221 protein-coding genes, 10 tRNA genes, 1 other RNA gene, 1 pseudogene and 1 riboswitch (2 of these 234 only partly in view) are annotated in these 230686 nt (G+C 44.4%); of the genes and pseudogenes, 197 read left to right on the forward strand and 36 right to left on the reverse strand.

The annotated features are described in order from the left end of the window. From efp to HMPREF1705_RS08725, 25 genes are all read left to right on the forward strand, one after another. Nucleotides 1–194 carry the 3' portion of an elongation factor P gene (efp, locus tag HMPREF1705_RS08605; RefSeq protein WP_057940939.1) on the forward strand. 388 nt of this gene lie to the left of the window's left edge, so the window shows 194 of its 582 coding nt (coding positions 389–582); its start codon lies beyond the left edge, outside the window; its stop codon occupies nucleotides 192–194. A 2-nt stretch (nucleotides 195–196) separates the two neighbouring features. Beyond that, nucleotides 197–613, forward strand: a complete 417-nt coding sequence (locus tag HMPREF1705_RS08610) for a hypothetical protein (protein WP_040348042.1) — start codon at nucleotides 197–199, stop codon at nucleotides 611–613. Between the two features lie 14 nt (nucleotides 614–627). After that, nucleotides 628–1140, forward strand: coding sequence for an Asp23/Gls24 family envelope stress response protein (locus HMPREF1705_RS08615; RefSeq protein ID WP_057940940.1), 513 nt, complete (start codon nucleotides 628–630; stop codon nucleotides 1138–1140). Nucleotides 1141–1209: 69 nt separating this feature from the next. Further along, nucleotides 1210–1686 (forward strand): hypothetical protein, encoded by a 477-nt coding sequence (locus HMPREF1705_RS08620; protein ID WP_009201180.1) that lies wholly within the window; start codon nucleotides 1210–1212, stop codon nucleotides 1684–1686. An 18-nt stretch (nucleotides 1687–1704) separates the two neighbouring features. Next, nucleotides 1705–2166, forward strand: coding sequence for a transcription antitermination factor NusB (gene nusB, locus HMPREF1705_RS08625; RefSeq protein WP_050767858.1), 462 nt, complete (start codon nucleotides 1705–1707; stop codon nucleotides 2164–2166). After that, nucleotides 2141–3385: an exodeoxyribonuclease VII large subunit gene (gene xseA / locus HMPREF1705_RS08630; RefSeq protein ID WP_111089600.1), complete on the forward strand. Its 1245-nt coding sequence runs from the start codon at nucleotides 2141–2143 to the stop codon at nucleotides 3383–3385. The genes nusB and xseA overlap by 26 nt, the downstream gene beginning before the upstream one ends. 27 nt (nucleotides 3386–3412) lie before the next feature. After that, nucleotides 3413–4525 (forward strand): S-methyl-5-thioribose-1-phosphate isomerase, encoded by a 1113-nt coding sequence (gene mtnA / locus HMPREF1705_RS08635; RefSeq protein WP_009201177.1) that lies wholly within the window; start codon nucleotides 3413–3415, stop codon nucleotides 4523–4525. A 41-nt stretch (nucleotides 4526–4566) separates the two neighbouring features. Beyond that, nucleotides 4567–5811, forward strand: coding sequence for an adenosylhomocysteinase (locus HMPREF1705_RS08640; RefSeq protein ID WP_057940941.1), 1245 nt, complete (start codon nucleotides 4567–4569; stop codon nucleotides 5809–5811). Beyond that, a complete protein-coding gene (locus HMPREF1705_RS08645; protein WP_009201175.1) occupies nucleotides 5808–7142 on the forward strand; it encodes an amidohydrolase in 1335 nt (444 codons plus the stop codon). The genes HMPREF1705_RS08640 and HMPREF1705_RS08645 overlap by 4 nt, the downstream gene beginning before the upstream one ends. A gap of 65 nt (nucleotides 7143–7207) precedes the next feature. Beyond that, nucleotides 7208–9850 carry an alanine--tRNA ligase gene (gene alaS, locus HMPREF1705_RS08650; protein WP_009201174.1) on the forward strand — a complete coding sequence of 881 codons (2643 nt, stop codon included), beginning with the start codon at nucleotides 7208–7210 and terminating at the stop codon, nucleotides 9848–9850. Nucleotides 9851–9855: 5 nt separating this feature from the next. Next, nucleotides 9856–10290 (forward strand): Holliday junction resolvase RuvX, encoded by a 435-nt coding sequence (gene ruvX / locus HMPREF1705_RS08655; RefSeq protein WP_009201173.1) that lies wholly within the window; start codon nucleotides 9856–9858, stop codon nucleotides 10288–10290. A 17-nt stretch (nucleotides 10291–10307) separates the two neighbouring features. Beyond that, nucleotides 10308–11267: a tRNA (adenosine(37)-N6)-dimethylallyltransferase MiaA gene (gene miaA / locus HMPREF1705_RS08660; protein ID WP_040348037.1), complete on the forward strand. Its 960-nt coding sequence runs from the start codon at nucleotides 10308–10310 to the stop codon at nucleotides 11265–11267. Between the two features lie 6 nt (nucleotides 11268–11273). After that, the gene (locus HMPREF1705_RS08665; RefSeq protein ID WP_009201171.1) at nucleotides 11274–12107 is read left to right on the forward strand and encodes a 4-hydroxy-3-methylbut-2-enyl diphosphate reductase; all 834 of its coding nucleotides are present in this window, start codon (nucleotides 11274–11276) and stop codon (nucleotides 12105–12107) included. A gap of 19 nt (nucleotides 12108–12126) precedes the next feature. Next, nucleotides 12127–13662: a S1 RNA-binding domain-containing protein gene (locus HMPREF1705_RS08670; protein WP_009201170.1), complete on the forward strand. Its 1536-nt coding sequence runs from the start codon at nucleotides 12127–12129 to the stop codon at nucleotides 13660–13662. A 130-nt stretch (nucleotides 13663–13792) separates the two neighbouring features. Further along, nucleotides 13793–14290 (forward strand): peptide deformylase, encoded by a 498-nt coding sequence (def, locus tag HMPREF1705_RS08675; protein WP_009201169.1) that lies wholly within the window; start codon nucleotides 13793–13795, stop codon nucleotides 14288–14290. 2 nt (nucleotides 14291–14292) lie between these two features. Next, complete coding sequence (gene fmt, locus HMPREF1705_RS08680; protein WP_009201168.1) at nucleotides 14293–15225, forward strand: methionyl-tRNA formyltransferase; 933 nt, start codon at nucleotides 14293–14295, stop codon at nucleotides 15223–15225. Then, nucleotides 15219–15941 (forward strand): nucleotide-binding protein, encoded by a 723-nt coding sequence (locus tag HMPREF1705_RS08685; protein ID WP_009201167.1) that lies wholly within the window; start codon nucleotides 15219–15221, stop codon nucleotides 15939–15941. Before fmt ends, HMPREF1705_RS08685 begins: the two co-directional genes overlap by 7 nt. Further along, on the forward strand, nucleotides 15942–16157 hold the full coding sequence (locus HMPREF1705_RS08690) for a 4Fe-4S dicluster domain-containing protein (RefSeq protein WP_009201166.1): 216 nt from the start codon (nucleotides 15942–15944) through the stop codon (nucleotides 16155–16157). A 19-nt stretch (nucleotides 16158–16176) separates the two neighbouring features. Then, entirely contained in the window at nucleotides 16177–17238 is a 1062-nt protein-coding gene (gene vorB, locus HMPREF1705_RS08695) for a 3-methyl-2-oxobutanoate dehydrogenase subunit VorB (protein ID WP_111089601.1), read from the forward strand. 17 nt (nucleotides 17239–17255) lie between these two features. After that, the gene (locus HMPREF1705_RS08700; RefSeq protein WP_009201164.1) at nucleotides 17256–17999 is read left to right on the forward strand and encodes a thiamine pyrophosphate-dependent enzyme; all 744 of its coding nucleotides are present in this window, start codon (nucleotides 17256–17258) and stop codon (nucleotides 17997–17999) included. A gap of 14 nt (nucleotides 18000–18013) precedes the next feature. Further along, nucleotides 18014–18580 carry a 2-oxoacid:acceptor oxidoreductase family protein gene (locus HMPREF1705_RS08705; RefSeq protein ID WP_009201163.1) on the forward strand — a complete coding sequence of 189 codons (567 nt, stop codon included), beginning with the start codon at nucleotides 18014–18016 and terminating at the stop codon, nucleotides 18578–18580. Between the two features lie 2 nt (nucleotides 18581–18582). Continuing rightward, nucleotides 18583–19122 (forward strand): NUDIX hydrolase, encoded by a 540-nt coding sequence (locus tag HMPREF1705_RS08710; RefSeq protein WP_009201162.1) that lies wholly within the window; start codon nucleotides 18583–18585, stop codon nucleotides 19120–19122. Between the two features lie 107 nt (nucleotides 19123–19229). After that, nucleotides 19230–20129, forward strand: a complete 900-nt coding sequence (locus HMPREF1705_RS08715; protein ID WP_083489974.1) for a tyrosine-type recombinase/integrase — start codon at nucleotides 19230–19232, stop codon at nucleotides 20127–20129. Between the two features lie 21 nt (nucleotides 20130–20150). Beyond that, nucleotides 20151–21341 carry a phosphopentomutase gene (locus HMPREF1705_RS08720; RefSeq protein WP_207382509.1) on the forward strand — a complete coding sequence of 397 codons (1191 nt, stop codon included), beginning with the start codon at nucleotides 20151–20153 and terminating at the stop codon, nucleotides 21339–21341. 6 nt (nucleotides 21342–21347) lie between these two features. Further along, the gene (locus tag HMPREF1705_RS08725; RefSeq protein WP_009201159.1) at nucleotides 21348–22172 is read left to right on the forward strand and encodes a purine-nucleoside phosphorylase; all 825 of its coding nucleotides are present in this window, start codon (nucleotides 21348–21350) and stop codon (nucleotides 22170–22172) included. Between the two features lie 15 nt (nucleotides 22173–22187). On the opposite strand, the gene HMPREF1705_RS08730 is transcribed toward HMPREF1705_RS08725, so the two are convergent. Continuing rightward, nucleotides 22188–23021, reverse strand: a complete 834-nt coding sequence (locus HMPREF1705_RS08730; protein WP_009201158.1) for a HesA/MoeB/ThiF family protein — start codon at nucleotides 23019–23021, stop codon at nucleotides 22188–22190. 47 nt (nucleotides 23022–23068) lie between these two features. Between HMPREF1705_RS08730 and HMPREF1705_RS08735 the strand changes: the two genes are divergently transcribed. From HMPREF1705_RS08735 to HMPREF1705_RS08745, 3 genes are all read left to right on the forward strand, one after another. Then, nucleotides 23069–23554: a sigma-70 family RNA polymerase sigma factor gene (locus tag HMPREF1705_RS08735; RefSeq protein ID WP_242603575.1), complete on the forward strand. Its 486-nt coding sequence runs from the start codon at nucleotides 23069–23071 to the stop codon at nucleotides 23552–23554. A gap of 21 nt (nucleotides 23555–23575) precedes the next feature. Further along, nucleotides 23576–23673 (forward strand) — tRNA-Sec (locus HMPREF1705_RS08740). A 15-nt stretch (nucleotides 23674–23688) separates the two neighbouring features. Beyond that, nucleotides 23689–24375, forward strand: a complete 687-nt coding sequence (locus tag HMPREF1705_RS08745) for a response regulator transcription factor (RefSeq protein WP_040348030.1) — start codon at nucleotides 23689–23691, stop codon at nucleotides 24373–24375. Nucleotides 24376–24405: 30 nt separating this feature from the next. Here HMPREF1705_RS08745 and cysS read toward each other — a convergent pair whose 3' ends face one another. After that, the gene (gene cysS, locus HMPREF1705_RS08750) at nucleotides 24406–25833 is read right to left on the reverse strand and encodes a cysteine--tRNA ligase (RefSeq protein WP_009201155.1); all 1428 of its coding nucleotides are present in this window, start codon (nucleotides 25831–25833) and stop codon (nucleotides 24406–24408) included. Nucleotides 25834–25929: 96 nt separating this feature from the next. On the opposite strand from cysS, the gene HMPREF1705_RS08755 reads away from it, so the two are divergent. From HMPREF1705_RS08755 to serS, 6 genes are read left to right on the forward strand one after another with little or no spacing between them, the layout of a single operon-like run. Next, complete coding sequence (locus tag HMPREF1705_RS08755; protein ID WP_009201154.1) at nucleotides 25930–27444, forward strand: excinuclease ABC subunit UvrC; 1515 nt, start codon at nucleotides 25930–25932, stop codon at nucleotides 27442–27444. Then, entirely contained in the window at nucleotides 27416–28507 is a 1092-nt protein-coding gene (gene ribD / locus HMPREF1705_RS08760; protein ID WP_040348027.1) for a bifunctional diaminohydroxyphosphoribosylaminopyrimidine deaminase/5-amino-6-(5-phosphoribosylamino)uracil reductase RibD, read from the forward strand. The genes HMPREF1705_RS08755 and ribD overlap by 29 nt, the downstream gene beginning before the upstream one ends. Then, nucleotides 28507–29163 (forward strand): riboflavin synthase, encoded by a 657-nt coding sequence (locus tag HMPREF1705_RS08765; RefSeq protein ID WP_009201152.1) that lies wholly within the window; start codon nucleotides 28507–28509, stop codon nucleotides 29161–29163. The genes ribD and HMPREF1705_RS08765 overlap by 1 nt, the downstream gene beginning before the upstream one ends. Before the next feature lie 26 nt (nucleotides 29164–29189). Beyond that, on the forward strand, nucleotides 29190–30410 hold the full coding sequence (locus HMPREF1705_RS08770) for a bifunctional 3,4-dihydroxy-2-butanone-4-phosphate synthase/GTP cyclohydrolase II (RefSeq protein ID WP_040348025.1): 1221 nt from the start codon (nucleotides 29190–29192) through the stop codon (nucleotides 30408–30410). A gap of 44 nt (nucleotides 30411–30454) precedes the next feature. After that, the gene (gene ribH / locus HMPREF1705_RS08775; protein WP_009201150.1) at nucleotides 30455–30946 is read left to right on the forward strand and encodes a 6,7-dimethyl-8-ribityllumazine synthase; all 492 of its coding nucleotides are present in this window, start codon (nucleotides 30455–30457) and stop codon (nucleotides 30944–30946) included. After that, complete coding sequence (serS, locus tag HMPREF1705_RS08780; RefSeq protein WP_057940943.1) at nucleotides 30939–32219, forward strand: serine--tRNA ligase; 1281 nt, start codon at nucleotides 30939–30941, stop codon at nucleotides 32217–32219. Before ribH ends, serS begins: the two co-directional genes overlap by 8 nt. On the opposite strand, the gene HMPREF1705_RS08785 is transcribed toward serS, so the two are convergent. Further along, nucleotides 32194–32994: an LmeA family phospholipid-binding protein gene (locus HMPREF1705_RS08785; protein WP_111089602.1), complete on the reverse strand. Its 801-nt coding sequence runs from the start codon at nucleotides 32992–32994 to the stop codon at nucleotides 32194–32196. The genes serS and HMPREF1705_RS08785 overlap by 26 nt on opposite strands. A 66-nt stretch (nucleotides 32995–33060) precedes the next feature. On the opposite strand from HMPREF1705_RS08785, the gene HMPREF1705_RS08790 reads away from it, so the two are divergent. From HMPREF1705_RS08790 to HMPREF1705_RS08880, 19 genes are all read left to right on the forward strand, one after another. Then, the gene (locus HMPREF1705_RS08790) at nucleotides 33061–34776 is read left to right on the forward strand and encodes a WecB/TagA/CpsF family glycosyltransferase (protein ID WP_057940944.1); all 1716 of its coding nucleotides are present in this window, start codon (nucleotides 33061–33063) and stop codon (nucleotides 34774–34776) included. Beyond that, on the forward strand, nucleotides 34776–35243 hold the full coding sequence (locus HMPREF1705_RS08795; RefSeq protein WP_057940945.1) for a CBS domain-containing protein: 468 nt from the start codon (nucleotides 34776–34778) through the stop codon (nucleotides 35241–35243). Before HMPREF1705_RS08790 ends, HMPREF1705_RS08795 begins: the two co-directional genes overlap by 1 nt. After that, nucleotides 35233–35634 (forward strand): hypothetical protein, encoded by a 402-nt coding sequence (locus HMPREF1705_RS08800; RefSeq protein WP_057940946.1) that lies wholly within the window; start codon nucleotides 35233–35235, stop codon nucleotides 35632–35634. Before HMPREF1705_RS08795 ends, HMPREF1705_RS08800 begins: the two co-directional genes overlap by 11 nt. Next, nucleotides 35631–37556, forward strand: a complete 1926-nt coding sequence (locus HMPREF1705_RS08805) for a V-type ATP synthase subunit I (RefSeq protein ID WP_242603576.1) — start codon at nucleotides 35631–35633, stop codon at nucleotides 37554–37556. The genes HMPREF1705_RS08800 and HMPREF1705_RS08805 overlap by 4 nt, the downstream gene beginning before the upstream one ends. Next, entirely contained in the window at nucleotides 37541–37759 is a 219-nt protein-coding gene (locus HMPREF1705_RS08810) for an ATPase (RefSeq protein WP_009201143.1), read from the forward strand. The genes HMPREF1705_RS08805 and HMPREF1705_RS08810 overlap by 16 nt, the downstream gene beginning before the upstream one ends. Before the next feature lie 18 nt (nucleotides 37760–37777). Further along, entirely contained in the window at nucleotides 37778–38389 is a 612-nt protein-coding gene (locus HMPREF1705_RS08815; protein WP_057940947.1) for a hypothetical protein, read from the forward strand. Further along, nucleotides 38376–39413, forward strand: coding sequence for a V-type ATPase subunit (locus HMPREF1705_RS08820; RefSeq protein ID WP_057940948.1), 1038 nt, complete (start codon nucleotides 38376–38378; stop codon nucleotides 39411–39413). Before HMPREF1705_RS08815 ends, HMPREF1705_RS08820 begins: the two co-directional genes overlap by 14 nt. A 25-nt stretch (nucleotides 39414–39438) precedes the next feature. Then, entirely contained in the window at nucleotides 39439–39729 is a 291-nt protein-coding gene (locus HMPREF1705_RS08825; RefSeq protein ID WP_057940949.1) for a V-type ATP synthase subunit F, read from the forward strand. Next, nucleotides 39716–41470, forward strand: coding sequence for a V-type ATP synthase subunit A (locus tag HMPREF1705_RS08830; RefSeq protein WP_057940950.1), 1755 nt, complete (start codon nucleotides 39716–39718; stop codon nucleotides 41468–41470). The genes HMPREF1705_RS08825 and HMPREF1705_RS08830 overlap by 14 nt, the downstream gene beginning before the upstream one ends. Before the next feature lie 18 nt (nucleotides 41471–41488). Further along, the gene (locus HMPREF1705_RS08835; RefSeq protein ID WP_057941033.1) at nucleotides 41489–42889 is read left to right on the forward strand and encodes a V-type ATP synthase subunit B; all 1401 of its coding nucleotides are present in this window, start codon (nucleotides 41489–41491) and stop codon (nucleotides 42887–42889) included. After that, nucleotides 42886–43515 carry a V-type ATP synthase subunit D gene (locus HMPREF1705_RS08840; protein ID WP_057940951.1) on the forward strand — a complete coding sequence of 210 codons (630 nt, stop codon included), beginning with the start codon at nucleotides 42886–42888 and terminating at the stop codon, nucleotides 43513–43515. The genes HMPREF1705_RS08835 and HMPREF1705_RS08840 overlap by 4 nt, the downstream gene beginning before the upstream one ends. Nucleotides 43516–43517: 2 nt before the next feature. Next, a complete protein-coding gene (locus HMPREF1705_RS08845; RefSeq protein ID WP_009201136.1) occupies nucleotides 43518–43826 on the forward strand; it encodes a YbaB/EbfC family nucleoid-associated protein in 309 nt (102 codons plus the stop codon). A gap of 23 nt (nucleotides 43827–43849) precedes the next feature. After that, nucleotides 43850–44467, forward strand: a complete 618-nt coding sequence (recR, locus tag HMPREF1705_RS08850) for a recombination mediator RecR (protein ID WP_057940952.1) — start codon at nucleotides 43850–43852, stop codon at nucleotides 44465–44467. 16 nt (nucleotides 44468–44483) lie between these two features. Continuing rightward, nucleotides 44484–45608, forward strand: a complete 1125-nt coding sequence (locus tag HMPREF1705_RS08855; RefSeq protein WP_057940953.1) for a PIN/TRAM domain-containing protein — start codon at nucleotides 44484–44486, stop codon at nucleotides 45606–45608. After that, the gene (ispF, locus tag HMPREF1705_RS08860; RefSeq protein ID WP_009202538.1) at nucleotides 45608–46786 is read left to right on the forward strand and encodes a 2-C-methyl-D-erythritol 2,4-cyclodiphosphate synthase; all 1179 of its coding nucleotides are present in this window, start codon (nucleotides 45608–45610) and stop codon (nucleotides 46784–46786) included. The genes HMPREF1705_RS08855 and ispF overlap by 1 nt, the downstream gene beginning before the upstream one ends. Beyond that, entirely contained in the window at nucleotides 46780–47496 is a 717-nt protein-coding gene (locus tag HMPREF1705_RS08865; protein ID WP_057940954.1) for a septal ring lytic transglycosylase RlpA family protein, read from the forward strand. Before ispF ends, HMPREF1705_RS08865 begins: the two co-directional genes overlap by 7 nt. Before the next feature lie 31 nt (nucleotides 47497–47527). Next, entirely contained in the window at nucleotides 47528–48925 is a 1398-nt protein-coding gene (gene gltX, locus HMPREF1705_RS08870; RefSeq protein WP_057940955.1) for a glutamate--tRNA ligase, read from the forward strand. A 21-nt stretch (nucleotides 48926–48946) separates the two neighbouring features. Further along, a complete protein-coding gene (gene guaB, locus HMPREF1705_RS08875; RefSeq protein ID WP_057940956.1) occupies nucleotides 48947–50422 on the forward strand; it encodes an IMP dehydrogenase in 1476 nt (491 codons plus the stop codon). A gap of 161 nt (nucleotides 50423–50583) precedes the next feature. Then, complete coding sequence (locus HMPREF1705_RS08880; RefSeq protein WP_009201128.1) at nucleotides 50584–50781, forward strand: cold-shock protein; 198 nt, start codon at nucleotides 50584–50586, stop codon at nucleotides 50779–50781. Nucleotides 50782–50839: 58 nt separating this feature from the next. Here the strand turns inward: HMPREF1705_RS08880 and hypF are convergent, their stop codons facing one another. Next, entirely contained in the window at nucleotides 50840–53098 is a 2259-nt protein-coding gene (gene hypF / locus HMPREF1705_RS08885) for a carbamoyltransferase HypF (RefSeq protein ID WP_071804929.1), read from the reverse strand. 72 nt (nucleotides 53099–53170) lie between these two features. On the opposite strand from hypF, the gene cobO reads away from it, so the two are divergent. The 6 genes from cobO to HMPREF1705_RS08915 are packed head-to-tail and all read left to right on the forward strand — an operon-like array spanning nucleotide 53171 to nucleotide 61673. Continuing rightward, complete coding sequence (gene cobO, locus HMPREF1705_RS08890) at nucleotides 53171–53701, forward strand: cob(I)yrinic acid a,c-diamide adenosyltransferase (RefSeq protein WP_242603577.1); 531 nt, start codon at nucleotides 53171–53173, stop codon at nucleotides 53699–53701. Nucleotides 53702–53720: 19 nt separating this feature from the next. Continuing rightward, nucleotides 53721–56276, forward strand: coding sequence for a calcium-translocating P-type ATPase, PMCA-type (locus HMPREF1705_RS08895; RefSeq protein WP_057940959.1), 2556 nt, complete (start codon nucleotides 53721–53723; stop codon nucleotides 56274–56276). Nucleotides 56277–56284: 8 nt separating this feature from the next. Next, a complete protein-coding gene (gene mnmA / locus HMPREF1705_RS08900) occupies nucleotides 56285–57328 on the forward strand; it encodes a tRNA 2-thiouridine(34) synthase MnmA (protein WP_242603578.1) in 1044 nt (347 codons plus the stop codon). Between the two features lie 4 nt (nucleotides 57329–57332). Further along, a complete protein-coding gene (locus HMPREF1705_RS08905; protein WP_040348010.1) occupies nucleotides 57333–59771 on the forward strand; it encodes a Lon protease family protein in 2439 nt (812 codons plus the stop codon). Between the two features lie 2 nt (nucleotides 59772–59773). After that, a complete protein-coding gene (locus HMPREF1705_RS08910) occupies nucleotides 59774–60541 on the forward strand; it encodes an endonuclease III domain-containing protein (RefSeq protein WP_009201122.1) in 768 nt (255 codons plus the stop codon). Beyond that, a complete protein-coding gene (locus tag HMPREF1705_RS08915) occupies nucleotides 60525–61673 on the forward strand; it encodes a DUF362 domain-containing protein (protein ID WP_009201121.1) in 1149 nt (382 codons plus the stop codon). The genes HMPREF1705_RS08910 and HMPREF1705_RS08915 overlap by 17 nt, the downstream gene beginning before the upstream one ends. Nucleotides 61674–61769: 96 nt before the next feature. Here HMPREF1705_RS08915 and HMPREF1705_RS08920 read toward each other — a convergent pair whose 3' ends face one another. After that, a complete protein-coding gene (locus tag HMPREF1705_RS08920; protein WP_009201120.1) occupies nucleotides 61770–62081 on the reverse strand; it encodes a YerC/YecD family TrpR-related protein in 312 nt (103 codons plus the stop codon). A gap of 115 nt (nucleotides 62082–62196) precedes the next feature. After that, complete coding sequence (locus tag HMPREF1705_RS08925) at nucleotides 62197–63264, reverse strand: pyridoxal phosphate-dependent aminotransferase (RefSeq protein WP_009201119.1); 1068 nt, start codon at nucleotides 63262–63264, stop codon at nucleotides 62197–62199. Between the two features lie 313 nt (nucleotides 63265–63577). On the opposite strand from HMPREF1705_RS08925, the gene HMPREF1705_RS08930 reads away from it, so the two are divergent. The 14 genes from HMPREF1705_RS08930 (at nucleotide 63578) to HMPREF1705_RS08995 (ending at nucleotide 78969) form a co-directional block, all read left to right on the forward strand. Further along, a complete protein-coding gene (locus tag HMPREF1705_RS08930) occupies nucleotides 63578–64273 on the forward strand; it encodes a lipid-binding SYLF domain-containing protein (RefSeq protein WP_009201118.1) in 696 nt (231 codons plus the stop codon). 62 nt (nucleotides 64274–64335) lie between these two features. Next, nucleotides 64336–64422: transfer RNA gene (locus tag HMPREF1705_RS08935), tRNA-Leu, on the forward strand. Between the two features lie 30 nt (nucleotides 64423–64452). Beyond that, a tRNA-Met gene (locus HMPREF1705_RS08940) sits at nucleotides 64453–64529 on the forward strand. Nucleotides 64530–64533: 4 nt separating this feature from the next. Further along, nucleotides 64534–64610, forward strand: a tRNA-Met gene (locus HMPREF1705_RS08945). 77 nt (nucleotides 64611–64687) lie between these two features. Next, nucleotides 64688–66085: a tRNA lysidine(34) synthetase TilS gene (gene tilS / locus HMPREF1705_RS08950; RefSeq protein WP_111089603.1), complete on the forward strand. Its 1398-nt coding sequence runs from the start codon at nucleotides 64688–64690 to the stop codon at nucleotides 66083–66085. Nucleotides 66086–66090: 5 nt separating this feature from the next. Further along, complete coding sequence (gene hpt, locus HMPREF1705_RS08955) at nucleotides 66091–66627, forward strand: hypoxanthine phosphoribosyltransferase (RefSeq protein ID WP_009201116.1); 537 nt, start codon at nucleotides 66091–66093, stop codon at nucleotides 66625–66627. A gap of 39 nt (nucleotides 66628–66666) precedes the next feature. Continuing rightward, the gene (ftsH, locus tag HMPREF1705_RS08960) at nucleotides 66667–68580 is read left to right on the forward strand and encodes an ATP-dependent zinc metalloprotease FtsH (RefSeq protein ID WP_040348009.1); all 1914 of its coding nucleotides are present in this window, start codon (nucleotides 66667–66669) and stop codon (nucleotides 68578–68580) included. Nucleotides 68581–68702: 122 nt separating this feature from the next. Beyond that, nucleotides 68703–70727 carry an excinuclease ABC subunit UvrB gene (gene uvrB / locus HMPREF1705_RS08965; protein WP_009201114.1) on the forward strand — a complete coding sequence of 675 codons (2025 nt, stop codon included), beginning with the start codon at nucleotides 68703–68705 and terminating at the stop codon, nucleotides 70725–70727. Next, on the forward strand, nucleotides 70687–73527 hold the full coding sequence (gene uvrA, locus HMPREF1705_RS08970) for an excinuclease ABC subunit UvrA (RefSeq protein WP_009201113.1): 2841 nt from the start codon (nucleotides 70687–70689) through the stop codon (nucleotides 73525–73527). Before uvrB ends, uvrA begins: the two co-directional genes overlap by 41 nt. Next, a complete protein-coding gene (gene rlmB, locus HMPREF1705_RS08975; protein ID WP_009201112.1) occupies nucleotides 73524–74300 on the forward strand; it encodes a 23S rRNA (guanosine(2251)-2'-O)-methyltransferase RlmB in 777 nt (258 codons plus the stop codon). Before uvrA ends, rlmB begins: the two co-directional genes overlap by 4 nt. After that, nucleotides 74293–74541 carry a DUF4911 domain-containing protein gene (locus HMPREF1705_RS08980; RefSeq protein ID WP_009201111.1) on the forward strand — a complete coding sequence of 83 codons (249 nt, stop codon included), beginning with the start codon at nucleotides 74293–74295 and terminating at the stop codon, nucleotides 74539–74541. The genes rlmB and HMPREF1705_RS08980 overlap by 8 nt, the downstream gene beginning before the upstream one ends. 2 nt (nucleotides 74542–74543) lie before the next feature. Beyond that, complete coding sequence (locus tag HMPREF1705_RS08985) at nucleotides 74544–75914, forward strand: TldD/PmbA family protein (RefSeq protein ID WP_009201110.1); 1371 nt, start codon at nucleotides 74544–74546, stop codon at nucleotides 75912–75914. Continuing rightward, nucleotides 75915–78263, forward strand: a complete 2349-nt coding sequence (locus HMPREF1705_RS08990; RefSeq protein ID WP_009201109.1) for a DNA translocase FtsK — start codon at nucleotides 75915–75917, stop codon at nucleotides 78261–78263. It begins immediately after the preceding gene. Beyond that, nucleotides 78250–78969 carry a thiamine diphosphokinase gene (locus tag HMPREF1705_RS08995; protein WP_242603579.1) on the forward strand — a complete coding sequence of 240 codons (720 nt, stop codon included), beginning with the start codon at nucleotides 78250–78252 and terminating at the stop codon, nucleotides 78967–78969. Before HMPREF1705_RS08990 ends, HMPREF1705_RS08995 begins: the two co-directional genes overlap by 14 nt. Nucleotides 78970–78989: 20 nt before the next feature. Here the strand turns inward: HMPREF1705_RS08995 and rpmB are convergent, their stop codons facing one another. Beyond that, nucleotides 78990–79184: a 50S ribosomal protein L28 gene (gene rpmB, locus HMPREF1705_RS10660; RefSeq protein ID WP_071804931.1), complete on the reverse strand. Its 195-nt coding sequence runs from the start codon at nucleotides 79182–79184 to the stop codon at nucleotides 78990–78992. 96 nt (nucleotides 79185–79280) lie between these two features. Here rpmB and HMPREF1705_RS09005 point away from each other — a divergent pair, with 96 nt between their 5' ends. The 19 genes and pseudogenes from HMPREF1705_RS09005 to HMPREF1705_RS09100 all read left to right on the forward strand — a co-directional run bounded on the left by HMPREF1705_RS09005 (nucleotide 79281) and on the right by HMPREF1705_RS09100 (nucleotide 100500). After that, on the forward strand, nucleotides 79281–79499 hold the full coding sequence (locus HMPREF1705_RS09005) for an exodeoxyribonuclease VII small subunit (RefSeq protein ID WP_009201106.1): 219 nt from the start codon (nucleotides 79281–79283) through the stop codon (nucleotides 79497–79499). Further along, a complete protein-coding gene (locus tag HMPREF1705_RS09010) occupies nucleotides 79496–80392 on the forward strand; it encodes a polyprenyl synthetase family protein (RefSeq protein ID WP_009201105.1) in 897 nt (298 codons plus the stop codon). Before HMPREF1705_RS09005 ends, HMPREF1705_RS09010 begins: the two co-directional genes overlap by 4 nt. A gap of 3 nt (nucleotides 80393–80395) precedes the next feature. Then, on the forward strand, nucleotides 80396–82273 hold the full coding sequence (gene dxs / locus HMPREF1705_RS09015; RefSeq protein ID WP_050767856.1) for a 1-deoxy-D-xylulose-5-phosphate synthase: 1878 nt from the start codon (nucleotides 80396–80398) through the stop codon (nucleotides 82271–82273). Beyond that, nucleotides 82245–83048 (forward strand): TlyA family RNA methyltransferase, encoded by an 804-nt coding sequence (locus HMPREF1705_RS09020; protein ID WP_040348007.1) that lies wholly within the window; start codon nucleotides 82245–82247, stop codon nucleotides 83046–83048. Before dxs ends, HMPREF1705_RS09020 begins: the two co-directional genes overlap by 29 nt. A gap of 21 nt (nucleotides 83049–83069) precedes the next feature. Next, on the forward strand, nucleotides 83070–83951 hold the full coding sequence (locus tag HMPREF1705_RS09025; RefSeq protein WP_009201102.1) for an NAD(+)/NADH kinase: 882 nt from the start codon (nucleotides 83070–83072) through the stop codon (nucleotides 83949–83951). After that, nucleotides 83951–85600 carry a DNA repair protein RecN gene (locus HMPREF1705_RS09030; RefSeq protein WP_009201101.1) on the forward strand — a complete coding sequence of 550 codons (1650 nt, stop codon included), beginning with the start codon at nucleotides 83951–83953 and terminating at the stop codon, nucleotides 85598–85600. Before HMPREF1705_RS09025 ends, HMPREF1705_RS09030 begins: the two co-directional genes overlap by 1 nt. Nucleotides 85601–85881: 281 nt before the next feature. Continuing rightward, nucleotides 85882–86007: riboswitch (molybdenum cofactor riboswitch) on the forward strand. Between the two features lie 201 nt (nucleotides 86008–86208). Beyond that, entirely contained in the window at nucleotides 86209–89004 is a 2796-nt protein-coding gene (locus tag HMPREF1705_RS09040) for a molybdopterin-dependent aldehyde oxidoreductase (protein WP_040348005.1), read from the forward strand. After that, entirely contained in the window at nucleotides 89001–89414 is a 414-nt protein-coding gene (locus HMPREF1705_RS09045) for a cupin domain-containing protein (RefSeq protein ID WP_009201098.1), read from the forward strand. Before HMPREF1705_RS09040 ends, HMPREF1705_RS09045 begins: the two co-directional genes overlap by 4 nt. 234 nt (nucleotides 89415–89648) lie before the next feature. Then, nucleotides 89649–90869 (forward strand): annotated as a pseudogene (locus tag HMPREF1705_RS11290) (ISL3 family transposase). Nucleotides 90870–91234: 365 nt separating this feature from the next. Further along, nucleotides 91235–92134 (forward strand): 4-hydroxy-tetrahydrodipicolinate synthase, encoded by a 900-nt coding sequence (gene dapA / locus HMPREF1705_RS09055; protein WP_040348002.1) that lies wholly within the window; start codon nucleotides 91235–91237, stop codon nucleotides 92132–92134. Continuing rightward, complete coding sequence (locus tag HMPREF1705_RS09060) at nucleotides 92119–92772, forward strand: 4-hydroxy-tetrahydrodipicolinate reductase (protein ID WP_009201093.1); 654 nt, start codon at nucleotides 92119–92121, stop codon at nucleotides 92770–92772. Before dapA ends, HMPREF1705_RS09060 begins: the two co-directional genes overlap by 16 nt. Next, entirely contained in the window at nucleotides 92754–93452 is a 699-nt protein-coding gene (gene dapD, locus HMPREF1705_RS09065) for a 2,3,4,5-tetrahydropyridine-2,6-dicarboxylate N-acetyltransferase (protein ID WP_009201092.1), read from the forward strand. Before HMPREF1705_RS09060 ends, dapD begins: the two co-directional genes overlap by 19 nt. 24 nt (nucleotides 93453–93476) lie before the next feature. Then, entirely contained in the window at nucleotides 93477–94685 is a 1209-nt protein-coding gene (locus HMPREF1705_RS09070; RefSeq protein ID WP_040348000.1) for an aspartate kinase, read from the forward strand. Nucleotides 94686–94841: 156 nt separating this feature from the next. Then, complete coding sequence (locus HMPREF1705_RS09075; RefSeq protein ID WP_009201090.1) at nucleotides 94842–95996, forward strand: branched-chain amino acid ABC transporter substrate-binding protein; 1155 nt, start codon at nucleotides 94842–94844, stop codon at nucleotides 95994–95996. 27 nt (nucleotides 95997–96023) lie between these two features. Beyond that, nucleotides 96024–96935, forward strand: a complete 912-nt coding sequence (locus HMPREF1705_RS09080) for a branched-chain amino acid ABC transporter permease (RefSeq protein ID WP_009201089.1) — start codon at nucleotides 96024–96026, stop codon at nucleotides 96933–96935. A 3-nt stretch (nucleotides 96936–96938) separates the two neighbouring features. Beyond that, the gene (locus HMPREF1705_RS09085; protein WP_040347998.1) at nucleotides 96939–98747 is read left to right on the forward strand and encodes a branched-chain amino acid ABC transporter ATP-binding protein/permease; all 1809 of its coding nucleotides are present in this window, start codon (nucleotides 96939–96941) and stop codon (nucleotides 98745–98747) included. Between the two features lie 3 nt (nucleotides 98748–98750). Next, nucleotides 98751–99503 carry an ABC transporter ATP-binding protein gene (locus HMPREF1705_RS09090; RefSeq protein ID WP_040347997.1) on the forward strand — a complete coding sequence of 251 codons (753 nt, stop codon included), beginning with the start codon at nucleotides 98751–98753 and terminating at the stop codon, nucleotides 99501–99503. A 124-nt stretch (nucleotides 99504–99627) separates the two neighbouring features. Next, the gene (locus HMPREF1705_RS09095; RefSeq protein ID WP_040348502.1) at nucleotides 99628–100077 is read left to right on the forward strand and encodes a YbhB/YbcL family Raf kinase inhibitor-like protein; all 450 of its coding nucleotides are present in this window, start codon (nucleotides 99628–99630) and stop codon (nucleotides 100075–100077) included. A 165-nt stretch (nucleotides 100078–100242) separates the two neighbouring features. Next, nucleotides 100243–100500, forward strand: a complete 258-nt coding sequence (locus HMPREF1705_RS09100; protein WP_009201085.1) for a Veg family protein — start codon at nucleotides 100243–100245, stop codon at nucleotides 100498–100500. Nucleotides 100501–100560: 60 nt separating this feature from the next. Here HMPREF1705_RS09100 and ptsG read toward each other — a convergent pair whose 3' ends face one another. Together ptsG and glcT are read right to left on the reverse strand one after the other, a co-directional pair. Further along, entirely contained in the window at nucleotides 100561–102648 is a 2088-nt protein-coding gene (ptsG, locus tag HMPREF1705_RS09105) for a glucose-specific PTS transporter subunit IIBC (RefSeq protein WP_040347996.1), read from the reverse strand. A 203-nt stretch (nucleotides 102649–102851) separates the two neighbouring features. After that, a complete protein-coding gene (gene glcT, locus HMPREF1705_RS09110; RefSeq protein WP_040347995.1) occupies nucleotides 102852–103709 on the reverse strand; it encodes a glucose PTS transporter transcription antiterminator GlcT in 858 nt (285 codons plus the stop codon). A 346-nt stretch (nucleotides 103710–104055) separates the two neighbouring features. Between glcT and HMPREF1705_RS09115 the strand changes: the two genes are divergently transcribed. From HMPREF1705_RS09115 to HMPREF1705_RS09295, 37 genes are all read left to right on the forward strand, one after another. After that, entirely contained in the window at nucleotides 104056–104925 is an 870-nt protein-coding gene (locus HMPREF1705_RS09115; RefSeq protein WP_111089606.1) for a 4-(cytidine 5'-diphospho)-2-C-methyl-D-erythritol kinase, read from the forward strand. A gap of 6 nt (nucleotides 104926–104931) precedes the next feature. Beyond that, nucleotides 104932–105723 (forward strand): phosphoribosyltransferase family protein, encoded by a 792-nt coding sequence (locus HMPREF1705_RS09120; RefSeq protein WP_009201081.1) that lies wholly within the window; start codon nucleotides 104932–104934, stop codon nucleotides 105721–105723. A 62-nt stretch (nucleotides 105724–105785) separates the two neighbouring features. After that, entirely contained in the window at nucleotides 105786–105968 is a 183-nt protein-coding gene (locus tag HMPREF1705_RS09125) for a ferredoxin (protein WP_040347994.1), read from the forward strand. A 79-nt stretch (nucleotides 105969–106047) separates the two neighbouring features. Then, a tRNA-Ile gene (locus tag HMPREF1705_RS09130) sits at nucleotides 106048–106124 on the forward strand. A 72-nt stretch (nucleotides 106125–106196) separates the two neighbouring features. Further along, nucleotides 106197–106991, forward strand: a complete 795-nt coding sequence (locus HMPREF1705_RS09135; protein WP_111089607.1) for a Nif3-like dinuclear metal center hexameric protein — start codon at nucleotides 106197–106199, stop codon at nucleotides 106989–106991. A gap of 75 nt (nucleotides 106992–107066) precedes the next feature. Further along, nucleotides 107067–108056 carry a tryptophan--tRNA ligase gene (gene trpS, locus HMPREF1705_RS09140; protein WP_009201078.1) on the forward strand — a complete coding sequence of 330 codons (990 nt, stop codon included), beginning with the start codon at nucleotides 107067–107069 and terminating at the stop codon, nucleotides 108054–108056. Nucleotides 108057–108089: 33 nt separating this feature from the next. Beyond that, nucleotides 108090–108818 carry a segregation and condensation protein A gene (locus HMPREF1705_RS09145; RefSeq protein ID WP_009201077.1) on the forward strand — a complete coding sequence of 243 codons (729 nt, stop codon included), beginning with the start codon at nucleotides 108090–108092 and terminating at the stop codon, nucleotides 108816–108818. After that, nucleotides 108790–109338, forward strand: coding sequence for an SMC-Scp complex subunit ScpB (gene scpB, locus HMPREF1705_RS09150; protein WP_040347992.1), 549 nt, complete (start codon nucleotides 108790–108792; stop codon nucleotides 109336–109338). The genes HMPREF1705_RS09145 and scpB overlap by 29 nt, the downstream gene beginning before the upstream one ends. Next, nucleotides 109319–110068, forward strand: coding sequence for a pseudouridine synthase (locus HMPREF1705_RS09155; RefSeq protein WP_009201075.1), 750 nt, complete (start codon nucleotides 109319–109321; stop codon nucleotides 110066–110068). The genes scpB and HMPREF1705_RS09155 overlap by 20 nt, the downstream gene beginning before the upstream one ends. Nucleotides 110069–110099: 31 nt before the next feature. Further along, nucleotides 110100–110990, forward strand: a complete 891-nt coding sequence (locus HMPREF1705_RS09160) for an HDOD domain-containing protein (protein WP_009201074.1) — start codon at nucleotides 110100–110102, stop codon at nucleotides 110988–110990. Further along, the gene (gene cmk, locus HMPREF1705_RS09165; protein ID WP_009201073.1) at nucleotides 110987–111679 is read left to right on the forward strand and encodes a (d)CMP kinase; all 693 of its coding nucleotides are present in this window, start codon (nucleotides 110987–110989) and stop codon (nucleotides 111677–111679) included. The genes HMPREF1705_RS09160 and cmk overlap by 4 nt, the downstream gene beginning before the upstream one ends. After that, complete coding sequence (locus HMPREF1705_RS09170) at nucleotides 111669–112313, forward strand: lysophospholipid acyltransferase family protein (protein WP_040347989.1); 645 nt, start codon at nucleotides 111669–111671, stop codon at nucleotides 112311–112313. Before cmk ends, HMPREF1705_RS09170 begins: the two co-directional genes overlap by 11 nt. Continuing rightward, the gene (gene hflX / locus HMPREF1705_RS09175) at nucleotides 112303–113448 is read left to right on the forward strand and encodes a GTPase HflX (RefSeq protein WP_009201071.1); all 1146 of its coding nucleotides are present in this window, start codon (nucleotides 112303–112305) and stop codon (nucleotides 113446–113448) included. The genes HMPREF1705_RS09170 and hflX overlap by 11 nt, the downstream gene beginning before the upstream one ends. Nucleotides 113449–113495: 47 nt before the next feature. Then, the gene (locus HMPREF1705_RS09180) at nucleotides 113496–114380 is read left to right on the forward strand and encodes a YicC/YloC family endoribonuclease (protein ID WP_111089608.1); all 885 of its coding nucleotides are present in this window, start codon (nucleotides 113496–113498) and stop codon (nucleotides 114378–114380) included. Between the two features lie 13 nt (nucleotides 114381–114393). Continuing rightward, nucleotides 114394–114651 (forward strand): DUF370 domain-containing protein, encoded by a 258-nt coding sequence (locus HMPREF1705_RS09185; protein WP_009201069.1) that lies wholly within the window; start codon nucleotides 114394–114396, stop codon nucleotides 114649–114651. Next, entirely contained in the window at nucleotides 114638–115243 is a 606-nt protein-coding gene (gene gmk, locus HMPREF1705_RS09190; protein WP_009201068.1) for a guanylate kinase, read from the forward strand. The genes HMPREF1705_RS09185 and gmk overlap by 14 nt, the downstream gene beginning before the upstream one ends. Further along, nucleotides 115240–115461 carry a DNA-directed RNA polymerase subunit omega gene (gene rpoZ, locus HMPREF1705_RS09195; protein WP_009201067.1) on the forward strand — a complete coding sequence of 74 codons (222 nt, stop codon included), beginning with the start codon at nucleotides 115240–115242 and terminating at the stop codon, nucleotides 115459–115461. The genes gmk and rpoZ overlap by 4 nt, the downstream gene beginning before the upstream one ends. 12 nt (nucleotides 115462–115473) lie before the next feature. Further along, nucleotides 115474–116688 (forward strand): bifunctional phosphopantothenoylcysteine decarboxylase/phosphopantothenate--cysteine ligase CoaBC, encoded by a 1215-nt coding sequence (gene coaBC, locus HMPREF1705_RS09200; RefSeq protein WP_009201066.1) that lies wholly within the window; start codon nucleotides 115474–115476, stop codon nucleotides 116686–116688. A 2-nt stretch (nucleotides 116689–116690) separates the two neighbouring features. Next, on the forward strand, nucleotides 116691–118490 hold the full coding sequence (locus HMPREF1705_RS09205; RefSeq protein ID WP_009201065.1) for a primosomal protein N' family DNA-binding protein: 1800 nt from the start codon (nucleotides 116691–116693) through the stop codon (nucleotides 118488–118490). Between the two features lie 24 nt (nucleotides 118491–118514). Continuing rightward, on the forward strand, nucleotides 118515–119846 hold the full coding sequence (gene der, locus HMPREF1705_RS09210) for a ribosome biogenesis GTPase Der (RefSeq protein ID WP_009201064.1): 1332 nt from the start codon (nucleotides 118515–118517) through the stop codon (nucleotides 119844–119846). A gap of 69 nt (nucleotides 119847–119915) precedes the next feature. Next, nucleotides 119916–120194, forward strand: coding sequence for an HU family DNA-binding protein (locus HMPREF1705_RS09215; protein ID WP_009201063.1), 279 nt, complete (start codon nucleotides 119916–119918; stop codon nucleotides 120192–120194). A gap of 187 nt (nucleotides 120195–120381) precedes the next feature. Beyond that, a complete protein-coding gene (locus HMPREF1705_RS09220) occupies nucleotides 120382–120867 on the forward strand; it encodes a ribosome maturation factor RimP (RefSeq protein WP_009201062.1) in 486 nt (161 codons plus the stop codon). A 26-nt stretch (nucleotides 120868–120893) separates the two neighbouring features. After that, nucleotides 120894–122012, forward strand: coding sequence for a transcription termination factor NusA (nusA, locus tag HMPREF1705_RS09225; RefSeq protein ID WP_040347986.1), 1119 nt, complete (start codon nucleotides 120894–120896; stop codon nucleotides 122010–122012). Next, a complete protein-coding gene (gene rnpM / locus HMPREF1705_RS09230; protein WP_273702077.1) occupies nucleotides 121997–122290 on the forward strand; it encodes an RNase P modulator RnpM in 294 nt (97 codons plus the stop codon). Before nusA ends, rnpM begins: the two co-directional genes overlap by 16 nt. A gap of 60 nt (nucleotides 122291–122350) precedes the next feature. Next, nucleotides 122351–124318 (forward strand): translation initiation factor IF-2, encoded by a 1968-nt coding sequence (gene infB, locus HMPREF1705_RS09235; protein ID WP_009201059.1) that lies wholly within the window; start codon nucleotides 122351–122353, stop codon nucleotides 124316–124318. Further along, complete coding sequence (locus tag HMPREF1705_RS09240) at nucleotides 124315–124644, forward strand: DUF503 domain-containing protein (protein WP_009201058.1); 330 nt, start codon at nucleotides 124315–124317, stop codon at nucleotides 124642–124644. The genes infB and HMPREF1705_RS09240 overlap by 4 nt, the downstream gene beginning before the upstream one ends. Continuing rightward, entirely contained in the window at nucleotides 124625–125011 is a 387-nt protein-coding gene (gene rbfA, locus HMPREF1705_RS09245; protein ID WP_009201057.1) for a 30S ribosome-binding factor RbfA, read from the forward strand. The genes HMPREF1705_RS09240 and rbfA overlap by 20 nt, the downstream gene beginning before the upstream one ends. Further along, the gene (locus HMPREF1705_RS09250; RefSeq protein WP_009201056.1) at nucleotides 125001–125993 is read left to right on the forward strand and encodes a DHH family phosphoesterase; all 993 of its coding nucleotides are present in this window, start codon (nucleotides 125001–125003) and stop codon (nucleotides 125991–125993) included. Before rbfA ends, HMPREF1705_RS09250 begins: the two co-directional genes overlap by 11 nt. Continuing rightward, the gene (gene truB, locus HMPREF1705_RS09255) at nucleotides 125986–126900 is read left to right on the forward strand and encodes a tRNA pseudouridine(55) synthase TruB (protein ID WP_009201055.1); all 915 of its coding nucleotides are present in this window, start codon (nucleotides 125986–125988) and stop codon (nucleotides 126898–126900) included. The genes HMPREF1705_RS09250 and truB overlap by 8 nt, the downstream gene beginning before the upstream one ends. A gap of 30 nt (nucleotides 126901–126930) precedes the next feature. Continuing rightward, nucleotides 126931–127902, forward strand: a complete 972-nt coding sequence (gene ribF, locus HMPREF1705_RS09260; protein WP_111089609.1) for a riboflavin biosynthesis protein RibF — start codon at nucleotides 126931–126933, stop codon at nucleotides 127900–127902. 240 nt (nucleotides 127903–128142) lie between these two features. Continuing rightward, nucleotides 128143–128219: transfer RNA gene (locus HMPREF1705_RS09265), tRNA-Arg, on the forward strand. A gap of 135 nt (nucleotides 128220–128354) precedes the next feature. Then, on the forward strand, nucleotides 128355–129008 hold the full coding sequence (locus tag HMPREF1705_RS09270; protein ID WP_009201053.1) for a protein-L-isoaspartate(D-aspartate) O-methyltransferase: 654 nt from the start codon (nucleotides 128355–128357) through the stop codon (nucleotides 129006–129008). Further along, nucleotides 129005–129478, forward strand: coding sequence for a DUF1850 domain-containing protein (locus HMPREF1705_RS09275; protein WP_009201052.1), 474 nt, complete (start codon nucleotides 129005–129007; stop codon nucleotides 129476–129478). The genes HMPREF1705_RS09270 and HMPREF1705_RS09275 overlap by 4 nt, the downstream gene beginning before the upstream one ends. A 38-nt stretch (nucleotides 129479–129516) precedes the next feature. After that, complete coding sequence (locus HMPREF1705_RS09280) at nucleotides 129517–131454, forward strand: TRAP transporter permease (RefSeq protein ID WP_009201051.1); 1938 nt, start codon at nucleotides 129517–129519, stop codon at nucleotides 131452–131454. Nucleotides 131455–131559: 105 nt separating this feature from the next. Further along, nucleotides 131560–134343: an isoleucine--tRNA ligase gene (gene ileS, locus HMPREF1705_RS09285; RefSeq protein WP_009201050.1), complete on the forward strand. Its 2784-nt coding sequence runs from the start codon at nucleotides 131560–131562 to the stop codon at nucleotides 134341–134343. A 28-nt stretch (nucleotides 134344–134371) separates the two neighbouring features. Continuing rightward, nucleotides 134372–134740, forward strand: coding sequence for a TraR/DksA family transcriptional regulator (locus HMPREF1705_RS09290; RefSeq protein WP_009201049.1), 369 nt, complete (start codon nucleotides 134372–134374; stop codon nucleotides 134738–134740). Between the two features lie 14 nt (nucleotides 134741–134754). Continuing rightward, the gene (locus tag HMPREF1705_RS09295) at nucleotides 134755–135654 is read left to right on the forward strand and encodes an RluA family pseudouridine synthase (RefSeq protein ID WP_009201048.1); all 900 of its coding nucleotides are present in this window, start codon (nucleotides 134755–134757) and stop codon (nucleotides 135652–135654) included. On the opposite strand, the gene HMPREF1705_RS09300 is transcribed toward HMPREF1705_RS09295, so the two are convergent. From HMPREF1705_RS09300 to HMPREF1705_RS09310, 3 genes are read right to left on the reverse strand one after another with little or no spacing between them, the layout of a single operon-like run. Then, on the reverse strand, nucleotides 135617–137284 hold the full coding sequence (locus tag HMPREF1705_RS09300) for an Rqc2 family fibronectin-binding protein (RefSeq protein ID WP_009201047.1): 1668 nt from the start codon (nucleotides 137282–137284) through the stop codon (nucleotides 135617–135619). The genes HMPREF1705_RS09295 and HMPREF1705_RS09300 overlap by 38 nt on opposite strands. Then, nucleotides 137281–138180 (reverse strand): ATP-binding protein, encoded by a 900-nt coding sequence (locus HMPREF1705_RS09305; RefSeq protein ID WP_009201046.1) that lies wholly within the window; start codon nucleotides 138178–138180, stop codon nucleotides 137281–137283. Before HMPREF1705_RS09305 ends, HMPREF1705_RS09300 begins: the two co-directional genes overlap by 4 nt. Nucleotides 138181–138186: 6 nt before the next feature. Then, nucleotides 138187–138375 (reverse strand): MoaD/ThiS family protein, encoded by a 189-nt coding sequence (locus HMPREF1705_RS09310; protein WP_040347980.1) that lies wholly within the window; start codon nucleotides 138373–138375, stop codon nucleotides 138187–138189. Nucleotides 138376–138495: 120 nt separating this feature from the next. Here HMPREF1705_RS09310 and HMPREF1705_RS09315 point away from each other — a divergent pair. The 13 genes from HMPREF1705_RS09315 (at nucleotide 138496) to HMPREF1705_RS09375 (ending at nucleotide 148337) form a co-directional block, all read left to right on the forward strand. Further along, nucleotides 138496–138570 (forward strand) — tRNA-Ala (locus HMPREF1705_RS09315). A gap of 9 nt (nucleotides 138571–138579) precedes the next feature. Next, nucleotides 138580–138657 (forward strand) — tRNA-Pro (locus tag HMPREF1705_RS09320). 187 nt (nucleotides 138658–138844) lie between these two features. Further along, a tRNA-Gly gene (locus HMPREF1705_RS09325) sits at nucleotides 138845–138921 on the forward strand. Between the two features lie 13 nt (nucleotides 138922–138934). Then, nucleotides 138935–139011: transfer RNA gene (locus HMPREF1705_RS09330), tRNA-Arg, on the forward strand. A 535-nt stretch (nucleotides 139012–139546) separates the two neighbouring features. After that, the gene (locus HMPREF1705_RS09335; protein WP_009201043.1) at nucleotides 139547–139873 is read left to right on the forward strand and encodes a F0F1 ATP synthase subunit B family protein; all 327 of its coding nucleotides are present in this window, start codon (nucleotides 139547–139549) and stop codon (nucleotides 139871–139873) included. Next, nucleotides 139860–141893 carry a V-type ATP synthase subunit I gene (locus HMPREF1705_RS09340; RefSeq protein ID WP_009201042.1) on the forward strand — a complete coding sequence of 678 codons (2034 nt, stop codon included), beginning with the start codon at nucleotides 139860–139862 and terminating at the stop codon, nucleotides 141891–141893. Before HMPREF1705_RS09335 ends, HMPREF1705_RS09340 begins: the two co-directional genes overlap by 14 nt. Nucleotides 141894–141961: 68 nt before the next feature. Next, on the forward strand, nucleotides 141962–142435 hold the full coding sequence (locus HMPREF1705_RS09345) for a V-type ATP synthase subunit K (RefSeq protein ID WP_009201041.1): 474 nt from the start codon (nucleotides 141962–141964) through the stop codon (nucleotides 142433–142435). 12 nt (nucleotides 142436–142447) lie between these two features. Beyond that, nucleotides 142448–143038: a V-type ATP synthase subunit E gene (locus HMPREF1705_RS09350; protein WP_009201040.1), complete on the forward strand. Its 591-nt coding sequence runs from the start codon at nucleotides 142448–142450 to the stop codon at nucleotides 143036–143038. A gap of 21 nt (nucleotides 143039–143059) precedes the next feature. Next, nucleotides 143060–144097 carry a V-type ATP synthase subunit C gene (locus HMPREF1705_RS09355; RefSeq protein WP_009201039.1) on the forward strand — a complete coding sequence of 346 codons (1038 nt, stop codon included), beginning with the start codon at nucleotides 143060–143062 and terminating at the stop codon, nucleotides 144095–144097. After that, entirely contained in the window at nucleotides 144087–144425 is a 339-nt protein-coding gene (locus HMPREF1705_RS09360; protein ID WP_009201038.1) for a V-type ATP synthase subunit F, read from the forward strand. Before HMPREF1705_RS09355 ends, HMPREF1705_RS09360 begins: the two co-directional genes overlap by 11 nt. 36 nt (nucleotides 144426–144461) lie before the next feature. After that, complete coding sequence (locus HMPREF1705_RS09365; RefSeq protein ID WP_009201037.1) at nucleotides 144462–146264, forward strand: V-type ATP synthase subunit A; 1803 nt, start codon at nucleotides 144462–144464, stop codon at nucleotides 146262–146264. Continuing rightward, nucleotides 146254–147684, forward strand: a complete 1431-nt coding sequence (locus HMPREF1705_RS09370; protein ID WP_009201036.1) for a V-type ATP synthase subunit B — start codon at nucleotides 146254–146256, stop codon at nucleotides 147682–147684. The genes HMPREF1705_RS09365 and HMPREF1705_RS09370 overlap by 11 nt, the downstream gene beginning before the upstream one ends. A gap of 20 nt (nucleotides 147685–147704) precedes the next feature. Next, entirely contained in the window at nucleotides 147705–148337 is a 633-nt protein-coding gene (locus HMPREF1705_RS09375; protein ID WP_040347978.1) for a V-type ATP synthase subunit D, read from the forward strand. A 78-nt stretch (nucleotides 148338–148415) separates the two neighbouring features. On the opposite strand, the gene HMPREF1705_RS09380 is transcribed toward HMPREF1705_RS09375, so the two are convergent. After that, entirely contained in the window at nucleotides 148416–149213 is a 798-nt protein-coding gene (locus HMPREF1705_RS09380) for a CheR family methyltransferase (RefSeq protein WP_009201034.1), read from the reverse strand. Nucleotides 149214–149298: 85 nt separating this feature from the next. Here HMPREF1705_RS09380 and rnpB point away from each other — a divergent pair. From rnpB to tpiA, 28 genes are all read left to right on the forward strand, one after another. Next, nucleotides 149299–149634: RNase P RNA component class A (gene rnpB, locus HMPREF1705_RS10425), an RNA gene on the forward strand. 120 nt (nucleotides 149635–149754) lie between these two features. Beyond that, nucleotides 149755–150183, forward strand: coding sequence for a division/cell wall cluster transcriptional repressor MraZ (gene mraZ / locus HMPREF1705_RS09385; RefSeq protein ID WP_040347975.1), 429 nt, complete (start codon nucleotides 149755–149757; stop codon nucleotides 150181–150183). After that, entirely contained in the window at nucleotides 150171–151073 is a 903-nt protein-coding gene (gene rsmH / locus HMPREF1705_RS09390; RefSeq protein WP_009201032.1) for a 16S rRNA (cytosine(1402)-N(4))-methyltransferase RsmH, read from the forward strand. Before mraZ ends, rsmH begins: the two co-directional genes overlap by 13 nt. A 24-nt stretch (nucleotides 151074–151097) precedes the next feature. Beyond that, entirely contained in the window at nucleotides 151098–151487 is a 390-nt protein-coding gene (locus HMPREF1705_RS09395) for a cell division protein (protein WP_187366922.1), read from the forward strand. Nucleotides 151488–151489: 2 nt separating this feature from the next. Then, entirely contained in the window at nucleotides 151490–153139 is a 1650-nt protein-coding gene (locus HMPREF1705_RS09400; protein ID WP_040347973.1) for a peptidoglycan D,D-transpeptidase FtsI family protein, read from the forward strand. A gap of 30 nt (nucleotides 153140–153169) precedes the next feature. Next, nucleotides 153170–154687: a UDP-N-acetylmuramoyl-L-alanyl-D-glutamate--2,6-diaminopimelate ligase gene (locus HMPREF1705_RS09405; protein ID WP_009201029.1), complete on the forward strand. Its 1518-nt coding sequence runs from the start codon at nucleotides 153170–153172 to the stop codon at nucleotides 154685–154687. Then, nucleotides 154684–156090 (forward strand): UDP-N-acetylmuramoyl-tripeptide--D-alanyl-D-alanine ligase, encoded by a 1407-nt coding sequence (locus HMPREF1705_RS09410; RefSeq protein ID WP_009201028.1) that lies wholly within the window; start codon nucleotides 154684–154686, stop codon nucleotides 156088–156090. The genes HMPREF1705_RS09405 and HMPREF1705_RS09410 overlap by 4 nt, the downstream gene beginning before the upstream one ends. Then, nucleotides 156080–157039: a phospho-N-acetylmuramoyl-pentapeptide-transferase gene (gene mraY, locus HMPREF1705_RS09415; RefSeq protein WP_009201027.1), complete on the forward strand. Its 960-nt coding sequence runs from the start codon at nucleotides 156080–156082 to the stop codon at nucleotides 157037–157039. Before HMPREF1705_RS09410 ends, mraY begins: the two co-directional genes overlap by 11 nt. A gap of 3 nt (nucleotides 157040–157042) precedes the next feature. Beyond that, nucleotides 157043–158404, forward strand: coding sequence for a UDP-N-acetylmuramoyl-L-alanine--D-glutamate ligase (murD, locus tag HMPREF1705_RS09420; protein ID WP_009201026.1), 1362 nt, complete (start codon nucleotides 157043–157045; stop codon nucleotides 158402–158404). Next, nucleotides 158397–159533 (forward strand): FtsW/RodA/SpoVE family cell cycle protein, encoded by a 1137-nt coding sequence (locus HMPREF1705_RS09425; RefSeq protein WP_009201025.1) that lies wholly within the window; start codon nucleotides 158397–158399, stop codon nucleotides 159531–159533. The genes murD and HMPREF1705_RS09425 overlap by 8 nt, the downstream gene beginning before the upstream one ends. Continuing rightward, complete coding sequence (locus tag HMPREF1705_RS09430; protein ID WP_009201024.1) at nucleotides 159533–160642, forward strand: UDP-N-acetylglucosamine--N-acetylmuramyl-(pentapeptide) pyrophosphoryl-undecaprenol N-acetylglucosamine transferase; 1110 nt, start codon at nucleotides 159533–159535, stop codon at nucleotides 160640–160642. Before HMPREF1705_RS09425 ends, HMPREF1705_RS09430 begins: the two co-directional genes overlap by 1 nt. Beyond that, nucleotides 160629–162086, forward strand: coding sequence for a UDP-N-acetylmuramate--L-alanine ligase (murC, locus tag HMPREF1705_RS09435; RefSeq protein ID WP_009201023.1), 1458 nt, complete (start codon nucleotides 160629–160631; stop codon nucleotides 162084–162086). The genes HMPREF1705_RS09430 and murC overlap by 14 nt, the downstream gene beginning before the upstream one ends. Nucleotides 162087–162090: 4 nt before the next feature. Beyond that, nucleotides 162091–162888 carry a hypothetical protein gene (locus HMPREF1705_RS09440; RefSeq protein ID WP_040347971.1) on the forward strand — a complete coding sequence of 266 codons (798 nt, stop codon included), beginning with the start codon at nucleotides 162091–162093 and terminating at the stop codon, nucleotides 162886–162888. Nucleotides 162889–162942: 54 nt separating this feature from the next. Further along, nucleotides 162943–164250: a cell division protein FtsA gene (gene ftsA, locus HMPREF1705_RS09445; protein WP_040347969.1), complete on the forward strand. Its 1308-nt coding sequence runs from the start codon at nucleotides 162943–162945 to the stop codon at nucleotides 164248–164250. 26 nt (nucleotides 164251–164276) lie between these two features. Continuing rightward, the gene (gene ftsZ / locus HMPREF1705_RS09450) at nucleotides 164277–165431 is read left to right on the forward strand and encodes a cell division protein FtsZ (RefSeq protein WP_009201020.1); all 1155 of its coding nucleotides are present in this window, start codon (nucleotides 164277–164279) and stop codon (nucleotides 165429–165431) included. Between the two features lie 3 nt (nucleotides 165432–165434). Next, nucleotides 165435–166922 (forward strand): B12-binding domain-containing radical SAM protein, encoded by a 1488-nt coding sequence (locus HMPREF1705_RS09455; protein WP_009201019.1) that lies wholly within the window; start codon nucleotides 165435–165437, stop codon nucleotides 166920–166922. Between the two features lie 33 nt (nucleotides 166923–166955). After that, nucleotides 166956–167606 carry an SPOR domain-containing protein gene (locus tag HMPREF1705_RS09460; protein WP_009201018.1) on the forward strand — a complete coding sequence of 217 codons (651 nt, stop codon included), beginning with the start codon at nucleotides 166956–166958 and terminating at the stop codon, nucleotides 167604–167606. Between the two features lie 31 nt (nucleotides 167607–167637). Further along, nucleotides 167638–168882: a molybdopterin molybdotransferase MoeA gene (locus HMPREF1705_RS09465; RefSeq protein WP_009201017.1), complete on the forward strand. Its 1245-nt coding sequence runs from the start codon at nucleotides 167638–167640 to the stop codon at nucleotides 168880–168882. Next, nucleotides 168876–170789, forward strand: a complete 1914-nt coding sequence (locus HMPREF1705_RS09470) for a molybdopterin biosynthesis protein (protein ID WP_009201016.1) — start codon at nucleotides 168876–168878, stop codon at nucleotides 170787–170789. Before HMPREF1705_RS09465 ends, HMPREF1705_RS09470 begins: the two co-directional genes overlap by 7 nt. Next, nucleotides 170771–171745: a GTP 3',8-cyclase MoaA gene (moaA, locus tag HMPREF1705_RS09475; RefSeq protein WP_040347966.1), complete on the forward strand. Its 975-nt coding sequence runs from the start codon at nucleotides 170771–170773 to the stop codon at nucleotides 171743–171745. The genes HMPREF1705_RS09470 and moaA overlap by 19 nt, the downstream gene beginning before the upstream one ends. Nucleotides 171746–171748: 3 nt before the next feature. After that, nucleotides 171749–172249, forward strand: a complete 501-nt coding sequence (moaC, locus tag HMPREF1705_RS09480) for a cyclic pyranopterin monophosphate synthase MoaC (protein WP_009201014.1) — start codon at nucleotides 171749–171751, stop codon at nucleotides 172247–172249. After that, nucleotides 172242–173036, forward strand: coding sequence for a MogA/MoaB family molybdenum cofactor biosynthesis protein (locus tag HMPREF1705_RS09485; RefSeq protein WP_009201013.1), 795 nt, complete (start codon nucleotides 172242–172244; stop codon nucleotides 173034–173036). Before moaC ends, HMPREF1705_RS09485 begins: the two co-directional genes overlap by 8 nt. Next, nucleotides 173023–173994: an RNase adapter RapZ gene (gene rapZ / locus HMPREF1705_RS09490; protein ID WP_009201012.1), complete on the forward strand. Its 972-nt coding sequence runs from the start codon at nucleotides 173023–173025 to the stop codon at nucleotides 173992–173994. Before HMPREF1705_RS09485 ends, rapZ begins: the two co-directional genes overlap by 14 nt. Then, complete coding sequence (locus HMPREF1705_RS09495) at nucleotides 173978–175156, forward strand: gluconeogenesis factor YvcK family protein (RefSeq protein ID WP_009201011.1); 1179 nt, start codon at nucleotides 173978–173980, stop codon at nucleotides 175154–175156. The genes rapZ and HMPREF1705_RS09495 overlap by 17 nt, the downstream gene beginning before the upstream one ends. Next, on the forward strand, nucleotides 175117–176019 hold the full coding sequence (gene whiA, locus HMPREF1705_RS09500; protein ID WP_009201010.1) for a DNA-binding protein WhiA: 903 nt from the start codon (nucleotides 175117–175119) through the stop codon (nucleotides 176017–176019). Before HMPREF1705_RS09495 ends, whiA begins: the two co-directional genes overlap by 40 nt. Before the next feature lie 106 nt (nucleotides 176020–176125). After that, nucleotides 176126–177139, forward strand: coding sequence for a type I glyceraldehyde-3-phosphate dehydrogenase (gene gap, locus HMPREF1705_RS09505; protein ID WP_009201009.1), 1014 nt, complete (start codon nucleotides 176126–176128; stop codon nucleotides 177137–177139). Between the two features lie 18 nt (nucleotides 177140–177157). Further along, on the forward strand, nucleotides 177158–178351 hold the full coding sequence (locus tag HMPREF1705_RS09510; protein WP_057940962.1) for a phosphoglycerate kinase: 1194 nt from the start codon (nucleotides 177158–177160) through the stop codon (nucleotides 178349–178351). 92 nt (nucleotides 178352–178443) lie between these two features. Further along, nucleotides 178444–179253 carry a triose-phosphate isomerase gene (tpiA, locus tag HMPREF1705_RS09515; RefSeq protein WP_057940963.1) on the forward strand — a complete coding sequence of 270 codons (810 nt, stop codon included), beginning with the start codon at nucleotides 178444–178446 and terminating at the stop codon, nucleotides 179251–179253. Nucleotides 179254–179529: 276 nt separating this feature from the next. Here the strand turns inward: tpiA and rsfS are convergent, their stop codons facing one another. The 7 genes from rsfS to rplU form a co-directional block, all read right to left on the reverse strand. Beyond that, complete coding sequence (gene rsfS / locus HMPREF1705_RS09520) at nucleotides 179530–179922, reverse strand: ribosome silencing factor (RefSeq protein WP_057940964.1); 393 nt, start codon at nucleotides 179920–179922, stop codon at nucleotides 179530–179532. Nucleotides 179923–180006: 84 nt separating this feature from the next. Next, nucleotides 180007–181281: an LCP family protein gene (locus HMPREF1705_RS09525; RefSeq protein ID WP_071804935.1), complete on the reverse strand. Its 1275-nt coding sequence runs from the start codon at nucleotides 181279–181281 to the stop codon at nucleotides 180007–180009. Between the two features lie 6 nt (nucleotides 181282–181287). Beyond that, on the reverse strand, nucleotides 181288–181902 hold the full coding sequence (gene nadD, locus HMPREF1705_RS09530; RefSeq protein WP_242603580.1) for a nicotinate-nucleotide adenylyltransferase: 615 nt from the start codon (nucleotides 181900–181902) through the stop codon (nucleotides 181288–181290). 50 nt (nucleotides 181903–181952) lie between these two features. Beyond that, entirely contained in the window at nucleotides 181953–183242 is a 1290-nt protein-coding gene (obgE, locus tag HMPREF1705_RS09535; RefSeq protein WP_057940966.1) for a GTPase ObgE, read from the reverse strand. A 79-nt stretch (nucleotides 183243–183321) separates the two neighbouring features. Continuing rightward, on the reverse strand, nucleotides 183322–183603 hold the full coding sequence (gene rpmA, locus HMPREF1705_RS09540; protein ID WP_057940967.1) for a 50S ribosomal protein L27: 282 nt from the start codon (nucleotides 183601–183603) through the stop codon (nucleotides 183322–183324). Further along, on the reverse strand, nucleotides 183600–183935 hold the full coding sequence (locus HMPREF1705_RS09545; RefSeq protein WP_057940968.1) for a ribosomal-processing cysteine protease Prp: 336 nt from the start codon (nucleotides 183933–183935) through the stop codon (nucleotides 183600–183602). The genes rpmA and HMPREF1705_RS09545 overlap by 4 nt, the downstream gene beginning before the upstream one ends. 40 nt (nucleotides 183936–183975) lie before the next feature. Beyond that, nucleotides 183976–184296, reverse strand: a complete 321-nt coding sequence (rplU, locus tag HMPREF1705_RS09550; protein WP_057940969.1) for a 50S ribosomal protein L21 — start codon at nucleotides 184294–184296, stop codon at nucleotides 183976–183978. A gap of 412 nt (nucleotides 184297–184708) precedes the next feature. Here rplU and HMPREF1705_RS11180 point away from each other — a divergent pair, with 412 nt between their 5' ends. From HMPREF1705_RS11180 to HMPREF1705_RS09570, 4 genes are all read left to right on the forward strand, one after another. After that, nucleotides 184709–185095: a substrate-binding domain-containing protein gene (locus tag HMPREF1705_RS11180; RefSeq protein WP_057940970.1), complete on the forward strand. Its 387-nt coding sequence runs from the start codon at nucleotides 184709–184711 to the stop codon at nucleotides 185093–185095. Beyond that, complete coding sequence (locus HMPREF1705_RS09560; protein WP_083489976.1) at nucleotides 185022–185477, forward strand: substrate-binding domain-containing protein; 456 nt, start codon at nucleotides 185022–185024, stop codon at nucleotides 185475–185477. Before HMPREF1705_RS11180 ends, HMPREF1705_RS09560 begins: the two co-directional genes overlap by 74 nt. Before the next feature lie 19 nt (nucleotides 185478–185496). Then, the gene (locus HMPREF1705_RS09565) at nucleotides 185497–186276 is read left to right on the forward strand and encodes a Rossmann-like domain-containing protein (protein WP_057940972.1); all 780 of its coding nucleotides are present in this window, start codon (nucleotides 185497–185499) and stop codon (nucleotides 186274–186276) included. A gap of 158 nt (nucleotides 186277–186434) precedes the next feature. After that, entirely contained in the window at nucleotides 186435–188015 is a 1581-nt protein-coding gene (locus HMPREF1705_RS09570; RefSeq protein WP_057940973.1) for an AAA family ATPase, read from the forward strand. A 97-nt stretch (nucleotides 188016–188112) separates the two neighbouring features. Here the strand turns inward: HMPREF1705_RS09570 and HMPREF1705_RS09575 are convergent, their stop codons facing one another. The 8 genes from HMPREF1705_RS09575 to HMPREF1705_RS09610 form a co-directional block, all read right to left on the reverse strand. Then, nucleotides 188113–188541 carry a bifunctional nuclease family protein gene (locus HMPREF1705_RS09575; RefSeq protein WP_009200998.1) on the reverse strand — a complete coding sequence of 143 codons (429 nt, stop codon included), beginning with the start codon at nucleotides 188539–188541 and terminating at the stop codon, nucleotides 188113–188115. A 29-nt stretch (nucleotides 188542–188570) separates the two neighbouring features. Then, a complete protein-coding gene (locus HMPREF1705_RS09580) occupies nucleotides 188571–189647 on the reverse strand; it encodes a M20/M25/M40 family metallo-hydrolase (protein WP_057940974.1) in 1077 nt (358 codons plus the stop codon). Next, the gene (locus tag HMPREF1705_RS09585; protein WP_057940975.1) at nucleotides 189637–190773 is read right to left on the reverse strand and encodes an aspartate aminotransferase family protein; all 1137 of its coding nucleotides are present in this window, start codon (nucleotides 190771–190773) and stop codon (nucleotides 189637–189639) included. Before HMPREF1705_RS09585 ends, HMPREF1705_RS09580 begins: the two co-directional genes overlap by 11 nt. Next, on the reverse strand, nucleotides 190743–191600 hold the full coding sequence (locus tag HMPREF1705_RS09590; RefSeq protein WP_057940976.1) for a [LysW]-aminoadipate kinase: 858 nt from the start codon (nucleotides 191598–191600) through the stop codon (nucleotides 190743–190745). The genes HMPREF1705_RS09585 and HMPREF1705_RS09590 overlap by 31 nt, the downstream gene beginning before the upstream one ends. A 31-nt stretch (nucleotides 191601–191631) precedes the next feature. After that, nucleotides 191632–192681: an N-acetyl-gamma-glutamyl-phosphate reductase gene (argC, locus tag HMPREF1705_RS09595; protein WP_057940977.1), complete on the reverse strand. Its 1050-nt coding sequence runs from the start codon at nucleotides 192679–192681 to the stop codon at nucleotides 191632–191634. Next, complete coding sequence (gene lysX, locus HMPREF1705_RS09600; protein WP_009202566.1) at nucleotides 192665–193522, reverse strand: lysine biosynthesis protein LysX; 858 nt, start codon at nucleotides 193520–193522, stop codon at nucleotides 192665–192667. The genes argC and lysX overlap by 17 nt, the downstream gene beginning before the upstream one ends. Further along, on the reverse strand, nucleotides 193522–193695 hold the full coding sequence (locus HMPREF1705_RS09605; protein WP_057940978.1) for an alpha-aminoadipate/glutamate carrier protein LysW: 174 nt from the start codon (nucleotides 193693–193695) through the stop codon (nucleotides 193522–193524). Before HMPREF1705_RS09605 ends, lysX begins: the two co-directional genes overlap by 1 nt. An 83-nt stretch (nucleotides 193696–193778) precedes the next feature. Further along, nucleotides 193779–194996, reverse strand: coding sequence for an ISL3 family transposase (locus tag HMPREF1705_RS09610; RefSeq protein ID WP_009201871.1), 1218 nt, complete (start codon nucleotides 194994–194996; stop codon nucleotides 193779–193781). 193 nt (nucleotides 194997–195189) lie between these two features. Between HMPREF1705_RS09610 and HMPREF1705_RS09615 the strand changes: the two genes are divergently transcribed. The 7 genes from HMPREF1705_RS09615 (at nucleotide 195190) to HMPREF1705_RS09645 (ending at nucleotide 203701) form a co-directional block, all read left to right on the forward strand. Beyond that, nucleotides 195190–196713 (forward strand): AbgT family transporter, encoded by a 1524-nt coding sequence (locus tag HMPREF1705_RS09615; protein WP_057940979.1) that lies wholly within the window; start codon nucleotides 195190–195192, stop codon nucleotides 196711–196713. 38 nt (nucleotides 196714–196751) lie between these two features. Next, nucleotides 196752–197933 (forward strand): M20 metallopeptidase family protein, encoded by a 1182-nt coding sequence (locus HMPREF1705_RS09620; protein WP_057940980.1) that lies wholly within the window; start codon nucleotides 196752–196754, stop codon nucleotides 197931–197933. Between the two features lie 185 nt (nucleotides 197934–198118). After that, nucleotides 198119–199708 (forward strand): ABC transporter substrate-binding protein, encoded by a 1590-nt coding sequence (locus HMPREF1705_RS09625; RefSeq protein ID WP_057940981.1) that lies wholly within the window; start codon nucleotides 198119–198121, stop codon nucleotides 199706–199708. Nucleotides 199709–199845: 137 nt separating this feature from the next. Continuing rightward, a complete protein-coding gene (locus HMPREF1705_RS09630; protein ID WP_009200988.1) occupies nucleotides 199846–200856 on the forward strand; it encodes an ABC transporter permease in 1011 nt (336 codons plus the stop codon). A 12-nt stretch (nucleotides 200857–200868) separates the two neighbouring features. Further along, complete coding sequence (locus HMPREF1705_RS09635; protein WP_111089610.1) at nucleotides 200869–201753, forward strand: ABC transporter permease; 885 nt, start codon at nucleotides 200869–200871, stop codon at nucleotides 201751–201753. Nucleotides 201754–201761: 8 nt separating this feature from the next. Continuing rightward, nucleotides 201762–202739: an ABC transporter ATP-binding protein gene (locus tag HMPREF1705_RS09640; protein ID WP_057940982.1), complete on the forward strand. Its 978-nt coding sequence runs from the start codon at nucleotides 201762–201764 to the stop codon at nucleotides 202737–202739. Between the two features lie 2 nt (nucleotides 202740–202741). Next, the gene (locus HMPREF1705_RS09645) at nucleotides 202742–203701 is read left to right on the forward strand and encodes an ABC transporter ATP-binding protein (RefSeq protein ID WP_009200985.1); all 960 of its coding nucleotides are present in this window, start codon (nucleotides 202742–202744) and stop codon (nucleotides 203699–203701) included. 68 nt (nucleotides 203702–203769) lie between these two features. On the opposite strand, the gene HMPREF1705_RS09650 is transcribed toward HMPREF1705_RS09645, so the two are convergent. After that, nucleotides 203770–205380 (reverse strand): PucR family transcriptional regulator, encoded by a 1611-nt coding sequence (locus HMPREF1705_RS09650; protein ID WP_009200984.1) that lies wholly within the window; start codon nucleotides 205378–205380, stop codon nucleotides 203770–203772. Between the two features lie 232 nt (nucleotides 205381–205612). Between HMPREF1705_RS09650 and HMPREF1705_RS09655 the strand changes: the two genes are divergently transcribed. From HMPREF1705_RS09655 to HMPREF1705_RS09715, 13 genes are all read left to right on the forward strand, one after another. Next, nucleotides 205613–206680, forward strand: a complete 1068-nt coding sequence (locus tag HMPREF1705_RS09655) for a M29 family metallopeptidase (RefSeq protein WP_009200983.1) — start codon at nucleotides 205613–205615, stop codon at nucleotides 206678–206680. A 16-nt stretch (nucleotides 206681–206696) separates the two neighbouring features. Next, nucleotides 206697–208097 (forward strand): dipeptidase PepV, encoded by a 1401-nt coding sequence (gene pepV / locus HMPREF1705_RS09660; RefSeq protein WP_009200982.1) that lies wholly within the window; start codon nucleotides 206697–206699, stop codon nucleotides 208095–208097. Nucleotides 208098–208201: 104 nt separating this feature from the next. Beyond that, the gene (locus HMPREF1705_RS09665; protein ID WP_009200981.1) at nucleotides 208202–208894 is read left to right on the forward strand and encodes an aspartate/glutamate racemase family protein; all 693 of its coding nucleotides are present in this window, start codon (nucleotides 208202–208204) and stop codon (nucleotides 208892–208894) included. A 35-nt stretch (nucleotides 208895–208929) separates the two neighbouring features. Then, entirely contained in the window at nucleotides 208930–210510 is a 1581-nt protein-coding gene (locus HMPREF1705_RS09670; RefSeq protein WP_009200980.1) for an OPT/YSL family transporter, read from the forward strand. A gap of 18 nt (nucleotides 210511–210528) precedes the next feature. Beyond that, a complete protein-coding gene (locus tag HMPREF1705_RS09675; protein WP_040347963.1) occupies nucleotides 210529–211188 on the forward strand; it encodes an aspartate/glutamate racemase family protein in 660 nt (219 codons plus the stop codon). Between the two features lies 1 nt (nucleotide 211189). Continuing rightward, nucleotides 211190–212275 (forward strand): S-methyl thiohydantoin desulfurase domain-containing protein, encoded by a 1086-nt coding sequence (locus HMPREF1705_RS09680; protein ID WP_242603581.1) that lies wholly within the window; start codon nucleotides 211190–211192, stop codon nucleotides 212273–212275. A gap of 17 nt (nucleotides 212276–212292) precedes the next feature. Next, nucleotides 212293–213231 (forward strand): DUF1177 domain-containing protein, encoded by a 939-nt coding sequence (locus HMPREF1705_RS09685; protein ID WP_009200977.1) that lies wholly within the window; start codon nucleotides 212293–212295, stop codon nucleotides 213229–213231. Continuing rightward, nucleotides 213232–214062 carry a hypothetical protein gene (locus HMPREF1705_RS09690; protein ID WP_009200976.1) on the forward strand — a complete coding sequence of 277 codons (831 nt, stop codon included), beginning with the start codon at nucleotides 213232–213234 and terminating at the stop codon, nucleotides 214060–214062. It abuts the gene before it with no gap. Further along, entirely contained in the window at nucleotides 214055–214726 is a 672-nt protein-coding gene (locus tag HMPREF1705_RS09695) for an AroM family protein (RefSeq protein WP_009200975.1), read from the forward strand. The genes HMPREF1705_RS09690 and HMPREF1705_RS09695 overlap by 8 nt, the downstream gene beginning before the upstream one ends. A 10-nt stretch (nucleotides 214727–214736) precedes the next feature. Continuing rightward, nucleotides 214737–215696 carry an aminopeptidase gene (locus tag HMPREF1705_RS09700; protein ID WP_207382510.1) on the forward strand — a complete coding sequence of 320 codons (960 nt, stop codon included), beginning with the start codon at nucleotides 214737–214739 and terminating at the stop codon, nucleotides 215694–215696. 26 nt (nucleotides 215697–215722) lie between these two features. Then, nucleotides 215723–216160, forward strand: a complete 438-nt coding sequence (locus tag HMPREF1705_RS09705) for an MOSC domain-containing protein (protein ID WP_009200973.1) — start codon at nucleotides 215723–215725, stop codon at nucleotides 216158–216160. Nucleotides 216161–216260: 100 nt separating this feature from the next. Further along, entirely contained in the window at nucleotides 216261–217184 is a 924-nt protein-coding gene (locus HMPREF1705_RS09710) for an acetamidase/formamidase family protein (protein WP_009200972.1), read from the forward strand. Nucleotides 217185–217301: 117 nt separating this feature from the next. Continuing rightward, a complete protein-coding gene (locus tag HMPREF1705_RS09715) occupies nucleotides 217302–218045 on the forward strand; it encodes a DUF364 domain-containing protein (protein ID WP_111089611.1) in 744 nt (247 codons plus the stop codon). A 22-nt stretch (nucleotides 218046–218067) separates the two neighbouring features. Here HMPREF1705_RS09715 and selB read toward each other — a convergent pair whose 3' ends face one another. The 5 genes from selB to HMPREF1705_RS09740 form a co-directional block, all read right to left on the reverse strand. Continuing rightward, nucleotides 218068–219987, reverse strand: coding sequence for a selenocysteine-specific translation elongation factor (gene selB, locus HMPREF1705_RS09720; protein WP_040347961.1), 1920 nt, complete (start codon nucleotides 219985–219987; stop codon nucleotides 218068–218070). Beyond that, the gene (selA, locus tag HMPREF1705_RS09725) at nucleotides 219984–221411 is read right to left on the reverse strand and encodes an L-seryl-tRNA(Sec) selenium transferase (protein WP_009200969.1); all 1428 of its coding nucleotides are present in this window, start codon (nucleotides 221409–221411) and stop codon (nucleotides 219984–219986) included. The genes selB and selA overlap by 4 nt, the downstream gene beginning before the upstream one ends. Before the next feature lie 79 nt (nucleotides 221412–221490). Then, nucleotides 221491–222729, reverse strand: coding sequence for a Zn-dependent hydrolase (locus HMPREF1705_RS09730; protein WP_009200968.1), 1239 nt, complete (start codon nucleotides 222727–222729; stop codon nucleotides 221491–221493). A gap of 13 nt (nucleotides 222730–222742) precedes the next feature. Further along, nucleotides 222743–223909, reverse strand: a complete 1167-nt coding sequence (locus HMPREF1705_RS09735) for a M20 family metallopeptidase (RefSeq protein WP_009200967.1) — start codon at nucleotides 223907–223909, stop codon at nucleotides 222743–222745. Nucleotides 223910–223942: 33 nt separating this feature from the next. Next, nucleotides 223943–225139: a hypothetical protein gene (locus tag HMPREF1705_RS09740; protein ID WP_009200966.1), complete on the reverse strand. Its 1197-nt coding sequence runs from the start codon at nucleotides 225137–225139 to the stop codon at nucleotides 223943–223945. 198 nt (nucleotides 225140–225337) lie between these two features. Here HMPREF1705_RS09740 and HMPREF1705_RS09745 point away from each other — a divergent pair, with 198 nt between their 5' ends. The 3 genes from HMPREF1705_RS09745 to HMPREF1705_RS09755 are packed head-to-tail and all read left to right on the forward strand — an operon-like array spanning nucleotide 225338 to nucleotide 228235. Then, nucleotides 225338–225919: a nicotinamidase gene (locus HMPREF1705_RS09745; RefSeq protein WP_242603582.1), complete on the forward strand. Its 582-nt coding sequence runs from the start codon at nucleotides 225338–225340 to the stop codon at nucleotides 225917–225919. A gap of 35 nt (nucleotides 225920–225954) precedes the next feature. Then, a complete protein-coding gene (gene yedF / locus HMPREF1705_RS09750; RefSeq protein WP_057940984.1) occupies nucleotides 225955–226569 on the forward strand; it encodes a sulfurtransferase-like selenium metabolism protein YedF in 615 nt (204 codons plus the stop codon). A gap of 40 nt (nucleotides 226570–226609) precedes the next feature. After that, nucleotides 226610–228235, forward strand: coding sequence for a thiamine pyrophosphate-binding protein (locus tag HMPREF1705_RS09755; RefSeq protein ID WP_057940985.1), 1626 nt, complete (start codon nucleotides 226610–226612; stop codon nucleotides 228233–228235). 48 nt (nucleotides 228236–228283) lie between these two features. Here HMPREF1705_RS09755 and hemW read toward each other — a convergent pair whose 3' ends face one another. Both hemW and lepA read right to left on the reverse strand, forming a co-directional pair. Continuing rightward, nucleotides 228284–229456 (reverse strand): radical SAM family heme chaperone HemW, encoded by a 1173-nt coding sequence (gene hemW, locus HMPREF1705_RS09760; RefSeq protein WP_071804937.1) that lies wholly within the window; start codon nucleotides 229454–229456, stop codon nucleotides 228284–228286. After that, nucleotides 229443–230686 carry the 3' portion of a translation elongation factor 4 gene (gene lepA / locus HMPREF1705_RS09765; RefSeq protein WP_057940986.1) on the reverse strand. Its footprint extends 565 nt past the window's final position, so 1244 of the gene's 1809 nt are visible here — the last part of the coding sequence; its start codon lies off the right edge, out of view; its stop codon occupies nucleotides 229443–229445. Before lepA ends, hemW begins: the two co-directional genes overlap by 14 nt.

Here is a 230686-nt window from a genome sequence, read left to right on the forward strand (position 1 = left end):
ATACTGTCGCCTTAAAAGTTGTCGATACTCCTCCGGGCTATAAGGGCGATACCGTTTCAGGGGGAGGAAAGCCGGCGACTCTGGAGACTGGCCTGACTGTTACCGTTCCAATGTTTGTGGAGGTTGGAGATGTCTTGCTTATAGATACCCGTACCGGCGAATATTTGGAACGCGATAAGAGCAAGGGGGTATAGCCTTGAATTTAGAAGAAAAGGCTCGAAGGATGCAAATGTTGTTATCGGAAATCTCCGTGCCGGATACATGCAAAGACATAAAAGAAGCCTGGATAGAGCTCCTTGATGCTCTTTTGAATGAAATAGAATCTTTACACGTAAAAATTAAAAATCAAGATGATAAGATCGAAAAACTTACATCCCTTTGTTCCGAGTTCGATATGGATTTGAATAATTTAGAGGAAGCAGTTGATGCCTTGTATGAATACTTTGAAGAAGATGCAGATGTGGAAGACGTGGAGCCTGATTATTATGAATCGATGAGCTGTCCCGGATGCGAGCAGGTGTTTATGTTTAATCCAATGCTTCTTGATGAAGACGAATTCCTAATATGTCCCAATTGTGGTCTTTCAATCAACCCTGATGAGTTAAATAAATAAGGAGGGATATAGTTATGGACGAAGAAAGAGAGAAAAATTTAAGTGATTTACAGGAAAGCACCGATAAAGACTCATACGATGGCAAAATTCAGAATGTCAATGAGTATGGCACTGAAGAAGAAACGGCTCAGGAAGAGCCGGTTTTAGAGGAAGCGCAACCCCAGGGCGAAGTAGTTATTGCGGAAGAGGTAATATCACAAATGGCTATTGAGGCTCTAAAAAGCGTCCCCGGCGTTTTGCCCGCCAGTTCTGGATTGGTGGCTAATCTACGCTTGGGGCGAAGACCAACTAGCGGAGTTAAGATAACCATCGAAGAAGGCACTCCAAACGAGGTAGTGGTTGATACGTATATATCAGTTAAGTATGGATTAAGAATCCCTGATATTGCTTGGGACGTGCAAGAGGCCATAAAAAACCAGATCGAAAATTATACCGGTTATATAGTTAAAGCAGTGAATGTTCATGTGCAGGGAATCCATTTTGCGGAAAATAAGCTACAGGATCAATATGCGGATAATATCCAATAGCAGCAACTTTGATATAAGATACCTGGATTTGCAGATTAAATTAAATATTTAAAAGGAGCCATATAAGATATGGAATATCTTTGGCGTAGGGGCAAATTGGGGGAACTCTGGCTATCGAAGGAGGCTATTACTTCCTTGGCAAATACTGTAATGCCGCCGGAATATAAAGCCAGAGAGGCTACGTTGCAAGGAGATGACAATGTTGCTAATGTCATCGTAGTCGCCCCGCATTCTGGAGATCTCGCAGTTAAGAAGGAGTTGCAGGATAAACTTGTTAGCCTTTTTGCCCCTCTAGGCTTGAAGGTAAAGATTTCTTGGACATCCAAAGAAGAAAGCTTCGATGCCCCTGCATTGATGAATAAGCTCAGAAAATATCCAATTTTTTGGGGCTCTGTGGTTGCAATCATAGCGGGTATATCGCAACTAGGTTTAAAAGGCCTTGGCCTTTGTATTTTATTCGGTTTCATAGGATGGGCAATTGCCGGTTTAGTACTAAGCGGTAAATTGAGCGATCTCCTTTCATCTCTCATTGACAAAAGACACTAAGACGGGAGGCAAGATAGCTTGTCTTTGCTTCAACAGCAACGTCGAAGAGCGAGAGAAATAGCTTTACAATTGTTGTATGCACTAGATATCAGAAATGACCAAACGCCTGACGAAGCCATGGCACTCTTTCCTTTCGATGGAGAATCGGAAGAGGTCATGAATTATGCAATTTGGCTTGTCAAGGAGATATGGGGAAAGAGGGTTGAAATTGATAATTTAATACGGATGCATATAACCGGATGGCGACCTGAACGAATGGTTACCGTCGATCTTGAGGCTATAAGATTGGCATTGTTCGAGGGCGTCTATAGCAAGGTCGTTCCCATACCCGTAGCCATTTCGGAAGCTATAGAATTGGCTAAACGCTTCGGGACTGAGAATTCGGGACGTTTTGTTAACGGCGTATTGGGCAAGATTGTTAGATCCATTGCCGAAGTCGAAGGAGATGGCAAAGATGTCGAGGGAAATGCCTCTGCTTAACAATTTGCCAAAGACATCTAATGTAATATCTGTAGATGAACTTACGTTTTATTTAAAGGATCTGATCGAAAAGGATCCGATTCTCCGGAACGTTGCCGTTAAAGGAGAAATAATCGAAATAAAAAGACATAATAGCGGCCACGTATATTTTTCGATCGGGAGCAAACAATCCAGATTATCTTGCGTGATGTTTAAAAGCAATGCTAACTACATTCCCCTTTGGCCTCAGGCAGGTGATGAGGTGATAGTGCAGGGATACATTGGTCTTTATCCTCCTCAAGGTGCATACCAGTTATATGCTCGAAATATCCTTCCCTTGGGAAAGGGAGCTCAAACAAGGGCAAAGGAAGAATTAAAAAAAAGGCTTGAGAAGGAAGGCTTGTTTGATCCTCGAGTCAAAAGAAAGTTGCCTCCTTATCCGAATAAGGTTGGAGTTGTGACTTCGCAAACTGGTGCTGCCGTAAAAGATGTCATTAAGGTCGCAAAAAAACGTTTTCCACAGTGCCGAATATACGTATTTCCTACGTTGGTACAGGGCATAGAAGCCCCACAGGATATCGTTAGGGCAATGCAATTAGCTGCAACGAAGGAGCTGGACATCCTGCTTTTGGTCAGAGGAGGGGGAAGCCGGGACGATCTGACGCCTTTCGATGACGAGAGAGTAGTGCGAAGCATTAGGGCCTGCCCTTTTCCGGTCGTCACAGGGGTAGGTCATGAAATCGACTGGACGTTGTCCGATTTAGCTGCCGATATGCGCGCTCCTACGCCTTCGGCGGCCGCAGAAAACGTCTTTCCCGATCGCATAGAGCTTTATAAACAAATAAGGCACATGAAGGCCAGGCTGTTATCTCTTGTTTTACATAAATGCCAACAGGTATCTAATTTGTGCGAAAGACAGTTGGCTAGATTACAAAACATACTTAAAAACCTCTATCTTCATCCCGCCGGTATTGAGATTGCGCGGCTTACCCAAAACCTTTCAATGAACATGAACAAGATTATATCCTCTTTGAAAGAGCGACTGACTCATTCAGCGGCTTCTCTGGATGCCCTGTCGCCTTTAAAATGTCTTTCTAGAGGATGGATAACTTGCCTTTCCAAAGATGGCGAAACGGTTGTCTCCTTATCCCAGGTTGCAGTTGGAGATGAAGTTTCCCTCTGCATGATAGACGGAAGGGCCAATGCTGAGATAACATCCATCCATTTTAAAGAAGAATAACAATTAAAAAACAAGGAGTGACTTCAATTGTCCACGCCCGAGCCAATAAAGTGGAAGAACGGCTCATTATATCTATTGGATCAAAGAAAAATACCGTTTGAAATATCTTACGTTAAATGCGTAAACTACATAGATGTTGCCGAAGCCATTGAAGACATGATAGTTAGAGGGGCACCGGCAATAGGGATAGCGGCAGGTTATGGAGTGGTTTTGGCTGCCGAAGGGGGAATTTGCGGGGTTCAAAGTGCCATTGAGCGCCTTTCAAAGACCAGACCCACTGCGGTGAATCTTTTTTGGGCTCTTAAGAAAATGGAAGAGGCAACGGCAAGTTTTTTAAAGGCGACAGATTGCAAATACTCGAGCAGCGAATCGGTCGAAGCAAAGCTAAAAGATTATTTGCTTGAAACAGCTAACAAAATTCACCAAGAAGAAATACAGATAGAGAACTTAATCGCCTTTTACGGTCAAAGACTTTTGCCTGAACGTTGTAATGTTCTAACACATTGTAATGCAGGATCCCTTGCCACGGGCGCTGTGGGCACAGCTCTTGGAATCATAAAAATGGGCAAGGCTATGGGAAAGGATGTAAGGGTTTACTGCGACGAAACAAGGCCTTTGCTCCAAGGAGCCAGGTTATCGGCTTGGGAACTATGGATGGAAGGTCTGGATGTAACGGTGATATGCGACAACATGGCGGCCTTTTTGATGAAGAAGGGCGGAGTGGATCTTGTAATAGTGGGTGCTGACAGAATAGCATCAAATGGCGATACGGCAAATAAGATAGGTACTTATAATCTGGCTCTTTTATGTCGTCATCACGGGATTCCTTTTTATGTGGCGGCTCCAAGAAGCACCATAGATATGGACTTGGTCGATGGGGAAGCCATACCGATAGAAGAAAGAAGACCCGAAGAAGTGCGCTCCTTTGGCGGTGCAAAAATCTTCCTCGATGATATTTCCGTATGGAATCCTGCCTTCGACATTACTCCGAACGACATGGTTTCTGGCATAATAACAGAAGTTGGTATACTAGAGAAACCTTATAAAAGATCGATACTTGAAGCGGCTTCCAAGTCTTTGTGTTTGGAAGAAATAAAGAAGTCCGAAGAGTCAATTGGAAAATGGAGAAAGGGACGTTAAAATTTGCAACGAGATAACAAATCTGGGAGGCGGATAACATTATGGAGGAATATCGAATAGCAAATCCAGCTTTAGCAGATCAAGGCAAAATAAAGATTGCATGGGCATGGAGTTTTATGCCTGTTTTAAAGCTTCTTCAAGAGAAATTTAAACCAGAACGCTCCTTAAACGGTGTCAAGATAGCTGCCTGCCTACATCTTGAGGCGAAGACGGCTTGTCTTCTGAGGGCTCTTAAGGCTTTGGGTGCCGAAGTAATGGCTGCCGGGAGTAACCCCCTGTCAACACAGGACGATATTTGCGCAGCGCTGGTCGCTAACGGGATAAGGGTTTACAGCTGGCACGGAATGACAATGGACGAATATTACGGTAACCTGCATGCCCTGCTTGCCTGGTCTCCACAAATATTGATAGATGATGGAGGAGATTTGGTGACGCTTATTCACAAGGAGAGATCAGATCTCCTGCCTTATATAAAGGGCGGTTGCGAGGAGACAACTACGGGAATTAAGAGGCTGAAGGCGATGTCAAATGAGGGGATTCTGGCTTTTCCCATGCTAGCGGTCAATGATGCATTGAGCAAACATCTCTTCGATAACCGATACGGAACAGGCCAATCCGTATGGGATGCTATATGCAGGCTGACCAATATGTTGATTGCTGGAAAGGAAGTCGTCGTATGCGGGTACGGATGGTGCGGCAGGGGGGTAGCCTCCAGGGCGTCGGGGCTTGGAGCGCAAGTGACGATTGTCGAATCGGATCCCCATAGAGCTTTAGAGGCTTATATGGATGGTTTCAACGTAACCGACATGGCTACTGCAGCCCGGACAGGGGACATATTCGTAACTACCACGGGAAACATTAATGTGATCAGAAAAGAACATTTTGCCCTTATGAAAAATGGAGCGATTTTGGCCAATGCAGGTCACTTTGACGTCGAGATATCTTGTATTGATTTAAGTGAAATAGCGGCTAAAAAGTCAGTAACGCGCCCCGGTGTAACGACATACACGACCCATGATGGGAGATCTCTGCATCTGTTGGTAGAGGGAAGGCTGGTAAACCTTGCCGGTGGAGATGGCCATCCCATCGAAATCATGGATCTATCCTTTGCACTTCAGCTGTTATCGGTTCTTTATATTCATGAGAACGATCTCGAACCGGGACTTTACCCGGTTCCTTACGAGATAGACAGGGCAGTGGCTTCCTATAAGCTAGAAGCTTTAGGTATTAAACTGGAAGGGATGACTCCCGAACAAGAACAATATCTTGGAAGGTGGGAAGAATGAAGGCTTACAACCCAGATGTCGCAAGTACCTTAGAAGCTGACATAGTTTTCAGGGATGCTGTAGTACTGGATGGAGAGCGCGAGAGGGCGGAAATATGTGATGTTGCAGTGTCCAAAGGTCGTATTTCATCGATATTGCCGAAGGGCCACGGGACGAAGATAAGGGCCAAAGAAGAATGTTTGTGTGAAAGTAAAAAGGCACTGTTGCCGGGATTCGTGAACGCCCATACCCACGTGGCTATGACGCTGTTGCGTGGCCTTGGCGAAGAGGCTCCCTTGAAAGATTGGTTAGAAAAACACATATGGCCTGTTGAGGGAAAGCTCAAGTCCGATCACATACGAATAGGCACCCAACTGGGAATTATAGAAATGATAAGTGCCGGAGTTACTTGCTTTGGCGACATGTATTTTCACATGGACGAAGTAGCAAATGTGGCCCTGGAAATAGGTGTGAGGTGTGGACTTTGCCAGGGTTTAATCGGCAAAGATCCTCTCTTTTCGTTAAAGCTTAAGGAGGGTATTAAGCTTTACGATAATTGGCATGGCAAAGACGAAATGATAACCGTTCAGCTTGGTCCCCACGCACCTTATACCGTTTCGCCCAAGAAGTTGGCAAGGATAGCGGAAATTGCCAGAGGATTGCATGCAGGGATACATACTCATTGGCTTGAGACGGAGTGGGAAAAAAATTATATTATAAACGAATTAAAACAAGATCCGATCGGTCTTTTATATGAGACGGGACTTGCCGATATCGCATCCTTAGTTTTGGCTCATGGAGTATGGTTCCCCGAAGACAGGCTATCTGAGATAGCGAAGGATAACATAACCATTGTCCATAATCCAAACAGCAATATGAAACTTGGAAGCGGATTTGCCCCCCTATCCCAGATGATCCAAAAAAAGGTAAATGTGGCATTGGGAAGTGACGGTGCTGCCAGCAACAACAGATTGGATCCTTGGCTTGAGATGCGGACGGCATCTCTTATCCAGAAGGGGTTGCACAAAGACCCTACATTAGTAAAGTCAAAAGAGGCAATCCAAATTGCTACTGTTAACGGCTACAAGGCTTTGGGCTTTCCGAAGGCGGGTTTGATAAGGGAAGATTGGAAGGCAGATCTTATTTTAGTCGATCTCGACAAACCCCATTACGTTGGTTGGGATTTAAAAAACCTTGCCGGTTTTATTGTTTTTGCGGGAACCTCAACGGATGTGTGGGGAACAGTTGTGAACGGCAAATGGGTGTATAGGAATGGCGAATATACGACTGTAGACTACGAAAGGGTCATCCATGATTCTAAAGTGGCCAGAAAGGATTTGTTGAACAATTAGCAGCCAATGAATTATAATTCAAGATCAAGTCTTGTGCTTGTAAAGAAGGGAGGCTTCATTTTATTGTGATAAAGCGAAGCGGAAAGGAATTACGAGAGCTATTTCTATCATATTTCGAGCAAAAAGAACATAAAAGGTTTCCAAGCTTCAGTCTTATTCCGGATGATCCAACCTTGCTGTTTACCATAGCGGGCATGGTTCCCTTTAAGCCCTATTTTTTGGGGTTGAAGAAACCTGAGGTTCTGAGGGCCACTACATCGCAGAAATGTTTAAGGACCAACGACATAGAAAATGTAGGAAGGACCTCGAGGCATCATACGTTTTTCGAGATGTTGGGAAATTTCAGCTTTGGGGACTACTTTAAGGAACGAGCTATTCCATGGGCGTGGGAATTTTTAACGAAAGTAATTGGTCTCGATCCGGAGAGAATGTATGCGACGATTTATTTGGACGACGACGAAGCCTTCGAAATTTGGAATAAAGTTGTTGGCCTCCCTGAGAGTAAAATTGTACGCATGGGTGAGAAGGACAATTTTTGGGCTGCCGGCCCGATAGGTCCTTGCGGCCCCTGCTCGGAGCTGATATACGACCAAGGCCCGGCTTTTTCTTGTGGAAAGCCCGATTGTTTTGTAGGATGCGATTGTGATAGATATCTTGAAGTGTGGAATTTGGTGTTTATGCAATATAACAGGGACGAAGAAGGCAACCTTACACCTTTGCCAAAGAAAAACATTGATACGGGAATGGGATTGGAGCGTCTGGCATCTATTGTTCAGGGGGCCAGATCTGATTTCGAGACCGATCTGTTCTTGCCTTTGATTGAAAAGGTATCGCGCTTGTCAGGCGTCGAATATGCCGCAGATAAACGCTTTGATACGGCCATGCGGGTTATTGCCGATCATTTAAGGGCATTGGCATTCATGATAGCCGATGGCGTACTTCCCTCTAATGAGGGTAGAGGGTATGTCCTTAGAAGGTTGCTCAGAAGGGCGTCGCGTTATGGAAGAGTGCTCGGCCTCGATAGGCCTTTTTTGATTGAGCTGATGCCCGAATTGCTCGAGATCATGGCCGATCACTATAAAGAATTAGTGGAATATAGATCCACCATAGAATCTGTTATTAATCTGGAGGAGAAAAGGTTTAGCAGGACCTTGGATCAGGGGAGCGCTTTGCTTGAAGAGGAGATATCAAGGGTAATAAGATCCGGTAGCTCGGTACTATCGGGAGAAACGGCTTTTACTTTATACGACACATATGGTTTTCCCCTTGAATTGACCGAAGAGATATGTCAAGAGCAGGGCATTGAAGTCGATAGAGAAGAATTTGAGAGATGTATGGAGCGTCAGAGGGAAATGGCAAGAACTGCGAGCAAACAGCTTGCATCGATGGCGAAGAAAGAAGTTCATTCTACCCTTTTGGCTAAATTTGGTCCGACGAAATTCGTAGGATATGAGAGTGATGAAGCTGAATCGAAAGTTTTGGCCATATTAAAGGATTCTCGGGAGGTAGAGGAAGCTCATGAAGGGGAAGAGGTAGAAATCCTGTTGGCTGAAACTCCTTTTTATGCCGAAAAGGGCGGACAGGTGGGAGATAAAGGATGGATAGAAACGTCCACGGGTAAATTGGAGGTGCTTGATACATATTACTATCACGATGTGCTTATAGCTCATCGTGTCAGGGTTAAGTCGGGATATGTTTCAGCCGATGATGAAGCGAAAGCCAAGGTTGACCTTTCCCGAAGAAATGCCATTAGACGCCACCATACCTCTACCCATATTATTCACGAAGCCTTAACGCGTGTCTTGGGCCCCCACATTCGTCAAGCAGGCTCTTACGTTTCTCCCAATTACTTGCGGTTCGATTTTACCCATTTTGATGCAATATCTCGCGACGACATAGTAAAAATAGAACAAATTGCTAATGAGGTCATACAGGCCAACATCAAGTTGAACATCTTCGAGACATCAATGGAAGAAGCTAAGAAAATAGGTGCAAAGGCATTTTTCGATGAAAAATACGGGGATAGAGTGCGCGTCATTCAGATACCAGGTTATTGTGCCGAACTTTGTGGCGGATTGCACGTTAATGCTACCGGCGACATTGGCTTGACAAAAATAGTCAAAGAAGAAAGCATAGGATCGGGTTTGAGACGAATTACAGCCCTGGCAGGGATGGCAGCCGTAAGTCATTATCAAGAGTTGTTTGATCTTGTAGAAGATTTGACCTTAATTTCCGGCGTCGAAGCAGGATCTTTAAAGGAAAAGTTTACCGATGTGTTTCAGGAAATTAAAAATTTAAAAACAGAATTGCAAAGGTCTAATTTGAAACTTGCTTTGTCGCAATGCGATAAAATACTGTCTCAGCGCCAAATAGTGAATGGTTTTACCCTGTTGACAGGCAAATTCGAGGATTTGGATGCCGATATATTGCGCCAAGTTGGAGACCATCTCAAAAAAGGTCTCAAAAAGGTATTACTGGTTTTAGGCAGCTCTTTTGAAGGGAAGGTAGTTCTTGTCGCCATGGCAGACGAGGATGCTGTAAGAGATGGTATACATGCCGGTAAATTTATCAATAGGGTTGCGAAAATAGTTGACGGTGGAGGAGGAGGGAGACCTAATGTCGCCCAGGCCGGAGGAAAGAAGGTCGAAAAACTGGAAGATGCCCTAAATGCCGTACCTAGGATTTTAACCGAATTATTGGGGGTATAAGTCGATTGGAGCACATTTTGGCTTTAGATATAGGGAGCGTGCGTATAGGAATTGCAATCAGCGACCCCCTTGGCATATTTGCCCAAGGGGTTGGCTTTTTGAATGCCCAGGGCAGCTGGCTTGAAGATTTAACCTTACTTATAAGAAAACATAATGTGAAAAAGGTGGTTATAGGGCTTCCCATTCGCACAAACGGAAAAAAAGACAGGGAAGCTGATGCAATCAGTGATTTGACTGATAAATTGAAGGAAAAATTTCCAGATATCACCTTTATTTTGTGGGATGAGCGGTTTACCACAACTTTAGCGCAGAATTATTTGCGCGATAGCGGGATGTCGGGCAAGAAAAAAAGAAACAGAGTGGACATGATAGCTGCAACGGTGCTGCTTCAAAGTTATTTGGATTATAGTAATTTAACGAAGGACATCCCAAGTCGATGAAACATCAGGAGGGAAAAATGCACCTTAATAACAGAGGCAGAATTAAGCTGGTCGCCATCATAGGTCCTACCGCTGTGGGAAAAACGGCCATTTCCCTAAAGCTAGCGCCTGCTATCTCGGGCGAGATCATTTCCGTCGATTCTAGGCAGGTATATAGATATATGGACATTGGTACCGATAAGGTATCAAGAGAGGACAGGTTGCGCACAGTACATCATATTATAGACGTTGCCGACCCCGATGAGACTTTTACGGCAGCCCGTTTTGTCGAAGAGGCAGCCGGGGCTATCGATAGAATTATCGCAAGAAAAAAGATACCGTTACTTGTTGGAGGAACGCCTTTTTACTACAGCGCTTTACTTGGAGAAATGTTAACGGTTTCCATCGAAAGTGATCCTGAGATCAGGAAAAAGTTGCTTCAAGAGGCGGAAATTAAGGGAAAAAAGCACATGTACAATAAATTGGCGACAGTTGACCCCGATCTGGCTTTGAAAGTGCACACCAACGACTTGGTGAGAATTATTCGAGGTCTTGAAATATTTCATACGACAGGCAAGCCTGCCTCTTGGTGGCATAAACATGGAAAGAAAATAAAAAAACCTTACGATGTCCTCTATCTTGGTATAATTAGGCCCAGAGAACTGGCTTACAAAAATATAGAGTTAAGGGCGGAAAAGCAATTTCAAAGTGGACTAATCGAGGAGGTAAAATGGCTGTTGGGAAATAGATTTGACGAACGCTTCCATTCTATGCAGGGATTCGGATATAGGGAGGTTATTAAGTATATACGGGGAGTCTATAGCTTGGAAGAAGCACTATCGTACTACATAAAAGCCACGAAAGCCTTTTATAGAAGACAGATGACTTGGTTTAGGAAATTTAAACCCGCTTTATGGTATGATCTAAAAGAAGAGAACGAAGAAAAGGTTCTCGAAGATTTGAAAGGGAGAATCAAAAGACATTTGGGAGTTGTGTGAATTTGAATGAAATTGATAATAGGTAAACCATTGGGCTTCTGTTTTGGAGTGAAGAGGGCGATAGACGAGCTCGAAAAAGCGTTGAAGAAGTACGGAAGCATCTATGCCCTGGGCAGCCCAATTCATAACGAGGAAGAAGTTAAAAGGTTGAAATCCTTGGGCCTTAGATTGGTGGAGAGCGTAGAAGAATTGCCCTCTCAGTCGATAGTTTTCATAAGAGCTCATGGCACCACTCCAGAAGTTCTTAAGCAGGCAAAATATAAAGGATGCACAATTATAGATGGTACATGCCCGTCGGTAAAAAATGCCCAAGAGAAGGCACGCCTTCTGTCCGAAGAGGGCTACGAAGTTGTAATCGTTGGAGATCCAAACCATCCTGAAGTTCAAAGCATCAAAGGTTGTGTATCTGCTTATGCTAGTGTGATAAATTCATCTAAGGATGTTGCAACTTTTCCCAATAAAGATAAAATAGGCGTGGTTTCTCAAACTACCCAAGAAGAAGGGGCGTTACTCTCTGTAGTTAGCGCCCTAGTGCCCAAGGCTAGGGAATTGCGTGTTTACAATACTATTTGCAAGGCTACCTTGCATAGACAGGAAGCTGTAAGAAAATTGGCAGCCGATACGGAGGGAGTTATCGTTATTGGCGGGCATAACAGCACTAATACGGCGAAGCTTGTAGAAGTTGCCAAGAGGGAGGGATGCGACGTTCTTTGGATAGCTAACCCCCAGGAGATAGACGAATCTTGGCTTTATGGCAAGCATATAATTGGAATAGCTGCTGGAGCTTCTACTCCAGATTGGCTAATAAAAGAAGTAATTAGTTTATTATCACGTAGGTAGTCAAGGAGGATGGTTGGTAATGGTTGAGGAAGAAAGGCGAGAAGGGCAAGAACATATCGAATCGGAAATGGCAGGCTCTTCCGCGCAAGAATCACAAGAAACGATGGAAGATCTCATTACGCAGCACGGACCTGAGAACATCCACAGGGGCAAGGTTGTCGAAGGTGTCATAATTGACAAAAGCGGCGACGGATGGCTGGTCGACATAGGCTTTAAATGCGAGGGTTTTTTGCCTAAGCGTGAATGGACTCATAGCATATTGGTGGATGATAACGCTGAGCCAAATATTGGCGATGAAGTGCGTGCAGAGGTCACCAAGGTAGTACAAGGAGAGGAATCTCAAGTTCTCTTAAGCAGGTGGCGTTTGCTTTTTGATGAAAGATGGGAAGCGCTGGAAAACGCATTGAAGCAGAGGGAAACAATTGCTGTAATGGGACTGCGGAAGGTAAAAGGAGGGCTCATAGTAAATGCCTATGGCCTAGAAGGTTTCGTGCCCATATCCCATCTGGCTGAAGAGGGCAAGTTGGTAAATCCATCCAAATTTGTAAACCAGGAAATTGAGGTAAAATTATTGGAGAAGGATCGTAGGAAGAGAAGACTGATCTTTTCCAGGAGATTGCTTCTCGAAGAGGAATTGGCCCGAAAGAAAAAAGAATTCTTTGAAAACCTCGAAGAAGGAGATGTTCTGGAAGGTGTTGTGACGAGCATCACCTCCTTTGGAGCATTTGTCGATTTGGGCCCCGTAGAGGGTTTGGTACACATAAGTGAACTTTCCTGGAGCAAAAACGTAAAACCGCGCGATGTCGTCAAAAAGGGCAACAAGGTGAAGGTAAAAGTTTTGCATATCGATCCCGAACAGGAAAAAATTTCTTTGAGCATCAAACAAACTGAACCGGATCCCTGGGAAGTAATAGGCGAAGGCCTAAAACCAGGCGACAAGATCCACGGCCGAATAACAAATACCGTAGATTTCGGTGCCTTTGTAGAGATTAAACCTGGAGTCGAAGGTTTGATTCACATTAGCGATATTTCTTGGGGGCATATAGATCATCCCAGGGAAGTTTTGAAAAAGGGACAGGACATAGAAGTACAGGTACTGGATATCGATTTAGATCAAAAAAGAATCAGCCTAGGTTATAAGCAGCTTCATGACCCTTGGAGCACGATCATGGAGCGCTATCAGCAGGGACAGGATGTCACTGTTAGGGTTGTAAAAATTGTCGATTTCGGTGCCTTTGTCGAGATAGAAAGTGGAATAGAAGGGCTTATACACATATCTCAGATATCGAGACGCCATATAGATGACGTTTCAAAGGTCCTAAAAAAAGGTGACGAGGTAAAAGCCAGGATATTGGAGATAGATCCAAATGAGAAGCGGATTAGATTAAGCATTAAGGCGCTGGAGGAAGAAGAAAAAGAACAGGTACAGCGGGAGGAAAAAGCCGAGGGGAAGAGCAGGGTAACGGAAAACAAGAACAATAACGTACAACAAACCGAAGAAGATGGCGCAATCGTTACTATAGGGGATGTTCTGAGGGATCAATTTAAAGTTTAGCTCTTCGATTCTCAATGTGTGCATGATATAATTGTGTATGCTATAATAAAGGAAATCAAGTTGGCACTAACGGTAACAAAGAGGCGCGTTTTTTTAGCGCCTCTTTGTTCGGGAAAGGGGCAATCTAACGGTGGCTATTTTGGAAGTAATAAAGTATCCAAACCCGATATTGCGTTCCAAAAATAAAATCGTCACAGCCTTTAATGACGATTTAAAAAAATTGATAGAAGATATGTATGAAACTATGTATGCAAATGACGGATTGGGTTTAGCTGCCCCTCAAGTCGGGATCAATTTAATGGTTGCTGTGGTGGATTATGAAGGTAAGAAATACACTCTCGTCAATCCCGCTATTTTAGAAAAGAGGGGAGAACAAACAGGGCGAGAGGGATGCCTCAGCTTCCCAGAGGTCTTCGAAGATATCGAAAGGCCGGAAATAGTCAAAATCGAAGCCTTCGATGAAAATGGCGAAAAATATGCGATCGAAGCTTCTGGCTTGTTGGCTCGAGCCTTTTGCCACGAGATTGATCATTTGCACGGAAGGCTCATAATCGATATGGTGTCGCCCGTAAAGAGAAATATGATACAAAAAAAATTCAAAAAACTAAAAAAGGGTGTAACACATTGAAGATGTGGTATATGGGATCAGGATCTTGGGGAGCGCAGTGCTTAAGGGAATTAGCGAGGTTATCATACAACCCTGAGTTGGTTATAACGAGTGGGCCAAGGCCTTCAGGCAGAGGCTTGAGACGAAAACCGAATGATGTTGAAGAGATGGCATATTGGTTGGATATAGAGGTAAGGCGAAGCGAGAATATCAATGACGACGTGATTATTAAGGAAAAATTGATGTTAAATTCTCCCGAGTTAATAGTTGTAATTGATTTTGGACAGAAGATCAAAGAACCCTTTCTGTCTACACCTAAGTTTGGCTGTATAAATTTACACCCTTCCCTTTTGCCCAAATACCGGGGAGCTGCTCCAATTCAAAGAGCGATAATGGATGGACAACAAATCACAGGGGTCACGGTATTTAGGCTAACTGAATCATTGGATGCCGGTCCTATTTTAGCTCAAGATAAAGTATACATTGATTTAGACGATACTGCCGGAACTTTAGGCGAAAAACTTCGTTGCAGAGGTATAGAACTTCTTATAAATACATTAGACGCCCTTCCAAAAGGAATTTACGAATTTAGAGAACAGGACGAATCGGAAGCGACATACGCCCCAAAAATAACTAACGAAGAGGCCCTTTTCGATTTTAACGAAGAGGCTTTGAAGATCCATAATAAGGTCAGAGCGCTTAATCCGGAACCGGGAGCATATACGCTTATAAACGACAAAAGGCTTAAGGTTTGGAGAACGAAACTGATCAACAACGATGAAGTATTTGCTCCTGTCGGAACAATATTTAAGATTGTTGACGGTTTTCCCGTAGTGGCATGTGGAAAGGGTGCTGTTTTGCTCCTTGAAGTGCAACGAGAGGGTAAAAAGGTCGTTAATGGACGCTCCTTTTTAAATGGTTTGCGATTGCGTGAGGGGGATGTTTTGACTTGTTAATTTGGGATAATATCAGGCATGAAGCTTTAAAGAAATATAGATGGGGTAAAATAATTGCTGTAACCGGGAGGTTAGGCTCGGGAAAGACTGAGTTTTTGCTAAATCTGGCCAGCGCATTCAAAGCAAAAGGGGAAGAAATTACCATAGTTGATGTCGATATCACAAACCCTTACTTTTGCCTAAGAGATATAGCCTCGACTTTACAGAAAGAGGGTTATAAAGTCATCACTCCGCCGGGAGAAACGAAATGGAGCGATTTACCCCTTGTTAGTGCCGAAGTTCATAATGCCATTATGGACAACGGAAGGGTTTTGTTGGATATAGGTGGTGATGAAAAGGGCGCTCTAGCCCTTACACAACTTCTTCCCGAGATAGAACAACAGGACCACACGGTTTTGTATGTCGTCAATCCCTTTAGACCTATGAGTTCTACCGAAGAGGAAATAGAAAAGTTAAAACAGAACATCGAAAATGTTTCCGGTTTATCGATTGACGGCGTTATTTGTAATCCCCATTTGGGAAACGATACAGCAGTTGAAAATGTAGTTTCGGGGTATGAGGTGGTAAGAAATTATTCCATGAGGGACCAAATACCTCTGTATTATCTTAGCACCACGACCTCGAATTATGACGAAGTTGCAGAAAGGGTTAGAGATGCGGTTATTTGGCCTTTAACCCGAAAAATTCTAATGCCTTGGGAAAGGAGTGAGGTTTAAATGCCTAAAGGGCGAGTTGAGGTTTTGGAGGAAAAGTGCAAGAGCTGTGGTCTTTGTGTCGAAGCCTGTCCCAACAAGGTGCTCAAAATTTCCGATCGCATTAACAGTAAGGGCTACAGACCCGCGGAGCAGTTCAAAGAAGGATGCGTTGCATGCAAAATGTGTGCTATGATGTGCCCTGATGTAGCAATCGAGGTATACCGCGTAGAATCTTAAAAAAGTGGGGGTGTGATCAGTGTCCAATCGAGTTTTAATGAAAGGCAACGAGGCTTTTGCCGAAGCCGCCGTGCAGGCGGGATGTAAATATTTCTTCGGATATCCGATAACGCCGCAGAACGAAATACCGGAATATATGTCGAAGAGACTGCCTGAAGTTGGTGGGGTATACCTTCAAGCGGAGAGCGAAGTTGCCGGAATTAATATGATCTTTGGGGCAGCCGGAACCGGTTTTAGGACCTTAATCTCTTCTTCGAGCCCCGGCATTTCTTTGATGAGCGAAGGGATAAGTTACATTGCAGCTGCAGAGTTACCCTGTGTCATCATAAATGTGATGAGAGGGGGGCCGGGTTTAGGCGGTATCTTGCCAGCTCAATCGGATTACTTTCAGGCGACCAAGGGCGGTGGCCATGGCGATTACAGATTATTGACCCTTGCTCCTGGAACTTTACAGGAAGCCACGGAATTTATAATGATGGCCTTCGATTTAGCAGAATATTACCGCAATCCGGTCATGATCTTGGCCGACGGGTTCATGGGGCAGATGATGGAGGCAATAGAATTCAAAAAGGTAAAACTGAATTACGATATTCCCGATCCGAAGGAATGGGCAATAGGATATATGGCCGAAAGAGGCAAGAGAGCTTTAATAAAGAGCTTATCCTTAGACCCCGAGATGCTTGAGAAACACAATCAAAAACTTCAAGAAAAATATCGCAGGATGGAAGAGAAAGAAGTTCGATACGAGTCCGTTGGCGTAGAAGATGCTGATGTAGTAATTGCTGCATACGGGACCACTGCAAGAATTGCCAAGTCCTCGATAAAGAAATTGAGGGATCAGGGCATGAAAGTTGGTTTAATAAGACCGCAAAGCCTGTATCCCTTCCCTTATAAACCATTTAACGATCTTCCCGACGGAGTCAAACATGTTTTGGTCGTCGAGATGAGCTGTGGCCAAATGATAGAGGACGTGAAGCTGGGTGTGCAGGGCAAAGTTCCGGTAAGCTTTTACGGAAGGTGCGGCGGAATGGCACCATCGGTCGAAGAGATCGAAGAAGCCGCTAAAAAACTGCTAGGTTAATATAGGGGGGGACAGAGATGGCTGAAGTGAAGATATTTGAGCGCCCTAAATCAATGACCGATGTTTCAACACACTACTGTCCGGGATGCACTCATGGCATCGTTCATCGCTTAGTGGCCGAGGTTATAGATGAGCTTGGAATCCAGGAGAAGACAGTTGGCGTAGCACCGGTTGGCTGTGCCGTGTTGCTGTATAATTACATCAATACAGATATGTATGAGGCAGCCCATGGAAGAGCTCCTGCAGTTGCAACAGGCTGCAAGAGGGTAAGGCCGGATCTGACGGTTTTTACCTATCAAGGAGACGGGGACCTTGCTTCCATTGGTGCGGCTGAGATAGTACATGCTGCCAATAGAGGTGAAAATATAACTGTCATCTTTATCAATAATGCAATATATGGCATGACTGGCGGACAAATGGCCCCAACGACACTTCTTAAGCAAAGAACTACCACTTGTCCCTTCGGAAGGGATCCAAAGGCAAATGGTTATCCCATAAGAGTAGCAGAGATGCTCGCAACATTGGAGGCTCCAGGCTATATAGCTCGCGTTACCGTGGCGAGGCCAAAGTACGTGATAAAGACAAAGGAAGCCATTAAAAAGGCCTTCCAAACCCAGATCGACGGTAAGGGTTTTTCTCTAGTGGAAGTCCTTTCCACATGTCCGACCAACTGGGGTATGCGTCCCACAGAAGCTTTGAAATGGCTAGAAGAGAATATGATCCCTTACTATCCCTTGGGCGAGTTCAAGCTCCCCAATTAAGGTAGGTGAATCAGATGAGCTTTTATAGAGAAATGATTGCAGCAGGTTTTGGTGGCCAAGGGGTAATGCTTCTAGGTCAAATAGTTGCTCATGCGGCCTTAAACGAGGGCAATAATGTGATGTGGATTCCCTCCTATGGACCGGAAATGCGCGGTGGTACGGCTAATTGCAGTGTCATAGTAAGCGATGGCGAGGTAGCTTCTCCACTGGTGTCCTCTCCTGATGTCCTGGTCATCATGAATCAGCCTTCCCTTGCGAAGTTCGTGGGAAAACTGAGAAAGGGAGGTACACTGATTTACAACGAAGATCTCGTCACTTATGATAATCCTCGGGATGATGTAAATATAGTGAAAGTGAAGGCGAACAGCATCGCTATGGAATTGGGCAACGAGAAGGTAGCAAACATCGTGGTTCTGGGAGCTTTGGCAGAAACTGTCGATATAGCTTCAGCGGATGCCCTTAAAGAAGCTGTAAAAGAAATATTGGGTGCGAAAAAGGCCCATCTTCTTGAGATCAACATGAAAGCCTTTGAAAAGGGGCAGGAAGTTGGTAAGCAGTACGTAGCTCAGGCCAATTCTTAATCATGGATAAAAACGAGCAATGTATATCTTCTAGGGAAGTTTACAGTGGAAAGATAGTAAAATTAAACGTCGATGAAGTAAGGTTGTCCAATGGCCACGTAACCAGAAGAGAAGTGGTCAAACATGCTCCGGCGGTGGCAATTCTGGCTGTTAATGACAAAGGCGAAATTGTGTTAGTTCGCCAATTCAGATATGCGACAGGAAAAGAGTTGCTGGAAGTACCTGCCGGGATAATGGAAGAAGGAGAATCGCCAGCGGAGACGGCAAAGCGCGAACTTAGGGAAGAGATTGGATACGATGCGAGAAATATAGAACACATCGCTAGTTTTTACTCTTCTCCCGGTTTTGCGAACGAGATAATCCATCTTTTCTATGCAACGGAAATATTTCCTTCTAAGTTAGATGGCGATGAAGATGAAATAATAGAAAAGGTGATAGTTGCTCCTAAAGAGTGCCGACGCCTTATCGAAGACAAAAAAATTGAGGACGCAAAAACTTTTGCAGCGCTAATGTGGTATTTGAATCGTCGCAGGGATCAATGATCATTTGCGATCCGTTATCCCGGAGAAAATAGCTTTTAGGCTCAATTTAAATGTAAAATAAACCTACGCCCCTATTTTCAAAGGGCGTAGGTTTATTTTAAAGGGAGATGATAGAGGTGCCTGAAGAAAGTCATAAGCTGGTTCGCGACTTTGCAGGCTACCTTCGCCTGGAAAGGGGTTATAGCGAAAACACCATAGAGGCTTACATGACCGATATAGCCAAATGGATCAAGTTTTGCAGCAATCAAAATCTGGATCCAATCCCTCCCAGACACGAATATATGTCACGTTTTTTAAAGGCGATGGCATCGGAAGGAAAATCCAAAGCTTCCCTACAACGATATGCTGCGGCTATACGATCTTGGAATCGCTATCTGACCATAGAAGGGTGGGTTGACGGCGAACAGTGGTTGCCATCATTGCCCTCTAAGGAGCAAAAGTTGCCTCGAATTTTGAGCGAAGGCGAAATAGAGCGCCTGATTTCTTCCTGCAGAGACGGGTCTGTTCTTGGGGGGCGAGATGAAACTTTGTTTGAATTGGCTTACGGTTGTGGATTAAGAGCCTCAGAGGTTTGTTCTCTAGCCCTTGAAGATATAGACTGGCGTGCCGGAACCCTTAGAGTGATAGGAAAAGGCGATAAGGAGAGGGTAGTTCCTTTACTTGGTTCCGTGAAAGAAAAGTTGAGACATTATGTCGATGCCATACGGCCACTTCTTAACAGGAGAGAAGAACGCTGGTTATTTTTGACAAGGACCGGAAGAAAACTGCATAGAGAGGACCTGTGGAGGATTATTCGGCGAAGAGGAAAGGCAGCAGGAATACCGTCCGTAAGGCTTCATCCACACGTGTTGCGTCATTCGCTGGCTACTCATATGCTGAGGCGGGGATTAGATCTAAGAACACTACAGGAACTTTTAGGCCATGCTTCAATATCAACAACAGAACGATATACCCATCTTGATTTGGAGCTACGCGACATATACGATAAATGCCATCCCAGAGCTTAACCCATGATTGGAGGTTTTCCATTGAGGACTTTTATAATAATTCTAGACGGGTACGGCATAGGTGAGTCTCCTGACGCGAATTATTACGGTGATGAAGGCAGCAATACAGCCTATCATGTGGCTTTAGCTATGGGAGGCATTAATTTGGTTAACCTCGGTAAATTGGGATTGCCCTTAATTGTCGATTTGCCAGGAACGGCCGTCATGTGGCCTCCTTTGGCAGCTGTCGGAAGGCTGCGCGAGCTTTCGGCAGGCAAAGATACGACGACGGGGCATTGGGAACTGTCAGGAATTATTTTAACCAAACCCTTTCCAACTTTCCCAAGAGGTTTTCCAAACGAAATAATAGAAAGCTTTAAAAAAGCAATCGGACGAGACATCTTGGGCAATTATCCCGCGTCGGGAACGATGATAATAGAAGATCTCGGCCCGGAACATCTGAAGACCGGTTACCCCATAGTCTATACGTCTGCGGACAGCGTCTTTCAGATTGCTGCACATGAAGATGTAGTACCCGTTGAAACCTTATACGAATGGTGTAGGATAGCGCGCAATTTACTGCAGGGTCCAAATGGCGTGGCTCGCGTTATAGCTAGGCCCTTTGCAGGAACTCCCGGGAAGTTTTACAGAACACCGCGTAGAAGGGATTTTTCGCTCCCCCCGCCTAAGGACACGCTTCTTGACAAGCTGTCGATGAGCGGTTATGACGTTATAACTTTAGGCAAGCTCGACGACATTTTTGCCAATCGCGGCATCACGAAGCCAATACACTGCTCTAATAACGATGAATGTATGGAATGCCTCAAGGAGTACCAAGATAGAGACTTTAACGGGTTGCTATTTTGCAATTTAATTGACTTCGACATGAAATACGGTCATCGCAATGATCCTCCTGGTTATGCTAAAGCTTTGCTCAAGTTCGACGATTGGCTCGTGACATTTATAGAGGGCATGCGACCGACTGACTTATTGATTATCTCTGCCGATCATGGTAATGATCCTCTCACGAAAAGCACTGACCACAGTAGAGAATATGTTCCATTGCTATTCTATGGGGACATGGTTCGTCCAGGAAACTTCGGGACCTTCAACGGATTTTGTTGTCTTGGAAAGACTTTGGCGGATATTTATGGAGTTGATGGTAGGGAATTGGATGGCATATCTTTGGCTCCTGAGGTCTTAAAGCGCTCGATATTACATAATGAGGAGTGAGCATTCTTGACATACAGGGAAAAAATAGTTGAAGCAGTGAATTTTCTGCAGGAAAATATCCCAAAAACTCCAGAGATGGCTATAGTCTTGGGTTCCGGTCTTGGCGATTTCGTCGAAGAAATCGAAAGTTCGATAGTAATACCCTACAAAGACATTCCATTTTGGCCCGAATCCACTGTTCCCGGCCACGCCGGGCAGCTGGTCTGCGGAAATATAGGTAAAAATTACGTCGTAACGATGAATGGGAGGGTGCACTATTACGAAGGCTATTCCATGGATGAAGTGACTTTTCCTGTACGCGTTTGCGGGATGCTTGGTGTGAAAACTCTAATATTGACCAACGCCTCCGGAGGCATCAATTACGGGCTGTCTCCGGGCGATCTGGTGTTGACATATGATCACATAAACTTCATGGGCGTCAATCCTTTGAGAAGAAAAGATTTAGATGGTTTTGAGCCGCGGTTTCCGGATATGACCTTTCTTTACGATGAAGAATTAATGAAGCTTTGCGAAAAAATAGCATCCGATAACGGCATATCGTTAAAACGGGGTGTATACATAGCCTTCAGCGGGCCTTCTTTCGAGACTCCTGCTGAGATCAGAATGGCACGAATAATGGGAGCAGATGTGGTGGGCATGTCTACCGTTCCGGAAGCCATGGTGGCGAGGCAGATGGGCATGAGAGTATGTGCCATTTCATGCGTTGCGAATTATGCTGCAGGGATGGAGGCCAAACCGTTAACCCATGAAGAAGTGTTGGAAGAAATGAAAAAAGCATCGAAAAAATTAAAGGTCCTTTTACGTGGTCTTTGCAATTACTGTAGCGGATAGTCCCGCAAAGAGTAATCATAATTTCAAACGCATCCATTCGTTGTGCTCGAGGTCGATCCATAACAGATGATCTGTCAATAACCCCTCTTTTTTTAAAAGCAGTTTAATAGCTTCGTTGGCCTGCAAAGTAGCTATTAAGGCTGGTGTTTGGGGAGGGTTGCCGAGTTTTACCTCTATTCCTTTGTCTGGAGCGTCGTTACCTAAAGCTTCTAAGGGATGCGATTCTCCAGGCATGACCACCTTCAGTTGTCCCACAAATCCTCCTATCGCGCCGTGAACGACAGGTATTCCTTTTGCTTTGCAGACCTGGAAAAGAAGGAATCTGGAGCGGTTGTTGTCCAAAGCGTCTATAGCAAGATCCATTCCATCCACCAACCTTTGGGCCGTACTTTCGTCGAACACGCATGAACAGGCTTCCGCTTCAATCCCGGAGTTTATATTTTTAACCCTTTTGGCAGCAATAAGAGCTTTGGGTTTATACATATCATTTTCGGTTGCAATGATTTGCCTATTCAGGTTGTGTGGTTCGAAACGATCGCCATCTACCAATCGCAGATATCCAACGCCTGCTCGTGCCAATATTTCTAAGTTCCACCCCCCTAAGCCGCCACAGCCTACTATAAGGATTTTGCTCTTCAATAAAATGAGTTGTCCGGATATTCCGTAAGTGCCAATGTTTCTCTCGTAACGTTCGGGAATTAAACCGTTTTCGAGAAGCTCTATTTCTATCAATTTGACGGGCGTCTTGTTTTCCTCCGATATAATTTTTATAGATTCAAAAGGGATAACGATTTTATCGTTCTTTCTGTAGCTTTCGGCCTTCAGTTTTTCTATAATATCCGTCATCATATATCAGACCCTCCTATCGGCAATGAAGTGAAAGGAGCATTATTGGGTTGAACAAAATATTTCTCAATTATATGCCTCTAGTGTTGAAGATGGCTTCTATGCTGTCTAACGGCGACCCGCATTTAAAAGAAGATTTGGTTCAAGAAGGTTATATAGGATTATATCACGCTATTAGAAAATATGATGAAAATAGAGGGCATTTTCCGGCATTTGCAAGAACCTGCGTCCGTAATGCCATGATATCCTACTTGAGAAAAAACAAGACGAAGGATTACGTTTCTTTGGACGCTGCAGCGGAAGTATCGGACGATTTGGACGTGGATGAGAAGTTGAAACAAAAGGAATTTTTGAAGAATTTGTATGATTTGTTGACACCAATGGAGAAAGATGCTTTAAGAACCCTCCTTATCAGCGGCAACATCGCAGACGCTGCGAATCTTTTGTCATGGCCGTACAAAAAGATGGAGAATGCCATAACAAGGGTCAGGAAGAAAGCGAGGCTTTTAATGAAACTGGACAAGGAAGGGGAATGATTATAAGATTTAAAGGATCGAGGAGGCGGTTGGTCGCTGGTGCGACCCCCAGACTTCAAATCTGGTGTGGGTCAGCGAGGGCTGGCCCGGGTGGGTTCGATTCCCACGCGCCTCCGCCAAGGAGGATTAACTTATTGCAGACTATTAAAGTAGTCATCGCAAACAGGCATAGATTATATCGTGAATGCATAAAGCGTATGTTGGAGTTGGAAATGGATATTTCGGTGGTGGGAGAGATATGCCGTACTGAAGAGATGCGGGATGTTATCAGTTCCCTGCGCCCCGATGTCATTGTGTATGACGATGAGCTTCTAGATAAAGATAGTATTGGGCCCATTCGCGAACTCTCCAAAGAGTTTACGCCCTTTAGGTGTGTTTTGTTGACTTCCAAAGAGAATAATTATCACGATAGATTGCAGAATCTGAGGAAGTCAGGCATATATGGATGTATACTGAAATCTTCCAAGGCAGAGGATCTTTTGTCGGCAATTCGTAACGTGGCCAAGGCCGATCCTTATAATGATCCAAGATTGGAGACATACAAAAAAACTGTCTCGCTAATCGAGGAAGATACAGCTCAACTTTATCACCTTACTCCACGGGAGAAGGAAGTCCTCTATTGGTTATCCCAGGGCTTTTCTAACCAGAACATCGCTAAGATAATGTTTTTGTCCGAAAAAACCGTTAAAAACCACGTCAGTCGCATTCTGAAGAAACTCGATTTTCCCGACAGAACGCAGGCCGCCGTTTTTGCGTGGAAGGCGGGGCTTGCTCAATACAGCCCCGACCAATTTTACGAAATCCTCGGCAAAACGCAGTAATTGTAATATTTGAGGGCGCAAACCTCTCTATCATTGTTCTTTCTTTTTCCAACGCGTACCTAGAGGAGTATCTTCCAATATTATCCCTTTAGAGGCCAGTTCGTTCCGTATAGCATCTGCCCTTGCGAAATCCCGTTTTTTTCTCGCCGCCTCCCTTTCTTTTATGAGCCCTTCGATCTCACTGCTCGATAATGTTCCGGCAAACTCTTCTCCTATCGTATTTATTCCAATAACTCCTAATATGTTCTCAACGGTTTCAAAAAAATCCTTGGACTTGATCAAGGCCTGTTTATCTAATGTCTCATTTTCCTTCAAATAATTATTCAGATCTCTGACGACTTCGAAAACCGCTCCCAACGCTCCGGCCGTATTGAAATCATCGTCCAGGGCGTTGCAAAACCTCTTGTAACCATTATTTACGACATCCTCGAGCCACGTATCGGGAGTATTTTTTTCTTGGCTTCGCTCCATATAAAACAAGAGATCGGAATAACAATTGCGAAGTCGCTGCAAGCTTTTTGTGGCCTGAATTAGAGAGTCGTCCGAGAAATCGAGGGGACTTCTGTAGTGGGCAGCCAATATGAAAAGCCTTACGGCCAAGGGCTGGAAGTTCTTCCTAATCTCGCGTACGTTGAGAATGTTGCCTAAAGATTTGGACATCTTTTCTTTGTTTATCAATAGATAACCATTGTGTATCCAGAATCTCACAAACTGTTTACCCGTTGCCGCCTCCGCTTGGGCAATTTCGTTTTCGTGATGCGGAAAGATAAGATCACTTCCTCCTCCATGAATATCGATGGTATCACCTAAATATTTCATGGCCATGGCACTGCATTCTATGTGCCATCCCGGTCTTCCGTGACCCCAAGGACTGTCCCACCAGGGCTCGCCTTCCTTTTTGGCCTTCCATAGGACAAAATCAAGAGGGTGTCTTTTTCTTTCGTCAACTTCAATTCTTGCCCCTGCCTGGAGTTCTTCCAAGCTTTGACCGGACAACTTTCCATAATTGGGATAACTTTTGACATCGAAGTAAACGTTACCGTCTATGATATAAGCATGCCCATTTTCTATAATGCGGGATATGAGTCGAATGATGTCGTCAATGTGCTCTGTAGCTTTTGGATGTACTGTAGCTTGTCTTACTCCCAATGGTATAATGTCCTCGAAATAGGCCTCTATGAATTGTTCGGCTAGTTCTTTGACGGTTATTCCGAGTTGATTAGCTTTATTGATCATCTTGTCATCTATATCCGTGAAGTTTTGCACATAAATGACCTCGAAACCCTTGTATTCCATGTATCGTCTCAGGGCATCGAAGACGACAAAGGGCCTTGCGTTACCGATGTGTATGTAATCGTAAACGGTTGGGCCACAAACGTAAAAGCCGATTCTGCCCGGACTGACAGGAGCGAACTCCTCCTTACGTCGCGTAAGGTCGTTATATAATACTAAACCCATATTGCTCTCTCCCTTCTTATATGACAAAATCCCAATAATAATCCTATAATAAGAACAAAGAATTAGGAAGCCCGGAGGTAGTTGGGAAAATATAAGATGCCAAGAAAAAAAGAAGTCGAACAAAGCGTGCCAACTTATTTATCTGAAAAGGTAAGAAACCTTCCGAACAGGCCGGGGGTTTATATATTTCATGGCGAGGAAGACAAGATATTGTATGTCGGGAAGGCGAAGTCCCTGAAAAAAAGAGTTTCGTCATATTTTCGGCATAATGGGTTTGCCTCCCCAAGATTGAGAAAGCTCGTGGAGCTAATCAGAGACATATCCTTCATAAGGACGGAAACGGAAGCAGAAGCCCTAATTGTTGAAGCCCGTTTGATAAAGCATTATCAACCTTTTTTCAATATAGAACTTAAAATGGGAGAACGTTATCCCTATATTAAAATTACCAGGGATCCCTACCCCAAAGTGGAGATAACCAGACATAAGGCCGATGATGGCTCCACTTACATCGGCCCCTATACAAGAGTAAAGGAACTTAGACAGGTTTTGAGACTTATGGAGCGTTATTTTCCTTTGAGAAACTGCAGTTTGAATTTGAAGGAAGCTCCCGTCCAAAGTCGACCCTGTCTCAGGTATAACATGGGTAAATGCCTTGGGCCATGTGCGGGTCTTTGCACTCAAAGGGAATATCAGGAATTGGTCGATGATGTAATACTTTTCTTGAGGGGGCAAACAAGTGCATTGGTTGAAAGCCTCAGAAAGAAAATGAATGAAGCCGTGGAATCTCTTGCTTTTGAGAAGGCAGCCTTTTATAGAGATGCAATAAGGGCCATTTGGCGTTTAAGCAGACAACAGATCTCTTTTGCTCTTCGAGATCCTTTGGATAAAGAGATTTGGAAAGCCCTCGAAAGGCTGCAGGAAGTCTTGGGTATAGCCTTCCCCTTTTGGAGAATAGAAGGATGCGACATTTCCCATTTGTCCGGAAGGGAGACCTATGGAGTCTTTGTGGTTTTCGAACAGGGTATGCCAAATCCTTCTTTATATCGTCGTTATGTCATTAAAACGGTGGAGGGAATAGATGATTTTCGTTCAATTGAAGAAATAGTCCGAAGGCGATATTCGTCGCTCTTAGAGAAAAACATGCCTTTGCCCCAACTTCTATTGGTAGATGGTGGCGCGCTACAGCTTTCTTTTGCTTTGAAGGCTTTAAATGAACTGGGAATAGAGAACATTTATGCAGTTGCTTTGGCCAAAGAGGAAGAAGAGCTTTATTTGCCCGACTCCAGGAGACCTCTGAAGCTCCCTTTGGATGACCCAGGGTTGAACCTTCTCAGAAAGATCAGAGATGAGGCTCACAGGTTTGCCCTTTCGTCGCACAACAACAAATTCAATAAACGCTATAGTCGTTCGGCCCTGGAAGACATTCCCGGAGTGGGAAAAAGAAGGGCGGCAGCCCTTCTCGCTGCTTTTGGCAGCGTATCCCACATAGCTTCTAAAACTCCGGAGGAATTGGAAAAGGTAGACAATATTGGACCAAGGTTGGCAAAGCATATTCTTATGTATTTAAAAGGTGATAATGATAATGAAAGTATCGGAAAAAAGACAAAATGAATATTATATGCGTATTGTACTCAGCTTGGCCAGAAGGGGGACAGGCAGGACAAGCCCAAATCCGAGGGTCGGTTGTGTCGTTGTCAAGGACGATAAAATTGTTGGCACGGGTTTTCATAGATGCCCTGGATCTCCACATGCCGAGGTCATGGCTTTATCAATGGCCAAGGATATGTCTAGAGGGGCGACGCTTTACGTAAATTTGGAACCATGTATACATTATGGCCGCACCCCTCCCTGCGCTCCTTTGATAGTTGAAAGGGGAATAAAAAGGGTGTTCATTTCAACGGAAGATCCCTTTCCCAAGGTCAGGGGAAGAGGGGTTGAGTATCTTCGTTCGCATGGTGTGGAGGTTGTCTCCGGCGTGCTCAGCGATGAGGCGAGATGGCTGAACAGAGGTTTTTTAAAAGTATTTGAAGAAGGTCGGCCATGGATTACCTTGAAAGCTGCAATGAGTTTGGATGGTGATGTAGCTCTTTCGGACGGAAGCAGCCGTTGGATAACTGGGCGAAGCTCTCTCAAGCGATCTCACTTGCTTCGTGCCGAAGCGGATGCCGTCCTCGTAGGAATAGGGACAATATTGAAAGATGACCCGGAGTTGACTGTAAGATATGTAGAGGGAGAACACCCCCTTAAGATCATCTTGGATACACATTTAAGAATTCCTATCAACGCCAAGGTGTTTAAAGAGGGCGATGTTTTAGTGGTGACATCCAAAGGCTCCTCCCCTCAGAAGGTGGAGGAGATAATTTCGAGAGGGGCAGGGGTAATGCAGATTCCTACCGATTCCCGAGGGTTCCTGGATATAAAGGAAATGGTCTGTAAGTTGCCCTCTATGGATGTGCACTATTTGTTGGTCGAAGGTGGGCCAAATGTGCTATCTTCTTTTTTTGATGCTAAGTTGTTCGATGAGATGGCTCTTTTCTACGCTCCCAAGATAATGGGCCGAGGGAAGGGCGCCTTTTCGGGATTATCCTTAATGTCCATGTCCGAAATTCCCATTGGAAGGATACGGGGTATGAAGAAACTGGACGATGATCTCTTTTTGGAGGTCGATATGTAATGTTTACGGGCTTAGTCGAAACAATTGGCATAGTGTTGTCCCTGGATAGGCGTGGCGATGTAACGAACTTGACGATTGAAGCTCCAGAGATTTCGGGGGAACTTGCCCTAAACGAATCTGTTTCTGTCTCGGGTGCATGTCTAAGCGTCGTCAAAAGAGAACGGTCCTGTTTTGTGGCTGAAATGATGGGAGAAACAGTTACTGTGACCAAGTTGGGCTTTTTAAAGCCCTTTGACAAAGTAAACTTAGAGAGGGCTTTAAAAGTAGGCGATCGCCTGGGTGGTCATATAGTATTGGGTCATGTGGAAGGTGTTGGTTTTGTAAGCGGGATATCGAGGAAGACGGAGACTATCGCGTTGAGAGTTAAAGCCGACCCTTCTCTGATTCGTTATATTCTCCCAAAGGGATCCATTGCCGTCGATGGCGTTAGTTTGACGGTTATAGATGTTGAAGAAAATTTATTTACTGTTGGTGTCATTCCAAGCACGCTAAAGCTTACGACCCTTGGCGATCTCAAGGTGGGGGATATGGTGAATCTTGAAACGGATATAATAGGCAAATATATAGAACGGTTTTTGAGGGGGCCGCTTAGTTCTAGCGGAGAAAGACAAAACGATTTAACATGGGAAAAATTAGCTCGTTACGGTTGGAGTTAATGGAAAATGGAAGGGGGAATGGAAAAATGGCCCTATCAGATGAGGTTTTCGCTTCACCGGAAGAAGCCATCGATCTTATCAAAGAGGGTAAGATGATAATTGTTGTAGATGACGAGGACAGAGAGAACGAAGGGGATTTGCTCATGGCGGCCTCGAAGGTTACGTCGGAGTCCATCAATTTTATGACCAAATACGGAAGGGGGTTGGTGTGCGTTCCCCTGACGGAGGAAAGGGCAAGACAATTGGATTTAGAGCCCATGGTTACGCACAGCACGGACCCTCACGGCACAGCATTTACCGTTTCCGTCGATGCGAAAAATGGTACAACGACGGGGATATCCGCTGAAGATAGAGCTGTCACTGCCCAACTCCTGGCGGATCCATGTGCTAAAAGCTCGGATTTTCGCCGTCCTGGCCATATGTTTCCCCTTATAGCCAGGAAGGGTGGAGTATTAAAAAGAGCTGGCCACACTGAAGCTGCGGTGGACTTGGCAAGACTTGCAGGTTTAGAGCCAGTTGGGGTAATATGCGAGATAATGAACGATGACGGCACCATGGCAAGGTTGCCCCAGTTAATTGAATTTGCAAAAAAATTCGGGCTCAAAATAATGACTATAAAGAGTTTAATACGCTACAGACACTTACGGGAGAAGCTCGTTGAGAGAGTTTCTACTGTGGATCTTCCCACTGAGTATGGTAAATTCGTTGCCCATGCCTATAGATGGATATTGGACGATGATCCTGACATGTTGCATATAGCTCTTGTTAAAGGAGATATAAAGGAAGACGATGAAGTGTTGGTGCGAGTTCATTCCGAATGTCTCACGGGAGATGTTTTTGGATCCTTGAGGTGCGATTGTGGGCCACAACTTCATAGGGCAATGCAGATGATAGAACAAGAAGGAAAAGGTATTGTGCTTTATATGCGACAAGAGGGCAGGGGAATAGGGTTATATAAAAAGCTAAAGGCATATGAACTTCAGGAAAAAGGATTGGATACTGTTGAGGCCAATATTAAACTTGGAGTGAGCCCCGATTTAAGGGACTACGGCGTTGGTGCACAGATACTTTTCGATTTAGGGGTAAGAAAGTTGCGCCTAATGACCAATAATCCCAAGAAAGTTATTGGTTTAGAGGGATATGGCTTGGAGGTTATCGATAGGGTACCTATTGAGGTGGAGGCAAACTCCTATAACTTAAATTATCTAAAGACTAAAAAAGAAAAACTGGGGCATCTATTTGATTGAATAGAAGACCGAGATCTATAACAATAACTTAGGAGGATGATGTCATGCGTGTTCTTCAGGGCAATCTTATAGGAGAAGGCCAAAGGGTAGCATTAGTGGCCTCTCGATTTAATGAGTTGATAACAAATAAATTAATCGAAGGGGCCAAGGATATTTTATTTAGACATGGCGTCAGACCGCAGGATGTCGATTTATATTGGGTTCCTGGTGCTTGGGAATTACCCTTGATAGCCGAGGAGCTGGCTCTATCGGGCGACTACGACGCAGTTATCCCCTTAGGGGCAATTATTCGAGGAGATACTCCTCATTTCGATTACGTGGCCTCAGAGGTCTCGAAGGGCTTGGCAAAGATTGCACTGGAACAACGAGTACCTGTTGTTTTTGGCGTGCTTACCTGCGACAATTTGGAGCAGGCCTTGCTCAGGGCAGGCAGCAAGGCGGGAAATAAGGGCGCGGAAGCGGCTATGGCGGCTTTAGAAATGGTCAATTTGCTCTCTCAGATACGAAATCAGAAAGGTGGTACTCAAATTGCTTGATATCAAATGGATCAGAGAAAATCCGGATGAGGCAAGGAGGATGCTCCAAAACAGAGGCTACGAATATCCTCTTGACGAACTTTTAGATCTGGATTCTTTGCGTAGACAAAAGTTAATTGAGGTAGAGGGTTTAAAAGCAAAAAGAAACGAGGGATCCAAAGAGGTCGCTAAGTTAAAATCCAAGGGTGAAGACCCATCCAATTTGATGGAAGAAATAAGAAATATCAACGAAGACATTAAAGTCCTGGACAAAGAAGTTCAGGATATCGAAGAAAATCTTAGAGATTTATTGCTCCAGATCCCTAATAAGCCTCATGAATCCGTTCCTGTCGGCAAATCGGAGGAAGATAATGTTGTAGTGCGTTCTGTGGGTGAACTGCCAAAGTTTGACTTTGAGCCCAAACCTCACTGGGAACTGGGCGAAAAGATGGGTTTGATGGATTTTGAGGCTGGCATTAAATTGGCTGGAAGCAGATTTACAGTTTTGAGAGGAAATGGAGCGCGTTTAGCTAGGGCGCTGATAAATTTCATGTTGGACTTGCATACGCGCGAACATGGCTACTTGGAATTTGAACCCCCTTTCATCGTGAACTCTAAAACCATGACGGGAACGGGACAATTGCCAAAGTTTGCTAATGATCTGTACCATTGCGAAAGCGATGACTTATGGCTGATTCCTACAGCCGAAGTCCCCCTTACCAATATGCACGCCGAAGAAATCTTGGATGAAGACCTATTGCCCCTTTATTATACTGCATACACGCCTTGTTTTAGAAGAGAAGCAGGCAGTCACGGTCGGGATGTGAGGGGCATGCTTCGACAACATCAATTTGATAAAGTAGAGCTTGTAAAAATATGCACGCCGGAGACGAGTTACGATGAATTGGAGAAGCTCACTCAAAATGCAGAAGAGGTGTTGAAAAGACTAGGACTTCCCTATCGCGTCGTATGTTTGTGTACCGGCGATATGGGATTTGCTGCAAGCAAGACCTATGACCTGGAGGTATGGTTGCCCTCTCAAAATACATACAGGGAAATCAGTTCTTGCAGTAATTGCGAAGATTTTCAAGCCAGACGCATGAATACGCGTTATAAACCTCGAGGTGCTAAGGGAACACGCTTCGTTCACACCTTAAATGGCTCAGGCATAGCCGTTGGTAGGTGTCTCATAGCGATAATGGAAAATTATCAGCAGGCCGATGGATCGATCAAAATCCCCGATGCATTGGTACCTTATATGAAAGGACTTACCGAGATACGGCACTTTCGCTAGCTAAGGAGTAAGTCCATTGGTGGGCACTGTCAAATGGTTCAGGTTTTTCTTTAGTGCGTATAAATATGGCTTCTTCGTCATTATAGACAGAGTCCAGTTTAACGGGAAACATAAACTCACTGAAGTCAAGAAGTGGTTGTACATTTTCAACGAGATCGCGTGTCGCCTGTTCGGGAAGTCGGAAGCCGTCAGCGTAAAGTTTATAATCTACCAAATATATCTTATCTTTATCTACTACTTCCAGTTTACCCGATAGCTTGACCAGCACGTTGAGTTTAAAAAGAAGCAGGGGTTGCTCATAGACGGCAAGGGCGACAATCTGGCCATTCCTCAAATCGAACTTGAAGTTGCTCCATTTTTTGTCCTTTAGTTCGTATTCTTTTAAAGCTTTATTTATGTCGTTCCCAAGCAATCGGGCTTCAAATGATACTTCTGCTACTTTTTGGGGGCGCAGTTTTTCATCCCATTTTGCTGGAGGGTTAAAGTATACGTCCTTTGCTTCGAGTGATATTTCATCGATCCTTAAACCTTCTAAAACTGCCCCCTTTAACTTTACATACAAATGACCCACATATCCGTCATCCGTCGGTGGGTTGTCGACGATTATAATAGCTTGCTCTGGAGTAAGTTCTTTAGTGAAGGCCGTCGCAAGTTTTTCTACCGATGAACCGTAGGCTCGATTGAAGGGCAAAATAAGGGTTATTATCGAGCAGGCTAGACAAATCTTTAAAAAACTTCTAAATATTGAAGAAATTGTTTTTTTCTTTAACTTCATTCTATACACCGACCCTTTCATGATAAAATTAATAAACAAACCAATCGAAGGAGGAGTGTATCTCAGATGGACACAGATTACCTCTTGATCGCGGTTACGGCTTTGGCTTGCTTGATCTTTGAAAAAATCACAAAAAGACGATTGACGACTGACCAATGGGATTATACAAGAGATATGCTTATGATTGCCAGCATGTCTTTATTGTCCCTTGTAATTGGGACAAAAACCTCCTCCATTATAATGGCTTTTGGGATTATTTTCGCCGTTGTGGCTATGGCGGAAAGGTTGTATTCTTCACCGTTTTGGCCTTTTTTGAGGATTGCCTTGGCTATAGCATTTGCTCTTGTGGGGCCGCGAATACAATTCATAACTTTGGGCAATGACAGTTTTTACTATCTCTCTTCAGGTGTGGCAATAATTGCTACGGCAACTTGGTTGCTATTGTGTCAGACTTTTTTGTCAGAGGTCGATGAAATATCGGGGTTATCCGGGCACCTGATGGCTATAACGTGGGTGCTTTTATGGGGTGTCAGTTTCTTTTTGGACCAAGGCTTAAAAGATTCTATGTGGATTTCCTTTGCCGGGATATTGCTCTGTCTTATATTTTGGAGCAGGATTGGCCATACTTATCGGAGGTTAGGCGATCCGTTGGTGTATTTTTGGTCTACCCTTATTGCCGGTACATCCCTCATAGGGGTTAGCAAGGGCGTTACTTTTGCGACTATTTTGTTGCCTTTGTCGCTATTTGCATTGCCGCTAATGGAAGCCTCTCTCGGTTTTGTTGGAAAGACTTTTGTCGATAGTGCCCGCTGGAGAAATGTCTCTCTTTATGAAAAATTAGTGTCTCGAGGCATAGATCACCCCCAGGCTGTTAGGTTGGTCGCGGCTTTTTGTATGACCATAGGGACCTCGGTGGCTTTGTTTCAGCTTGTCCCATCGCCATGGGGGTTGAAAATATCAATGACCGCTCTTGCGGCAGGAATAGTGGTATTTCTGATTTATGTTGCAAAAAATGCTGCACCCAAGGATCAGCGCAGACCATCTTTATGGGGTATATTCGTCGATAACGTCTCTTTGGATTATGTCTTAAATAAAGTGATATTCTGGGCAAGTCAAGAAGATGATAAAAGTTACATGATCGTCACCCCCAATGCTTTAGTTGCCGAAAGATCGAGGTATGATTATGAGCTTAGAGAAGCTGTAAAATCTGCCGATTTGTCTTTACCGGATGGAATGGGGTTAGTGTGGGCCTTTAAGTTATTGGGCGTGAGAATACAGCAACGAATAGCCGGCATTGATTTTATGAACAATTTGTGTGAAATGGCAGAAAACAGGGGTATGCCTATTTTCTTACTGGGGGGTAGCAAAGATGTGGTCGAAAAGGCCTCGGCGCGCCTCAACGAAAGCTACCCAAACTTAAAAATAGCAGGTTTTCATCATGGCTACTTTTCCGAGGAGAGGGATTCTGACATTTGTAAATTGATCAACGAAAGCGGGGCCAAGATACTTTTCGTCGGCCTTGGGGTGCCTAAGCAGGAAATATGGATCTATCGAAACTTGAAGCATTTAAAGGGTGTAATAGCAATAGGGGTGGGCGGAAGTTTTGACGTTATCTCGGGACGTTTAAAGAGAGCTCCTGTTGCCTGGCAAAGATTTGGCTTAGAGTGGTTGTACCGGACGATACAGGAACCGTGGAGGCTAAAGCGCATAATGAGATTGCCCCTGTTCGTGGCATTGGTTTTTTTGACAAAGTTGGGGTTGTGCAATAGGAGGATGGATTAATGGCCATTAAAGCTCAAGAGGTGATGCAAAAAGATCTAACGGTTTTGTCGAAAGACGATTTGGTTATAGATGCCGTGAAAATGTTTTATATTCATAAAGTTACAGGTGTGCCAGTTGTAGAAGGGAATTGGTATTTGGTTGGCTTCATCTCCGAAAGCGACATTCTGAAAGCGGCACTCCCAACCTATCTTGAAACCATTACCTCATCGACATTTTTAAGCAATAATGGGGAATTATGTCTCTTTGACAAGATACATGATATCGGCCTGAGAAGAGTCGAAGAATTCATGACAAGAGAAGTCATAAGCGTAGACCCTTCAGCGAGTTTGATGAGCGTTGCGGATTTGATGATTCGAAAAAGGATCAAAAGGCTTCCCGTGGCAAAGGATAGGAAATATATTGGGATAATAGACAGAAGTGCTTTCTGCGAGTTTCTCATGGAAGGAGGGGTTTTGGGTGAACAATAAGGATGGGGAAACAGACGGAATCTATGATGATTTAACTGAAGAGTTGGAGTCCTTCAAAAATTTACTGGAAATTGAATATAAGCAGAGGATAGCCGAAGCGAATAAAACTAGAGAGGAAACCTTAAAGCAAATCCAAGAAATGTATACGAAGAGGATGGAGCTCTTCAAACAAGGGCTCAAAAAAGAAGAGGAGACTCTTTTGCTTCAGGCTCACGAGCTGGAAACAAAATATCAGGATCTAGCAAAGGATATGACGGGTAAAATAGATAAGCCCGGCCTAATAGATGCCATTATATCGGAAATATCGCACGATTTATGGCCAAACCTCGACAGGGGAAGCGAAGAGGAAGGCAATATTGAGGATTGGAAAAGGGGTATGGATGAAGTTTGATAGCGGAAATGATCCATCTCAAGATAATAGGCCTGCAAAGGGACAGTAAAGATTTGATAGAGCATATTCGTGGCCTTGGGGTTTTTCACGTGGAAATCGAAGAGGCCATCGAATACAGGCAAATAGCCGATGAACCAATGGTCGAAAAGATGAAATTTTTGCGGGCTGGCATATTGGGCCTTTTAGAAGATCTTGGTTGGAGCGATTGGAGTAGCCTGCCCCAGGATCTCGTGGAATCTTTAGGGAATGCTGTTCATCTAGATGATATGGCAGCCTTAGACGAAATAGAAAAAAGTCTGGTGGAATTTAAGGGGCGCCTATCTGAAATGGCTCACGAGATAAGGGCATTGGAGGAATCAATTTTTGCCCTAAAGCAGGTTCATTATATAGCTAACCATTTCTATAACTTTTTTACTGAGGAGAAAAAAAGGGGGAAAGCAATATCTTTTTGGCTGGTAGAAACTGACAAGATAAGCGGGTTACTGAAAAAGGTTGAAAGGAAAATTCGTTCCGCGACTCCTGTTATGGAAAGGCCTTATGTTAACCACAAGTTGCTTTCCCAGGGAGAAAACATCTCTATAATGGCCCTTAGTGTGGATCAGGATAAAATCTCTGCTGTTCATGAAATTATGGACGAATTTGGATGTATTTCCTACACTATGCCAAAGACAGTTGCGGGTGAGTCTACAATAGAATCCCCCACGGCGGCCCAAATGGAACTTAAGTGGTTGCCGGAGAGGTTGGAGCGAGCGAAGAAGACGCTGGATTCGACGAAAGAAGAGTGGGGTCCCCGTTTAGCGGCTTTATATATATTAATTGATGACAGGTTGGAGTCTTTAATTTTAGAAAATAAACTATCGAGCGAAGGGGAAATTTTTACCTTGACGGGATGGATGCCGTCGTCGGAGTTCGAGAAGGTAAAATCATCGCTGAAAAATAGGTTTGGAGAGAGAGTTTTAATTACATGGAGATCGCCCGAGCCGCGCGAATGGCCTAAAGTGCCTATTTTACTGGACAATCCAAGATGGGCTAAACCATTTGAGCTGTTTCTAAAATTAATGCCCATGCCCGGCTATAAAAGTACGGATCCTACTGCCTTTATAGCCATATTTTTTCCTCTTTTTGCCGGTTGCATGATTGGCGATATTGGCTATGGCTTGATTTTTCTCCTTATCGGCTTGTTTAGCTTAAAGGCATTCAGGCGGGAAAATCCGATCCTTAAAGGCGTTTCGCAGATACTTATAAATATTTCGGTAATGAGCATTATATGGGGATTCCTATATGGGGAATTTTTTGGTGATCTTGGCCATAGGTTATTTCATATGGAACCTCTATGGGTTGAGAGAACGCATGGCATTATTCCTGTCATGGGTTTTACCGTTTCTTTGGGTGTTGCGCACGTTATCTTAGGTTTGGCCTTGGGGGCATATGAAGGAGTCAAATACAAGAACAAACATCATACATATGAGCGATTGGGAACGTTGTTTACGCTGCTGGGGATTGTATTGTTTGTAGTCGGTTACTTTAATTTAATTGAACTCAACCTGATACCTTTTGTCGTTGCACTTTTGGTGACCGGCCTTGCATTATTGATTAAAGGAGGAAATCTATCGGGATTTGTGGAAACCATTGGTTCTGTGGGTAACGTATTAAGTTACATAAGAATTGCGGCTATAGGTTTATCTTCTGCCATATTGGCTATGGTAGCGACAAAGTTCGTGGATGTGTTGGGAGTGACTTTTTTTGGAATTTTATTGGCCGTCCTGATACACTTGCTTAATTTAATAATAGCTATAGCTGGATCGGTATTGCACTCGGCCCGTTTACATTATGTCGAGTTTTTTGGTAAATTTTACGAAGGCAAAGGTAAACAATATAAACCTATTAAGCGAAGGAGGGGAACCGCTTGGAGAAAGCCTTAATAGGGCTGGCTGCCGCGTTGGCAGTGGGGATTCCGGCCTTAGCTACAGCTTACGCTCAGGCGAAAATAGGAAGTGCCGGCGCTGCGACAGTTGCGGAGAAGCCCGAAACGTCTGCCATAATGATAATACTTGAGGCCATTCCAGAAACTATGGTAATATTAGGTTTTGTTGTAGCTATAATGCTGATATTGCAATTAGGATAAGAACCGAAGAGGCCGTCCATGGATTTAAATGAACTCAATAAATTTAAGGAAAACCTAAAAAGGGAATATGATGAACGCATAAAGGACTATAAGCGACGGATAGAGGAAGAATTGGCCGATATAGCTGCCTCTAAAATGTTGGAACTTGAAAGGCAAATGGGTGAGATAGAAAAGCTTCATTCAAAGATAATACAGGAGCGTTTGACCCTCTTTCGGCTTAAGGCAATTAAGTTGGGAAAGGATATAATAAATAAAGAAGCAAACGCACTTTTTTGTTCCATCGAAGAGAGGGTCAAACAAAGGACGGAAGATGCCAGAAAAGAACAATCACATTATGCCAAGATGCTAAAAACCCTCATCGACGAAGCGGTTGAAGCAATATCAGACGATAAGATTACGGTTCAACTCTCTCGGGAGGAAGAAGAGATAGCCAAAGGTTTGTCGAAATTTTACAGCATAGTATTCGCTGGCAACTCCGACTTTTGGGGAGGGCCCATAGTGGTCGACGAAAAAGGTGAAAGAATTGTCGAAAATACAATCAAAAGTCGATTTGGAAAACTCACACCCCTCGTCCGACAAAGGATTGGGGAGATCATGTCTCCTCTTCTGGAGGAGATTGAGAGGGCATAGCGAAAATTATAGCTACTTATGTGCCGCCCTCAGAGCGAGGGCGGCCAGATTTTATAAATGGGATGAGCTGTGCGCCCTAGCTCGAGGCGACTTTAAAGCTTTGGAATCAGAATTTTTAGAGGGCCGTTACAGCGAAAGTTACCGTTCCCAGATACTTTCTTCGCTTTTTTCGCCCTTGCGCAAGATCGAGCTTGCAATAATGTTCGAGATAACAAAGCGTTTAAGATCAGCTCATTTAAAAGCAGAAGGAGAACCTCATGAATTGATGTCTGTGGTATTAAGCAGGGGAGATCTCCATAACTTTCGCGTAATTTTAAGACGATTTGCTAGCGATAGGAGCGGTCAGTCGGAGGAATACCTATGGCATTTATATGGGAATCTTTCAAGGGATTTTTTCAAGAACGTTTGGGAGGCAGATGACATTAGCTCAGCCAGAAAATGGATTTATTTGTATGGTGATCCCTATGGGATGATATTAGATGAGGCTATGGTAGCTTTGCAGAGTACGGGAAACTTGGTTAAGGCCGAAAGAGTACTGCTATTAAATCATCTGAAATACCATCAGGACGTTATTTCTAAATATCAAAATAAAAACGGTGCAATAGCTAAAGAATTTTTGGGAAGGCTAGTTGATCTTTGGAACTTAAATCTTTGGATCCATGAAAGATCCGGGATACAGACGAAAGAAACTCGCGTAGGATATTTGCCAGGAGGAGCGTGGATTGACGATAAAGTTTTGTCAAAGGCTAAAGTTATAACTGAAGCCGTACAGGGCACTCCATGGCGAAGGGCAATAAGCAAAGGAGCTTTTATGACGTTTCACGAATTTCAATGGCATCTCCAAAAGGAATTTTGGATATGGCAAGTATCGCTTTTTCGCAGGGATCCTCTCGGTTTCGAAGTTCCTTTTGGATATATTGCAAAAGCTTTGGCGGAGTGGAGCAACTTAAATATGATTGCCATAGGAATTGCCTTTGGTTTACATCCAGATGAAATCATAGGCCGGCTAATCCCTGTAAAGTGATCTTTTTGGGAGGAATTTTATTATTATGAAAGATATAACCGATGAATTCGAAGTAATCGCCTTGGGCAAGGAGATCTTTACTGATCTATGGAGATTATTCGGTTTCAGATCCGTAATATGCGAGAATCCCAATGATGTGTATTTGATATGGAAAGAACTCATGTCGGAGAATGTCGCTGTGATCGTCGTGGAGGAAGATTGGTTTGCCAGAATGCCACTAAGGCTTCGAATCTTAGCAGAACGCTCAGTTGCTCCTGCATGGGTAAAATTTCCTACGTTATTACGAGAAGGGGAGAGCCTAGTTGCAGGACAATAGGGGATATATTAAGGGAATTTCCGGTTCAGTCGTCACATCTACGTGTTTTCCCAATACCTCCATATATGAAGTTGTGTATGTAGGCAGCGAAAGGTTGCTTGGCGAAGTGGTACGCATAAGAAGGGATCTCGCTGATATTCAAGTATATGAGGATACTACGGGCCTTCAAATTGGCGACCATACGATATTTACCGGAGAGTTGTTATCTATGAAGTTAGGCCCCGGGTTATTGGGACAGGTATTAGACGGCATAGGACGTCCTCTTGAAAGGCTTGGCAAAAAGTCGCCCTATATATCCAGAGGCACGCATATCGATGCCGTAGACGACAGCGAAAAGTGGTATTTTATACCCCGCCTGCAGAGGGGAGATGACGTTGGACCAGGGGATATATTGGGAGAAGTTGAAGAAAAGGGCATTAAACATTTTATAATGGCCCCCTTGGCTTTTAGGGGCAAAAACAGCACGATCAGTTGGATAGCACCGAAGGGCGAGTATGTTGTGGACGATGTAATATGTAAAATCGGTGAAACGACAGTTAAGATGTCTCAGCGGTGGAATATAAGAACACCCCGAAATGTCGGCAGAAAACTCGATTTAGACAAGCCGTTCTTGACGGGGACTCGCATATTGGACGTTTTTTTTCCTCTCGCTTTGGGGGGAACAGCTGTGATTCCTGGTGGATTTGGGACAGGCAAAACAGTTACACAGCAATCCATAGCAAGATGGGCCAATGCGGACATAGTGATTTACATTGGCTGTGGGGAACGCGGTAACGAGATGACGGAAGTTCTAGAGGAGTTCCCTTCGTTAACGGATGTACGCAGGGGAATCCCACTGATGGACAGAATGATACTGATCGCAAATACGTCCAATATGCCAGTTGCCGCAAGGGAGGCGAGTATATACCTGGGAATGACAATCGCCGAATATTATCGCGATATGGGATACAATGTGGCAATTATCGCGGATTCCATCAGCAGGTGGGCTGAAGCGTTGAGAGAAATTTCAGGCCGACTTGAAGAAATGCCGGGAGAAGAGGGATATCCCGCCTATTTAGCCTCTAGGTTGGCCCGTTACTATGAACGTGCCGGAAATGTGGTGCCCCTTGGCAGCCCTCAGCGCAACGGTTCAATATCCGTCATAAACGCTATATCACCCCCGGGAGGCGACTTTTCCGAGCCTGTTACGCAATCAGGGTTACGCCTTTCAGGGTGTTTCTGGGCTCTGGATAAGGGGCTGGCTACAAAAAGGCATTTTCCATCCATCAATTGGGCTCAAAGTTACTCTTTATATCACGAGAACCTAGATCGTTATTTTACAAGGGAAATATCCGAAAATTGGGTGCCCTTGCGAGAATTTGCTCTCAATATATTACATGACGGCAAGTCTTTGCAGGAGATGGTTCAGATCGTGGGCAGAGACGGGCTTACCGAGGAGGAAAAGTGGATACTTAAATTGTCGGAGCTGATAAACATATTCTATCTGCAGCAGAACGCCTTTGATTCGAACGACGCCTATTGCGATCCTAACAGGCAGCTTGTTATGTTAAACACTTTAAAGTTGTTAGATGAAGAGATAAGATGGGCTCTTAATAGCGGGGCGTTGTTCGAACAGATAGATTCTCAATTTGCTTTTGTTGCGGACTTAATGAAATTAAGATCTCAAAATGCTGAAGATTACGAAACCAGCTTGATTTCATATATTACAAAGCTGAAAGAGGAGCTATCAGATCTTATATAGATGAAGGGTGTAGTGACGATGAAGCTTTTAAAAGAAGGCTACAAGACCATTGAAAAGATAGCAGGGCCCCTTCTTTTTGTGAGCAAGGTTGCGAGAGGCGGTATAGGGGAAATAGTAAAGATAGAGTCCAACTTTGGAGAAGATTACGGTCAAATACTGCAAATTGTCGATGACTTATGCGTCATCCAGGTCTTTGGCGAAACGATGGGGCTAGCACCAAATAATACGGTAGTATGGCTAGAAAGAGATGTCGTAAAGATTCCTTTAGGTATAGCTCTTCAGGGGCGCATGTTAAACGGCAGAGCAATGCCTATAGATGGAGAAGGCCCTATATCATGTATCGAAAAATGGGCCCCGATCCAGGGCAATGCTATAAATCCTTGGCGTCGCAAAAGCCCCCATGAATTTATCGAGACTGGGATATCGACAATTGATTTGATGAATACCTTAGTTAAAGGGCAAAAACTTCCCATTTTTACGGGGAGCGGATTACCAGCCGATAAATTAGCGGCCCAGATAGTAAAGTACGCTCGAACGCCTGCGACCTCTGCGGATTCGTCGCCATTTATGGTAGTATTTGCTGCTTTGGGCATAACGCAAAGAGAAGCATCTTATTTTAGGGAAGCCTTTCGTGAGAGCGGCTCCATATATAGAGGCGTGTTTTTCTTTAATCTGGCGGGAGATCCTTCAATTGAGAGGATATTAACCCCCAGAATGGCCTTGACAGTGGCAGAGTATTTTGCTTTTGAGAAGGGATACGATGTCCTTGTAGTTCTGACCGATATGTTACATTATTGTGAAGCCCTAAGGGAGATAAGTTCAGCACGAGAAGAAATACCGGGACGTAGGGGATTTCCTTCTTATATGTATTCTGATTTAGCAAGCATTTACGAGCGAGCAGGTTGTATATCAGGCATCAAAGGCAGCATTACACAAATACCTATCGTTACAATGCCAGATGATGATTTGACCCACCCCGTACCGGATTTGACAGGATATATAACCGAAGGGCAAATCGTCATGGACAGAGAACTTCACGGCAAGGGGATATATCCTCCCATAGATGTATTATCTAGTTTGAGCAGGTTAATGAACAAGGGTATAGGGGAGGGCTCGACCGTTCCGGAACATCGCGCCCTATCCGACCAGCTCTATGCAGCATATGGGCATTTTAAGGATCTTGTCAGACTAAAAACCATTATTGGCGAAGAGGGACTCACGCCTACGGAGATGTCGTATTTAAGTTTCGGAGAGAAATTTGAATCTGAATTTGTAAATCAAGGGGAGAGACGTCGAAGCCTAGATGAAACATTGGAACATGCATGGAATTGTCTCTTGACTTTACCCAAAGACGAACTTCATCGATTGCCTGTAAATCTCATAGATGAAGTGATGCTTAAAAGGGGAACAAAGGCATGAGCCGAAGGCCGCCGACCAGGGATCAATTGTTAGAGCTTAAACGAACCATTTCATCAATGAAAAAAGGGAAGGAGATCCTTGAGAAAAAAAGGGATGCCCTTTTGCAAATGATTGAAAGCGACAGGAAGAAATTCAGAGAGGTAAGGGAGACATTTTTAAAAAGTTGTGCAAAAATATATTCTTCCTATGCATTGGCCAGATTGCACGATGGAGAGGCTTCCATATCGCTCCTTGGAATAAGCATACCCTTAAATAAGGTTGATAGGAGCATTAATCAAGCGATGGGATGCAAATACCCTTCGTTTTTCCCCAGTGGCGGGTTCCCGGCAACTTCACAACTTTACGATCCCATGTTATTTTCCCTTTATGTGGATTTATTGATACAAGATCTGGCGGAGGCCAAAGAACTGCTTTGGGAGTATATAAATTTACATGTAAAATTGAGATCGCTTGAGAGGGAGTTAAAAAAAACGCTTTTGAAGATAAACACTATGGAACAAAACCTAATACCACAGCTTGAAGCGGAAAGACGGCAGATAGTTTTTTACTTAAATGAAAGAGAAAGACAAGAACGCTTTGTCACGAAAAGTTGGATGAAAAAAAGAGAACTTAAAGGAGGTAATTAGTTATGAATATGGACAAAATCATGAAACAGGCTCAGAAAATGCAAGCACAGATGATGAAGATTCAAGAGGAACTCGCGAAGGAAGTTGTCGAAGGCGAAAGCGGTGGAGGAGTGGTAAAGGTAAAGTGCAACGGACAGGGCGATTTCCTTTCCATATCCATCGAACCGGATGTCGTCGATCCCGAAGACGTAGAGATGCTGGAAGATTTGATATTGGCGGCCATTAATGACGCTCAACGAAAGAGCAAGGAGTTGGCTAACGAAAGACTCAGCAAGTTTGGCGCAGGTTTTGGCATGCCGGGGCTCATGTAGTTTTTGTGAAGCAGGTGACCTAATTGGCTTTGGCAAAGGCATTGGAGGATTTAATACGTCTATTTGAGAGATTTCCCGGAATTGGCGAGAAAAGCGCGAGGAGGATGGTGCTATTTTTATTACAGCAGCCCAAAAGCTTTTCTGAATCATTGGCTGAGTGTATTGCAAAATGCAATTCCTTACTCCATCCCTGCAGCAGGTGTGGCAATATAACTGATGAGGACCCATGTTCTATATGTTGTGATCCCTTCAGGGATAAGTCGACCATATGTATCGTAGAATCGGTCGAGGATCTCATTACAATCGAACAGGCGGGCATATATAACGGACTTTACTTCGTATTGGGATCGCTATATTCTCCTTTAGACGATGAGGAAATAGCCCCTCAAGTTTTAGAGCGCTTGGTGAAAAGGGTTTCTGAAGAAGAGGTTAAGGAGGTCATATTAGCCTTTAGTCCCAAGGTCGAAGGAGAGTTAACAATGAATTTGATATCTAAGATCATGGAGCCCCTGCCCGTAACAGTTAGCAGATTATCGTATGGCCTACCTGTCGGTGGTAGTGTAAGTTTCGCTGATAGGACGACCCTGCACGCCGCCCTTGAAGCAAGGACATACATCAAAAGAGGCGAAGGCAGACAGTAAGAGGAGGTACGTTTATATGCAAGAAGGCATGGGACGACTTGTCAACATAATAGCTAGAACTATTCTCAGCATATTAGGCGTCATAGCAGGATATCAACTGGCACAATATCTATCATCCAGTTCGTGGTGGCCAACAAGTGCGTGGATTTGGGACATGGCGATGTGGGGGTTTGTTATAATGATTCCCGCTCTTCTGGGCTATTTGCTTGCCCCCCTGTTCGTTCGAGGAATTGCCCGAATTGGTATCATATTCGAAAGATCTTTGCAGACTTTCGCATGGCAGGATTTGTTCGTTGCAATCTTAGGCTTAATTATAGGTTTGATTGTAGCAAATCTATTGGCCATGCCCCTATCTTCAATCCCGAATTTGGGATTTTATTTGGCAATTCTCTTGAATGTAGTATTAGGTTATGTGGGTTTGATCCTCTTTTTAAAAAGAAAAGATGAAATCATCAGCATGTGGTCGTCCTTTGAACTTCTAAGGGACAGGCTTCATTTAAAGGGCAAAAAAATGCGCGAGGAGTTTGACCATGACAGCATTAAATTGCTTGATACGAGCGCGTTAATAGATGGCAGAATATTGGATATAGCAAAAGTCGGATTTATAGAAGGCGTTATGTGCATTCCCGGGTTTGTTTTGTTGGAACTCCAAGCAATTGCAGATTCGACGGATCCGTTAAGGAGGGCAAAGGGGAGAAGGGGAATGGAAGTTGTCGAGGAACTCCAAAAATTGCCCAACTTCAAGCTCGAAATATTGGAACAGCCTTTAAAAGAGCTGAAAGTTGATACTGTCGATGAGGGTTTGATCGAGCTGGCCAAAAAATTGAAGGCAAAGATAATTACTACTGATTATAATTTGAACAAAATTGCAAGCATACAGGGACTTGACGTTTTAAATGTTAATGATCTAGCCAATGCGCTTAAACCGGTTTTGATACCAGGAGAAACTCTTGAGGTAGATGTTATTAAAGAAGGAAAAGAGCCCAATCAGGGAGTGGCTTATCTCACCGACGGAACGATGTTGGTAGTAGAAGATGGAGAAAAATATATTGGAAAAAGGGTTGAGGTAGTTATAACGTCATTATTACAAACCTCTGCCGGGAGAATGATATTCGGCAGAGTGAGACGAGTGACGAGCTGATGAGTTTGAAAAACTGCTCTTTCGTGATACTAGCTGCCGGAAAAGGTGCCAGGATGAACACCCCTTTTAAGCAATTTAGGCTTTTGGGAGGCATTCCTCTGTGGGTATGGGGTGTTAAGCTGGCGAGAAAACTTTACGACATGAACCTCATTTGTGAGGTGGTCGTAGTTTTTCCAAAGGACTATGATTTTTCTTTTCATGTAGAGGTTTTACAAGCTCATAAGATGCCTTTTAAGGCCATAAATGGCGGCGATACAAGGGCCATGTCTTCAATTTTAGGCGTCAAAGTTTCCGACGGCGATTACGTTCTCGTTCACGATGCAGCTCGTCCCCTAGCTTCGTCAAATTTAGTCAAAAAAGTTATATCGGCCCTATCTCCGGAAGCCGGTGTTATCCCCTTAATTCCCATAAGGGATTCGTTAAAGAGGGTTTCCGAAGGAGGAGAAATCGTGCCAGTCTCTAGAGAGAACCTCTGGTGTACACAGACACCTCAGGCTTTTTCAAGAAGGGAGTTGATCTCGGTCATGGAGATGGTAGGAGATGGCGTATTTGACGAAGCAGAAGCGTGGATAAAGGCAGGACGTCACATAAATTTTGTCGAAGGCGAGCCGAGCAACGTGAAGATAACTTACGAAAGCGATTTCAAGCTTTGTCATAACATTGTTGAGGGCATGAGCCCCCTTAAGGTTGGCCACGGCTTTGATATTCATCCTTTACGTCCCTGGAGAAAACTCATTCTTGCAGGGGAATTCATTCCCAGTGCTCCTCTAGGGTTGGATGGTCACTCCGATGGCGACGTAATTTCTCATGCAGTGGCCGATGCTTTGTTGGGAGCTGCCGGAGAGCCGGATTTGGGGAGTCTATACCCTTCTTCCGATGAGCGGTACAAAAACGCTAATAGCCTTCTAATTCTCGAGGAAATAGCACACCTATTGTTCGAAAAAGCTTGGATCCTGATTTCTCTGGATGTGACATTGGAAGCACAGCTGCCTAAACTCGGATGTTATGTCGATACTTTTAAAACCAATCTCGAAAAGGCTTTGTCAGTTTTGACTTGTAGGCGCAGCGATATTGTAAATTTGAAGATAAAGTCTGGTGAAGGAGTGGGCGCCGTAGGAACAGCTCGTTGCATGCGTTGTCATGCCGTAGCTGCGATGAGGGGGGCGATGGAGTGGTAAAGGTGTTGACTAAAAGATCTCTTTTATTGGCCTTGCTCATTTTGTGCTCCCTCCTGTTGCCAAAAAGAGCCATTGCCCTAAACCCCTACACATGGGTCAGTAATGCGGGGACCTCCGTTAAATTATACGTTAATGGAAAGTTAGTTGCCTCTGCGCCCGCAGAAATGGCTGATATGATATATTCGTCCAACGAGAAGCTCCAAAAACTCTTCGAAAGAAACAATAAAGGTTTGTACTTTAAAATAAACAAGCTCGATGAGGATGTTTTTGTCATATCTTCCAAAAACGGGAAGGACATCTTTGTCGTAACTTCCGATATCGCTGAATATCACAAGAGCACTCCACAGTTGTTAGCAGGGATCTGGCTGTCAAATGTTTACGAAGCTCTTTATGGTTTGCACGATACAGCTATATATAAAGATTATGTTACGGTTACATGGTATGGAGGCCCAAAGTGGGAAGGAAACAAAACAGCCAACGGAGAAATTTTTTATAACTGGAAGCTGACTGCTGCCTCAAATGATCTTCCCTTCAATAGCATAGTGAAACTTCATAACCCGAAGAACAACAAGAGCATAATTGTAAGGATTAACGATCGTTGCGCTAAAAGCGGCATAATAGATGTGTCCAGGCTTGCCGCTGAACTGTTGGGCATAACCCGTATAGGTGTTGCGAAATTAAGAATGGAGGTTCTTCACTTGCCGGAGTAGTAACCAAAGAACAGAAAGGAGCATTCGCGTAATGAGCGTCAAAACACGTTTTGCCCCATCGCCTACCGGGAATTTGCATATAGGTGGTGCAAGGACAGCTCTATTTAATTGGCTTTGGGCCAAAAAATGGAATGGAAAATTTGTGCTTCGTATCGAAGATACAGACAGAGACCGCTCTTCGCCTGAATTTGAAGACTCAATAAAAAGAGATTTAAAGTGGTTGGGATTGGAATGGGACGAAGGTCCGGACGTGGGGGGAGCCCACCTCCCATACAGACAGAGCGAAAGGTTGCCTTTATACCTTAAAATTTTAAAAAAACTTGAAGAAACCGACTGCGTATATCCCTGTTATTGTACGCCAGAAGAGCTTGAAGCTGAAAGAAAAGCGCAGCTTTCCAGGGGCATGCCCCCGAGGTATTCCGGAAAATGCAGAAATCTTACCGAAGAGGATCGAAAGAAACTAGAAAGGGAGGGGAGAGTTCCCTCATGGCGTTTCAAGGTCCAGCAGAGGGATGGAAGAATAGAATTTCACGATGAAGTTCATGGTACTTATGCTCTGTCTTATAGCGAAGTTGGAGATTTCATCGTGATGCGTTCCGATGGAATTCCCACCTATCTTTTTGCCGCAGTGGTAGACGACCATTTTATGGAGATAACCCATGTAATTAGGGGTGACGAGCACCTTCCGAATACAACAAGACAACTGCTCGTGTTTGAGGCCCTTTCGTGGCAACCTCCATCCTTTGCTCACATTCCAATGATACTCTCCAGAGAAGGCAGGAAATTGAGCAAAAGGGAGGGAGCCGAAAGCATCGACGATCTTAGGCAAAGGGGCTATCTCCCGGAAGCGGTGAGGGCTTATTTAGCAACATTAAGTTGGGCGGTTGAAGGCGAGGATTTTCTGTTTGACCTTAATGAAATGGCTAAGCGATTTGAACTTTCCTCAATATCGAAATCTTCTCCAATACATGACGAGGAAAGATTGAGATGGTGGGGGAGTGAAGCCATCAAAAGAAAGGATTTGAAGTGGCTGGCAGATGTAATCGTAAAAAAGGCCAGTGAGGACGGCTTGCCCGTTAGGATTACTACCGAGGAGCTGACTTTGCTGCTCCCTGAAGCTTTATCGGGTCAAGCCACCATAGTTGAACTGCTAGAAAGCCTAAATTGGTTGTTTCTAAGGCCTCAAGTTCATGAAGCAGTTCCTCCCTGGATGAGGGATTTAAAAGCGGAACTTTCTAAATTAGGTGACTGGAATAAAGCTAAAATCGAGGATATGCTCAGGGCTTTTCAGAAAAGGCTTGGTTTGAAAGCTAGGGAATTTTTTCATCCGTTGCGAATTTTTGTAACAGGTAAAATTTCGGGTCCCCCTCTGCCGCTGATCATGGAAGTCTTGGGCAAAGAGGAAGTCATATCAAGATTAGTAGATTAAAATTAAAGGAGGATTATAACGATGGATCTTTCTGAAAGATTTGTCGAATACGAGGGCTTTACCTTCGATGATGTCTTACTTGAACCAAGCTACAGCGAGGTAATACCTTCCCAAGTTTGCGTAAAAAGCTTCTTTACTTCTCAGATAGGACTTAATATTCCCATATGTAGCGCTGCCATGGATACAGTAACCGATGGCCGTTTAGCCATTGCAATAGCGAGAGAGGGCGGCATTGGCGTAATACATCGAAACATGACGCCTGAAGCCCAGGCTGAGGAGGTCGACAAGGTAAAGCGTTCCGAGTCGGGCGTAATAGTTGACCCTTTTTATTTGCACCCGGAAGATACCCTTCGTGACGCCGTTGCTTTAATGGAACACTACCATATTTCCGGCGTGCCAATTGTCGATGCCGAAATGAAGCTCGTTGGAATAATCACCAATAGGGACCTGCGCTTTATTACAGATTACGATCAGTCCATAAAGGACGTGATGACCAAGGAAAATTTAATAGTGTCACATATCGGGACCACGCTGGAAGATGCCAAGGCTATCTTAATGAAGCATAAGGTGGAAAAATTACCCATTGTCGACGGCGAAGGTCATCTGAAGGGACTCATAACTATAAAGGATATAATCAAGGCAAAGGAATTTCCTAATGCGTCTAAAGACACGAAGGGCAGATTGCGTGTAGCAGCTGCCATAGGCGTCGGCCCCGAGGCAATAGCCAGGGCCGAGCAGCTGGTTGCTGCAGGAGTAGATGCAATAGTTGTCGATACTGCCCATGGACACTCGAAGCTTGTTCTCGAAACGATTCGCAAGCTCAAGGAAAGATATAACGACCTGCCGGTTATAGGGGGAAACGTCGCCACTTCTGAGGGAACGCAGGCCTTGATAGATGCAGGTGCAGATGGAGTCAAGGTTGGAGTGGGGCCTGGTTCTATTTGCACGACTCGTGTTGTAGCTGGAATAGGTGTACCTCAAATAGCCGCAATTATGAATGCCTCGAAAATAGCAAGGCCCAAAGGCGTTAAAGTAATAGCCGACGGAGGGGTAAGATATTCTGGTGATATCACTAAAGCCATTGCTGCCGGAGCTGATGTGGTAATGATAGGCTCGCTATTCGCCGGGACAGAGGAAAGTCCTGGCGAAGAGGTAATTTATCGCGGCAGGTCTTTCAAAAGTTATAGAGGTATGGGTTCTCTAGCAGCTATGAAAGAAGGAAAAAGCAGGGACAGATATTTTCAGGAAGGAGTTGCTGATGAAAAGCTGGTTCCTGAGGGGATAGAAGGCTTGGTGCCTTATAAAGGTCCGTTATCAGCGCTCATATACCAGCTGATCGGCGGATTAAAAGCAGGAATGGGTTATGTTGGGGCTTTAGATATAAAGTCCTTACAGGAGAAGGCGAGATTCATCAAAATTACAGCTGCATCTGTTAAGGAAAGTCACCCCCACGATGTAGTGGTAACCAAGGAAGCGCCTAATTATTGGATGGAGTAGGGTGACTGCTTTAATGAAAAAGCAAATTTTGGTACTTGAAACATCAGTTATTAGCTCTGAGGGGCAACTTTTTATTGACGGAACTGCAAAATGTTGTTATAGTTAATGACAACATCGCATCGTTGAGTGCGGTTGATTTTTGTAATTGGGAGGAGCAAAGAATGTTAGGGACTGTCAAGTGGTTTAATGCAACGAAGGGCTATGGTTTCATTACGTCGGAGGATGGTAAAGACGTCTTTGTGCATTATTCAGCTATTGATATGAAGGGTTTCAAAACCCTTGAGGAGGGTGACAAGGTAGAGTTTGAAGTTGTTGAGGGGGCTAAGGGACCTCAAGCAGCGCATGTAAAACGTGTTTAAGAATCCCCCTTCAAATTCGAGTAAAAAACAAAGGGCGACAACCGTCGCCCTTTGTTTTTTACTGCCAATGAGCAATCCCAACGGCGACCTGGCCAAGCGATATGCATTCGTCGTTAGGCGAAGTCCTTTTGTGGGTTAAGGGTATTAACCCTGCATCTTTTAGCAGAGCACAAGTTACGTTTAAAAGCCTCCTATTTTGCCAGACTCCTCCCGATAGTGCTATATGTCGTATTCCCGATTGCGCAGCAAGTTTTGTGCTAACATTTACTAAAACCTTGGAGAGTCCGTCGTGAAACCCGGCTGCAAGCTGGGCTTTATTTTTTTTATTCATGCCTTCTATCAACCAGCGAATTGCGGGACGCCAGTCAATAAGCAATACATCTCCTTTTTCTATAGTTTCGAAGGGGGCGCATTCCTTTCCCTTTGCTATAGCCTCGAGCTCGATCGCGGCCTGAGCATCATAAGATACTTTATTTCGTAGGCCCAATATAGAGGCTGCAGCGTCGAAAAGCCTCCCTGCCGAAGAAGTTTTGACATATTTATCAGCGTTTTGAGCAATGAGCTTTATTTTGTCCTGTTCCTTTGGCCAAAGCTGGAGAGCAATTTGGAGGGCTTCCATTTTTTCGAAAGTTTGTAGCAACAAAGAAAGGGCAAAACGCCAGGGCTCTAAAACTGCCTTGTCGCCTCCGGGAAGGGGAGCCTGCAAAAGATGTCCTGCCCTGGAGAAATATTTTGCACTGCCGATCAAAATCTCGCCACCCCATATGCTTTCGTCATCACCAAAGCCTGTGCCGTCAAGCATCAATCCTATTGCCTCACCCGAAAAATCGTTGTCCCAAAGACAGGCTGCCAGGTGGGCATGATGATGCTGCACGGACAGTTTACATTTTAGGCTTGACAGCTTACTGCTTGCTATTCGAGTCGATAAGTATAGTGGGTGTTTATCATATACTAAATATGAAGGAGATATTTCGTATAGAGACAAGAACATGTCCATTACATGTTCATATAAAGCAATGCTTGATATGTCCTTTAAATCTCCGAGATATTGGCTCGTGAATATGTAATGATCATGTGTCACGGAGAAGGTCGATTTCATCTCGCCGCCGGCACCAAATATAGGTGGAAGCGCTTTTTTTGAAATATAAGGCTGGGGAACATATCCGCGTGCTCTCCTGGTAAAAATCGGGGTCATTCCAGCCATGGCGATTACAGAATCGTCGATTTTCACGTAAATATCCCTGTTGTGCATCAGAAAATAATCGGCTATCGAACCTAGCTTTTCCAAAGCCTCTCTATTTCCTGCAACTAAGGGTTCGTCGGAGATGTTGGCACTCGTCATTATGAGAAGGTCCTGTTCCTCCAAGAGCAAATGATGAATTGGGGTGTAGGGCAACATTATTCCATAGGTATCTATATTTGGGGCTACATATCTGGATAGATTGTCGTCTTTGCCTTTTGGACATACGACAATTGGCCTTCGAGGAGAAAGCAGTAATTTCATCGCTTTTTCGTTTATCAGCACTATACTTTTTGCAGCTTCGAGATCTCTTGCCATTAAAGCAAAGGGTTTATCAGGCCTTTTTTTGCGAATTCTAAGTTCTTTAACAGCTCTGTCGTTTCTGGGATCGCAGGCCAAATGATATCCGCCTATTCCTTTTATTGCCAATATCTTGCCTTCCCTCAGGTATTTGCTCGCTAATAAAACAGCATCGTCGTTTATAGCAAATTTCTCTCCTTTCGCATCGCAAAGCCACAGGGTTGGTCCACAATTGGGGCATGCATTTGGTTGTGCGTGATAACGCCTGTTTGAGACATCGGAGTACTCTTTGCGGCATTCGTCGCACATTGGAAAGCATGCCATGGTAGTTTTTGTTCTGTCGTAGGGAAGCTCTTTTATTATTGTGTACCTGGGACCGCAATTCGTGCAATTTATAAAGGGATATTTATATCTTTTGTCATTAGGATCTCTCATTTCCTTTAGGCAATCTTCGCAAGTGGCTATATCTGGAGGTATAAGGACCTTTTGAATATCTTGTTTTTCGCTTTCTCTTATTATGAAATCCTCGGAATCTGTCGAGGCTTCATCCTCGTATATCGACTCTACTGACTGAATCATCGCAAGAGGCGGAGCCTCATACAGGAGCTTTTCTGCAAATAATTCTATGCTTTTTCTGTCGCCGTGCAGTTCTATCAAGACGCCCGAAGAGTTATTTTGAACGCTTCCTCCTAACTTTAGCTTCTTGGCTAATTTTGAGCAAAAGGGCCTGAAACCAACGCCCTGCACGACACCTTTAACGAGAAAAATTTTTTTCATCTCTATTGACATACCTCCTTGCAAAAGGCATTGTAATCCTATCGTAAATTTGTTTCAATGGAGGCGATATTCTTGTCTTTGTTTGAAAAGGGTTTAATTCATGTTTATACGGGAAACGGTAAGGGAAAGACCACTTCAGCCATGGGTTTAATAGTGCGTTGTGTGGGTCATGAAGGAAAGGTGGCCATGGTTCAGTTTATGAAGGGATGGCCATTCTACGGAGAAATTAAGGGATTGAGCTATCTTCCGGGTGTGGAGCTCTTTCGAACCGGTAGCGATAGATGTTTTAAAAAAGGCGAACATACCGAAGTCGATTTAAGAGAAGCCAGGCGGGGATTAGAGATAGCTGAGAGATGTCTGACCGATCCAAAATACGATTTGGTAGTGTTGGATGAGATAAATGTTGCAGTCCATTTTGATTTGCTGAAGGTTTCGGATGTGCTAAACTTAATCAGCGCGAAACTTGCCTCAATTGAAGTGGTCTTGACGGGTAGATATGCTCCAAAGGAAATAATAGAAGTAGCCGATTTAGTTACTGAGATGGTGGAGATAAAACATCCCTATCAAAAAAATGTATTGGCCAGAAAGGGCATAGAATATTAATAAAGAGGGAGGACCTTTGTTGAATAGCGCCAGTCAGTTGAAAAACTTCCACTGCATTTCGGAGGAGGAGCTTTTCGCAAAACTTAACTTATCGGATGCAAGAGGCTTGTCACAAGATGAAGCCGCTAGACGGCTTCAAATTTTTGGACCCAACGAATTGGCTGAGGAGGAGAAGGTTCCCTGGTGGAAGTTTCTTTTGAGGCAGTTCAAAAGTCCGATGGTTTACGTCTTAGCTTTAGCTGCCTGTATCAGTATCATTATGGGAGAAAGGTTGGATGCAGGGGCTATAGTCGTAGTCATATTGATCAATGCTGTAATAGGTTTTTTGACTGAATATCGAGCCGAGCAGGCCCTTCAGGCTTTAAAATCGATGGTTGTAAGGCAGGTTAAGGTTATTCGAGACGGGGAGATACGGTTACTACCTTCACAAGAGCTGGTCCCAGGTGATGTAGTCTTGCTGGAAGCCGGTGATGTCGTCCCCGCCGATGGAAGATTAATAGAAGCTTTCTCATTGGCCGTCGACGAATCTACTTTAACGGGAGAATCCGTACCTGTTGATAAAACTACCGACACTTTGCCCGAAGATACATTGCTTCCGGATAGGATTAATTGTCTTTATACTGGAACGGCCGTGGTAAGAGGTAATGGCAAAATGTTGGTATGCGCTACCGGTCTTCACACAGAACTTGGACGTATAAGTACTATGCTGCAAAAAGTCGAAAAGAGAGAGATACCCCTGGAAGCTCGCCTTGCCAAATTCACCAAATTTCTCATTAAACTCGTACTTGCTATCGTAGTTCTTATAGTAGCCATAGGAGTGCTCGAGGGTAATGAGCTATTGGCTATGTTTCAGACAGGTATTGCCCTTGCAGTTGCTGCTATTCCCGAGGGTCTTCCCTTCGTGGCGACGATGACTCTTGCCCTGGGCGTCCATCGTATGGCTAAGCTTAACGCCCTCGTTCGAAACCTTGCTTCCGTAGAGACCTTGGGAAGCACTTCAGTTATATGTACAGATAAAACCGGAACGATTACTCTTAACAAGATGACGGTTCGAGAATCGCTCATCGCAAGCGATAAAGCGAGAGAACTTCTATTTAGAGTGGCCGTATTATGTAACAATGCTTCAATAAATCACGAAAATCAAATTGGCGACCCCATGGAAGTGGCTTTGCTAAAATGGGCTTATGATAATGGGTTTGATCCCAACGAAATAAGGCGAGAATATCCACGACTAAAGGAAGATCCCTTTGATTCTTCCGTCATGAGGATGGCGACATACCACGATGATGGTATTGCAGTCAAGGGGGCTCCGGAACGCTTGCTGCAGGATTGTAGTTTTATATACGAAAATGATGCATTGAAGCCTCTTTCTTCCACACTTAGGGACAAATGGAAGGATGATGTGGAGAGGCTGGCCAAGATGGGGATGCGGACCCTTGCCTTTGCCTTCGGACGATCACTTGATGAATTGGCCTTTTTGGGTGTGGTGGGGATAATGGATCCGCCCAGAGAAGAGGTCAAAGAAGCCGTCGCCTCCTGCAGAGATGCAGGCATCCATGTAATCATGGTTACTGGAGATCACGTTACCACAGCTGTTGCCATAGCAAAAGAAGTGGGCATTATGGACGATCATGGCCTGGAAGCACTTGATGGCAGACAAATATCTGAGATGGACGAAGAAGAGATCGCAAGGAGAGCGAGAGAGGTAGCAGTGATAGCTAGAGTATTTCCGGAACATAAATTTAAGATCGTAAAGGGTCTTCAAAAAGCAGGCGAAGTAGTAGCGATGACCGGCGACGGAGTGAACGACGCAGTAGCCTTAAAACAAGCCGATGTTGGCATAGCTATGGGCATTCAAGGCACTGAAGTAAGCAAAGAGGCCGCCGATATCATTCTTGAGGACGATCGGTTCGCTACCATTGTCAATGCGGTAGCCGAGGGTCGAAGAATTTTCGACAATATAAGGAAAGCCGTTATTTATCTGCTTTGCTGCAATTTAAGCGAAGTGCTTGTCGTGTTCGGCGGGATATTGTTAAAGCTTCCCGCTTTACTGTTGCCTTTGCAGATATTATGGATAAATCTTGTGACAGACGTAATTCCGGCATTGGCTTTGTCCTTGGATCCGCCTGAAGCAGACACGATGAAGAGGCCTCCCAAAAGAAAGGATGAGGATATCCTCACGAGGGCACATCAGATTAAGATAGGCTTTTTCGGGTCTGTAATGTTTCTTGGCGTTCTCGGCATTACATTGTATTCCCTAAAATATTTGGGCTTCTCTAGTCTAAAGGCTACTGAGATCAGCTTTCACAGTTTAGTTTTAACTCAATTGTTCTTCGTCTTCAGCGTTAGAGAATCAAGTATCCTGAGAAACCCTGCGGATCTGTTGAAAAACCCTTATCTCTTTTTAGGTGTGCTGGCGTCTATGTTACTTCAAGTCGCCATAACCTATATTCCTATATTTCAAAGAGTATTGAGGATAGTTCCTTTGTCCGCAGGCGAATGGGGTATAGTATTAATAGGTGCTTTGATTCCTACATTTGTATTACAATTGTATAAATTAATAAAAGGTGTGTGACATGGAAATTGAGGATAATTGCTGCCATAAGCGGTGGAATAGACAGTTCCTTTGCTTTATCGTTGCTGGCCAAACAGGGGCATAAAGTAGTCGGCTGTTTTTTGGTGATGTCCGATGGTCACGAAGAAGATGTCGATAGGGCACGGAAGGTTTGCGAACTGTTAAAAGTCCCCTTTTATGCAATCGATATAAGAGAAAAATTTCAAAGTGAAGTAATAATGCCCTTAATCACATCTTATTCCAATGGGAAAACTCCTAATCCCTGTGTATTTTGCAATCCAAATGTTAAATTTAAAACATTGTTCGATTTGCTCAATTGCTATAATAGCGATTTCGTAGCCACGGGACATTATGCTAAAATTTATAAAGATGACTTGAATTACCATCTCGTCCGAGGGAGAGATCCCAAAAAAGAGCAAAGCTACATGCTCTACCGCCTCCCTAAAAATTGGTTGAGCAGTGTAATCTTTCCACTGGGTGATTTGACGAAGGCCGAAGTAAAAAAGAAAGCCAGAGAGATTTTTGGGAATATCTTTGATGATGTCGAAGAAAGCGCAGATTTATGTTTTTTGAGGCGTGACGAAACTTTAAGGGATTTTTTATCTTCGAGAATCGATGTTAAAGAGGGACCAATTTTATCTTTGCAAGGGGAGTTTTTAGGCAGCCATAGAGGGATCGGATATTATACAGTCGGACAGCGAGAGGGTCTTGGCTTGCCAAACGGTCCATGGTATGTGTCGGAAATTAACGCTTCAGAAAATGCCCTAATAGTTGGAAGAAAAGAGGATTTGCAAAGACGATTTATAAAATGTTACTCTCCTCATTGGCTGGAAGGGCCCGAAGTTGGAAAAGTATATAGTGCTCAGCACAGATACAAGGCTACGCCAAAACCGGTTGCATTGACGGATAGTGGGGAAGAGGGGTTTACAGTTAAGGCTTTGGAGAGTCCTTTTTGGGGAGTAGCGCCAGGGCAGTCGCTCGTACTTTATGACGGGAGAGTTGTAGTTGGTGGAGGTATTATAGCCGGCTGTAGTGATGCGAAGGAGGTATAGATAAATGTCATCAATTCTAGGAGAAAAAAGAGTACCGAAAGAGTTGCTGCGCTCCAGGGTTTCCATGGAGAAATTTTCGTTTTCAACCACCGCTGAATTGGTTAGCGATAAAAGGTTGATAGGACAGGAGCGGGCTGCAAAGGCGGTTTCTTTTGGGCTATCGCTCGATAAAAAGGGATTTAACATTTTTGTAGTTGGTAATCCGGGCAGCGGACGAATGACCTACGCTATGCGACAGATAGAAGCCAAAGCAAAAAAGTTACCTGCGCCGGATGACTGGCTTTACATGCACAATTTTGAAAACCCAAGCTCTCCAATTGCCATCAATATGCCGGCAGGGCAGGGCAAACGGTTTGCTCAGACCATGACCGATGTGATAGAGGAGCTTAAGTCAACCTTGAGCAAGGCCTTTGAAGATAGCCAATATGAGGATGCAAAGGCGCAGTTGGTAAAAGAATTCCAAGAACAGGTCAATGAATTAATGGATCGTTTGCGAAATATAGCGCAACAAAACGGATTCCTTATAAAACGTACGCCTCAGGGTTTCGTGAATATCCCCTTAGTTAAAGTCGAAGAGGATGGGAAGGTAATTCAAAGGGAAATGCAACAGGAGGAATTTGAAGCACTTCCTGAGGAGGAACAGAAAAGGCTTCAGGAAATATCTGAGAAGATTTCCCAGCACACCCTTGAGACCCTAAGAAAGATAAGGGACTTAGAAAAAACCCTTAAGGACAGGATTAAGGAATTAGAAAGAAATATTTCGCGAAGCGCTATAAGTCCTTTTCTCAGTGAATTAAGGGAAAGATACGGAAAATTCCAGAAACTTTTGGAATGGATTGCCTCGATGGAAGAGGACGTTATAAAAAACTTCAACATTTTTGTTGCGGCGGCCAGGGATGAAAGCATTGAAGTTGATTTCGGTAAATACATGGTTAATGTTTTTGTCAGCAATGATCCCGAAGAGGGCGCTCCTGTAATTAGAGAGTCCAATCCGACCTACTACAACCTGATGGGCAAGGTGGAGTATGAGAGCAGACAAGGTTACCTCTATACTGATTTCAGAAAGATAGTTGCAGGTGCAATTCATAGGGCTAACGGCGGATATCTGGTTTTGGAAGCCGAAGAACTGCTAAGGCAATATTTGTCATATGATGCTTTGAAACGTGCCCTCAAGGATGAGAAGCTTACGATTGAAAACTTGGGAGAACAATTAGGCTTTTTGCCCGTATCCTCCCTAAGGCCGGAACCTATTCCGCTGAACATAAAGGTAGTAATAGTTGGCACTCGTTTGATTTATTACTTATTGAGCTTGTACGACAAAGAGTTTTCGGAGCTCTTTAAGATAAAAGCTGATTTCGACGTAGATATGCCGAGAAACGAGAATACCGAATATGATATGGCCGTATTTGTAGCGGAATATACGCAGCAGGAAAACCTGCTTCCCTATGACAGAGAAGCAGTGGGTGAAGTCATAGAATATGCATCTCGTTTGGCGGATCACAAACAACGTATGACCACACAGATGAATAAAATAACGGAAGTTTTGGTTGAAGCAACCGCTTGGGCTAGGGCTGAAGGCAAAGAGGCAGTAGAGGCTTCGGATGTCAGGAAAGCTATCAAAGAAATGCGCTATCGCGTCAGCTTAATAGAGGACCGTATGTTCAAGGCCTTTGAGGATGGAATCCTTCGCGTTGAAGTAGATGGCGAGAGAGTAGGGCAAATCAACGGTCTTACCGTGATAGATATGAGAGAACATTCCTTTGGTCATCCCGTTAGAATAACCTCTAACGTTTATATGGGGCAGGAGGGCGTCGTCAATATCGAAAGAGAGGTAAAATTGACGGGCCCAATTCACAATAAGGGTCTGTTAATTCTCTCCAGTTATTTGGGCAAGAAATATGCCCAAGATATGCCGCTTACCCTATCTGCGAGGATTGCCTTTGAGCAGACCTACGAAGAAATCGAAGGGGATAGCGCTTCCTCTACGGAGCTATATTGTCTTCTGTCGTCCCTTTCGGGCTATTCCTTGAAACAGGGCATTGCAGTGACGGGTTCGGTAGATCAATTTGGCAATATTCAGCCTATTGGAGGAGTTAACGAAAAGATCGAAGGATTTTTCAGGTATTGCAAGTTACGGGGATTGACGGGCGAACAGGGTGTTATGATTCCGAAACAAAATTTGATACACCTGATGTTGGATCACGAAGTGTTAGAAGCCGTAGAAGAGGGAAAATTCCACATATGGGCAATTGATACCGTTGATGAGGGTTTGGAAATTTTGACAGGTGTTCCTGCGGGCGTTCCGGATGAGTCGGGCAAATATCCCGACGAAACTGTTCACGGCAAGGCCAAAGAAAGGCTTAGATTTTTCATGGAAGAAGCTGCAAAGCTTAAAAAAGCCCTTCAAAAGACGGAAAGGGAAGAAAACAGCGAGAACAATTAAGAATGACTAAATTACAAGGAGCCGTAAATAGTTCTGGCGGTACTGATCGAAAGTTAATGGAGCGCAATCTTACAGAGCCGTCTTTAAGAGAGTGGGTTCTTAACGTGATCGATGTTTTAGCGGGCCTTTGGTCTCACTTGCGGCCCGCTAAAACGACGAGTGACGAACCCCTGGACGGTTTGATATTGACCATATTGTCCCAGAATACGAACGACAAGAATAGAGATCGTGCATACGAGTTTTTAAGGTCACGCTCTCCTCGATGGGAGGATGTGTTAGTGACAGCAGAAACCGAGCTTGCTGAGGTCATCAAACCGGCAGGTTTATCTAATATAAAAGCGTCGAGGATAAAAAGCGTGCTCGGCCTTATAACCGAGCGATTTGGAAGTTGTTCTTTAAAGCCTTTGAAGGGTATGAAAAAAGAAGAAATAATAGATTTTTTAAGCTCTCTTCCGGGCGTGGGTCCTAAGACCGTTGCATGTGTCCTTCTCTTCGATCTCGGGATACCGGCTTTTCCTGTGGATACACATGTCAACCGACTTTGTAAAAGAATAGGTTGGGTAAGCCCTAAAAGCACACCTGAAGAGACGCAAAAGATAATGGGATCGGTTATACCTTCGGATTTATACTGGTCGGCCCATTTGGACATCATATCTCACGGAAGAAATATCTGCGTCTCAAGAAGACCCAAGTGCACGATATGTCCGTTAAATGCTCGAAATTTATGCCTTTTTGTCATGGAGGAGAAAAAAGGTGACGAAAAAATATAAAGTAGCTCTTCGACGAGCTTCGTCCTATGAACTCGATGAGGTGTATGAGGCTTTAAATTTCACATTGGATGCTATTGAGGAATGGATCCCCTCCCGATTTTTGTTCGAAAAACTGCTTTTAAAGGTAAACCTCCTCGCTCCCAAAAGACCTGAGTTGGCCGTAACGACCCACCCCTCCATCGTTCAGGCTCTGATTAAAGTGGCCAGAAAAAAAGGGCATTTGGGGGAAATTGCAGTTGCAGACTTGCCGGGACATCTCTATGCCGACAGGAAAGAGGAGCTCCTAAGGCTGACAGGGATGACAGGTGCCGTTGAAATCGATGATAACGCTACTGCTACTATATTGTCCGATGGCGGATTTGTCGTTCTCAGACGAGATGAAAACGTGGTACTAAAAGAGCTTACCGTTTCGAAACGCTATTTTGAGGCGCCTTTCGTGATCAATATTGCCAAACTGAAAACACATGCAGAAACGGAGATCACTGCATGTGTGAAGAATTGTTTTGGGATAGCTGATACCAGCACCAGGAAAAGAGCTCACTTTTCTCTATCTATAAATCAATTGTGCAACGCTATAGTGGATCTATATTTAGCAAGGCCACCGGAATTGAACGTATTAGATGCCATATATGCTATGGAGGGAAACGGCCCTACCCACGGACATCCCAGATTTGTTGGTCTTATTATGGCATCGAAAAACGCCCTTGCCTTGGACTTCGTGGCGGCAAAGGTTATGGGGTATAAGAATCCCTTAAACATACCATTGCTGAACATCGCGGCAAAAAGGGGAATTGGACCATCTTCCTTCGATGAAATAGAAATTATAGGTGTGGAACCTGATGAGATTGAAGCAAAGGGGTTCATTAAAAGCAGTTCATCTCTGAGGCTTTTGCCCACATGGCTTAGAGGTTGGACGCATAGATGGGTTGCATTATCTCCCCGCCTCCGGGAAGAGAAATGCGTAAAGTGCGGGATTTGTGCCGATGTCTGTCCTCGGAAAGCTATCAGAATGGACCCCCTTCCTCGCATAAACAGAGCAATGTGTGTTAAGTGTCTGTGTTGTCACGAGATGTGTCCTACAGGAGCCATGGAAGTCCATGAAAATATGTTGATGAAGTTCCTTAGGATGTAAGTAGCGCTTCTCGGTGGAAGACGCGATAACAAAGAAAGGGGACATCGTTTCGATGTCCCCTTTCTTTGTTATCGCACAAGATCATATAGTTTCAAACTATTCTGGTCTCGTATCACCCTCGAAGTTTTTGAGCCTCTCCAGTACCAACTTGTATCCATCGGCACCATATTCCAGAAATTTCTTCACACGGCTTATGGTAGCCGTGCTCGCCCCTGTCTGTTGTGCTATTTGAGGATAGGTGTATCCCTCTTCGAGCAAACGAGCTACTTCAAGCCTTTGGGCGAGGGCTCTGATTTCTCCAATCGTTGCTGCATCCTCTAGGAAATTGTAAATTTCATCGACGTTTTTCAAGGCCAAAAATGCTTTGCAGAGTTGATCGGTTAACCGATCTTTCCATTTGTCTGCCATCTTTTATCCCCCCTTTTTATCGTATATCATGATGATTCACACTTTACTGTGTGACTTATCATTGCTGAATTAAATACTACAGTTTTAAACGTGCATTTGTCAAGGGGGGAATTATCTAAGCTATAACAAATTCAGCATTTGGTTGTCGTACAATGGAACGAAATGCTTGAATTACATAATTCAATTCCTCCTCTTTTCCAATCGAAACGCGCATCCAAGTAAAGCCGTCGATGTCTAAGTCCAGGAGATTTATCATTATTCCTTTATCCCGCAGGAAAGCCTTTATATAGTCCCTGTCGAGCTCTGACCGTATAAGAACGAAGTTGCTCTGACTGGGATATGCATAGAAGGTGTCTATTTCATTAACTTCTTCTATGAATTTGTCGCGCAAAAATCTTATGCTGTAAACTCTGCTTTTCATCCACTCGTCGTAATCTAGCATTATGCAGGCAATCTCCTGTGAAATGACGTTAACGTTAAAAGGGCTTTTTATTTCATTCAATGTCTTGGCAATTTCATCGGAACAAAGTGAGTAACCAACCCTTAATCCCGCCAGCCCCCATGCCTTAGATAGTGTCCTTAAGATGCATAAATTGGAGGGAAAATTTTTCTTCAAAACGTCAAGAGAAGATCTGGAGGCGAATTCGACGTATGCCTCATCCAACACGAAGGGGCAGGGTGACATTTTTGCGATGTTTATCAGAAGCGCGGGATCTATGAACGTCCCTGTCGGGTTGTGTGGGTTATCGAGCAGTATTAGTTTTGGAGATATTCTTGCTATCGCATCTAAAATTTGCTCCACATCCAGGGTGATATGTTTGTCGTTAAAATTAATGGGAACTACATGTTGCTCGGCTCCAAATATTTTACAAAGCCGTTTGTACTCTGAAAAACAAGGATATAAAGTAAGTACTTTATCACCAGGCTTAACATAGGCCATAAACAACATGGAAAGTATTTCGTCGCCTCCATTGCCAATGACGATTCTTTCCTGAGGGAAATTTAGCTTCATGCTTAATTTGCTTCGTAATTTATTTGCAAGGGGATCGGGGTAGCGATTTAGGTCGATTTTAGAGATTATCTGTCGCATCTCTTCCCTGGGAGATGGAGGAAGTTCAAAGGGATTTTCGTTCTTATCAAGTCTCAATTCTTTATCTAATGTGTATTCATGATCACGTAACATTACGTAATCCTCCTAACGATTTATTATAATAAACACATGACGCAACCAATACAAAGTTTATCATGATCATGCGATTCTCGTCAAGTGCTTTGGCACCAACTCACGGCTATTTTTTAGGATGGTTAATATATAATATATTTCTAGTATATTGTTATTATTTAGATCAAACAACACTATATTAATACCTGTAAATATGATTGTTTAACTCAGATATATGACGGATATGCGGATAGGTAGTTACAATGAAAATAGAGATGCTGTCGTGTAGTACAATAAAAGTAAATAATATTAAAAGGGAGAGGGAGGTAAGGTGATGGTAAAGGTTGAATATAAAAACTTTAAAATTGTTGTGGTTGTTTTGTTGTCTGTGCTTTCCATAGTTTTTATTGGCTCTGGTGCTTGGGCCAAGACGCCCGAACAGAGGATAACTTTATCGACCGAACTGCTGCAAGAAATGGGAAGGCAAAGCGATGTAGAAGGATTGACGGACCTGCTTAAAGATTCCAAAGGTATTGCAATATTCCCTAACGTTACAAAGGCGGGGTTTGTATTTGGAGCTGAATTCGGCGAGGGATTGATGTTAAGGAGGGATCCGAATACGAACCAATGGTACGGACCTTCGTTTTTAAGTATTGGCGGCATATCCGTAGGACTTCAGATAGGGGTTCAATCGACGAGCTTGATATTAGTTATAATGGACGATGCCGGACTGGAAGCTTTAAAAAAAGAACACGTTAGCCTGGGTGCGGATATTTCCGTGGCAGCCGGTCCTGCTGGTCGCAGAGCGGGCGCCGCAACGAATTCAATTTACAGTTATTCGATCGCCAAGGGAGCTTTTGCAGGGGTTTCCTTGAGCGGAGGATCTGTTGATACGGACGAGAATGCCAACATAGCATACTGGGGCAAAGAGTTGACACCTGAGGAGATTTTGAAAAAGAGGGCTACGAAGAGCGATGTGCAGCCACTAGTCAAAGAATTAAATAAATTGATGGCGATGGCAAAGAAATAATAAAAACTGACGAAACCTCCCCTTGACTACTGCTCCGCATATTCCTATAATGTTTCTTGCCAGCCGGGCTGGCGGAATGGTAGACGCACGGGACTTAAAATCCCGGGGACGTAAGGTCCGTGCGGGTTCAAGTCCCGCGCCCGGCACCATCTGGCGTCCAGGGTAATCGTAGGTGATATCGCGGGGTGGAGCAGACCGGTAGCTCGTCGGGCTCATAACCCGAAGGTCGCAGGTTCAAATCCTGCCCCCGCAACCAATTTGGCGGTGTAGCTCAGTTGGCGAGAGCATGCGGTTCATACCCGCAGGGTCAGTGGTTCAAATCCACTCACCGCCACCAAAATTTAGCGTTCGACATGGGCGGGGCTGTTACCCCGCCCATGTTATATCTTTTTAACCTCACAGGTGATTATAAAGGTGTATTTATCGAAAGACATTCCTAAATGGATCATGGGTCGGTACTATCCTAAATTCAAGGCTACAGGAGAACGACAAGGATGGTGGAACATCGCTGATTCGGTAGTGGCCGGCATATCGGGAGGGCCGGACTCGGTGGCACTCCTCTGGATGCTCGTTAATCTCTGGCGAGGTAAGGTTATCGTAGCCCACTTTGAACATGGAATAAGGGGCAGGGAATCGATCGAGGATGCTGTATTCGTGCGTGATTTGGCCTTCAATTTTCAATGCCCCTTTTTTATGGAAAGCGTCCCAGTACCTCAGTTGCGTCAAAAAGGAGAAGGCATCGAAGAAGCCGCTCGTAGACTTCGTTATGAATTCCTTGAAAAAATTAGGAGCGAAAATAAAGCTGCATACATTGCCGTGGGCCATCATAACGACGATCTTGTCGAAACAGTTATATTTAACGTAATAAGAGGTACCGGATTGAGGGGTCTGCAAGGTATTCCGGAAAAGCGCGGTTATATAGTAAGGCCTTTGATAGATTTTACCAGAAGGGAAATAACCGACCTCCTCGAGGGGCTTAGTATCAACTGGAGAGAGGATTCTACCAATGTAGATGTCAATTACGCTAGAAACAAGATAAGATTACAACTGATTCCTCTGCTCGAAAGGGAGTATAACCCAAAGATTAGAAAACATATCGCCTTTCTTTCCAGGCAAGCTTTCGAAACGGCCAATTTGCTCGAGAACGAGGCCGCTAAAATTAATGGCCTCGTTGGGATAAAACCTCTTCCTTATACGAAGGCTCTTTGGGACAGGAAGGCCCTGCGGTCTTTGAATCTTCCTGCTTTACAAATAACAGAATGTCTGCGCAGACAACAAAGAGATTTGCATTTAACCACTCTTTCAAGCGACAGAACGGAATTGTTGCTCAAGCTCATTAAAGATAAGATAAATTGGAGGTTTCAGTGGGAGGGCAAAGTTGAGGTTTGTGGAGATAAAAATTTCATTGCTTGGCTTGACTGGGATGTTAATGATAGATTAATCGATGTCTCAATAGATTTGGAATCGAGGCCGAACGGAACATTTCCTTGGAATGGTTGGGAAATTTCTTGGGAGCTTTTAGAGGGCAAGTTCACTCAAAGCAAATTTGGCACTCATCAATGTCGTCTTATAATTGACAATCAAGAGAGCGCTGTTATTAGGGTTATGTCTGCTATTAAGGCTCGCAAAACTTTTGGTTGGAACCTGGAATTTATGTCTTGGTGGGCCAAACGAGGATGGCCAATATTCATTTTAAGTTGTAAAATGTGGTGGGTACCGATATACGGTGAAGGCAAGGGCAAAAATGTAATATGGCCTTCATCGAGAGCCGTTCAGATAAAAGTGCATTACCAGAAAGACGAAAGGATGTAGCATTTATGTCGTATGAGTTGAGCGAAATTCTAATTAGCGAAGAAGAAATTAAAAAAAGGGTAATGGAATTGGGTCGGCAGATATCGAAAGATTATGCAGGCAAAGAGTTGATAATTGTTGGCGTTCTCAAAGGAGCAGTTATATTTCTCTCAGATCTAGTTCGAAATATAGACAGCTCAGTAAAGGTGAAAATTGACTTTTTAGCTGTATCGTCGTATGGTGCCTCTACAAAGACAAGCGGAATCGTGAGAATTATCAAGGATATAGATACCGATATCAAGGGATGCGAGGTTTTGATCGTAGAAGATATCATGGACACGGGATTGACGCTCTCTTATTTGTCAAGAATCATGATGGAAAGGGAACCGAGAGGACTGAAGATATGCGTTCTCTTGGATAAGCCGGAGAGGCATCAGTCAGAGGTAAATATCGATTATTGCGGATTTACAATTCCCGATGAATTTGTAGTAGGATATGGCTTGGATTATGCGGGATTGTGGAGAAATTTGCCGTCAATATATGTCGTAAGGCCCTCTATATGAGGCGGAAAGCGTGTTTTAGGGTAAAGAGGTGGTAATAGATTGAATAGAATGATGAAAAACTTAGGGTTGTATTTGATATTGATAGTGCTCGTAGTTAGTCTGGTCAACATGTTCATAACTCCAATGCAGCAAACTCGTGATGTTGCGCCGCTATCTTATTCAGAGTTCCTTGAACAAGTTGATAAGGGCAACGTTACGGAGGTTGCCATAGATGGATCCAGCATTACGGGTAAATTAAAGGATGGTAGAGTGTTTAATACCTATGCCGTCGGAGTGGGAGATTTAGCGAAGGAGATAGCGGCAAGGGGTGTTAATGTGGAAGTCAAACCGCCACAGGCGGCTCCTTGGTGGTCTGGGATGGTTTCTTCTCTATTCCCAACCCTACTTTTGATAGGGGCATGGATTTTCATTCTCTATCACATGCAAGGTGGGGGAAGCAAAGTCATGTCCTTCGCTAAAAGCAAGGCAAAGATGTTCTTGGATAATCGTCCCAAGGTAACCTTCGATGATGTTGCGGGTTGCGACGAAGCTAAGGAAGAGTTGCATGAGGTTATAGAGTTCTTGCGAAATCCAAGAAAATTTTCTGCCCTGGGTGCTAGGGTGCCCAGAGGGGTTCTTCTGCTAGGGCATCCCGGAACGGGCAAGACCTTGTTGGCTAGAGCTGTAGCAGGGGAGGCAGATGTGCCCTTCTTCAGCATTAGCGGTTCGGACTTCGTGGAGATGTTCGTCGGCGTTGGAGCTGCCAGGGTACGGGACCTTTTCGAGCAGGCCAGGAAATATCAGCCCTGCATTATCTTTATAGACGAAATAGATGCCGTCGGAAGACATAGAGGGGCTGGGCTTGGAGGAGGGCACGATGAGAGAGAGCAAACCTTAAACCAATTGCTCGTAGAGCTCGATGGGTTCGATGCATCGACGGGAATAATCGTAATAGCAGCGACCAACAGGCCCGATATATTGGATCCTGCACTTCTTCGACCCGGGCGGTTTGATCGTCAGATCGTCGTCGACAGGCCTGATTTCAATGGAAGGCTGGCTATACTTAAGGTTCATATACGCGACAAAAAAGTGGATCCCAATGTCAATTTGGAAATTATAGCAAAAAGGACTCCAGGATTTGTCGGTGCCGATCTAGCTAACCTGGTTAACGAAGCAGCTTTATTGGCTGCAAGACGCAATAAGAAGCAAATAACCATTGAGGAGTTTGAGGAGGCCATCGACAGGGTAATAGCCGGGCCGGAACGCAGGAGCAGGGTTATAAGTCCTAAGGAAAAAAGGGTCATAGCCTTGCACGAGTCAGGTCATGCTCTTGTGGCCAAGCTTTTGCCCGATTGCGATCCTGTGCATAAAGTTTCCATAATACCCAGAGGGCATCAGGCCTTGGGCTATACTATGCAGCTGCCCGAAGAAGACCGCTTCCTCATATCCAAAAAGGAGCTATTAAATAAAATATGCGTTCTATTAGGTGGAAGAGTTACCGAGGAGCTCAAGAGTGACGATATCACTACGGGATCCCAGAACGATTTAGAGCGCGCTACTCAAATAGCCAGGAAAATGGTCACCGAATTCGGAATGAGCGAGCGATTGGGTCCGGTTCGATTGGGGCGAAAACAACACGAGATATTTCTTGGAAGAGATATAGTCGAAGATAGAAACTACAGCGAAGAGATAGCATACGCTATAGACCAAGAAGTCAGGCGTATTATTGACGATTGTTATGAGTTAGTTAAAGATCTTTTGGTTAAACATGACTTGGTACTTGAAAAAATTGCTGCGGTTTTACTGGAAAAAGAAGTTTTGGAGGGCGAAGAATTAGATAGATTAATAAACGAAAAACTTGGTGAAGAGACGGATCGTTCTGAGGAAGATGCTGGTACCGAGTCAGTTGCTGCGGCGCAGGCTGTTGAGAAAAAAACGTCACTTCAGCTTGAACCCAGGATAGATCCGGCATAAGTATAATTTGACATCACTGACCGTGAATAGGATGTCTTAAATATACTAGATAATGGCGCGTAGATAATCCTGCGCGTCATGCTTTTTCTTGATAATATATACATGAGGTGGTTTTTGTAAAAATGAAGTACCAAGGAGAAGGCCAAAAAAAATTTGAGCTAGTAGCTCCCTGGAAACCGGCCGGGGACCAGCCACTCGCCATAGAAAAATTGGCCTTGGGCTTGAAGCAGGGCACGAGGTATCAAACTCTCCTTGGAGTTACGGGAAGCGGAAAAACCTTCACTATAGCGAATGTGATCGAGAAGATCCAAAGGCCGGTCTTGGTAATAGCTCACAACAAAACGCTAGCTGCACAGCTATACAGTGAATTTAAGGATTTCTTTCCTAATAACGAAGTCCATTATTTCGTTAGCTATTATGATTACTACCAACCCGAGGCATATTTACCATCGCAGGACATCTATATAGAAAAGGACGCTTCTATAAACGAAAGGATCGAAAAATTGAGATTGGCTACAACCAAGGCTTTGCTGGAAAGAAGAGATGTCATTGTAGTCGCAAGTGTGTCCTGTATATATGGTTTGGGAAGGCGAAAGTCCTACGAAGAGGCAATCTTTAGGTTTTCTGTCGGCGATAATATTAACCGAAAGGACTTCTTCAAGAGATTGCTCGACAACTATTACGAGCGTAACGATACGACGCTAGAGCCTGGAACATTCCGTGGACGAGGCGATGTCGTCGAAGTTTATCCTGCTTATAGCGATACAGCGTTACGTGTTTTCTTTTTCGATGACGAAATAGAGAGAATAGAGGAGATTGACCCCCTATGGGGTAAGACAATTGTCGAAAAGGATTGCGCTGCCGTATTTCCTGCTCAACACTACGTTACAACCCATGATTCAATTAAAAAGGCGTTAAAAGCAATTGAAGAAGAATTGGATTTCCGTGTAGCGGAGCTTCAATCGGAGGGTAAACTATTGGAGGCGCAACGTTTGTCGACTCGGACTCGTTATGATATGCAAATGTTATCCGAAGTTGGTTATTGTTCAGGTATAGAGAACTATTCAAGACATCTGGATGGCAGAAATCCGGGGGAACCGCCGGGAACCCTTCTGGATTTCTTCCCTGGCGATTTTGTCATGGTAATAGATGAGTCTCACATAACCGTTCCTCAAATCAGAGGGATGTACAATGGCGATGTTTCCAGAAAGAAGACGCTGGTGGAACATGGCTTCAGATTGCCTTCCTGTCTCGACAACAGGCCACTCCGGTGGGAGGAGTTCGAAGAATATATGAAACAAGTAATTTTCGTGTCGGCAACCCCCGGTGATTATGAATTATCGACATCGGAACAGGTAGTTGAGCTGCTTGTTAGACCCACAGGGATATTAGATCCCAAAGTAGAGGTAGTTCCTGCAAAACATCAACTTGACGATTTGCTCTATCGGCTTAAAGGGTGTCTGAAAGAAAACAAGAGAGTATTGGTCAATACTTTGACAAAGCGATCAGCTGAGGATTTGGCGGAATATCTTGCTGGATTGGGATATAAAGTGAAATACATCCATTCTGAATTCGATACCTTTGAAAGGGCCGAGCTGCTTCGTGATCTCAGGATTGGCACCATTGACATTTTGGTGGGAGTAAATTTACTGAGAGAGGGCCTCGATCTTCCTGAGGTAAGCTTGGTTGCCATACTCGATGCAGACAGGGAAGGTTTCTTGCGTTCTTCTCGCTCCATTATTCAGATGATCGGAAGGGCGGCAAGACATGCGGCAGGTATGGTAGTTCTCTATGCCGACGAAATGACGGAAAGCATTAAGGTGGCAGTAAGCGAGACAGAACGTCGAAGAAAAATACAGGAAGCCTTTAACATCGAACACGGAATTGAGCCGAAGAGCATTGTTAAACCCATTGTACATCTTTTGCCGGAAGAGCTCTTGGAAAAAAGAGAGGGCGAAGGAGATCACGGGGCGGTTCCAAGGCCCAGCGAAGTGTCTCTCGAAGAACTGGAGCGCATGATGTGGGATGCCGTTGCAAAACTTAACTTCGAAGAGGCTGCGAGATTGCGAGATTTGATCAGCGATATCAAGGGAGGAAGAATTACGCGTGGAACAGTACATAATCGTAAAAGGAGCAAGACAGCATAATTTAAAAAACATAAATATCAAGATCCCCAAAAACAAAATGGTGGTGATAACAGGGCCATCGGGATCGGGTAAATCGTCGCTGGCATTTGATACCATATATGCAGAGGGTCAACGCAGGTACGTCGAATCTCTGTCGGCCTTCGCGAGGCAGTTTTTGGGTATACAAGATAAACCTGATGTAGATGACATATCCGGTTTGTCGCCGGCTATATCGATAGAACAAAAGGGAATATCTCACAATCCACGTTCAACAGTTGGAACAGTTACCGAAATTTACGATTATTTGAGACTTTTGTATGGCAGAGCAGGAGTGCCATATTGTCACATATGCGGTCACGAAGTGCATCGCTATACTGTGGACGAAATAGTAGACTTAGTGTTGAATAAATGGAAGGATAGAAGGCTTACGATACTTGCTCCAGTGGTCAAGGGGAAAAAGGGAGAACACAAAAATCTATTTTTGAAGTTGCGACAAGCAGGTTACGTAAGAGTTCGGGTTGATGGTCAGGTTCTTTGGCTTGAAGAGGAAATAGCTCTGGATAAAAACAGACCACACAATATAGAAGTTGTTTTGGATCGTATAAAAGCCCATGAAAGCAGAAGAGATCGTTTGAGCGAGGCTGTTGAAAAATCCTTCGAATTAGCCGAGGGGTTTGTTCTTTTTCTAATAGACGAAATAGAGGAGGAACTGTTAACTAATAAATTCGTGTGCCCCGATTGCGGAATATCTATCCCGGAAATAGAGCCCAGGCTTTTTTCCTTCAATAGCCCCTATGGCGCATGCCCCTCTTGTTCGGGAATCGGAAGTTATGAGTACTTTTCTAAAGAATTTGCAATAGATCCTGAAAGAAAGGTATTAGAAGGTGCCATTATACCTTGGGGCAAAAATCATTACATGTTAAGGCGCTTGGAGGCTATAGCGAAAAAGAAGGGATGGAACTTAGACCTCCCCTTTAAGTCATTGCCCAAATATGTCGTTGAGATGGTAATAAACGGTTCAAACGATAGAGCTCCAATGACATATAGAGAACATGGCGAAGAATTTACTTATATGGGGCGATATGAAGGTTTAATTCCTTGGTTAGAAAGGCGCTGGAGAGAGACTGAGTCGGACAACGTCAAAGAGGAACTTTCCAAATTCAGGACGGAAGATATATGCGAAAGCTGTGGTGGAAAGCGATTGCGACCGGAAGCTTTGGCGGTCAAGATAGCGGGTTATACAATTGGTGACATGGTAGAAATGCAGGTCGCTAATTTAGTCAATGTAGTCAACAAAATAAGATCAGAGGAGAGCAAATGGGAAAAAGTTGTACGTCCTGTCGTCGAGGAACTACTTAAGAGGCTTTCCTTTCTCGTTGATGTAGGAGTTGGCTATTTGACGTTAAATAGAAGGGCCGATACTTTGAGCGGCGGGGAAAGCCAGCGAATTCACCTTGCTACTCAGATAGGATCGAAGTTGACCGGAGTTCTCTATGTATTAGACGAGCCGACTATCGGACTTCACTCTAGAGATACAAACAGGTTGCTAAAAACGTTGGAATCGATAAAAGATCTGGGCAATAGCATTATCATCGTTGAACATGACAGAGAAGTAATGATGGCTGCAGATCATATCATAGAGCTGGGCCCGGAGGCAGGAGAGAGAGGGGGAGAGATTGTATTTGAAGGTTCTAGCGATGAGATTAAAAATTCCTGCTGTCTCTCTGCCCGCTACCTGCGCGGAGAAAGCTCTGGCGTTGTCTTCCCTCCCGGCAACAGCAGGCGGAAGCCAAAAGGATATATAAAGATATACGGAGCCGAAGAGAATAACTTAAAATCTATTGATGTTTCGATTCCGCTGGGCGGCCTGGTCTGTATAAGCGGAGTTTCTGGCTCAGGCAAAAGTACTTTGCTTTATGAAATAATATTTAAAGGCATCAAAAAACTTATAGATAGCGATTTTAGAGCAAGAGTGGGCAAACATAGAACTATCGAAGGGTACTCTCAAGTTCAAAATGTTGTTCTCATTGACCAAAGCCCTATTGGTCGGACGCCAAGGTCTAATCCTGCAACGTACACTGGCGTCTTTACTCATATAAGGGAATTTTACTCCATGCTTCCGGAAGCTAAGCTGAGAGGTTATTCTGTGGGGAGATTTAGTTTTAACGTCAAAGGCGGCAGATGCGAAGCCTGTAAGGGAGAAGGAGTAGTGCGCGTTCCCATGCTCTTTATGCCCGATGCTTACGTGACATGTGAAGTATGTAAGGGGAAACGCTACAACAGGGAAACCCTAGAAGTAAAGTTTAAAGGCAAAAACATAACTGACGTTCTCGATATGACGGTAGATGAGGCCTGCGAGTTCTTTAAGGATATTCCGAAGATCGAAAAGAAACTTTCCGTCATAAAAGAGGCCGGATTGGGTTATATACGTCTCGGTCAACCGGCACCTACCTTAAGCGGAGGCGAAGCTCAAAGGGTTAAACTCGCCACAGAGCTTGCCAAGCAATTCAGGGGCTCCACCCTATATCTTTTGGATGAACCGACAACAGGGTTGCATTATAGCGATGTAAAAAAGTTGCTCTTACTTTTGCATAGATTGGTCGATCAAGGTAACACAGTTGTGGCGATAGAGCACAATTTAGATTTTATTGCCTCCTGTGACTACATAGTTGATTTGGGACCGGAAGGCGGAGATGGCGGTGGCTACGTGGTTGCTGTGGGGATGCCTGAAGAGTTGGCCGAGAACGAACGTAGCTATACAGGTAAATATTTATCTTCCTTTTTGGGAGATATTAGAGGGGGAAGGTATTTAGTATCATGAGAGACTCCGGCATCGAAGATATATGTTACGGGCGCCATCCTGTGATAGCTCTTTTGGAGGAATCGCCGCATCGTTGTCATAAGATATTGATATCAGAAGGAATTAACAAAAAGCTTGTTGATGACATTTACGATAGGGCACGCAAGAATGGCATTCCTGTTCTGAAGGTAGATAATAAAACTCTCGACAGAGTATCGGGAGGGGCCTCTCATCAAGGGGTATTAGCCTATATTTCCCAAGGAAATTTGGGTGATATCAATCAATTGATAGACAGAATAACAGAAAAAAAGGATAACTCCCTTGTTGTAGTTGCAGATAAAATAAAAGATCCTAACAACCTTGGGGCTATAATCAGGAGCGCAGAAGTCTTTGGGGCTTTGGGCGTGATTTTCCCAAAGCGCAACAGTGCTTATCCAAGCAGTGCGGTGCATAAAAGCAGTGCCGGCGCGAGTATGCGTGTTATGATGGTTTCTGTGAGCAACTTGGTGAGTGCTATAAAGAGGCTGCAGGAAAACGGGATGTGGGTTGTGGGGTTGGACCAGAGAGCTGACAGATACCTCTGGGATGAGCCTTCGATCAGAGGTAAGCTCACCCTGGTGGTTGGTTCGGAAGAGGCTGGCATTTCTCCGATCGTTGCTAGGGCTTGCGATGATATAAGATCTATACCTATGTTTGGGAAGACGGGGTCCTTAAATGCTGCAGTAGCGGCAAGCATAGGCATGTATGAATGGATGGAAAGCGTTGTAAAAGGTGGAGAAGGTAGGGATGGTTAAATACAAATCGGCTCTATGTAAACTTTTGCTGCGCGTAAACGAATCCGATATTTTCTATTTGAGCGCTATTGTCGACGGTTATGATAACTTAGGGTATGTCAGAAAAGAAGAAGCTCCCAATGGGCATGTTTGGTTTTATTATGCCGGCGATATGGAAGAAGAGGTTTATGAGTTGATATCGTTGCTTAGAAGCGAAATAGATGATTTCCAGGTCGCAGGGGGAAGTATAAGAATTGAATAGGGGTGATCCCTTTGTCTGTTAATGCTCTTGTCGAAGCACTAATTTCCTTGGGACGCAAAAAAGATATTTTTTGCGATCTTTATATCCAGAGTTCTTTTGGCCATAGCATATCTGTTGAAGATGGCAGAACTGAAGAGATAACATCAGGAAGCGCCGGAGGTAGCGGATTTCGTCTCCTATGCGACGGAAAGACTCACTATGGTCACGTTCACGGTATTACGTCCGATGTGGCAGTAAAGTTAGTTGATGATGTCATTAAAACGATAAATATCAATTGCCCTTTACCCATGCCTGCGCCGGAACCCCTTGTAAAACAGGAACAGCTTACGAATGCACAAATTGATAGCGCTATGTTAAGGGAAATACATCATAATCTCGTAAAAGAAAGTAAATATATAAAAAAGGTAACCTTAAGGCTGAGCACCTCTGAAAAAGAAATAACTATTATTAACAGTCGGGGAGATTTAGTTAGAGATACCAGGTATTCATCTCGCTTTTCTGCCCACATCGTCGTGGAAAAAGACGGCAAGCTCTTTTCGGGGTACGAGTCAAGAGGATTCAGCCTTCCTTTTGCAAAGTTTTTAGAAAGAACGGATACAACGTCAACAGCTTTAAAAGCTGCCAAAAGGGCCTTGCTTGGTCCAGAATGTTCTCCTTGTCCAGCAGGGAAGATACCCGTAGTTCTATCAGGAGAGGCAGGGGGGACGATGATTCATGAGGCTTGTGGCCATGCCTTGGAAGGCGATATAGTCTATAAAAATCGCTCCGTTTTTAAGGATAGGATTGGTGAAGTGGTTGCCAATCCGGCCGTTACATTAATAGATGATGCCACTATCGAAGGTGCTTTTGGGTCGTATAAATTTGACGATGAGGGCACGCCTGCCCAAAGGACTATCTTGATTGAAGATGGAATATTAAAGGCGTATATGGCAGACGTATTTTGTAATAAAATGTGGGGACTTCCCCTGACTGGCAATGGAAGAAGGGAATCCTATACTTCTTATCCCATAACCAGGATGTCAAATACCTTTCTCTTGCCGGGAAATATGGAAAAGGGGGAAATCATCTCGCGAGTTTCTTTCGGGCTTTACGCTCAAAAGATGGGTGGCGGTGAGACGGATCCCACAACCGGTGATTTTGTCTTTAATGTGGAAGAGGCATACCTCATCGAGGATGGGAAGATAACCGTTCCGGTAAAAGGTGCTATCCTGGTTGGGAACGGGCCTCAAGTGTTGAAAGATATTTTGGCCGTTGGAAGCGATCTAGAACTTGATGTCGGCTTTTGTGGAAAAAACGGCCAATCCGTTCCAGTGACGGATGGTCAGCCAACAGTTCTCATAAAAGAGCTAGTCGTAGGAGGAAGCGATATTTAAATGTCAGACCGCTATTCGAGAAGGGCAAAAGGCAGGTCAAAAACGAATAAAAGAGGAATTAAAGAGCGGGTAGGCGGATTGACTCATACCCTGAAAGCAGCCTTTGTTGACTTTTTTAACGAAGAGAGATGCCATGTTAGGATGCAAAGAGCAACCAGGATGTTCGAATTTCTTTTGATTCTTCTTCTTTTCGTTACTATTTACCTAATTACAAGCATATTTACTCCATGGACAGGCTTTATCGGCGAGCGATCAAAGGAGTTTCTAACGGGAAAATGGGGTCTTGCCTCATTAATTCCGCTGTTTTATTTAAGTTATATATGTATTGTGCTCTTGGCTAAGCGAAAGGTTTCGGCCATATTGGCTCAAACTGGTATAGTGTTTTTGTCTTTTTTGATTCTCGAGCTATTCCTCGGTTTGATATACATAAATAATCCAAACACTTTTGATATAACCTTTTGCGGAACCTGGGGTTATTTCATTGCATCAATATCGCTTCAAAGCGTTGGACCTCTTGGTATTTCTCTTTTTGGATTGATGTTGGCAATCACGCTTTTTTTTCTCCATGGAAAGGGAGATTTCACGGAGTTCATTTCAGCCTTGAAATTACCTTTTTCAAGGCTTCGCCGTAAATTAAAAGATTTTTATCTATCTTTATTCGGAAAGAGGAGCAGACGTGACAAATCCGAATCCATCGATTATGGGTTTCAGTCCCATGATGCGATCGATTTTCGCGATCATGCCAAAGAGGTAAGCGAAAGAGTTGCCGATATTGGGCTTCCTCTATCGTCTGTAATCGGGGAAAAGGCAGATGATATTGTTTCTGAAATTAGCGAAGATGGCTATAGTGCGTTTGAAGTTGACGACGCTGAAGACGGTTTTGTGTTACCTCCCGATGTGGAACCTGGAAAGTTTCCTCCACCTTTGGATATATTGGGGGCAGCCGTTGACAACGACATAACTGCCGATATCAAGCCCACTTTGGAGCGATACGGGGCCAAGATAATCGATACTTTGGCCGAATTTGGAATAGAAGCGGAGTTAGCGGATATAGTACAGGGGCCTACGGTAATTCAATTTCGTATACAAATAGCACCTGGAATAAAAGTCAGCAGGATAGCGGCTTTGTCGAACGATCTGGCATTGGCTTTAGCAGTTCCCAGTCTCAGAGTGGAAGCTCCGATACTGGGACAGCCTTATGTGGGCATAGAGATACCGAACCCTAAGCGAAGGGCCGTACATTTGAAAGAGGTCATAGAGTCTCCTAACTTTACGCATTCAAAATATGAATTGCCTTTACCGCTTGGCTTGAACGTAGACGGCACTCCCATGGTGGTTGGGCTTGAGAGCCTTCCTCATTTGCTCGTGGCGGGAACAACCGGATCGGGTAAGAGTGTTTTTATTTCCTCTTGTTTGATTGGAATGTGCTTCGAGAGGCGTCCAGATGAAGTTAAACTGCTTCTCATAGACCCCAAAAGAGTAGAGATGACCTTTTACGAAAAGCTTCCTCATGTCCTGGCTTCGCCAATAGTGGAGACAAAGGAGGCAGTGGCTGCCCTGGCTTGGGCTATTAACGAAATGGAGCGGAGATACGATCTCTTTGCAAAAGCACGAGTAAGAAATATCGTGTCTTACAACGAGAAGGTTTTACCGAAGGATAGGCTCTACAATATCGTGATTGTAGTAGACGAATTGGCAGACTTAATGATGACTTCGCCTAAAGAAGTAGAAGATTATATTTGCAGGTTAGCTCAGATGGCAAGGGCAACGGGGATTCACCTTATTTTGGCTACGCAACGACCATCGGTCAATGTAGTGACCGGTTTGATTAAGGCAAATATTCCAGCTCGAGTGGCCTTCGCATTGCCATCCCAGGCCGATTCAAGAACAATCCTCGATGTAGGAGGCGCCGAGAAGCTCCTTGGAAAGGGTGACATGCTTTTTCTGTCTCCAAAGTACGCAAAACCCGTCAGAATCCAAGCTCCATGGGTGGATGAGGACACTATAAATCGCTTTATACAATACACCGTTAACATCTTTGGGGAACCAGAATATATCAACATATCGGAGGAGGGGCAGACGAGCCATGAGGTTGCCTATTTGGACGATCCTCTGCTCGAAGAAGCCGTTGAAGTTGTCTTGGCGACAGGTATAGCCTCTGCCAGCAGACTTCAGCGTCAACTTAGGATTGGATTTACAAGGGCAGCACGTATTATCGATACCATGGAACAATTGGGCATAGTCGGTCCTCAGGAGGGATCTAAACCTAGGGAAATACTTCTCGATGAAGGTAAGGCAAGGGAGGTTTTGGCCGAAGCGTTGGGTGGTGAAAGCAGTGGAATTGATTGAAGTCGATTCTTTTTCGATGCGTAGAACCCCCTCCTTTCGTGACTGCAAGGTTTTACTGATAGCAGGCGGAAAGCCTCCAAGTGACGCATGGCTGGAAGCTACGACGAGATGTTTTGACGTTTGGGTAGCCGATAGAGGAGTTACCTATTGCAGAAAATTAAATGTCATACCTAAAGCGATTGTCGGCGACGGAGACAGTTCTCCTTTGGAGGATTGGGCATGGGCTGAGGAGGCTGGAGCGAAAGTTTACAGATATCCAAAAGACAAAGATTACACCGACTTACAGCTTGCCATAATGCAAATTAGCAGAAGTTACGGTAGGTCGGTATCTGTCTTTGTTACGGCGGGACTAGGCGGCAGATTGGACCACTCTTTGAGCAATATTTTTAGCTTGCGATTGGCAGAAAAATGGGGAGTGGATGCTGCTGGTTTTCTTGACGAAGAGGAATCCCTTATACTGCTAAGGGGCGGGGAGGAATTGAAATTGCATTTTTACAATAAGCCTCTTGCTATCTCCCTTTTGTCTCTAACCCCGTGCTCTCACGGGGTTAGCATAAAAAAAGTTAAATGGGAACTGGATAATGCTACGTTGAGGCTCGATGAACCCTTTGCCGTCAGTAACGAGTTGATAAACGATGAACGAGAAGTTGATTTAAAGGTCGATAGCGGTTGTGTTGGAGTATATATATGTCTGGGCCCAAAATGAATATTATAAAAAGCGGGCTTTTAAATTGCCCGCTTGACCAAACCGGAGCGCAAACAACGAGTACAGACTTTCATCCGCTTCTTGATACCACCACCGAGATCAACGTTAACGACCTGCAAATTTACCAGCCAACGACGCCTGGTTTTGCGATTGGAATGACTAACCTTATTCCCGGTTATCGGACCTCGTCCACAACAATCACATACACGAGACATGGCAAGTTACCTCCTTTGCAATATAAAACGGCGAGGGTATTTTAGCATGTATGAGAGCAAAAAATCAAATGAAAAGTCCAGTTTGGGGGAGTGAAAATGTCGTTTTCAAAAGATATTGAAGAGTTAGAAAAGATAATACAACGACTGGAAAAGGAGGCGCTTCCTCTTGAGGAGGCAATGAGCATATTTGAGCGAGGAGTTGCCTTGGTGAGAAGTTGTCAGGCCTATCTTGCCGAGGCGGAGCAAAAGATAATGCTCGTAAGCGAAGAAGGTGACGAGACCCCTTGGGAACCTCGAGAGGAGGGTGAAAATTGAGTAATGTTGAACTAAAACAAATCTTTGAGTCGAAAAAAGAAAAAATAGATACCTATTTGGAGAATATACTCAACAATGACGAGATTCCGGAGGTCTTGTGTCAATGTATTGCCTATTCGCTTTTGAATGGGGGGAAGAGGATAAGGCCTGTCCTGTGTCAAATAACCGCCGAAAAACTTGGCATTGACCCCGATGGAGTGTTGCCTTTAGCGGCCGCCATAGAGATGGCACATACTGCCTCTTTAATTCACGATGATCTTCCCTGCATGGATAATGATGATTATAGACGTGGAAAACTAACGAACCATAAAGTATATGGCGAAGCAATGGCCGTTTTGGCAGGAGATTCGTTGTTGGCTTACGGCTTCGAATTATGCTTGCAAGAACTGCCGAGACTTGGCTTTACCCAATCGAACATACTTAACGCCCTTAAAATTTTCTCCCATGCCATTGGACCCTGTGGAATATGTGGAGGGCAGGCTCTCGATATAACACAGGAAGGCCACGAAGGAGAGGAGGAGTTTTTGTGGAAAATGTGCGAGCTTAAAACGGCCACCTTGCTTCGTGCTTCCATCACCGCTTCGGCTGCACTCGTCGGAGCTGGTGAAAAAACAATGTCATGTTTACATAATTATGGGACACATCTCGGCATTTCCTTTCAGATCATTGATGATATACTCGATGTAACGGGAACCATTTCAGAGCTTGGAAAAACGCCAGGAAAAGACGCTAAGGAGGGCAAACTAACGTTTGTCGCCCTTCACGGTTTGGAAAGAGCGAAGGAGTTGGCCATGGAAGAAACGAAAAAAGCAATAGACTCGATTCTTCCATTAGGACCTGATTTCGAAGTTTTTCTAGATATTGCGGAATATATTGCGAGGAGGTCTAAATAAGCCTTGTCATTGAATTATTTAGGTAAAATCAAAGACTACAGGGACCTTCGCCATTTGAAGCATACAGAAAAGAGCCGGCTTTGCAACGAAATAAGACAAATGATCATAGATGTGGCTACGGAAAACGGAGGACATCTAGCCTCATCTCTGGGGACTGTCGAATTAACCGTTGCGCTGCTATCAGTTTACGACCCATTGGAGGACAAGATTGTCTTTGATGTTGGCCATCAATGTTATACCTATAAGATATTGACGGGACGTAAGGATCGATTTAACACGCTGAGGCAATGGGAAGGAATTAGCGGATTTCCCAAAAGAGAGGAAAGCTCCTTCGATCACTTTAACACCGGCCATGCAGGTACGTCCATTTCAGCCGCGATGGGATATGCCAAGTCTCGCGATCTTTTGCGCCAAAAACATGAAGTCATTGCTGTAGTAGGAGATTCTTCCATATCGAATGGCATGTCCTTTGAGGCGTTAAACCAGATCGATGAACTTAAGACAAAAGTGATAATAATCTTAAATGACAATAAAATGTCCATAAATGTTCTAATCGGCGGTTTAGCTAAACACCTTAGCCACTTGAGCACTAATCCTTCGTATAGAAAGGCAAAGGATGCTATAAAGTCGCTTTGCGAGGGATTGCCCTTGGGTAGCGCACTAGTCGCAGAGGCGTTAAAGAAGATGAAATACCAGGTAAAGACAATGTTTCAGCCGATCAACATATTTGAAGCTTTGGGCATTAACTATTGGGGACCTTTCAACGGACACAACATAGAAGAGCTTGAAGAGGTATTCAAACTGGCCAAAGCCTTTGATGAATCAGTTTTAATACACGTTATAACCCAAAAGGGCAAAGGTTACGTTCCGGCCGAAGAAAACCCAACCAAATATCATGGAGTGTCTGCGAAAAAGCCGAATTCCTCGGCCACCTCTTTATCCTGGAGCAAGGCTTCAGCTCAATGCGTTGAGAAACTTGCGGAAAACGATGACAGAATTATTTGTCTTACCGCTGCAATGGAGGAAGGTTGCAATTTGACAGGATTTAAAAAGAAATTCCCGGGAAGATTCTTTGACGTAGGTATTGCAGAAGAGCATTTGCTTACCTATGCTGCCGGCTTGGCAGCGGGAGGATTGCGACCGGTCGTCTTTATTTATTCTACCTTTTTGCAGAGGGCGGCAGATCAACTATATCACGATATAGCTATGCAAAGGTTGCCGGTTCTTGTTGCCTTAGATAGGTCCGGGCTTGTCGGCGAGGATGGCGAAACACATCATGGGCTGCTCGATATCTCTTGGTATAAATCGGTCCCGGGACTGACCATTGCGTCGCCCCGGGATGTAATAGATTTGGAATATATATTCGCCCACTTAATTGAGCATAGTGCTTTGCCGGCCATAATAAGGTATCCAAAGGGAGAGGCCCCATTTTCTCTAGGTAGAAGAGATGGGGATCAACCCTTCGAATGGCTCAAATCCGAAATCTTGAGACAGGGGGAAGAGATCCTTTTGATTGGCTATGGGGGCACTATGCCTATCCTTCTGGAATCTTGCGATAAAATCAATAATTTATTACACATAAATCCTACTGTGGTTGACTTGAGATTTATAAAGCCATTGGATTTAGAGACGCTTGAGAGGTTGTTTTCTGCCCATTCTTGTGTCGTAATTGCCGAGGAGACCTATAGTATAGGGGGCGTAGGCGAACAATTGAGCAAGTTTGCCTTTGACGTAAATAAAGGCCTGGATTGGATTCATATCGCAATTCCTGACATTTATGTTCCTCAAGGGGCAAGAGATGAACAGCTTCGTTATGTTGGATTAAGCAGCGATGAGGTGGTGAAAAGGGTTAGTGAACACTTCGAAAGAGCGATTGGATAAACTGCTCATCTATCGAGGACTTGTTGATACGAGAAATAAGGCAGCGGCATTGATTCTAGCGGGAAGGGTTAAGGCAAATGGCGAGCTTGTTTCAAAGGCTGGCACCTTCGTCGATATTGATTGCGATATTGAAATAGTCCGACAGGATAGTTGGGTAAGCAGGGGAGCTCATAAGTTACTCAAGGCGTTAGACATTTTTGGCATGAATCCTGTAGGTTTGGTTTGTATCGATATTGGCGCTTCCACAGGAGGTTTTACGCATGTATTGCTCGAGAGGGGCGCAAAAAAGGTATATGCAGTTGATGTAGGTTACGGCCAGTTGGCCTGGTCTTTGAGGCAGGACGAGCGTGTTGTGGTGAGGGAAAAGACAAACGCGAGATATTTGCGAAGAGAAGATTTTGACGAGGACGCCGACTTAATTACCGTCGATGTTTCCTTCATATCGTTGAAGTTAATACTTCCCGTCTTAGTCGATCTGCTGTCAAAAAGTGGAGATATAATAGCTTTGGTGAAGCCGCAATTCGAAGCAGGAAGGGAAAGGGTTGGCAAAGGCGGAGTTGTAGCAGACCCAAAGGTGCACGAAGAAGTTTTACGCGATCTTATTTTGTGGATAGAACGGAATGTCCCATTTAATGCATCGGGGCTGACGCATTCTCCAATAAAGGGTCCAAAGGGAAACATCGAATTTCTATTACATTTGACTCCCAGGAAAATACAGCAAAGCCCTTTGAACTTTAATGAAGCCGTCCTTGCTGCCCATGACGAACTTAATTGACGTCGAAATGAGGTACATTTTATGGATCAAATTCTTTTAATCGTGAATACTAGAAAGTCAACGGCACTTAACCTGGCATACAGGTTGATAGGATGGGGTAAAAAAAGGACGATCGGCTTTGTGGCTCCATCTCACGAGTCGGCCATGCTTGGGTTGCCCGAATTCGATTGGAACATTGAAACCAACCCGGTGAAATTTGGCGTTGTCATTGGTGGAGATGGGACCTTTCTCAGGGCCTCTCGTATGGTGATGGATTTTGATATTCCATTGTACGGCATTAACGTCGGGCGTCTGGGTTTTTTGGTGACGGGCAATCCCGATAATGCTGAAGAGGAAATTGAAAAGATCTTGTCCGGAGAATACAGGATACAGAAGCGTCAGGCTCTCAAGGGCAGCGTGACGCGAAAGGGAAGCCTTGTCCACGTATTGTACGCCCTCAATGACTTAGTTATAACCAAGGGACCGCTTGCCAGGTTGATCGAGGTCGAGTCGAGAGTAAACGATTACTTTTTGAGCCTGCTTCCCGCGGATGGAATTATCGTATCGACTCCCACAGGATCTACAGCTTACGCTCTCTCCGCTGGCGGGCCTATTTTACCTCCCCATGTAAATGCGATGGTCATGGTTCCCATATGCCCTCATACGCTATATGCCCGACCTTTAGTGCTGGGTTCGGAGGACACAATATCTCTTATACCCAAAAGCGATCAGAAGGAGATATATCTCACTCAAGACGGACAACTGGGTTACGAGCTAATGGTTAAGGATAGGATAGACATATCAATTGCCCGAGATAAATGCGTTTCAACGATCGAGCTCAAAGAAGATAATTACTTCGACCTTTTGAGGGAGAAATTGCAGTGGGGTAACGTAAGCGTGCGTCAGGGCGAGGAGGATTGGTAGTGCTCGAAGAACTTCATGTCAAGAACATAGGCGGTATAACTACAGCATCTTTGAGGCTCAGGGGTAACTTTATAGCCATCACTGGCGAAAGCGGGTCGGGGAAGAGCAGCTTAGTGAGGGCCCTTGAGTTATTGGCAGGAAAAAGGGCACAGGCTAATTATTTACGAGTAGGGGAAGATAACGGCGAGGTGGAAGGAGCCTTTCAGGCTGATCACATTCCCTCATTGCCCGAGGAACTTCAGCCTCAGGAGGGAATATGGGTAGTAAGGCGTGTGGTTACATCTGAGGGGCGAAGCAAATCCTACATTCAGGGTCATGTCGTGCCGCTTAACATCCTTTCCAGGGCAATGGTGCATTTTATCCATATTCAAAGTCAATTTTCACAATTGGATCTGTTGGACGAAAACAGCCAGCTTGACTTGCTCGATAGTTACGGTGGCTTAGAATTGAAACAAAAGAAGATGGATATGGCGACGGTATTCCACAGGGCCGTAGAAATGGAAAGACGTATTCAGGAGCTCACCCAGAGGCGTAAGTCAGTCGAGGAAAGATATAACGGTGCAGATGAGCTAACCAATTTATTGAAGTCGTTGAATCCCTCGCTTTCCAGCGAATACGAATGGGAAGATGAACTGAGGATGATAAGAGACGAGATAAGTCGAAGGCAAGAGCTGGAAAGGATATTAATTGCTATAGAAGGCGGTATTGCCTCGGGCGGTTTGGAGGGCGAGGTGGAAAGTATTTCAGGGAGGCTTAAAGCAATCTTGAATTCGGAAGAAATAGATCGTACTGTTCAAAATCTTTTAATAAGCCTGCAACAATTGACTCATCAGATACAAGAAGTTCTCGAAAGCACTCCAACAATCGAAGAATTGCAGCACAAAGAAGAAGAATTGGAGACAAAACTCGGAAAGCTTAGAAAGTGCAAACGTATTGCTAAAGCCTCATCTATTGAAGAGCTTGTAGAGTATTACAATACCGCCCAAAAGGAAATATCCTGGTTATCCGAAAGTCTCGTCGAACTGGAAAGATTAAAAGACGAGCTAAGCAAATTAAAAAAAGACGTGAGCCAGCACGCGCTTGATCTACGCGCTTCTCGAATTAAAATAGCGAAGGAATTAGAAGAAGCCGTCAATTCTCATTTAAAGGATCTTGGAATGGAGACTACTACGCTTACGATCAAAGTTGAGGAATTGAAGAAGGTTCGATCCAGCGGAGCGGAATCGATCAGTTTTATGATAGAGGCAAACGGCAATGCGCCGTCACCTATTTCCAAAATAGCCTCAGGAGGGGAATTGAGTCGAATTTTGTTGGCACTGCAAATGGCATTACCGGAGGAAACCCTGCCCAAATTGCTGATAGTCGATGAAGTGGAAGCCGGGTTGGGAGGCAAGGCTGCTCTGTTGGCCGGCCTTAAGCTTAAGGAGCTTTCGACTAAATGCCAGATTATACTCATAACCCATGAGGCTACCATTGCATCCCTTGCGGACCAGCATTTTCGGGTAACAAAGGAGGGTGAGGAATCTTACGTCAAAGAGTTAAACGAAGAGGAAAGGGTGCAGGAAATTGCGAGGATGTTGTCGGGTACTAGCGAAATAAAAGAAGCTGTAGTCCACGCAGAAAGATTGCTTAGGCTTCGCGATGAATAGTATTATAAAACTTGTCTAATTTTGCCTATTTAACGATTATAGTAATTGAAGTAAAATACTACGAAAGATGCCAATTCCTTCATTGACACTTAACTCCTGTAAGGCTCCTTTTTGTATTATATTTTTAAGCTGCTCATGTATCCGCGAAAACTTTCATAATCGGCCATGTTATGCAACAATGTTGCATTTATTGTTATTGTAAAAGGTAAAATTTTCTTTTTTTGATTAATAAACTATCTTGAATAAAACGTTTATTGATGCTACGATTACGTGTATAAAATATACACATATTGCTCCGAGCCATTTAACCTAAAGACCCTTCATGGGATCCATGGTTTCTGGCCAATGGGTATCTTTGGAAACGAAGATGCCTCCCATGTTTGGAAAGGAGGAGACGCTGAAGAGTGCTTACAGACACAGATGTAAGTTTTCTTTGGCTGAAAAGGGTCGCCTCCTAAAGAGACGACCCTTTTTTCAACCTCCTTTAGCGTTAGATGGATGCTTTAAGGCTGGTATGGCAAATTAGTAATTTAAAGAAAGGAGGTTACGCGGGTCGAAGTTTGCCATATTTGAGCTTTAGGGCGTTCGAAAAAACGAGGAGGGAAACCATGAAACAGTATTTAAGAAAAAGCATCAAGGTCAACGGATGTCCCCACCACGTAGTTGCCTCCCCCGAGGCCATGCTGGTCAACATAATTCGAAAACAACTCGGGCTAACGGGAACGAAGCTCGGATGCGGATCAGGACAATGCGGAGCATGTGAAGTTATAATGAACGGCAAACTCGTACGTTCCTGCATCGTAAGATGGGATAAGGTGCCTGAAGACGCTGAAATTCAGACCATCGAAGGTTTAGGGACGCCGGACAAGCTCCACGCCCTTCAGTGGGCATACGTAAAGACGGGTGCCATACAATGCGGCTTCTGCACGCCGGGTTTCATAATGAGTTCCAAGGCCTTGATTGACGAAAACCCAAACCCGACCAGAGAAGAGGTTCGCGATTGGTTTCAGAAGAACAGAAACGCCTGCAGATGCACCGGTTACATCCAGATTGTCGATGCAGTCATGCTTGCTGCTAAAGTCTTGCGCGGCGAAGAACAAATGACGGATTTCTCGGAACTTGCACGAGACGGGAAAATATGGGGAAGCCATTATCCAAGGCCAAGCGCAGTATATAAGGCCACCGGTACATGGGACTTTGGCGATGACGTGGCGTTAAAGCTGCCTGATGAGACGTTATTTGCTGCCTGCGTATGTCCTGAAACTCATCATGCCATAGTCAAAAAGATAGATTTCAGCGAAGCAGAAAAGATGCCCGGGGTATATAAGATCGTAACGGCAGCGGACATCTACGCAAATAAGGGCACGAACAGAATAAGGGGCCAGGTGGGATCTAAGACCGCTACGACCAACGGATGGGAACGCCGAATCCTCGTAGAAGAAGGAGACAAGATCCGTCAGTGGGGGGAGGCAGTTGCCATTGTGTGTGCCGACACAGAAGAGCACGCAAGGGCAGCGGCCGACGCTGTAAAAGTAAAGATTGAAGAGCTGCCCCCGCTTTTAAACGTCAAAGACGCCATGACACCTAATGCCGTAAAGGTGCATGAGGACATACCCGATATAGACGGAATACCTAACGTGTTCAACAAACGACCCATAAAGAAGGGCAAAGACCCCAGGGAAGATCTGGACAAAGCCCCCTACGTAGTTGATGATGAATTTTACAGTTCAAGACAGCCCCATCTGACGATAGAGACCGATTGCGGATTCGGCTATTTCGACGAAGAAGGCCGTCTGGTGCTTCAGACTAAAAGCATTTGTGTGTACCGCCATCAACTCATGATTGCCCGCGGTTTGGGATTACCCCCTTCGAAGATCCGCGTCATACAAAATAATATGGGTGCCACATTCGGTTACAAGGTCGGCCCAACAAACGAACACTTAATTGGTGCATGTGTAATCGCCACGGGAAGGCCCGTTTATATGAGACTCGACATGAAAGAGCACATCGTTCGCACGCCCAAGAGGTCGCCATTTTTGATGAGGATTCGTGTAGGGGCAGACGAAAATGGCAAGCTGGTAGGCCTTGAACACACCTGGTACGTAGACCATGGACCGTATTCCGAATCCAGCCAGGATTTAACCAACAAGGGCGGACAGTTCATGCTTGCGCCTTACAGGGTAAACAATATCCGGGGTTGCGGTTACACCGTATTTACCAATCATAAATGGTGCACGGCCTTTAGATGTTATGGCGGACCTCAAACCTATTTCGGAGGAGAGCTTGCTATAGACATGTTGGCCGAAAGGGTAGGAATGGATCCCTTGGATTTCCGCGAGAAGAATTTAATTCAGCCAGGTGACACGCTACCTAGCGGTCAAAGACCGGAAGTTTATCCGCTTCAGACCATGATCACTCATATACGGCCCCTTTACGAAGAGGCCAAAAAGCAAGCTGCCGCTTTGTCAAACGACAAGATAAAGCGAGGCGTAGGCGTAGCCATAGGTATTTACAACTCAAACGACGACGGCCCCGACGAGGCAAACAGCCATATCGAGCTGACCAAAGACGGAGTAATACTTTACAACACATGGGAAGATCACGGACAGGGAGCAGACATGGGTTGTGTCGGCACGGCACACGAGGCGCTAAGGCCGTTAGGTTTAAGGCCTGATCAAATAAAACTTGTCTGCAACGATACAGCCAAGGCTCCCAACAGTGGAGCGGCAGCAGCCAGTCGTTCTCAGGTCATGGTCGGGATGGCCATCATAGACAGTTGCCGAAAACTACTTGACGCAATGCGAAAGCCTGACGGCACGTATAGGACTTACGACGAGATGATAGCAGAAGGCATACCTACTTACTACGAAGGCTACTACAAGGCGACCGTGAGAAACGTAAATGGTGAGATTCAAAACTGCACGGGCATGGACGATGAAACAGGCCAGGGCTATCCCTTCGCCAATCACATGTTCGGCCTCTTTTTAGCAGAGGTGTCAGTGGACGTAACGACAGGAGAGGTAAAGGTCGATCGCATGACGCTGGCATGTGATGTGGGAAAGATCAATAACTACGCCGTCGTTGAAGGGCAGCTTTACGGAGGCATCGCCCAGGGCATAGGGTTTGCATTGAAGGAAAACTTCGAGGACGTGAAAAAACACAACAACCTCTTAGCTTGCGGGTTTCCTTACATTAAAGATATACCCGACAATATCCGCCTGATACACATGGAATCTCCCAGGGAGTTCGGTCCCTTTGGCGCTTCCGGCACAGGGGAAGTCCCCCTTTCTGCCCCTCATGCTGCTATAATAAATGCGATACATAACGCCTGTGGCATCAGGCTTAAGACGATTCCGGCAACTCCAGATTTGATATTAATGTCATTGGAGGAGGCCAAAAAATGACGAATAAAGACCTTGAGCAACCCTTAGCAGGAAAGCTGGAAGATCTCCCAGAACTTAAAGCTTTTTCCCTTGGCGAAGGCGTGGTAAAGCGAATAGTCTTCGGACCGGAGCGTTTCTTCGATGATTATGTGGTTCGTTTCTTTACCCTTCCGCCAAACAGGATGATCTCCGAACACCAACACGAATGGCCGCACTACCTGATCACCCTGGAAGGGCACGGCCAGGTCATCATAGAAGGAGTCACGTGGGACCTGCCTGAAAAGTCCTGGGCCTTCGTGCCGCCTGACGTTTCTCATTCCTACGGAAACGCCTCGGACAAACCCTTTAGATTCCTCTGCATAGTGCCGTGGTTTGGAGATCCCGACGGCAAGCGCGCAAGGGCAAGATTAGAAAGAACAAAGAGGGAGTAAGATCCAAGCTCCCCAATCCTTAGCCTGGGAATTTGAACCAAAATATGAAGGTGGTAAGGATCAGCACAACTCATTTGGGTGAGAAATGTGATTCTTACCACCTTAGTTATTCATGCTGGCAAAATAGAGCCATCCCCTCAGGCTCTATAATCTTTAGTGTGGAAAATTTGACATGAAAAATATAATGGTGGTAAGAACCAACCAAACCCATTAAGAAAGGAGGCTCCTACCACCATGGCCAAAGGCCATAAATATAATATCACCAATCTGCTCGGATTAGAAGGTCTAAAGGTATTAGAGGTAGTTGAAGAAGAGGAAGGTTTTATAGTAATTGAAGTTCAGGCCAAAAAGAGAAAGGCGTTTTGTCCTCATTGCGGCTCAAAGCACCTTTACAAACACGGCCATGCAAGACCAAGGAGGGTGCTACATGCTTTTATCTGTGGCAAGAGGGTATATCTAAAGATACAGGGACTGCAGAGGTGGAAGTGCAGGATTTGTGGTCGCACCTTCACTCAAAGGCTTGAAATCTTAAGACCAAAAAGCAGGCTTACCAATATGGCCGAGATGTGGGTACTGTGGTTGCTAAAGTTCATGAGCTTCAAAGAGGTGGCAAAGCTTCTTCGCATATCCTACGGCAAAATTAAAAAGGTGTTGATGGACTTCGTGAGGATGGCAGACTTGCCGGAATCAATAATAGACGACTTAGAAGAACTTCACCTTGGGATAGACGAACACAGCTTTTCTCATCAGGACATGGTGATAGTGGTGACAGACGTAAAGGCGAAGAGGGTGCTTGGAATACTAAAGGACGACCGCCTTTCTACCCTGGAGGAGTTTTTAAGGAAGATCCCAAGCCAAAGGGTCAAGGAAGTATGCATAGACATGAAGGAGGGTTTCAGGAAGCTTGCTCAGAGGTTATTCCCTAAGGCTGACGTGGTCGTAGATCATTTCCACATCATAGCAGACGAAAAAACAGACGCATGGATGAGGCAAGAAGGATAGAACAAGACGTACGTAACAAAAGAAAGGTAAGGATACCCAAAAAGATATTCCTCGTGGGATTTGAGCGGTTAAGCGAAAGCGGAAGAGAAAAGCTAGACGAGCTTTTAAGCCAATACCCAAACCTCAAGGACTTTTACTGGGCTAAGGAAGCTTTGAGGAAACTTTACAGTGCAAGGGACAAAAAAGAAGCTTTAAGGCAGTTGGAGCTAGTCATCATGAACTTAAAGGCCTCTGATGATGCTAAAAGCTAGAAGGTGGGCAAATACGCTTAAAAGATGGCGTGAACCCATCTTAAACTACTTCGAGGACAATACTACCAACGCCTATACCGAAGGATGTAATACGAAAGTAAAGATGCTGAAACGAATCTCTTTTGGTCTTAGAAACATAGAGGTCTACGTCAGAAAGATGATGCTAGGGTTCTTGCCACAGAAATCTTTCCACACTATTTGAAATAGAGCCGATCGACCCATTGACAAATTAAAAATATCCTTGTAAGATTCATGCAACTCGTTTTTTAATATGATAACGGCGATGACGCAAGAGGCCGGAGGGTTAAGCATCAACAGAGAGGAGTGTTTACTGAGCTGAGAGGCGCTCTTGATGTACCGTAAGGCCCAAAGCTTGCGGGAGCTGACATGGAAAGGTAGTATGTAGCCGGAGTACATGTCCGGGTTGCCTCCGTTAAAGGGCTAAAGAGAGGAACACCCCGCGTTTATTTCATGGGGATGTTCAAGATGGGTGGTACCGCGGGTATTAAAGCTCGTCCCAGTTTTTTGGGACGAGCTTTTTTATATCCAAATATAGGAGGGATAGACATGTTCAGGGGAACTGGCACTGCTTTGATAACGCCTTTTAATGAAGGTAAGGTAGATTTTGAGAGCCTCGAAAAGTTACTTGATTTTCAAGTCAAAAACGGCGTGGATTTTTTGGTAGTGCTTGGAACCACAGGAGAGGCAGCTACGATCTCAAACTCGGAGAAAAATGAAATCATACGTTTTTGCATCAATAAAGTGGGTGGCAAGGTCCCTATTGTAGTCGGAACCGGTTCAAACTGTACTCAAACGACAACTGAGACATCTCTTGCTGCGTTATCTTTAGGAGCTGACGCCGTATTAATCGTAACACCTTACTACAACAAACCGCCTCAGGAAGGGTTGTTTCGGCACTACGAGAGCATTGCAACGGCATTAAAAGGGGGGCGGATTATTATTTACAATGTGCCCGGAAGAGCAGGAGTAAACATCATGCCTGAAACTGTCTTAAAGTTGGCGGAAATATCAAACATAGTGGGAATTAAAGAAGCATCGGGCAATATGGCTCAGATCGATGCGCTGATAAGGGCAGTAAAGGCTAAGAGAGAGGATTTTGCGGTCTTGTCCGGTAACGACGATCAGGCCTTTCATATCGTAAACTCAGGAGGAGATGGCGTGATTTCCGTTCTTTCAAACATTGCGCCCAAGGAGACTTCAGATATGGTCCGCCATGCTCTGGATGGAAATATGGAAGATGCTCGCAAGCTTCATTTGCGGCTATTTCCCTTGATGAAGGGACTGTTTTGCGAGACGAATCCAATTCCCGTGAAATACGCCGCCAGTAAGGTGGGCTTGTGCAAAAACGAGCTGCGCCTTCCTTTGGTTCCCGCATCGCAGAAGGCGATGGCGGAAGTTGACAAGGCTATGGCAGAAGGGGGAATACTGCAATGCGTTATGGCTTAGTTGGGTCGACCGGCAGGATGGGACAGGAAATTAAGAAGGCCTTTGTCGATCATACCCTCTGTTTGACTGTGGATGCCGAAAAGACCTGGAGCGACGGCACTCAGCCGGAGGTGATCGTTGATTTCTCCAACAGAAGTTCTCTTCCGAATACCGTCAATTTATGTGTAGAGAATGGGTCCGCATTAGTCATAGGTACCACCGGTTTGAACGAGGACGACTTTTCGATGTTAAGAGAACTGGGGAAAGATGTTCCGGTCGTGCAGAGTTACAACTTTTCCCTGGGAGTTAACATTTTAAAAATGATTTTAGCAAGCTACTCAAAGCTGCTTGAGGATTGGGATTCGGAGATCGTCGAAATCCATCACAATAAAAAGAAAGATGCTCCGTCCGGGACAGCCATCATGCTTCAGGAAGCATTGAAAAAACCTGCTGTGATGCATTCGCTGAGAATGGGTGGCATTCCGGGAGACCATTCGTTGATTTTCGCCAATGAAGGAGAAGTGCTTTCCTTCAATCATCGCGCCATCTCCAGGGCTGTATTTGCCTATGGCGCTCTAGAGGCTGCGGAATTTGCCCGATCTGCCAATCCCGGATTTTACACCTTCGAGGAGGTATTGCGATGCAAGCTCAAGAAATAATTAAGATGATAAGCGAATCGAAAAAAACTACCCCTTCTATGGCATTTATTGCAGGTGAACTCGAAGGCCTGGAAGTTGAAAAGGCGAAATTCGTGGGTAGTAGCGCTTTTGGTGTTTTGATAGGAGATTACAAGGATATCGCAGATATATTGGAAAACAATAAAGAACGCATTCACAGTTATCATATAGAAGTAAAAGCGAGAAATTCGGCAATTCCATTGGCAGATCTCACTCAATACGATGCTCGGATAGAGCCGGGGGCAGTAATACGGGATATGGTTGAGATAGGTAAAGGCGCCGTAATAATGATGGGAGCTGTGATAAACATAGGAGCGGTAATCGGAGCAGGTACGATGATAGACATGAACGCAGTGATCGGCGGAAGGGCAATCATCGGATCCAACTGCCACATAGGAGCAGGTGCAGTCATAGCAGGCGTAATAGAGCCACCCAGTGCCACTCCCGTCATCATTGGAGACAAAGTATTAATCGGTGCCAACGCCGTAGTCCTTGAGGGAGTAAAAATAGGAAGCGGTGCCATAGTGGGCGCAGGCTCCATCGTTACAAAAGATGTACCGGAAAATGCCGTTGTAGTCGGTGCTCCCGCAAGGGTTGTAAAGATAGCAGATGAAAACGTCGCCCAAAAGAGCAAAATCGTGGAGGAGTTGAGGAATCTATAAGCAATGACAAATTATTGGAGGGATATGTCCTTGATCGTACAAAAATACGGAGGTTCATCGGTTGCCACGCCTGAAAAGATTAAAAAGATTGCAGAGAAGATAAAAAAGAACGTTGAGGAAGAAGAAAAAGTATGTGTCGTGGTTTCGGCCATGGGAAAGACCACTGACGAGCTGATAGCATTGGCAAAAAGAATTAGCGACTCCCCAAAGCCGCGTGAGTTGGACATGTTGCTGTCGACAGGCGAACAGGTTACGGCAGCTTTGCTTTCCATCGCACTGAACGACATCGGTGTGCCTTCTGTATCCTTCAATGCCTTTCAGCTCGAGATGGTCACAACTTCCGATTTCAACAACGCCCGCATAATCGATATAAATGCCGAAAGGTTGCTCGATGAATTTCAAACCAACGACGTTATTGTCGTCGCCGGTTTTCAGGGAATAACAGATTTGAAGGACATCACGACGCTGGGACGGGGCGGTTCGGACACGTCAGCCGTTGCAATAGCAGCTAAGCTGAATACTAAATGCGAGATTTACAGCGATGTGGCCGGAGTCTTTGCCTGCGATCCCAAGATTATTCCTTCTGCTAAAAAGCACGAATACATAACGTACGACGAGCTCATGGAGCTCGCATCCATGGGGGCAAAGGTCGTTCATTCAAGGGCTGTCGAGATAGCCAAGAAATTTAAAGTCGAGCTTTATTGTGCTTCTACTTTTTCCGACGAAAGGGGGACTTTTGTTGTGGATAGTTTGCCTGAATGGCTAGAGCAACCTGTGGTAACGGGAGTGACGATGGATAAAAATCAAAGAAAATTTACTATTAGCCCCTTGCCGGGAGGACAAGAGGCACAGGTGCAATTATTCATAGCCTTGGCCTCTAAAAAAATAAACCTTGATATGATCTCAACGGTAAAGGATAACGGCCAAGTGTATTTAACTTTCACTGTTGTAGAAGGTGCAAGCGAAAGGGTTAGGGAAGTCGTTGAAGAGGTGTTATCACAATATGGCGAATATAGGCTCATAGAAGACGACGAAGTTGTAAAGATAACGGCGGTAGGCGTAGGTATGGAGTCGGCACCCGGTGTTGCGGCAAGATTCTTTGCGGCCCTTAATAAAGAAGGCGTAAAATTGCTTGGCACCAGCACATCCGAGATCAAAATATCTACATTGGTTCCCAAATATGATGCAGAGAAAGCAGTTAGAGCAGTCGCTAGAGAATTTAGTTTAGCATAAAAACTGCACCTGAATCCCTTTCCTCTAATTGGTTTTGAGTTCATGTCTTTTGTTTGGCGAAGAGTATGTTGTATAATTACTACAACTCGCTTGTAAACAAATCAAAATCCATAGTAATATAATAAAGAACACAACCAAAAGGAGGAGAGGGGAAAGATGAAAAAGGCGTGGTTTTGTTTGTTTATAGTTTTTTTGTTCGTGCTTTCTGTGGGAGCTGTTGCAGCCGAGGAGAAGCCCATAAAGATAGGGTTACAAGCGCCTATAACGGGTCAGTGGGCATACGAAGGAGAAATGGCCAAAAATTCAGTTGAAGTAGCCCTTCAGATGATCCAAGAGCAGGGGGGTATCCTCGGAGGGCGGAAGATCGAGATTGTGGTAGCTGATGATGCCTCCAACCCCAGAGACAGCGCATTGGCGGCTCAAAGGTTAGTTTCCCAACGGGTTGCAGCGGTTATTGGTACTTACGGTTCTTCCGTAAACGAACCGGCTGCCGATATTTACGAGGCAAGCAAGATGATCGATATAGGTTATGGCAGCACTGCCGTTAAGTTGACAATGGCCAAAGAACGTAAATACTTCTTCAGAACCTGCGGACGTGATGATACTCAGGGTCAATTCTTTAGTGAATATGCAGTAGGGACGATGAAGGCGCGTCGTATAGCCATCATGCATGACAATACGACCTTTGCCCTGGGAGTTGCCGAAGAAGCTAGAAAGGCTCTTCAAGAATACCTGGACGCCGGAGTAGCCGAACTCGTTTTCTATGATGCCATAACACCAGGCGAGAAAGATTTTACACCCATATTAACAAAACTACGCGAGACCAATCCCGATGTGTGGTATTTTACCGGTTACTTTCCGGAGGCCGGATTACTGGTGCGTCAGGGACGAGAATTGGGAATAAAGTGTCCCTTCGTCGGAGGAAACGCAGCCATTAACGAAGATTTTGTTAAGATAGCGGGCATAGAGTACGCAAAAGGTTGCCTCATGACGCAAGAACCCATGCCTACAGATTTGGACACTCCAAAGGCAAAGCGGTTCCTGGAACTTTACAGACAAAAACATAACACCTTACCGACGAGTCCATGGCCTGTATACGCTGCTGATGCCCTTATTGCCCTTTCTTGGGCGATCGATAAGGCAGGTTCGACCGATACCGAGGCAATGTTGGAGGTACTGAGAACCGGTATGGAAGGCTGCGAGGGGATAACCGGAAGTATCGCCTTCACGGAACGCGGGGATAGAAAGGGAATTATTTACAAGATGTATGTGGTGACCGAAGGGGGAGACATGGTGGTTTATCAACCATAAAACTGATCAGGAAAGAAGGGGCTTGTCTTGTCGATAATCCTTGAACAGTTGCTTAACGGACTGACTATAGGTTCATTTTACGCCCTTATCGCTCTTGGATATTCCATGGTATATGGAGTGATGAAATTAATAAACTTCGCCCACGGTGATTTATTCGCTCTTGGGAGCTACTTGGGCTATACTCTTTTGGTTTGGAGTGCCGGGGCCGTAAGCCAGAGGTTTGGCCTGTGGGGAGGCATGGCTGCGGCCCTGCTTTTTGCTTTTTTCGCCGTAGGTTGTGCAGGCGTATTGATGGAGAGAGTGGCTTACAGACCTGTTCAAAAATCGGGAAGATTGCCACTCGTTGTCTCGGCTTTGGGTGTTTCCATATTCCTTGAAAATTTGATAATGGCTGTATGGGGGCCTAGGTATCAGGCTTATCCCGCTTCCGTCGTTCCCACCTATACCATCTCTTTAGGGTGGTTTCATATTACGTCAATGCAGCTGTTCATATTGATCTTATCCTTTGTATTGATGCTGATTTTATATTACATCGTCCAAAAAACAACCTTTGGTGCCGCCATTAGGGCTACAGCTTTGGACAAGGAGATGGCTTCCATGTTGGGCATTGATGTGGGGAAGATCACTTTATTTATATTCTTTCTGGGCCCTGCCTTGGGCGGCATGGCAGGAGTGATGAACGGCATGTACTATCGCCAGATCTCTTTCGTCATGGGGTGGAACTACGGTCTTAAAGCTTTTACTGCAACTATTTTGGGAGGGATAGGGAATATACCGGCGGCAATGCTTGGAGGATTGCTCCTTGGTTTGGTAGAGATGTTTGGAGCAGCCTACATATCAAGCGCGTGGAAAGATGTGTTTACCTTTTTAATACTCATATTGATATTAATCTTCAGGCCTACCGGATTGATAGGCGAAAAAGTTGCGGAAAAGGTGTAACAGATGAATAAAAGACATAAGAGATCTCGATTGATATTAGGGATGGTCATTGCCCTTTTTTTGGCATTTCCCTTTTTTTCGAATTTTTATTGGATTGATGTCGCCTTTTTCTTTGGGGTATACGCCTTGCTCGGTTTGAGTTTGAATATAGTACTGGGGGAAACGGGGTTATTTGACCTTGGTCATGCCGCTTTTTATGCCATTGGAGCTTATGTTACTGCTATTTTAAATACTTTATATGGCATACCAATCGTATGGTTAATACCCTTAAGTGCCCTATGTGCAGGTTTTTTTGCCTATATTGTGACTTCTCCCATAATACACTTGAGGGGAGACTATTTATGTATAGTTACGATAGGAATTGGCGAAATCGTCAGGCTGGCTTTGATAAACAATCCCTTTGGACTTACGGGAGGACCAAATGGGATCACTGGAATAGGCAGACCCTCCTTCGGGTTGTTTGCAATAGATACATCTATGAGGTTTTATTTTTACGTTTGGATCATACTGGCTATAGTAATTTTGGGCTTGGTCAGGTTGCAACGTTCTCGCATAGGGAGGGCCTGGAACTACCTTAGGGAAGATGAAATAGCTGCCGAAATGAGCGGTATAGATGTCAGGCACTTCAAACTGCTCTCCTTTGTCCTGGGGGCTGCCCTGGCAGGGGTTGCAGGCAACATCTACGCTAGCAAATTAATGATAGTTTCTCCTGACACTTTTACTTTCATGGAATCCTCCATGCTCTTTTGCATTGTCATGTTGGGGGGGTTGGGTTCTATTCCCGGTTCAATACTAGGAGCAGGTATTATCACAGTCTTTCCTGAAATATTCAGGGTAGTGGCAAACTACAGAATGCTCTTTTTTGGAGGCGCTTTGGTTTTAGCCATGATTTTTCGGCCCGGTGGGCTTTGGCCACGTAAGAGGGAGATTGCGATACCAAACGTTAGATCGGCAGAAGAAGCCGAAGAAAGGATAAGACCTGTTGCCGTTGACCAAACTCGGACAACGGCGAAACAATCGGTTAACGGAGAAGCCAGCTCGTTTGAAAAACATATCTTGGTAACCGACAAACTTACCATGAAATTCGGAGGCCTCGTTGCTGTAAAGGACTTAGATTTAGTTGTGGGCCATGGAAAGATAACTAGTATAATAGGTCCCAACGGTGCGGGAAAGACTACTGTTTTTAATGTCGTAACCGGCATATATAAACCCGTCTCCGGAAAAATATACTTCGAAGGCAAAGATATTACCGGATTTAAGCCCCACAAAGTAGCGAGCCTTGGCATTGCAAGAACATTTCAAAACATACGCCTTTTTCCAGGCCTTACATGTGTTGAAAATATTATGGCCGGTCTTCATCATAGAATGAGTTCTTACGTCTTTTCTTCGATCATGAGAACGGAATCTCAAATATTGGAAGAAAAGTGGGCCATAGAAACTGCCATGTATTGGCTTGATAAGGCAGGGCTTGCCGGCCTTTCCGACGAACTTGCCAAAAATCTTCCTTACGGTAAGCAAAAGCTTCTGGAGTTGGCCAGAGCCCTTTCCTCTTCGCCAAAGTTGCTCATCCTCGACGAACCGTCCTCGGGCTTAAACGACAAAGAGACGGAAGACCTCATGATATTTCTTAAAAACCTTTTGGACGAGATGGATCTCTCTATTTTGCTCATTGAACATGACATGAACTTGGTCATGGGTATCTCTCATTGGGTAGTTGCAATGGACATGGGCATGAAAATAGCAGAGGGAAGACCACAGGATATTTACAACAACTCCAGAGTCATCGAGGCATATCTTGGCAGGGAGGAGTAGGTGATGTCAGAGCTTCTGGTTTTAAAAGACGTGGTAGTGTCCTACGGAGCCGTGATGGCTCTTAAAGGCGTATCTATCAAACTTAATGAAGGCCAGATAATAGCTGTCCTAGGGGCCAATGGAGCGGGAAAATCTACTATGCTCAAATCGATTTCCAAAATAGTTCCTTTAAAAGAGGGAAAGATTTTCTATAAAGGGAAAGATATGGCCTCTCTTTCCGCACATGATCTTGCCTTCCAAGGAATTTCACATGTTCCCGAGGGCAGAAGGGTATTTCCGACTCTGACAGTTGAAGAAAACCTAAACCTGGGGGCTTATGGGGCGAGAAAGCGGCTGTTGGACGAGGAAGTTGAGGAGACAAAAAAATGGATCTTTGAGCTTTTTCCTGTCCTTGCCGAAAGAAAAAACCAACTTGCCGGCACTCTTTCCGGGGGAGAGCAACAAATGCTTGCCATAGGGAGAGGATTGATAGCGAAGCCGACTTTACTTTTGTTAGATGAACCTTCCTTGGGATTAGCCCCGATTTTAGTAAAGGAAATTTTTAATGCCATAAGAAAGATCCATGAAGAAAGCGGGACCTCCATCTTGCTTGTGGAACAAAACGCAAAAAAGGCCTTGGCCGAATCGGATTATGCTTACATTCTCGAGACGGGAAAGATAAGCATTGAAGGACCTGCAAGTGAACTTGCTGGCGACGAAAGAGTGAAAGCTGCCTATTTAGGCGGGAGTGCGGTGACAAAAAAAGAGCAAAAATAACGAGGAAAGAGGCTATTAAAACGTGAAAAAAGTACTATATATTTTTTGTTGTATAATAATTTTATGGCCAGTGCGTAATTTAATGGCAAATTCCACAGGCGATTATTTGGCGGAGGTGTGTGAAATGCAAATAAGAGTGACATCGCCGGCCTTCAATAATGAAGATTTCATTCCTTCAAAATATACCTGTGAGGGAAAGGATATTATGCCACCTCTTGCATGGGAGGGAGTACCGGAAAACACGCTAAGCCTAGTATTGATAGTAGATGATCCGGATGCGCCTAGCGGAACTTTTACTCATGCAATTTTCTTCAACATAGAACCCCAAAAAAGAGGTATAGAAGAGGGCGAATCTCCAGGAGTTGCTGGCGTAAATGACTTTGGTCGGCTGGGGTATGGCGGTCCCTGTCCTCCAAAGGGGCATGGACCACATCGGTACTACTTCAAAGTATACGCCCTTGATATATCTTCCCTCAACCTTAAAAGTGGGGCTCATAAGTCTGCCGTGGAAAAGGCGATCAAAGGCCATATATTGGCATATGGGGAATTGATTGGAAAGTACGAAAGGAAATAATAAAAACATCTGAAGATTGGTGATCTTACAGCGGCCTCCAATGCCAAATTTGGGGGCCGTAGTTTTTTATAAGTTAGCAATTTAATATATGATTTTTATTTTGCTTGTATTTTATAGAAATATGTAGTAAAATATACACAAATGACATTTGAGGAGTGATGTCCGGTGTCTGAGAAGTTACTTTGTATACGCGAAAAACTGGCTTCCCACATCGGTGATCGCGTTAGATATCGACAGGCAAAGGGCAGGAGAAAGACAGAGGAACATGAAGGTGTTATCATGGAGACCTATCCGAATATATTTACTCTGTATGTGAAGGCCCAAAACAGCACTGTCTCTTTTCGCTATTCCGATCTCCTAACGCATGACGTGGAATTGGAATTTCTATCATCCAACGATCGAATACCTCACAAGGCCAGTTAGCATGATAATCTGCATTACAGGCAAACATAAAAGAGGCCCCTTGTGAAGGGGCCTCTTTACCTATAGTTTAATGTTTCCTGTGGCTACAGGTTGGCTCTTTATAATGCGCACGCAACCCATCTCTCCGATTTTCACATCTCTTTCCTCGATTATCTCGATTCTTTCGTTGGAGCTTAAATTTGTGAATATTATTGGAGATATCGTAGAGGTTGCATTTTTAGAGATGTACTCCAGATCCGCCTTAAGGAGAACCTGTCCCCGTTTGACGACGTCTCCCTGTTTTACAAATGCCTCAAAACCTTCTCCGTTTAGTTTTACTGTATCGATGCCTACGTGAATAAGCATCTCTAGTCCGTTGTCTGCAACTATTCCTATGGCATGTTTGGTGGGAAAGAAAACAGCTACTTTTCCGTCTGTCGGAGATACGACGGTGCCGTCCTTTGGCAATATGGCGAAACCGTCACCCAAGATTTTCTCTGAGAATGTCTTATCTGGTACTTCGGAGATAGGTATCAGTTTTCCGGACATGGGCATTGCGATTACCATATCTTTGCCCGAAATGCTTCTTTCTTCTCCAAGTTGTTCGTCTTCCGAAGGAGACATATCGGATCTTTCTCCCTTTAGGATGTCTGCGATTTGTTCTTTTATCTTCTCCGACTTGGTCCCAAATATAATCTGAAGGTTTTTGTCTACCTGCATAATTCCCGAAGCTCCCAAGGCTCGCAACCTTTCTTTGTTTACCTTGGAAACATCTTTGACTGAAACGCGCAAGCGGGTAATGCAGGCATCGAGTTTAGCCAAGTTTTTCCGACCGCCTAGGGCCTCAAGGACGTCGTAGGGCAAAGTTTCTGACGTTTTTGGAGTTGAAATGGGGATAGAGGCCCCGTTAAGTTTGGCCTCGGACTTTTCTCGTCCGGGAGTCGGCAGATCAAATTTTTTGATGGCAAAGGAAAAAACAGAATAATAGAGGAGCGCGTAAAGAGCGCCAACAGCAATAACAAGCCACCAGGGCTCACGGCCGGGAACCACTCCAAATAAGAAAAAGTCGATGGCTCCGCCGGAAAAAGTATAGCCTATGTTGATATCTAGAAAATAGAGTGCCACAAAGGCTATGCCGTCTAAAATTGCGTGGAATAAAAAGAGCAAAGGAGACAGAAATAGGAAGGAAAATTCTATGGGTTCCGTAATTCCCGTCAAGAAAGACGTGAGCGCCGCGGAAGCCATTAAGCTGCCTACCCATTTCTTGTTCTCCGGTTTTGCCAATCTGTACATGGCTAAGGCCGCTGCCGGAAGACCGAACATCATTACGGGAAACTCGCCGGCCATGAAATGCCCCGCCGTTAAATTTGCTCCATCTTGCAACTGGGCAAAGAAAATATTCATGTCTCCACGCACTATATTTCCTGCCGCGGTTGTGTATTGACCGAACTCAAACCAGAATGGAGCATGCCAGATGTGGTGAAGGCCGAAAGGTATTAACAAACGTTTTACAAACCCGAAGAAGAACACTGCAATAGGGTAGGCTGACCCCATTAAATACTGCGATGTGGCGTTGATTCCCGCTTGTACGTGAGGCCATAGAAAAAACATTAAGATGCCAAGGAAAAAGGAGCTGAAAGCGGTGACAATAGGAACAAAACGTTTGCCGGCGAAAAAGCCCAAAAAGGGCGGCAACTCGATAGTGTAATACCTGTTATAACACCATGCTGCCAAAGCCCCGACGACGATACCTCCGAATACCCCAGTCTGCAGGGTGGGAATGCCCAAAACCAGGGCATAGGCCGGATTTGTCTGCGATATGACGCTATCTAACGATATCCCACCCATCACGCTCATAGTGACGTTCATTACCAGGTAGCCTACTGATGCTGCGAGAGCAGCAGCCCCTGCTCCGCCAGATAATCCTACGGCGACTCCCAAAGCAAAAATTAAAGCCAGGTTTTCAAAAATTATTCCTCCCGCAGATTGCATCATCGATGCCAAGCCGACAAAAGCGCCGTTCTGCAAAAAGGGCAAAAGAGCTACGACGTTTGGGCTTTTCATGCTGGTACCTATGGCAAGCAGCAATCCGGCCGCCGGTAAAATAGCCACCGGCAACATCAACGATTGACCTATCCTTTGCAATTGTCCAAATGATTTTTTGAACACCTACCACAACCTCCTGTCCTATGGATTCGAGCATTAAAAAAGGCATGAGCAAAAGAGATACGGCACTAATTTACCGTACACTCCTTTGCTCATGCCTGTGCTTACACAGTAACACGCAAGAAGAGTATATTAGCTATCTATTGTTTATGCTGTAACTTATTACGAAACAATGAAAATTACGGCTGCAATGAAACTAACGCGCTTTAACACACTTCAGCGGTTCCAGCCCGAGCTATATTATACAATCTCTGTAAATGCAATGTCAAATACACTGATTCCGCCTCTGGAATTTTTTTCTTTAGTTGCTTCTGCATATATTTTATCATTTTCCAGGCAATGGAATAACAAAGCGCACATTCTTTTTGCAAAACATCTTTTAAGAACTCCGCATTATCCACATATTTTCCCGATTCTATTCGATCGAGAGAAAAATGAAGATGTCTGATGAAGCGCGAATAATTTATATCACTTCTATCTAAAGTTACTTTTAGCGAGTTCTCTGCAATAGCAATCAATTGGGAGACGATTTGCGTTCTTTTCGTTAGATTCGCTATGCTTGCCTTTGAAATGGCGCTATGGATGTGCAACGTTATAAACCCCACCTCATCTTCGGGAATGTTTACACTGAGTTCTTTCTCAAGCCATTCCGTCAATTCCTCAGCAACAGCGTATTCTCGCGGATATGCCAGCTCAATTTCGAATCTGAAAGGATTTTTTATCTCCACACCGTTTTTCAAGCGTTTTAAGGCAAAATGTAAATGATCGGTAAGGCTGGTATGAATGTGTTCATTTAATGAAGTGCCAAGCTTGTCTTCAATGAAAGATATAGCATCGTTCATGATGCCGATAAAATTTTCATCAATTTCTTTTAGCATTTGAAGGTATTGCTCCTGTTCCTCAGGGTTTTTAAGGACAAACAGCTTTTCGGCATCAGCGTTAGATATGCTTTCGCCTGCCTTTTTGTTGAAACCTATACCCTTTCCCAGGAGTATAACCTCTTCATATGTGGGGTGTTCTGCGATAAGGGCATTATTATTTAACACTTTTTTAATTTTGAGCATACCCATCACACCCATCTGCATTTATTATATTTAGCTAAAGCGACATTCATATTCTATAACGCAATAAAAAACTTGACAGATAATTTTAAACAATTTCTTAATTTATTCTATCCCACTAGGGGGAACAGAGCAAGCATGATAAAAAACAATAATGATGCGGTATAGTAGGTGAAACGTCAATATACTAAATGACCTTTGTATGCTCTTTGATATCATTGGACATATCTAATATAATTTCGAACATAAGTACTTATTTTTATCGGAGTGGCTAAAATGCATACGAAGAGCTTATAATAAGCCTTAAATTGGGTGGACAATTTTCGACACAAAGATCGGAGGTAGTACATTGATCTATATACCGAGCTATATAAAAATTAACCTTAGTTTAAGAGTGTTTGTCCCCAGAGATGATGGCTATCATGAAATCTCTACGTTATTCCATAAGCTTGGGCCAATCGAATGGTTGGCTATTAGAAGGTTAAATGGAACAAATCGGGATGATATTGTAAATTCCTATAATATTGGAATATCCGGGACGAATATTATTTCAAGGGCAATCGAATTTTTGAGGTCTAAATCTGTAAGGTTGCCTCCAATAGAATGCAACATCTGGAAAGTTTTACCCGTTGGAAGCGGCATAGGTGCCGGAAGCGGGAACGGAGCTGCCATATTAGAATGGGCTTCGACAATTTACGATTTATTTCTAGATCCTGCAGAACTTGCTGCACTTGGTGCCGATATCCCCTTCTTTCTTTCGAAGACGAAGACGGCATTGGCTACTGGCGTTGGGGAAAGGTTGAAACTTTTGGACCCCCTCACAGGGATATATGCATTGCTTGCCATACCAAATATAAAAATTTCCACTGCTGAAGCATATAGAGAGCTCGATGAAAGCAGGAAAAGGGGCGAAGCCGAGATAGTGCCCGTCTCATTTGCAATATACGAAGCTTTAAACCTCTATGCTGACCTTGAAAAGAGAAGAAGGATCGGGTTTTTGCCAAATGACTTCGTAACGGTTTTGAGAAAAAAAAGCGACTTTTACGACGGATTTTTCGATCTATGCAATTCAACTTTCAATAATAGCCTGGCTTGGGGTTTAAGCGGGAGCGGTTCATCCGTTTTTTGTCTTTTCACAGACAAGCACGAGGCTATCAAAGCGCAGGAATTGGTAAGCTCAAAGCTCGAATGTGATTGTAAAACCTTTGTGCTGGAGTGATCTGACATGAAAATTTCCAGGCCGGAACGCATTGCAAGGATCGTTTGGAGGTTGGCAAAACATCCGTCTCAATCCTTTTCTCTAAGCGATATTGCTAAAGAATTTGAGGTATCAAAGACCGTGTTAAGCGATGATGTTGAGATCATCTCAAATGCAATGAACGATGAAGGATGCAGCAGAATTATCATCGATAGAGGGAGAGGAGGAGGGGCATATTTAATCCCCTCCTTCAACGAAAGGGACAAAGTAAAATTCCTCGAAGAGATTGCTTTAGAACTTTCCAGAGAAGAGAGATTTCTGCCTGGAGGATTAATATACTATAGTGATATCATATTTAATCCCTATTATGCACAGTGGTTAGGTTGGGCCTTGGCTTCCATGTTCGTCGATTCAGGTGCCGATGTAGTGATGACTTCTGAGGTCAAGGGCATACCCATAGCTTTATTCGTTGCCCAAGCTTTAGGTCTTCCCCTGGCTGTTTGTCGATTCAGAAACAGACCAAGCGATGGTCCGGCTGTGGCGCTTCACTTTCCTTCAGGTACAGGTGATGTTCGTACCATGTACATGGGCACTCGCAATTTAAAGAAAGGTTCCAAAGTTTTGGTCATCGACGATTTCATGCGTGGAGGCAGCACGATAGCGGGCATGATTATGATGACAAGAGAGTTCGATGCCGCTGTGGTGGGAAAAGGGATATTTATTGTGTCGGCTTTGCCTGAAAATAAAGCAATAACAGAATATAAGGCGCTATTAGTCCTGGAAAAAAATTTGGGGAAACCGTTAGTGAGAGTTTTGTGATCGAAAATATTTGATTAGAACGAAAATACTGCTATAGTATGTGCCAAAGGGGGTGGAATTACATGAAGGTGGAACTGGATCAGGAACTCTGTATTGGATGCGGTGTTTGTTCCCAGGTGTGTCCGGAGGTCTTCGAGCTGGACGAAGAACTAGGCAAAGCCAAGGTGGTGAAGCCCAGCGGTGCTGAATGTGCCATGGAAGCAGCAGAAAGCTGTCCTGTCAGCTGCATAACCGTTGAAAAGTAGGTAAATTTCGATAAAAAATACGACCTACTACTTGCCCTAAACGAAACTCGTAGTTATAATCATAAATGCTTAAGGGTTTGGGCCCATAGCTCAACAGGTCAGAGCCACCGGCTCATAACCGGAAGGTTCCTGGTTCGAGTCCAGGTGGGCCCACCAAAAGCCAACAAAAGCCACCGAAAAGGTGGCTTTTTCTGTTAATTACAACCACTTATGCAAGGAGATGTTTTTATGCCCTATGTCGTTGAGGACATTTTGGCAGCCATAGACGAGATAGCTCCTTTCAATGTGCAGGAAGAGTGGGATAACTCGGGATTAGTAATAGGTGATCTGTCTTGCAAGGTCGATGGCCTGGCACTTGCTTTGGATTTGACGCACGAGGTCATAGATAAAGCTCGCGATTTGGGCGTCAATGTAATTGTTACCCACCATCCCCCCATCATTTCTCCAATGAAGAAGTGGGATGTTTCAAACTACAGCGCCTCTCTATTTTACAAATCTGCACATTATGGAATGAATGTAATTTCAGCTCATACAAATCTCGATATGTCATATAATGGCATAAATGTTACACTAACTGAATCCCTTAAAATTCATGACTATAAGCCATTGATCTATTTCCAAGAAAACGCCTTTGGACTGGGGGCATGGGGACATTTTGAAGCCGAAGTTTCAAAAGATGAATTGGCAGAGCTGATGTCCAGGGCTTGGAATGTTTCCTGGATAGCCTTTTACGGGCAAGGGGAAAGGTTTAAAAAAGTCGCCCTCTGTGGCGGATCGGGCGGCGAATTTTGGGTGAATGCTTTTAATGTAGGAGCTGATATTTATATAACTGCTGATATGAAGTACCATCAAATAGCCGAGGCCCAGAGATATTTAACCCTGGCAATCGTCGATCACGGACAGATGGAGCGAGGCGGATTGTCAAAGTTTATGGAGAAATTAAAGCAACTTCCGGAAATAAGGGTATATGATCTGACGGAGATTAAAGCTTACGATGACCCAAAGATTATCTATATAGAATAAAATACAGGCGATGTCTTTGTAATATATATATAAAATTGGCATGAGAATTATATTGATAATGGGGTGATACATACAATGAAAGAATGCGTGTTCAGCGGCATGCGTCCGACCGGAAAATTGCATCTTGGCCATCTAGCGGGAGCCCTGTCCAATTGGTTGAAGCTTCAGGACGAATTTGAGTGCTATTACTGTATCGTCGATTGGCATGCCTTGATGTCGGAATACATGAACAGCTCAAAAATTAAAGATTATTGCCGGGAAATTCTCCTGGATTGGCTTGCCGTCGGCTTAGATCCCGAAAAGGCGGTGATCTTTCAACAGTCCCATGTCAGTGGCCATGCCGAGCTTCATCTTGCTCTATCGATGATCGCTCCCCTTGGAAGGCTTGAGAGAAACCCCATATATAAAGAACAACTCGAAAACATTGCCGACAAAGACCTTCAAACCTATGGATTTCTTGGGTATCCGGTGTTAATGGCGGCCGATATATTGTTATACAAAGCAACAAAAGTCCCTGTGGGCGAAGATCAATCAATACATCTAGAAATTGCCAAAGAGTTAGCGCGAAAATTCAATAGTACTTTTAAAGAGGTATTCCCAGAGCCGGAGATATTGCTCACCCCAACGCCCCGAGTCCCAGGCATTGATGGCAGAAAGATGAGCAAGTCTTACAATAATGCCCTTTTCATTTCAGAGGATCTAAACGAGATGTGGGACAAAGTCAGAACTATGATGACAGACCCCGCTCGGATGAGAAGGTCGGATCCCGGAGAGCCAGAGAAATGCCCTGTATGGCATTTGCACAAAATATTCACCCAGGACGAGGAGAAAAAAAGAGAGCTTGCCTATGGATGTCGATCTGCAGGGATTGGCTGCATAGATTGCAAAAAGGTATTGATGGAATGGATCAGGTTCAAACTCGAACCAATTCAGAAGAGAAGAAAATATTATGAAGAACATGGGCTTGAGATGATGGATATTTTGCGGGAGGGAGCCGAGAGAGCTTCGAATGTGGCAGATAAGACCATCGAAGAAGTAAAAAGTGCCGTAGGCTTCATCCTGTAGGAGATAAAGCGATCCCCACAAAAGGAGGACAAAGTGGCTGCCGGAGTAGATTATAATAATTTTAGCGATACTATAAACAACTTGATTCGTTTACTTGAAAGTAGAGAAGTTGAAGCTTCAAACGTCAGTGTAAGCGAGGTCATAAAAATTTACGCTGCATATTTGCTTCGTTCGGAAAACTTTTCTTTAAGCGATGTAGCTGATTTTTTGGCACAGGCAGCCGCTTTAGTTTTGTCCAAAGTTCGCGCCATCTTTCCTCGCCCTGTATTCGAATGCGAGGAGGAAGAGGATGCCACATCGGATGATCAAGATGAACCCAACGAAAAACTTCATCATTTCCAGTTGGCGGCAATTTATTTAGAGGTTTTACATTACCGGCGCTCCAAATATTTTACGAGACAGCTAGGAGAAACGAGACCTTTTTATGAAGTCGGTGACCTTTATTTTTTGGCCTCTCTTTGGTGGGGATTGATTAATAACTTCAATTTTAGGATAAATTCGCCCGAGGAAGACATCATCTCTATATCTATAGAAGAAAATCAAGGGTATTCAATTGAGGCCAGGATGGAGGACATCAAAAACTCTTTGCTCGAATATAAGGAATTGACGCTGAATGAGTTGCTTAAAGGAGAAAGGGATAAAAGCTTTGTTGTAAGCACTATCATAGCATTGCTAGAACTTGCCCGTATTGGTATTATTTACTTAAAACAAAGACAGCATTTTGGAGATATACATGTCCGACTCAAGGAATGCAATGGATGAGCTTGCAAGAAAAGTGGAAGCTATTTTATTTGTATCGTCGGAACCGGTGAAATCTGCAGACATTTCCAATGCACTTGGAGTCGACGTTAAAATTGTCGAGGAAAGATTTAACAACATCAAAGAACATTACAAATCTCACCACGGTCTTACCCTTATAAATGTGGCCGGGGGATGGCAGATGGCAACGGCCGGCGATCTGAAAGATGTGATAGAGGAGTATAACAACTCTTATGGTTATAAGCTTCGTTTGAGCAAAGCCGCAATGGAGACGCTTGCGATAATTGCTTATAAACAACCTATCACCAGGACCGAGATAGAAGAAATAAGGGGCGTGAGAAGCGATAAAGTTCTGGAGACCCTATTATCAACGGGATTGATCAAAGTGGCAGGCCGCAAAAAGGGGACAGGATCTCCCTTGCTATACAGAACAACTCAGGAATTTTTGGAGGCCTTTGGGATCAATTCCCTTAGCGAATTGCCCACTGAAGAGGAATTGAAAAATGAAGGAAATTACAGCTGATGCGAATTTACATTATGATAAACTGATAAGGTTAAATAAGTACCTTGCCATGTGTGGCTTGGGTTCCAGGAGAAAGACAGAGGCTCTAATCGTAAGCGGAAGGGTTAAAGTGGACGGCGAGATCGCTGCAGGTCCCTGGATCATGGTCAATACAAGTTATAATGTGGAAGTAGATGGGAAAATCGTAGCTCCTTTAAAGAATCTCTATTTGGTTATGAATAAGCCTCGCAATTGCGTTTGTGCCGTTGTGGATTCAAGATATACTACGGTGATTGACCTTCTTCCCAAAGATTTGATAGGGCACCGCCTTTTTCCTGTTGGAAGGTTGGATAAAAACAGCAGTGGACTATTGATATTAACGAACGACGGTGATTTCGCCCAAGATATAATACATCCTCGGAACGGCATAACCAAGACATATCGTGTCATGCTTAATAAGCCTATGACTTCAGGCGATTTGGAAAAATGGCGTAAGGGAGTTTATCTCGACGATAGATTAATAAAACCAAAAGATGTTAAAATACTCTCGGATAAATGGTGCGTAATAGAGATTTACGAAGGCAAGAAGCGTGAAATTAGGAGAATGGCCGAATGTCTCGGATATAAGGTCGTCGAATTGGTCAGGATAAAGATAGGCCGCCTGGAACTTAAAACATTAGATGAAGGTTGTTTTTTGAAGTTCAGTAAAGATAAATTATTAAAAATGATTTGCAATGGGGGCGTAGTTTAAATCAATCCAGTTAAGATATGGGGGACAGGATATGCCAACAGATGGAAGTCCGAGGGAAATAGTAAAAAAACGCATACTCAAAAAGGTAAAAGATATTCCATCCCTGCCTCAGTTTGTGCTTTTAACACTCAAGAAGTTAGATGACGAAAGAAGCAGTGCCTCCGACGTGGCCAACACTCTCTCAAAGGATCAGGGGTTGGTCGTTCGTGTCTTACGTCTGGCCAATTCTGCCTATTACGGGATTCCAAGGACAATTACCAGTGTAACCGAAGCTGTTGCCATATTGGGATATAAAACCCTTAGAAGCATAGTTTTGGCAGCAAGTATTTATCCCTATATGTCGGGATCGCAAAAGGGATATGCCCTCGATAAAGGAGAGTTGTGGCGTCATTCGTTGGGTGTGGCATACCTTTCCCGCTATATTGGTGAGAAGGTAGGCGGATTGGATCTGGAGGAATTGTACCTTGCCGGATTGTTGCACGACATAGGGAAAATAGTTCTCAACGAATATGTCAGATACGGATATTCGATAATAAGCAAGATGGTAGAAGAAGAGGCCGTCCCCTTTACTCAAGCAGAGAGGGAAGTTTTAGGATTCGATCACGCCGAAATAGGCGAAATGATAATAGATCAATGGGCTTTGCCGGAAGTATACGCTTTGGCCGCTCGATATCACCATACACCAGATGATTTGCCGGACGAGAAGGCCTCCTATAGGCCTGTTGTCGATGTCGTACATACCTCCAATTCTATATGTCTTATGTTGGGATTTGGACTGGGTGCGGACGGTCTCCAGCATTATATGTCGGAAAAATCGTTAGAAAGGCTGCAATTAAAGGACGAAATTGAGCTTCTGATGTCTGAGGCAGTTAACATACTATACCAATTGGACGAAGAAATAAGATCAGAGGAGATCATATGAAGAGCGGTAAAACGATAATAATAACCATAGATGGTCCTGCGGGTTCAGGAAAAAGCAGCGTCGCTCGAAGGGTTGCCGAAGAATTGGGGTTCGCCTATCTTGATTCCGGGGCAATATACAGAGCTGTGTCTTTTTATTTATCTCAAAAGTGTATCTCTTCGAATGATGTTGCAAAAATTGAAGTGGAGCTCGAGAAACTGACAATTCAAATTGACGATCAACAGCGTATTTTCGTGAACGGTGCAGACGTTACAGGGGAAATACGCTCTCCTAAAGTGGATGAAATTGTCTCTTTTTATTCTTCCTTGCCGGTAGTCAGGCGCCGGCTTCTTTCTATTCAAAGGGAGCTAGGGGATAGACAGAATTTGATAGCTGAAGGAAGAGATATGGGAACGGTTGTCTTCCCCAATGCTGATCTAAAGATCTTCCTGAAGGCCAATGCAAGGACGCGAGCGGCAAGGCGATGGAAAGAACTGGCAGAACGAGGGGTAGAAATATCCTACGATGATGTATATTATCAAATTATTCAAAGGGACGAGTTGGACAGCAAAAGGAAGTTATCCCCTCTGTTGCCAGCAGAGGACGCGATAATATTGGATACAAGCGACTTGACACTGGAAGAGGTCGTAGAAGCTGTTAAAAAACTGATAAAAGAGTGCGTTTTAAAGGTGAAAGAGTGTGACTGTTAAACGCAGCCCCCTTTTTTATGCCTTCTCTAAATGTCTGTGTAGAGTGTTTTTGGCTTTATACAATAGACTCAGCATCAATAACGCGCCCCTTCTCCCCGAGGGGAGGGCTGTTATCGTAGCTTCGAATCACAATAGCAATTTGGATCCGGTAATCGTGGGTGTGGCCTATCCAAGGAAGTTGAGTTACCTGGCAAAGGAAGAGCTGTTTAAAGTGCCTTTCTTAAGCTTTATCATAAGGCATCTGGGAGCAATTCCCGTTTCAAGGCAAGATGAGCTTAAAGCCGGGGTCGTATTGAGGACCATGCTAGACATTTTGCTCAGCGGAGAAGATGTATTGATATTTCCCGAAGGAAGCAGGTCATTCGACGGAAAGCTTCAACCCCTTGAGGGTGGAGCGGCCATGTTGGCCTTACACTCAAATGCTCCTATTTTACCAGTATACGTTAAAGGATCATTCGAGGCAATGCCTCGAGGTACCTCCTTCCCAAAACCAAAGAAGATAGAGGTCCTGTTTGGAAAGCTAATCGACCCCTTGGATTTGCCAACGGATATGAAGGACAAGCAGAAACGATTCCATTTGCTCGTACAGTTGGAAAAACAGATGGAGGAGATGATGTACGAACTTGGAAAATAGATATAATAAGGCCCTGCTTCTTTGCTTAGATAGACAAAGAAGCGACGAAGACCCCGATATACTTGCCGATGAACTGGCACTGCTTCTTGCCAATTTAAACATAAAAGTCGTGGGTAGGATCGATCAAAAGCGGATATCTCCCGATCCTGCAACTTTTTTGGGAAAGGGGAAGGTTTTAGAAGCAAGGGAGTTGATAAACCTTCTCGGGGTTAATATCGTTGTGTGCAACGACTCTTTATTGTCCACGCAATTGCACAACTTGCGCTCTCTCTTGGGCGTTGAAGTGTGGGACAGGCCCTTTGTCATTATGAAAATATTTGAATCAAGAGCGCATTCCGCTGAGGCCAAACTTCAAGTGGAACTGGCTATGTGTAAATATGAAATTCCACTATTAAAAGGTCTGGGTAAACAAATGTCTCAAACAGGGGGAGGTATTGGCACAAGAGGCCCAGGTGAAACAGAGTTCGAAAGACATCGTCGTAAGCTGGAACGGAAAGTCGTATCGCTTCAGCGCAAGCTCGAACAGGTGCGCAAAAGACGGTGCAACTCCAGAAAGCGGCGAAAAAGGAGCAATATTTCTACAGTTGCCATTGTAGGTTATACGAACAGCGGCAAATCCACCCTTCTTAGAGCATTGAGTCACGACGATGAAATATACTGCGCAGATAAGCTTTTTGCTACTTTAGATCCCAAGGTAAGGAGAGTAAAACTTCCCGGCGGCAAGCATGTCCTTTTTGCCGATACTGTCGGCTTCATTCGCAAACTGCCGGTAGAGTTGGTTGCCGCCTTTCGAGCGACACTAGAAGAAGTAAATGAAGCAAACTTACTATTGGTCGTCATAGATCCCCTTGACAAAGATCCATTGGAATCCTTAACCGTCGTAGAGGAGACCTTAAAACAAATAGGGGCAGCCTCCATACCGAGGATCATTGTAGTGAATAAGATTGATATGATAGAAAAAGATCAGTTACAATCATTACTTGAGCGGCTGTCCTTGCCTTCGGGATTTGAGGCAGTGCCTGTAAGTGCACTTAAAAATATAAACATATCGACGCTTTTAAAAAGAATAGAATCTTCTTTGTCTCGCATTGATTCCGATGTAAAGTTGTTTACAGATACCTATAAGTTAGCATGATTAAATGCTTATATAATGACAATGCACATTGAATGGAGGGAGCCTCTTTGCTGATAAGCATGACAGGGGTGGGCGGTGCCTATGATACCTTCGATTGGGGTACATTGCGTATAGATGTTTGTAGTGTCAACTCCAGGTACAAAGATATAATTGTTCGTTGCCCAAAGGAGCTTTCCATGTTGGAGAACTCTTTAAGAGAGGAACTTAAAAATCGTTTTGCAAGGGGGAAGATTACCGTTACCCTATATTCAACCTTTGCCCCAGAACTGAAAATGGCAAGCATTAACGGTAAGGTTCTCCGGAATTATTTCGAGGAATTAATGTCAATCCACGGTAAGTTAAAGCTCTTGGAAGAAATACAGCTCGAACTCCTCCTCGATTTGCCCGGCGTCCTAGAACAACCCGAAGGAAGAATGTTGGATCTTTACGAACAAATAAATAAGGACGCGATAGCCTTGCTGGATAAAGCTTTGTCTGATTGGAACGAAATGAGAAAGAGCGAGGGTGAACACATATCCTCTTTTGTAAATGAATCTCTTGATAAATATGAAAAGCTGGTAAATGAGATAGCTGGTGAGTGGGATGTTGCATTCGAAGAGGAGCTTACGGAACTAAAGAGTAAAATAAATTTATTAGTTTCAAACATTGCTTTAGAGGACGACCCATCCCATTTTGAAGCCGTAGCACACTTAGCAGATAAGTGGGACATAAAAGAAGAAATCACGAGAAGCAAGTCTCACATTGAAAAGTTTCGCGAAACGCTTAAATCGAATGTTTCGGAGGGCAAAAAACTTAGCTTTTTGTTGCAGGAGATGTTGAGGGAGATCAATACAATAGCTTCTAAAGTGAAAAACGCCAGAATTCGCTGGCATGTCGTTAAAAGCAAGTGCTTGTTAGAGCAAATGAGAGAGCAAATCCAAAACGTTGAATGAGGGTCGATCTTACATGTATAAATTAGTTCACATAGGATTTGGAAACGTAGTCGTAGCTAACAGGATAATCGCAATAATTCATCCCGATTCCTCGCCCGTTAAAAGGCTCAAAGACGAGGCAAGGGAACGGGGACAGCTTATAGACGCCACTCAAGGCCGGAAAACAAGGGCAGTCATATTAACTGACAGCAATCATGTGATACTCTCGGCCATACAGCCCGAGACAATAGCTCATCGCTTCGAGGGAATTGCACAAAATGACGAACTATAGCAATATAAATCACAAAAGGGAAAAAGGGTATCTCTTCGTAATTTCCGGGCCCAGCGGGGCAGGAAAAGGTACCATACGAAGGGAACTTTTTAAAAGGCTCTCCGATTTGGTCTATTCCATATCGTGCACGACGCGTCAACCAAGGGAGGGGGAGCAAGACGGCGTAGATTATTATTTCGTCGAGGGCGAGGAATTTGAAAAGAGAAAAAAGTCGGGAGATTTTTTGGAGTGGGCCTTTGTCCACGGGAATTACTATGGAACTCCTAAAAAAGAGGTATTGAAGAACCTGGAAGAGGGAAAAGATGTCATCCTCGAGATAGATGTCCAGGGAGCTCTAAATGTGAAAAAGGTATTCCCCGAAGCAGTATTGATATTTATACTGCCCCCGTCAGAGGAGGTTTTAAGGGAAAGACTTATATCCCGTGGCACAGAGAACGAGGAATCTCTGCGCACCAGATTAAATAACGCAGCGTGGGAGATGAAGTTGGCAGGCGTATACGACCATGCGATAATAAACGATGATGTAAATCGTGCTGCAGAAGAGCTTGTCAGGTTAATAATGAACTACAGGAAAGGAGGCTGTAAGAAATGATATATGTCGATGTAAATCAGATCATGAGAAAATACAATATACCGAATAAATATGTTTTAACTATGCTGATTGCAAAAAGGGCCAGAGCTCTTAGCGAGGACGCTTCGAAGCGTCTCTTTGGCGGAGATGGAGATAAGCCAATAAATACGGCCATAGAAGAAATTAAAGAGGGTAAGGTTGCGTTTGTCGTAAAAACAAAAAATAACCAAATAATTTAAAAGGGGAAAATCATGCTCAAATGGAAGACCAACAGAAAGGTTCTCTTGGGTATTTCGGGGGGTATATCTGCATACAAGATCCCCGATGTTGTTAGTACGTTAAAGAAGTATAATAACGATATCGAGGTAATAATGACTCGATCTGCGTCTTCTTTTGTGACGCCCTTGTCCCTCTCCACATTGACGGGCAAAAAAACCTGGATGGAGGAGGACTTCTTAAGCGACCAACGTGGGTGGGAAATACCCCACATTTCTTTGGCCGATTGGGCGGAAGTCTTCGTCATTGCGCCGGCAACAGCTAATGTAATCAGGAGGGCTGCCTTCGGAGAAGCAGAAACCCTTTTAGGGGCTACCATGCTTGCAACGAGAGCACCGGTAGTAATTTTTCCTGCCATGAACATTCATATGTGGGAACATCCCGCAACTCAGCGTCATGTTAAGATGTCAGGTGAACTTGGCTACATCGTGATACCGCCTGAAGAAGGGTTCTTGGCTTGTGGATATGAGGGCAAAGGGAGGCTCCCAAAAAAAGAAGTCATACTCGAGATTTTGTGGAGGGTATTGTCCCCTAAGAGAGATTTAATTGGCAAAAAGATAATTGTGACCTCAGGGCCTACCAGGGAGTTCATGGACCCCGTCAGGTTTATCAGCAATCCAAGCTCCGGTAAGATGGGTTACGCTGTAGCAAGGACGGCATGGTATAGGGGTGCCGATGTCACGTTGATAAAAGGCCCTACATATATCGAGCCTCCTTTTGGTGTAAGAACAATAGACGTTACCACTGCCCAGGAGATGTACGATGCCGTATTAAAAGAGAGTGATGGCGCGGATATAGTAGTAAAGGCGGCAGCTGTAGGTGACTATAGATTTGCTCATACTTTAGATCAAAAGCTTAAACGAGAGGGCAGGGGCCGCCTCGAGGTAATCTTAGAAGAAAACCCCGATATTGCGGCGGAAGTGGGAAAAAGAAAGAGACAAGGGCAAATTCTGGTTGGATTTGCAGCCGAATCGACGGAAGTAGTAGAAAACGCCCTTTCAAAGCTCAACAAAAAAAATATGGACATGATAGTCGCCAATGATATCACGGCCAGGGGAAGCGGATTCGAATCGGATACCAATTCCGTAACGGTCATATGCAAGACAGGACGCACCTCGAGGCTAGAAGGTTCAAAGGAAGAGGTTGCATGGGGCCTATGGGATATCGTTGAGGCGGAGTTTTTATCATAGAAATGTATGCCGATGTCCTTGTGCCTGGAGTTTGGTGGCATCCATTAACTTACAGAATATCGGCACCCGCGAAAATTGGCAGCAGAGTTCTGGTCCCTATGGGTCCGCGAGACAGCAAGAGATTGGGATTTCTTTCAGCGATAAAAGAAAATATCGAAAATAAGATTGTTTACGAGGTAAAAGAGGTAATTGAGATATTGGACGATGTGCCTCTTTTGGGGCAAGAGCTGTGGAGCTTAAGCGAGTGGACATCCCGACAATATCTATGCAGCCAAGGTGAGATATTAAAATTAATGTGCCCTACTCCCATCATCGAGGGCAGTAAAGTGAACAATATTCCTCCCCTTGTTTTTAACCCGCCGAAAGACGGCGATAGCGAACATTGCGTTTACGAGGTATACGATAATGAAAGATATGGACGCTACAGGGAAATAATCGGCGAAGGCAAAAGCGGTCTCGTCTTCTTTCCTGAGGAATCGGTGGCCAGAACTTTTTGGAATGACCTTCCGGAAGACATTAAAAAGCAAGGCCTGTTATGGCCATCCAGCGGGGGCAAAAAAGCCTTTGAAGCGTGGCTGAAGGCTAGGCGGGGAGAAGTGTCTTTCTTGGTAGGGTCAGTGGGGTTGCTCTTCGCTCCATTATCCCCAATTAAGTTCGTTGTAGTGGAGGAAGAGGCCAGCTTTTCCTACAATTTAGCCCGATATCCTAATATATCCTTACGCCATGTAGCAGCCAAAAGAGCTCAAATGTGGAAGGCGAAGCTAATCTTGGGAGGCAGGCTGCCATCATCCCGATTGTATTTCCTAAAAAAGCCAAAATTAAGCAAAAACGTTAAAGAACAGATTCGTTTCGTTAATATAAAGACTGCGAATAAAATTATTCTTCCGGGGATTTCTCAAGGACTTCCCATTAGCTCGTCTCTTTTAAAATCATCCCTAGAAGTCGTAAACCGCGGAGAAGTTGCGATGTGGATTTTGGACCGCAAAGGCTATGCCGGAGAGATATCCTGCGAGGAGTGCGGCTGGACCTTTGTGTGTAGTCATTGCGGCAGTATTTGCAGGATCAACGAAAATATTGTGATATGTCCCTTTTGCGGAAAAACATATGAAATGCCTACGATATGTCCATCCTGTATGTCCAGGCTTTTGACTGGTAAACGTCCGGGTCTGGAGGCGCTTCATGGAATAGCTCGAGCTCTGGCTGGGGACGTAGCACCGGTTTATATGTGGTACAAGGAGAAAAGCGGAAAAAAACGTAAAACTGCAATGTTGCAAGAAATAGGAAAAGGCGGCCTTGTTGTTGGCTCTAGGTTGGCTCTTTCTCTTTGCGATGATTGTAATGTAGGTTTAATAGGATGGATCGATGCCGATGCCGAAACATGGCGGCCAAATTATAACGCTCGATTTATGGCATTCAGCATGATGTGGGAATCACGCTTCAGAGGTAATAATCCCAAAAGCAGAGAAGTTATAATTCAGTCCAGAAGGCCATATCATGGTTGGCAAAGGGGACTGAAAGATGGGTGGAACTTTTTTTGGGAGGATGAACTCAAAGAGAGGTACGAGCTTAATTTCCCCCCTTTCGCCCTGTTGATCGAAATATCTGCTCCGATAAAAGTAATCGAAGATATCTTTCTATTACTTGACAAATCCGGATTTGCCGTGTATAAGCCAATAGCTGATGAAGGCATAATATGGGTCAAAGCGAAAGATGCAAGGGTTCTTAGAGAGCTGTTGGAACCATACTTCCATATCTCGCGTTCTAAAATCGGATTCCCAAAGATAAGAATTTGGAGAGACTAATAAGGACAAAAGCGGTGAGTAAAAATGGAGAGGAATACCAATGTAGTTGCGATAATCGGAAGAGCTAACGTAGGCAAATCTACACTCTTCAACAGGCTCATACAGAAGCGTATGGCGATAGTTGACGATATCCCCGGTGTAACTAGGGACAGGCTCTACGCCCAAGTAGAGTGGGCAGGGAAGAGTTTTTATCTTGTAGATACGGGAGGGTTTCCGAACGAAGATGAACCGCTTTTTGATTTGGTGGGAAAGCAAATAGACCGAGCTATAGAAGAAGCCAGCGTTATCATCTTTGTTGTGGATGGTAGAGAGGGAATATTGCCCCTTGATTTCAGGATAGCCGAGATCCTTCGGCGAAGTAATCGCAGGGTGATTGTGGCCGTCAACAAGATAGACGAACCCATGCATGAACCTCTCCTGTACGAAGCTTTCGCCTTGGGTTTTGAGGACGTGATTGGAGTAAGCGCAGAACACAACAGAAACATTCCGGATTTGCTTGATAAAGTTGTATCGTATATAGATAGCGAAGACTCTTTTCAAGAGGACGGCAAAACAATAAAAATATCAATAGTAGGAAGGCCTAACGTTGGAAAATCCAGTATCTTTAATTCTCTGATCGGGGAAGAGAGAGCTATTGTCAGTAATTTACCGGGAACTACAAGAGACCCTATTGATACGGAAATTACTTTTGAAGGGAAAAAATATCTGCTCATCGATACCGCAGGATTGCGAAAGAAAAGCAGGCTCAAAGACGATATAGAGTTTTATTCTCTCCTTAGGGCGGAACGTGCAATCGACAGATCCGATGTGGTTTTGCTCGTTTTGGATGTAACGGAACTAGTCACTGATCAGGATAAGCGCATAGCCGGCATCGCCCTGGAAAAGGGCAAAGGGATTGTTGTTGCGATCAATAAATGGGATCTGTTGCCAGAGGGGCAGCCAAAACTGGGGGATAACATCATAAAAGATGTTAAAGATCAGCTGTATTTTATAAATGACGCCCCTATAGTCACTATATCAGCTCTATCAAAAAGAAATCTTTTTAAAATTTTTAATGTCTGCGGAGAGGTTTACGCTCGTTGGCAGACCAGGATTTCCACTTCAAACTTAAATAATATAATTCGAGATATAATATCTTTCCAAAGGCTTCCCTCGGATGGAAAGGGGAGGTTTTTAAACATATTTTACGTGACACAAGTTGGAACGGCACCGCCGTCTTTTCTCTTTTTCGTAAACGATAAAAACCTGGTCGATAAACCATTTGAACGAAAAGTTATAAACGAACTTGTAAAGGTCGGCGATTTTAAAGGAGTCCCAATCAGGGTTTTTTGGAAAAACAGGCGAAAACTCGCTTGACCACAGCAATTAAAGCGTTGATAATTATTGTCGAGATGTATTTTTTATAAATCAAAGGGGGTGTAGGAAATGACAAAAAGCGACATCGTTAGTGAAGTGGCGAAAGCTACGGGAATGAGCAAGAAAGACGCAGCTGTCGCAGTCGATGCCTTTATCAAATCTGTAGTGGATGCCCTGTCTAAAGGGGAAGAGGTTCAAATCATGGGTTTTGGTACCTTCGAGGTGCGCAATAGAGCTGCAAGAAAGGGCCGCAACCCACAAAATCCGGAGGAGATCATAGAGATCCCCGAGAAAACAGTTCCCGCTTTTAGAGCAGGGAAGATGCTGAAAGACGCCGTCGCCAAGTAGTTATCCTTATTTGGCAGCCTTTTAAAGCCTGTGTGTTACGTGTAGTGCTTGAAAATAAATTCTGTCGATGATAAAATTCAATACACAACGGGCTTTGGGGCATATCTTTTGGAGAGTGGGCAAATCCCACTCTTCTTTTTTTAAAGCAAAAACGCCTCGTTAATTGACTTTTGGAGGAATAAGGGCAATGCAACGTAAAAATGACGAATTGATGTCAATAGAAAACGAAATAAGGGAAATAATAGAAGGATTGGGATATGACTTTGTGGGAATGGAATTGGTCCACGAACACGGAAGAATGATTTTAAGGATTTATATCAATACACCTGGAGGAATAAACGTTAAAGATTGCGAAACTGTGTCGAGAAAAGTCGATAAATTTTTGGATTCCAGAGAAGAAATCTTCGGGGGGAGGTACTATCTGGAAGTAAGTTCTCCCGGACTGGACGCCCCTCTATTTTATATAAAAGACTTCAAAAATTACGTTGGCAAAACAGTGCGTATAAAAACTCATGATCCCGTTGGATCGCGCAGAAATTTTAAAGGAAAAATTATCGAAATATTAAGTAATAACGATATCAAATTAGGGCTGGATGATGGAACGGAAATATTAATTCCCTTTCAGAACATATCAAAGGCAAGATTAGTGCCAGAAATTGATGACGGCGAGTAATCGTATTAAAGAGGGAGATGGTTGAGATGGAGTTGGGACGAGATTTCATGAGAGCTTTAAAACAAATAGAAACTGAAAAGGGATTGCCTCTCGAAGTAATAATTTCTAGCATAGAGGCAGCCCTGGTTTCGGCATATAAAAAATATAAAGGGACCAATTCAAATGTCGAGGTAGAACTCGATTCGGATAACGGAATTATAAAGATCTATGAAGTAAAAGAGGTAGTAGATACGGTTAGAAATCCTGCCTTTGAAATTTCCGTAGAAGAAGCTAAATCTATGGGATTAGACGATGCGAAAGAAGGGGAGATGATCAAAGTAGAGGTATCCCCCAGGGATTTTGGCAGGATTGCGGTTCAGACGGCCAGGCAGGTTATAACTCAAAGGTTGAAAGATGCAGAAAGGCAGATCATTTACAACGACTTCTCGGGAAAAGTGGGAGAGATCGTCACCGGAGTGGTTTTCAGGGATGAAGGCGGCCAGGCTTTAGTGCGCATAGGAGATAAGATAGATGCCATGCTTCCGCGTGAGGAGCGAATTCCTACGGAGTCGTATCGGCCGGGAGACAGAAAGAAATTTTATGTATTGGATGTGCGCAAAACTTCCAAAGGTCCTCGCATAGTATTGTCAAGATCTCATCCGGGGCTTTTGAAGAGCCTTCTTGAATTGGAAGTCCCGGAGATAAAGGAAGGCGTAATAGATATCAAAAACATCGCAAGGGAAGCGGGGGTAAGAAGCAAAGTTGCCGTGACCACCTTGGACCCAAACGTCGATCCGGTAGGTGCCTGTATTGGCACTAAGGGAAATAGAATTAAAGCTATCAGCGACGAACTTGCGGGCGAGCGAATTGATGTTATTATTTGGAGTAACGACCCAATAGCATATATCAAAAACGCACTTTCGCCTGCAAAAGTAGTCAAAATAGAGCCGAGGCTCGATGAGGATAAGGCAGTCAACGTTTACGTAAGGCCCGATCAGTTATCCTTGGCCATCGGGAAGGGAGGGCAGAACGTTAGGCTGGCGGCCAAACTTACAGGATGGAAGATAGATATAAATGTAATGGAACCGGACCGACTTCCAACACTTCAAGATCTGTTCGAGGATATAATTAAGGGGGAATTGCCCAAAGAATGGGAAAAAGAGTAATGATGACGAAAAGACGTCCTAGGACCTGTGTGGCGTGCAAAACAGAAAAACCAAAGAAAGAACTCATTAGAGTCGTACGATCCCCCGAAGGGCACGTTTATGTCGATCCTACCGGCAAGGGCCAGGGAAGGGGAGCCTACGTCTGTAGCGATCAAAATTGCATTGAACAGGCAAAGAAAAAGGACATTCTGTCCAAAGCTTTGAGGACAAAAGTTCCGGCGGAAATCTATGAGGATTTGTCGCAAAAGCTTGGCGAATCAGGAAATGCCGGCCAATGATTTTCAAGGGGGGAATGGCATTTGGGAAAAAGAAAGATAAGGATATATGAATTGGCAAAGATGTTAAACATCGAAAATAAAAATCTGCTAGAAATTTTACAAGACTTAGGGGTGGAGGCAAAGAGCCATATGAGCTCCATAGATACAGATATTGCACAAATAGTTGAGGAAACGTTGCGGGAAGACAAGGAAGCAAAACATGGCGATTCAAAAGAAGCTACTGTAACTGCAAAGGAAGTTATAAGGATCGATGAAGGCTCTACAATTGAAAGGGTCGCAAAAATTTTGGGAAAGCCCGTTAATTTGGTGGTAAAAGAGCTTATAACGGCAGGTTTCATGGTTCCTGCTAGCGCGATAGTGAATGATGAAATAGCTAAGGCAATCGGCAAAGCATTTAATGTGGTTTTATCGATAGTTCCTGTCGAAGCAGAGGTATCTGATGAAGAGAAAAAGGAAGTGGCAATACAATCTGAGAGAAAAAGACAACAGGAACCTCCCAAAAAATTATTACCACGGCCCCCTATAGTCACGGTTATGGGTCATGTGGATCACGGCAAGACGACACTTTTGGACTACATAAGAAAGACCAACGTCACCGCAAAAGAGGCAGGAGGTATAACACAACACATAGGAGCTTCTGTCGTTGAACACAACGGCAAAAAAATAGTTTTTTTGGATACCCCGGGACATGAAGCATTTACGTCTATGCGTGCCAGAGGGGCGCAAGTTACTGACATAGTAATACTCATAGTGGCTGCAGATGATGGAGTTATGCCACAGACCGTTGAAGCATTAAATCATGCTAAGGCAGCAAATGTGCCTATAGTAGTGGCTATAAACAAGATCGACAAACCAAACGCAAAGCCCGATAGGGTAAAACAGCAACTTGCAGATCTCGGCCTTATCCCTGAAGAGTGGGGCGGGGATACCATCATGGTTGAGATATCCGCAAAAACGGGGCTCAACGTTGACGAACTTCTTGAAATGATACTCCTCGTTGCAGAAATGAACGAACTGGTCGCTGACTACGAGGCAAATCCGGAGGGGGTTGTCATAGAAGCTCAATTAGACAAAGGCAAAGGTCCGGTGGCGACGGTGATCGTCCAACAAGGGACCCTAAGAAGAGGAGATATACTGCTTTTTGAGACCACGTGGGGACGGGTTCGGGCGATGATAGATCATCTCGGGCGCAACATAAAAGAGGTCACGCCAAGCTTACCTGCTGAACTTTTGGGCTTAAACGATGTTCCTCAAGCCGGTGAACGGTTTGTAAGGGTTGAAGACGAAAAGGAAGCGCGCGATGCCATCGATAAATACTTAGAAAAGAAAAGACAGCAGGAAATGCAAGCTGTAAAAAGAGCCTCATTAGAAGAGCTCTTTGAGCAGATGGAAAAAGGCGAAATGCCCACAGTAAGGATAATATTAAAATCTGATGTGCAGGGAACCTTGGAAGCTATAAAGTCCTCTTTGCTGCGTCTTTCCGTTGAAGAAGTAGGTATTGAGATCGTTCATGAGGGCGTTGGAAGGATTACAGAGTCCGATGTTATGCTCGCCGACGCATCGGATGCCATCATCATCGGGTTTAACGTAAGGCCTGACGGAAATGCAAGAAAATTAGCCGAACAAAAGGGCATCCAGATACGACTTTATCGTACCATATATGACGTGATCGACGACGTTAAAGCAGCAGTTGAAGGGATGCTTGCTCCAAAACTAAAGGAACACATCCTCGGAGAAGCGGAGGTCAGGGTAGTATTCAAGGTTCCCAAAGCAGGACAAGTCGCCGGTTGTTACGTAAAAGAAGGAACAATCAGACGAAATGCCAAAGCAAGAATTATAAGGGATGGCATTGTCATATGGGAAGGACCGCTATCCAGCCTCAAACGGTTTAAAGACGACGTAAGGGAAGTAAACGCCGGATACGAATGCGGAATAGCTCTCGCTGGATTTCAAGACATAAAGGAAGGCGACATCATAGAGGCCTTCGAGATTTTAGAGGAAAAAAGACATCTAAGTGATGTTTCATGAGAGATATCCCAAAATTATTCATTGCCGTTGTAATAATGACCGTAAAAATACCCTCTGCCGGCAGCCTGAAGGACAGACGTCAGGTCGTAAAATCTCTGATTGATCTTTTGAAAAAGAGGTTAAACGTATCGGTTGTCGATCTCGGTCCGGATAATATATGGGATTTGGCCTATATAGCTGTTGTTTCGGCATCGGCTTCCGCTAAGGAGGCCGAGTCTCTTCTCGATGCGGTGGAACGCCACGTCCTTTTGGCAGAAGCCAAAAACGGTTTCGAAATAATTAATTTCGATCGAGAGGTTGAATGTTATGGACAAATTGAGAATTGAACGGGTCAACAAGGAGATGTTGAGAGAGATATCCGAATTTTTAGTGAACAATGCCAAAGATCCAATGTTGAAAAAGGTGGTCATCACAGAAGTAAGATGTACAAACGATTTGAGCATTGCCAAAGTATACTTCACCTCGATCGATAAATCCGATCTAAAGGAGATCGGCGATTCATTGAATAGCCTGGCAGGAGCTTTGAGCGGAATTGTTTGTAGGCAAATGAGACTCAGATTTGCGCCAAAGCTGGTCTTTGTCGTGGACGATACCGAAGACAGAGCTCAAAGAATTGAGGAGCTGCTCGATAAAATAGCCCACAAACATTCAAAACCGAAGAGAGACGAAAAGTTGTCAGACGATGAGGGATAATGGGGATTCTTTAAAAGAAATCTTAAATGCCATATTGACTAAAAAAACATGGGCTATTTTTGTTCACGAGCGACCCGATGGTGATGCTATCGGTTCGGGCAGTGCTTTCTATTCCTGGGGCATGGCTCTTGGTAAAAGGTGCATTTGGGGAGGTACTCATCCTGTGCCCAAAGCATATGGATATTTGCCCTTTGTCGAGGAATACCAAGTTATGAATTTTGTGCCCGATGTCGTAAGAGAGCCGGATACAGCAATAATAGTGCTAGATACCAGCAATCTCGAGAGGACCGTCCAGGGCATTCTTGATCTTTATGATTCTACTTTAATTGTAAACATCGACCACCACATGGATAATCAGAGGTTCGGTCGGCTCAATTATATAGATACATCTTCATCAGCCACAGCTGAAATCATTTGGGACTTGCTTAATGATAGCAAGCTTCCTATTCCAAAGGACGCCCGTATTGGAATCTACACCGGAATAATTACTGATACGGGTCATTTTACCTATTCAAATACTACGCCTAAGTCCCACTTAATTGCTCAGGACGTCTTGAGCTCCGGGATAAATCCCGAACAAATATTTAGATATATATATGCCAGCAGAAGACTCGAAGGCCTTAAGCTTTGGGGTTTAGCTTTTATGCGAGCCTTTTCCACGCCCGATGGAAAGGCGGTTGTCAGCTGGCTAAAAAAGGAAGATTTTGAAAAGCTCAATGCTGATCCTTACGATTCAGAAGGTATAGTGAATCAACTTTTGTATGTCAAAGGAGCTATAATAAGCGCTCTGATGACAGAAGGAGAAGACGGCGAAGTAAGGGTTAGTTTCAGAGCGGTGACCGGCGTGTCCGTGAGAGAATTGGCACAGAAATGGGATGGCGGAGGTCATCCTCAGGCTGCAGCCTGTAAGATATACCTTCCCATAGAGAAAGCTTTGGATGTAGTGTCGAAATCGATCGAGGAATACGTCAAAAATGTGTAAATCAGGTTTTCTTTTGATAAATAAGCCTAAAGGTATAAGCAGTGCTGCATGTGTTGCCCTGCTTAAAGAAAAAGTCGGGCGAAAGACTAAAGTGGGGCATGCCGGAACTTTAGATGTACCCGCTTTCGGGTTGCTCATTTTACTCGTAGGTAAAATGACTCGTGCTTCATCTTACGTTATGGAGCTTCCCAAAAAGTATATAACTACAATAAAACTTGGAGAACAGACGGACACCGACGATGCAAGCGGAAGGGTCATAGGCACAGCCGAATGGCGGCATATCAAAGAAAGCGATATAGACTCAACTTTGCTGAGTTTTTTAGGGCACAGGTTACAGGTTCCTCCTAACGTATCTGCTGTATCCGTAAAAGGGAGTCGTGCCTACGAGCTTGTCCGCGCAAATAAAAAAGTCCTCTTACAGCCAAAGGCGGTATTCATACAGAGCATCAAAAGAATAAGCCCTATCACGGAAGAGGGTAAGTTCATCATGGAAGTTGTTTGTTCTAAGGGTACATATATTAGAAGCCTAGCTCGAGATTTAGGTTCTAAATTAGCCAGTTTGGCCCACGTTGCCTTCTTGGAACGCACTGAAATAGGGTCCTTTAAGTTGCAGGATGCCCTTAGTCTTGATTTTATTAAGCAACTTTCGAACGAAGCTGCAAAAGAAATGATAATCCCCCCTCAAGAAATGCTTAAAAACTTTTGTACCTGCGAAGCGAATGAAACCGAGGAAGACAGGCTATTGAATGGACAGGAGTTAACAAACATCCCGGGAATAAAATGGTGGGGCATAATTGAACCCTCAAAGGCCTTTGTGGTAAAAGGATATAGAACAATATCGTTTTGTAATATCAGGTGGCTCAATGGTGGCTGTGCAATTAAACCGGACACTAACATTGTTCTTTAATTTTTACCAGACGTGATCGGGGTGGTGTCTGTGATAGTGGTCTTGGGTTCATTTGACGGATTTCATAAGGGACATCAGGCTTTGTTTGAAGTTGCCAGAGATGCATCGGACAGGATGGATATGCTTTGGGGGGTAATGACCTTTGTGCCACACCCCCAAATCGTATTGGGAAACGGCTCTTTTGTTCCCCTTTTTACAGATTCGGAGAGGGATTTTATAGCTTCTTTCCTCAATATTCCGGATTTTATAAAAATCCCCTTCAGCGACGTGAAAGATTTAAACCCAAAAGATTTCATCGAGGAGTTAGGATCTCGATATAAAGCAAGAGGAATAGTAGTGGGTGAAAACTTCAAATTCGGTAAACATCGCTCCGGTGATGTCGAATTCTTGAAAAGTTACTTAACAAAAAAAGGCTGGTTTTTCGCGGCTATACCGCCGTTTAAAATTGACGGTTCGGTTGTGAGCAGTTCCCTGGTAAGGCAGCTCGTGAAAAAAGGATATATGCAACAAACCGAAGCCATGTTGGGATATCCCTATTTCATCATAGCACCAGTTACGGAAGGCGATCACAGGGGGCGAATACTGGGATTTCCTACGGCTAATTTGCCTGCATCAGAGCTTAAACTGCTACCCCCTAAAGGGGTGTATGCGACGGCGGTCTTGGCTCATGGCAAATGGTGGAGTGGAGCTTTAAACATAGGATATAATCCCACTTTCGAAAGAGGAGATGAAATTCGGATAGAAGTGCATTTGGATCAATTCGAAGGAGATCTCTACGGTGAAATGATCGCTGTTCTGTTGTTGGCCCAAATAAGAGAAGAAAAAAAGTTTGAATCAGCGGAAGGGCTAGTTGCTCAAATGAAAGATGATGTCGAGAGGATAAGAGAAATTTGCCGTCCTTGGTTTTATAGGCGGGAGGGGCTGTTGTTTTCGCTAAAAGAATGCTGGAAAAGTTATGAGTATCGCTTGAAGGTTACGAATTATAATAGAATTTCTAGATAAAGGCTTAATTATGCTGTTGCAATATATTTGCAAATTATCAGCGTGTATATAAACTTGGTTTTGCTTGACCGTTATATTTAATGCGGTCGACATAGATACGTAATAAATACAAGAAATATCATTTCACAGATTGTGAGAAGTGTTCAGTTACCTCTTAACCATCTCGTAATTTTTGGAATTTCTCTAAAAGGTAGTTGAATCACAACCGTTGTTCATGATAATATTAACTCCGTCGTTGACGGGCCTGTAGCTCAGTAGGATAGAGCGACGGCCTCCTAAGCCGTAGGTCGCCGGTTCGAGTCCGGCCAGGCCCGCCATATAATGCAGTTCATCGAGTTAATGATGACATAAAAAATAATAGACAGGTCTTTCAATTCGATCTGTCTATTATTTTTTATGTGCTGTTCTATAGTATACTGGTAACAAACATTTCATATATAGGGTGAATTGAAATGGCATCCCCAGATTGGCATGAAGAAGCAAGAGTGATGGTGGAAACTCAAATAAAAAGTCGCAATATAAAAAACGAAGCATTGCTTGAAGCGATGTCGAAGTTGCCGCGACATCTTTTTGTGCCCGATAATTTGCGACGCGTTGCCTATGCGGACTGCGCTCTACCTATCGGCGAAGGCCAGACAGTATCGCAACCTTACATCGTGGCCAAGATGACAGAATTGCTGGACCCTCAGAAGGGCGACAAAGTCCTTGAAATTGGCACTGGATCGGGTTATCAGGCAGCGGTTTTGGCATTTTTAGGATGCGAGGTATACACAATAGAAAGGATCGCCGCTTTGTCGGAAAGGGCGAAAAAGGTCTTTGAGAAACTTGGAATTGCGGATAAGGTTCAGACAAAGATAGGCGATGGAAGGTTGGGCTGGGCAGAAGAATCTCCCTTCGACCGCGTCATTGTAACGGCAGCAGCGAGCAAAATAGAGGAGACATGGATAGATCAACTTGCAGAAGGCGGCAGGTTGGTAGTTCCCCTGGTCGTATCCTTCAGAACGGAACAATTGATTAAAATAACAAAACTCAAAGGCAGGCTTCATGAAGAACGACATGACTATTGCTCTTTTGTGCCGCTTTTGCCAGGAGTGAAAGAGATATGAGAAAAAAGCTCAGCTTGATATTGCTTTGTTTGCTTCTTTTGTTTGCTGAAATCTATTTATTGTTTGTTCCGCAGTATTGGTTATGTCTTTCCCATGCAAGCGGAAGGGACGGATTTTTGGTTCCCCTGGGGCAAGGGATGGTTTTAAGCTATATTCACAGCCTCGAGCGAACTCCCGTCGAAGATGTGTTCATATTACAGGGGGACCGCATATGGCTTTACGAAGAGAGGGTTAAATCCCACAATGCGGGGCTGCCGACATTTGACCAATATCCTGGTTCGATGATAAAGACGAAGGATTGGCTGATATTTCGTGGAGGTAGACGTCATTGGCCATATGTTCAATGCAGAGTGGGTAATGATTCGATAGGTGAAAATATATTGACCATAGGCAGAGAGCGATACGAACTCTACAATACTTATCGAGGAGAGTCGATTCGTCTAAACGTGCTAATGAGACCCTTATTATAGTAAAATAAAGAAAATTCATTCTTAAAGGGGGACGCTGAATGGTGGACAATAAGCCTCAGGATCAAGTAATCGATCTAAATGAAGTCATGCGTCAATACGATACTGAATCGCGTTATCGAACGCTAAAGGGGTGGCAGAATTATTTTATCTTAGCGGTAGCTGTTGCAATGTCGCTCTTTCATCTTTACACAGCTGGTTTCGGTCTTCTCTTGGCCATGAAGCAGAGGGCGGTTCACCTGGCATTTGTTCTGTTTTTGACCTTTTTAATGTATCCTGCTACCAAAAAATCCCCAAGTGGTAAAATTCCTTGGTATGATTTTATTCTTGCAACTATCGCGGCATATACTGTGCTTTATATGGTGATACATTTTAACGAGCTTATCATGCGCTCCGGGCTTCCAACGACCATGGACATTTTCATTGGATTCTTGGGTATTGGCATGCTTCTTGAAGCCACCAGGAGAGTTTCAAACCCTGTGTTGCCGATCCTTGCTATTATTTCTATCATCTATTGCTATTTCGGCAGATATTTTCCTTCGCTTTTTGCCCACAGGGGGTTTAACACCGCTCGTATAATTAACCATATGTACTTGGGCACAGAGGGAGTTTTTGGAGTGCCTATTTCCGTTTCGGCAACTTTTGTCTTTATGTTCATCCTCTTTGGCTCCATTCTTCAGGAGACGGGGATGGGTAAATTCGTAATAGATCTGGCATTGGCCATAGCCGGCAAGTCTACGGGAGGTCCCGCAAAAGTGGCCGTATTAAGTTCGGGAATCATGGGGACCATATCAGGTTCGTCGGTAGCAAATGTCTGCACAACCGGCACTTTTACCATTCCTCTTATGAAGAGCATAGGATATAAACCACATTTCGCAGCTGCCGTTGAAGCCGTTGCTTCCACCGGCGGACAGATCATGCCCCCAATAATGGGCGCAGCTGCCTTCATCATGGCTGAGTTTTTGGGCGTTCCTTATATAAAGGTTGCCCTGGCAGCCGTAATTCCGGCACTTTTATATTATGCTGCCGTCATCATACAGGTACACCTCGAAGCTACAAGGCTTGGCCTGTTGGGGTTGCCTAAGGAAAGATTGCCCGAACTCTGGAAATTGCTGAGAGCAAAGGGGCATTTGCTCATTCCATTGTTTGCAATCATATATTTCCTCGTTGCCGGATATACTCCCATGAAGGCTGCTTACTATGGCGTACTTACCACAATAGCCGTGTCCTTCATATCTAAAGAAACGAGGCTTACGTTTACCAAGTTAATTGACGGCTTAGCCAACGGAGCCAAGGGTTCTCTTGGAGTGGCTTGCGCCTGCGGCACGGTTGGGATCATAGTAGGAATGGCCACATTGACGGGTCTCGGACTTAGAATTGCGAGCCTGATAATTACGATTTCTCAAGGAAATTTGTTAATAACACTACTTCTTACAATGGTAACCTGTATATTGTTGGGAGCAGGTCTTCCTACGACGGCGAACTTCATCGTAACGAGCACAATTGCAGCACCTGCCCTTCTTCAGCTCGGCGTCGCTCCCATAGCGGCATATATGTTCGTCCTTTACTTTGGTATTGCCGCAGATTTGAGTCCGCCGGTAGCTTTGGCGGCTTACGCCGGGGCGGGCATTGCAGGGTCTGAACCAATGAAAACAGGCGTTACTGCCGTCAAACTGGCTCTGGCAGGTTTTTTGGTTCCTTATATATATGTAATGAACCCGATGCTTGTATTGGTGGACGTAACACCTATACCTTTTGTCCTGGCCATAGCAACGGCCATGATGGGCGTATTTCTCCTTGGAATGTCGACCATAGGATACTATAAAGCCCAAATACCTTTTTGGCTCAGAATTATAATTTTCTGTGGGGCCATAGGCCTTTTAAAGCCTGGATTATACTCCGATACCCTTGGTCTGGCGGTCATGATATTTACCATCTTCTTCCAAAAAAGGAGAGCATTAAGAAAAGTTGAAAAATAAATAAGGGTACTATATTCATGTCATTATGTGTATAATGCACTTTATAAGGTGCCGCTTATGTCTTTGCGGCACCTTCTTAAACAACGATTCTAGGAGGTTTTGTAAATGCCGGACGACTATAAAGACACGTTGAATTTGCCTAAAACTTCATTTCCGATGAAAGCTAACCTTGCAAAAAGAGAATTGGATATGTTGAAGTTCTGGGAGGACATCGATATCTATGAAAAATTAATGGAAAAAAGAAGGGGTGCCGAACCCTTTATCCTACATGACGGCCCCCCTTATGCAAACGGAAATATACACATCGGGACTGCTTTTAACAAGATATTAAAGGACATGATACCTAAGTATAAATGGATGAGGGGTTATTTTTCGCCCTATGTGCCCGGCTGGGATACTCACGGCCTTCCTATAGAGCTTAGAACCCTGAAGGATGAGGGACTCGATAAAGATTCCCTGCATCCCATCGAATTAAGAAAAAAATGCATGCAATACGCGGAACGCTACATAGATGTTCAACGCGATGAGTTTAAGCGTTTGGGAGTAATCGGAGATTGGGAAAACCCTTATATCACCTTCAAGTCGGAATATGAAGCTATTGAACTTGAGGCTTTCGCAGAAATGGTAGACCATGGGTACGTATATCGGGGCCAGAAGCCCATTTACTGGTGCACGGATTGCCAAACTGCACTTGCAGCCGCAGAAATAGAATACGAAGATATCTATTCGCCATCTATATACGTCGCCTATTCATTGAAAGCGAGCGACTTTTCTTTTTTGAAGGGAAGAGAAGCCTATGCCATCATATGGACTACTACGCCATGGACTCTTCCCGCAAGTCTCGCAATAGCTGTCCATCCTGATTTCGATTATGTCTTCGCGAGTTCCGGGGACAAGATCTTCCTATTGGCAAAGGGGCTGATTGAGAAGGTCCAGCACCAGACAGGTATTCATTTCGACAGTATACTTCACGAGATAAAGGGAAAAGAATTAGAAGGTCGGAAGGCCATTCATCCCTTCTACGATGACAGAGAGATATTATTCGTTCTCGGAGAATATGTCTCCTTGGACGAAGGAAGCGGTTGCGTCCATACTGCACCGGGGCATGGCGTCGAGGACTTCGAAACCGGAGTAAAGTATGGACTCGAAATATACAATCCCGTCGACGACAGAGGCTATTTCACCCCGGAGACGCCGTTGGTTGGCGGTTTAAGCCTGGACGACGGATCTAAAAAATTGATGGGCGTTTTGAGGGAAAGAGGAAGGCTTTTGGGAGAGGGCAAGATAATGCACTCCTATCCTCATTGTTGGCGGTGCAAAAAGCCGGTTATTTTCAGGGCGACGAATCAATGGTTTATTGCCGTGTCAAAATTCAGGGATGATTCGTTAAAGGCGATATCGTCGGTTCAGTGGATACCCTCCTGGGGACAGGATAGAATTGCCAACATGGTAAGAGACAGGTCGGATTGGTGCATCAGCAGACAGAGGATTTGGGGTGTTCCCATACCTGCATTTTATTGCAACGACTGCGGAGAGCTAATTCTCACAAGCGATCGCATTAGAAGGGTAAGCGAGAAGGTGCGCCAAGGAGGTAGCGATTGCTGGTGGCAGCTGGAACCGGCGGAGTTATTGGATAATCTTGCTTTTTGCCCGAAATGCAAATCGAAGTCCCTCCGAAAAGAGACTGATATATTCGACGTGTGGTTCGATTCGGGGACTAGCCACATGGCGGTTCTGACGACACGACCCGAGCTAAAGTGGCCTGCCACAATGTATCTGGAGGGGAGTGACCAGCATAGAGGGTGGTTTCAAACTTCTCTGCTTACGTCCGTTGCCACAAGAGGAAGAGCTCCCTTTGAGATGGTGTTAACCCATGGATTCATCGTAGACGGTGAGGGCCGCAAGATGTCAAAGTCCCTCGGTAATGTGGTACAACCTCAGGAGGTCATCGGCAAATACGGGGCAGATATATTGCGCCTATGGGTTGCCTCTACCGATTATAGAAACGATATAAGGATATCGGAAACCATATTGCGCAATTTGGTCGAATCCTACAGAAGGATAAGAAACACTTTGCGATATATCCTTGGCAACCTTAGCGATTTCGATCCCCATAAAGACAGCGTTCCCTTTGAGGAAATGGAGGAGATGGACCTTTGGATACTCTCTAAACTTCAGGGCGTGATAAGCAAGGTCACCAAAGGATTTGAGAACTTTGAATTCCATGTTCCCACCTTCACGATTCATCAGCTGTGCGTCAACGAGCTTTCGGCATTTTATCTGGACGTGAATAAGGATCGACTTTACGTGGAGGCATCTGACTCGAAGTTGCGGAGAAGCTGTCAGACTGCTTTATGGAATATAATAAAAGAGTTAACATTAATGCTTTCGCCCATACTGAGCTTCACTTCCGAAGAGGTATGGCAGTACTTACGTCAAATAGATAACTCGCTTTCCGAAAGCGTATTTCTGGAGGATTGGCCGGTACTGGATTCGAATCTTTATCACGAGTCGCTGGAGGAGAAATGGGACAGGATTCTATGGCTCCGGGGAGCGGTAAGTAGAGGCCTCGAAATTGCCCGCAACCAAGATCTGATTGGGCAATCTCTGGAAGCCTGTGTAAACATAAAACTTGATGACGAAACTAGAAACTTAAAGGACCTCCTATCCTCCTACTGGTGGAAGGAAGTTTTTATAGTATCTGACGTTCAGTGGGTTGAAGATTTGCCGGAAGCGCCGGTAATGCACGATGACGATGAGACGGGTGTCAAAGTAGCGATTGCCAGGGCCAAGGGAGAGAAGTGTCCGAGATGCTGGATGTATGCGCCTGAAGTGTCAGAAATCGGCCTTTGCAACAGGTGCAATCAGGTGTTGCAACAATCTCGGTAAACTGGATGGGGGCAGGCGTTGGTATAAAATGGACAATTACTGTGAGGACATGAAAAAGAAATTAATTCAGAAGAAGGAAGAGCTTGGCAAAGTGGTGGAATCGCTGCTGCTAGAGGCGACGGACATTAATGTTGGTGAATTATCGACGCTGGATACAAATCACCTTGTTGATACTGCAATGGACATGCTCGACCGTGAGCAAATAACCGGGAAATTGGAAAGTATAAAGGCAATGATTGCCGATATAGACCATGCCCTTGCCAAGCTCGAAAAAAAGAGCGATAAGTTTGGATTATGCGAACGATGCGGTAACGTAATAGAAAATGAACGGCTACATGCTATGCCGTGGTCTCGCTATTGCATAACCTGTAAAAGCAATATGGATAAACGGAGATGACGATATCCTAGAATATGGCTGAGAAAGTTGAAGTCGTCGTTTCGGATGAATTTATAGGTGAAAGACTCGACGTTGCTGTGTCCAAAATAACAGCCAGATCCCGAAGTCAAATTCAAAGAGCTATGAGGGAAGCGGGTTTTAAGCCATCGATGAAAGTAAGAGAGGCCATGAACCTCGAGCTAAGCTTTCATGATGAAGAGAAGGAGGCAACGCTCGAGCCTGAACCTGTAAATTTTGAAGTGCTTTACGAGGATGCCGATATCATAATTATAGATAAGCCTGCACCCCTTGTCGTTCATCCTGCTGTCGGTCACTGGTACGGCACCTTGGTACACGGGCTTGTATATCGATACCCTGAGCTTGCTGATTCGGATATGAGAAGACCGGGTATAGTCCATCGCCTGGATGCCGGAACATCGGGACTAATGGTAATAGCCAGAAACCTTTTCTCGAAACAGAAACTTACAGATGCCTTTAAAGCGCGCTCTGTTAAAAAAGAATATCTAGCCTTAGTATATGGGAGTCCCAATAAAGAAAAGGGAACTATTGCAAGCCCCATAGGCAGACATCCGAAGAACCGGCTGAAGATGGCTGTCGTATCTGGAGGCAGAGAGGCTGTCACTGAATATGAGGTTCTTTGGAGTAACGATAAATTTTCTTTCTTACGCTGCACGATCCATACCGGCAGGACTCACCAGATAAGGGTTCATTTAAAGGATATGGGATGTCCCATCGTTGGAGACAGGCTTTACGGATGCAATTTGAAAGCAGAATGGGTTCCCAAGGATCGTTTCTTTCTTCATGCATGGAAGCTTGCTTTTCCGCATCCTAGGGATGGCAGGATAATGTCTTTTAGGTCCTTCTTACCCTTGGAACTTAAGAAAGCTCTTTTAGGAGCTCGAACCACAAATTAGGCGAAACTCTAATCGAAGAAAAGTTGGTATAGGTGACATGTCCGGGGCCTGATTTCGGCAATGCCTTCACGTGCTTTCTTAGAGTGTAGTCAACAATATGATATGATGTATTTTTTGCCTTGCTGTAATAGGCTGCCAACGAAGCGGCGAATTCGACTAATCTGTCATTTACTTCATTCCCAGATAATTTTAAAATTACATGTGACCCTGAAACTTCCTTGGCATGAAACCAAATGTCCTCCGGCGAAGCTACTTCAAATGTAACATATCTGTTTGCCTTTGCGTTTAATCCGACATACACTATGTATCCGCCCTTGAGGTCAAACCTCTTATGGGGGGGTGTGTATTTTTTCTTTCTTTTTGAGTCCTCAGTGCCGATGCCATTAAACGTAAAATCATCCAATATCTTTTTTATATCGCTAATGTCGGTTAAAATTGAGACAAAATCACGATATTCGTCAAGTTCCCTTATGGAAGCCTGTAAGGTCTCCATTTCCCTTTGAAGCTTTTCTTGATCTCTATGATATTTTTTGGCAAGGTTAAAGTATCTTTTTGCGTTTTCAATAGGTGATAGCTTCGGGTCAAGTTCTATTTCAACCGTTCCGAAGCGTTCTTCCCAACTCCTTAATTTAACCAAAGAAGATCCCTTGCGGACCTCATGAGCATAAGATACCAGCAGGGTGCCGTAGTGATTCCATTTTTCTGCTTTCTCGACCATGGAAATGAGGTTCGATAATCCCCTAATTTTATGCATTAATCTCCGCCTATCGGAATCAAGGATTTTGTATATCTGTTGGAGCATGGCTTCTCTTTCTCGACTGAAAAGCTGAAAGAGGATCTTCCTGGAAAAAAGGAGGGGAGTTTCGTCGCACTTCAAGGCTTTGTCCAAAATAATTGGGAAAACGGTCAAATAGCCGTCTATATCCTGGCAAATTAATTCCCTTAAGGGGAGAGAGTAAAGCCTCTGCAAATAGGGTTCAAAATCGAGGAACTTATTTTCCCATTCCTTCGACAAAATTCCTGCCAAAGTGGTTCCAATGCCTCGATACCTCTTTAAGTTCGCCATATCCTCTTTGCTGAAGTTTTCAACGTCAGGACCGCTGAAAGGCGGAGGAGATACATAAGGCAGCCCGGGAAGTATGGATCTATACCTGTTTATTTCGGGGTGAACGTGTTTTGCGGTCTCTATGACTTTTTCTTTGTCATCTAAAATTATCAAGTTAGCCTGTCTTCCCGTTGCTTCAAATACGATAAAGCGGGAAACGTCAACTCCGGCTCCCAGTGGTCTTGAAAATTCCAACACTAATACACGATCTCTGTTCAATTGAAAGGCACGAACCAACGACCCGCCGACAATATGGCTTTTGACGACTCCAAAAATGGGGTGAGTTTTGTTTTTGAGATCCTTTAAAATTTCCAATTCATGTCTATCTATCAATGCCATCCCGCAACAGCGACTATCCCAACTCAACCAAAGCCAGTCTCCGTTATGTCCAAGTTGTAATGCCAACCATTCAGGTCCGGCTTCACAACGGTAAAGTTTCTTGTTTGCGAATCGCCCGTTTATATCCAAAACCCAACCATGGGTCATCTCCGGTCCGTAGTGCACTTGAGATTTCTCCTTTATCATTTGTTCAAATCCCATAAGGCGCAGAAAGAACAGACTTCATTCCAAGAAGGAGTGTCACAGATCTCGCAGCGGGAGTCAGGCATGTCTATATTCCGGGCTTTAAAGATATCTATGTATTTGACGTATCCGAGGTAAAAAGCTTGTTTTGCACCCGGAGAGTTTTCTTCGATCTCATTTAGAATGTGCTTCCAGCGCAGGAACGTAGCACCCTCGGAATAGGGACACTCCTTCTGGATATAATCAATCCCCTGAAGCAAGCAATATACGGTATTTTCCTTCTCCGTACAAAGAATCAACGGTTTGGCTTTAGCAAATTCGCCCTTCCAGAGGGGAGGAGAGTAGGGAGCTCCTTTGGCAAGATAATCGAACTTCCAGTAAAGGAGGTTTCCAAGCAGGGCAGCCGCCTGATCATCCAAATTGTGTCCTGTTACTATTACGTCAAAATTTCCCTCTCTGGCTGTTTTGTTCATGTAATACCTCTTCGTTACTCCGCATACTGAGCAGGTCTTGCGTTTTTTTGAATACGCCTTATCGGGAATTGACATGCCGTGAATCTCTTTGACGTTTACGACGTATAGCTTTTTCCCGATACGATTTGCAAATGTCCTTGAGAGCTCTTCGCTTTCATTGGAGTAATCATTTTCTTCTATGCCTAAATTTATGTACAAGCCATGAGCATTGTAGCCGAGACGAGTGAGTATATCCCAAAGCGCCAAACTATCCTTGCCGCCCGATACGGCTACCAATATCTTGCTATCTTTGGTAAACATCTTAAATTCATCTATAGCTTTGGCAGCTCGTTTCAACATCCAATTGTCGAAGTGATCGGCACAGAGGGCCAAATTATGTTGAGGCAAGCCTATAATGGCCTTTTCACGGCAAATTCTGCACTTCATAGATGCTTAACCCCCGCTGACGGTATCGATGATCCGGACTTCGTCGTCGGGATTGAGCATCTCATCCTCGGTGACGATTGCTCCATTTCTTATGACGACCACTTCGCCTTTATTTAAAGCCATTTTTTTTAAAAGTTTATTTACTGACATCGTCTCTATAAATTCAAGCACTTCTTTTTTGTAGCGAACCCTCACTATTTCAGAGCCCCCTTGTGCTGTTAATAATGAACAGGTATTGACGTGAAAAAATACCATATCACATGTAATGATGCTTGACAAGCGAGCGATAAGACGCTTACAATGAATTTCGCTTAAGGGGCTGTAGCGCAGAGGGAGCGCGTTTCCTTCGCACGGAAAAGGTCGGGGGTTCGAGTCCCCCCAGCTCCACCAATAAAATTTCGGGGCGTAGCGCAGTCTGGTTAGCGCACCTGCTTTGGGAGCAGGGGGTCGAAGGTTCAAATCCTTTCGCCCCGACCAAAATGACAATAAAGGGCAGGACATTATCGTTAGATATGCTTTATCCTGCCCTTTTTAATTGTGGTTGTGGAAGTTTGACATGTAGTATTTGAGAAATAGAGAATTTTATGATTTTCTTGCCTTGATTTTTTAACGTCCAAGGTATTGCGCAAGCACATTCGTTATGCTAGTATTATTCGCGTCGAGGGCGGGAATAGCTCAGCTGGCTAGAGCGACGGCCTTCCAAGCCGTAGGTCGCGGGTTCGAATCCCGTTTCCCGCTCCAGTTTATTTGAAGGGCGCCCGTAGCTCAACTGGACAGAGCAACGGACTTCTAATCCGTAGGTTGTGGGTTCGAGTCCCGCCGGGCGCGCCATAGTTTGTACGGTGTTTTATCTTAACAATATCAATGAAAAAACAATGAAAACTTTTCCTGCGATATAGCGGTTTGCTCACAGATAGCAATATCCCTTAAACACTTCGCCGAGTATCAGGTATAACAGTCCCTTGTATGCCAAAGAAGGCAGCAGGGGACTGTTATAGTAGTATCTGTTAATTAAGCTCCGGTTAATATTATCTATAAGCGTAGTGATAAATTCTATCAGTTAATAAGTCGGCCTATCAGTACAATGATATTAAATGCATTTGATTTTTAAGAATATTCTTTTGAATCATTGATATTAAATTATGATTTGTGATAGTATATCATGGGGCGCGATCGGGCAGGTCATAATTGGCCAAATGCTCTATTCCCGATGATTGCTCCATTTTTTTTATACAAAGGAACTCTATCGATTTGACACGGCGTCTAAAAATGATTACACTGAGTTCTGATTGTGTTGTTCATAACAAGGTTTTTGCATCCCGTCAATAAGCGGTCTCACAATTTCTAAGCAAAGGAGTTGATAACATTGCCGGCAGATATAGCGCAGGAGCTCAAGGAGACTGAAGAATCTGCGAAGAAGTTGGTGGCAGAGGCCAAATCTAAAGCCAACGGCATCATCGAAGAAGCTCGGGTGAAGGCAGAAGAAATTATCAAAGAGGCAAAAGCCAAAGCAAGAGCTCAGTACAGGGAAATAGTTCAACAAGCTCAAGCCGAAGCTGAGAAAAAAGCCCAATCTATTATTGAGCAAGGCAAAAAGAAAATCTCCTCTGAAAGAGAGACCTACCTTCCTAAAGTAGATCGTGTTGCTGCTTTAGTGATGGAAGAGGTGATGAAAACGTATGGCAATAACTAAGTTTTGCAAGCTCGATCTCGTCGTTCATGAGTCCGTAAGAGAAGAGGTTATGAGCGAACTTCAGCGTCTCGGGTGCTGTGAGGTAATTACTACAGAGCGAGCTGAAGAAGATCAATGGCGACCCGAAAGCATTAAATCTCTCGACGAAAAGCTGTCCGACGCAAGATTTGCTATAAGATTTCTCGAGCCCTATTATCGGGGAGAGGGAAGCAAAATTGCCAGAATGCTTGGAAACAAGCCTAAGGTATCACTTGACGAAATATCGAGGCTGGAAGAGAGTTTTGACATCGTTCAATATTCGGCTAAGTTGAGAGAGGTCGAAAAGAAATTATCTGAAATAAGGGCAGAGCTTTCCAGGCTCAGGAACATTGAAGGAATAGTAGCAAAAATCGTCGATTTTCAACTTTCTCTTTCGTTGATAACAAAGGGAACGGATTACGTAACCGGCATAATGGCTGCTATACCGGTCGAACAAACCATGGTGTTTAAATCGTTGCTGGAAGGTTCAATCAATTCGGACGAAGGTGATTTCTTCATATCTACCCCCAAAGAAAAGGACAAGGAGGTATATCTGATTGCCCTTTTCGTAAGGGAGAAAAAGGAAGAAATCAGAAATTTGTTGACGTCTAACGGAGCTTCAATAATAGAGCTCGATCCCAGATTGCTTGGAACGCCAGTTGAAGAGCTTGAAAACATGGCAGAGACAAAGAAGGAACTCATCGCTGAAGAAGAAAAACTATTTGCATCAATCTCCGATGAAGCTAAAAAGAATTTCATGTACCTCCAGCAACTCCACGATTATTATGATTTAATTAAACGAAGGATTGAAGCTATTGGTTCCGGGCTTTCGACGGAACATGCCACTTGGAGTAAGATGTGGGTTCCAAGGATTGCGATCGATCGCATACAGTCTGTATTGTCTTCCTATGACTCATTAGTTCACATGGAAATTTCGGAACCGGAGGAAGAGGATGAACCGCCTGTATATCTAGTCTCAAGGAAATGGGCATCTCCCTTTGAGCCATTGACAAAACTTTACGGATTACCAGAGTACAATGGTATCGATCCAACACCTTTTTTTGCCCCCTTTTATTTTTTATTTTTCGGCATGTGTTTAGGTGATGCAGGATATGGTGCTGTCTTAGCCTTGATCTTTTTGTATGCTATTAAGAAGTATTGCCCCCGTAAGGATGCCTTTAAATTCTTTGCTTTGTTTGTTTTGGCAGGAATTTCATCGGTACTTGTGGGTGTTTTGACTGGCTCGCTGTTCGGAGATATGATCGATGCATTTCCCATATTAGCATCACTTCGAGATATCAAAAATTCATTAAAGATCACTGACGTAATGTACAATCCCATGCCTTTCCTCGGTTTTTCTCTGTTCATTGGTTTCGTACAAATAATCTTCGGGCTCTTCATCGCCTTTTTCGATAATCTTCGAAAGAAGGATTACATCGGAGCGATAGGGGACCAAGGCGGTTGGATAACTTTCCTTCTGGGTTTGGCTCTTTATATACTCGTTCGTGCTGGAATGTTGCCGCCTTCGCTTTCTTCTCCCAGCGCAATAGCCACAATTGCAGGAGTCTGTATACTGGTTGCAACGCAGGGAAGGGAAAAGAAAAATATCTTTTCCAAATTGTTTTCCGGTATCATGAGCCTATATTCCGTAACATCGTACTTAGGTGACGTGTTAAGTTACAGTAGGCTCTTAGCGCTTGGTTTAGCCACGTCAGCCATAGCGATGATCATCAATACACTTACGTTGCAGCTATTTCATATTCCTTACATAGGCTGGCTATTGGGGATAATTTTGTTCGCAGGTGGACATATATTTAGCATAGCTGTTAACGTTTTAGGGGCATTTGTCCATTCCTTGCGTCTCCAATACGTCGAATTCTTCAGCAAATTTTACAAAGCCGGAGGAAGAGCATTCGAACCATTTGATATGAATGCACGTTATGTTGACATTGCAGAAAGCTATGATTTCGATCATTTAATTCGCGTAAAAGCTTCCAGTTAGTTCAACAATTACATTAAAAATATGGCAATTTACGCCATTAATAATTCTTGAAAGGAGTGTATTTGATTATGGAATGGGGACTTGCATTAGCTATATTAGGTGCTGCATTGGCTGCGGGGTGTGCCGGTTCGGGTTCTGCTCTTGGTGTAGGTGTTGCTGGTGAATCAGGAGCTGGGGTCATGACAGAGGATCCCGGGAAGTTCGGTCTGGTTTTGTTACTTCAGGCACTGCCTGGAACTCAGGGGATATATGGTTTGCTGATAGGATTTTTTACCATCATGCAGGTTGGACTGCTTGGCGGTGAACCGGTTGCGGTTAGTTTGGAACAGGGGATGGCCATACTCTTCGCCTGTTTGCCAATCGCAATAGTCGGATATATTTCAGGATATTCGCAGGGCAAGACATCAGCTGCCTGCATTCAGCTTATTGCTAAAAGGCCTGAGGAAACTGGTAAAGCAGTTATATTGCCTGCGATGGTGGAGACTTATGCCGTTTTGGCTCTTTTGATGAGCATCATATTGCTGAACGGCATTAGCTTATAGAGGTGTTGCCAAATGGCATTGGCTGATGTCAAGACAAAAATAGAAGATGATGCAAGAAAACAGGCTGACGAAATATTGGAGAAGGCCAAAAAACAAGCCGAAGAGATAATTTCAAAGGCTCAAGAGGAAGCTCAGAAAATACAGGAAGAATGGATGCGACAGGCGAAAGAAGAAAGAGAAAATATTTTTAAGAGAAGAGAAATTGTCGCGGACCTGGATCTAGGGAAGATTGAACTATCGATGAAAAGATCGCTGATCGAAGAGACGCTGACGAAAGCCAGAAAAAAGATGAACGCACTTGATCCTAAGAAATATGCTTCATTCGTCGAAACGGTCTTGAAGACTGCCGTCAAAGAGTCGGAAAAATCCGAAGGGTTGATCTATGTCGGTGAAGAAGAGGCGATTATAGACGAAGAATGGGTATCTAATTTCAATCAGAAAAATGATACAAAATTGAGTTTAGCCGATGAAAAGCTACCTTTTAGAGGGGGTTTTATCCTAAATGTCGGCGATATAGATATAAACTGCTCCTTTGATATGCTAATAGCAAGCATCCAAGACGATCTCGAATTGATAATTGCAAGGGAACTTTTCTCGGAATAGCCCTTTTATAGGAGATGAATCATGACATATTTAGGGTCGGTGAGACAATTGGAAGCCAGAAGCGAATACACCTATGCCGTATCCCGCTTGAGGGCGATGGAAAATAGAAAGATCGATACTTCGGCCATGCAACAAATGGCAGAGGCGGAGAGCTTTGAGTCTGCATGGAAATTGTTCATGGAGACGTGCTATGGGTACTGGGCTGCTGAAATGGGCAACAACTCTTCATACGATAATTTATTGGAAGCAGAGCTTTCATACACCTATGGAGAGCTCAGAAAATTCGTTCCTGACCCACAGCTGGTTCAGCTTTTTCAAATCCCTTATGACTTCCATAATTTGAAGGTCATATTAAAGGGAATGTTTGCCCAGAGAGAAGGCGGTAAAAGTCGATGGGATCTGTTGGTCTCCATGGGTTCATATCCGGCAGACGATATGATATTAGCTGTTGAAAGCGAAGATTACCGACTCCTTCCTCATCAGTTGCACAGGATAATTCCATCATGCGTAATGATATGGGAACAGACGAAAAATATTCTAGAGATCGAACAACTTTTAGACAGACACATGTTTTATATAATGCGCATGATTGCAAATGAGCTTTCTTATAACGGGGTAAAGGAATATGTTCGTTTTCGGATCGACGCGGAAAATATCAGAACGATATTGCGGCTCAAGAGGATGAATGCCGATGCGTCACAGATATCGAACTATCTTCATTCCGGCGGCACATATTCAATGGAACTTTTAGCACAGCTGTACTCCGAACCAAAGGAATCATGGGCTAGGGAACTCGCCTTTGGTTATATGGGACGTATATTGGATAACGTCGAAGAAATGGATGCGTCGAGGATTTTGCCCGAAATTGAAAAACGATCCGATGGAATGATCAGCAAATACTTAAACAAATATCAATACGATCCTTTTGCCCCTGAACAGGTTCTCCGCTTTCTCTGGCTGAAAGAGACAGAGGTTAAAAATTTGAGAATTATACTCGTGGGCAAGGCCAGCGGGGTAGAGAAAGATATGATAAAGGGGTTGTTGCGCCATGCAGCGTAGGACACATCCCATAGCAGCAGTGGGGGATTATGAAAGCGTTTTACCCTTCCAGGCGATAGGTTTAAAACAGTTTGTAATAGATGACCCGAATGACGATAAAAAATTTAGAGAAATATTGATTGATATCATTAATAAACAATACGCTATCTGTCTTATCACCGAAGATATTTACGAGAAATTCGATAGTATTATCGATGAACTGACGCGGGACAACATGTTAAGCGTAATTCCGGTACCAACTTTAAAGTACTCTACGGGTTTTGGTTCAACGCAGATTAAGAATTGGGTAGAGAAAGCAGTAGGTATTGATATTTTCGCAAATAAATAATTGAGCAAAATTATTTGAATTTGGAGGGAGTTTTCGATGGGCGAGACGGCTCGTAAGCAGATAAAGGGATCGATCACGAGAATATCAGGGCCATTGGTGGTAGCAAGCGGCATGGCCGGCGCCTCGATGTACGATGTCGTTCGAGTTGGCGACCTGGGTTTGGTCGGGGAAATTATCGAGTTGAAGGGAGATAACGCTTTCATTCAGGTTTACGAGGAAACATCAGGTTTGAAGCCAAAGGAACCTGTTATAAGCACAGGAGCTCCTTTAAGCGTAGAATTAGGCCCCGGACTTATAGAACAATTTTTCGACGGAGTACAAAGGCCTTTGAACATGATCGAAAAAGAAGCACAAAGTCCATATATCACTAGGGGCATTGATGTACCTGCCCTCGATAGAAAGAAAAAGTGGGAGTTTGTTCCAAAAGTCAAAAACGGAGAATCCGTGGGCCCCGGAGATATACTGGGGATCGTTCGGGAAACTGTTCTCGTTGAACATCGCATATTGGTTCCCTATGGAGTTGAGGGTAAAGTCAGGTCCATAAAAGAGGGAGAATATACTGTTGAAGATGTGATTGCCGAGATAGAAGACGAGAAGGGCAATGTGCATAAGGTTACAATGATGCAGCGCTGGCCCGTAAGATTTCCCAAGCCGGTAGCCCGAAGGTTAAAACCTGAAATACCGCTGCTCACCGGCCAGCGCGTCGTAGATATGTTTTTTCCTATTGCCCGAGGAGGGACTGCATGCGTTCCCGGCCCATTCGGCAGCGGCAAGACGGTCATCCAGCACCAGCTTGCCAAATGGGCAGACGCCGAGATTGTAGTGTATGTTGGATGTGGAGAGCGTGGCAATGAAATGACTGACGTTTTGCTGGAATTCCCCGAATTGCAGGATCCGAGATCCGGGCAACCTCTCATGAAGAGAACAGTCCTCATAGCAAACACGTCAAATATGCCTGTGGCCGCTCGGGAAGCCAGTATATATACGGCCATCACAATAGCTGAGTATTATAGAGATATGGGATATTCAGTTGCTTTGATGGCGGATTCGACAAGCCGATGGGCAGAAGCTTTAAGAGAAATATCCGGTCGTTTGGAAGAAATGCCCGGCGAAGAAGGTTACCCTGCATACTTGGGAACAAGACTGGCATCTTTCTATGAGCGAGCCGGTAGAAGCATATGCTTGGGTAAAGATGAAAGGGAAGGTGCCATAAGCGTTATAGGTGCCGTTTCTCCTCCTGGCGGAGATCTTTCGGAACCCGTAAGCCAGAACACCTTAAGGGTTACAAAGGTATTCTGGGGATTGGATGCATCGTTGGCTTATCAGAGGCATTTCCCTGCCATAAACTGGCTAAACAGTTATTCTCTATATACCGATGTGTTGGGAGAATACTGGGATGAAAAGTACGACGGCGAATGGAGCATGCAACGGGTCGAAGCCATGTCTCTCCTGGAGGAAGAGTCACAATTGCTGGAAGTGGTGAGGTTAGTCGGTATTGACGCACTTTCTCGGGAGGAGCGCTTGGTTCTGGAAACGGCTAAATCGATAAGGGAGGATTTTCTGCATCAAAATGCTTTTCATGAGGTCGATACATATGCCTCCATGGATAAGCAGTTTAAGATGCTTCGCAATATCTTAACTTTCCATCATGCAGCGAAAGATGCATTGCGTCGAGGAGCAGACATAAAGAAACTTTTCGAACTTCCCGTTAGGGAAAATATAGCGAGAATGAGATATGTTTCTGAAGATAAGTTAGATTCCCTTGATCAACTTGAAGCTGAGATTCGCTCTCAAATCAACAAGATAATACCAACGGGAGGCGACAATTATGCTGCCTAAAGAATACAGAACAATCAGCGATCTTTCGGGCCCCCTCATGGTGGTTGAAAAAACGGCTGACGTTCGCTACGACGAGCTCGTCGAGATCTCGTTGAGCAACGGCGAAAGAAGACGAGGCCGTGTTTTGGAGATATCGACAGATAGGGCTCTTGTCCAGGTCTTCGAAGGGACTACTGGAATAGATCTTGAAAACACGAAGGTTCGTTTTCTAGGAAAAGTATTGATGATTCCCGTCTCGAGGGGATTATTGGGAAGGATCTTTAACGGGAGGGGTGAGCCCATAGACGACGGTCCGGCCATAATCCCGGAGAAGCATTTGGATATAAACGGATATCCTATCAATCCTTACTCTAGAGATTATCCGTCGGAGTTTATACAGACGGGGATATCCACTATAGACGGGATGAACCCAATCGTCCGCGGACAGAAGCTGCCAATATTTTCAGGAAGCGGTATGCCTCACAATAAGATGGCTGCTCAAATTGCGCGTCAAGCTACCGTCTTGGGTTCTCAAGAAGGATTTGCCGTAGTATTTGCTGCAATGGGCATCACATTTGAAGAAGCTTCTTTCTTCATGGATGACTTTCGAAGAACGGGAGCTATCGAGCGTGCCGTTATGTTCCTCAATCTTGCCGATGACCCTGCTATTGAACGTATAACTACGCCAAGGCTCGCCCTTACCTGTGCGGAATATCTGGCTTTTGAGCTCGACATGCACGTACTCGTCATATTAACTGACATGACCAACTATTGCGAAGCCTTAAGGGAAATATCAGCAGCCAGAAAAGAGGTGCCCGGCAGAAGAGGTTACCCCGGCTACCTTTATACTGACCTAGCTACGATGTACGAGAGGGCAGGCCGCCTGCGTGGCTATAAGGGCTCCATAACACAGCTTCCCATACTAACAATGCCCGAGGATGATATAACTCACCCGATTCCTGACCTGACGGGCTATATAACGGAAGGGCAAATTATTTTGAGCAGAGGTCTTCACCGTAAAGGCATATATCCCCCCGTCGATGTGCTGCCTTCTCTTTCGCGATTGAAGGACAAGGGAATAGGAAGGGATAAAACGCGAGAAGACCATGCCGACCTTTTAAATCAGTTGTTCGCGGCATATGCCAGAGGAAAAGAGGCTAAAGAGCTGGCCGTTATCCTTGGCGAGGGAGCATTAACGGAAAGTGATAAGGCATTCGCAGAGTTTGCCGATAAGTTTGAAGATAGATATGTAAGGCAAGGCGAGTACGAGAACAGAACCATATTGGAGACTCTCGAGCTTGGGTGGGAACTGCTTGCGCCTCTGCCTTTGACAGAGCTGAAGCGGGTAAGGGATGAATACATCGAGAAATACCTAAAACCCAAACGTCAGGACGACGAAACAAATAAAGACGAGGTGGCCACCTCTTCTGCTACGTCGTAAATTTAAAGGAGTGATAAGAGTTGGCCAATAAATTGAACGTCAATCCCAACAGAATGATGTTAAACGTCATCAAGAGGCGACTTGCGGCCGCAAAAAGAGGACATAAATTATTAAAAGACAAGCAGGATGCATTAATAAAGGAATTCTTGCAGAAAGCAAAAGATGTAAAGGAATTGCGCGAGAAAGTGGAAGCGGCCATTTTCGCCTGTTATCGAAGCTTCCTGATGGCGCGTGCCCAAATGGTGCCGGCCGTGTTGGAGCAATCTTTATTAATGGCTGGCGGCGGAGAAACAGGCGTTCATGTAAAGACTCGCAACCTTATGAGCGTCGTGGTTCCCGAATATACAATAGACAAAGCAGAAGAACAGGTGAAAGGTTACGGCTTTGCCATGACATCCGGCAGCCTGGATTTGGCGTTGGAGCAATTTCAGGAACTGCTCCCCGACTTGATACGCCTTGCCAGCGAAGAGAAGGCATTACGGTTGATGGCCATCGAAATAGAACGTACACGCAGAAGGGTTAATGCCCTCGAATATGTTATGATCCCGGCCTTTGAGGAAACGATAAGAGATATAACTATGAGATTAGACGAAATGGAACGATCTAACTTAAGCAGGTTAATGCGGATAAAGGAAATAGTCAGATCCCATTAAGTAATTGACTATCTCCGTTGTTTGCGCGAAATCCCGCGGGATGTTCTTTATAAAAAATCCCACGGGATTTTTTATCTTTTATTTTCTCCTATATAAAAATTGTCCCAGGGGCTCCAAATCGAGGCTGCGATAATCGTAAATATGCTCAGTGGCACCAACCATCATTATGCCTCCCGGACGTAGAGCCTTGACGAACTTTTGATACAAAGTTTTCTTAGTCTCTGCAGAAAAATATATCACGACATTTCGACATAATATTAAGTCATATTTGTTCTGAGGGAAGGGGGTATTGAGCAGGTTCATGATTTTAAATTGGACTCGTCTTCTTATCGTGTCCTTAACTTTAAAATGTTCTTCGTCAATTTTGACGAAATATTTATCGATCCAATTTGGGGGTACATTTGCTAATTGTCTTTGGTGATATATGCCCTTTAAAGCAATGTTTGTTGCCTCTTCGTCAATATCCCATGCATCTATGTAAGGCGGACACAAGAGCTTAAGCTCTTCAGCCAGAATTGCCAGAGAATAAGCTTCCTCTCCTGTAGCTGAGCCGGCACTCCACATATTAAGACGTCTTCCTTTCTCCTTTATTAACTCCGGCAAAACCTTGTCTCGCAAATGCCACCATATTGATGGATTTCTAAAAAATTCAGACACATTGATTGCGAGGTAGTCCAAAAACTCCTTTCGTTTTTCCGGATCTTTTTTCAGTATTTCGAAATATTCTTCATAATTGGAACATTTCCAACGCTGCATTAACATATGGACCCGTCGGTGAATTTGTTGTTTATAGGCGTCAAGTTCAATGTTCATTAGCGACTTTACTTTATCTTTGAATTCATCGTATCCGGGCATTGGTGAAAACTGCGTTTCCATAAAAACCCTCCCTAAAAGCCAATATTATAGTGTTGAAAAAAGGTCTTCATGATGATATCTTTAATATAGAAAATAAACAAGACTTCGAGCATTCCGGATGACCGCGTTCCTGGGATGGAACGAGGAAAGTCCGGGCTCCACAGGGCAAAGCGCTGGATAACGTCCAGCAGGCGCGAGCCTCGGGATAGTGCCACAGAAAGATACCGCTCCAATTTGGAGTAAGGGTGAAAAGGTGGAGTAAGAGCCCACCGGTAATTGGGTGACCAATGAGCCAGGCAAACCCCGCTTGGAGCAAGATCTAATAGGGAGGGATGAGGTGGCCCGCTGACCTCCGGGTTGATCGCTAGAGGATGGGCGCGAGCTCATCCCGAGATAAATGGTCATCAATATCACAGAACCCGGCTTATGGAATGCTCGAAATAAATAATACAAGCCCCAGGACCTAATAATATGTTGACTAAATTAGGCCCTGGGGCTTGTATTATGTGTTGACTTGGTGGTAAAGTGGTAGAAAGTGTATTAAAGTGGGATGGCGTGTGAGATGATGATCGGGACCTATGAGCATCGCCTGGACAGTAAAGGCCGATTGGTATTGCCATCTAGGTTCAGACAGGAGATGGGGGAACAGCTCGTTGCCTCTGTTGGCGTCGAGAGGTGCATCTCTTTGTATTCCAAGGATGAGTGGGAGAAGTTGCTTGAAAAATTGCAAAAGATGCCCTTTTCTCAAAGTAAGGCTAGAGATTTTTTGCGCGTATTTTTGGCAACGGCTCATGAAATTACCCTCGATTCGGCTGGGAGAATACTTCTTCCACAGATGTTAAAGTCGCATGCATACTTAGAAACGGAGGTCAGCATCATCGGAGTTGGAGATCATCTGGAAATATGGGATCGCGAGACCTGGAACAAATATCGACAGGATATTTTGTCAAACCTGTCAACAATCGTCGAGGGCGTAGAATGGAAACAATAAGGCATGTTCCTGTATTAACCAATGAAATTATCAATATACTATCGCTATCCGACGATCTAAAGCTGGTTGTCGATGCTACTGTAGGACTTGGCGGGCATGCATATGCTTTATTGTCGACTTTTCCCGACATTAAGCTTTTAGGACTCGATCAGGACGAGACGGCTTTAGAGATAGCTTATGAAAGGCTTAAACCTTTCGGGGAAAGGGTCTTGTTAGTTAAATCAAATTTTAGGTTCATAGACGATGTCGTTAAAAATCACTTTAGATCCGTAGCAGTTGATGCAATTTTATTCGATTTGGGTGTTTCTTCGTTGCAGATTGACGATGAGGAAAGAGGGTTTTCATTCAATAAACCAGGGCCTATTGACATGAGGATGGACCGTGAAGCCAAAGTAACAGCCTTTGATATAATAAATAACTATTGCATCAAAGATTTATCCGACATCTTTTACAAGTACGGCGAGGAGCGCTATTCCCGCCAAATAGCAAAGGCAATAGTCAGATATCGAGAGCAGAAAGGGTTGATCGCTTCCACTGCGGAGTTGGTGGAGATAATTAGGAGGGCACTTCCGGCAAAAATTCAGAGACAAATGGGAAAACATCCGGCAAGAAGGGTTTTCCAGGCTCTTAGAATTGTCGTTAACGATGAATTGGGAGCACTTGAAAGCGGATTGAAAAACAGCCTGGGTTGCCTTCGAAGCGGTGGACATTTAATAGTCATAAGCTACCATTCTCTGGAGGACCGGATCGTTAAACATTCCTTTAAAGACTGGGAAAAAGAAGGAATTGGGAAGATATTTTCTAAGAAACCAATTTTACCGAAGAGGGAAGAAATCGAAGGTAATCCGAGATCTAGAAGTGCAAAATTGCGCGTTTTAATAAAATCCTGATATTTTTGATGGGGAGTGGTAAGGGTGGCGACAAAGGGCAAAAAGGGCATTTATGCTTATATTGTATTGGTTTCCCTAGCTCTCCTCGGACTTGCGGGGCTTCGTTTTTATAGTTTATATTTAGAACATGAATTGATGGCTTTAAACCAACAAATTGAAGCATTACAACAAAAGGATTTGCTTCTTTCTCAACGCCTTCTTTCCATGATGGCCCCGGATCAGGTAGTCTATTATGCCAGCGGGAAATTGGGCATGACGAAGGGCTTAGAGAGAGATTCCACGATACGACTTGCAATCGCTCCCGGTAGTGAACGTTTTCAAGGAGATAATTTGCCGACTGTAGCTGTGGAGAAAAGAAAGACGTTCGGAATTTTCTCTGCCTTTGCCAGCGCCAAGGAGGATAGAGAGGACTAATTTTGAAAGGGTCTAGGGGTCTTTGGCTTTTAATATTTTTAGCCTTTGTTGTTACAACGGCTAAAGTTGCTCAACTTTGTCTTATTCCCGATTCAAGAGTTGTAATGTGGGCTAGGAGCCAGTATTGGGAACAAGTTATGGCGACATCGTCGAGAGGCACGATTGCGGACAGAAACGGCATAACTCTGGCCTTATCCGTTCCGCGATGGAGCATGTTTGTCGATCCCGCATTTTGGGATCCAAGCCAATTGTCGGTTTTAGGCCAGCATCTTCCTAAGCAAGTCGTCCAGAAACTACAAAAGCCTCTAGAGGGTAGATTTATGTGGTTAGTCCGTAAATTAACATTGCAAAAGGGCGAAGAGATATTATCGTTAAATTTAAAAGGGGTATACGGCATAAAGGAAATGGAGCGCTCCTATCCCTTTGGAAAGCATATGGCCCATCTGATGGGCTTTGTCGACATAGATGAAAAAGGCCTTTCCGGAGTCGAGAGACAATGGGACTTTTTTCTGTACAATCCGCCGCGTATGAGAAATTTAATAAGAGACGCCGCAGGGAATTACTTCGAAGCAGCAAATTTATCTTCAGAGGAAGAAATGGTCTTTCCTAAAAGCGAGGTAGTTCTTACAATCGACTGGAGGTTGCAGTACATAGTCGATGATGCTTTGCAAAACGGGGCATCCATGAACAATGCGGAATGGGCAGCGGCTGTATGTATGGATCCCATGACCGGAGAAATATTAGCCATGTCGAGTTTTCCTTCCTTTGACCCCGGGAATAGAGAGACCTTCTCGGGCGATGCACTTCGAAACAACACGGTAGGCAGGGTATATGAACCTGGCTCGGTACTAAAACCTGTCATTATGGGCATAGCCTTGGAAAACGGGTATGTTAACTCAAAAAGCAGGTTCAACTGCTCAGGATCAATAAAAATAGCCGATCATGTGATTCGTGAGGTCAATTGGCGTGCTCATGGAAATCAGGACTTCAATAAAATAATTATTAACTCATGCAATGTTGGGATGGCTCAAATTGGTATGATGATGCCCACAACCTTTACCTACAATGCCCTAAAAAGCTGGGGGTTTGGCGTTTCTACAGGTGTAGAATTGCCCGGTGAAGAAGAAGGATTGCTCCCCCTTCCATCTCAATGGTGGGGCGTTGTGCCTGCCAACATCGCTCTGGGGCAGGGTATAGCAGTTACGCCTCTCCAGTTAGCCCAAGCTTTTTCGGCCATTGCAAACGGAGGCCTTTTGGTTCGTCCCTATTTGACGAAAAACGTATTTGACAGAAAGGGCAACGAAGTTTACCACGGTCAGAGGCGGGAGATTGGCCGAGTGCTTTCAAATTCAACGGCTGAAAGGTTGAGAATGACCTTAAGGCAAGCAGTGGCAGAGGGCACAGGCAAGCGTGCCGATGTTGAGAACGCGAAGGTGGCCGGGAAAACCGGTACCGCTCAGGTTGCCCATAGGGGAAAATATTTGCAAGATACTCACGTAGCCACTTTTGCCGGTTTTTGGCCATATGACAGCCCTCGTTACGTTTTAATAGTCACTGTAGGAAACCCTGGCGCAAAGGGTTATTTAGCTGGAGCAATAGCTGCTCCTATTTTTAGGACAATCGTAGAAGAGATGATGGCAAGCGGCTTTTAAATTCTCAAACGATAGGATGGGTGACTGGGAATGAAAGTTTCGATCAAAGAATTGGCAGACTTTCTTTTCCGAAGACGATGTCTGAAGAAAATAATAGAAGCGGGCACTAACTGCTTGGAGAATGAAATTTTGGAGATTTCCATAGACAGTAGACAAGTAGGCGAAGGTGCTCTTTTTTGTTGCCTCGAAGGAACTAAAAGAAAAGGGGTTGAATTCGCACAGGACGCGCAACGGAGGGGAGCAGTGGCTGTACTTACATCCGAAAGGGTTGATGATTTGGCGATACCTCAACTTATAGTAAAGGATGCAGGGGAAGCATGCGGATTAGCTTCGGCATATCTTTACGGTCTGCCTACGAGCAAACTACTGATGATTGGGGTTACAGGAACTAACGGAAAGAGTACGACCACCTATCTTATCAAAAGCATTTTAGATACAGGTGACATGAAATGCGGATTAATAGGAACCATAGTCTATAACGACGGAAAAAGCCACGAGGATGCCGATCGCACAACTCCTCAAGCTCCGTTGATTCAGTCATTGTTAAATAAAATGGTAGATAACAGATGCCACGCATGTGTAATGGAGGCCTCTTCTCATGGCATAGAGCAAAAGCGTATCTTCGGCTGTCTATACGATAGGGCAGTGTTTACGAACTTGACGCCCGAACATTTGGATTATCATGGTGATATGGAAAACTATTTTTGTGCAAAGAGAGATCTCTTCATAAAATATATGCGTGGCGACTGGAAAGCTTCCATAAATACCGATGATCCTTATGGAGAAAAGATTGCAAATGAGTTTGCGCCACATGTTTTAGGTTTTTCCCTGCGCCAAAAGGCAGATAACGCCTTTTATGGTTCCATAAGACGTAGCTCAATTAGAGGTATCATCATGGATATAAGTTTCCCTGACGGCTCTACGCTGGAAAATGTCACCCTACCTTTACTGGGAGAATACAATGTATTGAATGCCTTAGCTGCCTCTAGCGTTGCCTGGTCGTTAGACTTTGACGCGGAGGTGATCAGAAAGGGCTTAGAAAATTGCCCTCCCGTTCCGGGAAGACTGGAAAGGTATTTTGTAGAAGATGGCCCTGTATGTATAATTGACTATGCCCATACTCCGGATGCTTTAGAAAAAGTACTTTCCACAGTCAAACCCCTCTGCAGTGGGAGGGTGTGGCTTGTTTTCGGCCATGGAGGAGAGCGTTTTAAAGAGAATAGGCCGATATTAGGGAGCATAGCCGCCCGATTTGCGGATTGTATAGTCGTTACTATGGATAATCCGAGGAGCGAGGATCCCAGGGATATTGCGTTGCAGATAGCAGATGGAATAAAATCATCCCCCGGGAGCTCTGAATATTGGACTATCATAGACAGGAAAGAGGCTGTACATTTCGCGTTAGATCGCGCGGGTAAAGGAGACGTAGTTTTGGTAACAGGGAAGGGGCCAGAGCGTCAAATAATATTCAAAGACAGGACGATACCTTATAACGACTTCGAAGCCTTGAAGGAATGGTGTAATCTAAGGGGAAAGGTGCTTTCATGAGTCCGACGGATTCTTTTCCTGATGCTATGACTGTGGGGAAACTCTTCAACTGCACTCGCCTTTGCGGTGCTGATATTTCTTTGCCTTGTTCAATAAAGACGGACAGCAGAAAGATCGAAAAGGGAGATATATTCATAGCCTTAAAGGGAAATAGGTCCGATGGCCATTCATTCATAAGCGATGCCATAAATAGGGGTGCAAAGGGAGTAATACTTAAAGATGAGGAGATGTCAAAGTTTACTTCTTTTAATAAAGATATCTCTTTTTTTGGAGTCCCTTCGCCTGACGTGGCCATTTTAGAGGCATCGGAAAGATATCTTGCAGGGCTTTCGTCCCTAAGAGAAATCGTTGCTGTTACCGGAAGCGTTGGAAAGACCACGACCAAAGAAGCGATAGGCAAGGTCCTGGAAAGAACATATCGCGTTCATATCTCAAGAGGAAACTACAACACCCTATTGGGCTGTTGCCTTACAATATTGGTTGCGCCAAGGAATACGGAATTTTTGGTTTTGGAAATGGGGGCCAATGCTAAAGGAGAAATTGGAGAGATTGCTAACAGATTCAGGCCATCGTCATCGGTGATAACCTCTGTCGATCCTGTACATCTAGAGGGCTTTGGGGGTATTGACGGTGTTTTGGGGGCAAAACTGGAAATTGTAACCGCCGACTGCAAACTGTTGTTTGTGAACGGCGATTCACCAATTTTGAATTCAGGTATCGATAAATTAAAACATCGACCTTCTAAAATAATAAGCGTTGGTACGAGCACTTCGTGCATCTATAGAATCACTGACTCATCATTGCGTTTGGATGGGAACCATTATTTCAGGAAGATAACTATAGATTCACCTTTTGGCCTTAAAACTGTTGAAAGCAAGTTATGGGGAAAGCAACACACACTTATAATATCGCTTGCTTTTGCCGTTGGGTGCGAGTATGGTGTTGCTCCGGATGATATTGCTCAGGGGTTATTTGTTATGAGTTTGCCTAGAGGCAGAGGGGCTATACTTCAAAGCGAAGAGGGAGTTTTATTCATCGACGAATCATACAATGCCAGCCCCGTATCCGTGAAGGCTGCCATAGATAATCTCTGCTTAATACCTTCAAGGGGACGCAAAATTGCCGTATTGGGCGGAATGAAAGAGCTGGGCAGTTACGCAAATCGTTTTCATGACGAGATCCTGGATTATGCTGCCAAAGCAGCTGACCAGGTGTTGATACATGGGAGCGAGTGGAAGGGCATAAACAAAAATTATAAGAACGTATTATGTCTCCAGGATATGGAAGATATCGTCAATCATTTAAAGGCCATCTTGAGAACAGGAGACGTCGTTTTAGTAAAGGGATCTAGGGCATATGAAATGGAACGCGTTTACGATTGGTGGTCTTTGCATGAATTATAATTATTTGTTCTTTGTCTTGGGTTTTTTAATCGTTCTTGGAATTTTCTTGCTAAAAATATGGATAGGGTTATTTTTGAGATTTAAGTGGGGGCAGACACCAAAAAGCTATGGCCCCGAGCGTCATTTAGTCCTAAAGGCGGGGACGCCGACTATGGGCGGCGTTATATTTGTAGTATTGACGTTCATCGCCTCGCTTTTTTTAAACGTAAAAAGCGGGAATGCGATGGAAACTTTAATCCTTTGGTGGTTGCCCCTTGGTGGAGCGGCAGTGGGTTTTTTAGACGATTTTATTAAGTTGTCAAAACGATCAAGCGAAGGATTGACGTCAAGGGCGAAATTGTTTGGCCAGATAATCGTTGTCTTGCCCTGGTCATGGATTGCTTCCAGAGAGATCAATCTCTTTTTTTCTCAATATTTGCCTGCAATTCCTTCGGGTTTAGCCTTCATATTTTTAGCTTTCTTTGCTCTAGGATTGTACAATGCATTGAACATTACCGATGGTCTCGATGGACTTGCTGCAGGGGCTTCGGCAATATCGCTTGTCATACTTCTACTCGTCTCGAATATCGATTCATGTATTATATCCGTCATCATTGGGTTGGCATGCACTCTTTCTTTTTTATGGTATAATTCCCATCCGGCCAAGGTGTTTATGGGAGATGTGGGAGCTCATTTTATCGCTGGCTTATTAATGGGAAATGTTGCTCTTTCAGGGCACATATTATTGATAATTCCAATTTCTTTTATATTTGGCATAGAAATAGTTTCCGTAATATTGCAGGTCATATCCTTTAGGTGCTTCGGAAAGAGAATTTTTAAGATGAGTCCCTTGCATCATCATTTCGAGTTATGCGGTTGGCCTGAAGGCCATATCGTAATACGGTTTTGGCTCGTACATCTTGTGGGAGCGTCTCTTTTGATGGCATTGTTGGCCCGGCAGGTGATCTAGAACATGAAAGTAACTGTAGTTGGGAGTGGAATAAGCGGAAAGTCTTTGGCTCTTCTCTCGAAAAAATTGGGATATGAAGTTTTCGTAACCGAGCGGGAAGAGATCGATCCAGAAACCAGGGATCTCTACCGTAAAAAAGGTATCTTGTGGGAGGAAAAGGGCCACACGAATAAAATGCTGGACTGCGATTTAGTAGTATTGAGCTCGGGAATATCCCCGCAAAGCTTGCCTGTAGAGATGGCAAAAAATGCCGGGGTGCTTATCCAAGGAGAGCTTGATTTTGTGTTTCCTTTTTTAACAGGAAAAATCATAGGGGTAACGGGGACTAACGGAAAAAGCACCACATCTGCTTTAATAGCTCATTTATTATCTAAATTGGGTTACAAGACGGCATTGGCCGGAAATTTCGGCTTTCCGTTGGCGGATTTTGCAAAACAGGACTTGGATTTCATAGCAGCCGAAATTAGCAGTTTTCAGCTTCATTGGGCAAATCGGTTCAGTTGTCATATAGCGGTCGTTACAAATATATGCCCAGATCATCTCGACTGGCACGGAAGTTTTAAAGCTTACGTCGAGTCGAAAAAGCGTATTATAGATCTTCTTTCTTCCGATGGATATTGTGTATACCAGAATAAAGACCGAGAGCTTTTAAGGACAAATGGATGTCGGGGGGCTGTTTTGCGTTGGGCCTCCGATTGCAGTACTGGCAAATGCGAAGAACAAGACGAAATAATATTGCACGATTCTGAAGCCTATTTAAGGACAGAAAGCCGCGATATAAAACTTTTTTCATATAGCATCTTGCCTTTATATGGCCGCCACAACGTCGAAAATACGGCCATGGCCATGACTGCAGTTTATTACCTGGGGTGTGACGCGGAAAGAACATCTCACTTATTATCGGATTTCAAAAACCTTCCCCATCGATGCGAAAAAGTTGGAGAAAAAAAGGGCATAACTTTTATAGACGATTCGAAAGGAACTAACGTAGCCTCCTCAATAACTGCTATAACATCTATTCCCGGCACAAAGGTTATTATTTTGGGGGGAAAGGGAAAGGGAGAGCAGTACGATGAACTCGCCAAGGCTGTTAAAGCGCATGCTCGCGGTGCGGTTTTGTTGGGCGCAGAAAAAGGAGCGATATCCGAAGCTCTGGAGAGCGCAGGTTTTCGCAATTATATTCTTGTGTCTTCCATGGAGGAGGCAGTGTATTGTGCCTTTAATATGGCCTGCCCGGGCGATATAGTGTTGCTTTCTCCAGCCTGTACAAGCTGGGACATGTATAAAAACTACCACGAAAGAGGAGAGGATTTTAAGAGAATAGTTAAAACCATTGTCGAGGCGGATAGTGTGAAAAATGGATAACGAAAGAGGTAACTTTCAAGCTCAAGAAAATTCGCATGCCTTTGATCTGTGGTTGATTGTGATCCCGTTAGCTCTGTCGGTATTTGGGATCATAATGATAACATCTGCTTCGGGCTATTTTTCAATCAAGCAGTTTGGGACGCCTTGGATGTATGGAATGAAACAAATCAAGTGGTTCCTGGTATCCCTGGCTGGAATGGCTCTGTCCTATTCTGTTCCCACTGATATATGGAGAAAAGTTTCACCATTTCTTTGGATTTTAGCTTTCCTGTTGTCCTTTGCGACGTTGATACCTTCATTTGGAATGTCTGTAAGCGGATCTTCTAGATGGATAAGGTTGGGGCCTTTCTCATTTCAACCATCGGAGTTTTTAATTTTTTCTGTCGTTATCTACCTCTCCAGCGTTATATCTCGATATGAAGAACCTCCAATGAGCGCATTCGTGCGCACGATGAGCGTACTGATCGTGAGTGCTATTCCTCTCCTTTTTCAGCCTGATATCGGATCCACAATGATTCTCTTTGCAATAGGTTTGGGGATATTCATCATGAAGTACGGATGGAAATATCCCTTAATTTTGTTGGTCACCACCTCTGTCCCCGCAATCATTCTGATATTCAACGCTTCCTACAGATTAAGACGACTTAAGGCTTGGATTGATCCGTGGCAAGATCCGTTGAACGAGGGGTTTCAAATAATACAGGGGTTGATCGCCTTTGCAAACGGAGGTTTTTGGGGGGTCGGGCTTGGCAGGAGTTTACAAAAACTCCAATATTTGCCTGCAGCACATACTGACTTTATATTTGCCATTTCTGCTGAGGAACTGGGTGTTTTAGGTTCCATGGCGGTTATTGGCGCTTTTGCCGTGATCTCTGTCAGGGTTTATTACATGTGGCGTGACTTTGATGATGGATACCGCAGATATCTTGTCTTCGGGCTTTGGCTTTCGATATTGATACCTTTCTTTATCAACGTTGGAGGCGTGACCACTCTAATTCCTTTGACGGGTAAGGCCATGCCCTTTTTGAGTTACGGTGGTAGTGCTTTGCTGGCAACGTGGGTTAAAATAGGATTGTTGTTGCGCTGTTCTGCCGAGAATAATAGGATGATCAAAAGGAGCGCGTCTTGATGGGCAATAAGTTGAAGATGCTATTTGTTGCCGGAGGAACTGGCGGGCATATATTGCCGGCAGTCTCCTTCGGCAACTGGATCGAAGAAATGAAATTGCCCGCCGAAATTATTTATCTATGTGGAAATAGAATGCTGGAGCAAAAAATTTACAATGCGTTAAACATAGAACCCATAACATTATCGTTATCAGGATCTCCCTTTGGCGTTAAGGGATTGCGCTCTTTCATCCGTTGGAAAGAATTGATTTTTTCTTTGGTTAAGATACGCAATATAGTAAGAAACATTAAACCCGATCTCATCGTTCTCTTTGGAGGCTATTTATCGGTTCCCTTTGCTTTAATGACTTCTTTATTGAGGGTGCCAATGATCGCTCACGAACAAAATGCTGTTGCCGGCAAATCTACCAGGCTTTGCAGCAGGAAGGGAATGCTTATTATTACGGGATGGGAGGAATGCATAAACTTAGGAAAGAGTGATTTTAGACATGTGGGTATTCCCGTTCGTAAATTCAATATAATAAAAAAACAAAAGGCATGGGAGACGCTTGGAGGAGATGGCGTTCTTCCGCCAAAGAAGAGATTTTCTCTGGTTATGGGCGGTTCTATTGGGGGAGAATCTTTAAAACATGCCGTAATGGAGGTCGCTAAACGCGAAAGCCTGAAAAATCATATCTTCATGTTGTTAGGACCGGAAGGCAAACATGGTATACGGTGGATCTCCGATAACGTGATTGTTTTGCCTCAAGCGTGGGATCTGTCCGCTCATTTTTCCCTGGCCGACTACGTCGTTACAAGATGTGGAGCATCGACACTTTCGGAGCTTATCTGCTATCATGTACCAAGTGTATTAGTTCCTTGGGAAGAGGCGTCGGACAACCATCAATTGGCAAACGCAGAAATTTTCTTACGCTCAGGAATAGGGACAGTTTGGCAAGAGAGGAACGGCTTAGATCTTTTGGAAGAAGCAATTTTGGAAGTATCGGATAAATGCAGGTCTGGTATTGATCAAAATATGTGTGACGAGAAAAGGAACGACATATGTGCCCGTTTCTGGAGCGTGGTATCGTCTTTTTCTACGAAAGGAGAGGGCCCCATTGGGTGTTTTTAAAAATATTAACGAAAAGATGCTTCTGGGAGACGGAATAAAATATCTTCATTTGATGGGAGTCGGTGGCGCCGGAATGAGCGGTTTGGCTCATTTGCTGAAAGAGATGGGTTATGAAGTGTCTGGTTGCGATGTAACTAGGACTAACTACGTATATAATTTAGAGAAGCTTGGCGTAAAGGTTCTTTGTGGCCATGGTGCATCTCATATAGATATTTTCAGGCCGGATATGCTGGTATATAGCAGCGCGATCGCATGGGATAACGATGAATTAGTTTATGCCAGAAAAGCAGGAGTAAATGTGGCAAGAAGAGGAGACATCCTCAGCTCGATATTCAACCGACTAAAAGGCATAGGTGTAGCCGGTGCTCACGGGAAAACTACCACATCATCAATGATCGCGACTGTCTTGGATGCAGCAGGGCTCGATCCTACTATCGCTATAGGGGGCGAGGTGTCGGATATAGGGGGCAATGCCAGACTCGGGCATGGGGATTATATGGTATCTGAGTTGGATGAAAGCGACGGATCTTTTGAGCTCTTCTCCTGTTATATACCGGTGGTTACGAACATCGATTGGGATCATGTAAATTTTTATCCTACATTTCAATCCGTTCAGGATGCTTTTGTACGTTTTTTATCAAAACGCAAGGATGACGGCAAGATTATCATATGTGGCGAGGACACAGGATGTCAGTCGGTAGCAGGAAAGTTCGCGCCCCAGTGTATTACCTATGGTTGGGGAATGCAATGGGATTGGGGTGCTGTTGGGGTCAATCACTCCGTTGGCGGGGGGGTTTCTTTCACCGTTGTCAAACGGGGAGCCGAGATAGGCGAAATAAACCTAAGAGTGTCAGGAGAGCATAATGTGTTGAACGCCCTTGCTGCTTGTGCTGTTTGCGATTTATTGGGCATAAGCTTCAATACGATTCGACATGCACTCCATAAATTTAAAGGAACAAAGCGAAGGCTGCAATGTCTCGGCGTATGCGATGATATCTATTTTTACGATGACTACGGCCACCATCCGAGGGAGGTGCAGGCTACACTCGATACTTTACGTAACATCTTTCCATCCCGCAGGCTAGTGGTAATTTTTCAGCCACACAGGTATTCGCGCACCAAGGCTATGTATAGGAAATTTGCCGAGGCTCTTATGAAGGCTGATTTGGTGTATATATTGCCCGTATACCCGGCTGACGAAAAGTTGGAACTGAGCATCAGTTCGGACCTGATAGTTGATAGCCTTACAAGTGAGTGCGGCCATAAAAATTGCCTTTCCCTTTCCGATGACGAGGTGGTTTCAAAAGTTGCTGAAAATATACTCCCTGGTGATATCCTCTTGACCTTAGGTGCCGGCAACGTGAATATATACGGGAATCAAATACTGAATCTGATCGCTTCAAACAACAAGAAACAAGGAACTGTGTCCATGCAATGGACGTGATATATTGAGGGAACCAAAGGTTGCTAAAATAAGAGTCGTACCATTATTGATGATACTAGCGGTTGTCTTTGGTTTTTTGTACGGCATTGAAGAGCAATCTTATGTGTTTAGATTAAGATATATCGAAGTAGTTCCAAAAAGTTCATTGTTAGAAAATGAGGTAAGCAAGTTGGCCGGAGGTTCGGCTTCCAGGTTGTGGCCCTTGGTATTTTTTGAATATAAACATTTGAAAAATGAAGTGGAGAAAAAATACCCCATCCAAATTTCCATGAAAGTTGAAGGTTGGGGAAGGGTGGTCCTACAGTGGACTCAATTGCAACCGTATTTTGCCGTCAGATGGCGTGACAGGAAATGGTTTATAACGACAGCGGGGTTATGTTGGCCTGAGAGCAACCCTTTATGGAAAGATGGTGGCATCGATAATCCAAGCTATAATGAGCTAAACATAGTATGGGACGATACAATGCCTCCTTTGGTTCCCGATATAGATTCCACAAATCTCATTGAGGTGCGACAGAGCATTTTCCCTGTTAGGCCAATGGTAAAATTTATAGAGGAGATGCACCAGACACCGTGGGTAGAAAAAATAAGAGGAATTACATTATCAAAATTAGCGGGAGATGTTGTTGCAGAGGTTTCCTTTGCATTTATGGGTAGAGATGTTAACATATTGTTGGAATTCTCTGAAAGTATATGGAAAAGCTTATCTCCTGCAATTGAAACAATCATTAAATCTTCCGATGCGAATGTCTTGTATCTTGATGCAACATATAAAGATAAAATAGTGATTAAGACAAGATGAGCCTCTTTTGTTTGTTTTTTAAGTAGATGTCACGGGATGGAGGCATCAGCCAAAATGTACGAAAAGATTGAATTAATCGCAGGGCTTGATATAGGCACGACAAAAACTTCATTAATCGTGGCAGAACGAGACCGACATACCGGAGAAGCTCAGATTATTGGAGTAGGATCGGCTCGTTCCGTTGGTTTGCGTAAGGGCCTTATCGTCAACTTTGAACATGTGGTCAAATCCATCGCATCCTCTCTGGAGGATGCAGAAGGAATGACAGGAATAAGCGTGGACCGTGCCTTTGTTTGTTTTAGCGGTGCCCTTACCACCAGTATAACCTCAAAGGGGATGATTTCCCTCGGCAGCACTCCAAGACAAGTCGTCGAAGCCGATATTCAAAGGGTTATAGAGGCCTCGTTGTCTGAGATAAGCATGCCAAACAATTATTGCACTGTCCATACAATACCGATAATGTACTCGATAGACGGACAAAGAGGTATCGACGATCCCTTGGGGATGACAGGTGTTCGTCTTGAAGTCGAGGTTCAATCGATCATGTCTCCAACGGCAACGGTACAAAATGTTATCAATTGCGCAGAACGTGCAGGCATCAGCGTCGCCGGGTTGATAGTAAAGCCGCTGGCCAGTGCGTTAGGTGTGCTGACACCCGGAGAGATATTGTCAGGCGTAGCTGTTGTAGATATAGGTGGTGGGACTACCGGCATTTCCATTTACGTAGACGGAGCTCTTAAAAAATTATCGGTGATTCAAATTGGCGGGGATCATATAACCAACGATATAGCACGAGTCCTGAAGATACCAATAGAAGCTGCAGAAGAAATAAAAAAACATGTCTCTTTGGGGGAGGATGTCGATGCCTTCGACGAGGAAATTGAGTACGCTGCTCAAGGTAAAAGGGGAGCATGCAATGCCGGACAGGTGCATGAAGTGGTTTATAATCGTTTAGAAGAGCTCTTCGAGGATTTTGTAAAAAAAGAGCTTCGCGATGTTGGTTCCATATTGCTCCCAAGCGGCGTTGTTCTAACAGGAGGGGTTGCAAAAACATATGGCATAGCAGAAATGGTGTCGGATGTGCTGGGCATGCCAGTAAGGGTGGCGGGACCTATGGAGTCTCAAAAAATGCCTCCCGGAAGAAATGGGTGCGAGTACGCCTCAACGGCGGGTATCATTAAGTATGTGAACATCCTGGAGAAATATCCCTTAAAGTTCATAGGCCCCTCTATTTCTTTCGCTTCTGCCGGACAACAAATAAAAACGAAGGCGCGAAGGGAGAAAGATGAAAGTTTTCATCCTTTCGAGGCTGTTAAGTCAGCGTTGAGCGCTATAAAAAGGACTTTTAAGGAACTTTTTTAAATGATTTTTTCTGGGGGAGTTGCCAAATGGCTGAGAAGGCAAAGTTATTTGAAATTGATAACGAAAACCACAGTCGCAAATACAAGGAAGTAATTAAAGTAATTGGCGTTGGTGGGGGAGGTAACAACGCGTTAAATCATATTATTTCAAGTGGTCTCAAGGGAGTCGAGTTTATAGCCGCTAACACCGATGTAACTCAATTGGAGCAGAACCTGGCTGATATTAAAATAGTGCTTGGAGAGCAGTTGACGAGGGGGTTAGGTGCCGGTTCGGATCCTGAAATCGGTTTTAAGGCAGCCAAGGAATCCGCTGATGAATTAAAGGATATTTTACAAGGCGCCGACATGGTCTTTTTGACAGCAGGAATGGGGGGAGGAACGGGAACGGGCGCCTCTCCGGTCGTAGCGGAAACTGCAAAAGAAGTTGGTGCTCTTGTCGTTGCTGTAGTGACAAAGCCGTTTATGTTCGAAGGCAAGAGGCGGCTTATGCAAGCTTTGGAAGGAATAAAGAATTTACAGGGCAAGGTGGACGCGCTCATCGTGATACCCAATGACAAACTGCTTGAAATATCCGACAAGAAGGTCGCAGTATTAGATTCCTTCAAACTTGCCGATGAGGTGCTGCGCCAGGCGGTTCAAGGGGTCACGGATCTAATATTGCGTCCCGGCTTAATTAATGTGGATTTTGCCGATGTTAGAGCTGTAATGAGCAATGCCGGATCCGCTATCATGGGCATTGGCGAGGCTACGGGCGAGAATCGGGCTATTACAGCTGCAAAGGCAGCCATAAACAGTCCTCTAATGGAGACTCCTATGCAGGGAGCAAAGGGCATTCTTTTTAACATTACCGGAGGCAACAACGTAGGTATTCACGAAATAAAAGAAGCAGCCCAGGTTATCACGGAAGCTGCTTCAGAGGATGCAATAATCATTTGGGGACACGTCTTGGATCCGGAAATGGATGACAAGTTGCAAATTACTGTAATAGCTTCCGGCTTTGCTTCGACCCTTTCTCAGGGTGAAACCGGTAAGGGAAGGCCTACGCAGGGCAAAAGGAAATCTCGCGTCGACCTTGAGGAGGCCGAGGTTAAAATGCCGGAGGAAGATTTGTTTAGAATAAGCGGCGTTCAGATCGATACGTTCGATCTTCCAACAGTGGTCAGGAGGAAAAAGAAGGAATAATAAGTGTCAAACGTAAATCTTGACGAAACGGTCCTTTTGGATATGCCCAGAGGAGGAGCACCCCTGTGGGCATATATATATCCCAATACCTATAAAGTGGGCATGGCGAATTTGGGGTTTCACTATATATACGCAGCATTACAGAAAAGAGGCGTCGGGGTAGAACGTTTCTTTCTCGACATGATGGAAAGATCTGTCGAGGGGCAGCGAAAGTTATCGGAGTTTTCTGTAATAACTGCGTCGGTTTCCTTTGAAACTGATTATATCAATGTTTTGAAAATGTTGCGTTATAATAAAATACCGTTACATTGGCGCGATAGGGCCTCTATTGACGGCCCTGTTGTAGGAATCGGAGGAGCCGTGACATATATAAACCCGCTTCTTTTTTCGGCAGTAGCTGATTTCGTTTGCTTGGGCGACGGGGAAGTGGTTATAGATCATCTAGTAGCATCTATACGATCCTATATGCACCATGGCAACAAGAAAAAACTGTGGGATGACCTTTCTACATCCTCATCCATATATGTTCCGCCAATCCATAACCGTACAATTATATCAAAAAACGATACTTTAAACCGAAAAAGAGGAAGAGCAGAAGACCTTTCACAATCCATGGGACATAGCCTTTGGTTGACATCCAAGGCTGCCCTTGGAAGGACTTTACTTTTGGAATTGCAGCGAGGGTGTTTTAGAAATTGTCCATATTGCGTTGTACCTAATAATTTTGGAGAAGCGAGGTATAGATCGGCAGAAGACATAGCATCGTATATCTATGAATTTAAAGATTACGATAATTTTAACGTTGGACTGGTTACTCCTGAGGCTGGCGATCATCCCGAATTAGATTTCATTCTGGATGTTATTACAAAGGTTAAAAAGAAAGTCAGTTTTGCTTCTCTAAGGATAGATGCTTTGAGCGAAAAAGTTGTTGAGGCTATGGCAATGGGAGGAAAGAGAAGTATAACTATTGCACCTGAGGCCGGGAGCGATGATCTGAGAAGTTCGTTAAAAAAACGCTTTACCAATAAAGTTATAATTGAAAAGCTCGCAATGACTAACGAATATGGAATTAGTTCGATTAAAATGTATTTTATGCTGGGACTTCCCGATGAAAAGGATGACGACGTCAGAGCCATTGCGGAATTGACGAAAGAAATTTGGGAGCAGCTGAAATTAAAATCTACCATATCGATAAGTCCCTTTGTCCCAAAACCAGGCACTCCCTTTTCCGACCAGCCTTTTGTAGGAATAAAAGAGGGTCAGAGAAGATTAAAAATATTGAAAGAAAATTTAAAAGGCTTTGGTAAGGTAATAACGTTAAAATCTGTTGATTTTAAGGGTTCCTTTAAGGAATATGTGTTATCATGGTATGGTTTAACAGAGGCCGAAATGTCGATCGATGTCTTTGAAAAAAATAAAGATAATAGTTTCATTAATTTGCCGTTGTCAAGGGAAGATCAAAAAGAGCAATCGGCAATTCTTGGATTTTAGGACGACAGTCCATGCAAAAGGAGTGACAGTGAAATGATGAAAAGAGACAGGCAAAAGGAGAAAAAGCAAAGCACTTTTTCTTTTGGCCAAATAATGGTTCCTCTCATCGGGTTGGTGGCTATAGGGCTCTTATATCTTGGAGTAAAGATGTTTTTCTTCGCTCCTGTAAAAACGTTGTCGGAACAAGCAACAGCTCCCAACGTTATAGATCAACCTGCAACCCCTAAATCCGAGGAGAAACCCCAGGTTTCTACTGCTTCTAAAGTAGCTAAACCCTCTGTTCCTATAGAAGAACCTTCTTTAAGACCTGAAAATAACGTTATTGCTACCCCTTCTTCCAGAGCGTCTACCGATAGCTCCACTGCATCGGTACAAGAATCTCAAACAGTTGCAAAACAGCAGCCGTCTCAATCTCAAACGTCTCAGCCGTCGGATCGTCAAATTTCCGATGGCGGTTGGGGAGTTCAGGTAGGTTCATTTGCCGAAAAATGGAGAGCGGATGACGTCAAAAATAAACTTGAAACATCGGGATATCAAAATAAAGTGCGCATAATTGAAGCCGTTGTAAATGGTAAACGATACTATAGAGTACAAGTTTACGCAGGCAAAGATAATTCCGATGCAAAGGAATTGGAAAAGAACCTTAAAGCCATGAATCTGCCTACGTTAATAGTAAAATATTAGAATACAAATTAGAATACAAAAGGAAGGTATCATGTCGGGTTTTGTGGAAGAATTGTTGGAAAGATCCGAGGCGCTCAAGCTTGTATGCGATAGCTTGGGCTTTCCCTATAAAATGAGGACGAGGAGAGTGGACATCGACAACGCCTGTGGATTGCGTTTGGGGAAAGACCTGAAAGCTCCAGAACCACATCCTCCCTTTCCCAGGAGCCTCCGCGACGGATATGCCGTTAGAAGTGCTGATGTTATTGGTGCATCGCCCTCTTCGCCCGTTTTTTTAAGAAAGTGTGGCATTGTTCCTATGGGAGGAGTGGTTGAGGAGCCATTGCCTCATGAAGGTGCAATGCAAATTTTTACGGGTGGTATTCTACCCTGCAATGGAGATGCCGTGGTGATGCTGGAGGACACCGAAGAAAGCGGCCCATGGATCGAGGTAAGAAAAAGCGTAATGCCCGGAGAAAACATCATTTCCCGGGGAGAAGAGATAGCAACAAATGATGTTATAGCCGAAGTCGGAGACATTCTCGATTTTAAGAATATCCCGGCCGCCTGCGGTTTAGGTATTAGACAGATCGATGTAATTGATCTTGAAATTGGGATCCTCAGTACAGGAGATGAAGTCGTTGATATATCTACAAATCCGCTTCCTCCCGGATGTGTAAGAGATGTCAATGGTGTTATGCTTCATCTTTTGTTAAAGCATTACGGATTCCATTCTAGGTTTTTAGGGATAGTTCCCGACAATTTTCGTCGTCTTAAGGAATCTGTTGAAAATTCTTTAGAGAATTTTGACGTCATTATCTTGAGCGGTGGGTCCTCCGTTTCGAGTAGAGATTTTTGCTATGACGTAATCCAAAACCTGGGAGACCCCGGTTTAATCGTGAGAGGCATCAATATGAAGCCTGGCAAGCCCACCCTTATAGGAGGCATTAATAAAGAAGGATCATCAAAATTAGTCATCTCTCTACCGGGACATCCCTTGTCTTGCTCAGTAGTCGCCAGGGTTGTTTTGCTTCCATTGCTTGATATGATGATCGGGGGGACTCGCCTTTATGAGAAAAACTTTAAAATAATTAAACTTAAATGTCTTGATGATTTCATAAGTCGGAGTGGGGTGGAAGAGTATATACCTGTTTCATTAAAATTCGACGGCGTTGTACCTGTGAATTCTAAATCGGGCTACATATCTGCCTTGAAAAGGACAGCAGGACTCGCTGTCTTGCCCATCAATAGGGAGACGACTAGAAAGGGAGAGGAGATAGAAGTTATTCTATGGTGAGAGAACATATATCCTTAAAAGAAGCTTGGGAATTATTAAAAGCACATTGGGGTAATCGGGATTTTCTAGTCAAAAATGTCCCCTTGTCGAAATCTCTTGGGGGATTGCTCGCAGAGGATATAGCGTCTCCTGTCAATGTGCCTCACTATCCGGCATCAGCGGTAGATGGATATGCTGTCTCTTCAGACTCTACGGCCAGGGCTACTGCGGCCACGCCTGTAGCGTTAAATACGGGACAATATCAATGGGTAAACACAGGCGCTTTTGTTCCGCCTCAATATGATTCGGTTGTGATGGTGGAGGATACATCTTTAAAAAATGATAACCTATATGTCTATATATCTGTTCCTCCCGGTGCAAATCTCAGGCCCATAGGTGAGGATATAGTAAAAGGACAAATTGTGGCCCATTTTGGCGATGAGGTAGATCCTAATTTAATGGCCCTATTTTATGCCGTGGGATTGCGAGAATTGCCCTTGCTTTCCAAGCCTAGGGCAATATTTATTCCAACGGGTGACGAGATCGTTCCAAGGAAACCCGAGGAAAGCCCCGATGGCTTGCCCCCCGGTAAAGTAATGGAAAGCAACTCGATAATGCTTGAGGGAATGTTTGAACAATGGAAAATCCCCTTCGTCGTTGGCCCTCACGTAAAAGATGACCCGGAAAAATTGAAGGAAGTTTTGGCGGATGCCGTAAACAAATATGATTTGGTTCTCATTGGCGCCGGTTCGGCCAAAGGGAAGAGGGATTTCACAGCAAATGTAATAGAGCAGGAAGGACAGCTTATCTTTCATTGGGTTTTAATGCGACCCGGAAGGCCAGCTTTGCTTGGTACAGTAAAAGACAAACCTGTGGTGGGAATGCCGGGGTTTCCGATGTCAACAATGGTTGTTGCCTGGAGCGTTGTCTATCCTTTGTTGCAATTGTTGATGAAGGGAAATTTTGACGAGAATAAAATTTTGGACGAAGCCATGGTTGTAAGGGAAAAGTTAAGCCTGCCTCTTCTTATATCTCATTCATCCCCACAGGGGATAAGCGAATGGCTGAGAGTGAAGGTTGTCAAGCTAAGAGGCAAAAAGTACGCGTGGCCTATTTCCGGGGGATCAAGTTCCATGAGAGCGACAGCTGATTCGGATGGTTTTGCTTTAATACCTCCAAAAATCTATGAATGTCCTAAAGGCAAGGAAATAGAAGTTAGGTTAACAAAAGAGGTCCTGTGGGAAAAGCGGGTTTTATTTCAAGGCTCCGATGACCCGGCAGTGGCCCAGTTGGTCTCATTTGTTAGAAAAAGAGGTGCTGATTTGGTAATTAGGTCTGTCGGAAGCTTGGGCGGATTGGCAGCATTAGCCAGAGGAGAAGCCCACCTTTCGGCAGCACACCTTCTGGATCCGAAAGATATGTCATACAACGATACTTATATAGCAAGTTTTAAGCCTATAAGCGATAAATGGAGGCGTTTTTTGCTTTTCTATCGTCAGCAGGGATTTATAGTAAAAAAGGGAAACCCGAAGAAGATAAGTTCCATCCAAGATTTGGCACGTGGCGATGTGCGTATCGTCAATAGACAGCCGGGTGCAGGGACCAGAGTGTTGCTCGATTCGCTGTTGAGGGAAGAGGGAATAGAGAGTGCTTCCGTCAAAGGCTACGAGGATCAAACGATGACCCATCTCGATGCTTCCTGTAGGGTAGCCTGGGGAATGGCCGATGTCGCGCTTGGCATAAAATTTGCTGCTGATGCCCTAGGTTTGGATTTTATTCCGATTACTGAAGAACCTTACGAGCTTGTAATTCCTGAAGAGGAATTGACGCATCCCGGCATTGAGGCGCTCATCGATTCCGTCAGCGATTCTAAATTTATAGAAAAGGTTAAGAGAATGGGGGGATACCGTTGGCCCTCAAGCTCATAGATAGGTTGGGAAGAAAACTGAACTACGTGCGCATATCTGTCACCGACAGATGTAACTATCGCTGTCGGTATTGTATGCCTGAAGAAGGGGTAGAGTGGATACCCCATGATAAAATAATGACGTATGAAGAGATACGATTGTTAATCCAACTTTTAATGGAACTCGGAGTCAAAAAAGTCAGGCTAACGGGAGGCGAGCCTTTCGTAAGAAAGGGTTTTGCGCAATTATTACAAACCTTGCGCCAGTACTTTCCTGCGCTGGAGCTTGCAGTAACGACTAACGCTTCTCTGCTCTCAAAATATATAGATGAAATAAAAGATCTGGGAATAAGGCTGAACGTAAGTCTGGATACCCTCGATGCCGAAAAGTTCAGGTTCATAACAAGGATCGGGAATTTAAACGAAGTAATTGAGGGGATAACGCTATGGAGCTGTTTGAAATTGCCTTTAAAGATCAATACCGTTTTGATAAAAGGCTTCAACGAAGAGGAAGCAATGTCCTTGGCCGATTTTGCTAAAAAGATTGGAGCTACCTTGAGGTTTATAGAATTCATGCCCCTCGATGAAGGATTGTGGTCTAGATATTCCTTTATTTCCGCTTCCACTATAGAAAATTCCCTTTTTACATCCGGAGATTGGAAGATGGCGGAAGAAACTCCTTCGGCAACCGATGGGCCGGCGAAATATTACGTTAATTCGAAGACCGGGCAGAAAATAGGGATAATAGCCGCGGTAACCCACCATTTTTGCGATAGCTGCAACCGGTTGCGTGTTACCGCGACAGGGGAGATAAAAAACTGTCTCTTCGCTGCCGGGGGATTCGATTTACTCTCTCCATTAAGAAAGGGAGATTTAGAGGAAGTAAAACGCAGGATATTGATGGCTGCTTGGGAAAAACCCGCGAATTGGAAAAAGTTGGTCCCCGGAGACAGTCATATGTCCCAAATAGGAGGTTAAACGATGGGCTTTGTAACGCATCTGGACGATTCAGGCCATCCTATGATGGTAGATGTCGGTTCGAAAGATCTTACTTCAAGAAGAGCTGTAGCCTGCGGTTGGATCATTTTGCCGAATAAAATATATAATATGGTTGATAAGGGCGATGTCCCAAAAGGCGATGTTTTAAAGGTCGCCGAACTTGCAGGCATAATGGCTGCCAAAAAGACTTGGGAGATAATTCCGCTGTGCCACAACTTAAGGTTGGATCATGTGAAGGTCCGGTGCGAATTGGATGAATTACGCCATGGCATAAAGGTAACGTCTGAAGTATCTGCCAGAGAAGTTACAGGCGTAGAGATGGAGGCATTGACGGCAGTTTCTGTAGCCCTTCTGACCATATATGACATGTGTAAAGGAATAGACAAGGGAATGCATTTTGAGGCAATACACTTGGTCGAAAAAAGCGGCGGCAAAAGCGGCAACTACCTTTGGGAGGATAGGGAAAGTGCACAGGATGATTAAGAAGAGACTGATAAGAATTTATGATGGCGAAAAGGACGTTACAATGGCATATCTTCATGTAGGTAATAAGAGAGAGACTATGGTCGATGGAATGGTAAAGAAGATTTTTATAACCGCTCCCATGCCTTTGTTGCCATTAAACGAGTCGGCTTTGACTTTGGTACTATCTCATGGAGTCGAAGACAGCGAAAATCTCGTTTCCTTTGACAATGGAGAGGTTATCTTAAAGTTGCATAGCGACAATAAAGCTGAGATATTCAAGGGTGGATTTTTACGTCTATCTATGGAATATGACGAGTGGTTTCCCATCAACTTGGGGATTTTGACAGTCAGCGACAGAAGAAGTAAAGGGGAGTTAACAGATACCTCTGGCCCATCCCTTGAGGAGAATTCTCAATCTATAGGTGCAGTGAGAAAAAAATACGATATAGTACCTGACGAAATAGAGGAAATACAGAGGGTTGTCCGGCATTGGTGTGATGATGTAGGGCTCGATTTAATTTTGATAACTGGGGGCACCGGTATCTCGCGAAGGGATGTGACTCCCGAGGCCATTTTAGAAATATCGGACAAGATTATCTATGGTATAGGCGAGTATATGCGCTGGTCGACATCTTTAAACAATCCAATGTCCATCTTGAGCAGGGGAATGGCTGTAACGAGGGGAAAGACCGTTATAGTTGCCCTTCCCGGGAGTGAAAAAGGGGCGACAGAATGCTTCTCTGCCGTATCTCCCACCCTAAGGCACGCTGTGGAGGTGCTAACAGACAGGCATGTCCAACATTGACGGGAACAATAATAAAAGGCAAATCGATATACCGTGCAATAACCACGATGAGGAATATGGGAAGCAAGGCATCTCAAAGTGTATTATCATTACCGGAATGTCAGGCGGTGGTAAATCTACCGCCTTAAAGATATTGGAAGACATTGGTTTTTATGCCATAGATAATATTCCGCCGGCAATACTGCCGCAATTGATAGACATGCTTAAAACTCACGAGGCAGCCGTCAATAACGGTATAGTTGCGGTAATTGATGTTAGGGGCGGCATCCTTCTTAAAGGTTTTGAAGATGTTATAACGACGCTCAAAAGCAAAGTGTCCTTAGTTAAGGTGATTTTTTTGGATGCCGGCGACGAAATATTAATAAGGCGTTATGAAACGACGAGAAGAAGGCACCCTTTAGGCAAAGATCTGCCTTTGAGCGTAATGATCTCAAAAGAGAGGAGCGTGGTGGCTCCCGTAAGGGAGTTGGCCGATGTGGTAATAGACACGAGTAATTTAAATATTCAAGAGCTGAAGGATGCCTTGTTAAAATCGTTGGGTATGATGGATGCGGAACCATCGGTCATCATAACTTCCTTTGGATATAAATATGGCATCCCTTCGGACTGTGATTACGTTTTTGACGTAAGATTCTTGGAAAATCCATTTTATTGCCCATCCCTTCGTAATCTTACCGGGGTTGACGTCGAGGTCCAGGAATATCTGTTAAATTTCACTGAAACTGAGAAATTTTACAACGAATCTTTGCGTTTGATAAAGCTGATTCTTCCCTTATATCGAAAAACGGGCAAACCGCAGGTGCACATTGGTGTAGGCTGTACAGGAGGAAGGCATCGTTCCGTTGCCTATTCCGAATGGCTTGCCAAAGAGCTGTCGATCGATGGAGAAAAGTGTATTATCAGGCATCGGGACATAGAAAAGGATAAGGAGAAAGTGAGCAATGTCATCGCTGATTAGTTTTTTTGCCGGTGCATTTTTGGGTGGAGCCGTGGCTTATATATTTTCTAAGAAAGCAGCTGATTCCACTAATAACGACGGTATGGCAAAAGACAGGAAAAAAAATAAAGAAAAATATAGGGATGTTTATCTCCGCGCGTCGCGTCAGAGGCTTTCTATGGGGCCCTACGTGGTCGCTATTGGCGGAGGAACAGGGCTGTCTGCTTTGTTGAGGGGTTTGAAATGTTTCACCAGAAATATAACGGCTGTCGTCGCGGTGACCGATGAGGGTGGTAGCTCCGGGCGCTTGCGCCAGGAGTGGGGGGTATTGCCGCCGGGTGATATTAGAAATTGTCTTTTAGCTCTTGCTGAAGATGATAGTTCTTTAAACAGGCTTCTTAACTTTCGATTTGATCGTGGAGAATTAACCGGCCACAGTTTGGGCAACCTGCTTCTCCTTGCAGCGACAGAAATAGCCGGTGACTTCAGAATGGGAATAGAGGAATTGAACAATATGCTGGCTATAAGGGGGCAAGTACTCCCTGTTACCACTGAAAGCGTAACTTTAGTGGGAAAAACTATAAACGGCGAGAGAATTGAGGGTGAGTTGAATATCACAAATTACGGCAAATACCTGGAAGATATCTGGCTTGAGCCTAAGAGCGTAAAGCCTCTGTCCGAGACGTTGAAGGCGATCGAAAATGCCGATCTTATAATTCTTGGACCGGGCAGTCTTTTTACCAGTGTCATACCCAACCTCCTTGTTGAAAAAGTCGCCGATTCCGTTAAAACTTCTTCCACGCCGGTTGTTTATGTTTGCAACCTCATGACTCAACCATGCGAAACCGAGGGGTTTACCGTATGGGACCACGTGAGATGGATCAGTAAAGTTTTAAAAGGCTTTCCTGACTTTGTAGTGGCCAATTCGAAGGCTTTGCCTCATGAAATTGTATCAAAATATGTTGCCCAAGGTTCGATGCCGTTGTTGTTAACACCCGAGGAAAGGGAGAAGTTCAAGAAAATCGGTATATACTTAATTGAGGATGAGTTATGTAAGATTGAAGAAGGGGCGGTCCGGCATGATTCAATTAAATTAGCCGAATGTCTGATGAAGATAGCGAGAAGCGCGAGGGAAAAGGAAATATGGAAAGAATCGATTCAATTTTCTGGGATGAGTGGATAAATAGCGTATCTTTAGATAAAAGCAGGACAGATACCGAATGTTCAGGAATCATAGAAGGAATTTTTGTCAAGCAAAAGATGAATTATGCAATATGTGCATCGCTGCGATTGTATGTATTTAGGAGGCTTTATTCGCTCTGGAAATATACGCGATGGTCGGATGTTAATATTTCGTCATATATGAGAGTTCCCGAAAACAAAAAAGGTCGGGTTAAGTTGATCTTGCCCATTGATCTTTACGAAGACATCTCTAGATCAAAGGCCTCTTGGGCATGGTTGCGGGGATTATTTGGCAGCTGCGGTTCAATATTCTGGCCTAAGAACGGCTATCACTTAGTCTTCAGGATTAAAAATGATAAGTTATGCGAAAAGCTATTGGCTTTCATGAATGCCAAGGGAATCAAGAATACCTTCAGAAATCGTTCTGGCAGTTACGAGGTGCAGGTTCGTAGCCACGAATCCATCACGACGCTTCTTGCGGGCATGGAGCTTATGAAGACCTCTCTTATGCTCGAGGAAAAATTTATAATCCGATCCGTTAAAAGCAGAGCAAATAAACAGGTTAATTGCGACACGTCCAATATCAGAAAAAGCCTTCAGGCGGCCGAAAAGCAGCTTTATATTAGTAAATTGCTTGTTAAAACCGGCATTATAAACGATCTTCCTGCATATATGCAGGATCTCGTGCTTGTACGACTAAACTACCCCAGTGCTACTCTTCGGGAAGTCGGGCAATTGCTATCCAAGCCCGTCAGTAAAAGCACTGTAGAATACAGATGGAACAAACTTGAAAACATGATCAAAGAAATTTCCGATATAGACCTGGATGCCGGTTATGAAGGAGTCAAATTTTCCGGCTCATGATTCGATTTGTAATAACCCATCATGGCTGCTAAAATATAATATAAGTTGTACCTAATTTTGAACAATCAAGTTGATCTTCTAATGCTAACAGGAGGTGGAGTGTATTATGACAAAAAAAATAGCTATAAACGGTTTTGGGCGTATTGGACGTTTGTTTTTGAGGGCTTTGATGCAATACGATGCCCAGAAAGAATGTGATGTGGTGGCCGTCAATGATTTGGCATCGCCGGAGATATTGGGTTATCTCTTCAAGTATGATTCCGTCCATCGTCGTTATCCGGGCGAAGTAAAAGTGGACGGCGATTATATAATTATAGATGGGCATAAGATAAAAGTATGCGCTGAGCCAGATCCTTCCAAGCTTCCGTGGAAGGATCTCGGCGTAGATGTCGTAGTGGAATCAACGGGTCGATTTACCGATGGCGAAAAGGCAAAAGCCCATTTAGCAGCAGGAGCTAAAAAGGTAATCATTTCGGCACCTGCGAGCAATGAAGACATCACAATAGTAATGGGAGTAAATGAGGATAAATATGATCCTACCAAACATGTAATCATCTCCAATGCGTCTTGTACCACAAATTGCCTTGCTCCTTTAGTTAAGGTGTTGCACAAGGAATTCGGTATTTTGCGTGGGCTCATGACCACGGCGCATTCTTATACGAACGACCAGGTGACTTTAGATTTTCCCCACAAAAAAGACCCCGCTCGCGGCAGGGCTGCGGGCCTTTCTATAATTCCTACATCTACGGGTGCAGCAAAGGCCATAGGCAAGGTAATTCCGGAATTGAAGGGATTGCTTAACGGAATTGCGCTCCGCGTTCCTACGCCAGATGTGTCCATCGTGGATCTGGTTGCAGAATTAAAGAAACCGGCAACAGTTGAAGAGATCAATGCAGCAATGAAAAAGTACGCGGAAGGAGAGTTGAAAGGCATTCTCGCCTACGAACCTGGTCCTTTGGTGTCCGCAGACTTCATAGGAGATCCCCATTCTGCTATATTTATGCCAAATCAAACGATGGCAATAGACTGCACGGTTAAGGTCTTTGCATGGTACGACAACGAATGGGGCTATTCCTGCAGGCTGGTCGATTTGGCAAACTACGTTGCAAAATCGCTTTAGTCAGGCTGGTGGTTGCATATGAAATTGAGGATCCCAGACTCCAAAGACGTATCAGGTAAAAAAGTTCTAGTCAGGGTCGATTTTAATGTGCCTATGAAGGACGGTGTCGTTACCGACGACACGCGCATTAAAGCACACCTCGATACTTTAACGTTTTTGAGAAATAGCGGGGCCCGTCTCGCCTTGGTATCCCACTTAGGTCGCCCTAAAGAGGGACGGGATTCGCAGTTCTCGCTTAAACCCGTAGCAGAGCATTTAAAGGCATTGACCGGATGGAAGGTTACTTTTATTCAAGATTGCATTGGCGAAGAAGTGACGCGCGCAGTCGCTTCTCAGCAACAAGAAGAAGTGCTCGTCTTGGAAAATGTCCGTTTCTATAAGGGGGAGACCAAAAATGACCCCGACTTTGCGAAAGAGCTTGCAAAGCCCTTTGAGGTTTTCGTCATGGATGCCTTTAGCGCTGCCCATAGAGCACATGCTTCTACACGTGGGGTGGTCGATTATCTGACGTCCTTTGCAGGTTTTCTCATAAAAAGAGAAATCGATTCCCTCGGCCTTGTAAGGGACAATCCGGCTCATCCTTATATACTTATCTTAGGCGGAGCGAAGGTGTCGGATAAAATAGGAGTTATCGAGAACCTCATTTCTAAGGTCGATCACATCATCATAGGCGGAGGCATGGCATATACCTTCCTAAAAGCTAGGGGATACGGGATAGGAAAATCTTTGTGTGAAGAGGAAAAACTGGAATATGCTAAGGAAATGCTTGAGCTTTCCCGTTCTAGGGGCGTTGAGATTCATCTTCCCGTTGATTCCGTCGTAGCACCAGACGTAAAAGCCGATGTACCAGCATCTGTCATAGATCTTGAGACGTCAATACCGGAGGACATGATGGCCCTTGATATTGGACCGAAGTCCATTGATAATTTTAGCAAGATAATAGGTAAAGCGAAAACAGTCTTTTGGAACGGTCCTATGGGAGTATTTGAACTGGAGCCCTTCAGAGCCGGTACCGAAAAGGTGGCATTGGCTGTAGCACAAGTCACTAAAAATGGCGGACACACAGTTATCGGTGGGGGAGACACCGCTGCGGCCGTGAATATGCTCGGATTTTCCGATCAAATGTCTCACGTTTCCACGGGAGGCGGAGCCAGCCTTGAGTTTATGGAGGGTAAGGTACTTCCCGGTATCGAGCCCCTGTTGGCGGAATAAAGAAAATTAGAAGAATAAAGAAAACTATGCAAGCGGAGCGCCAAAAGTGCTCCGCTTAACTTTAATAAATTTAATAAAAAGGAGGATCAATCATGAGAAGAGTTCCTTTTCTTGCCGGCAATTGGAAGATGCACAAAGGACCCAAGGAGACGAAGGAATATATCGTCGAGCTTTTTGAAGCCGCAGCAAAAGATACGTCTCTTAAAGGGGTTTTAAAAGAAAACAAAGTAGAACTCGGTATATTTCCGCCCTTCGTCAGTTTAGAGACTGCTGGCAGAGAAATTGCTTCGGCGGATATCTCCCTTTCCTTGGGAGCTCAAAACATGCATTGGGAGGACAGTGGAGCCTTTACAGGCGAAATAGCTGGAAAAATGTTAATGGAAGTAGGGTGTAAATATGTGATCCTTGGACATAGTGAAAGGCGTCACATATTTGGCGAATCGGACGAGACGATCGGGAAGAAAATGAACAAAGCTTTAGAGATAGGACTAAAGCCTGTGTTGTGCGTTGGGGAGACGCTCGAGGAAAGGGATGAGGGAATTACCGAATTCGTAGTTAAAAGACAGCTGGAGGAGGCTTTGAGAGGCATCAGAGAGCACGAAAATATCAAAGACAATATAGTTATAGCCTATGAGCCTGTTTGGGCCATTGGAACGGGCCGTAAGGCCAGCGATGAGGATGCTCAAGGCGTATGTGCATATATAAGAAAATTTATCGAAGAAAGTTTTGGTTCCACAGCTGCCGAGGGCATTCGAATCCTATATGGCGGAAGCGTAAAACCCGATAATGCAAAGGGTTTGATGGAACAGAAAGATATTGATGGCGCTTTGATTGGCGGCGCGTCATTAGACGTTGGAACCTTTTTGGGAATTATAAGAAACACGATCGAAGCTCTACAGTAACCATGAATATGAGCGCACGATCGAAGTTCTACAGTAACCATACTAACTGATAACTAACTGATAACTGAATGGAAGCTGAATGGAAACTTTAAATTTCGACGTAACAAATGTAACATAAGATACATTATAGGACACTATGAAAAACACATAAGACCAGGTGCTCTTTTTCTGATCCTGGTCTTATGTGTAACTTATCTATTCTATAGTCTATAGCAAGTCTATAGCAGAAGTTAATGCTTGCTAAAATTATTACTACATGATATTTAATATTGCTTTCTATGCGTTAAGTACCGCTACAGGTTCTCCGTCTTCGTCGTAATGTAGTATAGGTACATCTCCCCAGATGCGCTCCAAGTCGTAAAATTTTCGTCCTTCCTGACTGAAGATGTGGATGATTACGTCGCCGCAATCTATCAAACGCCACAAGTTACTGTCTCTGCCTTCGACTGTATAGGTAATTTGGCGTTCATCCAGCGCGTCCGTTATGGTGTCTAAAAGGGCTTTCATATGGCTCTCTGAATTACTGTTTGAGATGAAAAAGATATCGGCGAACCCGGAAACCTCGCTGATATCTATAGAAATAATATCTTGGGCTTTCTTGGAGGCTAAAACCTTTGCAATCCATTCGTATTTTTCCATTACACCTTCGCTCGCCTTGCTGATGTCCAATCACCCCTCCTTAAATTTGTCTCGCTTCTTTAACTTTCATTATACCTCATCTTTATCCAGCTTACTACCTACAGCCTACAGCCTTTACCTCAAACCGCTCTCCAGCCTTGCGAGGATGGACTTATAATCATGTCCTATAATGATTGTAAGGTTGGTTGTGCTATCGCTTGGCTTTACCAGAGCGTCGGAAATGCCAAGCAACTGACCTAGCATCTTCGATTCCCTCTCGAGATTTCTTGGATACAATATAGATGTATAGTGATAGTCGAAGTGCCGGGCATTACTTTTATACGCTATATCGATACCATACCGTTGTAATACGTCTGCAAATTGATTTGCTAGTCCTGCGGTCCCATCACCATTTAATACAGCTACCCTACAAGTGATATTTCGAGCTATCGTATTTCTATCGATTTGCTCTTTACCCTCTTCTAGCAATTTCTCGGGTGATGTGGCCGTATCTTTCATCGCATTGCCCTCTTCTTGTTCTTCTTCGCTTATTGGAGCTGAAAGCATCGCTAAAGCCCTGTTTACATCGCCCAGCCAGTAGCTGACGCCCGATAAAACAGCGGGCTTTCCTGGCAGCGTGAAAAATCTTATATTCTGTGGCGGTATATCTCTAAAGTACATTGCCAATTTAAGTGCCTCTTCGGCCGGCAAATCAGTCTGAAGTGCTTGTATAATTTCCTTCAACAACGTTGGCATTTTCGTGCTAACGGCTTGATTGACGATCTTTTGAAGCAGCGCCTTCATGAATTGTTGTTGTCTTTTAATCCTCCCTATATCACCTAATGCGTCATGTCTAAATCTAACGAACTTTAATGCAGTTTCTCCATCCATGTGTTGTAAACCCTGTGGGATATCTATGTAGAGGCCACCTGCCCTATCGACATATTTAAGCCTTTTTTCGACGTATATATCGACTCCTCCCAGCAGGTCTACTATCTTAGGAAAGGAGCTATAGTCCAATTCGATATAATAATGGATTGGCATTCCTAGGTAGTTTATGAGTGTTCTGTTCAGTAGTTCTATCCCCCCATAGGGATAGGCATGATTGATCTTATCCCAACCGCGACCAGGAATTTGGACCCTGGTGTCTCTGGGGATGGATAAAACTTGAACTGTCTTATTGTCAAGATCCAGCGTAGTGAAGAGGATTGTATCGGCACGATGGGAATCTTCGGTGTTGTCTTTGCCTACTATGCAAATATTTATCTTCCCCGTTTTTTCGTCGTGTTGAACGCTCTCTTTTATCGACTCTACTTTAGGCGAAAAATAGCCGTACAGACGAACGTAAGCTCCTCCTACGGTTGCAACGACCATAGCCATTATCAAAAGTGCGAGCTTCAATTTCGTCAAATGAGGTCACCTTCCCTCTAATGAATAAAGGTTTCTCTTATATATAAAATGCTCCACGGTCCAGGGCAAAAAATATCTTATGCTTTGCCCTGCAGCGACACGTCTTCTTATTTCTGTGCTCGATATGGCAAGCAGCGGTATTTCCAGCGGTATCACTGCCCGCTTTATCTCCTCCGGCAATGACTCCAATTGCGAGACATTGTAACCCGGCCTTGAAGCTGCAACTATATGGGCAACGCGAGCGATCTCGTAAGGTTCCTTCCATAAAGGCATTTGCAATACGGCATCGATGCCTGTTATGAAAAAAAATTCTACCTCCCTCGGCAAATACCAATGTCTCATTTCCCTTAACGTGTCAATGGTATGCGATGGTCCTCCGCGTTCGATCTCGATTTTAGATATTTTAAAATGGGGATTATCGACTATGGCCATACAGGTCATGATATAGCGATCTTCTGCAGACGTTATCATTTTATTGTTTTTATGGGGAGGGCTGCCCGTTGGTACAAATATCACCTCTGACAGGTTGAGCGATATATAGGCCTCTTCTGCAACAACCAAATGCCCGAAATGAATGGGATCAAAGGTGCCTCCCATGATGCCAACTTTAAGTCTGCTCATAAAATTGGATCGCCTCTGAGGCAAGACCATATCTCCCCTTTCTTCGTCGATCATTTGACATCGGGTTCATATTCGAACTCCAAATCACCTATGCAAACGGTATCTCCTTCTTTTGCTCCCATCTTGTCCAGTAATTCCTCTACTCCTAATCTGGCAATGATCTTACCGAAACGCAAAATCGCCTCTTCTTGGCCAAAGTCATATCGTTTTACTAATTCTTCAAGATATGGACTGATGACCCTATATTTACCCTCTTCAAGGATTTCTATCCTTATGTCCGAATCGCGGTAAAATTCTGACTTGGTGGCATGTCTTAGGGGATAAAGCCTCCTGTTGTCGGGGGTCAACTTCGAAAGTTTCTGCAATAACAGCTCTGCCAGTTCTTTTATACCTCTTCCCGTTACAGTGCTTGTAAAGCAAATCTCTTGCTTTGACTTCTCTGCCCATTTTGCGATCTGATCCAAAAAAGAGGCATCATCAATCAGATCCGTTTTATTGGCCACCAGCAAAGAAGGTTTTTTGAGTATTTGATCGTTATATTTTGAAATCTCCTCACGAAGAGTTATCCATTGTTCCTCTATGTTGTCGATCGAATGAGATGATACATCTAAAACATGTAATATGAAGCGACTTCGCTCTATATGCCTCAGGAACGAGAGACCTAATCCCTTGTTTTCCGATGCACCCTCTATCAACCCCGGGATATCTGCCAAAGTTATGCGGAAATCATCTTCCTGTATAACGCCAAGGTTGGGATTTATGGTTGTAAATGGATAATCGGCAATTTTAGGCTTCGCATTTGATAAACTAGCTAGCAAGCTGGATTTCCCCACATTCGGAAGCCCTATTATCGCCACGTCGGCAAGTATCTTTAGTTCTAATATAAGATGTTTTGTTTGGCCCTCTTCCCCTTTTTCGGAAAAGCGGGGAGCTTGGTTGACGGGCGTCGTAAAAGCAGCATTCCCCCTTCCACCTCTTCCTCCAAGGGCAACTAACAAGCCGTCGCCAGGATTTACTAAGTCGCCCAAGGGCTCGCCGGTCTCTGCGTCCCACACGATCGTCCCACAGGGAACTTCTATTATTAGATCCTCTCCATCCTTGCCGGACTGATTTCTCTTTCTTCCATCTTGGCCTGATTGAGCTTTAAACTGGGTTTTGTAGGTAAAATCTTCGAGGGTTTGAATTTTGTCAGAGGCTTTTATGTAAACGTTTCCCCCTCTTCCTCCGTTTCCACCATCCGGGCCACCTTTAGGGACGTATTTTTCTCTCCTAAAACTCATGCATCCCTTGCCACCATGGCCGGCATGAACAATAATTTCCGCTCTATCGATAAACTTCAATTTACATCACCCGTAGTAATAGAATAGGGACCTGACATGACAAGGCCCCTATTCGCGTATTTGTCAAACCTATTTTATCCTATTCTTCAACGGGAATTACGCTCACGTATTTCCTGTTTCTTTTGTTTTCGAACTTAACTACTCCTTTTTTTAGAGCAAAAATAGTGTAATCCTTGCCGAGCCCTACATTTTGTCCGGGATGAACTTTAGTACCGCGCTGGCGGACGATGATGTTACCGGCATCCACGACTTGCCCGTCGTACCTTTTAACTCCTAACCTCTTGCTAATGCTGTCTCTGCCGTTTTGGCTGCTCCCCTGCCCTTTTTTGTGCGCAAACAACTGTATATCAAACCTGATCAATTTATACTCACCTCCACAATTTGCACATACCCGGGATAGGAATCGGCAATGGACCTTAAGCTGCCCAGCACTGTTTCTATTACCGCCTTCGCCTTTGGATCTTCAAGGGTTCCTTCGTTCCAAGAGAGGAAAAACAAAGGTACGTCATCTTGGATATCGAAAACTACATCTTTAGCTTCGACGACCTCTTTTAGTCCTAAAAGGAGGGCATGCATTAAGGTCGACACTGCTGCGCAAACGACATCTTCTCCCTTTTGAGCATATCCGCTGTGTCCTCTGGCTTCAACCGATAATGGCCCTTTTTCCCCTATCCCTATACTAATTTTAATCATTCTTACCGAAATCTGAAATACTTCATTATGTTTAGATAAGTTAATACTTCACGGACAAGATCTCGATTTCCGAGTAGGGTTGACGGTGGCCTTTGAACCTTTGATAATTAGTTTTGTTTTTGAATTTGAAGACGATGACTTTTTTGTCTTTGCCGTGATTCTTAATGGTTGATTCCACGCTGGCACCGGGAATAGTCGGATTTCCCACCTTTACTTCCTGATCGTCGGATATCATTAGAACTCGATCAAGCTTTACTATATCTCCTGGTTGTCCCTCTAGCTTCTCGACTTTCAACACATCTCCAGGCGATACACGATACTGCTTCCCACCGGTTTCTACAATAGCATAAGTCAAACTCATTACCTCCTCTCGCTGAGCAACTCGGGCGGCAATTGCCTTGGAGCCCGTCTCAAGCGGTAATCGTCCCATATTTATGGGACTTATGCATTTTAAATAAGAAGGACCGTGAAGTCAATAAGAAACTCACTACCTCCAGGACAAATTTATTTCTTGGCTATATGTCATTTGCCCTTGTATGACTGCGGACAAGACTATAACCACTTATATTAGGCATTGGATCACAATCCTGGCGACATGACCTCAATAACCTTCTTTTAAGTTTTAGTATACTACTTTTCTATATAAAACAAAACCGATCAGTAGTCATACTATAAACGGGCACGCATTTGCAACCTAGTTGCAATATATATCTAACTGTGATAATTTACTATACAAGCACATGTCCCATTCAATATAAGAGGGGGTAAATCAATTGAAACGAGCTGTTAGAGTTTTTGTAATTATCATGTGCGTCCTGTCAATATGGTGTGCACCAGTTATGGCTAATGTGGTTGCCGTTGCAGCTGGCATAGCTCCCTGCGTTGAAGAGGTGATGGAGGCTTATGCCGAGGCTGGAGGAGAAAAAATGGAATTTGTAAAGGAAGCGTGTGGTCCTTTGGCAAATAAGATAGCGATGGGTGCGCCATATGATATGTTTTTGGCTTCTGAGCCCAGATGGCCAAAATGGTTAAAGGCCAAGGGAATGCTAGTCGACGTTCACGCCTTTGCCGTTAAAGGCCAAGGGAATGCTAGTCGACGTTCACGCCTTTGCCATAGGGCAATTGGTGATGTGGCGTTTTTCTTCGGAGGCTCCATGTGAGAGCGATATTGAAAAGTCCAAAATAGCCGTGCCAAATCCCGATATAACAGCTTATGGAAACCTGGCAAAGCAATATCTTGATGAGGCAGGATTATGGGATAAAATGATGGCTGAAAAGAGGATTATTTTAGTTGGCAATGCACCGCAGGCTGTCGTCGCGGCGAAAGGAAGTGCTGCCGAGATAGCGTTTATTCCTCTCAGCATGGCCATAAAAGCAGGCGGCAATTATACTCCTCTATCCGGAATGACTGTCGATCAAGTGGGGGGTCTCACTATTAGAGCCAATGAGGAGGTCCGCAAATTTTGGATTTTCTGTCGTTCCGAAAGGTCTTTTCCTATTTGGACGAAGTGGGGATTTTTATCGCCAGATAACACGAAGTAATAGGGGGGGTTAATGTGCAATGAAGTGCATTGAAAATAACAAAAGTTCTGATTTGCTTCTCGATGTAAGAAAAATAGTGTTAAAAAATATTAAAAGCCTTTCTCATCTTCTGGATGAGTCTGTTTTCGTAGAGCCCCTAGGCGTTGAAGAAGCACTTGGAGACCCTGCTCCCTATAAAGATTTTGCTCTTCAGCGCGGGGAGGAAAAGCTTATCGAGGCTACGCTAAATGGAGAAAAGGGGCAGGCCTTTACGTCAAGGCCTTCCCGTTGGAGGGGGACTCTCGAAGAAGTGCTTCTTTTGCCATTGAATCTGGAGAAAAACAGGGCTATTTTCTTGGCTACAGTTAATGCATTGGGAAGGCATCTTGGCTGGGACGATCATACCATTCATTGCAAAGATAAAGCTCCAGACCGTTGCGGGCGAAAAATGGCGGAATTTGTAAGCGAGACATTAGATCCTTCAGCCAAAGTGGGGATAATAGGATACCAACCGGCAATTATTAAACATATGGCGGAAGTTTTGGGAAAAGAAAGGGTCAAATTATGTGACTTAAACCCTCAAAATATAGGAAAAGATGTCTTTGGAGTGAGAGTATTGGACGGTGACACAGCGCTTGAAGAGATCGCAAGGGATTGCAGAGTCTGTCTCATTACCGGCTCGACTCTAGTAAATAGCACACTGGATAGAATACTTCAGACCATGGAAACCAGAGGGGTAAAACCTTTTATTTATGGTACAACCGCAGCTATACCCGCCAAACTTTTGGGCATTGAAAGACTATGTTTTGAGGCCCAATGAATTAAGTGAGATTGCCAAACTCTCGGATGTAAAATATGAAAAGCATATGGGTAACATGTGCTCTTTGGTATATTTTGTCCCTCGTTATGCCTTAAATTTTAGTTTTTGTCATGTTATGATTAACTCAAAATTAAGGAAATGCAGAGGTTTGAAGTTATATGTCAAAAATAGAATTGAACGAAGACTTTCGCAAAGCATTAGATCTCATGGAAAATTCCGATAAAAACGTATTCGTTACCGGCCGTGCCGGAACAGGAAAGTCCACATTATTGTCTTATTTCCAACAGAACACGAAAAAAAGAGTCGTGGTTTTAGCCCCCACCGGCGTTGCTGCCTTGAACGTCAAAGGTCAGACCATTCATTCTTTTTTCGGTTTTAAGCCCAACGTTACTCCCGACCAGATCAAAAAGTCTCGTTCTCCCAATGGTGCGACGAACATTTACAAAAAGATAGATACGATCATCATAGACGAGGTCTCCATGGTCCGAGCTGATTTACTAGACTGCGTCGACAAGTTTTTGAGACTCCATGGGCCCAAAAGCAAGTTGCCCTTTGGTGGAATTCAAATGGTATTCATCGGAGATTTGTATCAACTTCCCCCCGTTGTAACGAAAAACGAAAGAGATGTTTTTAAGACCCTCTATAAGACACCTTATTTTTACAGTGCCAAGGCCTTTGAGACCTTGGATGTGGAATTTGTGGAGTTGGATAAGATATATCGCCAGCACGACCAGAAGTTCATAGATTTGCTGGGAACAATTCGCAACAAGACCATAACGGATGAGGATATAAAGCTACTGAACAGCCGCGTAATGCCCGACTTCGAGCCCGATCCTGAAGAATTCTTCGTATATTTGACCACAACAAATAAACGTGCGGAAGAAATTAATGAGCAGCACCTTTTCCAATTAAAAGGTATGACTTATGTTTTTAAAGGCGCTATCAAAGGCGATTTTGGTAACGAATATCTGCCGACGGCCTTGGAGCTTAAGGTAAAAGAGGGAGCCCAAATTATGCTTTTGAACAACGACTCCCTGGGCAGGTGGGTAAACGGAAGTATCGGGAAAATTATCGAGATTTATAAAGACGTCTTAGAGGACGATCGAGAGGAATACGTCATAGTGGTAGAGCTTTCAGACGGAAGGGAGGTCGAAGTGACCCCTCACACCTGGGAGATTTACGACTTTTACGTAGACGGAGATAAACTGAAGTCTCAAACCGTAGGCAAGTTCAGGCAATATCCAATGATGCTTGCCTGGGCAGTGACGATACATAAAAGCCAGGGCAAGACCTTCGATAAGGTCATCATTGACATTGGACGCGGGGCCTTTGCCCATGGCCAAGTTTATGTTGCTTTGAGCCGTTGCACTTCTCTGGAGGGAATCATACTAAAAAAACCCATCAAGAAAGAACATATCTGGATGGACTGGAACGTGGTGCATTTCTTGACGGAGTGCCAATATAGCAAGGCTGAGGAGATGCAATCCCTAGACGACAAGATCGGGAGAATTAGAGAGGCCATAAACAAAGATTTGGCTTTGGAAATCGTTTACCTTAAGCCAAATAACGAGAAAAGCAAAAGAATCATAACCCCCTTTGAAGTCGGAGAGATGGAATACAAAGGGAAAAAATACATAGGAATACGGGCATTTTGCAACTCCAGACAGGGAGAAAGGGTTTTTAGAGTTGACAGGATTTTAAGTTTAAAGGTTTTAGAAAGTCCTGTCCTTAAAGAATAGACATTATGTAAAAATATGTAAAAATTTAAGTGAATTAACTTTCTATAATGTTGCTAAGCCTATCTTTTGTCTTAAGGTTTGGCGCGTGTTAAGTCGGTTAATTGTGTCCGACGTTTAAATCAGAAGAATTTACGGTAAACTCCGTCAGCTTTATGTCCATGTATATTGGTGCGTTATAGGCGACGGCAAGGGCGATTGCATCGCTGGGGCGAGAATCAACTTCATATGTGTAACTTTTGTGCCTAAGATAAAGGTTAGCATAATAGACATTGTCTTTAATGTTGTTGATTATGACTTGCTCCACCTCCGCGCCCAAAAGGTCCAATAGGTTTCTTAAGAGGTTGTGAGTAAGTGGGCGACTGGGCGTTACGCCCTGCAAGTTCATTAAAATGGCCATAGCTTCAACGGGACCGATGACGATAGGCAGGACTTTAGTTTCCTCCTTATCACTGAGCATAACAATATGATTGTTGTCCTCGTCCACAGCTATGCCTTTTACGAAGACTTCAATGTTGTTGTCAAACATTGTTATCACCTCGCTTCTCTGTTATTTTATCACAAAAACCCTACCCCACTTGACACATAAGAAGAGATCAATACTATCGCAGTTTCGAGAACGTCGATGGATTTTAAATATTCACTTAAGACGATATGTTCGGTCATAGTGTGATCTAGGGTGCTGTCGCCGGGCCCGTATGCGACCATAGGGCAATCCCAAGCAGCTGCATGATTGAAATCAGCCGTTCCGCTTTTGACGACTACGCGGGGTTCCAGTTTTTGTCGTCTCAGGGCTGTGCGAAAGGCTTTTGCGACTATGTTGTTTTTGTCCGTCACGTGGGGTGGTATGGCAAGAGCGATATCATATTCTACTTTATATTTTTTATATTTTTTGCATATTTTCTCAACCAGCAAGCGGTATTCTTCTAGGGTGCCTCCGATGGGAACGCGTATGTCGAGCTCCATCTTTGCAGTCCTTCGTCCCCTTTCCTGTCCCCGCATGGAAACGATTGCCCCAGATGGGCTATATGCAATGGATTTGCCCGATTGGTCATTTGAGCGCAATCGATTTAATATCTCTGAAGCTGCCAGGGTAACGCTGGTAAGGGGACCTGCGTCGGCGCTTCTGTGGCCTCCGCCATCTTTTGCCTTGAGGATTGCCCTAATACAACCGCGATAGCCTATGGTTATTCCCCGAGTGTTCGACGGCTCTCCCACGATGCAGGCTTTAGGCTTATGGAGCGGCAGTCTGTAAAGGATGCCCCGTGAGTCGGATTCCTCTCCGATGGCGGCAATGAGGGTCAATTTGCAGTTTCGTGCAAGTTTTACCTTGCCACCGGCAATGGCCATCGCGCAAAGGGGCCCCTTTGCATCGACAGCACCCCTCCCCCATAGGGTGTCGTCTTCTACTTTGGGCTTTGGTCCGCCCTCAACTGTATCGATGTGACCGAGGAGGATTATTTCGTTATCGCCCTCCCCTTTTGTGGCCACGACATTGCCCACATAGTCTATGTAAGACTTGTCCCACCCCAAAGAAGGGAGGCGGGCATTGAGATAATCACACGCCTCGGCTTCTTTGTAACTTGCGCTGGCTATTGAAACCAGATCGAAGAGCAAATTCCTTTCAGCAGACATCGCCCTTTTCCTTCTCTTCCAATACAGCTTTAAAGATGTCAGCTGTTTTTTCAAAATGTTCTGTCGTAGACGTCAGGGGCGACAAAAATCTCACCACAAAAGGTCCGGCCGGAAGGGCGAGTACACCCCTATCCTGAAGTTCTTTGACTAAGGGTATGGATTTTACGGAAAGCTCCACTCCGTTCAACAACCCCCTTCCGCGCACCTCACGTATAAGCGGTGAGCTAATTTTTTGTAATAGACCTCTGAAGTAGTCGCCTAATTCCACTCCCCTTTGCATATAGCCTTCATCTTGCAATAACGATATAGTAGCTAGCCCCAAAGCCATGGCAAGAGGATTGCCTCCGTACGTTGAACTGTGCCCCGAAGGAGGAAAGCCGCCTAACTTTTCCTTCCATAGCATCATCCCTACGGGAAAACCTCCGGACACACCCTTCGCGAGACATATTATGTCAGGATCAAGACCACACTTTTCGCTTACTGAATAATCGCCACACCTTCCCCAACCGCATTGAACCTCATCGCTGACGAGCAAAGCTCCGTGCAATTTGCACGCCTCTTTTATCTTTTTACCAATTTCCTCCTCGAGCGGATAGACTCCGCCTTCCCCTCTGACGGGCTCTACAAATACCGCAACGGTATCTTCATCTACCCTTGACGGCAGTTCCTCTGGTTCTAAATGGGTTACGGGCAAAAGAACGTGTGTCCAAGGGTTTCTGTAAAGCGGGTTAAAGGTTAAAGACAAAGCACCAAGCGTGCGTCCGTGAAAGCTTCGGCGTAGGGCAAGGATTTTTTTTCTGTTTGAGTTTAAAAAGGTGACAAGTTTAAGTGCGGCCTCCACTGCTTCAGATCCGCTGTTGCAGAAGAAGCATTCTCTGTCCGGAAATATCTGTTTTAAGGATTCCATGAACTTATTTCTCGTATCCGATCCCATGCCTATCCCTACCGTCCACGGCATTTCCGATGCTTCTTTTAATGTCTTAACAAGGTAGGGATGGCAATGTCCGAAGAGCGCAGCTCCGCTGCCACAGTAAAAATCTATATATTCTTTTCCTTCTTTATCTCTGATTATTGCACCATTCCCGTATGTTAAAGTTATACCGCGGCTTCCGTAAAGCTCCGACATAAGTGCGTCCCTCCTCCAGAGAATATCGTCTTTATCGGATTTGGTTGCCTGCTGTCTCCTATAAATACCGAATTAACTCCGCCTTCGAGCGCTTCTTTTGCCGCTAGCAGTTTGCGCTTCATGTTTCCCCGAGAATAGCTTTCCAGTTCGGTCCAGTCTTCGAGCGTAGACATTTTAATCAACGTGGAAGTATCGTTTGGATCTTGAAGCAATCCCGGAATGTTGCTTAATATGACCAATACATCTGCTTTAACAGACGCAGCTGCTGCAGCAGCCATGCGATCCCCATCGACGTTCAAGACGCCGTTACCTTTCTCGTCATAAGCCAGAGGAGGTAAGACGGGAAGAGCACCTAAATCCCACAATGCAAAGATACTTTCGTTTCGAAAGGACGTGATAAATCCGCTGCAATTGCCTCTAATTAAACGCACTTTGCCATTTTCTGTAACCCGTAGGACATCCTTTCTTTTAGCAACGGCGGATATGTTGTCTGGCGGATAAAGCGGGACGGCATTAACCCCCAGTTGACCGAAGGAGCTAACAAGTTGTATGGAAAATACGGAGCATGCAGCTCGAAACAATTCCAGATCGGTCGAGTTTACGAAGCGGCTCTTAAAACCACCGGGGCTCATAACGTATTTTGGAGTAATATTTAAAGCCCTCGATAGATTGTCCATATAAGAACTTGCGCCATGAACAAGAAGCCACTCTTCTCCCTTCTTTACTCTTTCAGAAAGTTCCTTGACGAGATATTCAAGGTTATTGCCGCTTGCTCCCCCGATCTTTACTACTCCCCTTTTAATGGAACTAAGGTTTTGATATGTCACTGTCCTTTCTCCTTTCAGTGAGTCATGTTGCTTACACGGGGTAAACGGGCATCATGGTAAGTCCTTCGGTTTCGTTTAACCCCAGCATCAGGTTGGATGCCTGGACAGCCGTTCCTGCTGCCCCTTTCATCAGGTTATCTATGGCCGTAACTACCAACATCCTGCGCCCGTCCTCGTGGAGGGTAAAACCAGTCATTGCCTGATTGCTACCCGTCACCATCTTTGGTTCGGGAAGCCTGAGATGAGCAGGTTTGGCCGGACAAAGCTGCAAAAAGGGCTTGTCTCTATAAGCATTCTTGTAGAGCCTCCATATTTCTCCCTCTCTCACTTTTTCCGACAGTCGAATATGAGCCAACATTTGTGCACCGCGGACGATCTCCACGGCTGTCATCGTCATCGTTACTGCATCTTCCTCAAGGGAAAGTTCCTGCAGGATTTCAGCCAAATGGCGATGCCTAAAAGGTTCGTACACTCTTAACGTCCTGCTTCTGTAGGGATGATGGCTTCCCAGTGTCGGTGTTGCACCAGCTTCGGATGATCCAACCCTCACTTCGATTCGGATTTCCTCTATCAAGCCCTCTCTGGCGAGGGGAAAAAGCCCCAATATACAGCAGGCTGCGTTACAACCTACTCCGCTCACTAAATTTGACTCTTTGATTTCCTTCCCATGGAGCTCGGGCAAACCGTAAACCGCACTGATCAATAAATCCGGGTTTGGATGAGGCGACCCGTACCATTTTTCATAATCTTTAGCAGAATAAAGCCTAACGTCAGCAGACAGATCTACTACCTTCGTGCCTTTTTCCAAGTATTTTTCGATGACGGACACGGCTGTGCCGTGAGGGACTGCTAAAAATACGATATCTGCTTCTTTTAAAAATGCCTCATCGTGGTCGCAAAATGTTAAATCGCCATATTCATCCCTTAAATGAGGGTGTGTCTGCCATATGAATTGTCCTTTTTTGTTCTTTGAGACGGCACATTCCACTTTTATATCGGGATGTCGGGCCAATATTCGCAGAACCTCCCCGCCTGCCATTCCGCTTGCTCCCCATACCGCTGCTTTAAAAGTCATTTTCATCACTCTTTTGAGCTAATGTCCAAGCCATCTCGACTATCTTTCCGGCAACATCAACGCCTGTTATCCTTTCCTGAGAGCTTCTAAACTCCGGTTGGCCGTTTACTTCGTTCACGAGATAGCCGTTATGGGTCTCAAACACATCGACGGCAAGTAATTTTCCACCAATAGCCCTTTGAACATCAACAAGCAATTTCTTGAGTTCATCAGTCAGAGGGTAGTTTTGTGCCTCGCCGCCCCTTGCAGTGTTCGTAATCCAATGATTGCTGCACCTTCTTATGGCCGATACGGGAGAATCTCCTATTATGGTGGCCCTTATGTCGAATCCATTTTTGTCGACATATTTTTGAATGTAAATTGCGCTGTGCTGCGAACCCAAGTGCAGCTTATGTTCGACTACTGCTTCCAGCGCGTCCTTGTCGTTGACCTTTGCCAAAAGCCTTCCCCAACTGCCGACGGGGGGTTTCAAGACGACGGGATATCCCATTTTTTCAACGCATTTTAGTGTGCCCTCCAACGAAAAGGCCACAGCATAATCGGGTTGGGGAATGCCGGCTATGGAGAGCTTCGAAGAAGTGGCGATTTTGTCTGAACATATATTCATGACATTGGAAGGGTTTATGGTGGTTACGCCCTTTGCCTCTAACGTTAACGCCAGCGCAAGATTTTGCCTGTGCCCAATACAGCGGCACAGGGCCACATCTTTCCTTTGACAAATATCGTTGGGCCAGACTAAGTCGGAGACGACAATCGATTCTAAAGGGATTTCTCTTGCCTTTGCTGCCTCAATTATCATTTTCTCCTCAGCCCTGAGACGGGAATAGAACATGAAGACCTTGGCCATTATTCTCCCCAATCCTCCTGCACTTCGGGTGCTTCCGCCACCGTGAAGGGATCCAAAGAAATCACTTCCAGTTCAGACCCGCAGTCGGGACAGGTGATAATTTCCCCTTCTAAAAGTTCATCGGATACTTCCACCTTTCCTTCGCACACTACGCAATTTACAAATTTAGACATGACGATCCCTCCAAACCAGAATTTAATAATTTCGAGATTATAAACTAGAGTTTCATGTGTGTCAAGCTCTTAACGGCTCTATTTCAAATAGTGTGGAAACATTTTTGTGGTAAGAACCCCAGCATCATCTTTTTTGTATAGACCTCTATGTTCCTTAGACCGAAGGAGAGACGTTTTAGCATCTTCACCTTCGTATTACATCCTTCGGTATAGGCGTTGGTAGTCTTGTTATCGAAGTAGTTTAAGATTGGTTGTTGCCACCTCTTAAGTGTATTTGCCCATCTTCTGGCCTCGGCATCGTCAGAGGCCTTCAGGTTCATGATGACTAGCTCCAACTGCTTAGAAGCCTCTCCTTTGTCCTTTGCACTGTAAAGCTTCCTCAATTTTTCCTTTGCCCAGTAGAAGTCCTTTAGGTTTGGGTATTTGCTTAAAAGCTCATCTAGCTTTTTTACCCCCTCCTCGCTTAGACGCTCAAAGCCAACGAGGAATATCTTTTTGGGTATCTTCACCTTGCCCTTGTTCGTTACGTCCTGTTCGATCCTCCTTGCCTCATCCATGTATTTGTTAGCATTAGCTATCACGTGGAAATGATCTACGACCACGTCAGCCTTAGGAAATAGCCTTTGGGCTAACTTTCTGAAGCCTTCCTTCATGTCTATGCACACTTCCTTGACCTTATGGGGAGGGATCTTCTTTAAAAATTCCTCCAGGGTAGAAAGGCGATCGTCCTTTAGTATTCCAAGCACCCTCTTTGCCCTTACATCGGTCACCATAATAGCCATCTCCTGATGCCTGAAGCTGTGTTCATCTATCCCGATGTGAAGTTCTTTTAAGTCGTCTGCGACTAACTCCGGTAGCTTTATCATCGCTAAGGCTTCCATCAATACCTTTTTAACCCTGCCGTAGGAGATGCCAAGCATCTTTGACACCTCTTTGAAGCTAGTATGTTTTAGCAACCACAGTACCCACATCTCGGCCGTATTGGTGAGCCTGCTTTTTGGCCTTAGGATCTCAAGCTGTTGGGTGAAGGTACGACCACATCTCCTGCACTTCCACCTCTGCAGTCCCTGTATCTTTAGGTATATCCTCTTGCCGCAAACGTAAGCATGTAGCACCCTCCTTGGCTTCGCTTTACCGTGCCTGTAAAGGTGCTTTGAGGCGCAGTGAGGACAGAAGATCTCCTTCTCCTTTTTTGGCTGAACTTTAATTACAATGATCTCCTCCTCTTCGACTACCTCCAATACCCTTAGACCTTCCAACCCAAGCAGTTTGGTGATATTATATTTATGGCCTTTGGCCATGGTGGTAAGAGCCTCCTTTCTTAATGGGTTTGGTTGGTTCTTACCACCATTATATTTTTTGTGTCAAATTTCCACACAAAAGATTATAGAGCCGCTCTTAACATGGTTCATAAAAAACACAAAGCCATGTATAATTCCAAGGTGACTTTCAAATTTTAAATGTCGTTTTAAATATCGAAGGGAGGAATTCGTTTTGGCTAAGAGTGAGAATGGCATCTTATCGAGGTTCGTTGGATGGATTGAACGAGTCGGAAACAAGTTGCCCCACATATTTTGGATATTTTTGTTTTTCTGGCTACTTGTAATTGTCCTTTCCGGTGTTCTGGCTGGCATATCTGCAGTTGCACCAGGCAGCAATGAGAAAGTCGAAATTATCAGTTTATTAAATCGAAAGGGATTGGATTGGATTCTGTCAAATATGGTCGGAAATTTCACCAAGTTTCCGCCATTAGGTCTGGTTTTGGTTATGATGATGGCAGCTGGTTTTGCTGAAAGGGCTGGATTCATACCTGCGATAATGAAAACGCTCACCACGGTTCCTGATAAATTGATGATCCCGGCCATTTTTATAATAGGCATGTGTTCCAATTTAGCCTCAGATGCCGGAACAGTTATTATTCCGCCTTTAACAGCTGCACTATTTTATGCAAGAAAGAAAGATCCTATTTTTGGTTTAATATTAGGTTATGTTGCTGCTGCTTCGGGATTTACTGCAAATTTGTTTATAGCCGGAACTGATGTGCTCTTGGCAGGCATTACAAGCACGTCAGCAAGAATAGCTGATCCATCCTATAACGTTTATCCCACAGCCAATTACTTTTTTATGATTGCATCCGTTTTTGTGGTTACCATTGTCGGAACAGTATTTACCATTAAATTTGCTATGCCAAGGCTGGCGAGATGGGATCCCGAATATGAACATGCTCAAGTTCCTCATGAATACTTAACACCCCTTACAGAGAGGGAGCTTAGTAGTATGAAAAAAGCCGGATTGGCTGCTTTTGGTTTCTTTCTTTTGATGTTTCTTCTGACGCTGATACCGGGCGGTCCTCTGCGTGATCCCGTTAAAAACACGATAGTTCCCTCCATTTTCTTGAGGGGAATGATTCCAATCCTGTTCGTTTTCTTCGTTATCGCCGGTTGGGTATACGGAAAGAACGTGGGCACGGTCAAAAAGCCTACCGATATGATCAATTATATGGTAGAGAGCATGAAGACCATGGCCTCATACATCGTTGTCATGTTGCCGATAGCTAACTTTACCTATACTTTTACCCATACAAATATGGCATCAATTCTTGCCATCAAACTTGCCCACATTTTAGAAGTGGCCAACTTTACAGGCGTGGGGCTTTTTGTGTCCATAGTAATAATCTCAACTTTTGTGAACCTGTTTTTGTCCAGCGGTTCAACGAAGTGGGCCTTTTTAGCGCCTGTCATAGTACCAATGATGTATTATCTCGGTTACACTCCCGAATGGACGCAGTTACTCTATAGAATAGGAGATTCCAGCACAAATTCATTTACTCCGCTTTTCACTTACTTTCCGATAATTCTTGGTTTTGCGAGCGTGTATAAGAAAGACGTGGGAGTAGGGACCATTATATCTAGAACGTTTATCTATTCCCTGCTCTTTTTGGTCACCTGGACGGCGATGATATTAGTTTGGTTTTATCTGGGACTACCTCTTGGACCGGGCGCTCCAATAAGGCTATAAGAGTTTTAAAGAATAAATTATGTTAGAAGGGGTTTGAAATGACTAACAGTGATTTAACAAATGAAATCATCGAATTTGCCAAGAAAATGCAGGGTTTTGTCGTGGAAAGGCGAAGGGATTTTCACCAACATCCCGAGGTTAAATTCGAGGAAAAAAGGACAGGAGATATCGTGGAAGAACTTTTAAAACAGTGGGGTTACGAAACAAAGAGGACCGCTGGTACTGGAGTAATAGGAACTTTGAAATGTGGCGAAAAAGGAAAGACCGTAGCGCTCAGAGCAGATATCGACGCGTTGGATGTAAAAGAGGAAAACGACGTTCCCTACAAATCCGCTTTTGAAGGAAAAATGCATGCCTGTGGCCATGATGCGCATGCAGCGATGCTTTTGGGTGCTGCAAAGATAATATCCGACATGAAAGATTCATTTGTGGGCACTGTAAAACTTATATTTCAACCGGGAGAGGAAGGCGGAGCCGGCGCTAAGCAAGTCGTAGAAGAAGGCCATATTGACGATGTAGATGCCATATTCGGAATTCATGTATGGGTAGAAGTTCCGTCGGGAGTTTTAGCTACCAGGAAGGGGCCCATGATGGCTTCGTCAGACGGTTTTCAAATTAAGATCTCTGGCAAAGGAGGGCACGCGGCGCACCCTCACCTGACCAATGATCCCACAGCACCAGCTGCGGATATATATAACGCCTTTCATAAATTAGTCTCCCGAGCCGTTAATCCCTTTTCTCCGGCAGTAATTACGTTACCGGTGATCGAGGCAAGCCACGGATACAATATAATTCCCGATTCAGTGGAGATGAAGGGTACGCTGAGGACTTTTGATTCCGATTTGAGGGATATGCTGGTAAAGAGAATGCAATCCTTGGTTGAGTGCTATTCTAAAGGATGGGGATGTAATTCTTCATTTGAGTTTTTTCGAGCTCCCTACCCTCCCCTGATAAACGATCCCCAACTTACGGACTTTGCGTTGGACGTTTTGAAGGCAATTGGGCCCGTCATGGAAGCCGAAATGACCATGGGTGGCGAGGATTTTGCTTTCTATACGCAAAAAATTCCCGGCGTATTTGTTCAACTTGGCATCAGAAACGAAGAGAAAGGTATAATATATCCTCACCATCACCCCAAATTTGACGTGGATGAAGATGTCTTGTGGCAAGGCGTGGCGACATACGTGCTGCTGGCCAAAAAATATCTGGAATTGAATTAGGTTATAACAATAATTCCATATCTTATCTATAGGCATCTTATATCTCGGGGACGGTTTTCTTTTGAATGAAGCTGCGCGAAACCAAAGAAGCCGTCCCTATTTTTCTGGAAATTTAGTGTTTTTGACACCGATTATAATGTCTTGGTAAAATTACGATACCCTATCAGTTGAGGAGGTATAAGTAAATGAGGAAAAGGGTTATGGTGTGGTGTTTGGCGTTTCTGAGTTGTTTTTTGTTTGCCTCTGCTTCTTTTGCAGCGATTCCTAAAGATTCATTGGTTATCGCTGCCGATACGCAGATATTAATTTCACTGGACCCGGCCGTTTGTTACGAGACCTTTGCGGCACAGATTACGGAGGCAGGCTATTCGGGGCTAACCCATATCCAACCGGTTAATGGGGTTTTAACTCCCGTACCGGCCTTGGCAGAAAGCTGGGACATCCTGGAAGACGGCACGAAATATGTATTTCATCTTAGAAAAAACGCTCGCTTTTCTAATGGCGATCCCGTCACGGCCGACGACGTCATCTTTTCCTTTCAAAGGCTTTTGAGCATTGGAAAGTCGCCTGCATGGTTGTTGGAGGAAATTGGTTTAACAAAGGAAAATATGAATGAAACGATCCTAAAAGAAGATGATATGACTGTCGTTTTAAAGACCAAACCCCTCGCCCCGAATATAATCCTTTCTATTTTAGGAGGCTCTTGGGGGGGAATTGTAAACAAAAAAGTTGTCATGGCAAACGAAATAAATGGTGACTTTGGAGAGGCTTTCCTCCAGGATAAATCTGCAGGAGCAGGCGCGGGGCCCTATGAGATAGTCGAATGGAAGAGAAATGATCACGTCTTGCTTCGTGCTAATCAATACTATTGGGGTGGTGAACCTGCTATTAAACAAATATATATTAAAGACGTGCCTGAAGCGACGACTCAGTTTCTCCTTGTGCAAAAAGGCGATGTCGATGTGGCCTGGAGGGTTACGACGGAACAGGCTGCCCAGCTCAGAGATTCGCCCCAAAAGGGCGTTAAGTTGGTAACAGTCCCGTCTCAGTCCAATGAATACGTTGCCATGAACGCCCAGTGGGGGCCCTTTAAGGACGAGAGAGTTGTCAAAGCCGTCAAATACGCTATTGATTACGATGCGATAATTGATTCCGTGCTCAAGGGGTTTGCCGTACTCAACCAAAACTTTATTCCCATCGGCTACTTTGGTTATATCGAGATGAACCCTTACAAAAAGGATGTAGAAAAGGCAAGGCAATTATTGAAAGAAGCAGGGTACTCTGAAGGTTTTGAAGTCGAACTTTTGACGAATCCGACTCAAATCAGAATGGATGAAGCTGTGCTTATCCAATCCAACCTCGCGGAAGTGGGGATAAAAGCCAAGGTGACAACAATGCCGGCTTCTGAAATGTACGCTAAATACAGGCAGCAGGGACATCAAATGATATTGGCAGGATGGGGCATTGATTATCCGGACCCGGATGCCTTGGCAAAGCCCTTCGCAAACTACAGGGTAAAGCAACTTGCCTGGAGGACCATGTGGTACGACGATCATGCAGCTGATCTTGCGGAGAAAGCAGGATTGGAATTAAACGACGAACGGCGATTGGAACTTTACAAGGAACTTCAGGAATATTGGATCGAGAAAAGCCCCTTTGCTCTGCTCTATCAACCATTGGATTTCTGGGTAATAAGGGATAATTTAATAGGATTTGAAGAGGCAGCTGCAGGTTACAGCATCACCTTCGACTTTACTAAAATTTCGAAGAAGTAAGCTCCGACTCATACTAGAGACTTCTCTTAAATACCTTTTTGCGAGATGTTGGAATATAAATCATATATAAGGGGTTTAATAAACCCCTTATATATGATTTAATCTATTAAGAGATAAAGCAGGGGGATTAAGTATAAATGAAGCTTGAAACCTTCATCATAAAAAGGTTATTTTTGATGCTTATCGTCCTATTTGGCGTATCCGTTGTGGTCTTCGTGGTAGCTAGAGCGATACCTGCAGATCCCGTAGGCGCAATTTTGGGAGGCAACGCCCCTATAGAATTGGTTGATGAGATGAGAAGGCGCTTAGGTTTGGATAAACCCCTTTTCGACCAATTTCTCGATTTCATGTCGGGTGTCGTGAGAGGCGATTTGGGAGTATCAATTAAAAGCAACAGGCCGGTCATAAAGGATATTGCTGAGTTTTTCCCTGCAACGTTAGAGCTTGCTTTAGTGGCAGCTCTAATCTCCATAATTTTAGGAGTACCTTTGGGAATTTTTTCTGCGGTACATCGTAACAAGCTGGTAGATCATTTTTGTAGAGTTTTTTCTATATTGGGTGTATCTATGCCCGTTTTCTGGACGGGCCTTTTGCTTTTAATTCTCTTTTATTATCGTTTGGGTTGGCTGCCAGGCAGCGGGAGGGTTGGAATATTTACCGTCATGCCGCCCAAGGTTACGGGTCTTTTGCTGTTGGACTCCCTTCTGGCAGGAGACTTTGGTGCTTTTAAAGATGCTTTATCGCATATAATATTACCTGCTGTCGTCCTCGGTTACTCCGCGACAGCTTCAATTGCTAGAATCATGCGATCGAGCATGTTAGACGTATTAAGGCAAGATTTCATAAGAACAGCTAAGGCCAAAGGAATAGGAAGAAGGCTTGTCATATACAGACATGCCTTGCGCAATGCCTTGATACCTGTTGTTACGGTAATAGGATTGACCTTCGGCAGCTTGCTCGAGGGAGCTGTTTTAACTGAAACAATTTTCGGTTGGCCCGGACTCGGTCGATACATAGTCAATTCTTTGCTTCTCTTGGATTATCCGGCAATCATGGGTGGCACCCTATTTGTCGCTGTTGTTTATTCCCTAGTCAACTTGGTTGTTGATATAATCTACGCAGCTTTAGATCCAAGGATGAGAGTATAGGGGGGTTGCAGTTTGCATAACGAAGGCTCGAACGTGATATCACGCCGACAACTTTTGGTCGAAGATTGGAAACATACCCTTTATCTATGGAGGCAAAACAAACTGGCGATGGTGGGGACCGTTCTGGTTGCCTTTTTCATATTGATTGCCATGTTTGCTCCCTTAATAGCTCCCTACGATCCTATAGAAGTCGATCTTTCCCGAACCCTGCTCCCACCAAGCAGTGAGCATATATTTGGGACGGATCAATTTGGCAGGGATATCTTTAGCAGAGTTGTATACGGGGCGCGTATTGAAGTTGGTATTATTTTGCTTGTTACAGTGATTAGCGGAACGATAGGGCTTGCAGTAGGTATAACGGCAGGATATTTTGGCGGTGTAATCGACGATGTTTTAATGAGAATTACCGATGTATTTTTGTCCTTCCCCAACTTGATCTTGGCCATGGCTTTATCGGCCATGCTGGGTCGTGGAGTATTTAATGCCATCATCGCAATATCCTTTGTAGGGTGGACCATTATAGCAAGGTTAGCGCGTGCCGAATCAATGAAGATAAAATCGTTGCCTTACATTGAAGCGATAAGAGCTCTGGGCGCCAGCAACATTAGGATATTGCTCCTTCATATATTGCCCATGTGTATGTCGCCAGTGTTGGTTCAGTTGTCCTTGAGGATGGGGTCCATAATATTGACGGCAGCAGGTTTGGGCTTCCTCGGCCTTGGTGCCCAGCCTCCTACACCTGAATGGGGTGCTATCGTAAGCGATGGCCGAAGTTATCTCGTGGAACAGTGGTGGATATCGACATTTCCCGGTTTATTCATAGCATTGGTAGTCTTGGGATTTAATCTTCTCGGCGATGGTATACGTGACATGATGGACCCGAGGATTAGGAGGTAGTTTTCGCCATGTCGAGGTTGCTTGACGTAGAAAACCTACGAGTTATCTTCCACACATACAGAGGGACTATTAAGGCTCTTAACGGCATTAGATTATGGCTTAACGAAGAAGAGCGCCTGGGAATAGTCGGAGAAACAGGGTGCGGAAAATCGGTTTCCGCTCTTTCTGTCATGAGACTAATAGAGGCTCCAGGTGAAATAATAGATGGGCAAATTTTGTTCGAGGGCAATGACATCCTAAAGCTTTCCGAAGAGGAAATGGACAGACATATTCGAGGTAAAAGAATGTCCATGATATTTCAGGAACCCATTTCTGCCCTAAACCCCGTTTTCAAAATAGGATTTCAGATTGCAGAGGCAATTGCCCATAGAAAGGATATCAGTATAGGCGATGCCTACAAACTTGTGCCTGAGAGTTTGGAAATGGTGGGTCTAGATTGGAAAAGATCGATAGATTTATACCCCCACGAATTGAGCGGTGGCATGGCCCAAAGGGCAATGATTGCCATGGCACTGGCGATAAAACCAAAACTACTGATAGCAGATGAACCAACTTCTGCGCTAGACGTAACCATTCAGGCACAGATACTTCAATTACTGGACGAATTGGTGAAGATTGGGAAAAACGCAGTTATCCTGATAACCCACGATCTTGGGGTTGCCTCAGAATTTTGCGACAGGATAACCGTGATGTACGCCGGGAATGTCATCGAGATATCTAACTCGGAGGAAATATTCGATGAACCTTTGCATCCTTATACAAAGGGCCTGATAAGTTCTATTCCAATAATAGGAGCTTCTAGGGAGTTGACCGGCATCCCTGGTTCTGTGCCTGATTTGGTATCCCCTCCCTCCGGATGCAGGTTTCATCCCAGGTGTGATTTTTGTTTTGACAGATGTCGCATGGAACCTCCTGCTTTAAGTGAAATATTGCCAGGGCATTTTGTAGCATGTCATCTTTATTCTGACGGCGTGAAGGAGGGCTAGACATGGAAGCAATCGTTACAATTGAAAATCTACGAAAATACTTTGATATTAAAAAATCTATATTCTCCAAGCCTCGCAAGGTAAAAGCGATAAACGATATTTCTTTGAATATTCCAAGGGGTTCCATCTTTTCCGTCGTCGGAGAGTCAGGTTCTGGCAAGAGTACGCTGGGCAGGCTAATTCTAAAACTTATCGAGCCTACATCAGGAAAGATCTGTTTTGAGGGTGAAGATATCACCGATCTTGGTTCTAAAGATCTGATCAAATATAGGCGAGAAATGCAAATAGTTCAACAAGACCCATACAACTCTCTACACCCCAGAAAGCTGATCAAAGATATCGTCGGAGAAGGGTTGAAAATACATTACAAGCTTCCGTCAGACGAGATATACGTCAGAATTAAAGAAATTCTGGAGCGCGTCGGTTTGCGGGAGGAGCATATGTTCAGATACCCCCATGAATTTTCCGGTGGTCAACGGCAAAGGATAGCGATGGCAAGAGCTCTTGTGTTGCGTCCCAAGTTCTTAGTCTTAGACGAGCCCACATCCGCACTCGACGTATCCGTTCAGGCGAGGACCCTGGCTTTGTTAAAGGAACTGAAAGAAAGCCTAGAATTGACATATCTTTTCATAACCCACAACCTCGCAGTGGTAGATTACATTGCCACTCACGTCACGGTCATGTATTTGGGCAAAATCATGGAATTGGGAAGCAAGGACGAAATATTTTCGAACCAGAAACACCCCTACACAATGAGCCTTCTTGAGGCAATACCCAGCGTAGGCAGGGGAAAGAGGATCCGAAAAATACCGCGGGGAGAGATACCAAGTCCCCTGGATCCCCCTAAGGGTTGTCTCTTTCACACCAGATGCGTGCAAGCGATGGATATATGTTCAAAAGAAGAACCCGATGAAATAGAAATTTCCAAGGGGCATCTTTGCAGGTGCCATCTTTATTCTTAATATTTGTTACATCTTAAGGCACATCTAGACTCGAGGGCATACATCATAACTCATTTTGGGAGGGCATCCTAAACTCTGCGACTTCGTGGCCAACTGTGCAATGATTTACTGTGCTCTAACCTATACAGCATAAAGGCCAAGGTAACCTCAAAGCGTTGTTTTCCCTCTTGCAGACCATTGATTTCCAAAATTTCTTCCAGTTTTTTAATTCTATATTTTAGTGTGTTGTAATGAATGTGGAGAAACTCGGCCGTTGGTCTCATTTGCCAGTCGTTTATAATAAGTGCTTCAAGCGTTTGCAGCAAAAACGATGAACTTTCATCCTGTCTATCGATCAACTTGCCCAAAATATGTCTCCAGAAGTTTTGGCTCATTTCGGTTCCTTTGAGAGCACATAAAACCTTCTCTACGCCAAGGTCACACCATGAATATACACCTGGTTTTTGTTCAGTTCGTCTTAAGATGTCAAAAGTTTCCAGGCATTCGGAAAAAGCACGGGGAGCTTCCAATAAATCCTTTTTTACAGAACTTAGGGCTATGACAAGGTCAATTTTTTTAGATTGCGATATTATTTGATGTAGTTCTTTTATTTTATTGCGTAAAAAGGTGTAATTTTCTTCTTCTCTTACGGGGATTAGGGCTACGTAATGTGGGTCAATCCGGGTCAATATTGTGCCCGGGAAATAGGCAGCGAATTTTTGGGACAACGAAAATTCATTTTCATTCCTGGAGTTGTTTGTTAAATTATCATCGAAATTTTTTTTGTGTATGTTATCGATGTAAATTACAACTACGATTAGTTTCCATGTGGGATCCCACCCATATATTTTGGCCTGCAGAAACACCTCGGCTGGTTTCTTAAACTTAGAGTACAGGAGATCTTTTAAAAATACATCCCTATGGCGCCTTTCGACTTCATGAGCAAATTCCATTTTTTGATAATTCAAGAGCAATGCCCTTTGAGCTTCACGAATTGCAATATCAGCAAAACTAGTTAAATAACTCGGCTCTTTTTCGTAAATCAAATATCCTATAACCCTATCCTCGATGGTAATTTGAGTGTTTGGATATTTATTTACTATCTCAGTTATGTATGAGTTTTCAATTGCACCTTTTAGGCCGCTATTTCTGGAATAATAACGTATCCCAAGAATATTGTCGACAAATGCTATGCCCATGTTTAAAAATTCTTCCAATATGTAAAGTATATCTTCGACTCCCTTGCTTAATAAAATCGAATCGAGAAACTTGTTCCTTAGGGTTTCCGTTGTTTCTAGCAATTTATATTGAGTGTTGATGATAGCTGAAAGTACCGGATTTATAATATCTACATGATTCATATACGTAGGTATCTTTAAGATAGGAAAATTGTATTTATTGGCCTTTGATATTGCTTCATCCGGTATCTTGCTTAAGAAACGACCGATCTTAACACCTAAAGCGGCTGCATTTTTTTGGGCAAGACTATCGACCAGATCAATAAAGGAGAACTCGTCATCTGCAAAAAGGTATCCAGAAGTGAGCAAAAATTCTCCGCCTCTAATCCATTGACCTGCGTTTGGTACATCTATTACCACTACGGTCTTAACCGCTCTACTGGAAAGGCCGCGCTCGCCTGCCAAGACTTCCACATCCTTTAAATCGCCGATTTGTAACATTTCTTCTACGGTTAAAGGCATCAATATCCCCCCAATGGATGTTTTCCGCAATAAGATTTTATTGTATCTTACAATATATTAGCACAAAATTTGTAATATTTGACAAATAATATGCCATGATAATCCCAAATTGTTCGAAAATTACAAACAGTCATTCTGGTATTTATTTCGTTAGATGATGTAAATAATCATGTGCTTGAATATAATCAAGGTAATATATTAAAAAATATAAAAAAAGGAAGGCGATTTGATCATGGAATTTAAAAGCGGGATAGAACCAACGGAAAAATATTGTTCTATGGAAACCATGAACGGAGCCCTGAAATTGGTGCGGGACGTCATGCTTGCAAAGAAAGGAGAAACTGTCGTTGTTACTTGTGATAGCTCAGGCGATAGAAGAGTTGCCGAAGCGATTGGTGATGCTGCTTATGCCATCGGCGCTAAACCCATTGTATTATACTACCCTACCCCTGCTAAGACCTTTGCGAGCGAAATGCCAGCCCATATGGCAGCCGCGACAGCAAATGCAGATGTTTGGATAGAAATTGCATACGCCACCGTTATGCATTCACAAACCTGGAGAGATGCTATGGAAAAAGGTTGCAGATATATCAATCTTACGGGTATGGATGTAATGATGCTGGTAAATTGTATCGAAAGAATAGATTACGATATGGTGGTCGAGCTGGGGCGTCACTTCCAGGAGATACTTGGGAAAGCAAATAAGGTTGAAGTCAAAAATTCTAGCGGAACCAATCTGGTGGCATATAACCAAGGACGCAAGATACGCCTCTCGGGAGAAAAAGCTACGAAAAAGGGATATCCTATCATGCTAGCTGGCCAGGTAAGTTGGTGTCCCATAGAAGAGACAATAAACGGCACAGTGGTATTTGACGCAGCAGTGTTTCCTCCGGCACAACTTGGAATCATAAAGGAACCGATAGCATTAGAGATAGAAAAAGGTGTGATACAGTCAATATCCGGTGGAAGAGAGGCAAAGATCTTTGAGACGTGGCTTAAATCTTTTAATGATCCGAATATGTTCAGGCTCGCCCACTACTCTCTTGGTTTTAATCCGGGCGTAAATGCTCCGACCGGCAGGATCGTCGAAGACGAGAGGATTTTTGGATGTATAGAATTTGGTTTTGGCAGTCAAGGCAAACAAATTATGGGCAAATGTTGGTCTGCAGCATCTCACACGGATGGCGTTACCCTAAATCCTACCATTTTGCTTGATGGCAGTGTCTTTGAAGAAAACGGAATTTACAAAGATCCGAAGGCCGTCGAGATTTGTAAGAAAATGAATATCCCAGGCTATTAAACGAAAGGAGAGTTCTATGACTTCCCTTGATGCTAAAATTACAAACTTGTTTCCTTCCATAATATTAAATTTGCAGGAGTCCGTAAGAATTCCAAGCCTTCAAAGTGACCCTGCCCCTAATGCTCCTTTTGGAATCGAGGTCGAAAGGGCATTAGATCAAGCATTAAAGACGGCTTCTTCGTTAGGGTTTGCCACACAAAATCTGGATGGCTACGTTGGTTGGGCAGAATACGGAGAAGGAAAAGATATGGTTGCTGTCCTTGGACATCTAGACGTCGTCCCTCCCGGAGATGGATGGACATATCCTCCTTTTGCTGGAGAAATTCATGGAAATAAAATGTTTGGACGAGGCACGATGGATGACAAAGGGCCGACGATAGGTGCGTTATGGGCTTTGCATGCCATAAAGGAACTTTCTATACCTGTAAAGCGCAGGATTCGTATCTTATTTGGAATGAACGAAGAAAGCGGCATGAAGGACATGAAGTATTATCTGGAGCACGGCGGAGAAATACCGCTGATGGGTTTTACACCCGACGGAGAATTCCCGATAATTGCATATGAAAAAGGACAGCTGCATATACGTATTGATGTGCCATTTATCCAGCCTAAGGCTTCAGAGTCTATACTTTTAGATATAAATGGCGGGACTGTTCCCAATGTCGTGCCTTCTGAAGCAAAAGCCACTATCAGGTTTTTGGATTCAGATAAGAAACAAACAACATTAAACACCATCAAGGAAACCGCACAAAGTAATGACATAAAAATCTCCCTTCTTGAGGAAGATAATGAGGTTACATTAAAAGTATTTGGGGTTGCTGCTCACGGAAGCACTCCTGAATTAGGTGTAAATGCCATAGCAGATCTCATGTATGTTTTAGGATCTTCTATTGACGAGGATTGGGGCAAGATTGTAGGTCAGCTGGGAAAATGTTTTTATGGAGATGTAAATGGAATGAATCTTGGAATTTTTGTCCAAGATGAATTGTCCGGTAAATTGACATGCAACCTGGGGCTACTAACATTTCAAGATGGGTATTTATCATTAGTGCTGGATATACGTTTTCCTGTCAGCTTCCAATCCGAAGATATAGTTTCTCCCCTTAAAGCTTTTGCAGAAAAGAACAGATTTTCCTTATCGATCCTCCGCGAAAAGGCTCCACTTAACATGCCAGAAGACAGCATATTAATTAGAAAGCTTCAGAAGGTGTATGAAGAAAAGACCGGACAAGAAGCAAAATTGCTATCGATGGGCGGGGGTACTTACGCAAAAGCCCTCCCAAACATGGTTGCCTTTGGCCCGAAGTTTCCAGGAAGTCCAGATGTAGCACACAAAGCAGATGAGTTCATAGACCTAGACGAATACTTAAAGGTCATCCAAATAATCGGGGCTGCCATGGTGGAGTTGGCAAATTAGCTTACTCCTTTATACCAAACATGTAGCTTTAGATGAAATATTAGGATTTCAATGCAATTAGAGAATTTTTAGTATATACCAATATTAAGAAGGGAGGGTAGGAGATGGCTTTCCTGGATATATTAATACCCGTATCTACTGGCGTTTGGAATGAAAGCGTAAAGAGTGCTGCCGAAAAAATAAGCAAAAAAGAAGAAATTAATATAAGAGTTACATCCTTAGACAAAGGGCCAATATCAATTGAGTCAGAATATGACGAAGTTTTGGCATCGCCTGAAGTCATAAAAAAAGCAGAACAATTGGAGAAAGATCAGTCCGACGGAATAATAATTTACTGCTTTGGTGAGCCAGGTTTGGAGGCATGCAAAGAAAAGTTAAGCATACCCGTTGTTGGCCTGAGAGAATCTGCCGTATCTATGGCAAGGCTTTTGGGACAGAATATAGGTGTTATTTCCACAATACCATCCGCGATACCCAGACATTACAGAGATTTGAAAAATGATGTTCGAAAAATAATCCCGCTAAATATTTCTGTTACGGATCTTACAAATTACAGCAACGTAGAAACGAGTTTAAGAGAAGGAGCGAAAGAGCTTCTGAATTGTGGCTGTGATGTAATAGTATTAGGATGTGGGTCAATATTAAACATTGAATTTGGAAAGCTTCAGGACGAAATAGGGATTCCAATAATAGTGCCCCTGTATTCTTCTTTGTTTGTATGTGAGTATTTTCTTCAATGCAATCTAAAGCAAAGTAAAGTTGCATATCCGTTTCCACCAAACAAGCCAGTGAAATAATGCTTAATGTTTAATAAAAAGAGGGGGGTAAGGTGATGGAGGAAAATAAAAAACATCCAAAAGCACTGGAAGTGCATATTTTAGTAGTTACTGTATTGGTTTCGGTTTTAGGCGTGATCGTTGGTTTAGAGCTTATAACCCGTTTAGGAATCACTACTAATACGTCAATCATAGGGGCATTGATAGCAATTGTGGTGGCACGTATTCCATTACGAGCCCTGAAGGGATTTGCTGATATTCATAGTCAAAATTTAGTACAAACCTCGATTTCTGCATCGACATTTGTAGCTGGCAATGCAATCCTTTTGCCCATTGGCGTTCCTTGGCTTCTTGGAAGATTTGATCTTGTTTTACCGATGTACATAGGTGCATTTGTAGGGGTAATCGCGAGTATAACTCAAGTATATTGGATATTCGATACCAGAGTATTTCCTGCTAGTAACGCATGGCCGCCAGGGATTGCAGCAGCAGAAGCTATTTTGGCTGCAGCTAAAAAGGGAAAAAGAGCCCTGTTGTTGCTTTATGGCGGTATTGCCGGTGCTGTATTGAATGGTTTTTTCGGTATTCCTGCTGACGTTTTGGGTGTTTCTTGGATAGGCAATATTTGGGCACTTACGATGTTTGGTATAGGCTTACTCGTTAGAGGTTATTCGCCTGCGATATTGGGTGTGGATGTTAATAAGTTATATATACCGCATGGCATAATGATAGGAGCAGGGGTGGTTGCTTTAATTCAGATCATATCCATCATTAGGGGGAAAGGTCACTCTGATACAAAGGGCCCAGAGCCAATGATGCCTGAGAAAATGATCAAGTATACTCTTACCCGCGGTATTAGCCTATATCTAGTCATTGCAATATTAATAGTGGTCATAGGAAGATTATTTAACGAAATGTCTTTGGGAATGACAATCTTATGGATAATTTTTGCAGCCATTGCCTCTCTATGTTCACAATTTCTCGTTGGCTTATCGGCCATGCACGCTGGTTGGTTTCCGGCCTTTGCTATTGCCTTGATAGTGTTGGCCTTGGGTATGCTTATAGGGTTTCCTGCTCCAGCCTTAGCATTATTGGTTGGCTATGCAGCTTCTGTTGGCCCTGCCTTTGCCGATATGTCATACGATTTAAAGGCGGGTTGGATATTGCGTGGAAGGGGCGTGGACCCAAAATTCGAACTAGAGGGAAGAAAACAACAGTACATTGCAGAATTAGTTGGAGCAGTAATGGCCGCCATATTAGTGTTTTTTGCCTATGAATTTTATTTTGCACAAGATTTGTTTCCCCCTGTTGATAGAGTTTACGCATCGACAATTTTAGCCGGAGTGGATCCTACAATAGCAAGAAATTTATTTACCTGGATGATACCGGGAGCCATTATTCAGGCTATAGGAGGTCCGGCAAGACAGCTCGGAGTACTTTTTGCGACTGGTCTATTAATTTTAAATCCAATTGCAGGTTTTACAGTTTTAATAGGCATTGGAATTCGCCTGATCGTTTTAAGAAAGATGGGAGACAAAGGGCAAGACTATTTATACGTATTAGGAGCAGGTTTCATAGCAGGCTCAGCGTTAGTCAGCTTCTTTACCTCTACCCTTAAATTGGGTAAGCCAAAGTAGTTTAAGGGGGCAAGAATTTTGAAAACACAAAGAATAGGTCTCATCCGCGTGCTTACAACAGAGGATAAGGATTTGCTCGAACTTCACGGGAAAAAGGTGATGTCATGGTTTCCGGAACTTGAGGTAGTATCGCGCTGTATTCCGGATCAGCCTGAAGGCATACACGACGACGCAACAGAGCAGATGGCCGTTCCAAAGGTCGTAAATTTGGCAAAGGAATTTGAAAGCGAAGGGTTCGATGGAATATTAATAAGCTGTGCAGGAGATCCTGCAGTAAACGAACTTAAAGATGTGCTTTCGATACCCGTAGTGGGTGCAGGGAGGACAACAGCCTGCATCGCCCTTTCCTTTGATCTCCCCATTGGGGTTTTGGGAATTACCGATGAAGTACCCGTGGGCATGAAGGCGGTATTGCGTGATCGGATGATAGCTTGGACAAAACCCAGCGGTGTAACTTCGACGCTTGATTTGATGACCCCCACGGGCAGGTCGAACACGCTAAATGCGGCCGAAGAGCTAAAGCAGAAAGGTGTCAAAGTGATCGCTTTAGCCTGCACTGGCATGGCAACCATAGGCGTAGCGCCTTTGATCGCTAAAGAAACGGGTCTAATTGTAGTAGATCCGCTCAAGGCGGCTGCAGCTGCCCTTTGGACGGTTTTAAAAGAAGGAGGTAATTGATTTGAGCAATAGCGATATCTTGATAACCGAAGATATGGTAGACGCCATAGCCCTTGGCGGTTGCTTGCTTGGCGGCGGCGGTGGCGGTTCTATGGCAGAAGGAATTAAGCTTGCAATGGCAGCCCTGAAACATGGCAAAGTTCTATTGAAGGACATTAATGCCATTGACCCAGAATCAGTTGTGTTGACCTCCTCTGCCGTCGGAGCCCCGTCGTCGAGCGAAGCCTTTGTGACAGACCAAGATCACCAGCGTACGGTCGAACTGTGTCAAGCGGTAGGCGTTTCTGGGATAAACGCATTCATCACCAACGAGTGCGGAGGGGGATCCATCTTCAACGGGTGGGTTCCGGCTGCCATATTGGGCCTGCCGCTGCTGGATGCCCCGTGCAACGGGCGGGCCCATCCTACGGGTTTGATGGGTTCTATGGGGTTGCACCGAATTAAAGATTACGTTTCAGTTCAAAGTGCCGTTGGAGGGAATCCTAAAACTGGAAAGCACTTGGAAGCAGTTTTCAAGGGTACACTAGATTCTGCTTCTTCTTTGGTAAGACAATGCGCGGTCTATGCGGGCGGCCTCGTAGCTGTGGCAAGAAATCCAGTGAAGGCATCCTTCATAAAAGACCATGGTGCTCCGGGTGCAATAAAGCTGGCTTTAAAGTTGGGTGAGGCCATGATGAAGCTAAAATCAAGCGGCCCACAGGCTGTAGCTTCTACTTCGATGGATATTTTAGGAGGTAACGTAATCACAGCTTCCCGTGTAAGGGATAAGAAACTCGTCTCCGAAGGTGGATTTGATCACGGAAAGATAGTATTGGAAGATGGGCATGAAATAACGTTTTGGAACGAATACATGACATTAGAGTGCAACGGCAAACGTATCAGCACCTTTCCGGATCTCATCATGACGCTTGATGGAGAAAGTGGCGTTCCCGCAACAAGTGCCGAGGTTCGCAAAGATCAAATGGTAATAGTCGTATCAGCCTCGGCCAAAAACCTAATTTTGGGTGAAGGCATGCGGTGTAAAGAGCTTTTTGAACCGATAGAAAAGGTCATTGGAAAAGAAATAATAAGCTACTTGACATTATAACAGGAGGCGTAAATCTCATGTCGCTAAAATGGACCATTGAAGCAATAGATCTTTTAAGCAGTCCTAAAGTAAATGGACAAGACGTCAAAGAAGTGTTGGTTAAGACAGGGCTTAAAGATGTTGAGGTAAAGTCAGTAACTGGTCCAAATGGGAAGACTGATTTTGTAAAGGTTTGGATACCCGGAAAAGAGGGCAAAAGATCCGGAGGGACTGCTCCAACGCTTGGTATAGTCGGCAGGCTTGGCGGCATAGGCGCAAGACCGGAAAGGCTTGGCTTGGTCTCCGACGCCGATGGAGGCATAGCTGCCGTAGCTACTGCCATGCTTTTAGGTGATATGTATAGCAAGGGAGATATCTTAAAGGGAGATGTTTTCATCTCTACTCACATATGTCCAGATGCCCCCACCCAGCCTCACGATCCCGTTCCCTTCATGGGCTCCCCTATCGATATGGCGATGGCTAACAAAGAAGAAATTACCGGCGAGTTGGACGCTGTGCTTTCGATTGACACGACTCGTGGAAACAGAGTCATAAACCATCGCGGTTTTGCCATATCGCCGACTGTAAAAGAGGGATGGATACTGCGAGTGAGCGAGGATTTGTTGTCTATAATGAGCTATATTACCGGGAAAATGCCGGTGGTATTTCCCATAACCATGCAGGATATCACGCCCTATGGTAACGACGTTTATCATCTAAACAGCATAATGCAGCCCTGTACCGCAACCTCTGCACCAGTAGTAGGAGTTGCCTTGACGTCCGAGGTACCGGTCCCGGGGTGTGCAACGGGCGCTACGCAGGCCATGGATATTGACGAGGCAGTTAGGTTTAGCGTTGAGGTCGCTAAGTACTACGGTGAAGGAAAGGTATCTTTTTACGATGCGGCGGAATTCGACAGATTAATCTCGCTTTATGGATATATGAGGCATTTACAGACCTTAGGAAAGATAAAATAAATGAAAATTCAAGTTACACTTACCGTAGAAGAGGGGAAAAGGGTCATAGCGAGAGGCATTTCCTCGCTACCAGAAGTCAACCGCGTAATGAAGCAAGGCATCTTGCTCCTAAAAGGGGGAACAACGGTATCTGCAGTTTCGGAGGACTTGGTTGGGGTTAAGCTAAGGATATCTGGAAGGATAACCGAGAGAGGTGCCGTATCGGCCGAAGGTAATGTTGAAGGCCCGCATTCCATTGTGATTAGAAACGGCAAACCTGAAACGGCGGATGGACACCTTGAGGAGATAGTATCTCAAATGGGACCTAGCGATTTGGCAATTTGCGGAGCAAATATCATAGATGGGGATGGAAATGCAGCTATGATGGCAGGTCGTTTTTTCGGGGGTGAGCCGGGCAGGATTCTTCCTCTTTTGCATGTCGAGGGAGTGCCTATCATCGTAGCGGCAGGGCTTGAAAAATATTGCCCCTTTTCTTTGAGAGAAGCGATGTCCAGGTGTGGACGAAACGTACCGGATATGTCTATGGGCATGTCAGTTGGATTAGTTCCAATTGTAGGCAAGGTCTTTAGCGAGGTCGATGGCATCTATGCACTGGGTGCCACGCATGTAACGGTGATAGGACGAGGTGGAATTTACGAAGGCGCAGGTAGCACCACTTTTTTGATAGAGGGAGACAAATCGTGGGCTAGCGACTTCATGGAATATATTTGTTCCATCAAAGGTACATCGCCCAGTGGAATCGAGGATTCCTTAAAAGAATGCCTGCGTTGTGGCCCAGGGGCCCAGGATCACTTGAATTGTATTTATAAAGGGAGAATGAACAATGTATAGAATTGGTGCCATAACAATAGGACAGTCGCCAAGAAGCGACGTTATGGTGGACATAAAACCGATTTTGGGGCCTGACATTGAAATTGTGGAGGCCGGAGCGCTAGACGGACTTAGCAAAGAAGAAATAGCCAAGTTAGCTCCAATAGAAGGAGATTATGTATTGGTAACCAGGCTTCGTGACGGCACATCCGTCACAGTTGCAGAAAAGCACATCACTCCCCTGCTCCAGGACAAGATCGGCAAGCTTTTTGAAAGCGGCATTCACGTGGTTTTGCTTCTATGCACTGGAGAATTTCCTGATTTTGGCGCAAATGGTTTTCTTTTGAGACCCCAAAGAATGCTTTTTGAGGTAACCAAGGCAGTTGGAGAAGGTTTGAAGTTAGGCGTATTTACCCCTTCAAAGGACCAAATAGAGCAATCGCGCAAACGATGGTCTGCCGTGACAAAGGACCTTCGAATAGTGGCTGCCTCACCTTACGTAGAGTCTGATGCCTCAATAGCAAGGGGCGCTATGGAGTTATCCGAATGGGGAGCGCAAATAATAGTAATGGATTGTATAGGCTACACTTCTAAGATGAAAAAGCATGTAAAAGAAATTACTTCATGTCCCGTTATCTTGGCCAGGACCGTCGCAAGCCGCATAGCCAGGGAATTGCTTGAGTGAGGAAAAGATCATGATGAGCGAAATAAAAAGTTTGATGGAAATTGCAAAAAAGCTTTTAATGGTAAACATGGGCATAGTAAAGGGCGAAAGGCTCCTTGTCCTGTGTGATGATGCTACGCAGGGCATCGGCGATGCTATCTTTAAGGCCGGCATGGAGGTAAAAGCAAGGTCTTTCTTACTTTGCATGCAAAAACTTGAAAGAAGCGGCATGGAACCCGACGAGCTGGTGGCAAAGGCTATGGCGATGTCGGATGTGGTTATGGCACCTACCAGTGCTTCTCTTACCCACACGCAGGCACGGAAAAATGCCTGCAGTTGTGGGGCACGAATTGCCACCATGCCAGGGATCACTGAAGATATGTTTTTTAATGGCCCGATAAATGCCGACTATGAAAAAGTAGAAAAATTGACCAAAAATGTTACTGTCTTGCTGGATAAGGCGAGATCGGCCAGAATTGTTACCGGAAAGCATACGCTTTTAATCTCGCTCGAAGGAAGGCGTGGTGTGCCAAGCACCGGAATTTACCGCAATAAAGGAGAATCGGGAAATTTGCCCTCAGGCGAAGCATACATAGCGCCCCTTGAGGGCACTGCAACGGGGAGCGTTCTTATAGACGGCTCTTGCGTTGGGATTGGGCTTCTTGATTCTCCGCTCATCCTGGAATTTGACCAAGGGTTACTTTTGGATGTGAAAGGTGATCGCGCCGATCGCCTGCTTGAGGTTTTGGGTGATAATCCTAATGCGCGTAATCTGGCGGAACTTGGCATCGGGACCAATGATAAGGCTCGTCTTACCGGGGTTATCCTAGAAGACGAAAAGATATATGGATCTGTCCATATAGCAATGGGAAGCAATGACACCTTTGGCGGAAAAGTTGCTGCAGGCGTTCATGTAGATGCTGTAATGCGGAGCCCTGAACTTTATTTGGATGATATACTTGTCGTAAAGGATGGCAAGATATGGGTTTAAGCTATTGAATTAGGAGGTTTTTAGCAATGGCGCGCGTTTTGGCAGTTTGTGTCAGCTCAAACAGACAGGAACCCAAAAAGCCTGTGGCGGAGGCGCGATTCATCGAAGGAAAAGGCATTGAGGGGGATTCCCATTTTGGCATATCGTCACGACAGGTCAGCTTATTGAGATATGAGGATATAAAGCTCGCCGAAAAAGAGGCGGGCTTTTCCTTTCCGCCGGGGTCCTTGGCAGAAAACCTGGTGGTAGAGGGATTGCCCGACGAAATTCCAATAGGAAGCCGCCTTAAAATCAGCCGCGACGTGGTCTTGCTGGTAATAGAAAAGGGCAAAAGGCCGGATGAACCTCACACATACGATTACCGCGGATGGTGTCTGCTGCCAAAGGTGGGCTATTTCCTCGAGGTAGTCGGCGGTGGCATTGTTAAGCCAGGAGATGAGGTTGTGCTCGAGGCTCACGGCTAACAGCGATTTGTTAATATAATTTGCTTGCTTGACCAAAACATAATTGTAGCTTAAATTTTAATTTACATGCTGTATTGATAAAATAAAAGGAGTGAGCGATATGAACTGCTGTCAAAAACCGGATGTCGTGGTAAGCAGTGAGTCTACTTTTTTCTCCTTCGATCCCCAATTACCTCCCGCCGCCACCGTCGATCAAGACGTCTTGGTTCAAATTGAGGCAAAGGATTGCTTTTCTAATCAGATCACCGAGGAAGATCAGTTGGTTTCGGAAATAGATTTTTCAAGAATAAACCCGGCCACAGGACCGATTTACGTAAAGGGTGCTAAAAAAGGCGATGCTTTAGCAGTAACCATCCATAAGATAGATCTAAAACAAAAGGGAGCTATTGTTACGATACCTAAAGAGGGCGTCCTTGGCGACATGGCAGAAGAAGCCAGAACCGTCATCTGTGATATACATTCCGATCAGCTGAAGTTCAAGCATTTAAATCTGGCTTTAAAAAGGATGATAGGTGTAATAGGCGTTGCCACACCAGAAAATACACCTACGGGCACTCCGGGAAGACACGGCGGGAATATGGATGCCACTGTGATAACGGAAGGTGCTACCGTTTATTTTCCGGTCAGTTGCGACGGCGCTTTGTTCGGCTTGGGGGACCTTCATGCAGTGATGGGAGATGGCGAGGTCTGTGTTGCTGCTTGCGAGATCGCCGGCAATGTGACAGTAAGCTTTAAAGCGTTGGATAAATTGGCACCGATGTGGCCCTGTGTTGAAACGAAAGATTGGTTATACATAGTAGTCTCGGATGAAGACATAAACAAGGCTTTTTATGAGGCAACGAGATTGACGGTAAGAGCTTTTGAAGGTGCATTGGATCTGGATTGGCATGATGCTTACATGCTTGCCAGCATGGCGATGGACTTAGAAATTTGTCAATTGGTCGACCCCCGCAAGACTGTGAGGGCTAAACTTCCAAAGAATTTGATTTCGATCGATTTGCTTTTGAAAGCTATACGAGTATAGATTTATAGATTCTTTTTAATATTAAATTATTATTAAAATATAAAGTAAATATATACTATGAATTAAATTTATGATATTTTTGTAATAAAATACATGTTATTAAGGAAGTGTGCCTTTATGATAGTCCATAATCTTATCGCTTCCATAGAAGCGAAACTTGCCAAACTCACTGTTGAAAAAGTAACAATCGGTTTGCGGTACACCTGTGTGGTGTTGTCCGATGGCAGCTGTGGCCTGGCTGCTACTTTGGATGAGAGACAGTGCTGCAACAAGTTTAATTGGTCGGGTCCTCTGGCGGGGAGGCCTGCTTTAGAGCTGGCGCGAGGTTTGGCGACGGCAGATCCCATAGCGTCCTCCATAGGTCTTGCGACGGTAAACGCCGTGTTTTCTGAAGATGCGCCCCTTCAGGAGATCGAACCAATAGAATTATTGAAAATAGACAAAGATGATGTCGTTGGAATGATTGGAAACATTGCTCCTTTGGCCTGCGATATTGTAGAACGGGCAAAAAAGCTGCTTATATTTGAACGAAACCCTTCGCAACAATCCGAAAATGTGCTTCCCGATTGGGCAGCGGAGTGGGAACTGCCACGCTGTGATGCTGTCTTTATAACTGGCACTGCCTTTATCAACAAGACCATAGATCATCTGCTCGACCTTTGTACAGGTCGTGTTGCGATCATCGGGCCTTCTACCCCACTATGGCCTGAGTTGTTAGGCGATATTAGCCTCAAGCGCATTGTAGGACTGTTTGGCGTTAGGGTATGCGATCCAGAACTTGTATGCCAAGTTGTAAGCGAAGGCGGCGGTACTCAGGCCTTGCTAAAGCATGGGGCAGTAAGGGCTGCGTTTGCATCCTAAGGCCGTTCTAGCAGCTTATTCACTACGTCTTTTTGAGTAAAACTCTCTTATCTCCTATCCTTCTCGTGATGCCACGGGCATCGAAGTCCTCGAGAAGTGGCAGTATGTATTTTCTGCTGACGTTAGTGGTATCGCGCATGGAAGCTATGGTTATCTCAGGAAGAGTGCGCAGGATGTCCAAGGCTTTTTCTTCGATTCTTTTGGATAACAAAAACTCTCCGCCAATTATTCTGATCTCTCCCTGCTGTTTTGCGACGTCGAGTGTTTTGTTCATCCTGTCTTTATCCCAATTTAATTCCTTTATTGCTTCTTCTACAGAGGGAAACTGAAACCCCTTGTTTTCACAATAGGAAAGCAGTTTATCTTTATCTTTTAGTATCCCTTCATCCAACACCGGCGAGGCTCCGGGAAGCCTTACAATCTCTCCGTCAGTCTCTATTAGACCTCTGTTTACGAAAAGCCTTAGCAGTTCCTGAGACTGTCTTTTCGTGAGCGATATCTCTAAAGCCGCTATTAAATCCGAGGCTTTCATTCCGGCCAAATGGGAATTTTTCTCGTGAAAACGATTCAATATGTCCTGAAGGGATCTCGTCAACCCCTTGTAATATGGGAGAGACATTAAAAGAGGTTGTTCTCCCGATTCTATAAAGATTATTCCCAAACCCCTCGCCTTGTTTAAAGTGAGCTTTAATTGTTCGGGCGTTAACTGGCTCAAGATGATCGCTTCGTTGAAGGAAAGAAGGCCAATCCTTTCTAAAATTACTGCAAATCGTTCTGCAGGATCTTTTGCTTGGGCTAACTTGTCTAAAAAAGCCAAAAGTTCTGTTCTTGCCTTTCCTCCCCTCGGTTTTTTATCGTAAGGGAAGAGAATTTCGCCTCCTCCAATCGTCCTAAGAGGTGTATGTGCCCGGATGATAAATCGTTGTCCCATGTGAACAACTATCGGCTCCTTCAAGACCAGCTGCCCAAAGGCCTCATCGTTGGGCAAAAGCTTGGTATCCTTCAGAAGCGCTACTCTAGCCATTGTTTCGGAAGTTCCTATATGAAGATGTACCTGTTGCCAGTGCTTTAGCGGTTCCGGCGTAGAGGCGAGCAGGGTTAATTTGACGTCAAGGCACTGTGTGGTTTTAAACAGACCGCTTGAACAGGCCACATCTCCCCTTTCAAGCTCTGTTGATTTGATGTTGGGCAGGTTTAGGGCTGATCTCTGTCCCGCTAATGCTTCCCGGACTGCTTTGCCGTGTACCTGAATTGAACGAACCTTGGAATTCTTACCCAGAGGAAGCACGTCAAGCGTATCTCCTATTTGAACTTTCCCCCTATATACCGTTCCCGTTACTACGGTGCCAAAACCTGCTATAGGAAAGCTCCTATCGATAGGCATGAAAAAGGGGCCATCTGTGTCGCGCGGTTTAATTCGATATACCGTCCAGTCGATGACTTCGAGGAGCCTGTCTAAATTCGTCCCCTTCGTTGAAGAAACGCAAACCATTGGTTTCCCCTCAAGGAAGGTGCCCTTGACCAAATCCTCTACGTCCGATTTTACAAGCTCGAGCATCTCTTCATCCACAATATCCGCCTTGGTTATAGCGATCAATCCCTCTTTAATGCCAAGCAAAGACAGAATCTCCAGATGTTCCCTGGATTGGGGCATTACCCCTTCATCGGCGGCGACGACCAAAATAACAGCATCAATTCCAGTGGCACCGGCCACCATCTGTCTGATGAAGCGTTCGTGCCCCGGGACGTCGACGACGCTTACAATTCGACCGCTCGGCAGCGTTAAAGGAGCAAATCCAAGCTCTATCGTGATGCCGCGCCTTTTTTCCTCCCTAAGCCGATCGCAGTCCACCCCTGATAAAGCCTTTATTAAAGTGGTTTTCCCGTGATCTATATGTCCTGCCGTGCCGAAGACTATTGTCGTCTCAACAGGTTCGGTCATTGCGAATTCCCCCACAATAGAAGCTCTTTTAAGCATCCGTCGATCTCTGAAGAGACAAGAACATCCTCGCCGTCTCCCATCGTGCGAACGTGAAAGATAATCCTTTCCTGGTCCACGTTTGCTACCACGGGAGTATCCAGTTGTCTTAGAAGGGCCGCGAACTTAGAAGGGCCGATAGTATCGGGAGGTGTTATCGCCACTCCGAAACCACTTAATTCGTCGTCAGGGAAGGCTCCTCCTCCTACCAAGTCCTTAACTTCGATGACCTCAACCTCCCAGCCGTCGTCTTTTGAAAGGATGCCTCGAAACAAATTAGCTAAATGCTCTGCTTTGGCCTTTAATCTCTCAAGGTCCGTCATTATCATGGCTAATGTGGGAATCTTTGCATAATCCTCCCTTAGATATATCCTCAAGGTGGATTCCAATGCGGCCAAGGTCATCTTGTCTACCCTCAGAGCGCGAAGCAATGGATGTTTTTTGAGCTTTGATATGAGATCTTTCTTTCCTACAATGCCCCCGATCTGCGGTCCGCCGAGCAATTTGTCGCCCGAAAAGGTAACGATATCTACGCCTTCTTCTATGCATTGACCTATCGCCGGTTCGCCTTTCAGGCCATAGGCTGAAAGGTCCACCAAAAATCCGCTTCCTAAGTCTTCCATGACCACCAGCCCTCTGGAATGAGCCAACTCAGTCAGCTCCCTTCTTCCCACCTCTGAATGGAAGCCAACTATCCTGTAATTGGAGGGGTGGACCTTTAATACGATGCGGGTATTTTCGTTTATGGCCCTCTCGTAGTCGTAAAGGTGAGTCCTGTTTGTGGTGCCCACTTCGATCATCTTGGCTCCGGAAAAGGACATGATGTCGGGTATTCTAAAGGATTCTCCTATTTCAATTAGCTCTCCCCTGGATATTATCGCTTCCCCGTCGCCAGCAAGAGCTGTTAAGCATAAAAGAACCGCAGCTGCGTTGTTGTTCACCACTAAAGCTGCCTCGGCACCTGTGAGTTGGCACAAAATCCATTCTACGTGATCATATCTGTGTCCTCTTTTGCCCCTTTCAAGATCGTACTCCAGATTGCTGTAGCGGCTTGATATAAGTCGCACGTCGGATGCTACGTCATCGGCGAGACAGGACCTCCCAAGGTTTGTGTGCACTATGACGCCCGTAGCATTCACTACGGGCGTCAAATTGTGTCGTGAAGCTTTGTCTAAAGCCTTTCGGATCTCATCGTACAAAAATTTGAGGTTTACGTCTCTTACATTTCCGCGGAGCACATCGTTTCTGTAATTTTCGAGCACTCCTTCGATAATTAATTTAGTTGTTTTGCGTCCTAGGAGTGTGCAAAATCCTTCAACCCACTCCAAGGCCAGTAACTTGTCCATAGATGGTATCGTACGTAAAATCTTGCTCACATCTTCATGCATTTTTCGATCAACGCCCCACTTTAAGAAGTTGTCATTAATATTAACGTAATTTCGGGGCTGTGTTAATACATATGATTATTTATTGAGCTATATCCAAAAGGGCATTGACCAAAACATCGCATCCGCGCTTCAAATCGTCGTATTTGGTGTCCTCTTCAGGTGCGTGACTTATGCCTTCTATGCTTTGGACGAATATCATGCCCACGTCGGTTACTTCTGTAAAGAGTGCCGAGTCGTGTCCGGCTCCGCTAGGCATTCTCAGGTACTTAATGCCGAGTTTTTCAGCGGCATTTTGAATGGCTGAAATCACCTTGTCAGAAAGTTTGACCGAATCGGATTCTCCTACCAGGTCTATGGAATAATTTAATCCATGATCTTCTGATACTTGTCTGACCTTTTCCCTGAGCAGCTGCTCTACCCTTTCGATGCCTTCTTTTTTTATATCCCGTATATCGACGGTGAAAGTTACCTTGCCGGGTATTACGTTGGTTACGTTGGGGAAGCACCATATTTTGCCTACGGTGGCAACGGTCGTATCAAAGACATCTTCTTTGGCGCAATGTTCAATAAATGTTATTATCTTACTGGCTCCTACCAGTGCATCATGCCTCATGTTCATTGGCGTTGTCCCTGCGTGGTTAGCCATTCCCTCAAGGGTTAGGGAAAGCTGTTTTATGCCTACAATGGCTTCCACAACGCCAACGGGAATAGATTTTGAATAAAGGATTTTGCCCTGTTCGATGTGAAGTTCGAGCAATGCCTTCAGGTCGCCCTTGCGCAAGACGTATCTTTCAAGTTCATCTGGATTTAGGCCGAACCTTTTGGCTGCTTCGTAGAAAGAAAGGCCCTCGTCGTTTTTAAGCTTCTTTAAGTCTTCAAGCGTGTATTTTCCGACCAAAGCCTTGCTTCCCACGAGGCCGCCGCCAAAGGAAGAGCCCTCCTCCTCAACAAGGGCTATCATCTCGAGCGAATGTTTGGGCTGCACCTTATGTTCTTTTATCACCGTCAAAGCTTCCAAGGCTGCCACAACTCCCGCCGCTCCATCGAATTTTCCGCCATACAAAACCGTATCAATATGAGAACCGAACATCACGGGAGGAAGGTCGGGCTCCCTGCCCTTTAATTTAGCCCTAAAATTGCCTATGGGGTCGACTAAAACCTCCAGCCCAAGGGATTTGCAGCTTTCCGTCAAATAATCTATTGCCTTTTTGTGTTCGGGCGAAAAGGACAACCTTGTACAACCTTTTCCGGGTGTTGAGTTAAATGTATTTAGCGTTTCAATATGGTCTTTGATTCTCTCAAGGTTTGTCTCAAGCATTTTTTCATCTCCTTCAGTTTTGATTTAAATAGTCAAGGGCATATTGAAGATAAAGTGCTACACCGATCTCCAGGACATCTTCGTCCAAATCGAAGTTGGGATTGTGATGAGGATAATTTGTACCTTTTTTCTCGTTGCCGATTCCCACAAGGGCAAATACGCCCGGGGCTAATTTAAGATATTCTGCGAAATCTTCTCCGCCCATGACCTTTTCATATTCTACCAGACCGTCCCTGCCAACAATTTTTTCAGCGGCTTTGGCTGCGAGAGATGAACTTTCGAGGTCGTTGATCACGGGGGAAGTGGCAAACTTATAATTTACATATGCTTCAGCCCTATATCCTGCAGCAACCTGCTTGGCTATCCTTTCTATGGCTTGGGGCAAAACATCCTTGGTCTTGGGATTGAAGTACCTGTTTGTTCCCTCGAGTTTTGCCTCGGAGGCTAGGACGTTAAATCGAGTGCCGGCGACAAGTTTACCCACCGTTACAACTAGAGGCTCAAGTGGCGTAAACTCCCTGCTGACGATTGTTTGGAGGGCCATTACTATGTTTGAAGCCACTACGACGGCGTCAACTCCTTCGTGGGGCGCAGATCCGTGCCCACCTTTGCCCTGGACGGTAATATCAAAGACATCCACAGCGGCCATTCTTGGCCCAGCTTCGACGGATACCTTTCCCGTGGGCAAACCGCTCCAAAGATGCATTCCGAATATGTTGTCTACTCCATCCATAGCTCCGTCGTCTATCATCCTAAGCGCACCTTGAGCGACCTCCTCTGCCGGCTGAAAGATTAGCTTCACGGTTCCCGGCAGCTCGCTTTTGATTTCCGATAAAATTTTGGCAACTCCCAACAGCATTGCAGTATGGCCATCATGTCCACAGGCATGCATGAGCCCTTCGTTTTTGGATTTATAGGGCTTGTCGTTTTTTTCGGAGACTTCGAGGGCATCCATATCGGCCCTTAAAGCTACGGTTTTCCCGGGTTTTTCTCCTTTTATAGTTGCGATTATTCCCGTTCCGCCTGCATTTGTATTGAGGATGCCCATCTTATCCAGCTCTTCTTTGATCCTCCGCGAGGTCCTTATCTCTTCGCCGGATTTTTCCGGATACATGTGGAATTCTCGTCTCAGTTCTATTACGTAATCCTTTACTTCTGCTGCCAGTTTTTTTATGTCCATTTAAAGTATGACACCTCCGTTAATAATAATTTTTTACAGTAAGTTTACGAATATACCCGCTAAAATTACCGAAGCGATAGTAACAGTGGTGAAACCGCCCACTAACATCTTTGGTAATAGGGAATCCATTAAAAATTTAAATTCCTCAGGATTTTCGGCGAGTGCCTTGGAGGCTTCCTCAGTTAATACGTAATTGGGAGGAAAGCCGTAAAGGGCAGTGAGCGCGCAGGCAAAGGACATTTCCTTAGAATAACCAAGGAGCTTTCCTAGAGCCATGGAAAACAGGGCCATGCCCGTAATGCCTATTGCTATTATTCCAAAAAGTGGTCCGACGAGGCTAACAATCATATTTGGGGTGGCTTTGGCCAAACCTGCAAATATAAAGGCCATCAAAGTGGTCATCATAAACCCGAAAGAACCCGACAGATCGAGGGGTCTACGCTCGAGAAAGCCGATTTCCGCAGCTATAACGCCAAATATGAGGCATATCACAAAACGTGAAACTACTTCGTTTATGGCCGTTGCCGTTATAGCCGATGCCCATGCCACTATACCAAGCTTGAAAAGATACATGTAAGTCGTCCTATATTTGGGCGGTATTTCAGGGATAATTTGAAGTTTTGACCTTTTCTGTGAAACGTCTGATGGTCCATTTGAGGTAGCGGTTTCTGCCTTAATTTCTCCCTTTCTGAAAGCTGTCAACAGCCTCTTCCCCTCACGTTTTAGAGCAATTGCCGTCAGAGGATAACCAAAAAAGCCCTGCGTAACATACATGACTATGGCTAACACCGAAAGCTCAACCAATCCCTTTTCCATGGCGGCATTTTGCATCATCAGGGCTGCTACGATTCCTCCCGTAAGTGGAGGTGTTGATATCACAACGGTTTCCCAACCAAATAGGTATTTGCCAATCGTTAAAGTTCCCAAAGATATTCCTATGATCCCCCCTAGAGAAATTACGACGGTTCTCCACTGTGCGGCCAATTCCTTTAGATTCAACATTGTTCCCATGTGGACCAATAATAAATACATGGACAACGTAGCCAAAGGTTGTCCTAAACAGGCCAGATCTATCAGATTTTCTGGTAAAATGGTCCAGAAGCCCAATAAGAATAGGACTGCAGCTACGAACACAGAAGGAACAAAGGCTTTAGTTTTAGTAGAAATGAAGTCACCTATGTAAAGAATAAACAAGACAATAGTAAAAGCTGCAATTAAATCGAAGTTCATAAAAGATTCCTCCTTACTTTACTTTATTTTTTCTTTTGCCTCCGATCATGTTGGCTATAGTTATACCATATTTTTTGGATAAGTGAGATTTTAGAATATTCTGATATTATTTTTATTATTATTATTTTATTATTAAGACGAAATAAATTATCTTGTAATTTAATCTAATAATAATTAATTAGGAGGATGAGTATTATCATGATGCTGTCGATAAAAAAGAGAGATGCCCTGATAATCGTGGATTTGCAAGTAGATTTCTGTCCCGGCGGAAATCTACCGGTTCCTGAAGGGGATGAGATTGTTCCTATAGCAAACAAACTGGTTGAGCTTTTTGAGAAACAGGGAGGTCAAATAGTCTTTTCCCGCGATTGGCATCCGGATAAACACATGAGCTTCAAGGAGTGTGGCGGACCATGGCCCGCTCATTGCGTCCAAAACACCAGAGGAGCGGAATTTCATCCCGATCTTTTTATTCCACCTTCGGCAATCGTCGTAAGTAAAGCGACGGAAACCTTGAAAGAAGCCTATTCCGCCTTTGACGGGACAAGATTATCGGAGACATTGCATGAAGCGGGAATTGAACGAGTTTTTATATGTGGCTTGGCTACTGATGTCTGCGTAAAATCAACGGCCTTGGATGCTATTAAATTGGGGTATGATACTTATGTGATCCAAGATGCCTCGCGCGGAATTACTAAAGAAAGCGTTGAGCAAAGTTTGAAGGAAATGAAAAGTGTTGGCGTCAAGATCATCGAAAGCCGCCAAATTTTGACGAATTAATGTAGATCAATGACGAAGGAGGTTAACAAGGAAAGATGAAAATAGTCGATGCGAGAGGAACGACTTGCCCAAAACCGGTAATAATGACGAAAAAAGCGATAGATTCTGGAGAAAAAGAAGTGGAAGTTTTAGTCGATAACGACGTCTCCTTTCAAAACGTCAGGCGCTTCCTTGATTCACAGGGATACGAAATCATCGAAGCGGTCAAAAAAGAGGAAGGGACTTTCGTTATTCGAGGCAAATCGGGAGAGACAGCAGAAGATAGCACGGCAGAAATCGAAGTTACAGCTAAAACTAAGCCTAATGAAGAAAAAAAGAGCGTAGGGGTGTTGCTTCTGTCGGATACTATCGGCAGGCCAAACGACGGATTGGGAGAGGTGTTGATGAAAAGCTTTCTCGGAGTTCTCCTTGAAGGCGAACCTCCGGTAGTGATCGCTTTGATGAACGAAGGGGTGTTGTTATCCCTACCGGAAAACAGCGCTAGCGAAATACTAAGAGACCTCGAAAATAAGGGGACTTCCATCCTCGTATGCGGAACCTGTACCAATCATTTTGGAATAACCGATAAAGTCTCTGTTGGGACTATATCCAACATGTTTCAAATAACGGAAGCCATGCTCGAGGTGGATAAGGCGTTGGTTTACGGATAAATATGAGTTAAGCATTCTTACATGAAATCAGGGCGATAAAATGGCTAAAACAACAGGGGGCAGCTTTGTTGTAAAGACGCTTGAGGCTTTGGGTGTGGAAGTTGTCTTCGGAATTCCCGGGGTGCACAACCTCGAGATCTATAAGGCGTTGTTGGATTCGCCCATTCGCCATATAACGACGCGTCACGAACAGGGTGCAGCCTTTGCCGCGGACGGATACAGTCGAATCAAGGGCAAGCCAGGTGTAGCTATCACTATAACAGGGCCGGGGCTTACCAATGCGGTGACGGCCCTTGCGGGAGCATATCACGATTCGGTTCCTCTTCTTTTGATATCGAGTCAAATACCCAGGCAATCTTTAGCCTCTCGAAGCGGATTTCTCCACGAAGTTAAAGATTCCCGCGGCTTGGCATCTTCTGTATGCAAAGAGAGCATTTCTGTCATGTATCCGGAAGACATATCGTCGAGCTTAATTTATGCATGGGAGCTCTCTCAAAAGGGAAGGCCGGGGCCGGTTCATGTGGAAATACCCCTGGATCTGTTGTCGGAAGGCTTTTTCGGGGAATCGGAATATCGAAGTGATTGTCGGCTTAAAGTTTTACGCCCCATTTTATGCCCCGATGATGAGAACATCGACGAAGCCGTATCTTTTATCAATGAAGCTCGTTTTTGTGCCATCATTGCCGGAGGAGGCGCATTGTCTGCAGGTAGTGAAATTACAAAACTTGCGGAGAAGATTGCTGCCCCTGTAGTTACCACCTGTGCCGGCAAGGGGGTTGTTGACGAAAGACATGCCTTAAGCTTGGGAGCCAGGCTTAATTTCAAGGTCGTAAGGGATTACTTGGAATCTTTGGATTTGCTTTTGATCGCGGGGTCGGAGCTTTCTCCCACAGACCTTTACCAATATCCGCTCAAGCCGAAGGGTAAAGTTATCCGGATAGACCTGGATCCCGGAAATTTCGCCCGACAACCTCTTCCCGATATACCCGTAATGGCCGATTGCAAAGCTGCGATAACCATTTTGGCGGATCGCGTTTCGGCCAGAGACGCCAGGGTTGTCGAAGAAGTTTCTTCCAAGGTAAAGTCCATAAAGGCAGCAGCGAGGGATGAACTTTTAAGCTCAGGCGAATTGGGTGAGGAGACCTACGATGCCGTGCAAGCCGTTAACAGCATAAGAAAAGCCCTCCCCGACGAAGGGATGATCTTTGCCGACATGACCATTCCCGCCTACGTCGCTATTAGCGAATTTCCTTCATACGGGCCAAGGACGTTCCTTCATCCTGTGGGTTTTGGTACTCTTGGATGGGCCTTGCCCGCAGCTTTAGGTGCCAAAGCCGCATGCTCTCAGGCTCCAATAATCGTACTTGCCGGCGATGGCGGATTTCAATTTACCATGGAAGAGCTTGCCCTAACCATAGAAGAAAACCTGCCATTAGTTATAGTCATATGGCACAACAATGGTTTTGGCATACTAAAGAACATCGAAAAGAAACGTCATTTCCGAAAACCCTATGCAGTGAACCAAAACCTTCCGAATTTTAGCCTTTTGGCTTCAGCTTACGGTATAAGGTCCTTCCGTGCCACTTCGGCGGTCGAACTGGAAGAGGCGCTCGGAGCAAGTTTGAGCGATCGGGCCTCCGCCATAATAGAATACAGGTCCCGCTGAAGTTCGAAGTTACTCTAAAAGTTTTAACTTCCTGTGGGAGGTTTCTTCCTACAGGAAGTTTTCCCATAAAGCGTTTGCGATGCGAAATCCCTTGGGAGTGAAGGCATGCCTTCCGCGGGAAGATGTTCTGCAATCTGAAGGAAGTTTCATCCAGGTATCTAGAAATTTCCTGTAGGCTTTCCACCCGTATTTTCTTTTAAAAGTCGTCGCAGTTACTCCCCACCGGGTGCGAAGGGCCAGTATGGCAGCTTCTGTTGCCTGCTTGTCTTGTGGTAATATTTCCTGATATTCCACGGGAAGATTTTCGCTGGTAATTTGATCGAAATAATCGTTTATTTCCCTCGTGTTTCCGTATCTGAATCCGTCCAGGTAGCCCCAGGCGCCGGGGCCTACTCCTAAGAAGTTTTCACCTTGCCAGTAAGCGATGTTATGGCGACACCAATGGCGTGGCAAGGAAAAGCTGGCTATTTCGTACTGAATAAATCTTTTCTTGGGCAAGTACCATTGGGCGAACCTATACAGCGGGTATCCCTCGGTCAAACCTGAGGGCGGACATTCGCCCCATGGAGTGCCTTCCTCGAGGGTGAGTTCGTAGATCGAGAGATGACGTATTCCGAAATTGAGACAATCTTTGAGGGTCCTGTGCCAACTTTGTATGGTCTGTCCAGGCAGGCCGAAGATCAGATCGACGCTGACATCGAGGCCGCTGGCAACCAGCGCGGCTATGGCATCTGCGGCATCGTGAGCACTATGGGGGCGCTTGAGCAACTGAAGCTCTCCATCGTCAAGGCTTTGAACTCCAAGGCTTACACGGGTTATCCTCCAGGAGCGCCAAAGTTTAATGTGATCGGCGGTTAACGAACCGGGATTTGCTTCGACGCTCGCCTCTAGGAAGGGCAAAAAGTCAACGTAACGTTCAAGCGACGAGATAAGCCTTTCCCATTGCCAGTGGTTTAATAAAGTTGGCGTGCCACCGCCAATGTAAAGCGTTTGGACCTTGATTTTCCCTCCTGCAAGAGCGGCCCACAACTTTAACTCCTCGTCGAGGCAGTTCATAAATTTGTCTATTTCAGAGGCTTTCGAAACCACGCTGTAGAAGGCGCAGTAGGGGCATTTTCTGACGCAAAAGGGTATATGAACGTAAAGCGAAAGTGGAGACGACAGCGCCAAGACAAAAGATTCGTTTAGTACATTTACGCGGTCCGATCTATTCTTCCTCATTGGCTTGCAGGAATGCCAAAAAGGCTTCCTGGGGAATCTGCACTCTTCCTATCATCTTCATCTTTTCCTTGCCCTCTTTTTGTTTTTCAAGCAATTTACGTTTTCTGGTGACGTCGCCGCCATAACATTTTGCTAGCACGTTTTTGCGCAAGGGTTTGACGTTTTCTCGGGCTATAACACGGCTTCCTATTGAAGCCTGTATGGCGACCTCAAAAAGCTGTCGCGGTATCAGTTCCTTGAGCTTTTTTATAACACCTAATGCCCTTTTGTAGGCGTCGTCTTTATGGCAGATGAAGGAAAAGGCATCGACTGGCTCGCCGTGAATGAGGATGTCCACCTTGACCAGATCGGATTTTCTGTATCCTACCTGTTCGTAATCTATGGATGCGTAACCTCTTGTGAGAGATTTTAGCCTATCGTGGAAATCCACGATGAATTCGGCTAAGGGAAGGTCGTAAATAAGCTTTACCCTCTCTGGCGTAATGTAATCCAGCGAAACAAACTCTCCGTGCCTGTCCTGACAAAGTTTCATGGCTTTGCCAACATAATCGGAAGGCAAAAATATCGTAAGCCTAATAAAGGGTTCCCTGATCTCCTCTATCTTTACGGGATCTGGAAAGTCGGAGGGCTTTCTGGCCTCAATGACTTCTCCGTCTTTTAAAAGGATCTCATAGGCTACGGTTGGGGCCGTGGCGACTAAATCTATCTCGAATTCCCTTTTAAGCCTCTCGATAGTTATGTCCATGTGAAGAAGTCCTAAAAAACCACATCTGAAGCCGAAGCCCAGTGCTTCCGAAGTCTCCGGCTCAAAGGCCAATGCTGAGTCGTTTAATTGCAATTTCTCTATAGCCTCGCGGAGACGGGGAAAGTCGTCCCTGTCCAGCGGATACAGGCCACAGAAGACGACGGGTTTGATGTGCTTATACCCAGGCAAAGGTTTGTCGGCAGGCGAATTTGCATCGGTTATCGTGTCCCCCACTCTGGCTTCCCAGATGGTCTTTACGTTTGCAATGACATAGCCTACTTCTCCTGCCTTGAGTTCTTCAGCAGGGGACATGAAGGGCGTAAAAAATCCCACTTCCTCCACTTCATATTCTTTTCTTGTCGCCATAAAGAAGATGGACTGACCCTTTTTAATACATCCGTTTACTACCCTGACGTAAGATATTACCCCTCTGTAGTTGTCGTAGATTGAGTCGAATATCAGAGCCTGAAGTTTGGCATCTTCAT

It is taken from the genome of Acetomicrobium hydrogeniformans ATCC BAA-1850, from assembly GCF_000160455.2.
In the GTDB taxonomy this organism is placed as follows: Bacteria; Synergistota; Synergistia; order Synergistales; family Acetomicrobiaceae; genus Acetomicrobium; species Acetomicrobium thermoterrenum.

What these genes read in the sequence shown, in the direction of transcription:
- ribD (WP_040348027.1), top strand. Translation starts at nt 27,416, where the DNA reads ATGAAAGTATCGGAAAAAAGACAAAATGAATATTATATGCGTATTGTA.
- HMPREF1705_RS09665 (WP_009200981.1), top strand. Translation starts at nt 208,202, where the DNA reads ATGGCTTTCCTGGATATATTAATACCCGTATCTACTGGCGTTTGGAAT.
- HMPREF1705_RS08765 (WP_009201152.1), top strand. Translation starts at nt 28,507, where the DNA reads ATGTTTACGGGCTTAGTCGAAACAATTGGCATAGTGTTGTCCCTGGAT.
- HMPREF1705_RS09295 (WP_009201048.1), top strand. Translation starts at nt 134,755, where the DNA reads ATGGCTGAGAAAGTTGAAGTCGTCGTTTCGGATGAATTTATAGGTGAA.
- murD (WP_009201026.1), top strand. Translation starts at nt 157,043, where the DNA reads ATGAAAGTAACTGTAGTTGGGAGTGGAATAAGCGGAAAGTCTTTGGCT.
- HMPREF1705_RS08855 (WP_057940953.1), top strand. Translation starts at nt 44,484, where the DNA reads ATGCAAGAAGGCATGGGACGACTTGTCAACATAATAGCTAGAACTATT.
- HMPREF1705_RS08785 (WP_111089602.1), bottom strand. Translation starts at nt 32,994, where the DNA reads ATGAAGTTAAAGAAAAAAACAATTTCTTCAATATTTAGAAGTTTTTTA.
- HMPREF1705_RS09085 (WP_040347998.1), top strand. Translation starts at nt 96,939, where the DNA reads ATGAATAAAAGACATAAGAGATCTCGATTGATATTAGGGATGGTCATT.
- HMPREF1705_RS08930 (WP_009201118.1), top strand. Translation starts at nt 63,578, where the DNA reads ATGGTAAAGGTTGAATATAAAAACTTTAAAATTGTTGTGGTTGTTTTG.
- HMPREF1705_RS09560 (WP_083489976.1), top strand. Translation starts at nt 185,022, where the DNA reads ATGCTAGTCGACGTTCACGCCTTTGCCATAGGGCAATTGGTGATGTGG.
- HMPREF1705_RS09755 (WP_057940985.1), top strand. Translation starts at nt 226,610, where the DNA reads ATGGCTAAAACAACAGGGGGCAGCTTTGTTGTAAAGACGCTTGAGGCT.
- HMPREF1705_RS09570 (WP_057940973.1), top strand. Translation starts at nt 186,435, where the DNA reads ATGTCAAAAATAGAATTGAACGAAGACTTTCGCAAAGCATTAGATCTC.
- HMPREF1705_RS09365 (WP_009201037.1), top strand. Translation starts at nt 144,462, where the DNA reads ATGGGCGAGACGGCTCGTAAGCAGATAAAGGGATCGATCACGAGAATA.
- HMPREF1705_RS09700 (WP_207382510.1), top strand. Translation starts at nt 214,737, where the DNA reads ATGATGAGCGAAATAAAAAGTTTGATGGAAATTGCAAAAAAGCTTTTA.
- HMPREF1705_RS09460 (WP_009201018.1), top strand. Translation starts at nt 166,956, where the DNA reads ATGATGAAAAGAGACAGGCAAAAGGAGAAAAAGCAAAGCACTTTTTCT.
- HMPREF1705_RS09470 (WP_009201016.1), top strand. Translation starts at nt 168,876, where the DNA reads ATGGTGAGAGAACATATATCCTTAAAAGAAGCTTGGGAATTATTAAAA.
- rpmB (WP_071804931.1), bottom strand. Translation starts at nt 79,184, where the DNA reads ATGTCTCGTGTATGTGATTGTTGTGGACGAGGTCCGATAACCGGGAAT.
- HMPREF1705_RS09125 (WP_040347994.1), top strand. Translation starts at nt 105,786, where the DNA reads ATGAAGGTGGAACTGGATCAGGAACTCTGTATTGGATGCGGTGTTTGT.
- HMPREF1705_RS08990 (WP_009201109.1), top strand. Translation starts at nt 75,915, where the DNA reads ATGTCAGACCGCTATTCGAGAAGGGCAAAAGGCAGGTCAAAAACGAAT.
- HMPREF1705_RS09695 (WP_009200975.1), top strand. Translation starts at nt 214,055, where the DNA reads ATGTATAGAATTGGTGCCATAACAATAGGACAGTCGCCAAGAAGCGAC.
- HMPREF1705_RS09215 (WP_009201063.1), top strand. Translation starts at nt 119,916, where the DNA reads ATGACAAAAAGCGACATCGTTAGTGAAGTGGCGAAAGCTACGGGAATG.
- HMPREF1705_RS08670 (WP_009201170.1), top strand. Translation starts at nt 12,127, where the DNA reads ATGGTTGAGGAAGAAAGGCGAGAAGGGCAAGAACATATCGAATCGGAA.
- HMPREF1705_RS09715 (WP_111089611.1), top strand. Translation starts at nt 217,302, where the DNA reads ATGATAGTCCATAATCTTATCGCTTCCATAGAAGCGAAACTTGCCAAA.
- ftsA (WP_040347969.1), top strand. Translation starts at nt 162,943, where the DNA reads ATGTACGAAAAGATTGAATTAATCGCAGGGCTTGATATAGGCACGACA.
- HMPREF1705_RS09650 (WP_009200984.1), bottom strand. Translation starts at nt 205,380, where the DNA reads ATGCCTTTAACCGTAGAAGAAATGTTACAAATCGGCGATTTAAAGGAT.
- HMPREF1705_RS09350 (WP_009201040.1), top strand. Translation starts at nt 142,448, where the DNA reads ATGGCATTGGCTGATGTCAAGACAAAAATAGAAGATGATGCAAGAAAA.
- yedF (WP_057940984.1), top strand. Translation starts at nt 225,955, where the DNA reads ATGAAAATAGTCGATGCGAGAGGAACGACTTGCCCAAAACCGGTAATA.
- HMPREF1705_RS09620 (WP_057940980.1), top strand. Translation starts at nt 196,752, where the DNA reads ATGACTAACAGTGATTTAACAAATGAAATCATCGAATTTGCCAAGAAA.
- HMPREF1705_RS09005 (WP_009201106.1), top strand. Translation starts at nt 79,281, where the DNA reads ATGTCGTTTTCAAAAGATATTGAAGAGTTAGAAAAGATAATACAACGA.
- HMPREF1705_RS09605 (WP_057940978.1), bottom strand. Translation starts at nt 193,695, where the DNA reads ATGTCTAAATTTGTAAATTGCGTAGTGTGCGAAGGAAAGGTGGAAGTA.
- HMPREF1705_RS09090 (WP_040347997.1), top strand. Translation starts at nt 98,751, where the DNA reads ATGTCAGAGCTTCTGGTTTTAAAAGACGTGGTAGTGTCCTACGGAGCC.
- HMPREF1705_RS08880 (WP_009201128.1), top strand. Translation starts at nt 50,584, where the DNA reads ATGTTAGGGACTGTCAAGTGGTTTAATGCAACGAAGGGCTATGGTTTC.
- argC (WP_057940977.1), bottom strand. Translation starts at nt 192,681, where the DNA reads ATGAAAATGACTTTTAAAGCAGCGGTATGGGGAGCAAGCGGAATGGCA.
- HMPREF1705_RS09585 (WP_057940975.1), bottom strand. Translation starts at nt 190,773, where the DNA reads ATGTCGGAGCTTTACGGAAGCCGCGGTATAACTTTAACATACGGGAAT.
- cmk (WP_009201073.1), top strand. Translation starts at nt 110,987, where the DNA reads ATGAAGAGCGGTAAAACGATAATAATAACCATAGATGGTCCTGCGGGT.
- xseA (WP_111089600.1), top strand. Translation starts at nt 2,141, where the DNA reads ATGTCGAGGGAAATGCCTCTGCTTAACAATTTGCCAAAGACATCTAAT.
- HMPREF1705_RS08705 (WP_009201163.1), top strand. Translation starts at nt 18,014, where the DNA reads ATGAGCTTTTATAGAGAAATGATTGCAGCAGGTTTTGGTGGCCAAGGG.
- HMPREF1705_RS08825 (WP_057940949.1), top strand. Translation starts at nt 39,439, where the DNA reads ATGAAAGATATAACCGATGAATTCGAAGTAATCGCCTTGGGCAAGGAG.
- nusA (WP_040347986.1), top strand. Translation starts at nt 120,894, where the DNA reads ATGGAGTTGGGACGAGATTTCATGAGAGCTTTAAAACAAATAGAAACT.
- HMPREF1705_RS09045 (WP_009201098.1), top strand. Translation starts at nt 89,001, where the DNA reads ATGACGAATAAAGACCTTGAGCAACCCTTAGCAGGAAAGCTGGAAGAT.
- HMPREF1705_RS09645 (WP_009200985.1), top strand. Translation starts at nt 202,742, where the DNA reads ATGGAAGCAATCGTTACAATTGAAAATCTACGAAAATACTTTGATATT.
- HMPREF1705_RS09345 (WP_009201041.1), top strand. Translation starts at nt 141,962, where the DNA reads ATGGAATGGGGACTTGCATTAGCTATATTAGGTGCTGCATTGGCTGCG.
- HMPREF1705_RS09205 (WP_009201065.1), top strand. Translation starts at nt 116,691, where the DNA reads ATGTATGCCGATGTCCTTGTGCCTGGAGTTTGGTGGCATCCATTAACT.
- gap (WP_009201009.1), top strand. Translation starts at nt 176,126, where the DNA reads ATGACAAAAAAAATAGCTATAAACGGTTTTGGGCGTATTGGACGTTTG.
- uvrB (WP_009201114.1), top strand. Translation starts at nt 68,703, where the DNA reads ATGAAGTACCAAGGAGAAGGCCAAAAAAAATTTGAGCTAGTAGCTCCC.
- HMPREF1705_RS09580 (WP_057940974.1), bottom strand. Translation starts at nt 189,647, where the DNA reads ATGTCTGCTGAAAGGAATTTGCTCTTCGATCTGGTTTCAATAGCCAGC.
- HMPREF1705_RS09545 (WP_057940968.1), bottom strand. Translation starts at nt 183,935, where the DNA reads ATGATTAAAATTAGTATAGGGATAGGGGAAAAAGGGCCATTATCGGTT.
- HMPREF1705_RS09690 (WP_009200976.1), top strand. Translation starts at nt 213,232, where the DNA reads ATGAAAATTCAAGTTACACTTACCGTAGAAGAGGGGAAAAGGGTCATA.
- HMPREF1705_RS09710 (WP_009200972.1), top strand. Translation starts at nt 216,261, where the DNA reads ATGAACTGCTGTCAAAAACCGGATGTCGTGGTAAGCAGTGAGTCTACT.
- HMPREF1705_RS08715 (WP_083489974.1), top strand. Translation starts at nt 19,230, where the DNA reads ATGATAGAGGTGCCTGAAGAAAGTCATAAGCTGGTTCGCGACTTTGCA.
- whiA (WP_009201010.1), top strand. Translation starts at nt 175,117, where the DNA reads ATGGAAAGAATCGATTCAATTTTCTGGGATGAGTGGATAAATAGCGTA.
- HMPREF1705_RS08790 (WP_057940944.1), top strand. Translation starts at nt 33,061, where the DNA reads ATGGACACAGATTACCTCTTGATCGCGGTTACGGCTTTGGCTTGCTTG.
- tpiA (WP_057940963.1), top strand. Translation starts at nt 178,444, where the DNA reads ATGAGAAGAGTTCCTTTTCTTGCCGGCAATTGGAAGATGCACAAAGGA.
- HMPREF1705_RS08905 (WP_040348010.1), top strand. Translation starts at nt 57,333, where the DNA reads ATGTCATCAATTCTAGGAGAAAAAAGAGTACCGAAAGAGTTGCTGCGC.
- pepV (WP_009200982.1), top strand. Translation starts at nt 206,697, where the DNA reads ATGACTTCCCTTGATGCTAAAATTACAAACTTGTTTCCTTCCATAATA.
- HMPREF1705_RS09745 (WP_242603582.1), top strand. Translation starts at nt 225,338, where the DNA reads ATGATGCTGTCGATAAAAAAGAGAGATGCCCTGATAATCGTGGATTTG.
- HMPREF1705_RS09360 (WP_009201038.1), top strand. Translation starts at nt 144,087, where the DNA reads ATGCAGCGTAGGACACATCCCATAGCAGCAGTGGGGGATTATGAAAGC.
- rnpM (WP_273702077.1), top strand. Translation starts at nt 121,997, where the DNA reads ATGGGAAAAAGAGTAATGATGACGAAAAGACGTCCTAGGACCTGTGTG.
- HMPREF1705_RS08980 (WP_009201111.1), top strand. Translation starts at nt 74,293, where the DNA reads ATGGTTAAATACAAATCGGCTCTATGTAAACTTTTGCTGCGCGTAAAC.
- hpt (WP_009201116.1), top strand. Translation starts at nt 66,091, where the DNA reads ATGTCGTATGAGTTGAGCGAAATTCTAATTAGCGAAGAAGAAATTAAA.
- glcT (WP_040347995.1), bottom strand. Translation starts at nt 103,709, where the DNA reads ATGCTCAAAATTAAAAAAGTGTTAAATAATAATGCCCTTATCGCAGAA.
- HMPREF1705_RS09025 (WP_009201102.1), top strand. Translation starts at nt 83,070, where the DNA reads ATGGATCAAATTCTTTTAATCGTGAATACTAGAAAGTCAACGGCACTT.
- rapZ (WP_009201012.1), top strand. Translation starts at nt 173,023, where the DNA reads ATGTCCAACATTGACGGGAACAATAATAAAAGGCAAATCGATATACCG.
- HMPREF1705_RS09135 (WP_111089607.1), top strand. Translation starts at nt 106,197, where the DNA reads ATGCCCTATGTCGTTGAGGACATTTTGGCAGCCATAGACGAGATAGCT.
- HMPREF1705_RS08815 (WP_057940947.1), top strand. Translation starts at nt 37,778, where the DNA reads ATGGATTTAAATGAACTCAATAAATTTAAGGAAAACCTAAAAAGGGAA.
- HMPREF1705_RS09685 (WP_009200977.1), top strand. Translation starts at nt 212,293, where the DNA reads ATGTCGCTAAAATGGACCATTGAAGCAATAGATCTTTTAAGCAGTCCT.
- HMPREF1705_RS09340 (WP_009201042.1), top strand. Translation starts at nt 139,860, where the DNA reads ATGGCAATAACTAAGTTTTGCAAGCTCGATCTCGTCGTTCATGAGTCC.
- HMPREF1705_RS08770 (WP_040348025.1), top strand. Translation starts at nt 29,190, where the DNA reads ATGGCCCTATCAGATGAGGTTTTCGCTTCACCGGAAGAAGCCATCGAT.
- truB (WP_009201055.1), top strand. Translation starts at nt 125,986, where the DNA reads ATGTGTAAATCAGGTTTTCTTTTGATAAATAAGCCTAAAGGTATAAGC.
- rbfA (WP_009201057.1), top strand. Translation starts at nt 124,625, where the DNA reads ATGGACAAATTGAGAATTGAACGGGTCAACAAGGAGATGTTGAGAGAG.
- coaBC (WP_009201066.1), top strand. Translation starts at nt 115,474, where the DNA reads ATGCTCAAATGGAAGACCAACAGAAAGGTTCTCTTGGGTATTTCGGGG.
- hypF (WP_071804929.1), bottom strand. Translation starts at nt 53,098, where the DNA reads ATGAAAAAAATTTTTCTCGTTAAAGGTGTCGTGCAGGGCGTTGGTTTC.
- HMPREF1705_RS09410 (WP_009201028.1), top strand. Translation starts at nt 154,684, where the DNA reads ATGAGTCCGACGGATTCTTTTCCTGATGCTATGACTGTGGGGAAACTC.
- hemW (WP_071804937.1), bottom strand. Translation starts at nt 229,456, where the DNA reads ATGAGGAAGAATAGATCGGACCGCGTAAATGTACTAAACGAATCTTTT.
- nadD (WP_242603580.1), bottom strand. Translation starts at nt 181,902, where the DNA reads ATGAGCAGACTTAAAGTTGGCATCATGGGAGGCACCTTTGATCCCATT.
- trpS (WP_009201078.1), top strand. Translation starts at nt 107,067, where the DNA reads ATGAAAGAATGCGTGTTCAGCGGCATGCGTCCGACCGGAAAATTGCAT.
- HMPREF1705_RS09630 (WP_009200988.1), top strand. Translation starts at nt 199,846, where the DNA reads ATGAAGCTTGAAACCTTCATCATAAAAAGGTTATTTTTGATGCTTATC.
- ispF (WP_009202538.1), top strand. Translation starts at nt 45,608, where the DNA reads ATGAGTTTGAAAAACTGCTCTTTCGTGATACTAGCTGCCGGAAAAGGT.
- HMPREF1705_RS09465 (WP_009201017.1), top strand. Translation starts at nt 167,638, where the DNA reads ATGTCGGGTTTTGTGGAAGAATTGTTGGAAAGATCCGAGGCGCTCAAG.
- HMPREF1705_RS09670 (WP_009200980.1), top strand. Translation starts at nt 208,930, where the DNA reads ATGGAGGAAAATAAAAAACATCCAAAAGCACTGGAAGTGCATATTTTA.
- HMPREF1705_RS08690 (WP_009201166.1), top strand. Translation starts at nt 15,942, where the DNA reads ATGCCTAAAGGGCGAGTTGAGGTTTTGGAGGAAAAGTGCAAGAGCTGT.
- selB (WP_040347961.1), bottom strand. Translation starts at nt 219,987, where the DNA reads ATGACCGAACCTGTTGAGACGACAATAGTCTTCGGCACGGCAGGACAT.
- dapD (WP_009201092.1), top strand. Translation starts at nt 92,754, where the DNA reads ATGCAAGCTCAAGAAATAATTAAGATGATAAGCGAATCGAAAAAAACT.
- HMPREF1705_RS08645 (WP_009201175.1), top strand. Translation starts at nt 5,808, where the DNA reads ATGAAGGCTTACAACCCAGATGTCGCAAGTACCTTAGAAGCTGACATA.
- HMPREF1705_RS09640 (WP_057940982.1), top strand. Translation starts at nt 201,762, where the DNA reads ATGTCGAGGTTGCTTGACGTAGAAAACCTACGAGTTATCTTCCACACA.
- rpoZ (WP_009201067.1), top strand. Translation starts at nt 115,240, where the DNA reads ATGATATATGTCGATGTAAATCAGATCATGAGAAAATACAATATACCG.
- miaA (WP_040348037.1), top strand. Translation starts at nt 10,308, where the DNA reads ATGCACCTTAATAACAGAGGCAGAATTAAGCTGGTCGCCATCATAGGT.
- fmt (WP_009201168.1), top strand. Translation starts at nt 14,293, where the DNA reads ATGTGGTATATGGGATCAGGATCTTGGGGAGCGCAGTGCTTAAGGGAA.
- selA (WP_009200969.1), bottom strand. Translation starts at nt 221,411, where the DNA reads ATGCATGAAGATGTGAGCAAGATTTTACGTACGATACCATCTATGGAC.
- HMPREF1705_RS09655 (WP_009200983.1), top strand. Translation starts at nt 205,613, where the DNA reads ATGGAATTTAAAAGCGGGATAGAACCAACGGAAAAATATTGTTCTATG.
- HMPREF1705_RS08615 (WP_057940940.1), top strand. Translation starts at nt 628, where the DNA reads ATGGACGAAGAAAGAGAGAAAAATTTAAGTGATTTACAGGAAAGCACC.
- HMPREF1705_RS09730 (WP_009200968.1), bottom strand. Translation starts at nt 222,729, where the DNA reads ATGCTTGAGACAAACCTTGAGAGAATCAAAGACCATATTGAAACGCTA.
- HMPREF1705_RS09060 (WP_009201093.1), top strand. Translation starts at nt 92,119, where the DNA reads ATGCGTTATGGCTTAGTTGGGTCGACCGGCAGGATGGGACAGGAAATT.
- HMPREF1705_RS08755 (WP_009201154.1), top strand. Translation starts at nt 25,930, where the DNA reads ATGCCAAGAAAAAAAGAAGTCGAACAAAGCGTGCCAACTTATTTATCT.
- HMPREF1705_RS09705 (WP_009200973.1), top strand. Translation starts at nt 215,723, where the DNA reads ATGGCGCGCGTTTTGGCAGTTTGTGTCAGCTCAAACAGACAGGAACCC.
- ileS (WP_009201050.1), top strand. Translation starts at nt 131,560, where the DNA reads ATGCCGGACGACTATAAAGACACGTTGAATTTGCCTAAAACTTCATTT.
- HMPREF1705_RS09185 (WP_009201069.1), top strand. Translation starts at nt 114,394, where the DNA reads ATGTATAAATTAGTTCACATAGGATTTGGAAACGTAGTCGTAGCTAAC.
- mraY (WP_009201027.1), top strand. Translation starts at nt 156,080, where the DNA reads ATGAATTATAATTATTTGTTCTTTGTCTTGGGTTTTTTAATCGTTCTT.
- scpB (WP_040347992.1), top strand. Translation starts at nt 108,790, where the DNA reads ATGTCCGACTCAAGGAATGCAATGGATGAGCTTGCAAGAAAAGTGGAA.
- HMPREF1705_RS08840 (WP_057940951.1), top strand. Translation starts at nt 42,886, where the DNA reads ATGAGCCGAAGGCCGCCGACCAGGGATCAATTGTTAGAGCTTAAACGA.
- cysS (WP_009201155.1), bottom strand. Translation starts at nt 25,833, where the DNA reads ATGGGTTTAGTATTATATAACGACCTTACGCGACGTAAGGAGGAGTTC.
- HMPREF1705_RS09625 (WP_057940981.1), top strand. Translation starts at nt 198,119, where the DNA reads ATGAGGAAAAGGGTTATGGTGTGGTGTTTGGCGTTTCTGAGTTGTTTT.
- HMPREF1705_RS09160 (WP_009201074.1), top strand. Translation starts at nt 110,100, where the DNA reads ATGCCAACAGATGGAAGTCCGAGGGAAATAGTAAAAAAACGCATACTC.
- HMPREF1705_RS08700 (WP_009201164.1), top strand. Translation starts at nt 17,256, where the DNA reads ATGGCTGAAGTGAAGATATTTGAGCGCCCTAAATCAATGACCGATGTT.
- HMPREF1705_RS08730 (WP_009201158.1), bottom strand. Translation starts at nt 23,021, where the DNA reads ATGATGACGGATATTATAGAAAAACTGAAGGCCGAAAGCTACAGAAAG.
- moaC (WP_009201014.1), top strand. Translation starts at nt 171,749, where the DNA reads ATGGGCTTTGTAACGCATCTGGACGATTCAGGCCATCCTATGATGGTA.
- HMPREF1705_RS09610 (WP_009201871.1), bottom strand. Translation starts at nt 194,996, where the DNA reads ATGGCCAAAGGCCATAAATATAATATCACCAAACTGCTTGGGTTGGAA.
- HMPREF1705_RS09495 (WP_009201011.1), top strand. Translation starts at nt 173,978, where the DNA reads ATGTCATCGCTGATTAGTTTTTTTGCCGGTGCATTTTTGGGTGGAGCC.
- HMPREF1705_RS09095 (WP_040348502.1), top strand. Translation starts at nt 99,628, where the DNA reads ATGCAAATAAGAGTGACATCGCCGGCCTTCAATAATGAAGATTTCATT.
- HMPREF1705_RS09155 (WP_009201075.1), top strand. Translation starts at nt 109,319, where the DNA reads ATGAAGGAAATTACAGCTGATGCGAATTTACATTATGATAAACTGATA.
- HMPREF1705_RS08835 (WP_057941033.1), top strand. Translation starts at nt 41,489, where the DNA reads ATGAAGCTTTTAAAAGAAGGCTACAAGACCATTGAAAAGATAGCAGGG.
- rsmH (WP_009201032.1), top strand. Translation starts at nt 150,171, where the DNA reads ATGGAAACAATAAGGCATGTTCCTGTATTAACCAATGAAATTATCAAT.
- HMPREF1705_RS08845 (WP_009201136.1), top strand. Translation starts at nt 43,518, where the DNA reads ATGAATATGGACAAAATCATGAAACAGGCTCAGAAAATGCAAGCACAG.
- gltX (WP_057940955.1), top strand. Translation starts at nt 47,528, where the DNA reads ATGAGCGTCAAAACACGTTTTGCCCCATCGCCTACCGGGAATTTGCAT.
- HMPREF1705_RS08665 (WP_009201171.1), top strand. Translation starts at nt 11,274, where the DNA reads ATGAAATTGATAATAGGTAAACCATTGGGCTTCTGTTTTGGAGTGAAG.
- HMPREF1705_RS09735 (WP_009200967.1), bottom strand. Translation starts at nt 223,909, where the DNA reads ATGGACATAAAAAAACTGGCAGCAGAAGTAAAGGATTACGTAATAGAA.
- HMPREF1705_RS09740 (WP_009200966.1), bottom strand. Translation starts at nt 225,139, where the DNA reads ATGAACTTCGATTTAATTGCAGCTTTTACTATTGTCTTGTTTATTCTT.
- HMPREF1705_RS08920 (WP_009201120.1), bottom strand. Translation starts at nt 62,081, where the DNA reads ATGGCAGACAAATGGAAAGATCGGTTAACCGATCAACTCTGCAAAGCA.
- guaB (WP_057940956.1), top strand. Translation starts at nt 48,947, where the DNA reads ATGGATCTTTCTGAAAGATTTGTCGAATACGAGGGCTTTACCTTCGAT.
- HMPREF1705_RS08620 (WP_009201180.1), top strand. Translation starts at nt 1,210, where the DNA reads ATGGAATATCTTTGGCGTAGGGGCAAATTGGGGGAACTCTGGCTATCG.
- HMPREF1705_RS08640 (WP_057940941.1), top strand. Translation starts at nt 4,567, where the DNA reads ATGGAGGAATATCGAATAGCAAATCCAGCTTTAGCAGATCAAGGCAAA.
- HMPREF1705_RS09120 (WP_009201081.1), top strand. Translation starts at nt 104,932, where the DNA reads ATGAAAATTTCCAGGCCGGAACGCATTGCAAGGATCGTTTGGAGGTTG.
- HMPREF1705_RS09275 (WP_009201052.1), top strand. Translation starts at nt 129,005, where the DNA reads ATGAGAAAAAAGCTCAGCTTGATATTGCTTTGTTTGCTTCTTTTGTTT.
- ftsZ (WP_009201020.1), top strand. Translation starts at nt 164,277, where the DNA reads ATGGCTGAGAAGGCAAAGTTATTTGAAATTGATAACGAAAACCACAGT.
- HMPREF1705_RS09355 (WP_009201039.1), top strand. Translation starts at nt 143,060, where the DNA reads ATGACATATTTAGGGTCGGTGAGACAATTGGAAGCCAGAAGCGAATAC.
- HMPREF1705_RS09510 (WP_057940962.1), top strand. Translation starts at nt 177,158, where the DNA reads ATGAAATTGAGGATCCCAGACTCCAAAGACGTATCAGGTAAAAAAGTT.
- HMPREF1705_RS09270 (WP_009201053.1), top strand. Translation starts at nt 128,355, where the DNA reads ATGGCATCCCCAGATTGGCATGAAGAAGCAAGAGTGATGGTGGAAACT.
- der (WP_009201064.1), top strand. Translation starts at nt 118,515, where the DNA reads ATGGAGAGGAATACCAATGTAGTTGCGATAATCGGAAGAGCTAACGTA.
- HMPREF1705_RS09405 (WP_009201029.1), top strand. Translation starts at nt 153,170, where the DNA reads ATGAAAGTTTCGATCAAAGAATTGGCAGACTTTCTTTTCCGAAGACGA.
- infB (WP_009201059.1), top strand. Translation starts at nt 122,351, where the DNA reads ATGTTAAACATCGAAAATAAAAATCTGCTAGAAATTTTACAAGACTTA.
- HMPREF1705_RS08925 (WP_009201119.1), bottom strand. Translation starts at nt 63,264, where the DNA reads ATGTTACGTGATCATGAATACACATTAGATAAAGAATTGAGACTTGAT.
- HMPREF1705_RS09485 (WP_009201013.1), top strand. Translation starts at nt 172,242, where the DNA reads ATGATTAAGAAGAGACTGATAAGAATTTATGATGGCGAAAAGGACGTT.
- rlmB (WP_009201112.1), top strand. Translation starts at nt 73,524, where the DNA reads ATGAGAGACTCCGGCATCGAAGATATATGTTACGGGCGCCATCCTGTG.
- HMPREF1705_RS09425 (WP_009201025.1), top strand. Translation starts at nt 158,397, where the DNA reads ATGGATAACGAAAGAGGTAACTTTCAAGCTCAAGAAAATTCGCATGCC.
- HMPREF1705_RS09380 (WP_009201034.1), bottom strand. Translation starts at nt 149,213, where the DNA reads ATGGAAACGCAGTTTTCACCAATGCCCGGATACGATGAATTCAAAGAT.
- gmk (WP_009201068.1), top strand. Translation starts at nt 114,638, where the DNA reads ATGACGAACTATAGCAATATAAATCACAAAAGGGAAAAAGGGTATCTC.
- HMPREF1705_RS09250 (WP_009201056.1), top strand. Translation starts at nt 125,001, where the DNA reads ATGAGGGATAATGGGGATTCTTTAAAAGAAATCTTAAATGCCATATTG.
- mraZ (WP_040347975.1), top strand. Translation starts at nt 149,755, where the DNA reads ATGATGATCGGGACCTATGAGCATCGCCTGGACAGTAAAGGCCGATTG.
- HMPREF1705_RS09075 (WP_009201090.1), top strand. Translation starts at nt 94,842, where the DNA reads ATGAAAAAGGCGTGGTTTTGTTTGTTTATAGTTTTTTTGTTCGTGCTT.
- HMPREF1705_RS09070 (WP_040348000.1), top strand. Translation starts at nt 93,477, where the DNA reads ATGTCCTTGATCGTACAAAAATACGGAGGTTCATCGGTTGCCACGCCT.
- HMPREF1705_RS09040 (WP_040348005.1), top strand. Translation starts at nt 86,209, where the DNA reads ATGAAACAGTATTTAAGAAAAAGCATCAAGGTCAACGGATGTCCCCAC.
- HMPREF1705_RS09280 (WP_009201051.1), top strand. Translation starts at nt 129,517, where the DNA reads ATGGTGGACAATAAGCCTCAGGATCAAGTAATCGATCTAAATGAAGTC.
- HMPREF1705_RS08795 (WP_057940945.1), top strand. Translation starts at nt 34,776, where the DNA reads ATGGCCATTAAAGCTCAAGAGGTGATGCAAAAAGATCTAACGGTTTTG.
- HMPREF1705_RS09575 (WP_009200998.1), bottom strand. Translation starts at nt 188,541, where the DNA reads ATGTTTGACAACAACATTGAAGTCTTCGTAAAAGGCATAGCTGTGGAC.
- HMPREF1705_RS09305 (WP_009201046.1), bottom strand. Translation starts at nt 138,180, where the DNA reads ATGAAGTGCAGAATTTGCCGTGAAAAGGCCATTATAGGCTTGCCTCAA.
- HMPREF1705_RS08910 (WP_009201122.1), top strand. Translation starts at nt 59,774, where the DNA reads ATGACTAAATTACAAGGAGCCGTAAATAGTTCTGGCGGTACTGATCGA.
- dapA (WP_040348002.1), top strand. Translation starts at nt 91,235, where the DNA reads ATGTTCAGGGGAACTGGCACTGCTTTGATAACGCCTTTTAATGAAGGT.
- HMPREF1705_RS09240 (WP_009201058.1), top strand. Translation starts at nt 124,315, where the DNA reads ATGAGAGATATCCCAAAATTATTCATTGCCGTTGTAATAATGACCGTA.
- HMPREF1705_RS09220 (WP_009201062.1), top strand. Translation starts at nt 120,382, where the DNA reads ATGCAACGTAAAAATGACGAATTGATGTCAATAGAAAACGAAATAAGG.
- lysX (WP_009202566.1), bottom strand. Translation starts at nt 193,522, where the DNA reads ATGGCCAAGGTCTTCATGTTCTATTCCCGTCTCAGGGCTGAGGAGAAA.
- rplU (WP_057940969.1), bottom strand. Translation starts at nt 184,296, where the DNA reads ATGAGTTTGACTTATGCTATTGTAGAAACCGGTGGGAAGCAGTATCGT.
- HMPREF1705_RS09300 (WP_009201047.1), bottom strand. Translation starts at nt 137,284, where the DNA reads ATGATAAAGGAGAAATCTCAAGTGCACTACGGACCGGAGATGACCCAT.
- HMPREF1705_RS09290 (WP_009201049.1), top strand. Translation starts at nt 134,372, where the DNA reads ATGGACAATTACTGTGAGGACATGAAAAAGAAATTAATTCAGAAGAAG.
- ribH (WP_009201150.1), top strand. Translation starts at nt 30,455, where the DNA reads ATGCGTGTTCTTCAGGGCAATCTTATAGGAGAAGGCCAAAGGGTAGCA.
- HMPREF1705_RS09430 (WP_009201024.1), top strand. Translation starts at nt 159,533, where the DNA reads ATGGGCAATAAGTTGAAGATGCTATTTGTTGCCGGAGGAACTGGCGGG.
- HMPREF1705_RS09370 (WP_009201036.1), top strand. Translation starts at nt 146,254, where the DNA reads ATGCTGCCTAAAGAATACAGAACAATCAGCGATCTTTCGGGCCCCCTC.
- HMPREF1705_RS08710 (WP_009201162.1), top strand. Translation starts at nt 18,583, where the DNA reads ATGGATAAAAACGAGCAATGTATATCTTCTAGGGAAGTTTACAGTGGA.
- HMPREF1705_RS09565 (WP_057940972.1), top strand. Translation starts at nt 185,497, where the DNA reads ATGAAGTGCATTGAAAATAACAAAAGTTCTGATTTGCTTCTCGATGTA.